The sequence below is a fragment of the Rhizorhabdus sp. P4_G5 genome (assembly GCF_056401065.1).
In genome coordinates, this window is record NZ_JBFUKB010000003.1 from 387411 (window position 1) to 609060 (window position 221650).

Sequence of the window (221650 nt, forward strand, 5' to 3'; positions counted from 1 at the left end):
GCGCGCCGCTTACCAATTTCCGCGGCGTACTGACCGGGACGCCCGAATATATGGGGGTCGCGGCGCCGTTGATGGAAGATCGAAGTGCCGCATAGGACGGCCGCGCTAGGCCACAAGGTTCTGGTTCTGGCGCCCTATGGCAGGGATGCGGAGAGCGTCTGCCGGCTCCTGAAGCGCGAGGGCTACGATGCCACGGCGTGCGGAAGCCTGAGCGAGATCGCCGCCTTGCTCGACGATCATGTCGGGGCGGTAGTGCTGACGGAGGAGGCGCTCGGCGTCGACCAGCGGCCGTTGCGGGCCGCGCTCGAGGCCCAGCCGACCTGGTCGGACCTGCCCTTCGTGGTGCTGGCGGCACGCCGAATGGGGCCGCTGCCGCCAGGCCAGGCAGCCGTGCTGCGCATCTCCGAAGTCGTCGACAATTTTACGGTGCTCGAACGCCCGCTGAGCTCGGTGTCGCTGCTCAGCGCGGTGTCTTCGGCGCTGCGCTCGCGCCAGAAGCAGTTCGAGATGCGCGACCACCTTGCCCAGATCGAGCTGCGCAATGCCGCGCTGGCGCGTAGCCAGGATGAGCTGCGCGAGAGCGAGGCCAAGTTCCAGGCGATCGCCGACTCCATCGACCATATGGTCTGGTCGACGTTGCCCGATGGCTATCATGACTATTATAACCAGCGCTGGTACGATTTTACCGGCGTGCCGCAGGGCTCCACCGACGGCGCAGGCTGGAACGAGATGTTCCACCCCGAGGACCAGGAACGGGCCTGGTCGCGCTGGCGCCAGTCGCTGACCACGGGCGAGCCCTATCACATCGAATATCGGCTGAAGCACCACTCCGGTGTCTATCGCTGGGTGCTCGGGCGCGCGCAGCCGATGCGCGATGCCGCGGGAGCGATCGTCCGCTGGTTCGGCACCTGCACCGATATCCAGGAGATCGTCGAGGCGCGCGACGTGCTCGCCAAGAGCCGCGAGGACCTCGAGGCGATGGTGCACGAGCGCACCGAGGAACTGGCGCGGGCCAACGAACATCTCCACCAGAGCCAGAAGATGGAGGCGGTCGGCCAGCTGACCGGCGGCATCGCGCATGATTTCAACAATATGCTGACCGGCATCATCGGCGCGATGGACATCATGCGGCGCCGGATCGCCTCGGGTCGCCTCGACGACCTCGACCGCTTCATGGACGCGGCGACGACCTCGGCGTTGCGCGCGGCGGGCCTTACCCAGCGCCTGCTGGCCTTTTCGCGGCGCCAGTCGCTCGATTCCAAACCGCTCGACGTCAATGCGCTGGTCGGATCGCTGGGCGATCTGCTCGAACGCACGATCGGGGAGCAGATTGCGCTCGACCTGCGGCTCGATCCCGCGGTGCCGGCTGGAATCGCCGACGCCAACCAGCTCGAAAGCGCGATCCTGAACCTGACGATCAACGCGCGAGACGCGATGCCGGAGGGGGGCATGCTCACCGTCGCCACCCGCTATGCCGAGCTGAACGCGGCACAGGCGGCCGACATCGTCGATGCCGAGGCGGGGCGGTTCGTCGTGCTGAGCGTCTCCGACACCGGCGTGGGCATGCCGGTCGACCTGCTCGACAAGGTGTTCGAGCCCTTCTTCACCACCAAGCCGCTGGGCCAAGGCACCGGCCTGGGCCTGTCGATGGTCTATGGCTTCGCGCGCCAGAATGGCGGCTTCGTCGCGATCGACAGCATCGAGAATGCTGGAACGACCGTGAGTATCTACCTCCCGGCAGCCGATCGGCCCGGCATTGTGGCGGAGGCGCCTGGCCCCGCTGCGCCGCAGGGCGATGGCCAGCGGGTGCTTGTGGTGGAAGACGACGCGTCGGTGCGGCTGCTGATCCGCGACGTGCTCGAGGAAGTCGGCTATACTGCGATCGAAGCCTGCGACGGCGCATCGGCGATACCCGTCCTGGCCTCGGCCGTGCCGATCGACCTTATGATATCGGACGTCGGCCTGCCGGGCATGAACGGCCGCCAGCTGGCGGAGACCGCGCGCGACTATCGCCCTGAGCTGCCGATCCTGTTCGTCACCGGCTATGCCGAGAGCGCGACGATCCGCTCGGGCTTCCTCGGTGCCAATATGAGCATGATCACCAAGCCCTTCTCACTCGACGACCTCGGCCAGAAGGTCGGTGAGATATTGGCGGCGGGCTGACTGGCGGAGATCAAGGCCTATTGGCTACATTGCCTCGCGGAGATCCCCCCCACCCCACCCCTATGCGCCCTTGCCAGCCGCAGCGGGCGGCGCTTAGTCAGGGACATGGCAGACAGGATGTGGTGGGCCCGGGACCATCATCTCGCGATCATCGGCGCGGGCTTTTCGGGAACCCTGCAGGCGATCAACCTGCTGCGCCACGACGGTCCGCGGGCCACGCTGATCGAGCGTCGGCCGGCAGCCGGGCGTGGCATCGCCTATTCGACGGCGCATCCCGACCATCTGCTGAACGTGCGCGCCGCCAATATGAGCGCGTTGCGCGACGATCCCGATCATTTCATTCGCTGGCTGGCGGCGAACCGGCCGGACCTCGGCGGCTTCGTGCCGCGGATGGTCTATGGCGACTATCTCGCCGACCTGCTCGACGAGACGATGGCGCGGAGTGGCGGCCGGCTGGCGCTTGTCGAGGGCGCGGCGGAGGATGTCGTGCTGGACGACAATGGCGCCACGATCATCCTGCACGACGGCCGGCGGCTGCGCGCCGACGGCGTGATCCTCGCACCCGGCAACCTGCCGCCGCATCAGCCGCCCGCACTGGCCGGCGCCACTATCGATGACGATCGCTATGTGGCCGATCCCTGGGCCACGGATGTCGCCGAGGGCCTCGGCGACGACGATGCGGTTTTGATCGTTGGGACCGGCCTGACGATGATCGATGTCGCGCTGGCGCTCGAGGCCCGCGGTTTCCGCGGCAGGATCGTCGCGATGTCGCGTCGCGGACTGCTTCCCCAGGCGCATGCCGACGGGGTCATGGCCGCGCCGCTATCCGAGCGGCCGTCGCTCCGGCCGTCCAGGCTGCTGCGATCCGTGCGACGGCGGGCGGCGGACAACGGCTGGCGGGCGGCGGTCGATGCGCTGAGGCCGTTCACCCAGGATATGTGGCTGGCGGCCGAGCCCGCCGCCCGGCGGCGCTTTCTGCGTCATCTGAGGGCATGGTGGGATGTTCACCGCCATCGGCTTGCGCCGCCGGTAGCGGCGCGCATCGCCGGCTTGCGTGAGCACGGACAGCTCGACATCCTGGCGGGGCAGCTGGTCGGCGCTACGCCTTCGCGGGGCGCGGTCGATGTCGAGTGGCGTCCGCGCGGGACCGACGAACTGCGAACGCTGCGCGTTCGCCGGATCGTCAATTGTACAGGTCCGCAAGGCGATCTCGTTCGCACGAGCGAAGCGCTGCTGCGCCGGCTGCTGGAGCGAGGGCTGATCCGGCCCGATGCCGAGCATCTCGGTATCGACGTCAACCCGCAGTGCGAGGCGCTCGCCGCCGACGGCCGGGCCGACCGCCGCCTGATGGTGGTCGGCCCGATGACCCGCGGAACCTTCTGGGAGATCGTGGCGGTCCCCGATATCCGCGCCCAGACATGGTCGGTAGCCCGGCGGTTGTCACACGCCCATTGGGTGGAGGGCGAGGGTCTTTGATCGGCCGGCCGGCCGGCCAGGCGCGCGATGCGGTCCGCAGCAACGCGCTGTGCGGCGCGCATGCGGTGCGAAGCTGCCGGATGGGGCGGCCGATGGTCGATCGTGGACGAGCGGATGCGCGCGTGGGGTTCACGGACTGCGTGTCGCCTCGAATAATATGATAGGCTAGTTGACTAATCCTGCCGTCCAAGCTGTGAGAAGGGCAGCAGCGAACGCGCGTGGAGAAAAATTGCGTGGGCAGGAGCCGGATTGCCGTTCCCGAGGTGGCTACCGGACGTGCGGTGGCGGTGACGATCGAAGGGCAGCGTGTTGTGGTCTGCCGCTCGGCGGCGGGTCTCCACGTCCTACGCGATGGTTGCCCGCATCAGAACCTGACGATGGATGGCGGCCGGGTGCGCGGCAACAGCATCATCTGTCCGCATCATGGTGCACGCTTCAGTCTGGAGGACGGCCATTCGATGTCGCCGATCACGCCCAAGCCGCTTACGGTGCTGACGTGCCGGGAGCAGGCCGGCGATCTCGAAGTCGATCTTTAGATTATCGACGAGAGCCCGATTTACGTTTGGGGTGGAGCGCAGTGTTGGCAATGGTTGACCGGCTTGCGCGGCATCCGCAAGCTGGCAAAATGGTAAGCATGCGATTTGATTTGCGAGCGGGGAAGGGAAACGCAGCGATCTTGGGGTTGATGAGCTGATGGCTGGAGTATGGTTTGACGAGCTGACGGTCGGGCAGGTGTTTCACCACCCGATCCGCCGGACGGTGACCGAGACCGACAACGTCCTGTTCACGGCGATGACGCACAATCCGGCGCTCCTTCACCTCGACGAGGAATATATGAAGGGCACGCCTTTCGGGCAGCGCCTGGTCAACTCGGCGTTCACGCTCGGGCTGATGGTCGGGATTTCGGTCGGCGATACGACGCTGGGCACCGCGGTTGCGAACCTGGGCTGGGACGAGGTGCGCTTCCCGACGCCGCTGTTCCATGGCGATACCATCCATGTCGTGACCGAGGTGATCGAACTGCGCGAATCCAGGTCGCGCCCCGACCAGGGAATCGTCACCTTTCTCCACAAGGCGTTCAACCAGAAGGACGAACTCGTCGCGTCGTGCAAACGCTCGGGCCTGCAGCTCAAGAAGCCGAAGGACGTCGCATGACCCTGCCGCTTCGCTCCTTTCTGTTCATTCCGGGCGACAGCGAGAAGAAGCTGGGCAAGGTCGATGGCGTCGCGGCCGATGCGTTCATCTTCGATCTCGAGGACGCGGTGGCGGTTGCCCGCAAGCCGGTCGCGCGCGAGATGGTGCCAACCTTCATCGCCGATCGGCCGAAGGCGAGGCGCACGTCGCAGCTCTGGGTGCGGGTCAATCCGCTCGATACCCCCTGGACCCTCGATGATCTCGCCGCGATCGTCCCGGCCGCGCCCGACGGCATCATGCTGCCCAAGGTCGATGGTCCGGAGGACGTGGCGAAGGTCAGCCATTATCTCGACGCTCTCGAGACTGCGTCGGGCGTGGAAAGAGGATCCATACAGATCCTGCCGGTCGCGACCGAGACGGCGATCTCGGCTTTCCGGCTCGGCGATTACGCCGGAGCCGGGCTGGAGCGACTCTACGGCCTCACCTGGGGGGCCGAGGATCTGTCCTCCGCGATAGGCGCGAGCGGCAATACCGACGCAAGCGGCGGCTGGGCGCTGACCTATCGGATGGTGCGATCGCTCTGCCTGCTCGGCGCGCATGCGGCGAAAGTGGAGGCAGTCGATACGCTGTTCGTCGACTACCGCGATAATGACGGCCTGATTGCCAGCTCGCGCGCGGCGCGTGCGGAGGGATTTTCAGGACGGATCGCAATCCACCCGGCGCAGGTCGATGGCATCAATCACGCCTTCTCGCCATCCTCCGAGGAGGTCGATTTCGCACGCCGGGTGGTCGATCTGTTCGCGGCCAACCCGGACTCGGGGACGCTCGGCCTCGACGGCAAGATGCTCGACATCCCCCATCTCAAGCAGGCGCAGAAGACGCTCGCCATATACGAGGCGCGCCGTCGCTGAGATCCGCAAGGACAGCGACACTGCCCGGGGCATTTTTTCGGGCGAGCATGAGCATCAGGCTCGGCTGATCATCGGTTCGGCTTGTGTGGAGGATGCACATGTTCTTCAGCCCCAGCGCGCTTGGCCGGTCGCGCGCGAGGACCAGGAACATCATTCACCGAAGCCTGTATCAGGCTCCGCCACGGCTATGCGTTTCGCCCAATTGCCTCCCTCGGGCGCTACTTCTTCGGCGATCTCCTTGAGGTTGCGCTTCACCTGAAGCAGGGCGCGCTCGACCGTTTCAACCTCGATCGGCGTCAGGCCCTTCAGGACCCGGCGGTTGATCTTGGATGCGACCGTTACCATCAGCCGAATTACGTCATAACCCTTTTCGGTGATGAAGACGCGCTTGGCCCGGCGATCTTCGGCATCGGCACGGCGTTCGACGTGGCCGCTTGCCTCGAGCCGGTCGACCAGTCCGCCGACTGTGACCTTTCCGACTTCGAGCAGGCGGGCGATGTCGACCTGCATCATCCCGTTATTGCCGCCGCGGGACAATGTGCTCAACATCGACCACTGGGCGCGGGTGATCCCATAGGGGCGCATGACGTCATCCATCACCGAACGGCGGATGCGCGATACGTCATGCACGAGATACCCGAAGCGGAACTGCTTGGCGGACGGTCGCTTGTTGCCGTCAGCATCGGTCTCGTGCGGCTTTGCCTTCGGTTTTCGGGACGCCTTGGCGAGCGGCGTAGTCGCTGTCATCCAGATACCCCCCTGAAAACGCGAAGCTGTATTCGATCATAGCCCTACGGACAATGCTCCATGCGACGATAGCTAGGCAGATCATACGCCTGCATTCTATGTAGTTGATCACAAATTTAAGATGATCTCCCCACCAAAGGTACGCGGGGTTCGTGCTCAGCGCGGATGCGGAGCTGACCAGAACGGCGGTTACGGGAGGCAGCGCCGCTGCTTATCTGCAAAGCGGCAAGGCCGATGCGATCTCGTTCGGCCGCCCTTTTGCCACCAACCCCAATCTCATCACCCCGACCTACGCCGGGACGGCGGACTGATCACCAGCTGGTGTTCAGTGCCGACCCATGTCTCGCCGCCCTTGGTCGAGCGACTGCGCCTTACAGCCCGTTCTCCGAAGGCTGCTTGCGATCTGCCGCCTTCTGGCGGCTCTCGCGCACAGTGCCGACATCCTTGCGAGGCTTGCCGCCCTTGGTGCGCATTGCGCTCGCCTGGGCACCGGCGAGGACTGGCCCGCATGCTGCCGACTTGGCGTCGCCGATGTCGATGAAGGCAAGCACCGAGGCAAGCGGGGTGCCGACGATCCCCAATGCCAACCCGGCCCCGCCGCGTGCCAGTAGCTGCGGGCTCAGGATGTTGATGCCCGGCCGAGCGAAATAGCCCTTGATGCCGACCGGCGACTGGCCGGAGAACAGGCTGAACTTCTTGCCGTCGGCTCGGAAGGCGAGGTCCAGCGATTCGTCCTTGAAGCTGAACCCGCCTTTGGCCGTCATCACATTCTTGTCGGTATCGATCAGGATCGGATCGGCGGCAGCGACGCCATCACGGACCGTGAAGCCGATCAGGCCGCAATTGATTTCCACCGGCTTCTTCAGTTTGTCCTGCATGAGTTTTTGCAGGAACACGCCCAGGTCGAACTCCGACAGTTGGATATATTGCGTCCAGAATGTCCCCTTGGGCAGAATGATCGCGATCCGGCCGTTCGACGTGGCGAGCGAATCGTGCAGCGTATCGCCGGTGCCCTTCATCTGGATTCGGGCCTTGACCGTGCCCGTCGTGCCGGCCTGACTGACCCCGAAACCGGCGAACAGCCTTCCCATCGGTGTGGGCGACAGGCGAATGTCGTAATCGGTCACCACCGCGGGAACCCGTGCGTCGATGCTGATATCGGAAGCAAGGTGGCCCCCTGCGACATCCAGCGTCAGCGGCGATAGCGTCATCAGGCTGTGATCGAGACCGAAGGTGAGATCCACGTTCGATACCGGGAATTTCGGAGTCCGGAAATCCCTCACCTTGTAGCGTATCCGCGCGTCATAGGTCTTGATCGACTCGATGCGCAGCGGCGCGTCGGGCAGGATGCGGGGCGTGCCGCCGGTCTGCGCGACCGCGGCCTGCGCGCCCTGCGCCGCCAGCGCCTGGGGTGCGTAGCCGATGAACGGGCCGACATCGATGATGTCGACGAGGTTCGAGTTCAGCGCAGCGTCGATGAACAGCCGCTCCCTGGGGAAGCTTATCGTCATCCGCCCGTGCAGGTCGCTCACGCCATAGCGTCCGTTGATGCGCGTGAAGCGCCACTCGCCGCCAGCTTTCGTCAGCTTGGAAGTGAACCAGTAAGAGCGCGTATCCGGCGCGGCGACGCCGAGAAAATCGAACAGCTGGCGGACGTTTGGACCACGCACCTTGAGGTCGAGATCGGACCCCTCGATCTGCGTAGCAGCCGGCAGCATGCCGTCGAGGTCGAGATAGGTGCGGCCCGACTTCGCGTGCATCTCGAAATTGGTGCGGCCGAACCGCACGGTGGAGTTCGGTGACAGCAGCGCGCCATACATGGTGAAGGGCTTGTCGCGCAGCGTGCCCGTGCCGGTGAAGGGTACCCGGCCCTCGATGCGACGACCGCCCGCGGCGATGTCGCCCACGTCGATGTCGGTACGCAGGAACAGCTGCGGATCGATGTACCGTATTTGGGTATCGGTCACGTCTGCTCGACCGATCACCGGCCACTGGAAGGGCGCGCCCTTCGCATCGGGATCGCCGAAGGTCCATGTGTTGCGCCGCTGCTTGTCCCACTCGGCGTCCACTTTGCCGCCATCGAGTACCAGCCACTCGGCCTGGCGCTTGCCGAACAGAGTCGGGATGGTGTCGATCCGCGCTGCGATATGTTTCGCTTCGAAGACGTTGGGGAGGCTGGCCCAGCGCGGATTGGAGACGGTGAGGCCGTCGGCCACGAAGCGTGCGTCGATGATGTCGAAGTAGAACTGGAAGTCGCCGGCGACCTTGACCTGCCGCTCGGTCATCCGGCTCGCGATCGACTCGAAGGTCGGCTTGAGGAAGCGGCCCTTCGTGACGAACAGGATGAACCAGGCCAGGACGATCAGGCCGACGATCGTCGCCACGACGCCGAACCCGATCGCGAGCGTGAGATTCGCCGGATCGTGCCGGCGTTTCGCTGCCGGCACTGGAGGCCCCGAGCCGTTTGCGGGAACCTCGATCGGGGGATGGGGTTCGACGACCATGACCTGTTGAAACAACTTACCGGCGGCACAGGTTCCGCGGGTGTTGCAATGCGTGGCCGAGGCCCTTATAGGCCCGCGCTTCCGCGATTTGATGGACCGCCCGGCTGTATGGGCTGCCGTGGCTGTCTGCAACCGTCGCATAGCAGGAGACGAAAATGCCCAAACTCAAGACCAAGAGCGGCGTCAAGAAGCGCTTCAAGCTCACGGCCACCGGCAAGGTGAAGCATGGCGTCGCCGGCAAGCGCCACCGGCTGATCAGCCACAACGCAAAATATATCCGCCAGAATCGCGGCACCACTGTTCTCGCCGAGGCCGATACGGCCCGTGTGAAGCTGTGGGCGCCGTACGGCCTGAACTGAGGAGGGCCGGTAAATGGCACGCGTCAAACGCGGTACGACCACCCACGCCAAGCACAAGCGCGTACTTGAGCAGGCGAAGGGCTATTATGGCCGCCGCAAGAACACCATCCGTATCGCCAAGCAGGCGGTCGAGAAGGCCGGGCAATATGCGTATCGCGACCGCAAGGTTAAGAAGCGCTCGTTCCGCGCCTTGTGGATCCAGCGCATCAATGCTGCGGTCCGCGCCGAAGGCCTGACCTACGGCGTGTTCATGCACGGCCTGAAGCTGGCCGGCGTCGAACTCGACCGGAAGGTCCTGGCCGACATCGCGATGCACGAGGGCGAGACCTTCTCGCTCATCATCGCGCAAGCCAAGGCAGCCCTGCCCGAAAGCGCCCGCATCGCGGCCTGAGCCTTCGGAAACAAGATCAGGGAGGGCGCGGTGGCCAAGGTCACCGCGCCCTTTTTGTTTTGGGCATGGTGAGATGACAAAGGCCTCTCTCCTTCAGGGGAGGGGCTTGCTATGGGCCGACGCTGCCCGCTACGGGCGGGCGCATGAATGACAAGGGTGGGTTAGTGGCAGACGATCAGGAAGCGCTTTCGGAGATCGCATCGGCGGCGTCACTCGCCGACCTCGAGGCAATCCGGGTGCGGATGCTCGGCAAGTCGGGCAGCATCACCGCTCTGCTGAAGACGCTGGGCGGGATGACGCCCGAACAGCGCCAGGCCGAGGGCCCGCGGATCCACGCGCTGCGCGAGGCCGTCACCGCCGCGATTGCCGATCGCAAGGCGGCGCTGGAAGCGGCGGTGCTCGATGCGCGGCTGGCGACCGAGACGCTGGACATGAGCCTGCCGGTCTCACCGGGCGCGCCGGGATCGGTGCACCCGGTCGCGCAGGTGATGGACGAACTCGCCGAGATCTTCGCCGACCTGGGTTTCGCGGTCGCCACCGGTCCCGAGATCGAGGACGACTGGCATAACTTCACCGCGCTTAACATCCCGGAGACCCATCCGGCACGGGCGATGCACGACACCTTTTATTTCCCCGATCAGGCCGACGGGAAGAAGATGCTGCTGCGCACCCACACCTCGCCGGTTCAGATCCGCACGATGATGAGCCAGAAGCCGCCGATTCGCATCATTGCGCCCGGCCGCACCTATCGTTCCGATTCGGATGCCACCCACACGCCGATGTTTCACCAGGTCGAGGGGCTCGTCATCGATCGCGGCATCCATATGGGCCATCTCAAATGGACGCTCGAGACCTTCGTGAAGGCCTTCTTCGAGCGCGAGGACATCGTGCTGCGGCTGCGCCCCAGCTTCTTCCCGTTCACCGAACCGTCGGCCGAAGTCGATGTCGGCTTCACCTGGGAGAAGGGCCGGCGCGTAATTGGCGGCGATCCGGCCGCCGGCAATGGCGGCTGGATGGAGATATTGGGATCGGGGATGGTGCATCCGCGGGTCATCGCCAGCTGCGGGCTCGATCCCGACGAGTGGCAGGGCTTCGCCTTCGGATGCGGCATAGATCGGTTGGCCATGCTCAAATATGGCATGGACGATCTGCGCGCCTTCTTCGACGGCGACCTGCGCTGGTTGCGCCATTACGGCTTCGCAGCACTCGACGTACCCACGCTGAGCGGGGGAGTGGGCGCATGAAGTTCACCCTGTCCTGGCTCAAGGAGCATCTTGAAACCGAAGCGAGCCTGGCGGCGATCCTCGAGGGTCTGACCAAGGTCGGCCTGGAGGTCGAGGGCGTCGAGGATCCGACCGAGAAGCTTGGCGCGTTCCGTATCGCGCGGGTCCTGAGCGCCGCGCCGCATCCGCAGGCCGACAAGCTCCAGGTCCTGTCTGTCGATGCAGGCGAGGGCGAGCCTCTGCAGATCGTCTGCGGTGCGCCCAATGCGCGCGCCGGGCTGGTCGGCGTGCTGGGTCGGCCGGGCGACTATGTGCCCGGGCTGGACGTCACGTTGAAGGTTGCAGCCATTCGCGGAGTCGAATCGCGTGGCATGATGTGCTCGATGCGCGAACTCGAGCTGGGCGAGTCGCATGATGGCATCATCGAGCTTCCCGCGGATGCGCCGCTCGGCGCGGTCTATGTCGACTGGGCAGGCTTTGCCGATCCGGTGATCGACGTCGCGGTCACACCGAACCGGCAGGATTGCATGGGCGTGCGGGGCATCGCCCGCGATCTCGCGGCGGCGGGGCTCGGTACGCTGAAGTCGCTCAACGTGCCGACCATATCAGGCCAGGGCGAGTGTCCGATCGAGATTCGCACCGACGACGCGGAGGGCTGCCCCGCCTTCTTTGGCCGGGCGGTGAAGGGCGTGGTCAACGGCGACAGCCCCGAATGGATGCGCAAGCGGCTGGTCGCGGTGGGACAGCGGCCCATTTCAGCGCTGGTCGACATCACCAATTACGTGATGCTCGATCATGGCCGGCCTTTGCACGTCTATGATCTCGCCAAGCTCGACGGCCCGCTGGTGGCCCGCAAGGCGAAGCCGGGCGAGGAAGTGCTTGCGCTCAACGGCAAGAGCTACGTGCTCGACGAGACGATGACGGTGATCGCCGATTCCCAAGGCGCTGAGGATATCGGCGGCATCATGGGCGGCGAGCGGTCGGGCGTGACTGCCGCCACCACCGACGTGCTGATCGAATGTGCCTATTTCGTCCCGGAGTCGATCGCACGAACGGGCCAGAAGCTGGGCCTCACCTCGGATGCGCGCAGCCGCTTCGAGCGCGGCGTCGATCCGCAGTTCCTCGGCGCTGGCCTTGCCATCGCGACCAGGCTGATCCTGGACATCTGCGGCGGCGCCCCTACGGCGGTGGTGGAGGCAGGCAAGCCGCCTTCGGGCACCAAGGCGCTGCGCTACGATCCGGCGCTCACCGGCAAGCTCGCCGGCCTGTCCGTGGAAGCCGATCGACAGCGGGCGATCCTCACCTCGCTCGGCTTTGGCATCGACGCGGTGTGGACCGTCTCCGTGCCGAGCTGGCGCCGTGACATCGATGGGCCGGCTGACCTTGTCGAAGAAGTCGTCCGCATCATCGGCATCGACAATATCCCGTCGACGCCCTTGCCCCGTGGCGATGGCGTCGCGCGCCCCACCGCCACCCAGGCGCAGATGATCGAACGCCGCGCCCGCCGTGCCGCCGCGGCGCGGGGCCTGAACGAGGCCGTGACGTGGAGCTTCATCAGCGAGGCCGAGGCCGCGCCGTTCGGCGGCGGCGGCTGGACGCTGGCCAATCCGATCAGCGAGGATCTCAAGGTCATGCGGCCGTCGCTGCTGCCGGGGCTGATCGCCGCGGCACGGCGCAACGCCGATCGCGGCGCCGACAGCATTCGCCTGTTCGAAATAGGCCGCCGTTATCTCGCCGACCGTGAAAGCGTCACCCTGGGCCTGCTATTGTCGGGCGATCGCGTGCCGCGCGACTGGCGAACCGGCCGCGCGCAGGCATTCGATGCTTATGACGCCAAGGCCGAGGCGGTCGCACTGCTGGCCGCTGCGGGGGCGCCGGTCGACCGGCTCCAGCTGTTCGAGACGGTGTCGGCCGGAGTCTATCATCCCGGTCGCTCGGGAACGCTGCGGCTGGGGCCCAAGACCGTCCTGGCCGAGTTCGGCGAACTCCACCCGGCAATCGCGCGCGCCTTCGACATGGAGGGGGCGGCGGTTGCGGCGGAGATCTTCCTCGACGCGATCCCGATGAAGCGCGCATCGGCCGATCACATGCGCGAGGCTTATGCACCACCGGCGTTGCAGGCCGTGCGCCGCGATTTCGCCTTTCTGATCGCCGCCGACAGACCGGGCGACGAACTGCTCCGGGCGGTGCGCAGCGCCGACAAGGCGACAATCGCTGATGCCCGGCTGTTCGACATCTTCATGGGCGCGGGCGTGGCCGACGGCGAGAAGTCGGTTGCGATCGAGGTCGTGCTGCAGCCTTCGGAAAAAAGCTTCACAGATGCGGAATTGCAGGCGATTTCCGAGAAGATCGTCGCCGCCGCGACGAAGCTGGGCGCGCGGCTGAGGGGCTGAGCTGCTTCCCGAGCGGCAGAGGCGGCTACATTGCCGCCTTGGCCGCCTTCGCGCGGGTCGAATAGCTGTGCCAGGCAAACAGCGTGGCAGCGCCTCTGTGAGGGCTCCAGGGTTGGGACAGACGGCGCGTCTCGCCTTCGGTGGGCCGCTCGGGGAGGCTGAGCAGGTTGCCGACCTCGATGCGGACGACGAGGTCGCCCGCCGGCCACATGTCGCCGCGCCCTTCGGCGAAGAGCAGGTAGATTTCCGCCGACCAGCGGCCGATGCCCTTGATCGCGGTCATCGTCGCGATGGCTTCCTCGTCATCGGCGGGGAGGGCGTCGAAATCGATATGACCGCTGGCGACATGCTCGGCGAGGCTTTTCGCATAGCTGACCTTCTGGCGCGACAGTCCGCATTGCCGCAGCAAGTCGTCCGGCGCCACCGCCACCGCTTCGGGTACGAGCCCCGCACCGACCAGCTTCTCGAGCTTCGCCCAGATCGAGTTCGCCGCGGCTACGCTTACCTGCTGGCCGACGATGGTGCGCAGCAGCGTCTGATATCCGCGTGCGCGAATCCGCGGCTCGGGATAGCCGATCGCCTCGATCCGGGTGGCAAAGGCTTGTTCGACCTTGGCCAAAGCATCCAGGCTGCGCCGTAATTGCTCCGCGGATAGACTCATTTCATCTCCTGCACTTGATTTCATGGCGGACGCACGACATAGCCGCGCCAAATCCGCATCCATTTGCCGGGGAGTGCTAATGCCCAAGTTGGTTGTCGTCACGCGTGAGGGCGATGAATCGGTCTTCGAAGTCGAGGCTGGCCTGTCCGTGATGGAAGTCATCCGTGACAATGGTGTCGACGAGCTGCTGGCGCTGTGCGGCGGCTGCTGCTCCTGCGCGACCTGCCATGTCTTCGTCGATCCAGCGTTCAGCGGGCTTCTGCCAGAGATGAGCGACGACGAGAATGACCTGCTCGACAGCAGCGATCATCGCGACGAGCGCTCGCGGCTGTCGTGCCAGCTCGCGATGACCGACGAGCTGGACGGCATGATCGTCACGATCGCGCCGGAAGACTGAGCCGGGGCTCAGCCTTCGGTTTTTTGATAGGCCCTCAGACGCCGGGCGCAGGGCATCCGCCCTGCTTGGCTTCCTCGCTGGCGCTCGGACGCGCTGTTCGCGCTTGTCTCTTCGAACCACTTGCTTTCGACGCTGAACTTTGGTGTCGGAGGCCGTAGGCCTTCGCAAGGCCGAACGGCCGCCCGAGCTTATTGCGAGGAAGCCAAGGTCAGCGGATGCTGACCGCCCGGCGTTTGAGGGCCAAACAAACAACCAGCGGAGCGCTAGCTGCGCGTCGTGATCGCGTAGAGCGCGATAGCGGCGGCGTTCGAGATGTTCAGGCTCTCGACGCGCGGGCTGATCGGGAGTTTCGCCAGCTCATCGCAATGCGCTTCGGTGTTCTGGCGCATGCCCTCGCCTTCGGCGCCCAGCACGATCGCGATTCGCGCCTCGCCCATCACTTCGGCCAGCGTCCCCTTGGCATGGCCGGTAAGGCCGATCCGCCAGAAGCCGGCTTCACCGACCTCGTCGAGGGCGCGAGCCAGGTTCACGACCCGCACCCAGGGCACGAGTTCGAGCGCGCCCGAGGCCGAGCGCGCCAGCGCACCCGATTCTGGTGGAGCGTTGCGGTCCTGGGTGATGATGCCGACAGCATCGAACGCCGCGGCCGATCGCAGGACCGCGCCGACATTATGGGGATCGGTGACCTGGTCGAGAATTACGAGCGGCCGCCTATTGCCTTGCGCGGCATCGAGCAGGTCGCCGAGCCAGATGTCGGGCAGGGGGTCGACCTCGATCACCAGCCCTTGATGCGGTGCATCATGAGGCACCAGGCGGCCGAGATCGGCGACGTCGGCATAGGTCACCGGTATCACCGGCGGCAGGTCGAGCGCGGATAGCGCCTCGCGCGTGCCCCACATGCGGCGGACGGTGCGCGCGGGATTTGCCAGCGCGGCAATGACGGCGTGGCGGCCCCAGAAACGGGGGCGGCCCTGTACGGACTGGGATGGACGATGGCCTCTGCGCATGCACCCGCCTTAGCGATCCGGCGCCCGGCTAGGCAAGCATCGCGAGCACTGATCTTTTTCGGGTGGGTTGGCGTTGACAGGCCGGTTCCGATTGGCCATTGAGCCGCCTCGCTTTTGGCGCCTCGGAGGGGTGGCCGAGTGGTTAAAGGCAGCAGACTGTAAATCTGCCCGTGCAAGCGTACACTGGTTCGAATCCAGTCCCCTCCACCATCCGGCCCTTCGGTCGATCGACCCTGATACCTTCTTCCGGTCGCTCCCGGCTTCGGACGCAGGCATCGCCATCTGGCGTGATCTACCCGTTCTTTGTGATACGGACGCCACAACAGCGTTTGCAGCGATGAACGAGCCGCGCCGGATTGAGCGTTGCTGGCCGCCTTGCCCATCGATGGAAACCCCAGGCGCATAGAAATGACATAAGCTGCTCCCCCCTCGTCCCTGGTCTTTACGTGCCCAGGGTCCGGGAAGTTGCGCTGCGAGTCCCTGCCCCAGTTCGTGCGGTCAGTCGAGGTGCGCCACGGGCCGCCGCCGGGGCCGCGGGAGCGTCCATCCCGGTAACGGCGCAGTCGTCCGTCTGGTGTGATGCGATATTTTGCCTGCTCGGTCGGTCCGCAGCCTTCATCGCTGAGTCGAGGTCCAGCATCGCCCTCTTGCTGCCCAAGTATAAAAACAAGACGCTATGGATAAGCAATTGAAGGTTTATTACATAAAACGTTACCAATAGATCGATATCGTAAAGTGGATGGTTTCGTATAAAAGGGTTAATATGAAGTTTTCTTGAGTAAAGTTCTTCGTTGTTTTTATTTACGCAGTAAATAAGTCCGTTGTTAATTGTCGTTATATGCGCCGCAGCATGCGGAAATTGCGTTTATACTGCAGCGCAATATCGATTTATATAGACTTTCGCCGAGAGAGCATTACGCCGGTCACAAGAGTTGGGAGAAGATGCATGAACGCCGTTTCGCGGCCCGCACAGGGGCCTCATCCCCTTTGGAGCACCCGGCGCAGTCATGTGGTGAAGTTCAGCGACTTCAACGTCCTCGGGATCGCTTTTGCCTTCGTCAGCTCGGCCGGTCTTTGGTACGCGATCATCGAGGTCGCGACAGCATAACGCGCGTCCGGTGGCGTGGGATCGTCGATCCCAGTGCGCGTTCCGGCCGGCATGCTTGCCGGCCCGGTCGAACTTATTTGAGCGAAAGGATATAATCGGCAATTGCCGCTGCCGAGGCGGGGTTCTTGAGGCCGCCAAATGGCATGCGGGTGCCGGGCACGGTCTTTTGCGGCTCCTGTATGAACGCGATCAGGTTGATTCGCGTCCATTTGACCTTCGAGTTCTTCATCGCCGGCGAAAAGGCGAAGCCGGGCACCTCGCCTGCTTTGGTGTTGCCGATACCGTACAGGTTCGGGCCGATCGAATTGGGCGCGCCCTTCTCAACCTTGTGGCAAGCCGAACAGATCCCGAAAGCTGCTGGCTTGGGCAGCGGTGCCGCGAGCGCCGGCGCGGCGACCGAAAACGTGACGATCGAGCAGAGAACAAGGCGGTGCTGCATCAGCGATCCTTTCAGGCCGGCCAAGCTTTGGCCCGGGCGACGAAGAATTCGTCTATTGCGGTGGAGGTTCTGTCGCAAGGCTGAACAGCGGCCATTACTGCGGGACGAAGCCACGCTGAACTATGATTGATTTAACGAGGCTTTTATCGTTACATAGGAAATGTGACGGGGCTTAACGGGGTAAGTCTGTCGATGGCAGAGCCGATTGTGCCGGAAAAGCACCTGCCGGATCGGCTATCACGTCAAGGGGGGATGGCTTAGTGATAAGATCCGAGTTGGTTCAGCTGCTATCGCAGGACAATCCCGATCTTTCGCCGAAAGAAGTTGAAAAAATCGTTTCAACTCTCTTCGACGCGATTAGCAAGAGACTGGCGGAAGGCGGACGCGTCGAACTGCGCGGCTTCGGAGCCTTTTCTACGCGCAGCCGTGAAGCGAGGGTGGGGCGCAATCCCCGTACTGGCGATACGGTGCCGGTTTCGGCCAAGCGCGTTCCTTATTTCAAGCCGGGCAAGGAAATGCGGCTCCGCCTCAACGTCTGAGGCGAGGCCCGATTCGGCCGACACCGATTCGTGCTTGGCGGTCCGTGCGGCGGTAGCTATTCACCCGCATGCGACGCTGCGGGCGTGGCGAAATTGGTAGACGCAACGGACTTGAACCATCGATCGAGTGCTCGCCGGGAAACCGGCGATGCAGAACTGCTCAAATTCGGGGAAGCCTGATTCCTGGTGATCCCGAGCCAAGCCGCCGGAGTATTTCCTCCGGCGGAAGGTGTAGAGACTAGACGGGCAGCGCCTACGTCCACGCAAAGCGGATAGGGCGAAGGGATAGTCCAGACCACGAACGGGTCTCGCGGCCCGGCGGCGAAAGCCGAAGTGGTATGAAAATCCGTAAGGTCGCGAGACCTGTGGGGGTTCGAGTCCCCCCGCCCGCACCAGCTTTCGTCCGATCGGCCCCCTGGACTCGGGCTCGCCCGGATCATCAATCGCCTGTTAAGCATTGGAGCCTATGTCGGGGCGAGGGTTGCGTGGATGCGTCGCGGCAATTGTTAGCTTCTGCAAAGTCCCCGATTGTGTGGGCTTTTTCTGTTTCAAGCGCCGCGTTTTTGGGGCAATTGTGCAGCGGAACCGCAATTGATCGACAGGAGCCGTGTTCCGACATGCGTCGGGCGACCCGGCGGGAGTCGGTCTGATGCGGAGGGCGATGGGGTTGTAATGCGTAAACGGGGGACGATCGGGGCGGCGCTGCTGGCCGTGACAGGTGCAATGCTGCTCCCGTCGCCGGCTCTCGCCATGGTGGGACCGCCGGCACCCGGCGCGCCCCCGCTCAAGCCCTATCGCATCAATCCGGGCGACGAGATCGAGATATATGTGTGGGGCGACGAGCGGCTCCAGCGCGTCTTGAAGGTGCTGCCCGACGGCAGCGTGTCTTTTCCGCTGGTCGGCCGTATCGATGCGCTCAACAAGCTTCCTACGGACCTCGAAGGCGTGATCGTCGCAGGACTGTCCGATCAATATCGAAACTCGGTGCCGCGCGTGACGGTGTCGGTGAAGAATCCCAGTGGCCTGAGCTTCTCGGTAGCCGGCAAGGTGCGGACGCCGGGCGCCTTCACCCCGGGTCATTATGTCAACGTGCTCGAGGCGATCAGCGTCGCCGGCGGACCGACCGAGTTCGCCGATCTCAGCAAGGTCAAGATATATCGCAAGAATGGCGGTCAGATCCAGGTGATCGAGGTTCGGTTGGACAGCGCGATGAAGGGTTCGCCTTCGAGCGCGGATCTCCAGGGGGCGATCGTGGAACTGCAAAGCGGCGATACGGTGGTGGTGCCATGAACGCGGGTTCCAGGCTGTCCGCCGGTTCGTGCGCTGCCGCGTTCGTGGCGCTGGCCATGGGCGCTCCGGCCTGCGCCGGTCCTGCGAAGCTGTCGGTCGATACGACTGTCCGGCTCGGTTATGACATCAATCCCTTCCTGTCGCCGGGCAGCGACCTGGCGAGCGGCTATGTCGAGGCTACCGTCGCGCCGAAGCTCACGAAGCGGACCGAAAAGGGCGTGGTCGAGCTCTCCGGTCACTATGAGCGCACGGAATATCTGCGCCGTTACGGAAATTCGAATCAATATGGTGGCGAGCTGGCGGTCCAGCAGCGCGTTACGCCGAAGCTGAGCATATATGGCGCGCTGCGCTATGACAGCGAGGTGATCGGCCAGAGCGACGACATAGTGACGGGCGCCCCGATCGACGATACCGATGTCAACCTGATCGGCCTGCGGCGGCGCGCCGACACCTATAGCGTCAGCGGCGGCTGGGAATATCAGGTCGGCCCCAAGGACACGCTTTCCGCCAACGGCGGCGCCACGGCGACTCGCTATGGCAGCGGCCCAGCCGGCGGTGATTCCGACAATATCGGCGGGAGCGTCGCCTGGCAGCATGCGATCAGCTCGCGATCGAAGATCGGCCTCAGCGGCTCGGTCTACCGCATCGATTATGACACGCCGGGCCTGAGCACGATGGTCATGCAGCCGTCGGTCACCTTCTCGACCGAACTCAGTCCCACCTGGCATTTCGATGCCTCGCTGGGCATGTCGTTCAGCGATCTCACGCTCCCAAATACGCGCGACGAGAGCAGCAAGGGGCTCTCCGGCACGGTGAACCTCTGCCACAAGGGCGTGAAGGATAATTTCTGCCTCTATGCCGACCGCTCGGTGAGTGGATCGGGCGCCGGCAGCACGGTGGAACGCACGCAGCTCGGCATCAGCTATAACCGCCGGCTGACCGAGAAACTCGGCTTCTCCGCGAACGGTAGTTACGCGCGCAGCAAGTCGCAGGCAGGGACTATCCCGACCCGCGAATATGTCAGCATACGCAGCGGCTTCGACTGGCAGATGACGCCACGGCTCAAGCTGGGCAGCGAGGGCCACTACCGCGACGTGTTTGGCGGCCGCCAGATCAGGGCGGACTATGGCGGCGATCTCTACGCCATCCTGACGCTGCCGCGGTCGCAATGACCGAGCATGTCGATCCGTCGGCCGATGGCGATTTGGCCGATGGCCTGCTCCGTTATCTGCCGCGGATATTGTACCAGCGGCGCTGGTTCGTCCTGATCCCGTTCGGGGTGAGTGCGCTGACCGGGCTCGGCCTCGCTTACGGCCTGCCCGCGCATTACCAGTCCTCCGCCACGGTCGTGGTCGAGTCGAAGGAACTGCCGGAGCAGATCGCGGCCGCGTCGGTGAACGACCTGATCGACCAGCGCATCGCCAAGATCCAGCAGCAGATATTAAGCCGTCCGGGCCTGATCGAGCTGATCCAGAACAATGATCTCTATACGTCCGAGCGGCACAAGAAGTCGCTGTCGTCGATCATCGATATGATGCGCAAGGCCACGGCGATCACGCCTGTCACCGCCGATATCGACAAGCTTGCGGCCCGCCGCGGCGATTCGAGCACGATCGCCTTTTCCGTGTCCTTCACCTATTCGGATCCGGCCAAGGCGCAGGCGGTGACGCAGCAGTTCACAGAGAAGCTGCTGAAGCTCGACAGCTCGCAACTGTCGGCGCAGGCCGATGCGACCGTCGGTTTCTTGCGCGACCAGGCCGCCCAGATCCAGGGACAGATCGCCGAACTCGAAGGCAAGCTCGCCGACATCAAGAGCCGCAACGGGCTCGCCCTGTCACGGATCGGCGGTTTCCTGCCCTCGACGTCCAACTATGATGTGCAGATCGCCCAGCTGCAGCGCGAGAATACAGAGCTGCAGGGCAAGCTGAACAGCAACAGCACCAATGCCGATGATCGCGTCATCCAGGCCGAGGCTGGGCTCGCATCGGCCAAGGCGCTCTATTCGGACAATCATCCCGACGTGATCGCCGCCCAGCAGAAGCTGACGGAGGCCCGCGCTGCGGCGAAGGCCAATGGCAGCCCGCGCAACAATCCCGCGATCAGCGCGCAGATCGCCGCGAACAATCGCACCATCGCTACGCTGTCGGGCGCCAAGTCGGTCGATATGTCGCGCGCCAATGCCACCGTGGCCGCGCAGAGCGGGGCTCCCCTGATCGAGGAGAGCATTCGCCAGTTGGAAGCGAAGGCGGATGGCCTGCGCGCGAATTACGACCGAATCTCGGGCAACCTGCTCGCCGCCGAAGCCGCGCAGAAGATGGATGCCGAGCAGCGCGGCGAGCGGCTGGTGCTGGTCGACCCGCCGACGATGCCGGACGAGCCCAATTCGCCCAACCGGGGGTTGCTGATCGTCGGCGGCCTTGCCGTGGGGGCCGCGCTCGGCCTCGGCCTGGCGCTGCTGATCGAATTGATCCGCCGTCCGATCCGGGGCGGCGCCGCGCTTCAGTCGATACTCGGTGTCGGTCCGCTGGTGGTGATCCCTACGCTCAAGCCGAAGCGACGCGGATCGGCCAAGCGCAAGAAGACGCGCCTGTTCAGCCGACGCAGGGCGATCCGCGCATGAGCTTCGATCCGCCCCAACGCGTCGAACCGGGCGCTTCCGTGCCCGGCGCCGCCGATCGCGCCACCGGCTTCGAGACGCTGCGCGAGACCGGCATCTACGGCTTCGACAGCAAGGATATCCGATCGCGACCCTTCACCCTGCTGCGCGCGCAGGTGCTTCGAATCGCACGCGCTCGCGGCTGGAAGATCATCGGTGTGACGTCGCCGACGCCCAAGGTCGGAAAGAGCTTCGTCGCGTCGAACCTCGCAGCCGCCCTGGCGCGGACGCCGGAGCTCCACACCTACCTGTTCGATTTCGACCTGCGGCGCTCGACGATCGCGCGCAACTTCAAGCTGAGCGGAGAGGTTGGGCTGTCGCATTTCCTCGATGGCACCATCACCGACCTCCGCGAAGTGGCGAAGACCATCGCCAACGAGCAACTGACTATCTTTCCGAGCTTCCCGAACGCCGCGGCATCGGACGAGCTGGTCTCCTCGGCGCGGATGGATTCGCTGATCGCGGCGATGCGCCAGCTCCCGGAGAATACCCTGTGCCTGTGCGATTTGCCGCCGGTGTTCGCCAATGACGACGCGGTCGTGATCAGCCAGAAGATCGACGCTTATCTGATGATCGTCGAGGACGGCGTCACCACCCGGAAGGAAGTGCGCGACAGCTTCCGCCTGTTGTCTCCGGCACCCTGCATAGGCACCGTGCTCAACCGCTATGACGCCGGGCTGATCGGCGGCGACTATGGCTACGGCTATGGCCAGAACAAGCGCTACGGCGGATATTACGACGATTGACCGCAGGCACGGTGCGGGCAAAGCTGCCTCCTGAACGAGGGGGGCGGTGATGAAGGGCTTTTACAAGGGGTTGGCCGCGGCTTTGCTTGCAACGGCGGGCGTCACGATCGCCGCTGTTCCCGACGGCGTTGCGTTCCTTCCGCCGGGTTTTCTCAGCCTCATCGACGTGGTGCCGCCGGCGCCCATCGCGCAGGAGCCCCGAGGGGTCGCCGACCAGGAAATATTCAAGCTGACGCGGGCGCTGAAGGGCAGTGCGCGCTGGGACATGGCGATCGCGGATGCCGCGGTCGATACCGCATCGATGATGCGCGGCTTTGCCTGTGCGGTACGGGTCGTGATGACTCCGCAAACTGCGCCCAGAACTGCGGCGCTGCTGGAGAAGGCATCGCGCGACGCGGCGCGCGAGGCGAACGAGCTGAAAGGCTATTACAAGAAGAAGCCTCCCTTCCTGCTCGATTCGGGAGAGACCTGTGCGTCTCCGCCCCAAGGCGTGGAATATGGCTATCCGTCGGATTATGCGACCCGCGGCTGGACCTGGGGATTGGTCCTCGGCGAGGCGGTCGATGACCGCGCGGCACCGATCATGGCGCGCGCGCGGGCCTATGGGGAGAGCAGGATCGTCTGCGGGATGGCGAGCATGAGCGCGGTCGACGCTGGCCATATGGTCGCAAGCGCAACGCTGGCGGTGGTCCGCACCGAACCCGGCTATACCACCGCAATGGTCGCGGCCCGGGCCGAGCTGGCGGTGCTTCGCAAGACCGGTACGGCTCCCTCGGCGCAGAGTTGCTCGGCAGAAGAGATGTTGGTGAGCCAGCCGATTTTCCGCTGACGTCCAGGCTCTTGCGGGCACAAAAAAAGGCCGTGCGCGAGCGCACGGCCTTCTTGTTGCTCAGGTAGCGGCTGTCAGACAGCCGCTACCAGCGCGATTACATCGCGTTCGAAGCGTTGTCCGCCGGAGCAACCGCATTCGAATCAGCCATCGCAGCGTTGGTGTCGACCACCGCGTCGGCCGTGTTGTCGACGACGGTCGTGTTGTTCTCGACGGTCGTTTCGGTCTTCTTGCACGAAGCCAGCGACAGCGAGGCGGCGGCGATAAGCGAAAGGGCAACGATCTTCTTCATGATCGAATTCTCCGGAAGTGAATTAAAAAAAGAGAGTGGCTCGAACGATCCAATCACGTTCAGGCTTGTTTCCCCCCGAAACAGGCTCGGACTTCTTACAGTTTTGCGCAGTGCGATGCAATGTCTCTTGTTCCGGTAGTTAATTCGGCTGTCCCGAAGGCCCGGAAGTGGCCGGATCACTTGGTTTCGCTGCCGGTTCGGATTGAGTTGCAGGGCCGGCCGGATCGGCCGGGGCAGCCGCGCCGGCATCAGGGATTCCGGCGTCTGCGTCCGCTGCAGAGCCGGCCTCGGCGCCGATGGGATTCGCCTCGGCATCGGCTGCGGCCGCTGCCTCGGCGGCTGCATCGTCGCCTTCCTGGTTGAGGATCTCGGCCCGCCGACGCTGCAGATAGGCCGACCGCGCTGCGGCATAAGGGTCGAGGCTGGATTCAAGGAAGTTGTCCGCGCCCGTCTCGATCAGCCCGTCGCGCACGCTGATGATCTGGGTTGCGGTCATGGCCAGCGGAACGCCGTGCGGCAGGCCACACTCGCTCAGGCAGACGCGATAGGGGTCGGTGAACTGCGCGATGCCGGTCCCGACGCCGTCGCGCAGCGTCGAGGGGCCGAGCAGCGGAAGCATTAGGTAGGGACCGCCATTGGCACCCCAGATGGCGAGCGTCTGGCCGAAATCCTCCGGTGCGGGCTTGATGCCGGCGCGCGATGCCTGATCGAAGAGGCCGCCGATTCCGGCCGTGCTGTTGACGAGGAAGCGGCCGAGATTGCGCACCGCCCGGTCAACCTTGCCCTGCAGGACATTGTTGATGAACGAGAAGGGCTCCCCCACATTGGCGAAGAAGTTGCGCACGCCGTCGCGCGCAGGCTTCGGAGCGACAGCACGGTAGACCTGGGTCACCGGCTTGACGATGATCTTGTCGGCGCCGCGGTTGACCGCCCAGACGCCGCGGTTGAACCCCTCCAACGGGTCCTTCTCGGCGAGCCGGTCGGTCCCCGTCGTGGCGCAGGCCGAAAGCGTCAGGCCAACGGCAACAGCGCCGATCATCCTCACCGAAGCTCGCATTGTAGAGATCCCCTTTTCGGGCGGATCGTTCCGCCGCCGGTCATACATTTGAAACATGGCGGCGTTCCGCCCGGTGAACGGCATGCCCGCCACTGCCGGGCTGGGCAAGCGCCTTGACCACATATAAAGATTTCTTTATGTGTGAATATATGCCGTGCGATGCCCTCTCCATCTTCCGGGCGCTTGCCGACCCCACCCGCCTGCGCATCTTCCATCTGTTGCGCGCGATGGAGTTGTCGATCGGGGAGCTTGCGCAGGTGCTGACGCAGAGCCAGCCGCGTGTTTCCCGCCACGTCAAGATACTCGCGGATGCCGGGCTGTGCGTGCGCCGCAAGGAAGGCAGCTGGGTGTTCCTCGGCCTCGGTGCCGAGGCGTGCGTCACGCCGCTGTTCGCGGCGATCGACGACTGGAACCGCGCTGCCGACGATGTCTGGGCGGTCGCGGATCGTGCGCGACTGGCCGCGGTGCGCGCCGATCGCGCTGCCGCGGCAGCGCGATATTTTGCCGAACATGCCGAGGAATGGGATGCGATCCGCTCGCTCCATGTGCCCGAGAGCGCCGTCGAGCAGCGCATCGTAGATATGCTGGCCGATGCGCCGATCGGCAGGATGGTGGACATCGGCACCGGCACCGGCCGCATGATCGAACTGGTCGGCGGCCAGGCTTCGGCGGCGCTCGGAATAGATCGCAGCCCCGAGATGCTTCGCCTTGCCCGGGTCAAGCTGTCCGAAGCCGGGCTCGCCCAGGCCGAGCTGCGGCAGGGCGACATGTATGCGCTGCCGCTCGGCGATGGCTCGGCCGATCTCGTCATCCTCCACCAGGTGCTCCATTTCGCCCAGCATCCGGCGGCGGCGATAGCCGAGAGCGCACGGCTGCTGTCGCCCGGCGGCCGCCTGCTGATCGTCGATTTCGCCAGTCACGAGCGCGAGGATCTGCGCAGCCGCGACGCGCATGTCCGCCTCGGCTTCGACGATGATCAGATCGGGGGCTGGTTTCACGCGGCCGGGCTGGGGTTGGACCGGGTCGAGGCGCTGGTCGGCGATGCGCTGACCGTCAAATTATGGTTGGGCTTGCGCGGCCAGCGCAGCCAGTTGAAGGCAGTATCATGACATCGCTACCGTTGACCCAGCTCGAAGAAGCGCGCCGCGCGCTCGATGCTCCGCTGTTCGCCGACCTGGCGGGGGACGCCGCCGTCTCGTTCGAATTCTTCCCGCCCAAGACCGAGAAGATGGAAGAAACGCTGTGGAATGCGATCCAGACGCTCGCGCCGCTCAAGCCGCGTTTCGTCTCCGTCACCTATGGCGCCGGCGGCTCGACGCGTGAGCGGACCCACCACACCGTGGCGCGGATCGCGAGCGAGACGGATATCCCCGCGGCGGCGCACCTGACCTGCGTCGAGGCGAGCAAGGCCGAGATCGAGGAGATCGCCCGCGGATATTGGGCTGCCGGGGTGCGGCATATCGTTGCGCTGCGCGGCGATCCGCCCGTCGAAGGGACGAAGTTCACGCCCCATCCGCAGGGCTATCGCAACGCTGCCGAGCTGGTTGCAGGGCTGAAGGCGATCCATCCGTTCGAGATTTCGGTGGCGGCCTATCCCGAATGCCACCCCGAGGCGGCGAGCGTCGAGAGCGACATCGCCAATCTGAAGGCCAAGTTCGACGCGGGCGCCACGCGCGCGATCAGCCAATTCTTCTTCTCTCCCGAAGCCTATTTCCGCTTCTGCGACCGAGCCCGCGCGGCCGGCATCGTTGGCGAGATCGTGCCCGGCATCCTGCCCGTGTCGAACGTCGCGCAGACTCGCAAGTTCGCCGGGCTCTGCGGTGCCGCCATCCCGGCGTGGATGGACCGGCTGTTCGAGGGTCTCGACGATCACCCCGCGTCGCGCCAGCTCGTCGCCGCGACGATCGCGGCGGAGATGTGCCGCCGCCTCTATGCGGGCGGCGTGCGCCAGTTCCATTTCTACACGCTCAATCGTGCCGAACTATCCTTCGCGATCTGCCACCTTCTCGGCCTGCGGGCAGATGCCAAGCAGCTCGAGGTGGCGGCGTGACATCCGGAAGGTTTCCCCATGCAGAAGTCTGAAGCCGCCATCCGTTTCCGCGAGCAGGCGAAGCAGCGCGTCCTGATCACCGATGGCGCGTTCGGCACCATGATCCAGAGCTACAAGCTCCAGGAAGCCGATTATCGCGGCAGCTATGATCTGGCCGATGATCAGAAGGGCAACAACGACCTGCTGGTGCTGACCCGCCCGGACGTGATCGATGAGATCACCCGGCAATATCTCGACGCGGGATCGGATATCGTCTCGACCAACACCTTCAATGCCAACATCATCAGCCAGGCCGATTATTCGGCGGTCCATCTCGTCCGCGACATGAATCTCGCGGCCGCCCGGATCGCGCGCAAGGCGGCCGATGATTACGCAGCCAGGGATGGCCGTCCGCGTTTCGTCGCAGGTGCGATCGGGCCGACCAACAAGACGCTGTCGCTGTCGCCCGACGTCAATGACCCGGGTTTTCGCGCGGTCGATTTCGACACGATGCGCGACGTCTATCAGGACCAGACGGCGGCGCTGCTCGACGGCGGTTGCGACTTCATCCTGATCGAGACGATCTTCGACACCCTCAACGCCAAGGCGGCGATCATGGCGGTGCTCGAGGAGCAGGCGAAGCGGGGCGTCGAGATCCCGATGATGATCTCGATGACGATCACCGACATGTCGGGCCGCAATTTGTCGGGCCATTCGGTCGAGGCGTTCTGGCACGCGATCCGTCATGCCCATCCGTTGACGGTGGGGCTCAACTGCGCCTTCGGTGCCGATCTGCTGCGCCCGCATGTCCAGGTTTTGTCGGGCATCGCCGACGTGCTGGTGATGATCTACCCCAATGCCGGCCTGCCCAACGACCTCGGCCATTATGACGAGCGGCCGCACACCACCGGCAACTTCATCAGGGACTGGGCGGACCAGGCGCTGGTCAATGTCGTCGGCGGCTGCTGCGGATCGACGCCGGCGCATATCGCCGCGATGGCCGACGCGGTGGCGGGCAAGCCGCCCCGCGTTCCGCACGCGCATGACCATCGAACCCGGCTGGCCGGCCTCGATCCGATGATCATCGCGGCCTAGACATTTTCTCCGTCATCCTGAACTCGTTTCAGGATCCACCACCCATCCACCCATGCCTTCTCCAAGCGGCAGAGTGGATGCTGAAACAAGTTCAGCATGGCCAGGCTACACCAATCATGACCAGTTCGACCCCCTCCACCGCCCAGTTCGTGAATATCGGCGAGCGCACCAACGTCACCGGATCGGCGGCGTTCAAGAAGCTCATCATGGGCGGCGACTATACGAAGGCTGTCGAAGTCGCGCGGCAGCAGGTCGAGAACGGCGCGCAGGTCATCGACGTCAACATGGACGAGGGCCTGCTCGACGCCGAGTTCGCGATGACGACCTTCCTCAAGCTGATGGCGGCCGAGCCCGACATCGCGCGTATCCCGGTAATGGTCGACAGCTCGAAATGGTCGGTGATCGAGGCGGGGCTGAAATGCGTGTCGGGCAAGCCGATCGTCAATTCGATCAGCATGAAGGAGGGCGAGGAGGCCTTCCTGCATCACGCCCGCAAATGCCGCGCCTATGGCGCTGCCGTGGTGGTAATGGCGTTCGATGAGGTCGGCCAGGCCGATACGAAGGAGCGCAAGGTCGAGATCTGCGAGCGCGCCTACAAGCTGCTGGTGGCCGACGGCTTCGCGCCCGAGGACATCATCTTCGATCCCAACATCTTCGCGGTGGCGACCGGCATCGACGAGCATCGCCGCTATGCGATCGACTTCATCGAGGCGACCGCGGAGATCAAGAAGCGCTGCCCGCATTGCCACATTTCGGGCGGTGTCTCGAACCTGAGCTTCTCGTTCCGCGGCAATGAGCCGGTGCGCCGGGCGATGCACAGCGTGTTCCTCTACCACGCGATCCAGGCGGGGATGGACATGGGCATCGTCAACGCCGGCCAGCTCGACGTTTACGATGCGATCGATCCGGAACTGCGCGAAGCCTGCGAGGACGTGATCTGGGACCGGCGCGAGGATGCGACCGATCGCCTGATCACGCTCGCAGAGCGCTATCGCGGCACCGATGCGGTCGCGGAGAAGGCGGCCGAGGAATGGCGCGGCTGGGGCGTCGTCAAGCGGCTCGAACATGCGCTGGTCAAGGGCATCGACGCCTATGTCGTCGACGACACCGAGGAAGCTCGCCAATTGTTCGACCGGCCGATCGAGGTGATCGAGGGGCCGCTGATGGACGGGATGAACGTCGTCGGCGACCTGTTCGGGTCGGGCAAGATGTTCCTGCCCCAGGTCGTCAAATCGGCGCGGGTGATGAAGAAGGCGGTCGCGCACCTGCTGCCGTTCATCGAGGCGCAGAAGGTCGCGGGCGCGCGGCCGAAGGGCCGGATCATCATGGCAACCGTCAAGGGCGACGTCCACGATATCGGCAAGAACATCGTCGGCGTCGTGCTCCAGTGCAATGGCTATGAGGTGATCGACCTCGGCGTGATGGTGCCGTGGATGACGATCCTGGCTGCCGCCAACGAAAATGATGCCGACATGATCGGGCTGTCGGGCCTGATTACGCCGTCGCTCGACGAGATGGTGACGGTGGCGGCCGAGATGCAGCGCACCAACATGACGATGCCCCTGCTGATCGGCGGCGCTACCACATCGAAGGTCCACACGGCGTTACGGATCGCGCCGGCTTATGCCGGGCCGGTGGTGCATGTCCTCGACGCCAGCCGAGCGGTCGGCGTTGCGTCCACGCTGCTGTCCGATACCCAGCGCGACGATTTCGTTGCGAAGACCGCGGCGGATTATGACGCGGTGCGCAGGGCGCGCGAGGGCAAGGGGCAGAATGAGCTTGCGACCCTGGCCGAGGCGCGGGCCAACGCCTTCGTCGCCGATTTCGCGCTGAAGCCCGAAGCGCCGAAGCACCCCGGCACGCATGTCTTCGCCGATTGGCCGATCGAGGATCTGCGCGACTATATCGACTGGACGCCGTTCTTCCGCGCCTGGGAGCTGGCTGGCAACTATCCCGCGATCCTCGACGACGCTCTCGTCGGTGATAGTGCGCGAAGCCTGTTCGCCGATGCGCAGACGATGCTCGACACGATCATCGCCGAGAAATGGCTGACGGCGAAGGGCGTCGCCGCGCTGTGGCCGGCGCGGAGCGAAGGCGACGATGTCCTCGTCCAGCCGGGCGAGGCGTGGGTGCGCCTGCCCTTCCTGCGCCAGCAGATAAAGAAGCGCGAAGGCCGTGCGAACATGTGCCTCGCCGATTTTGTCGATCGCGAGAATGACTGGCTGGGCGGTTTCGCGGTCAGCATCCACGGTATCGATTCGCACAGTGCCCGATTCAAGGCCGACTATGACGATTATCGCGACATCCTGCTGAAAGCGCTCGCCGATCGCCTCGCCGAGGCGTTCGCCGAGCGCCTCCATCTGCATGTCCGCACCGATCTGTGGGGCTATGCCGAGGGCGAGCAACTCACCAACGAAGCGCTGATCCGCGAGCAGTATCGCGGCATCCGGCCGGCGCCGGGATACCCGGCCTGTCCCGATCACAGCCACAAGCCGATCCTGTTCGATATGCTCGACGCTTCCGAAGCTACCGGCGCCACCCTGACCGAGAGCTTCGCGATGTTGCCGACAGCGGCCGTGTCGGGCTTCTATTTCGGCCATCCTGAGGCGGCCTATTTCGGCGTTGCGCGGATCGGACGGGACCAGCTCGAGGACTATGTCGGCCGACGCGGCGTGGACCTGGAGACGGCGGAGCGGTGGCTGCGGCCGAACCTGGATTAACCCGATCCTCATCGGCCGTGGCATATCGTCGCGGCTTGGTGCGATAGGCATGGACCCCCGGCTTCCCAGGGGAGAGGGTATCGGTATGTGGCGTCGGCTCTCAGTGCTCCTTCTTTCGGCTGCGCCGCTTTCAGCGGCCCCCTTCACCGTCGAGCAGACCGGTGCATCCTACGCGACGCTCGGCGAAGCCGTCCTCGCCATCGGTGACGGCAACGGCTCGATCCTGATCGCGCCCGGCCGCTACAAGGACTGCGCGGTGCAAACCGCCGGCCGCATCGCCTATCGTGCCGCGCGCCCGCTGGCGGCGATCTTCGACGGCGGCATTTGCGAGGGCAAGGCCGTACTGGTGTTACGCGGGCGCGGGGCGAGCGTCGACGGGCTCATCTTCGAAAATCTGCGCGTGCCCGACGGCAATGGCGCGGGCATCCGCATCGAGAAAGGGCCGCTTGCCGTCACCCGCAGCATCTTCCGCAATTCGGAAGAAGGCATATTGGGCGGCGGCGACGATCCCTCGTCGGACATCAGCGTCGATCGGTCGACCTTTTCCGGCCTCGGCCGCTGCGACCGGGGGCTCGCCTGTGCGCATTCGATCTACGCCAGCGCCTTTCGCTCGGTGACGGTACGGCGGAGCCGATTCGAAAAGGGCCGGGGGGGCCATTATGTGAAGAGTCGCGCCGGCCGCATCCTGGTTAGCGACTGCAGCTTTGACGACAGCGCTGGCCGTGCCACCAATTACATGATCGACCTGCCCGAGGGAGCGACCGGGCGCATCGAGCGCAATTTCTTCGTCCAGGGCGCCGACAAGGAAAACCATGCCGCCTTCATCGCAATCGCGGCAGAGGCGCAGCGCAACAGCTCGGCGAATCTGCTGATCGCCGACAATGTGGCGAATCAGGTGCGCGGGGCCGCATGGCCGAGTGCGCTGATTGCCGACTGGAGCGGATCGGCCAAGCGGGTCGAACGAAATGGAACAAGCCCGCAACTGCAGGTGCTGATGCGCGTCCTGCCGGACAACCCCACCCTCGCGGACAAGGTGCGGGCGCGGCTGCGCTATTATGCCGGGCGGGTTCGTGATCGCCTGATCGGCTGATCACGAATGCAAAAGATGCATGCAGTTGCATAAATTGCATTCGTGACGACCTGTTTTGAAATTGCGTTGGAAGGAGTCCCTTCTTATTTGTGCTGCATCGCACAACGGATGTTCGGCAACGAATAATCCCTAGAAGGAGCAAGAATATGACGTATTTTGAAGGTGCAGCTACGGCTTTCTTCGCTGTTGCGGTGCAGGCGCTCGCAGTCGCGGTCGTTCTCGTCCACTAAGCACTCCTCCCGGACCGGCCGCCCTCGTGGAGGCCGCCGGGGGCGCATGACCGCTGTCTAGCGTGGGCACGCCCCGCCGAGATCAAGGCAGCGGCCATCGACCGGTACTGGTGGCTCTATCCCCGCCACAGCCGCCAAGGTCGGCGCGATATCGACGGTCTCGATCGGCTGATCACGGGTTTCCGCGGCAACCTGCGGCCACCAGAATAATATCGGCACCTGCCGATCATGATCCCATGGGGAGCCATGACCAGCCACCGCGTCGCCCATGCGGCGCGGCACGCCGAAGCTGGTGTGTTCCGCATAAGCCACCGCAATGTCGCCGGAGCGATCCCGGTCATAGCTTTCGTTGAACCGCTGCTGCATCGTCAGCCTGTCGGGCGGCGTTCCAGCCGGCACCGTGGCGGCTTCGATCTCGGCGCGGCTATAGGCCGCCCTCACTTCGGATTGCCGCTTCAGCCAGTCGATCGCCGCCCGCTGCACTTTCGCGGCAAGCGCCGGATCAAGGCGAGGATCGATCACCAGCTGTTGCGGATCGTCGCCGATGATCGGTTCGGCGGCGAGCGCGAAATCTTCCTTCAGCGTCGTGTTGAGCCTCCCGATAAAAGCTCTGGAATCCAGCCGGGCTGCCCTGTTGTCGTGCTCATGCTCGCGCTCGGCGGCGTCGGTTGCGCCATGATCGGCGGTCAGCACCACCATGATCGGCACGCCGCCTGCCCTAGCTTTCGCGATCAGCCGGCCGATCGCGGTATCCAATGCGGCCTGCTGGACGCACATTTCCGCGCCGCCATTCCCGAAACGATGGCCGACATAGTCGGTGGCGGAAAGGCTCACCGACAATATGTCGGTAGCCGGGCCGCGACCCAGTTTCTCGCGTCGGATCAACTGGATGGCGAAGTCGACAGTGGCTTGGTCAAGGAGCGGCGACGCACGGAGCGCATCGTGGAAGGCCTTGGACTCAAGGAACCTGTCGCCGCCGGTGACCCCCTGAGCCATTTCGGGTGGTACGCGGCCGGAGATATCCATCTGCCCGAAGCGACGCGGCCGCTGGAGCGCAGCACAGGCGCTCGAAGGGTTCTGCCAGAGCGCGGGCGGCGCAACCTTCCATCGGTGCATCAGCTTGCGGTCGAACTTTTCAGCGCGCCTGATTCCTTCCGGGTCGGCCGCGCCGGCGAAGCGCGAGGTCTGGAAGCCCTTGCCGTCGACCCACCAGTAGACGCCGTCGGCATGCTTGCCGGCCATCATGATCGCGGCGCGGTCCTTGCCGGAAACCGCAAAGGAGCGCGCGCCGGGCTCGGCTGCCTTGATCCAGTCGCCCAGCGTCGTCACCCGCATGTTCTGCGGCCCTCGCGCATCGGGATCGGCCTCTCCCGGTGGTCCGGCGCAATAGATGTTCGAGCCGGTCTTCAGGTCGAGCCAGCTGTTCGACACGATGCCGGTGCCCGATGGATGCCGCCCGGTCAGGATCGTTGAATGGCCGGGACAGGTCTCGGTTGCGGCGTGGCTTTGGTAACCAGTCGGATAGGCGACGCCGCCTGACAACGTCTTCAACCCGTCGACATAGCTTTCCCGATAGCGCTTGAAGACTTCGCTCGAGAATTGATCGACCGCGATGGTGAGGATCAGCCTCGGTTTGGGCGGAGGTGCGGCCTGGGCGGCAAGGGGAAGGGCGGCGAGAGCGATGGCCAGCATCTTGCGTCGCATGATCACTCCTTAGCCACTGGCGGGTACCGATGAGCTGACGGATATAGGTCTGGAGCATGTCACTTCCGTGAACTATTTCGCCACCCAGACGCGTTTGCCACCCACCCAGGTTTCCAGCGGCCGCGCCGCGCGGATGTCCGTCGCGGTCGCGGTGAAGATGTCGCGGTCGAGGATCAGGAAGTCGGCCATGTGACCGGGCGCCAGGGTGCCGAGGCGGTCCTCGGCGAAACCGGCGAAGGCGGCGGTGGCGGTGAAGGCGCGGAATGCCTCGGTGAGGCTGATGATCTGCTGCGGCTGCCAGCCGCCCGCAGGCTGGCCGTCGGGCCCTTGCCGGCTGATCGCCGCGGCCAGGGCCGGAAAAGGATTGGGGCTCTCCACCGGGTAATCCGACCCGAAGGCGAGCGGCACCTTGTTGTCCAGCATCGTCTTCCAGGCATAGGCGCCGCCAAGCCGCGCGGGCCCCAGCCTGGCTTCGGCCATGGTTCGGTCGGAGATTTGGTGGAACGGCTGCATCGAAGCGACGATGCCGTTCTTCGCGAAGCGCGGCAGGTCGGCAGGATCGACGATCTGGGCATGCTCGATCCGCCAGCGGCGGTCCCCCTTATAGGTTTCGCCAAGCTCCTCGATCGCGCCGAGCACCTGCGCATTGGCGGCGTCGCCGATGGCATGGACCGCGACCTGGAAGCCATCCATCGCGGCGCGGCTCATCAGGTTGCGCAGCTTTGCGTCGTCGAGGAACTGCAGTCCGCGCTGTCCCGGCGCATCGGCATAGGGAGCCTTGAGCCAGGCACCGCGCGATCCCAGCGCGCCGTCGGCATAGAGTTTGACGCCGATCATGCGCAGCTTGCCGTCATAGAGCCACGGTGTCGGGCCGGTGCCGGCGACCGACAGCAACGGCTCGATGCCATGGGCGTAGGAAATGACGCGCACCCGCAGCCGCCCGGTATCGCCGGCGCGGCGCATCACCTGCCAGTCCTCTGCACTGGTGCCCATGTCGCAGGTGGCGGTAATGCCATAGCCGAGCAATATATCCTGCGCCTTGGCGAGCGCCGCGTCGCGATCGCGCGGCAGCATCGCCGGCACCGCGTCGAGGATCAGCTTCTGCGCTGCATCGACGAACACGCCGGTCGGGTTGCCCTTCGCGTCACGCTCGATCCGTCCGCCGGCCGGGTCCTTGGTTCTCGCGGTGATGCCCGCTGCCGCCATTGCCGCCGAATTGGCGAGCACGGCATGGCCATCGACCCGATCGAGCACCACCGGACGGCCGGGCGTGATGGCATCGATGTCGGCTGCGGCGGGGAAGCGACCGAGGCCCCAACGGTCCTGGTTCCAGCCGCCGCCCCGGATCCAGGGCGGGGTCGGCCGATCGGCGGAATATCTGCGCAGCGCCGATTGCGCCTCGGGCAGGCTGTTGGTGCTGGATAGGTCGAGCGACAGCGCCACCTGCCCGAGGCCCATGACGTGGCCATGGGCGTCGATCATGCCGGGAATGACCGTCCGGCCCCCGGCGTCGAGCCTGAAGTCGAGCCTGTCGGGGCGCTTGTCGCTGCGGTCGAGTAGTCGGGCAACCTTGCCCTGATCGTCGATGAGCAGCCCGGTGAAGCGGACGAGCTGGCCCTTCTTGTCGAAGCTGTAGCCGTTGGCGTTGTCGATGAGGCCATCGGCGAGGGCGGGGGAGGCGAGGAGGGCGAGGAGGGCGGCGAGGAGGGGTTTGCGGGAGTTCGTCATCCCGGCGGAGGCCGGGATCTCAGGAGAATTGCGCGCACCCTCAGCTCCTGGGACCCCGGCCTCCGCCGGGGCGACGGATTGGGCAAAGCCGACCGGTCCGCCATGCCGACGGAACGACAGGCTCATATCTTCGGCAATCGCTTGACCACCGACGAGATATCCTGCCGCCCGCAGCCGAGTGCCTGGGCATCGGCATAAAACTGGTCTGCGAGCGCGGTGAAGGGGAGGGCGGCGCCATTGGCGCGGGCTTCCTCGATCGCGATGCTGAGATCCTTGCGCATCCAGTCGACCGCGAAACCGAAGTCGAAGCTGTCCTCAGCCATCGTCTTCCAGCGGTTGACCATGTACCAGCTCGCGCCGGCGCCGCCCGACACCGCCTCGAACACCTTGTCGAGATCGAGATCGGCATTCTGGGCGAAGCGCAGCGCTTCGGCGGCGCTCTGCATCGCACCGACGATGCAGATCTGGTTCACCATCTTGGTGGTCTGGCCGGCGCCCGGCCCGCCGACATGTACGATCCGCGACGAATAGGCCTCCATCAGCGGAGCCGCCGCGGCCATCGCCTTGTCCGACCCGCCGCACATGATTGCAAGGGCGCCCGCTTCGGCACCCGACTGACCGCCCGACACTGGCGCATCGACGACGAGCAGCCCGCGATCGCGGCCTTCCACCGCGAGCTGGCGGGCGATCTTGGCCGAGGCCGTGGTGTGATCGATAAAGAGGGCGCCTTTCTTCATGGCGCGGAAGCAGCCATCGCTGCGCAGGGTCACGGCCTCCAGGTCGCCGTCGGCGCCGACACAGGACAGCACGGCATCGGCGTCTTCGGCCGCGGAGGCGGGGGTAGGCGCCCAGCGGCCGCCATGTTTCTCCACCCACGCCTCGGCCTTCTGCCGGGTGCGATTGTACACGGTGACGTCATGGCCGGCGGCGGCGAGATGTCGAGCGATCGGCGCACCCATCGCGCCCAGTCCCAGGAATGTCACTTTTGCCATGGGCCCCGCATAAGATGGATTTTCCGGGTGCGCTAGGACTCTGCTGCCTAATCGGCTATGGCGCGGCCACTATGGCAAGCGTGCACAAGCAGACCGGCGCCGAGGGCGTCCCCGTGACCATCGACGACGTTCGCGCAGCGCATGCGCGGATCGCTCCCTCGATCGTGCGTACCCCGATCCTGAAGAGCCGCACGCTCAGCGAGATCATCGGCGCCAATGTCTGGCTGAAGTTCGAGAATCTCCAGTTCACGGCCGCCTACAAGGAGCGCGGCGCGCTCAACAAGCTGTGCCAGCTGTCGGAGGAGCAGCGCGCCCGCGGCGTGATCGCCGCCTCGGCGGGCAATCACGCGCAGGGCCTCGCCTATCATGGCAAGCGACTGGGCATTCCGGTCACCATCGTGATGCCCAAGTCGACGCCGACCGTGAAGGTGCAGCAGACCGAAGGCCATGGCGCGCGCGTGATCCTGACCGGCGAGGGGTATGACGATGCCTATGCCGCGGCGCGCGAACTCGAAGCGCGGGAGGGGCTGACCTTCGTCCATCCGTTCGACGATGTCGACGTGATCGCCGGGCAGGGCACGGTTGCGCTCGAAATGATCGAGGACGCGCCCGAGCTGGACATGTTGGTGGTGCCGATCGGTGGTGGCGGACTGATCTCCGGATCGGCGGTCGTGGCCCGCGCGGCGGCTCGACCGATGCAGGTGATCGGCGTCCAGGCCGAACTCTATCCGTCGATGTACGCCAAGATGAAGGGGCTGATGCTGCCCTGCGACGGTGATACCCTGGCCGAGGGCATCGCCGTCAAGCAGCCCGGGGCGATAACCTCCGAAATCGTGCGAGCGCTGGTGGACGATATCGTGCTGGTGACCGAGCGCGATCTCGAAACCGCGGTGTCGATGCTGCTGCAGATCGAAAAGACGGTGGTCGAGGGGGCGGGAGCGGCCGGGCTTGCCGCGCTGCTGGCACATGGCAAGGCGTTCCGCGGCAAGAATATCGGCATCATCCTGTGCGGCGGCAATATCGACACCCGCCTGCTCGCCAACGTCCTGTTGCGCGATCTGGCCCGCTCGGGCCGCCTCGCGCGACTCAGCATCCGGCTCCGGGATCGCGCCGGCGCGCTGTACCATGTCGCGCGCGTGTTCAACGAGCAGCAGGTGAACATCGTCGAGGTCTATCACCAGCGCGTATTCACGACCCTGCCGGCCAAGGGCCTGATCGCCGAAATCGAATGCGAGACCCGCGACGCGGCGCATCTCGAGCGCCTACTCAAGGCGCTTCGCCACGAGGGCTACGAGGTCGAAACCATCGAAGCGGCGTAGTTGTTGGCCCTCAGACGCCGGGCGCAGCATATCCGTGCTGCTTGGCTTCCTCCCCCCGGATCAAGTCCGGGGTCGGACGCGCTGTATGCGCTTGTCTCTTCGAACCCGTTTTGCGCGGCGCGAAGCCCGGCATCGGGACGCGCCAGTGTCCCGCAAGGCCGAACGGCCGCCGCGCCTTATGGGCGCGAAGCCAAGGCCACGAATGTGGCCGCCCGGCGTTTGAGGGCATACAAAAGAATCAAGGTTAATGCTCTTTTCATGAGGTTCGTGCGTAGGCATAATTAATATAGGTCGATGAGCGACCTCTTGTTTATGGGGCAGGCTTTCGGATGACGGCGCAGTTTCGCTTTCCGCGCTTCTTCGTGACGACGCCCGGTCCGTGCCCGTATCTTCCGGGCCGTACCGAGCGGAAGGTCTTTACCGAATTGTCCGGCCCCAACGCCGGAGAGCTCAACGACGCGCTCGGCCGGATCGGTTTCCGCCGCAGCCAGGGCGTGGCCTATCGCCCGACATGCGCCGATTGCCAGGCCTGCGTGTCGGTGCGGGTCGTATCAGCCGAGTTCAAGCCGAACGCCAGCCAGCGCAAGCTGCTGCGCCGCCACGCGGATATCGAGGTCAATGTCTGCAAGCCGTGGACGACCGAGGAGCAGTTCGCGCTGCTGCGCCGCTACCTCAAGTCGCGCCACCCGGGCGGCGGCATGGCGCAGATGGACGAGCTCGATTTCGCCGACATGGTCGAGCAGACCCCGGTGAAGACTCACATCATCGAATATCGCGAGCCTTCGGTGGACGGCCGGCCAGGCAAGCTGATCGGCGCGTGCCTGACCGACAGCCAGTCGGATGGCGTGTCGATGGTCTACAGTTTCTTCGAGACTGAGGATGTCGCACGGCCCGGCCTCGGCACCTTCATCATCCTCGACCATATCCGCCGTGCGGCCGAGGCCGGCCTGGCCTATGTCTATCTCGGCTATTGGGTCGAGGGGTCGCCCCGCATGCAGTACAAGACCCGCTTCCAGCCACTCGAGCGGCTGTCGGCTGGCGGCTGGCATCGCCTGGAGGTGCCGGCGCCGACGAGCAGCGAGGGCAAGGGCAGCCCCTTTCCCGCACCGTCCAAGCTCGGCCAGATGATCTGAACCAACCGGCTAGACCATGATCGTTTGAGGTGGAAGCGCGTGGCGCTCTCGCCGGAAACGTGAATCATGCTCTGTCGATGGTTTGGACCTCGATTCACGGATCAGGCTGATTCGGCCTTATCCGATCAAGGTCGAGGCGGCCAAGCTTACTGCCCGTTCCCCGTCACGCGCCAGATCTTGCCGCCGACATCGTCGCTGACCAGCAGGCCGCCGCGCTTGCCGATCGCGACCGCCACCGGCCGGCCGCGCGCCTGCTCGTTCCTGGACAGGAAGCCGCTCAGGATCTCGACCGGCTTGCCCATCGGCTTGCCCTGGGCAAAGGGCACGAACACCACATCGTAGCCCGAAAAGGGCCGCCGGTTCCACGATCCATGCTGTGCAATGAATGCGCCGTGGGCGTATTTCGGCCCCAGGATCGCACCCTCGGCGAAGGTAAGGCCCAGCGCCGCGACATGCGGACCGAGCGAATAGTCGGGGCGGATGACATAGGATTGCAGATCCTCATCCGGCTCCGGCACCCGCTTGTCGACGACACCGCCCCAATAATACCAGGGCCAGCCGTAGAAGCCGCCGAACTGCACTTCGGTGAGATAGTCGGGGACGATGTCCGAACCGATCATGTCGCGCTCGTTGACGGTCGTCCAGAGGTCGCCGGTGGTGGGCTCGAAGGCGAGGCCGTTCGGATTGCGCAGGCCATAGGCATAGATGCGTTCACGACCGGAGGGCAGCTCGATCTGCCAGATCGCCGCCCGCTTCGCTTCACGGTCCAGGCCGTTTTCGGCAATGTTCGACGCGGATCCGACCGCAACGAAGATCGACTTGCCATCCTTGGCGAGCAGCAGGTTGCGCGCCCAATGATTGAAGCCGCCGGGCAGCTTGGCGATCACCACCGGCTTCGCGTCGATCCTGGTCTGGCCCGGTGTGAAAGGCACCCGGACGAGCGCGTCGGTGTTGCCGATATAGAGCTGGCCATTGGCCCAGGCCATGCCGCTGGGCGAATTGAGGCCCGAGATCAGCACCGTCTTTAGTTCGGCCCTGCCGTCGCCATCAGCGTCGCGCAGCAGGATGATGCGATTGGGCGAGGGCGCAGCTGCGCCGGCGCGTTCCATCATCTTCTTCATGACGAAGCCGTCGATCCCGTCGCCGCCATTTTTTTCGTCGCGGGGTGGCGAGTTGCTCTCGCTGACCAGAATGTCGCCATTGGGCAGCACATAAAGCCAGCGGGGATGGTCGAGCCCCTCGGCGAAGGCCTTCACCGCAAGCCCTGCCGCGGCGGTCGGCGTCTCACCGGGCTTCCAGCCGACTGCCTTGGCCACGTGCAGCGTTGGAATCAGCGTGTCGTTCGGAGCGATGATCTTGGGCCCAGGACCAACCGTCTCCGCGAAATCGACCGTCGCACGTTCCCGCGTGGCAAGCACATAGATCGCGACGACCACCGCCAGCACGATCAAGACCGGAATGGCGATGAGCAGCTTCTTCTTGGTCGACATCAGGGGCGTCTCCGGGGCGTGCGCTCGGTAATGATAGCGCCTTAGCACGTCATGCCAGCGAAGGGGCGTAGGATCGGGCTGAGCCTGTCTTGTACCAGCATATCATTGCTCGGTCTGCTCCCGCGACACTGGCGGGTGAAGCAGCAGCCGCTTGACTCGGCGTTCGTCGGCGTCGGAGATTTCCAGCCGCCAGCCGCTCGGATGCTCGACGATCTGGCCGATGTGCGGAACCTGGCCGGCCAGCGCCGAGGCGAGTCCGCCCAGCGTCTCGACATCGTCCTCGATATCGGCGAGCCGCGGATCGATCAGCCGGGCGACGTCCTCGAGTTCGGCGCGGGCATCGGCGGACCAGATCGAGTCGCCGAGCGCCACGAGCAGGTCTTCCTCCTCCTCGTCATGCTCGTCCTCGATGTCGCCGACGATCTCCTCGACCAGATCCTCGATCGTCACCAGCCCGTCGGTGCCGCTATATTCGTTGAGCACGATGGCGAGGTGGGTGCGCGTCTCGCGCATCTCCGCCAGCAGGTCGATGATCCGCATCGACGAAGGCACGTAGCGCGGCTGGCGGATCAGCCCCTCGATCGTCGCCGGCCGCGCCGCGCCGGTGGCGATGATGCGGAATACGTCCTTCACATGGACCATGCCGGTGACATGATCGAGATCCTCGTTGTAGACCGGCAGCCGGCTATGCTCGGCCTCGGCGAAGCGCGCGACGAGTTCGTCGAAGCCGATCGTCTCGGGCACGGCGATGATGTCGCCTCGCGGTACGCCTATGTCGCCGACATTACGTTCGCCGAAGTGGAGGATGTTGCGAAGCATTTCCCGTTCGGCGGAGGAGAGGTCGTCTCCCTGATCGCCTTCGCTGTCATGCTCCTCGATGACCTCTTCGATCTGGTCGCGCAGACTGGGCTCATGCTCGCGCGCGAACAGCGAGCGCAGCCCGCGCCACCATCGTCCGCCGCTATCCGCGGCGCTGCTACTGCTGTCGTCGGGCATCGTCTTTCTAGTGTGCCGTTCTCATGCGGTGATTCGCTATCCGAAATGAGGGGCGGGGGGCAATGGGAAGTTTGCGGGTGGGACTTCGCCCTCTCGATGGCAACAGGAAGACGACGGTTTTACCAGGGGCCGCGCTAATAGCCGCAGCTCATATCGCCGCCTTTGAGCACGAAGGACAGGCCTGAGATATCGATTGCCGCAATATCATCGTCGCAATATTCGGCGTGCCGGGGATCAACCGAACCGCTTCGGTCAGTTCGTCGTTCGAGTCCGCTGAGGCGATGGCCGGAACGAGCAGCATGAAGAGGGCGGCCAGCAAGATCAGCGGCCTGCCGCGCTTCACTCCTCTGTCACCACATAGGGATCGTCGATGCCCAGGCTTGCGAGCGCGGCGCGTTCCAGGTCCTCCATCGCCTCCGCCTCGTCGTCGGCGATATGGTCGTAGCCGAGCAGGTGGAGCGTGCCGTGGACGATCAGGTGGGTGGCGTGCTCGGCCGTCGCGACGCCTTTCTCTCCGGCCTCGCGCTCGCAGACGCCGCGGGCCAGGATGATGTCGCCGAGCAGCACTTCGCCATCGTCGCCATTGGCGAGCGTCTCGAGCAGGTCGTCCTGCACCATCGGGAAGCTGAGCACATTGGTCGGCTTGTCCTTGTGCCGATACTGGCGGTTGAGCGCCTGGACCTCGTCGTCGTCGGTCAGCCGGATCGAGACTTCGGCGGTGTAGGACGCGGTCAGGATCTCGGCATGGGGCGTCGTGCCGAGCGCGGCCATCACCGCCTCGGTGGCGAGGGTTTCCCAATCCGTGCCGTCATCCCAGGCGGGTTCACCCTGAACTGCAACCTCGATCACGCGTCGTCCGGTCCTTCATAGGCTTCGACGATACGGCCGACGATCGGATGACGGACGACATCGGCGGCGCCGAAGCGGACAGTCGCGATGCCTTCGATACCCTCCAGCTTGGCCACCGCATCGGCCAGGCCCGACTTGCCGATATCGGGAAGATCGATCTGCCGCGGATCGCCGCAGACGACCATCCGGCTGTTCTGGCCGAAGCGGGTGAGGAACATCTTCATCTGCGCAGGCGTGGTGTTCTGCGCCTCGTCGAGGATGACGAAAGCGTCGCCCAGCGTGCGGCCGCGCATGAAGGCGATCGGTGCGATCTCGATCTCGCCCGAGGCGATTCGCCGTTCGACCTGCTCGGTCGGCAGCATGTCGTAAAGCGCGTCGTAGAGCGGACGGAGATAGGGATCGACCTTCTCCTTCATGTCGCCGGGCAGGAAGCCCAGCCGCTCGCCTGCCTCGACAGCGGGCCGCGACAGGATCAGCCGGTCGACCGTGCCCTGGATCAGCTGCTGCACGGCCTGTGCGACGGCGAGATAGGTCTTGCCCGTGCCCGCCGGCCCGAGCGCGAAGATGATGTCGGAGCGGTTGAGCGCCTCCATATATCTGATCTGGGTGGCCGAGCGCGGCACGATCGTCTTCTTGCGGGTGCGGATCATCACCTTGGGAAGATCGGAAACGTCGCTGCGGATGATGCCGTCGAGTGTCGGTTCGGCCGACATCGCGATCACCGCTTCGACGGCGCCGCTGTCGAGATCCTGGCCCTGGACGATGCGGTTATAAAGGCCGGTGAGCACCTCGCGCGCACGGCCTGCGGCCTCCGCCTCACCTTCGATCTGCAGCTTGTTGCCGCGTGCCGCGATATAGACCCCTAGCCGGTTCTCTATCGCTACCAGGTTCTGGTCGAATTCGCCGAACAGGCGGCCGAGCAGCTGGGGTTTGTCGAACATGATCTCTAGCCGGGCGCGATCTCCGGCCTGCGCGGGAACTGGCTTGCGCGACATAAGGTGCGGCAGCTTCCTTTCCTTGGGAACCCGAGGACGGGTGTCTTCCGGCTCACAACGATCCTACGCGCATTTCGACCCGTGCGAAGGGGAAAAGCGGTAGCGCGTTGCACTTATCCACCGTTGATGGAGGAAATCGCTGATGATCGAGGCGTCGTCGATGGTGCGGGTGCCATGAGCGTTGGCGAGGTGACCACCAAGCCCGTCATGCTGTTCGGCCCCGCGGCGACAATGTCCACCGTCATCAGTTCGCCGATCGCGGGGCCGTCCTCGACAATCACCGACTGGAGCCATGGCGACTTGCCGATCCGCTGGCCGGGGCGCTTGCCGTCGCGCTCGATCAGCACCTCGCAGCGCTTGCCGACGGTGGCGAGGTTGAAGCCATGCTGCTGCTCGTTGAGCAGCGCCTGTAGGCGCTGCAGCCGCTCGTCCATCACCTCGGCGTCGACCTGGTCGGCCATCGTAGCGGCGGGCGTGCCGGGCCGCGGGCTATATTTGAAGCTGAAGGCCAGAGCGTGGTTGACCGCGCCGACGATGTCGAGTGTGGCGGCGAAATCGGCTTCGGTCTCGCCGGGGAACCCGACGATGAAGTCGCCGGATATGGCGATGTCGGGGCGTACCGCGCGGACCCGTTCGATCAGCTTCAGATAGCTGGCGACGTCGTGGCTGCGGTTCATCGCCTTGAGGATGCGGTCCGATCCGGCCTGCACCGGCAAATGGAGGAACGGCATGAGCTTGGCGACATCGCCATGCGCGGCGATCAGGCGATCGCTCATGTCGTTGGGATGGCTGGTGGTGTAGCGGATGCGGGCGAGGCCGGGCAGCGCGTCAAGCTCGCGGATCAGGCCGTCGAGTCCCTGCGCTCGTCCGCGCTCGTCCTCGCCGCTCCAGGCGTTCACATTCTGGCCGAGCAGGGTGATCTCGCGCGCGCCGGCATCGACGAGCGCCTTGGCCTCGTCGACGATTGCCCCCCATGGCCGCGAGATTTCCGCACCGCGCGTATAGGGCACCACGCAATAGGTGCAGAATTTATCGCAGCCTTCCTGGACCGTCAGGAAGGCGCTGGGCCCGGGGCGGCGGCGGCCGGGCAGCGCGTCGAACTTCGAGGCGGCCGGCATGTCGGTATCGAGCGCACGCTTGCCCTGCGCGGCGTCGGCTACCAGCTGGGGCAGGTTATGATAGGCCTGCGGGCCGACGACGATATCGACCGCAGGCGCGCGGCGCGGGATCTCGGCGCCTTCGGCCTGGGCGACGCAGCCGGCGACCGCTATCATCGGCTGTTGCCGCCCCCGGGACCGCTTGATGATCCGGCCGATATCCGAATAGACTTTCTCGGCCGCCTTTTCGCGGATGTGGCAGGTATTGAGCACGATCAGCTCGGCCTGTTCGGCGCTGTCGGCGGCCTGCATGCCCTGGGCTTCGAGAAGCTCGGCCATGCGCGTGCCGTCATAGGCGTTCATCTGGCAGCCGAACGATTTGACGTGGAAGCTCTTGGGGGCGGGACGCGACATCGCCGCGCCTATAGGCGAAGCGGCGACAAACGAAAAGCGTTCGCGCCTATAGGCGAAGCGGCGACAAACGAAAAGCGTTCGCGCCTATGCCCTCACATCCGGTGAAAGGCCCAGGGCTGCCTCGATCGCTGCCTGCGCCTGGACCGCCAGGAGCTTGCGATCGTCGGATGCGGCGAGCGGCGGCAGGAACTTGATGATGCAGCGAAGCGGGCCGGGGCGAGCGAGGACCTTCTTCGCGTTGGGGCCGAGATCCTCGTCGCCGGTCCAGGCGATGTCGGTAGCCGCGCTACCATAATCGATCGCAACCGGCTGAACGGTGATGCCGGGCGGTGGCGGCGCGACCGAGGCGAACAGCGCGGGGCGGAAGGGAAACAGTGTTGCGCCGTCGCCCGTCGTCCCTTCGGGAAAAAGCGTGATCGGGACGTGGCCGAGCAGGGCCTGTCCGAGCTGATCGACCTGCCCGCGCGCAGCCCGACGGCTCTCGCGCTGGATGAAGATGGTCCCGCCGATGCGGGCGAGCATCCCGACCAGCGGCCAGCCTTCAACATCATCCTTGGATATGAAGAAAGTGGATGTCGCGCCGCCTATCGCCAATATGTCGACCCAACTGACGTGATTGGCGACATAGAGCACGTCCCGGGTCGACGGCACGCCTTCGATCCTGACGTCGAGGCCGAGCGCCTCGCCGAACCATTGCAGAAAGAAGCGTGGCCACCCGATCGACCGCCGCAGCGGCCAGGTGAGTGCGTAGCCTGCCAGGCAGAACAGCAGCACGCAGATAGCCAGGGTGAGGCGCGCTATGCTCCGATATCGCGCCACAGAATCTATTTCGAGCGGCTGGCCAGGACGCCGTAGAGTTCGAGCCGGTGATCGACGAGGCGGAAGCCCAGTCTCTCGGCGATCCGGCGCTGCAACTCTTCGAGCTCGCGATCGACGAACTCGATCACTTCGCCGGTTTCGACATTGATCAGATGATCGTGATGCGTATCTGGCGCCGCTTCGTAGCGGGCACGGCCATCGCCGAAATCATGGCGTTCCAGGATGCCGGCTTCTTCGAACAGTCGCACCGTCCGATAAACCGTTGCGATCGAGATGCCGGGGTCTATCGCCGCCGCGCGGTGATGGAGCAGCTCGACGTCGGGATGGTCTTCGGCATCGGACAGCACGCGCGCTATGACTCGGCGCTGCTCCGTTATGCGGAGGCCTTTTTCGGCGCAGAGTTGTTCGATGTCGATCTTGCCGGACATAACCACCTCGTTAGCCGTATCGCATCCGCGAGCACAAGATCGGACGTGCCCTTGAAAACACAAGGGGCAGAAATATTGGGGGCGAATTTCTCCGCCCCCATATTCGGATCAGCGGGTGCGGCGCTTGGTGCCGAGGCCGATCTTCTTGGCGAGCGAGCGGCGCTGCTCTGCATAGTTCGGCGCGACCATCGGGTAATCGGCGGGAAGATTCCACTTTGTCCGATATTGCTCCGGGGTCATCTGATAATGGGTCATCAGGTGACGCTTGAGCATCTTCAGCTTCTTGCCATCCTCAAGGCACACGATGTAGTCGGGCTTGATCGAGGCGCGGACCGATACCGCGGGCTCCTGCTTTACCTCTGGCTCGACCAACTCGTCACCGAGCGACGACAAAGCATTGTGTACATTCTGGATCAGCAACGGCAGGTCCGAAACGGCGACACTATTGTTGCTGACATGCGCCGACACGATGTCCGCGGTCAAAGCAATCAGAGTCTCGGTGAGGTCGGAATTGTCCGTCATGTTATTGGCCTTTATGGATTGATTTAAATAGATTAAGTCGAAGAACTGTCGGCGTGGCCGCGATCGGCGGGCTCTGCGCCAATCCGGATGGAAATGCAACGATCATTTTCCAATAACAGAAGGATCAATGCGGTCAAAGTCTACAAGACAGTGTCAAAGCGTCGTGAAGCGCGCCATCGACTCCTTTATAATAGCTGGGCCTTCGGCCTACGAGATCGAAGCCAGCCTTGTTATACAGTGTGATGGCAGGATTATTATGCCGCACTTCGAGATGAAGCCGGATTCCATTACGGTACCGGGCCAATTGGCGCGAGCGTTCGATCAGCGCCATTCCCACACCCTGGCGGCGACTATGCGGGGAAACCGCCAGCAGCAACAGCTCGGCCTCGTCGGCGATGATCCGGTTCAGCGCGAAACCCGCTGCTCTGTCTCCGACACGCGCAAGCGACAGCCAGACGCCTGGGAGAGCCATCATCGACACGGTCTGCGGCTCGTTCCAGGCCTCGCCATAGTCCCGATCGAACGCCTCGTTCATGACCTCCATGACGACGTCGAGCTGGTCGATCCCGACTTCCTCTATGCTCAGCTCGGTCATGCGGCAGGTTTCGCATCCGCGGCGCGGCCGTAGATCGGCGTCGGCGCCAGCCCTGTCAGGACGTCGGGCAGCAACAGGGCATCGGCTGCGCAGGGCAGGCGATCGTGCGCGGTACCGGTCCCGCGCGCGGCTACGAGCTGCGCCGCGCCGGATCCAAAGACATGCGCCTCGGAGCAACAGGCGGCAGCAGCCTGGGGCGTTAGCGACTCGAGCGGGGACAGGGCTATCGTCGGATGAAGGCGATAGCGCTGCACGAACAACTCGCCATGGCCGCCGATCAGCGCCACGCCGATCGCGGTCTCGCCGCACTCGGCCGCCGCCGCTATGATCGCCATCGAGGAATAGCCATGGACGCCGATGCGCCAGCCGAGCGCAAGCGCGCGGCCGGCGGCCAGCCCTACCCTGACACCGGTGAAGCTGCCCGGCCCGCAATCGACGAGGATCGCGTCGGCGCGGCCGCCGCCCGGCAGCGCCGCGATCATTGGCATCAGCCGTTCGGCATGGCCGCGGCCAACCACGTCATGCTGCTGGGCGATGACGGCCCCGTCTTCCATCAGCGCGACCGAACAGGCCGCGGTGGCGGTGTCGATCACAAGTGTCCGGGGCATCCGTCCGCGCGATCTTACAGGATTCAGGCGGCGCGGACTTCGGTGACCTCGGGCACATAATGCTTGAGCAGGGTTTCGATCCCCTGCTTCAGCGTAGCGCTCGACGAGGGGCAGCCCGAGCAGGCGCCCTGCATCGCAAGATAGACGGTGCCGCGCTGGAAGCCGCGGTAGATGATGTCGCCGCCGTCCCTCGCGACGGCCGGGCGCACCCGCGTCTCGATCAGATCCTTGATCTGCGCGACGATGTCCGCATCGGCGGGATCATCCGCGATGTCGCTGTCGTCGATCGCGATTTCGGCGGCACTGCCGGCGCGGAACAGCGGCGCTTCGGACGAGAAGTGATCGAGCAGGACGCCGAGCACCTGCGGCTTGAGGTCGCGCCAATCGGTGCCTTCGGCGGCCGTGACCGATACGAAGTCCTGGCCGAAGAAAACGCCGGTGACGTCGCCGAGCGAGAACAGCGCCTCCGCCAGTGGCGAGCTCGCGGCCTCCTCCGGATCGGCAAAGTCGCGCGTCCCGGCCGTCATGACTGTACGGCCGGGGAGAAATTTCTGCGTCGCCGGATTTGGCGTGAGTTCGGTTTCTATCAGCATGAACGCCATGTGGGGGGAGATGGCAGGCGGATCAAGCCATTCCTTCTTTACCTTGGCAGTGTAGAGCTTGATTAAAGGCGGGCTAGTCAGGCGATCGGGGGCCGATGTTTCTCTGGAAGAACGCGATCGTTCTGATCGGGCTGCTGGGCGTTGCCACGCTGCCCGCGACGATGCTTAGCCGCGCCGGGTGGGAGAAGCGCTATATCGCGCGGCTGATGATCTGCGGCGCGCTGGTCGTCTGCCTGGCGGTCAGCTTCGTACCGATGCTCGCCACCCAGATCGGTTTCGGGCTGCTGCTGATCTGCTGTTTCGACAAGCGCGTGCCGATGGCGGCGACCTATCTGTTCTTCCTGCTGTGGACACCGGCAGCCGGTTCGCTGCTGGCGGTCGCCGGCGCCTATATCGCCCCGATCACGCCCTTCATGTCCTTCGCGGGCGCATTGCTCGTCGGATACCTGCTCCATCCCGAACATCATCTGCGCCGCCGTTTCATGATGAGCGACGCCGCCATGCTCGCCTTCCTGCTGATCTATTGCACCTGCGTCTCGCTCCGGAACACGCCCACCGGCATCGCCCGCAACGTCGCGACCTACGTGCTGCCCTATCTGCTGAGCTATCATCTGCTGTCGCGGATCCGCATCGAGCGGCCCGAACTTGTATTGCGGTTGCTCCTGTTCGCTGCAGCCGCGGCAGGGCTGCTATGCCTGTTCGAATCGGCCCGCCACTGGCCGCTTTATGCCGGCACCTGGGCCATCAAGCGAGATCTGTGGACGATCGACGCGCCGCGCGTCTGGCTCGAGCGCGGCGGCGTACCACGGGCCTATGGGCCGTTCGCACATCCGCTCACCGGCGGCGCGATGCTGGGGCTCTCGGCGATCGGGGCCGGGGCGCTGCTGGTGATGCGGGGTCGCTCGCTTCCGCTGCTGGCGCTCGGCGGGCTGGTCCTGCTGGGGCTGGCGGCGACGCTGTCGCGCTCGGGGCTGGTCGCGCTCGGCATCGGCATCATGACCTTCCAGATATTGCGGGGCCGTTATTGGTTGGCCGGGCTGGTGGCGATGGCGGGCCTGCTGATCGTCGTCGGCGCGCCAGTGCTGGGCGGCGAGGATGCCCAACTGTCGGCGAGCTATCGGCTCGAGATTCTTACCGGCATACCGCGTGCGTTGGGCAGCGGTGTCTGGTTCGGCTATCGCGAGGCGGTCGAGATGGGCCTGCTCGACGCGTTCATCCAGGGGCAGGGGATCGTCGATCTGGTCAACGCCTATCTTGCCATTATCGTCCAGGGCGGCGTCGTGTCGCTGATTCCCTATCTGCTGTTCCTGCTGACCACCTACCCCCATTATCGTGCCATCCGCCGGTCGAAGCCGGATTCCGAAACGCTGCTGCTCGCCCAGGCGCTGATCGCGATCCAGACCGCGACCATCGTTGCGCTCGCGCTGCTCGGCGCCTGGGTGGCGCCTATGCAGCTCAGCTTCCTGGTAACGGCGATGCTGATCGCGCTGCGGTTCGACACGCGCCGGCCCCGTTTCGGCGAAGCCGCGCGCCCGGTGCTTTCGATCGAGCGCGGCGTCGCTGATCTCCCGGCCGTGGCCGCCGACCGCTTGCCGGTGCTGCGATGACCGGCGTGGCGGCCCTGCCCGGCCAGGCCAAGGCGTTCATGCTGCGGCTCGCCCGCAGCGAGGCGGGCGCGATGCTGCTCGCCTTTTCCGCCGCCACCCTGCTGCTGAGGCTGGGCAGCAACGTCGTGCTGACGCGGCTGCTCAATCCGCATGCGTTCGGCGTGGTCGGGGTGATCACCTCGGTGATGGTGGTGCTGACGATGCTGTCGGATCTCGGCTTTCTCGAGTTTGTCGTCCGCCACAAAAAGGGCAACGACCGGCGCTTGCTCGACGTGATCTGGACGATCCGGCTGGGGCAGGCCGCGCTCCAGTCGCTGGCGATGATGGCCAGCGCCTGGCCGGTCGCGCTGTTCCTGGGGAAGCCCGAACTGGTTCTGCCGATCGCCGCGACCGCGCCGCTGTTCCTCGTCAACGCGCTATGCCCGATGGCATTGCTGGTCGCGCAGCGCGAGGGCAGGGTACGCACCACCTGCACGATCGAACTTGGTACATTGGCCGCCCAGATCGCCGCCAATCTCGCGCTGAGCCTGGTGCTTCCCGATTATCGCGCGCTTCTCATCGGCCTGTATGTCAGCTCGATCGTCCGCCCGATCCTGACGATCGCGATGATCGGCGGCGGGTCGCGACCGCGCTGGGATGTCGGGCTGGCGCGCGAGTTCTTCGGCTTCTCACGCTGGATCATGGCATCGACGCTGCTCACCCTGTTGCTGACTCAGTCGGACAAGATCCTGTTCGCCCGCCTGTTCAGCGTGGCCGACTTCGGCGTCTACATGCTGCCGGCCAATCTGGCGCTGGCGCTCCAGCCCTTTGGTCGGAATTACGTCGAGCGCTATTTTTATCCGCTGGTCGCGCGCACCTGGCAGGAGGCGCCGGAAAAGCTGGCGGGCCTGTTCTATGCGGTGCGCACGCGGCTCTATCTGCTGCTGTTCGCGGGCTTCGGCTTCGGTATCGGCTTCGCACCCACGCTGTTCCGCATCCTGTTCGATCATCGCTATGAATATGGCTGGATCTATTTCTCGGTGCTGTTGCTGCGCGTGGCGCTGGAGATCGACAGCCTCGCCAATATCCGCACGATCCTAGCGATGGGACGCAGCAGCCCGATGCTGCGCGCCAATCTGGTGCGGCTGCTGCTGTTCGGTCTGTGGACGGCGGCGCTGTTCCAGACGCTCGGCCCGATCGCCCTGCCGCTGGCGCTGACCGTCGCGGAGCTTGGCGCGCTGCTCTACACGATCGCGCTGTTGCGGAAGGCGGACCTGTTCCGTCCCGCCACCCACGGCCTGTTCTACGCCGTGCTGGCCGCCGCCGCCGCCTTGGGCGCGGGGGTCAGCCTTGTCTTCGCGCCGGAAGTGATCCGCGCCGGCCTGGCGCTGATCGGCTAATTCCGCTTCGTGCGGATCCAGCGGCGTTCGGGCCGGATCAGGGCGCCGAGATAGATCGGCATCTTCCAGAGAATATAGAAGGGGATCAGCAGCAGCCTGCCGCCCGAGATCTGCGCACGTCCGAAGCGCGCCCAACTCACCCCCAGCAACAGCATCGCAGCAATCAGCACGCTCGCCAGCAGGATGAAGGGCAATGCCGTCGACCCGGTCCTCGCCAGCGCGAAGAGCAGCACCAGCGTAGCGCCGTCGACAGCGACCAGCAGCGCGAGCGGTGGCACCAGCAAGTGCAGGCCCAGCCAGATGAGCGGCCATTGGCGTTCGGCCAGCAGCGGCAGCGCCGCCTGGCGGGCGGTGTGCAGAAAGCCATGCTCCCAACGGGTGCGTTGCGCTACGGTGGCAGGCCGCGGTGCCGGCTCCGACCATGTCGCCGTATCGGGTAGAAAGAGCGGCGGCCGGCCAGCCCGGGCCAGTGCGATGCCGAGCGACAGGTCCTCCACCATGTCGGCGGTCGCGAGCGGCGCGCTGGCGAAGACGTCCCAGCGGAAAGCCATGCCAGACCCGGTGAGCAGCGCCGGCGCCCCCAGCCGCGCCAGGCCGCGCTGTCGGACAAGGTTGCGCACCAGGAAGGCGAAGCCGGACAGGCAGACGAGGGTGCCGAGATCGGGCCGGGGCCGCATCATATAGGCGGACTGTACCGGGCAACCGCTCGCCTGGGCTGCCGCCGCCAGCCGGGCCATACCCCCACCCGACATGCTGCAGTCTGCATCGACCACGATCGCGACATCGGGCGGGTCGGCAGCGAGCCGGTCGCGTGCAAAGGCGAGTGCGAAGCCCTTGCCGCGCCGCTCGGGCTCGTCGCGCTCGATCACATCGTCCGCACCGGCGGAGCGCGCCAGCGCGGCGGTGGCATCGCTGCAATTGTCGGCCACCACGATCAGCCGGGTACCTCCCGGCGCGGCGTTGCGGAGCGTCGCGATCGTCACTCCGATACCGGCGGCCTCGTCATGCGCCGGAACGATGATGGCGATACGCGGCCGGATCGTGACTTCCGCACGACGCAAGGGCCATTGCGCGGCGATCAACTCGACGGTCAGTACCAGCGTCGCGATGGCCGGCGGGAGCAGCAGTGCCCAGGCGACGATCTCGATCATGGCGCCTCCCGCTCGATCGATCGTGGCCGAGGCTTGAGTCCGCGGTCGACGTGGAAGCGGATGAGCCCGATCATTTCGGCATATTTGCCGATGGCGAGGAACAGCGCCAGCAGGAACGCGCGCTTGGCGCCGTAGCGCGACCGATCGCGCATCGTGGCTCGGGCAGCCTGCGCACCGATGAGCAGAGCCGCCGCGGCGCTAAGCGCCATCCAGCGCGGATCGAACATCATGCCTGCGACCAGCCCCGTCAGCGCCAGGCACGGCACCGCTCCGCCCCAGAACAGGATGCGCCGGCGGCTCCGGGCGAAATCATGCGCGCCGCGGCCGGGGTGAAGGTGGACCAGTTCCGCGAAGGCATGGCCGCCCCGGACGGCCCGCCGCCACCATTGGCCGAAGCGGGTGATCCCGGCGTCATGCTCGGCCATCGGCTGGGCGAGGGACAAGATCCGCCAGCCGGCGGCGCGCAACCGGATGGCGAGCTCCGGTTCCTCGCCGGCGATCATCCCGCTCCGATATCCGCCGCCGTCGCGAACCGCCTCCGCGCGCAGCATGACGAGCCCTCCGAACATGTCCGCGGGTCCGGGCGGCACAGTCCATTCAACATCGCAGAGCCAACTGTAGATAGACGCTTCCGGATCGATCTCGCGCAGGCGGCCGAACACCGCGCCCAGTGTCGGATCAGCGTCGAGCGTCGCCGCGCCGGTGGCGATCCAGCCGGGATCGACCACGCAGTCGCCATCGACCATCTGGATATAGCGGATCGCCGGATCGGCGGTCGCGCGCATCAACCCGGCATTGCGGCCCCGCGCTGCGGAAAAGCCGCCTGCGGCATCGAGTTCGATCAGCTCGACGCCCGCCGCTCGTGCAAGGTCTGCGCTGCCGTCGCTCGATCCGGAATCGACATAGACGGTGCGAACCCCCTTCAGCGATCGCAGGCAGGACTCGAGCCGCGCACTTTCGTTGCGGCCGATCACCACCGCTGCGATATCGCTTCGGCTCATTGTTTACGCTTTGCCCTATTGATCGGTTCGGCCCACAGGTCTGTAATCGAGTGGAAAGGGGCGGCTGGCAAGAGATGGCTTGGGGGATGGCACGCATCTGGGCGGCGGCGCTGTTGGTGCCGCTTGTGCTCGCCGGCTGTGGCCAGTCGCAGGAAAAGGCTGCGAAGGCTGCCGCGCGCTTCGACGCCTATTATGCTGCGCACAATTATTTCGCCGCGCGGGTCGAAATCACCAGGGCGATCGCCGCGCAGGAGGACGTCCCCGAATATTGGTCGAAGCTCGCGCGCGTGCAGACCGCGCTCGGGCGATATCTCGACGCCTACAGCGCCTATAGCCACGTCGTGGAGCTCGACCCGAAGAATGACGACGCGGTTCAGGCGCTGGCCGAGCTGTCCTATTCCGGCGGATCGCTGGATGATGCGGAGAAGTTTGCGGACCAGTGGCTCGCTCTCCAGCCCCGCTCGCTGCGCATGCTGCTCGTCAAGGGCTCGATCGCGGCGGCGCGCCATGACCTGGCCGAGGCGCGTGCGATCGTCGACCGGATGCTGGTTATCGACCCCACAAACGAAGGCGCCACCATATTGCTCGCGCGGGTGCTGAACGCCGGCGGCGACCATGAGTCCGCGGTCGGCACGATTGAAGCTTCGATAGCCAAGGACGGCGAGACGGTGCCCAAGCTGATGGTGCTGCTCGATCTCTATGCCGGCCAGGATGACTTCCGCCACTCCGCCCGCACCTATGCCCGGCTGTTCACGCTGCGCCCGGCGGATGTCGACCTCCGGCTCGAATATGTGAAGCTTCTCTACGAACAGGGACTCCCCGATCGCGCGCTCGCCATGCTCGCCCGTCTCACGCGCTCCCATCCGGGCGATGCCGCGCTCCAGCAGCGCATCGTCGATATCTGGACCGACGTGGGCAGCGCTGCGGTCGATGTCGACCGCGTCCGCCGCTTCGTCTCGGCGGATGGCGACGAGCAGATGAAGGTCGCGCTCGGGCATCTGCTGCTCGACCAGAACCGCTATGCCGACGCCGAGGTAACGCTGCGGCCGTTCGTCGATCAGGATGCGATCACTGCCGCCAATGTCGAGGCGGACGTGCTCTATGCCGGTGCACTGGCCGGACTGGGCCGTGGAGCACAGGCGACGGCACTGGTCGACCGCATCCTCGACTTCGACGAAGGCAATCCGCGTGCGCTGCTGATGCGCGTGCGCGTGCTGGTCGCGCGGGGCGATCTGCCCGAGGCATTGCGTTATGCGCAGCTGCTGGTTCGCGATAATCCCGGGATCGCCGAAGGACGGGTTGCGCTCGCCCGGATCTACGTCCGCCGCAAGGAGCCGGTCCTGGCCGACAATGCCTTTGCGCAGGCGATGAACGCGTTGCCCGACGACAGCGCTATGCTGGCCGCCTATGTGCGCTATCTGGTCGAAACTGGACGAGCCTCGAACGCGCGCGATGTCGCGAAACGCTTTACCGACGATAATCCACGCTCGCGGGACGGCTGGAGCGAGCGCGCGCGGCTGTGCATCGCCCTGGGCGATGCCGCGTGCGTAGAACAGACATTCGCCGCGCTCGACCGCATATCCGGTGGAGCGAAGACCCGGCATGGGCTTGCGGCCGCTTGGGCCGCGCAGCAACGGCAGGCCCGGGCACCGGGTAATCCGCAGCCGATTGTGACAGGACGGTGAGGTCATGCTGAACGTCATCGAAGGACAGGGCGCGGTCGCGGAGCCGCAGTCGCGCAAATATCGCTTCACCTCCAACGTGATCGCCACGATCATCCTGGCCGTCGACCTGATCTGCCTGACGCTGGGCGCGCTGATGGCGCCACTCGCCTACGAGCTGATCCGCGGACCGCAATATTTCGTCGGCCAGCATGTCAACGTCGCGGTCATCGTCGCGGTGAATTTCTTCCTCATAAGGCTGTCGCGGGACAGCTATGCCCATCCGATGGGCCGCGGCGGCGACAGCGACCAGGCCGTGGCGTTCGAGTTCCTGCTGGCGGCCCTGCTGGTGTTCGCGACGATCTGGCAACTCGGGCAGGCCAGGCTGTTTTCGACGGGGCTCGCGCTCTGCTATCTGGGCGGGACGGCCGTGCTGTTGTTCGTCAGCCGCTTCGTCGTGCGCAAGCTCGTCTTCTATCTGGTCCAGGCGGGCCATATCGGGCAGCGTATCGTGATATATGGTGCCGACGAAGCGAGCTCGGACCGCGTCCTGCGCCTGCTGGAGATCGAGCGGTTGCCCTATGTCGCCGTGGTAGGGGTCGCCGATGACCGGTCCAAGCGGATCGAGCGCAAGACCCCGTGGAGCGTGCCCTTCCTCGGCGGGTTGGAAGCGCTGGTGGCGCGAATCGCCAAGGGCGACGTCGACATGGTGATCATCGCGCTGCCTATGATCGGTCAGGAGCGGCTCGACCAGATTACCGAGGCGCTGCAGAAAGTGTCGGTCGATATCTGCCTGATGCCGCGCGAGGCGCTCGATCTGTCGCAGCAATATAGCATGCGCTTCATCGGCTCGCTGCCGCTGTTCGCGTTGTGGCAGCGGCCGATGCGCGATTTCAACCGCATCCTGAAAGCGATCGAGGATCGGGTTATCGCGCTGCTCGGCCTGGTCCTGCTGTCGCCGGTCCTGCTGCTGACGGCATTGCTCATCAAGCTCACCAGCCCTGGTCCGGTGCTGTTCCGCCAGCAGCGCTTCGGTTTCAACAACGTCAAGATCAGCGTGCTCAAATTCCGCTCGATGTATGTCGATCGCCAGGATGTCAGCGGCACCGAGCGCACCACCCGCCAAGATCCGAGGGTCACTCCGTTCGGGCGGATCATCCGCCGCCTGTCGATCGACGAGCTGCCCCAGCTATTCAACGTGCTGACCGGTGAGATGTCGATCGTCGGCCCCCGCCCGCACGCGACGACGATGATGGTCGGCGACGACTATTATTTCGAAGCGGTGCGCGGTTATGCGGCTCGCCACCGGGTCAAGCCGGGCATCACCGGCCTGGCACAGGTCCGTGGCCTGCGCGGCGAGATCAATACCATCGAGCGCGCCAAGCGGCGCGTCGAATATGACATGTTCTACATCGAGAACTGGTCGCTATTGCTCGACCTGCGGATCATCCTCGAGACGATCTGGCGGCTGATCTGGGAAAATGCGTATTGATCAGGCGCCTCATACGCCGGGCGGCCAGCATCCGCTGACCGTGGCTTCGCGCCAATAAGGCGCGGGGGGGGGGGGGGGCGGTCAAATCACTTAGCCGCTGCAGCCTTCTCAGGCTCGAAACCGCGCTGATACTGGATCTCCGCGCTGGTGCGGGCGCGCGCGACCTGGGCCTTGCTTTCGGCGACCAGTTCACGGCGGCGGACCATTTCGGCGGCGGCCAGGCGCGCCGAGGCGGTGGGCGTCGGCGTGTTGTCGCGGCCGACGATGACGCTGGCCACATATTGCCCGTTCGACGGCAACACGAACGGCTCGCCTGGCGGAAGCTTGTTGATGACGCCGATCAGCTGCGGATCGAGCCGCCCGGTGTCGATCACCCCCTTGCCGCGCGCGAAGCCGAGGCCGAGCTTCTGGAGCCCTGCCGCGATGTCGTCGAGGCTGTGCGCGTCCTTCAGCGCCATCAGGCTCCTCGCATTTTTGGGCGCAGCAAATTGGATCTGGTCGAGCAGCAGGCGCTGGCGTCCGCCAAATTGTGCAGGGTTGTCGGCGACATATTGGGTTATGTCGCGGTCGTCGGGCATTGGCACGGTCGCGGCGATCTTCTGGCCGAGCATGCTGACCAGAAGATTTTCCTCGAGCCGGCGCTGCTGGGCAACGAAATCGGGAGTCTTGTCGAGACCCTGCTCGCGCGCCTTCTGGACGATCAGCTTGCGATCGATCAGCCGTTGCAACACTTGCTTGCGCAGCTTGGTGCGATCTGCGGCGTCCGGAATGCGGACGCCCTGAAGCTCTGCATTAAGCTCCTGCATCGAGATCTCGTCGCCATTGACGATCGCGACCACCTGGCCTTTCGGCTCCTTGTGGCAGCCAGAGACAAGAAGACTCGCGGCCATGACGCCGCCGAGAAGTGCAGCTCTTACCTTCACCCTGAATTCCCCCGACGCGTGCATGTCACATTGACGTCGGCAACATTGCTACATGATTGCCAGCCGTGGCGACAAGCCTGTATGCCGCCATATTGGCTTGGAGGGTGTGGAATTGGAGACAATTTACGATTGGGTCACGGTCGCGATCTTCGCAGGACTGGTCGTTCTCTTCATGCAACGGTCGACCGGCGAACGACCACCTCGAGATTCGATGCTGCAATATCTGGGCGCCGCGGTGGGTTGCGCCGTCGCCAACTATTTCGGCAACAAGGCCATCGCCGGCGAAGGTTTCATCTATCATCTGATCGGCATCACGGTCATCGTGGCGACGCTGGCCTATATCCAGATCGTGCTGAAGCCGTTGGAGAAGCCGGGCGACTAGGCTTTAGCGGGAAGATTCTGCCGGCGATGGCGCGCCCGCCTCGCCGAAAACCACCCGCCGCGCGGTCGGTGACAATTCGGCAAGCAGCGCCGGGATGAAGCGCATCAGCGTCAGCGTCGCGCTCTTGTCGTCGGGAGCAGCGGTCGAGATGCGGACGAGCACGCCGTCGGGCACGCGTCCCTTCAGGTTTTCCTTGGCCACCGCCCAATGCTGCGCCCACCAGCGCGTCGGGAAATCATTGCCGATGCGGGTCCAGTAGATGAGCTGCTCGCTGCGATTGGCGCTGCGCGCGCCGATATAATGGCCGGGCACGGTAAGGCCGCCGCCGACATCAAGCGGGATCATCCGCTGCTCCAGCAGTTCATAGCCCGACGCCGGATAGCAGACTTCGGGGCGGTGGACCTGGAGCATGCCGTCCTGCGTCCCGTTATAGGCGACGAGCAGCATCACCGGCAGCTGGGTCGGCGATGCATAATAACGGGTCAGCACGGCATTGTAGAGTCTGTCGCGCAGCTGGTCGGCCGGCGGCAGGACCAGGCCGTTGCTGGTCTCGTAGGACCAGTCGCCGACCTGCTTCGGAAAAAGCGGGTCGAGCTTGGCATCCTCGATCATCCGGAACGGCACGTCGGGGCGGCGCGAATTGGCGACCAGCCCCACGCCGCCGAGAAGGCCGCCGGCGATGAGCGATCGGCGGGTGATCGGCAGCTTGCCGCTCATGCGGCGGCGCTTCGGGCAAGGCGGCGGCGCAGCGGCGATGCCAGCGCGTCGATCCCGAAGATGCCCAGCACCGAGACCAGGAACATGGTGATGCCTGAAAAGGTGTGAAGGAAGCCCTGCGCCGCCTCGTCACCGAAATAATGGGTGATCAGGATCAGGCCGAGCACGCGGATGAAATTGGCGAGGATCGCCACCGGCACGATCGCCAGCATGAGCAGCAGCGCATAGCGCCAGTTCGCGTTGTGGCGGATATAGACATAGAACAGCCCGATCGCAGACAGGCTGATCAGCGAGTTGAGCCCGGCGCAGGCGGCGGCGATCAACAGCTGGTACTGGCCGATGACGATCGTCACGCCCGATCCGGCGATCGGATAGCCGAAGCCGTGGAGCAGGTCGATCGCGGCCTGGGAGATCGCGATCTTCAGCGGCTGGGTGATCATCGCCACCACCGTATCGGGCGGTGGGAAGATGAAGAGCATATAGAGGATCGGGAACCACATCGCCCTGAGTGGCGCAAACCCGACCAGCCAATAGGCGGCGACCAGCAGCAACCCATACATCATGAAGCCCTCGACCTCGATGACGGTGATGATGCGCGCGACTGCATAGACCGGTGCCAGCAGCAGGAAGGCGGCCAGCGCGATGCGGGTATCGCCGGGTCGGGCGAGCATGCGAACCTCGCTCCACCGGCGCCAGAACAGCCACAGGCCGGTTGCCAGGACGATGGGGCCGTGCGCGCCCTGCTCGGTCGACCAGTTCTCGCTGGCAACGCCGTACATGGTCGGCAGCACCAGGCCGAGCATGCCGATGACGAGCAGCCAATGCGACGCGAGCGCAGCGCGGATCGGGGCGAAGTCGGACCAGCCATAATGGCTGGCGCTCCGGCCTGCCCGCCGCTCTGCCATGTCCCCCGAATGATCGCCCAAGTTTACGCCATCTCAACCATGTTGTGCGCATCCTCGCCGCCGATCGCACCGCGGCGCGATGGAGTCGGTAACGAGCGCTTCGCCCCGATCGGGCATAGCGGATCGGCACAGGACCGGATAGCCGATTACGGGCGAAGTCGGTGGTTTTTGCTGGAGCGGCGGTTTGCAATTGTTAACCAGCGCGGTTTTGTAGTTGATCCGGTTTATGCTATTGGATGGGGCACGCAGTTGCGTTGGGGGTTTCGGGGTAGTTCTTCATGTTGAAGGAAGCGGTTGCGTCCAAAGCTGCCAAGCTGCTGATGACCTGTGTCTGCCCGGTCGCGGGAACGACGGCCCTGAGTCTCGGCGTTCCGCAGGTTCGTGATGCGGTCTACAAGGCGACCCAGCCCCGCCAATATGCCAAGCCCAAGACGCGCGTGCGGCAGCAGGGAGAGGCGCCGGTCGAAGTCGCCGTGAACGATGCCTGCCCGCCCGTCACGCCCTTCAAGATCGGCGATCTGCCGCCCACCAAACCGCCCAAGAACCCGCCGGACGATCCCCCGAGCCCTCCGCCGAACGATCCTCCGCCGCCGATGCCGCCGATCTTCCCGCCCAGTCCGCCGGGGGTGCCGCCCGGCCCGCCTGGCGTGCCGGAGCCATCGACCTGGCTTCAGCTCGTGATCGGTTTCGGCCTCATAGGCGGCATTGCGCGCAGCGCCTACCGCAAGAACAACGGCCGGACCGGCGCCGAGCCGGAGCAGTCCTGAGATGATCGATTTCTTGGAAGGAACGATGTTGCGATCGTCGAAGGCCGTGTCGGCTTTTGAAATATCGGGAACGGGGTTGTCATGCTGAAGGAAGCCGTCGCATCCAAAGCTGCCAAGCTGCTGATGACCTGCGTGTGTCCGGTCGCCGGCACGACCGCCCTGACCCTTGGCGTTCCCCAGGTCCGGGACGCCGTCCACAAGGCCGTGCAGCCGCGCCAATATGCCAAACCCAAGACGCGCGTGCGCCAGCTGGAAGAGCCCGTTCAGGTCGCGTCGGCCGAGGACTGTCCCACGCTGACCCCTCTCGCCATTGCCGACGTGCCGTTCCAGGCCCCGGCCGCCTCGCTGGCGACCGGTCCGTCGCAGCTTGCGGAGGTGCCGCAGCCCGAGGCGGGGCTGCCCCTCACGCCGCGCATCTTCATTCCGCGCAACGATGGCATGGCCGCCTCGGAGCCGGACGGTGCGCCGGAGTCGTCGAGCTGGGTGAAGCTCATCCTCGGCTTTGGGGTGATCCCCGGCATTCCTCGCGTTAACTATCGCAAGAACGCGGGGCGAGAGGGCGAGAAGACGCCGGCGTGACGTTCCGATCTGCCGGGAGTCTATCGATCCCCGGCCGACGAACGGCTCAGAACGGCCTTTCGCCGATCACGTTGCCGCCTTCGCTGTAGCGGCAGACTAGGAAGTCGTCGCGGCGGCCATGGGCTACAGCGCAGCCGACGGCGCGCGAGGAGCGCCACATCACCTGTGTGTAATGGCCGACCTTGTCGAGATCGCCGCTGATGCTGTTGTTGGGGAAGATGCCGGGCTTGTAGTCGCGTTTCTCGGCGACCCACAGGCCGATCATCGACTCCGGGCCATAATAGCCCCTTGTCCCGGCCCAGAGATTCTCGCCCTGCGGATCGGTCTCCCCCGGCGCATCTTCCGAGTGCACCAGATAGCCGACCCGCACGAGATGCTGCGCATAGGCCTCGGCATCATGTGCCAGCAATTCGTTCCACGCCAGCGGCGCTATGCCAAGCGCCGCGCGTTCGCGGTTGTGGCCGGCGAGCAGCCGCTGTTCGAGATTATTGTCCAGCCCGGTGGCACCTTGCGCGAAGGGAGCAGCCAGCGCCAGCGCCAGCGCTCCCGCCACTTTCATCACCTTTGCACGCCCCAAGCCGAAAGCCATCGCATCGCTCCATCATCCGATGGCTCGAATGTTAGGAACTGTGACTTGCGGCTTGGTGTGGGAGATTGGTGACCGTGCCGTTCAGCACTTTCCACCAGTCCTGACGCTCGAAGCCGCCCTTTTCCGGCTGATCCGGTCGAGATGTTGACGCGCTGTTTACCGTCGACGCGGCGGCTGGTGTGCGCGGCACGTCCGAATCATATGGTCAGGGCTGGGGGAGAGGGGCGCTGCGGGCCGGAGGTTCCGGCTCGAGATCGGCTATTGCCGCTTCTGCGATTTTACCGCAGCCACCACGTCCTGCACGCCGTACCGGACTTTCACCGGCGCATCTCTCTCCTGCGAAGGGCTCCACTTAAGCGGATGTCCCTGCCGACGCAGCCACTGCTATCTACTAGAAGCCGGCTGCCCGCACCAGCGGACTCTGGACCGTCCCGGCATTGCCAGCCCATGCCGCAATATTAGTTGTAGAGTGTTGCAGCGACGTCACGGTTTACGCAACTATATGTTAATCTGCGGTGCTGCTAGAAGCGTCCGTGCTGGTAAACGCGGCTGATGTCCCCGCCCCAGTCGCCATGATAGAGATCCAACAACTGATCGGCGGGTGTCTTGCCGCTGGCGACAATCTCGCGCAACGGTGCGAGGAAGCCGCTCTCGTCGTCGCCCGCACCGTTCAGCCGCGCCCGCGCCTTGAGCCCGCTCGCAGCGATGTCGAGTATCGTCGCGCCGAGTTGCTGGAAATCGCGCCCGCGTGGCCCCATCGCCCGCAGCCCCAGCCGCGGCACCTCGGCACGGATGCGGTGATGGTCCTCGATCGTCCAGTGCTTGACCTCATCCCACGCCGCATCCATCGCGTCGTCGTCGTAGAGCAGGCCGACCCAGAAGGCGGGAAGCGCGCAGATCCGGCTGTGGGGGCCGCCATCGGCACCGCGCATCTCGAGGAAGCTCTTGAGGCGAACTTCCGGGAAGGCGGTCGACAGATGATCGGTCCAGTCGGCAATCGTCGGCTTCTCGCCGGGTAGCACCGACAGCTTGCCATCCATGAAATCCCGAAAGCTCAGGCCGGCCGCGTCGACATAACCGTCGCGGAACGCGAAATACATCGGCACGTCGAGCATATAGTCGGCGTAGCGCTCATAGCCGAATCCATCCTCGAACACGAACGGCAGCATGCCGGTGCGGTGCGGATCGGTATCGGTCCAGATATGGCTGCGATAGCTGAGGAAGCCGTTGGGCTTGCCTTCGAGGAAAGGCGAGTTGGCGAACAGCGCGGTCGCGAGCGGCTGAAGCGCGAGGCTGAGCCGAAACTTGCGGACCATGTCGGCCTCGCTCGAATAGTCGAGGTTGGTCTGGATGGTGCAGGTCCGCAGCATCATGTCGAGGCCCATCGTGCCCACCCGCGGCATGTGGTGCAGCATGATGTCGTAGCGGCCCTTGGGCATGATCGGCAATTCGGCGCGGGTCTTGTCGGGCCACAGGCCCAGCCCGAGAAAGCCGATGCCGAGCTTTTCGCCGATCGCCTTGACCTGTTCGAGGTGGCGGCCGGTTTCGGCGCAGGTCTGATGGATATTGTCGAGCGGCGCGCCCGACAGCTCGAACTGGCCGGCGGGCTCGAGGCTGACATTGCCGTCGTTGCCGGCAAGGGCGATGATGTTGTCGCCCTCATAGACCGGTTCCCAGCCATATTTGGTCAGGCCGATCAGCAGCGCATGGATGCCGCCGCGCTCCTCATAGGAAGGGGCACGGTGCGAATCCTCGAAGAATACGAACTTTTCATGCTCGGTTCCGATGCGCCAATTCTGCTTCGGTTTTTCCCCGCCTGAAAAGACGGAGATCAGGTCGTCTTTCGACTCGATCAGCGGATCTTCGCCATCGGCTGCTTTGCGCGTGCTCATCGTCGCGCCCATAGCGGACCGATCGGTACGTGGCTAGTGCCCCGCGTCGCGGCAGCCGGGGCTTACCGCCAGTCGCCTGCCAGCGCCATCCACAGCGATACCGCTGCCGCCATCGCCGTATCGGCGCGCAGGATTCGCGGGCCGAGCGATATGCCGGTGGTTTGGGGAATTGCCCTGATCGCCGCGCGCTCCTCCGCGGTGAAGCCACCCTCCGGCCCGATCAGGATTGCGGCCGGCCCCGGCTGCACCGCCTGCCCCATCGGGACGCCGCCTTCCTCGTCGGCGAAGATCAGGGCGCGGTCCTGGGGCCATTCGCGCAGCAGGGTGGCGAGCTTCACCGGCTCGTCGAGGACCGGGAGGGCGGTGCGCTCGCACTGTTCGGCGGCCTCGACCATATGGGCGCGCAGCCGATCGAGGTTCAGCCGGTCGACGATGGTGCGTTGGGTGATCACCGGTCGTAACCGCGCTACTCCGAGTTCGCAGGCCTTTTCCGCCATCCAGTCGATGCGGCCTTTCTTGATCGGCGCGGCCAGCAGCCAGAGGTCGGGTACGGCTTCGCGCTCGCGGAGCCGGTTGACGATGCGGACGCTCAGCGCCCGCTTGCCGACCTGTTCGATTTCGGCGCGCCATTCCCCGGTGCGGTCGTCGAACAGAGAGATTCCATCGCCCTCCCTGAGGCGCATCACTCCACTGAGATAATGCGCCTGGCCGCCGTCGATCGTCAGCGACAGGCCGTCCGACAGCGGTTGATCGATGAACAGGCGGGTGAGGCTGGCGGGCGGCCAGGCGGGAGTATTGGCCATGGGTCTTCCGAAGGCGGAGCTTTTCCCTTACCTGCCGTCCATGGCCGAGGAAGTCGAGGAAATCGTACCCGACAGCGAGTTTCGGGGCATGGCGCGGCGGCTGCCTGCCACGTTGCGTCCCTATTGGCTGCTCGCACGATTCGATCGTCCGATCGGCAGCTGGCTGCTGTTCTGGCCTGGAGCCTGGGCGGTCGCGCTGGCCGGCCGCGCGGTCGAACGCTGGGACCTGATCGCCTGGATGGCGCTCGGCGCGGTCGTGATGCGCGGTGCCGGGTGCGTCTATAACGACATCGTCGACCGCGATCTCGACCGCAAGGTTGCCCGCACCGCGGCACGGCCGCTGGCGAGCGGAAGGGTGAGCCTCAAGGCGGCCTGGGCGTGGCTCGCCGTCCTTTGCCTCATCGGCTTGGTCGTACTGCTGCAGTTCAATCTGGTGGCGGCCTGTGTAGCGCTCGCCAGCCTTGGCGCCGTCGCGGCCTATCCATTCATGAAGCGGATCACCTGGTGGCCGCAGGCGTGGCTCGGCATCGTTTTTTCCTGGGCTGCGCTGGTCGGCTGGCCAGCGGTAGCCAGCGGCTTCGATCCGGCGCTGTGGCTGCTCTATGCCGGATCGATCTTCTGGGTGATCGGCTATGACACCATCTATGCGCTGCAGGATATCGAGGATGACGCGCTGGCCGGGGTCAAGTCTTCGGCGCGCGCGCTCGGCCGGCATGCCCGGACAGGGGTCGCTTCATTCTATGTCCTCGCGATCGCCTGCTGGGCGGGAGCGCTGTGGCAGCTGCGCCCGCAGGCCTTGGCGCTCGTGGCGCTGATCCCGATCGCGGTGCATCTGGGCTGGCAGGTCATGGCGCTGGACCCGGCCGATCCGGTAGATGCGCTCGCCAAGTTCCGGGCGAACCGTTTCGCCGGTTTGCTGATGTTTCTGGCATGTTTCGTCGTCGGTGCGACGGCCTGACAGGTTTTAGCGGGAACGCCGAGGGGCGTTTACCCTTTGACCTCGCGGTGCGCCGAACTTAAGTCGCCCCCATGCTGAGCACTTCCGAAGCCGAAACCCGTACCGCCGATCTTGTCGCCGCCGCCCGCAAGGCCGGTGCCGACGCCGCCGATGCGCTCTACATCTGCAACGCCTCGACCCAGATCTCGGTTCGCCTCGGCGCGCTGGAGGATGTCGAACGCTCCGAAGGCGAGGAGATCGGACTCAGGCTGTTCGTCGGCAGCCGCTCGGCCAGCGTGTCGTCGTCGGATCTGTCGGCCGAGGCGCTTGGGGCACTGGTCGATCGCGCGGTGGCGATGGCGCGCGAGGCGCCCGAGGATCCTTATTCCGGCCTGGCGCCTGAGGACCGGCTGCTGCGCGGCACGGCGGTCGATGTCGACGGCGACGATCTGGCCGACCCGTCCCCGGCGGCGCTGCGCGAGCGCGCCGAAGCCGCTGAAAGTGCCGCCCGCGCGGTCGCGGGCATCACCAACAGCGAAGGCGCGGGGGCATCGGCGAGCCGCACAGTGATCGCGCTTGCCACCAGCGCCGGCTTCGCGCGCGGCTATTCGACCAGCGGTTATGGCTGCTCTGCCAGCGTCATCGCCGGCGAGGGCGGTGGCATGCAGCGTGACTATGCCTATCATTCCGCCCGTCACCTGAGCGATCTCGAGGATGGCTCCGCGATCGGCACCCGCGCCGGCGAACGTGCGGTGAAACGGCTGAACCCGGGCAGATTGTCGAGCGGCGCGATGCCGGTCGTCTATGATCCGCGCGTCGGCTCGGGACTGCTGGGCCACCTCGCCGGCGCGATCACCGGGTCGGCGGTCGCGCGCCGCACCAGCTTCCTGCTGGACAGGCTGGGCGAGCAGGTGTTCGCCAAGGGCATCTTCATCCGCGACGATCCGCACCGCCTGCGCGGCCTGCGCTCCAAGCCGTTCGATGGCGAGGGGCTTCCGACCGCGAAATGCGACATCATCGCCGACGGCGTGCTGACCGGCTGGATCATGGATTCGGCGTCCGCGCGCCAGCTCGGCCTGGAGCCGACCGGCCATGCCACCCGCGGCGTCGGCGGTCCGCCGGGAACCGGCGTCACCAACTTCTATCTCGAGCCCGGCATACTCTCGCCGGAAGAGCTGATCGCCGACATCAGGCTCGGCGTCTACGTCACCGAACTGATAGGGCAGGGCGTGAACGGCGTCACCGGCGACTATAGCCGCGGCGCCTCGGGTTTCGTGATCCGCGACGGCCAGTTGTGCGAGCCCGTCGCCGAGATCACCGTCGCGGGCAATCTCAAGGATATGTTCCGCGAATTGACCGCGGCTTCGGATCTTGTCTTCCGCCGCGCCGTTGATGCTCCGACTATTCGGATCGAAGGGATGATGATCGCTGGTGCCTGAGAGCCTCCTTGATGCGGTAAGCGCCGTCGCAGTCGAAGTCGGCGCAATGGCACACGCGGCATGGCGCGGCGATTTCAAGACTTGGGACAAGGTGCCGGGAAGCCCGGTCTGCGACATCGACCTGGCGGCCGATGCATTGCTGCGCGAGCGGCTGATGGCGCTCGACCCGGAAGCGGGGTGGCTGTCGGAGGAAACCGCAGACAGCGCCGAGCGGCTCAACTGCGTGCGCGTCTGGGTGGTCGATCCGATCGATGGAACGCGCGATTATGTGCGTGGCCGTGAAGGCTGGGCGGTCTCGATCGCGCTCGTCGAAGGCGGGCGTCCGCTGATCGGCGTGCTCGACGCGCCAGCGCGCGGCGAGCATTGGCGCGCGAAGGCCGGGCAGGGCGCGACCCGCAATGGCGAGCCGATCCGGGCATCGACACGGCAGGAACTGGCCGGTGCGCGGGTTCCGGCCGACGTGCTCGCGCGGGCCGATTCCGATCTGGTCACGGTGGGCAAGCCCAACTCGATCGCGCTCCGGATCGCGATGGTTGCCGCGGACCAGGCCGACCTTCTGGCCACGATCCGCTGGGGCAATGAATGGGACATCGCCGCCGCGGCGCTCATCGCGCAGGAGGCTGGCGCCACGGTCACCGACGCGCTGGGCCAGCCATTGCGCTACAACAGTACCAAGGGCGAACAGTTCGGCGTCCTGGCGGCGGCGCCGGCAATCCACTCTGCGGCCGTACAGCGGCTGGCGCACCGGGCCGCGCAGGGGATTATCCGCTGATCATAGGCCGAGCCGGGGGATCTCTATCTTGGGACAGCGGTTGACCACCGCCTTGAGCCCGGCCGCCTCGGCGCGGGCCACCGCCTCGTCGTTGAACACGCCCAGCTGGGTCCACACCGCACCGGCCCCGACGGCGATCGCGTCATCGATCACCGGGCCGGCGGCGGCGGAGTTGCGGAAGATGTCGACGATGTCGATCGGCTCGGCGATGTCCGCGAGCGCCGCCACGACGGGTTCGCCGTGGATCGACTGGCCGGCAAGCTGCGGATTGACCGGGATGACCCGATAGCCCTTCGATTGCAGGAAGCGCATCACGCCATGGCTCGCCCGATCGGGACGGTCGCTCGCGCCCACCATCGCGATCGTCCTGGCATTGCGGAGAAGGTCGGCGATGTCCTGGTTGCTGTCGAGCGGCATGGCGTGTCCTTTAGCGGGGATCCGGCTAGAATGCGGCTGGCTTGGCGGGATTCAACCAGTCCGTGAGCTTGGCGGCGAGCGCCGCGAAAACCACGTCGTCCGCCTCCGCCGCAGGCGGCGTGCCCCCATCGGACCGGGTGCGGATGTCGATGTCGAGCGGAACGCGCCCGAGGAAGTCGAGGCCCATCGAAAGCGCCGCGGCCTGTGCACCGCCCTGGCCGAAGGGATCGGATATTTCGCCGCAATGCGGGCAGGCATAGCCGGCCATATTCTCGACCATGCCGACGATCGGCACGCTCGCCTGGTTGAAGAAGTCTATCGCCCGGGTGGCGTCGATCAGCGCCAGGTCCTGCGGCGTAGAGACGATAATCGCGCCCGCCGGCTTGTACTTCTGGACCATGGTGAGCTGGACGTCGCCGGTGCCGGGCGGCAGGTCGAGGATCAGCAGGTCGACGTCGCCCCATTCGGCATCGATCAGCTGGCCGAGCGCATTGGCGGCCATCGGACCGCGCCAGGCGATCGCCTGGCCCGGCTTCACCAGCTGGCCCATCGACAGCATCGGCACCCCGAACGGTGACATCACCGGGTCCATCTTCTGCCCGGTCGCCGTCGGCTTCATCCCCTCGGTCGACAGCAGACGGGGCTGGGAAGGGCCGTAGATATCGGCATCGACCAGTCCGACCTTCTTGCCCATCCGCCTGAGCGCGACCGCCAGATTGGCGGACAGGGTCGATTTGCCGACCCCGCCCTTGCCGGAACCGATCGCGATGATCTTTCGCCCGCGCTTCTCCGCGGTCATCGCGACGCGCACCGTTTCCACGCCGGGAACGGCGATCAGCGCCTGCTTGACGGCGGTCTCGAGCTTGCTGCGCGCATCGCCGGACAGGCCGGTTACGTCGAGGACTACGCTGACCGTTCCATCGTCATAGCGTGGCTCTGCGGAACGGCCGCTGGCGATCAGGCCCTTCCCGCTGATGGGGTCGATGACGCTGTCGAGCGCCTTGGGGAGCGAGTCTGTCATTTGCATGGCCGCAGCGAATAGACAGTCGGCAGGGAAAGAGCACTGTTTTTCCGCGGATCGCCTCCTATAATGGCAGTATGAACGAGAATGACAGTAGCGGGTTAGTGCCGCGGCCGGTGCTCAACGAGGGCGGGCCGTGGGGCGGCGGGGGATCCGGCGGCGATGGCGAGGGGCCCAACCCCTGGAACCAGCCGCCTCGTGGACGGCAGAGCCGCGGCCCGGCGGGCCGATCTGCGCTCGACGAGCTGCTGCGTCGGGGCCGCGCCCGGTTCGGTGGCCGCGGCGGGCAGGAGCCCGAGGCCGGGCGGCTCGTTCTGTGGGTGATCGGCGGGCTGCTGCTGCTGTGGATTGTCTGGACCAGCAGCCACCGGATCGATCCGCAGGAGCGCGGCGTGATCACGCGGCTCGGCTCCTATGCGGGCACACTAGAACCCGGCATGCGCTTTTCCTTCCCCGCACCGATCGACGTGGTCACCAAGATCGACATCGAAGACATAAGGGTGAAGGACATTCCCGCTGCCGGCGGCAATGCGCAGAACCTGATGCTGACCGGCGACCAGAACATGATCGACCTGGCCTATTCGGTGCGCTGGAACATCCGTGATCCGGAGCTTTATCTCTACGAGCTGGCCGATCCCGACGATACCGTCGCCGAGGTGGCCGAGAGCGCGATGCGGGCCGAGATCGCCCGGGTCGCCCTCAACGATGCGATGGGCTCGCAGCGCAGCCAGATCGAAGGCCGCGTCCAGCAGCGCATGCAGGAAATCCTCGACGGCTACCGCGCCGGCATCACCGTGCAGGGCGTCGCGATCAAGCAGGCCGATCCGCCGACGGCCGTGGTCGAGGCGTTCAAGTCGGTATCGGCCGCGCAGCAGCAGGCCCAGGCCTATCTCAACGAGGCGCGCGCCTATGCCCAGCAGCTCGGCGCCAAGGCCGAAGGCGAGGCCGCCGCGTTCGACAAGGTCTATGCCGAATATAAGCTGGCGCCCGAAGTGACCCGCCGCCGCATGTATTATGAGACGATGGAACGCGTTCTCGCCAAGACCGACAAGACGGTGATCGAGGCGCCCAACGTCATGCCCTATCTCCCGCTGCCGCAGACGCAGCAGCCGAAGCCGGTGCCGCAGCAATGAATATCAGCGACAGCCTCGCCAGCCGCACCATGATCGGCTGGACCATAGCGATCATCGCCGCCGTGATCTTCCTGAGCAGCATCTTCGCGGTGGTGCCGGAAACGAAGCAGGCGCTGGTCGTCCGCTTCGGCAAGCCCGAGCAGGTCTACAACGCCTACAAACCCAATGAGGATTTCGGGCAGACCGGCGCAGGCGTGATCTTCAAGATCCCGTTCATCGACCAGATCCGCTGGATCGACAAGCGCGTGCTGGATTTCGACATGGAGCGCCAGTCGGTACTGTCGACCGACCAGCTGCGGCTCGAGGTCGATGCCTATGCCCGTTACCGGATCGTCGATCCGCTGAGGATGGCGATCACCGCCGGCACCGAGCGGCGGGTCAGCGAGGCGTTGCGCCCGATCCTCGGCTCCTCGCTGCGCAATGAGCTCGGCAAGCGGCCGTTCGCAGCGTTGCTCAGCCCCGAGCGTGGCGCGGTGATGGAGAATATCCAGGCGCGGCTCAATCGGGTCGCGCGCCAATATGGCGCCGAAATCGTCGACGTTCGGATCAAACGCGCCGACCTGCCCGACGGGACGCCGCTGGAATCGGCTTTCAACCGCATGCGCACCGCGCGCGAGCAGGAGGCGCGGTCGATCCTTGCCGAGGGCCGCAAGCAGGCGCAGATCATCACTGCGGAGGCGGATGCGCAGGCCGCCGGCACCTATGCGGAAAGCTTCAACAAGGATCCCGATTTCTATAACTTCTATCGGGCGATGCAGTCCTACCGGATGACCTTCGGCACCGATGGAACCGAGGCAACCGGTTCGTCCAACATATTACTGTCACCCGACAACGAATATCTGCGGGAGTTTCGGGGGCGGCGCTAGGCCGCAAGGGAAACGGCACCGTTCAAGCGGGGTTCAGCGACCTAAGAGATAACCGACCCGGATATTCGGCTCGTCAGGACAGGAGTTTTAAGGAGTTGGCAAAAGTGCGTTATGCCTATGCGATCACCGCGGCCTTGCTGGCAGGTGGCGCCACCGCGACCCTGACGATGCAGCAGCCGCTCGGTGCCCAGATTCCGCAGAATGCGCCTGGCACGATCGATGCCGCCGCCCCGCGCCCCGGCGCGCCGATGAGCTTTGCCGATCTTGCCGCGAGGTTGCAGCCTGCGGTGGTCAACATCTCCACCACGCAGAAGATTCAGGTCAAGAATGGCGGCAACGCCTTCGCCGGCACGCCGTTCGAGGAGCTGTTCAAGCGCTTCGGTGGCGGTGGCGGCGGTGGCACCGACGATGATGGCAAGCCGATCACGCGCGAGGCGACATCGCTCGGATCCGGCTTCATCGTCTCGGCCGATGGCTATGTCGTCACCAACAATCACGTCATCTCGGCGGCGCCCGAAGGTGGCGGTAACGCGGTGGTGAGCTCGATCACCGTCACCTTGCCCGATCGCAAGGAGTATAAGGCGACGATCGTCGGCCGCGACCAGACCTCGGATCTCGCCCTGTTGAAGATCGAGGCCAAGGGCCTGCCCTTCGTCACCTTCGGTGATTCCACCCGCGCCCGTGTTGGCGACTGGGTGGTTGCAATCGGCAACCCGTTCGGCCTGGGCGGCACGGTTACGGCGGGCATCGTCTCGGCGCTGCACCGGTCGATTGGCGTGAACGGCCCCTATGACCGCTATATCCAGACCGACGCCTCGATCAACCAGGGCAATTCCGGCGGGCCGATGTTTGACCTGCAGGGCAATGTGATCGGCATCAACACCGCGATCTTCTCGCCCACCGGCGGCAATGTCGGCATCGGCTTCGCGATCCCGGCCGAGGAAGCGAAGCCGATCATCGACCAGCTGCGCTCGGGCAGCCGCATCAAGCGCGGTTATCTCGGGGTCGGTATCCAGCCGATGACCGAGGATATCGCGACCAGCCTGGGCCTGCCCAAGGATCGCGGCGAGATCGTTGCTCGGGTCGAGCCCGGCGAGGCCGCTGCGCGCGCCGGCATCCGTCAGGGCGACGTGATCGTGTCCGTCAACGGCCAGGACGTCACACCCGACAACACGCTGTCCTACATCGTCGGGAAAACGCCGGTGGGCACGCGCATGCCGATCGAGCTGATCCGCGAGGGCCAGAGGCGGACCGTCACCGTAACGCTGGGCGAGCGGCCGCCAGAGGACCAGCTGGCCGCCAGTGCCGATGGCGACGCCGATCAGGGCGATGACGACAGCAGCGCCCAGGCTGCGCCCGACCAGGCGACCCGCAACGCCGTCGGCCTCGGCTTCCAGACGCTGACGCCGGATATCGCCCGCCGGCTCGGCGTCTCGCCGACGCTCAAGGGCGTGGTGGTCAACTATGTCGATCCCTCCAGCGATGCGGCTGCGAACGGCTTTCAGCCGCGCGACATCATCCTGCAGATCAACAATGTGCCGGTCACGACGGCGCAGGCTGCGGCTGCGCAGATCGCTGCTGCCAAGAAGGCGAAGCGGCCCACCGTGCTGTTGTTCGCGCAGCGCGGAAACAATCCGCCGCGCTACATCGGCGTCCAGCTGAAAAACTGATATCTCCTGCTCCAGGAGAGCAGGGCAACCGCAAAAGGAACGGGCCGGATGGGGAAGCCATCCGGCCCGTTCCTCCTGAGCCGTTCAGAAGCGGTAGCTGACCGTTGCCAGCAGCGAGTGGTAGGCGAACTTGGTGAAGCCGCGCCGGAAATCGGTTCCGGTCCCGTTGATCGCGGTGAACGGACCACCGACGGGGCCGCCAGAGGCGTTCACGGTGTATTTGTTGTTCTTCAGGACGGTGAACAGGTACAGTGCGCCGATCGAGAACGGTCCGACCTTCTGCTCGATGCCGCCACCATAATTATAACCCCAGGCGTCCTTCTTGCTGCCCGAGGTGGTGAAGCTATTCACCGCGTTCGTCGTCGAGAAGCTGTTCTCGATCTTGCCGTAGGAGAGGCCGCCGGTACCGTAGAGCAGCGTGCCGGTGCTGAACGAATAACCGCCTCGTGCGCGGATCGCGCCATTTTCCTTCAGCTTGGCCTTGATCTTGTAGACGGCCGGCGTCGTGCTGAACGCCGTGACACTGTCATAGAGATAGGCCCTGCCGCCTTCGACGACCGCGCCGACGACCGGGCCGCTGGTCTCGCCGAACTGATAGTCGAAGCCCGCATGCACCTTCCAGGCGGTGCCGTCATTGTCCTTCGTGCAACCGGTGGTCGGGCTCGTAGAGGTAGGAGAGCCGCCGCAGTAGCCGGGGCCGAACGTCGGCTGGAAGGAATCGCCGAAACTGCCGTCCATGTCGCGGTCGAAGACAATCTGCTCGTCGCCATCGCGGGGCTGCCAGGCATAACCAAGCTGGCCACCGACATAGAAGCCGGTCCAGCTGGGCGAAGTAGTTGTGAGGTCCTGGGCAGACGCGGCACTGGCACCAAGCGCTGCCAGCCCAATAGCCGCCGTCGTGATGAGGAGATTTCGCATATGTATAAACCCTTTCTGCTGCCGAACGGCGAGGCGGAAACGGCCTTCATCTCAAATCGATCCGTCATTACGGCTGGATAAACGCCCAGTGGTGCACATTTGCCACGGTTTCTGTCGCTTGCATGAACCGTTTCGGCGCAACATGGTCTATTGTCCGAAACTTGGTTCCGACGCGCGCCGCAGCGCTTCCTGCGCGGCCGCAATAAGCGCGCCGGCCTTCGCTTCGCACTCACGCTGCTCATAGAGCGGATCACTGTCGGCGACGATCCCTGCGCCGGCCTGGACATGCATCACCCCGTCCTTGACCACCGCGGTGCGCAGCACGATGCAGCTGTCCATCGATCCGTCGGCCGAGAAATAGCCGACACCGCCCGCATAGGCGCCGCGCGTTTCGTGCTCGAGTTCGGCGATGATCTGACAGGCGCGGACCTTCGGCGCACCCGATACGGTGCCCGCCGGGAAGCCCGCGAACAGCGCGTCGAGCGCATCCTTGCCTGGATCGAGCCGTCCAACGACGTTCGAGACGATATGCATGACGTGGCTGTAATGCTCGACCGTGTAGCTGTCCGTCACCTCTACCGTGCCCGCCAGGGCAACGCGCCCGACATCGTTGCGGCCAAGATCGAGCAGCATCAGATGTTCCGCACGCTCCTTCGGATCGGCCAGCAGGCTCTCGCGATTGGCGACATCCTCGGCGGCGGTGCGGCCGCGCGGTCGGGTGCCGGCGATCGGCCGGATCGTCACCTCGCCGTCACGCGCGCGCACCAGTATCTCGGGCGACGACCCGATCAACGCAAAGCCGGGCAGGTCGAGGAAATAGAGGAAGGGCGACGGATTGATCCGCCGCAGCGCGCGGTAGAGATCGATCGGCGGCAGCGGGAAGGGCACGGTAAAGCGCTGGGCAAGCACCACCTGGAAGATGTCGCCTGCGGCGATATAGTCCTTCGCCTTCAGCACCATATCGCCATAAGCATCGGCGCCCAGTTGGGGCGTCAGGGCCGGTGCGCCGGGGTCGACATCGCACCGGCTGCGCGGCGGGAGCGGTCCGTCCAGCATTGCGGCGTGCGCTTCGATCCGCTCTATGGCGCCGGCGATCTTGGCCTCCGGCGTGCCGGCGCTGTCGGGCCACAGCGGCGCGACCATGAACAGCTGGTCGGCCAGCCTGTCGAAAATCAGGATCATCGTCGGCCGCGCGAACAGCATATCCGGCAGGTCGAGCGGGTTGGCGGGCGGGCGCGGCAGCGTCTCGACCAGGCCGATCGTCTCATATGCGAAATAGCCGACCAGGCAGGCGAGCGCGCGCGGCAACCCCTCGGGGACGGTCATCCGGCACGCCGTGACCAGCGCGCGCATCGCGGTCAGCGCGTCCTCGGCCAGCGGCTCGAAGGCCTGCGCGTCGGTTGCCCAGTGGCGATTGATCTCCGCGCTGTTGCCGCGGGCGCGGAACATCAGGTCAGGCGCGAGGCCGAGCAGCGAATAACGCCCGCGAACCGCGCCGCCCTCGACCGACTCGAGCAGGAAATCGCCACGGCCTGGACGGATCAGCTTGAGCGCGGCGGCGACCGGCGTGTCGGTGTCGGCGACCTGGGTACGCCAGACCAATGCGGGCTCGCCGCGTGCAAGCGCCTCGCGCGCCGACTGGTCCTGCGTTTCCCCCATCATCCTGATCCTATTGGGCGCCGGCGAACTGGCGCCTGGCAGCGGCAATCGCATCGGGATGACGCTTGACCTTCACGTCCTGCTCGACGGCGCGCATGAACTGTTCGCCGAGTTCGGGCGAATAGGAGCGGGCGAGATCCTGGCGGGTATTGTCGAGCAGGCCGGGAGCCGCCGACAGGTTGCCGCCCATCACGGTGTCCAGCACCGTCACGAACAGCACGCCGCCCTTGTCGCCTGCCAATAGCTTGGCCTTGCCCTTCTGCAGCGTGAAAAGCGCCCGCAGCGGCGCCGGGACCTCGGCGCCGCTCGCCTGTGCGCGGGCGAGGTCGAGCTGTCTGGCGCGGGCCGGCTGGGGCGGCGGAAGCTTGATGCCGGTATCGGCGAGCGCCTTGGCCAGCGGGACGCCCCGGTTGACCGCGGCAGTGACCTGTTCGCCGATCGTGCTGGCACGCCGCGCGGCGCGCTTGGCGATGATGTCGCGCGCCACCGCGTCCCGCACCTGGGCGAGCGGCAGCGGCGTCGGCGGAATCACCCGGGCCACGCTCAGCAGCGCATATTGCTGGTCGCGGACGATGGTCTCGACAGTCGGGCGATCCTCGGCTGCGGCTTCGAAACCCGTCTTGAGCAGCGGCCCCAGTTCCGGCGGAGCCTTCCAGCCGGGCTGGCCGACCGGCTGGCCACTGGCCAGGATCGGCGGCGTGTCCACCGCCACGAGCTTGTTGCTGGCCAACACCTCCGCGAAGCTCGCGCCATCGGCCACCGCATCTTCGATCTTGCCGCTCAGCTCCGACAGCGCGTCCTGGGCCTTCTGTTTGGTCAGCAGCGCCACGATTTCCGGCCGGGCTTCCTGGAGCGAGCGAGCCGGGCTGCCACTGATTGCCTCCACGCGCACCACATACCAGCCGAACGAACCCTTCAGCGGGCCGACGATGCTGCCCTTCGCCGCGGAGAAGGCTTGGCCGGCGATCTCTGCGCTCGACAAACGGGCATAGTCGGCGCGGCTCTGATTGTTCAGGGTCGATGCTTCCAGGCCCGACTTTGCGGCAGCCGCGGTCAGTGGGGTTCCGGCTTTCGCTGCTGCTGCGATCGTCCGCGCAGCCGCTTCGCTGGGGGCAATGACCTGGCCGAGGCTGCGATTCTCACGGGCCGCGTAGCTGGCGGAGTTCTCCTGATAATAAGCGGCGATCTCCGCTTCGCTCGGGATCGCCTGCGCCGCCACCTGGGCCGGGCCGAACAGCGCATAGCGCAACACGCGTGCCTCGGAAGTGGTGTAGGCGGTGATATTGGCGCGATATGCGGCGGTGATCTCGGCATCGCTCGGCTGGCGCGGATCGACCACCGCGGCGAAAGGAATGATTCCGATCGACCCGGTCCGCTGCTCGAGGAGCACTGCGGCATAAGGCCTGGCGACCGATGCCGGGGCCGGCGCCGCCGCGGCGACGGGCGCGAGGATCTGGCCGCGTATCAGGGTGCTGGCGATATCGGCGCGCAGGTCCTTCTCGCTGACGCGAGCCTGGGCGAGCATGCGGCGCATCGTATCCTCGTCGAACTGGCCGGTGACGCCGCGAAATGCCGGGTTGCTGGCAACCTCGGCGTCGATCAGTCGCTTTCCGATCGCGAAACCTTGCTCGCGGCCCCAGCTTTCGAGGGCGCGGGCGCTGATCAGTGCGTCGGTGACCCCCTCGAATCCGCCGCCGACCAGGAAGGCCTTCTGGTCGACGCCTGGCTGTTCGCGGCGGGTGCTTTCGAGCTGGTTCTGGACACGGCGCAGCAACTCGTCAGACCTGATCTTGGCGTCGCCCACCTCGGCAATGGTTGCCGTAGGCCCGGCTCCGCCCAGCGCGCCGGGCGTGCTGACGCCGGTGATGATGAAGGCGACGAGGATCAGCGCGAGCAGACCAAGGACGACCCAGGAGGAAAGCGCGCGGCGGAAAAAGGAGATCATCAAGCGTTCCGTCTGAGATCAGATAGCGATTTCGCTGCCATAGGGTCCAAAGCCCATGACCGCAACGTCCGGGGGCGGTTGCGGGAATCGAACGGTAAATCTAAGGCCGCGGCGAACGCTGATCGAGGAACGACTATGGCATTGCGCAAGCTGGTGGCTGGCAACTGGAAGATGAACGGCTCGCTGGGGAGCCTCGCAGAACTCGATGCGATTGCAGCCGCGGCCGCGGCGCAGCCGTCGGTCGACGTTGCGGTGTGCCCGCCCTTCACGCTGATCGCAGCGGCCGTCAATCGGGTTCCTGCGCTCGCCGTCGGGGCGCAGGATTGCCACGCTGCCGCCAAGGGCGCGCATACAGGCTGTGTCAGCGCTGCGATGCTCGTCGAAGCAGGGGCGAAGCTCGTCATCGTCGGCCATAGCGAGCGCCGCGCCGACCAGCACGAAACCGACGCCGAGGTACAGGCCAAGGCGAGCGCGGCGATCGCCGCCAGGCTGCTCGCCATCGTCTGCGTGGGCGAGACCGAGGCGGAGCGCGACGCCGGTCGGGCGATCGCGGTCGTCGAGGGACAGCTCGATGGCTCGATTCCGCGCGACGGCACCGGGACGACACTCGTCATAGCCTATGAGCCGGTATGGGCGATCGGCACAGGACGCACCCCTTCGACCGGAGACGTCGCCGAGATGCACGCTGCGATTCGGCGGCGCCTTGCGCTGCTGCTCGGCGACGAGGGTGCGAAGGTGCGGATTCTCTATGGCGGATCGGTGAAGCCCGACAATGCCAGGGAACTGCTGGCCGTGGCCGATGTCGATGGCGCGCTTGTCGGGGGCGCGAGCCTGACCGCGGCGCAGTTCGTGCCGATCATCGAAGGCGCGGCGGCGGCATCCTGATCTTTCCGCGCCTGCGGCAAGCGGGGCGGAGCAGGCAGGTTGAACCTTGTGCCCCGATCGACTAGATGCGCCGCAACCTCGAAATCGAAAGCGTCCGATGTTCACCTTCCTGCTCGTCCTCCACATCATCATCGCGGCGGCGCTGGTTGCCGTTATCCTGATGCAGCGGTCGGAAGGCGGCGGGCTCGCGTCGAGCGGCAATCCCGGCGGACTGATGAGCGCGCGCGGCGCGGCCGATTTCCTGACGAAGACGACGACGGTCCTGGCGACGATCTTCGTGGTGCTCAGCATCACGCTGGCGGCGCTGGCCACAGTGGAACGTGCGCCGGCCAAGATCGACACGTCGCTGGTCGGCAAGACCGCCACGGCCAGCCCCGGGCCGGCACCGGCCAGCAATGATCCGCTTGCCGCGGCTGCGGCGCAGGGCGGCGGCGCTCCTGCCAACGGCGCTGCTCCGCAATAAGCTCGTAATATCAATGTGATGGTAAAGGCCCCTGCGGATCGCGGGGCGCCTTTCCCGTTGTTCGTCCACAGTATAATTGAAAAAAGATGGAGTTCCCCACCTTGCCCTTCGCCCTCTCACAGCGCTAAACCCATATTCCCATGGCGCGGTTCATTTTCATCACCGGCGGCGTGGTCTCCTCGCTTGGCAAGGGCCTCATGGCGGCAAGCCTCGCTGCGCTCCTCCAGGCGCGTGGTTACAGGGTCCGCATCCGCAAGTTCGATCCCTATCTGAACGTCGATCCCGGCACGATGTCGCCCTACCAGCATGGCGAGGTCTACGTTACCGACGACGGCGCCGAGACCGATCTCGACCTCGGCCATTATGAGCGCTTCACCGGCGTGCCGAGCCGCCAGTCGGACAATGTCACCTCGGGCCGGATCTACCAGACGATCATCCAGAAAGAGCGGCGCGGCGACTATCTCGGCGCCACCGTCCAGGTGATCCCGCACGTGACCGACGCCATCAAGGAGTTTGCGCGTACCGATGTCGAGGATCTCGATTTCGTGCTGTGCGAGATCGGCGGCACGGTGGGCGACATCGAGTCGCTGCCGTTCATGGAGGCGATCCGCCAGCTGCGGAACGATCTCGGCCGCGGCAATTCGATCTTCGTTCACCTGACGCTGGTGCCGTATATCGCTGCGGCTGGCGAGCTGAAGACCAAGCCGACCCAGCACAGCGTCCGCGATCTCACCTCGCTCGGGATCCAGCCCGACGTGCTGGTATGCCGTTGCGATCGGCCGCTGCCCGATGGCGAACGAGCCAAGATCGCCTTGTTCTGCAACGTCGCCAAGGAAGCGGTCATTCCCGCGCTCGATGCGGCCAGCATCTATGGTGTGCCACTGCAATATCACGCCGAGGGCCTCGACGACGCGGTGCTGGCGGCCTTCGGGATAGAAACCCAGGGCGAGCCCGAACTTAGCCGCTGGACAGAGATTCTCGACCGACTGGAAAATCCCGAGGGCGAAGTCACCATCGGCGTGGTCGGCAAATATGTCGGCCTGCTCGACGCCTATAAGTCGTTGCACGAGGCGCTGGTCCATGGCGGCATTGCCAACCGGGTGAAGGTCAATATCCGCTGGATCGACGCCGAGCTGTTCGAGCAGAATGGCGGCGAGATCGCCGGCCATCTCGAGCCGATGCACGCGATCCTGGTGCCGGGCGGCTTTGGCGAGCGTGGCTCGGAAGGCAAGATCGCCGCGGTCCGCTTCGCGCGGGAGCGCAAGGTTCCCTATTTCGGCATCTGCCTCGGCATGCAGATGGCATGCATCGAGAGCGCCCGTAACACCGCAGGCATTCCGGACGCATCGACCACCGAATTCGGTTCCACCGCCCAGCCCGTCGTCGGCCTGATCACCGAATGGATGAGCCAAGACGGACTCCAGAAGCGCGAGGAAGGCGGCGACATGGGCGGCACGATGCGGCTCGGCGCCTATGACGCGGTGCTGTCGGGCAATAGCCATGCGGCATCGATCTATGGCGCCACCGCGATCTCTGAGCGGCATCGCCATCGTTATGAGGTGAATGCCCATTACAAGGAGTCGCTCGAAAAGGGCGGTCTGGTATTCTCGGGCATGTCGCCGGACGGCGAGCTGCCCGAGGTGATCGAGCGGCCCGACCATCCCTGGTTCGTCGGTGTCCAGTTCCACCCGGAGCTCAAGAGCAAGCCGTTCGACCCGCACCCGCTATTCCGCAGCTTCATCGAAGCTGCGGTCAAGCAGAGCCGGCTGGTCTAAGGCGGGTCGACATTCAGCGTAACCGGATCATTGCGGCGGCGAGGTGAATGAAGCCGGCGAAGCGGATGGTTCGCCGGCCGTAGCGCGTTGCGAAGCGGCGGAAGTGCTTGAGGCGGCTGAAGCATCGCTTGATCCCGCCCATCCATCGTCGCGCCGCGCGCTGGTCTGCGGCAATCCGGTCTGCCTGAAATTGTAGATACGCAGACCTGAAATCGTCCGAGTCGACGATGCCAGGTTCGTTCAAACGGTTACAACCGAGTCCGAGGCGTCCATGCAAGACAGTGCCGTCGCAAACACGTCGATGGCATCGACATTAGAAGAGGCACGTGAATGAACGGCCTAAGGTCCGACGAGGCAGTGCTGCGAACTCCGGCGTTCGATCCCTATTCGCAAGAAACCAAAGGCGATCCATTGGGATCGCTGGCAGAGTTTGCGGCGACATGTCCCGTCGCGCATTACCGCGGCCGGTTTGACTTCTTCATCATCAACGATCCGACCTATATCGAGCAGGTCATGCTGAGGGATGCCGCTACTTGGACGATCGAGCGCGGCAATGCTCCCACGCTCCTTCCCGAAGAACTCATGACGCCGATGCTGCGGGACGATGAGAGCCATCATGCCGTCAGGCGGATCATCCAGCGCGCCTTCGCCCCCGCGGAGCTTATGCGCATCCAAGGTGTGGTCGAGCGGATCGTCGATGATCTTATCGACAATATGATGAAGCAGCCGCAGCCGGAGGGCGACTTCTTCGATTTGTTCGCCATGCCGCTGCCATCACGTCTCATGTGCGTGCTGATGGGAGTGCCCGAGCGCGACTATACCAAGTACAAGCTTTGGGCCGACCATTATTACTACAGCATTTTCAACGATCCGGACTTCACCGCCGAGCGGCAGATGGACGATGCGCGGGAAATAGCGGAATCGCTCTTCGGCCTGATCGCCGAGCGACGAGGAGAACTGGCGCGGCTAGGCCTCGAACCAGACATGGCGCTCGTCGGTAGTACCTTGCCGAACGACTTCATGTCGCGCTTCATGTGCAGCCGGATCGGCGATGATCCCGTGCCGGACCACTACACGCTTTCGCTGATGCTCGCCGTAATCCTCGGCGGCAACGAGACGACGATGAACCTCCTCGGCAATCTGCTGTGGCGATTGCTGGAGCAGCCGGACTTGTGGCGTCGATTGAAGGAAGCCCCTGACCTGATCGAGGTGGCGATCGACGAGAGCCTTAGGCTTGATCCACCGGTCCTGGCTCAATTCCGGTCCGCGCGGCACGACGTGGAGGTCGGCGGCATCACGATCCCAGCCGGCGCCAAGGCGATGTACAATGTCGTGGCCGTGAACCAGAATCCAGACGTCTTCGATAATCCGAACGAGTTTCGCCTAGATCGGCCGGGCGGCCTGGCCCGCAAGCATGCGTCCTTCGGAGGTGGCCTCCATTTTTGCATCGGAGCAGGGCTGGCCCGCATGGAGGTGAAGCGCGCGTTCCAGATGTTGATCGAACGTCTTCCCGACCTGCAACTGATCGGCGAGCCACGGCGGGGCGAAGGCTTCAACGTTTGGGGCCCGACCTATCTGCCAGTCCGTTGGAGTTAGCGCCGAGCGCGCGGACGCGTGGGAGGAGAACGCGTCAGACCGTCCGGCATGCATGCGTATTCGCTATAAACCCCTTTCTCGGCCACTAGGCAGAGCGGTCGTCGACCGGGATATGGTGACGCCACGCACAAAAACCGGGCGCGGTTCGAGCGGAGAAAGGCGATCACGTTGCCGCAATCGTCGGGACCACCCCAGCGGCAGAGCGGCGTGCGAGCCAAAATAGGCGTACTTGCCTTCTGATTTCCAGAGCTGGCGGGCCATGCACCGCCCTACCCCGGAAGATCCGGCATCACCGGGTCGCTGGGCGCGCCAGGATCGGGATCGGTCGGCGAGGGCACCGGGATATCGACCGGCGCATCTACGGGGAATTCTTCTGGCGAGGGCGGCTGGCTGGCCATGGGGGCTCTCCTTCGCGAACAGAACGCACTGGACGCCGCCGTTATCCGTCGCGCCGGAAGAAGTTCGACGTGGAAGCGGACCGAAATGCCGCAGGCAGGGTGGACTGAAAAGGCAAGCGCCGGGATCGTTTCCGATCCCGGCGCCGCGTGACGATTGTTCGCCAACCCCCAATTTCGGGCTCTACACTGCCACCCCTTTAAATGACGGCGGAGCCTCGATTTTTCCCCGAACCATGGCCATTTTGTTGCCTTATGTTCCGTGCCGCTTCTCCTACATCCGCCCCCCGACCTTGTCATTGGCTTTCAAGGGCAGCGGACTCGAAAGACGGCGGGTGTGTTTAATCGGCAACAGGGACTGAACGGTACGGCCGAAAAGGGCGGAACCGAATATGTTGCCCGCGCGGGCGCCTCCGCATAGACAGCCCCCAACCTGATCCTCGCGAGTGCCCCGTTTCATGCGCCTATCCCGCCACTTCCTCCCGGTGATGAAGGAATCGCCCGCCGACGCGCAGATCGTCAGCCACAAGCTTATGCTGCGCGCGGGCATGATCCGCCAGACCGCGGCGGGCATCTATGCCTGGCTGCCCCTCGGCCACCGCGTGCTGCGCAAGATCGAGCAGATCGTCCGCGAGGAGCAGGACCGCGCCGGCGCGATCGAGTTGCTGATGCCGACGATCCAGTCGGCCGACCTGTGGCGCCAGTCGGGCCGCTATGACGATTATGGCGCGGAAATGCTGCGCATCAAGGACCGGCACGAGCGCGACATCCTGTTCGGGCCGACCGCCGAGGAGGTGATCACCGCGATCTTCCGCGACGCTGCCAAAAGCTATCGGGATCTGCCGCGCACGCTCTACAACATCCAGTGGAAGTTCCGCGACGAGGTCCGCCCGCGCTTCGGCGTGATGCGTGGCCGCGAGTTCCTGATGAAGGATGCCTATTCGTTCGATCTCGACGTAGATGGCGCCCGCCACAGCTATAACCGGATGTTCGTCGCCTATCTGCGCACCTACAAGCGCATGGGCCTGGCGGCGATCCCGATGCAGGCGGACACCGGGCCAATTGGTGGTGATCTCAGCCATGAGTTCATCGTCCTGGCCCCGACCGGCGAGAGCGAGGTGTTCTATCACAGCAACTGGGAGGCGGAGCGCGCGCTCGATGTCGACGCCGACGATCCCCAGGCGCTGCAGGCGTTCGTGGCCGGCCTGACCGCCGACTATGCCGCGACCGACGAGAAGCGCGACCTCCCCCGCGAAACCGAGGCCGGTGCGGCGCTCAAGCAGTCTCGCGGCATCGAGGTCGGCCATATCTTCTTCTTCGGAACCAAATATTCGGCGGCGATGGGATTGAGCGTGCAGGGGCCCGACGGCGCCCCGGTGGTGCCGCAGATGGGCAGCTACGGCATCGGCGTGTCGCGGCTGGTGGGCGCGATCATCGAGGCCAACCATGACGATGCCGGGATCATCTGGCCCGATTCGGTGGCGCCCTACGCGGTCGGCCTCATCAATATGCGCGCCGACGATGCGCGCTGCGCGGCGGCGGCCGACGATCTCTATGCGAAGCTGCAGGCGGCTGGCGTCGAGACGCTCTATGACGACCGCGACGAACGCGGCGGCGCCAAATTCGCGACGATGGACCTGATCGGCCTGCCCTGGCAGATCGTGATCGGCCCGAAAGGGCTCGACAAGGGCGTCGTCGAGCTCAAGCGCCGCGCGACCGGCGAGAAGATCGAGCTGTCGGTGGAGGACGCGCTCCAGAGGATCGCAGGATGAGCCTGTTGGCACCGTCATGATCCTCAACCGCTACGAGCGCATGATCGCCCGGCGCTACCTGCTGCCGGGGCGCGGCGAGGCGTTCATCTTCCTGGTGGCGTCGATCAGCCTGGTGGCGGTGGCGCTCGGCGTCGCGGCTTTGATCATCGTGATGAGCGTTATGAACGGCTTCCGCGCCGAACTGTTCGACAAGATCGTCGGCCTCAACGGCCATGCGGTGATCCAGGGCTATGACGGCAAGCTCCCCGACTGGCGCCGCATCGCCGCCGACGCGCGCAAGCTGCCTGGCGTCACATCCGCGACGCCGCTGATCGAGCAGCCGCTGATGGCGACCTATTCGGGGCGCGTCGAGGGCGTGCTGGTGCGCGGCATGACCGTCGCCGATATCCGCCGCAACCCGGTGATGCAGGGCAAGGTGGTGCGCGGCTCGCTCGACGCGCTGGAGCCCGGATCGAGCAAGATCGCCATAGGAGCGCGGCTGGCCGAACAGCTCGGCGCCGACCTCGGCAGCCAGATCAGCCTGATCAGTCCGCAGGGCCAGACCACGCCGTTCGGCACGGTGCCGCGCATCGTCTCCTATCAGGTCGCGGCGATCTTCGAGGTCGGCGTCTATGATTATGACAAGGCATTCGTGGTGATGCCGATGTCCGACGCGCAGACCTTGCTGATGCTGGGCGACGCGGTCGGCATGGTCGAGATCCAGACGATCGACGCGGACAGGGTCGGCGAGATCATCGCCCCGCTCAAGCCCGAGATCGCGATGCAGGGCGAGATCCGCGACTGGCGCGATCTCAACGCGTCGCTGTTCGAGGCGCTGGCCGTCGAGCGCGTCACGATGTTCGTCGTGCTCTCGCTGATCATCCTCGTCGCGGTGTTCAACATATTGTCGTCGCTGATCATGCTGGTGCGTGCCAAGCGGCGCGACATCGCGATCCTGCGGACGATGGGCGCATCGCGCGCGGCGCTGATGAAGATTTTCATGACGGTCGGCATCGTGATCGGCGTGCTTGGCACCGGTACGGGCATCATCCTGGGATCGGTGTTCCTGTTCTACCGGCAGGCGGTGGTCAATTTCGTGCAGTTGCTGACCGGCCAGAATCTGTGGGATCCGTCGATCCGCTTCCTGACCGAGCTGCCCGCCAAGAGCGATCCCGTCGAGGTCGGCGCGATCATCATCATGGCGCTGGGCTTCAGCTTCCTGTCTACGCTCTATCCCGCGTGGAAGGCCGCGAGCACCGATCCGGTCGAGGTGCTCCGCTATGAGTGACGTGCTCGACGTGACGGGCCTTACCCGCACCTTCCACCAGGCGGATGTCGCGATCGAGGTGCTGCGGCAGGTCGATCTGTCGATCGCGCCGGGGGAGATCGTGGCACTGCTCGGCCCCTCGGGTTCGGGCAAGTCGACGCTGCTCCAGGCGGTCGGGCTGCTCGAGGGCGGGTTCGAGGGATCGATCCGCATCGCAGGCGAGGAAGCCGCCAAGGCCGACGCGGCGGGCCGCACCCGCATCCGCCGCGACCAGCTCGGCTTCGTCTATCAGTTCCACCATCTGCTGCCGGATTTCAGCGCGGTCGAGAATGTCGTGCTGCCGCAGCTGATCCATGGTGCCGAGATGCAGCCGGCGCGCGACCGGGCGGAAAGCCTGCTCTCCTCGCTCGGCCTCGCCAAGCGGCTGACCCATCGCCCGTCCCAGCTGTCGGGCGGCGAGCAGCAGCGCGTCGCCGTGGCGCGCGCGCTGGCCAACCGGCCGGCGCTGGTGCTGGCCGACGAACCCACCGGCAATCTCGACGAGGCGACCGCCGATGTGGTGTTCGCCGAATTCCTGCGGCTCGTCCGCCACGAGGGTTCGGCGGCGCTGGTGGCGACGCATAACGAGCGGCTGGCGGCGCGGATGGACCGGGTGGTGCGGCTGCACGAGGGACGGCTGAGCTAGGCGAGCTCCACCGACATACACACACTCCCCCTAATCCGTCACTCCGGCCTCCGCCGGAACGACGTGATGAGGTGGTGGCTGCTAATCGTCTCCTTATCCGCTTTATTAACCACCATCGTTTAGACGAGCCCCATGATCCGGGGCTGGATTCACTCTTTCGCGGCTTTCGCGCGCCGCCTGTCCGATAGTACGCACGGCGCCGTGGCGCTGATTGGCGCGCTGTCGCTGACGACGATCGTCGGCATGGGGGCGTTCGCGGTCGAGGCGACCCAGGGCTATGCCGTTGACACGACCAACCAGCGGGTCGCCGACATGGCGGCGCTGGCCGGGGCGCTGGCGTATAACGTCAACAGCAGCACCAACGAGATGACTGCGACCGCCAAGGCGGTCGTCGTCGCGCAGGGCATTGCGGCGAGCGCGGCCACGGTGGCGTTGGTCACCGACGCGTCGAGCAGCCGGCAGCTCGTCGAGGTGACGATCACCACGGCCGTGCCGCTCGCGCTCGGCCGGGTCTTCACCGCCGCGCTGAGCTACGATGTCACCGCGGTCGGCGCCGCGACCACCACGACGATCGCGACGACCACGCCGCCCTGTATCGCTGCGTTGTCTTCTTCGCCCGCCTACGCCATCACGATGACCGGCAACTCATCGGTCACGGCCGCGGGATGCGCCGTCGATACCAACGCCGGAGTCAGCGTCGCGGGCAGCGCCTCGATCGCCGCCAAGCAGGTCGATGCGGGCAAGACGGTGAGCAAGAGCGGTGGCGCTTCCATCACCACCTCTCCCACCGCGAACAATGTCTTCGCCAGCAAGGCCAATGCCGCGAGCGACTGGATGAGCGGTGACGCGGCGCTCAAATTGCTGCTCTGTCAGGTCAACAAGCTGACGGGCACGAGCGACAGCGACTATGCCGACGGCAACACGCTGTGCACCTCGCCGCTGGTGACGCCGCCTGCAGCCGGCACGTCGGATTGGGATCTCAACTATAATCCCGCCGTCAACGTCGCGGCCTATCGCACCAGCAACAACACCTATGTCATTCCCGCCGGCACCTATTCGATCAGGACGCTGACGCTGCAGGGCGGCATCACGGCCACCTTTCAGGGACCGGTCAACCTGACGATCGGTTCGATCAGCATGGGCGGCGGGACGGTGCTGCATGTCGGCAGCGGCAATATCGGCATCAACGGCAAGATCGATCTGAGCGGGGGCGCGCTGGCCGATTTCGATGTCGGCGTCGGCAACACCGTTACGATCGGATCCAGCGGGGGTGTTGCCATCAACATCGGCGGCGGCAGCAAGCTCTGCTTCACGGCCAATTGCGGCACGCCCACCGCCGCTGCCGGCACCTTCAGCGCGGGCGGCAACATCACCAGCAATGGCGGCAGCACGATCGTCTTCCCGAAGGCGGCGACGCACGTCATCGCCGGCAATCTCGATCTGAGCGGCAGCTCGACCTTCGGTTCGGGCAGCTATGTCATCAAGGGCAATTTCACGAACAACACCGGCGGCACGATGACCGGCGTCGACGTCAGCTTTGGCCTCGGCGGTACTTTCGCGCTGTCGGGCGGCACGTCGCTTAACCTTGCCGCCCCTGGCGCCGCGAGTAGCTACGGCATACCCGGTCTGCTGCTCGCAACCAAGAGCACCGCCGATACATCCATAGGGGGCGGATCGAGCAACCAATATGCCGGGCTGATCTATGCGCCCAAATCGGACATGAGCATCAGCGGCGGCGCATCGATGTCCGCATCTGGATCGGCCTGCATGATGCTGATCGTCAGCACCTTGAGCATGACCGGCAGTGGCGCGACCTCGACCGGCACCTGTTCGGCCCTGTCGGGGGCCACCGGCCCCGTACCGAGCGTGTCGCTGTTCAGATGATCCGGCAGCTGCTCCATCGCCTCCGCGAAGACCGCCGCGGCGTCGCCACGATCGAGTTCGCGCTGCTCTCGGTGCTGTTCTTCTTCGTGATGACCGCCGGGCTCGATATCGGCATGTGGTATCAGCAGCGGCTCCGGCTCGACAGCGCGGTCGAGCAGGGCGCGATGATCGCGTTCAATTCGCGCAGCAGCGTCGACCAGGCGGCGATCGGCACGTTCGTTGCCGCCGCTGCGAAGCTGTCGACCGCGCCGGTCGTGACCGTGGGCTGCAACGGCGGCAGTGCGAATTGCGTCAACACATCGCGGACCTGCGCCTGTGTCACCGGCACAACGCCGACTCCGACCTATATAACGACCGCGTGCAACGCGGCCTGCGCCGACGGCAGCCTCGCCGGCTATTATCTGAACATCAAGGCGGTCGCGACGAGCAGCACGATGCTGGTGCCGGCGGCGATGCTGGGCGGCAACATGGTCCAGACGCGCAGTGCGGTGGTAAGGCTGCAATGAGGCGCCTGCCGCGCGATGTCTCGGGGGTGACGGCGGTCGAGTTCGCGCTGGTCGCGCCCGCCTTCCTGATGTTCATGTTCCTGATCATCGATGGCGCGCGCGCCACCTGGACCTATCAGACGCTGCAGGAGGTGGCGACGCACACTGCCCGTTGCGCCGCGCTGGGCGTGACCGGCTGCAAGACCTCGGCCGAGGTGCAGGGCTATGCGGTCGCGCGCGCCGCCGCCTCGGGTGTGCCGCTGGCGACAACGTCGGTCACGCTGACGCCGAGCACGAGTTGCTCTTCGATAGCGGGCATGACCAAGGTGGCGATCACCAGCCCCTATCAGGGTGCCACGACCAAGCTGCTGCCGAGCACGCTGACAACGCTCAGCACCGAAAGCTGTTTTCCGACCGCCAGCTGATCCGCGTTCAAGCCGCCTCCTTGATCCGATCGAACACGGCATAGGCGCGCGCCGTCGCGGGGCGTGCGGCTATGGCCTCGAACCAGCGCTTGATATGGGGAAAATCGTCGAGATTCTGGCCCTGCCGCTCATGGGGCACGATCCAGGGATAGATCGCCATGTCGGCAATCGAGTAATCTTGGCCCGCCACGAAGGCGCGGTCGGCGAGCCGCTTGTCGAGCACGCCGTAAAGACGCGCCGTTTCCTTCACATAGCGGTCGATCGCATAGGGGATCTTCTCGGGTGCGAAGGTGCCGAAATGATGATTCTGCCCCGCCATCGGGCCAAGCCCGCCCACCTGCCAGAACAGCCATTGCAGCACCTCGGCGCGGCCCGCGAGATCGGCGGGCAGGAAGCGCCCGGTCTTCTCCGCAAGATAGAGCAGGATCGCGCCCGATTCGAACAGCGACAGCGGAGCCCCGCCGCTGGGCGGTTCGTTGTCGACGATGGCCGGAATGCGGTTGTTCGGAGAGATTGCCAGGAAGCCGGGGGCGAACTGCTCACCCTTGGAAATATCGATCGGATGCGCGCGATAGCCGACCCCCGCCTCCTCAAGGAACAGCGTGATCTTGTGCCCGTTGGGGGTGCCCCAATAATAGAGATCGATCATCCTTCTGCTCCTCGCCGCCAACCGATGTTACAGATCGGTACGTCGCTGTGAAGAGTCAAGCAGAACCTCTCCCGCACGGGAGATGTTCTGCTTGCCAACGCTACGCCCGCGCCCTTGCCTCGGCGACATGCTCCAGGATCGTCAGCGGCAGCGCGCCTTCGAGCAGCACCTCGTGGAACTGGCGGAGGTCGAACTTCGCGCCCTGGATCGCCTTGGCCCGCTCGCGCGCCTTCACCCAGCTCATATGGCCGATCTTGTAGCTGCACGCCTGGCCCGGCCAGACGCAGTAGCGATCGACCTCCCGCTGGGTGCGGGGGCGCGCGAAGCCGGTCGCCTCGATCATATAATCAGTGGCCTGTTCGCGGCTCCAGCGCTTGTAGTGGATGCCAGTATCGGTCACGAGCCGCACCGCGCGGAACAGGAAGCTCTGGAGGAAGCCGACTCGGCCGATCGGATCGCCCTCATAGACGCCCAGCTCGTCGGCGAGCTGCTCCGAATAGAGCGCCCAGCCCTCGACATAAGCGCCGAACGGCGCGTCCTTGCGCAGCATCGGGAGGTCCTTCGCCTCCTGCGCCAGGCTGATCTGGAGATGATGGCCCGGCACGCCCTCATGATAGGTCAGGCTCGGTAGGCCGTAGCGCGGCCAGTCGGCGGTATCCTTGAGGTTGATATAGTAGATGGCGCCGCGCGAGCCATCGAGCGCGGCCGAGTTGTAATAGCCGTTCGGCGCGCCGTCCTGGATGAAAGGCGGCACCCGTTTCACCTCTAGCTTCGCCTGCGGAAGCGTCGCAAAGGCCTGGGGCAGCTTCGCTTCGATCACCTTCACCAGGCCGTTGATATAGTCGATCAGCTCGGCCCGGCCGGCGTCGGTATTGGGGAAGATCTGCTTGGGGTCGTGGTTGAGCGCGGTCAGCCGCTCGCCGATCGAGCCCCGGGTCATCCCCTGCCCCTTGAGGATCGCGTCGATCTGCGACGAGATGTCGGCGACCTGTTCGCGACCGATGTTGTGGACTTCCTCGGGCGTCAGCTTGGTGGTCGTCGCGTTCATCAGCGCGTCGGCATAATATTCGTCGCCCTTGGGCAGCCGCCAGCAGCCGGCATCATGGGTCGCCGCCTTGCGCAGACCGGCGACGAGCGCGATCTGGCGGTCGAGGGCCGGAAACACCTCGCTGGTGACGATCCTCTCGGCGACAGCCTGATAGTCACCCGGGATATTCTTCTGCTTCGTCCGGCGGACGACCGATTCGACCATTACCGTGTCCGCGGCGGGCGTATCGCGCAGCGCCTTGAGCTGCGCCATTGTCAGGTCGAGCGCGAAATCCGGAGCGAAGGCGCCGTAGCGGACATCCTCCTGCTGGAAGCGCGTATTCTCGTCGAGCACCCGCGCGAACTCGCGCAGCCGGCCGACATAGGCGTCGGCGTCCGGCTTGGTCTCGATCACATGTTGCGAATCTAGGAAGTCCGGCACCTGCGAATAGGGGCCAGTCAGCTGGCTGATCGCATAGGGCGTGTAATAGCCGTCGGTGTCGCCGAACGGATATTTGCCGCCGCCCTTGGTGACCTGCTCGAAGATATAGACGATCACGTCATAGTTGAGCTGGGCCTTTGGCGAGAAGGCGGCGCGGTCGAAGCCTCGGAGCTGGGCAAGCGCGGCCCTGTCGCGGGCAAGGCTGCCCGCCTGATCGGCCTTGCTATAGCCATCCAGCCTGCTCTTCGCCGCGACGCGCGGCCCCTTGTCGAGGCCCAGGTTTGTCGCGAGTTCGGGACTGTGGTCGAGCTTCTGCTCCCACAGCGAGGCGGCGAGCGCGGAGAGCTTTTGGTCGGCCGTGTTGCCCGAATTGGCGGCAGCCTCGACCAGCCGCGGCACCGCGCCGGCAAGCAGGGCCAGGCCGGCCGAGCCGATGAATTGACGTCTATCCATGAAAATCGTCTCCCGAACGGGTTATGGCCGGGAGATTATCCGCTGATTTCCGAGGCGCAAGACTGTATTACACGAAGAAGACAGTCCCGCGCGACAGGCAGAGTGGTTCGAAGAGCCAAGCGCGAACAGCGCGTCCGAGCGCAGCGAGGATAGCCTAGGTCACGGAGGTGACCGCCGGCGCCTGAGGCCGCACAAAAGGAGTGGGGAGCTTCTGTTGCCCGGTGCTCCGAGTCTCAGAGTGGGTCGGGGGGTTCTGTTGCCCGGCCCCCCCGGGGCCGCTGGATTCCGCTTCTGTTGCCCGGTGCGGACCGAACCGCGCTAAGCCTTAGTAACTTTGTCCGTGAGGACTAGGTTACGCGGCGATCGCGAGTGCCTCGTTATCGTTAGCACTTGTAGGTTCGAACGGTTTAACGGCTCATTCAGGCCGGGCAAAAACATCGCCTTTGAATACACGTCGATCCTAGTTCGGCCCCGTCAGGAACCCCGTTGCCGGGCCTTCTGGTGGAGCCGCCGGGTACCGCCCCCGGGTCCGCTGCATCTATTTCGCGACATCATTTATCACCATAGCCGGGCGAACCCGGCAGGACCCATATAGGGGCGCGTCGCGGATATTTGAAGCCTTCGCGTGCGCGGATCAGTCCTTCCTCTTAAGTTCCGCCAATATTTCGCGCAAAAGCACAACCTCCTCCGCTGGGGCCGCCGGCGCATCCTCCTGCTTCCGCTGGAGCCGCTGCACTGCGCGCACCGCCAGGAACACGATGAACGCCACGATCAGGAAATTGACGGTAACGGTGATGAACTGGCCGAAGCCTAGCAGCGGCACGCCGGCCTTCTTGAGATCGGCGTAGCTGGTGATCGAGCCCGCGAAATCGGCGGGGATCGCGCCGAGCCGGATAAAGTGACTCGAAAAATCGAGGCCGCCGGTAAGATAGCCGATCACGGGCATGATGAGGTCGTCGGTCAGCGAGGTGATGATACGCCCGAACGCCGCGCCGATGATCACCGCCACCGCCAGATCGACGACATTGCCCTTGTTGATGAAGGCCTTGAAATCATTAAGCATGTCAGGCTCTCCTTGTGCATGTCCGAGCAGCTCGGCCGTGACGCGATCATCGCCTTCATGCAATAAAGGTCAAGCCGGGCATTGAACTCCTACGCGTCGGCAATACGTAGCGCGTTGATATAGTCGGTTCAGGGAAGACCAGCAGATGACCATCGATCGTCGTTTCTCCGCCGCCCTGCTTGCTCCGGTCGCTGCGATTGCCGTCAGTGGCTGCGGCATCAACAGCGTGCCGGCGGCGCAGGAGGAAGCCAAGGCGAAGTGGGCGGATGTCCAGACCCAGTATCAGCGCCGCGCCGACCTCATTCCCAACCTCGTCAACACCGTGAAGGGCTATGCGGCGCAGGAAAAGTCGGTGCTTACCGATGTCACCAACGCCCGCGCCCGCGCGACCAGCATCCAGCTGTCGGGCGCCGACCTGCAGGATCCGGCCAAGGTGAAGGCTTTTGCCGATGCCCAGGCGCAGCTCAGCGGCTCGCTGGGACGCCTGCTCGCCGTGTCGGAGGCCTATCCCGAGCTCAAGTCGAGTGATCAGTTCCTCGCGCTGCAGAGCCAGATTGAGGGCACCGAGAACAGAATTTCGATCGCCCGCCGCGATTATAACGAAGCGGTGCGCAGCTATAATACGCTGATCCGCACCTTCCCGACCGCGATCGGCGCCAAGGTGTTTCATGGCGCCCAGCCACTGCAGCCATTCGAAGCCAGTGCAGGTGCCGCCAACGCGCCGACCGTCACTTTTTGAGATCTGAGACGGTGTTGCACCCAGCATCTTTCCTCCCTCCCCCGAAGGGGAGGGGGATCGCTGCTTTTGTAGCACTCCTCCTCCTCTCACTCCTCACCGCTCCCGCCTTCGCGCAGAGCTTTCCTGCGCTCACCGGCCGCGTCGTCGACAACGCTCACCTTCTCCAGCCCGATCAGGCCGCCGCGCTCGACGCGAAGCTCGCGCAACTTGAGCAGCAGAGTGGCCGGCAGATGGTGGTTGCGACGATCCCTGACCTGCAGGGCTACCCGATCGAGGATTATGGCTATCAGCTCGGCCGCAAATGGGGACTCGGCGACAAGAAGGCCAATGACGGGCTGCTCCTCCTGGTCGCGCCCAATGAGCGGAAGGTGCGGATCGAGGTCGGCTACGGCCTCGAACCGATCGTCACCGACGCCTTGTCGAGCGTCATCATCCAGCGAAACATCCTGCCCAGATTCCGTGACAAGGACATGGCCGGCGGTATTCTCGCCGGCAGTAACGCGCTGGTGCAGCTCCTCCAGCTTCCGCCCGACCAGGCCCGGGCGCAGGCCGCGAAGCTCGTCGCCGAGGACCGCCAGAAGCAGGAAAGCGGCCCGCCGCTCTCGCTGATCTTCTGGATAATCGTGCTGCTCTTCATCTTTGGGTCGAGCATCGCCAACCGCTTCGGCGGTGGTCGGCGCTATCGCGGCGGCGGCGGGCCAGTCATCCTCTGGGGCCCCGGCTGGGGCGGAGGCGGCGGCGGCTGGGGCGGCGGTTCCGGGGGCGGCTGGGGCGGCGGCGGCTTTTCGGGCGGCGGCGGTTCGTTCGGCGGCGGCGGATCGTCGGGGAGTTGGTGATGCAGAAGATCAGCATCGACGAACAGGACATCGAGCTCGTCACCCAGGCTGTCACTGAGGCCGAAAGCCGTTCGGACGCCGAGATCGCGACGATCGTTGCCGAACGCTCGGACAATTATAACGACGTGCCGCTGGTATGGGCGGCGCTGGTCGCTTTGCTCGCGCTGGCCGTCTATGCCGCCTTCCCCGACGTCTATGTCGGCTTGATCGACCGGTTGAGCGGAGGCTGGCACATCTGGACGCCGCGCGAGCTGCTGACCATTATGGTCTTCGCCGCGACGATCAAATTCCTGTTCACGCGCTTCATCATCGCCTGGTGGCCGCTGCGCATGGTCTTCACGCCGGGCAAGACCAAGACGCGGCGCGTGCGCAGCCGCGCTATCGCCCTGTTCAAGGCATCGACCGAGCGGCGCACGCGCAGTCGTACCGGGGTGCTGGTCTACCTGTCGATCGCCGAGCACCGTGCCGAGATCGTTGCAGACGAGGCGATCGTCGCGAAGGTTGCGCCCGAAGCCTGGGGCGCGGCGATGGCGCTGCTGGTCGATCACCTCAAGGAAGACCGGCCGGGCGAGGGGATGGCGGCGGCCGTCAGCGCGATCGGCGACGTTCTTGCCGAGCATTTCCCACACAGCGGCAACGACCCCGACGAGATGCCGAACAGGATGATCTACCTGTGACGATGCAAGTCGAGACGATGTGGCAGGGCCGCTTCATCACTGCAAAGCGCGAAGGCCAGTGGGAATATGTCGGCCGCGCCCGGGGCATCCGCGCCGCGGTGATCGTAGCGATCGACGACGGCCACATCCTGCTGGTCGAGCAATATCGCGTGCCGCTCAAGGCGAACTGCATCGAACTGCCCGCCGGGCTGATCGGCGACGAAACCGCGGGCGAGGCGATGGAGACCGCCGCCGCGCGCGAGCTGGAGGAGGAGACCGGCTACCGCCCCGCGCGAATCGAGGCGATCGGTGAATTCGCGTCGTCACCCGGGATGGTTTCGGAGACCTTCACCCTGGTTCGCGCGACGGGGCTGGAGAGGGTGCATGACGGCGGCGGCGTCGAGGGCGAGAACATCATCGTCCACCGGGTCGCCTTGGATGCGGTAGCGGATTTTCTCGAGCGCCAGCGTGCGCTGGGCAAGATGATGGACGTGAAGCTGCTACTGCTGCTGGGCGGTGGTATAGTTAAAGATTGATCGGCCCGACCTGGAAATTGTCGGCATAAGCCTGCAGCTTGAGCGTCCGCGCCCCACCAGCAACGACATGGGCGGTCAGGCCCTCCCGTTCGGCATAGGCGCGCGCAGCGTCCAATGTCGGGAAGGCCAGCTTGACCTGTCCGCGGGTGTCGCCCGACCCGGTCCACCCGGTCAGCGGATCGGCGCGCTTGGCTTCGGTCGGCTCATATTCGAGAATCCAGCTATCGGTCCGGGCACGGCCCGACTGCATCGCATTCTTGGTGAGCTGATAGATGCGCGCATGCGCCATGTGGACTGTCCCGAACGGCGTTGATATATGCGAGAGAGCCTTGCCGCAGCGCAGCGACGCTCGTCAAGACCGCTGCATCGCCTTCTTCGTCCTGAGCGTCGGATCGGCCCCCGCCGGATCGTCCGGCCATGGGTGCCGGGGATAGCGGCCGCGCATCTCCTTGGCGACGGCGGTCCAGCTGCCGGACCAGAAGCCGGGCAGGTCCTTGGTCGTCTGGATCGGCCGCCCGGCCGGCGAGGTCAGTCGCAAGGTGAGCGGCACGCTTCCGCCGCCCACCATCGGATGTGAAGACAGGCCGAACAGCGCTTGCGGGCGGATCTCGACCGCCGGACCTCCTTCCGCCGCATAGTCGATCGGATGACGGCTGCCGGCCGGCGACACAAGATGCTCTGGCGCGAGCCGATCGAGCACCTGCCGTCCATCCCAACCGAGCAGATCGTGGAGCGCATGCGACAGGCTGGCGGCAGAAATGTCCGTAAGCCGCCGCTTGCCCTCGACCAATGGCGCGAGCCAATCGTCGAGGGTCAGGATCAGGGTGGCGTCCGACAGGTCGGGCACGTCGCCGCCATGATCCGCCGCGAAGGCCGCCCTCGCTCGCAGCGCCGTCACGCCCTCGGGCCACTCGATCAGTTCGAGCCCGCGCGTGCGCACCGCATCGAGCAAGGCCGCGCTGATCATGGCGGGGGAGGTACTCTCGTCGCGGCCCGAGGCGAGCACGATCGCACCGAGCCGGCGCTCGCGCCTTGCCTCGACCGCTCCCGTCGCGGGATCGAAGCGGGCGGTGCGGCGGATCTCGATGCGATCAGCGAACAGCCTCTCGACCTCCGCCGCGGAGATCGGCGCTGCCGACAATATCCTCGCACCCGACGCCGCACCCTGGATTTCCGCCACCGCCAGCCAGTCGTTGCGCGCGAGCGGCGATGTCGGATCGAGCCGGAAGCCCCGCCCACCGCTGGATATCCAGTCTTCTCCTGACGCGGAGCGGCGCTTGGCGACGCGATCCGGATAGGCCAGCGCCACCGCCGCGGCTATCATCGAGTCGTCGCGACCGCGCTGGCCGACGAGCCGTGCCCAGCGTCCCGCCAGCTGCCGTGCCCCTTCGGCGCGCTTGCCGCGCTCGCTGCGCCAGCGCCGCAGCCGCAGCTCGAGATCGGCGTCCTGGCCGCCAAGTCCGCGCTCCGACAGCAGCACGGCCACTTCCGCCGCCGTCTCGGCAAAGCCCTGCTCGCCGGCCCGGATCATCATATGGCCCAGTCGGGGCGATAATGGCAGGCCGGCTATCGCCTTGCCATGCGGCGTAGGCCGGCCGTCGGCGTCGATCGCCTCGAGCCGGGCCAGCCGCTCGCGCGCCTCGCCGATCGCGGCAGGCGGCGGCGGATCGAGCCAGCGCAGCATCGCCGGATCGGCGACGCCCCACAGCGCGCAGTCCAGCGTCAGGGCGGACAGATCGGTCTCCAGTATCTCGGGCGGATCGAAGCGCGGCAATCCCGCCGTGGCCGCTGCTTCCCACAGGCGATAGACCACGCCCGGCTGCTGCCGCCCAGCGCGGCCGGCGCGCTGCGTCACCGATGCCTGGCTCGCGCGCTCGGTGACCAGCCGGGTCATCCCGGCAGCGCGATCATAGCGCGGCCGCCGGGCAAGTCCCGAATCGACGACGATTCGCAGGCCGTCGATGGTGACGCTGGTCTCGGCGATCGAGGTGGCGAGCACAAGCTTGCGCATACCCGGCGGCGATGGCGCGATCGCAGCCCGCTGCTCGGCAGGATCGAGCGATCCGTGCAGCCGGTGAAGAACCAGGTCCTCGGGCAGGCCGATCAGCCGCTCGGCCGTGCGCTCGATTTCGGCGACACCCGGCAGGAAGGCCAGCAGGCTTCCGCTCTCTTCGGCCAGTGCACGGCGGATCGCCGCCGCCATCTCGTCCTCGATCCGCTTCTCGGCCGATCGGGCGATGTGGCGGAGTTCGATCGGAAAAGCCCGGCCTTCGCTCTCGATCAGCGGCGCACCGCCGAGAAGATCGGCGAACCGTCCGCCATCGAGCGTCGCCGACATCGCGACGATGCGGAGGTCGGGCCGCAGCGCCGCCTGGGCATCCAGCGCCAGCGCCAGGCCGAAATCACTGTCGAGGCTGCGTTCGTGCACTTCGTCGAACAGCACCGCCGACACGCCGGGCAAATCGGGATCGGCCTGGATGCGGTTGACGAAAATCCCCTCGGTGACGACCATGATCCGCGTCGCCGCCGACTGTTTGCTGTCGAGCCGGGTGGCATAGCCGACCGACTTGCCGACCGGCTCCCCGGCGAGCTCGGCCATGCGCTCGGCAGCGGCGCGGGCGGCGAGGCGGCGTGGGGACAGCAGCAGGATCTGTCCGTCGCACCAGACCTGACCCACCAGCGCCGGCGCCACGGCGGTGGTCTTGCCCGCGCCCGGCGGCGCGACCAGCACCGCATTGGACTGCACGGCGAGCGCGGCAATGAGATCGGGCAGGACGGCGTCGATCGGCAACATGGCGGAGGTGTGGCAGACTTGCAGCGATCCGTCATCCCGGCGCGCGCCGGAAGGAGAGTTCAATAGGCGCGCGACACCGCGAACTGGGCGGCCTCGACCAGCGCGGACTTGGCCAGGCCATTCGGGAAGCGCGCCAGCGCGTCGATGGCGCGCTGCGAATAATGGCGCGCACGCGCCGCCGTGTCGGCCAACGCTCCGGTTTCGCGCAGGATCGCCGTCGCCCGGACCAGATCCTCGTCCTCGTTGCGCAAGCCCTCGATCGCCTCGCGCAGGAATTCGCGATCGACGGCGCCGGCGCGGGCGAAGGCCAGGATCACCGGCAAGGTCACCTTGCCGTCGCGGAAATCGTCACCGGCGTCCTTGCCCATCGTCGCACCGTCGGAGACATAATCGATCACATCGTCGACCAGCTGGAAGGCGATGCCGAGGTGGCGGCCATATTGGTCGAGCGCCTCCTCGATCGCGGGTTCGCGCTCCGCCACCACCGCGGCGATGCGGCAGGCAGCGGCAAACAGGATCGCGGTCTTGGCGGTGATGATCTCGAGATAGCGTTCTTCGCTGGTATCGATCCGGCGTTGCGCCGTCAGCTGGTTGACCTCGCCCTCCGCAATAACCGCAGAAGCATTGGAGAGGATGCGCAGCACCCTGAGCGATCCATCCTCCACCATCAGCTCGAACGACCGGCTGAACAGGAAATCGCCGACGAGGACGCTGGCGGCATTGCCCCAGATCATATTAGCGGTGCTGCGCCCGCGGCGCAGGCCCGACTGGTCGACGACATCGTCGTGCAGCAGGGTGGCGGTGTGGATGAACTCGACGGTGGCGGCCAGCTTGTGGTGCCGCTCGCCGCTATAATCGAGCAGCTTCGCGCAGGCGAGGGTCAGCATCGGCCGCATCCGCTTGCCGCCGCCGGCGATCAGATGGCCAGCCAGCTCGGGGATGAGCGGCACGTCCGATTGCATTCGCGCCAGAATGACGCTGTTCACGGCGTTCATGTCGGAAGCGACCAGCGCCATGATCGGATCAAGCGAGGGCGTCGACGCGCGGCGGATCGGGGTGACGGTAGCAGTCATGGGCCAGCCCATGAGCCCCGATCGCGCGAAAGGCAATATGGCGGCGATATGAACAGGACTTTCGAGCCGTTGCGGATCAAACTCCGTGCTTGCCAAGCCCGGCCCCGATCAACATTAGACGCAAGCAGCAATAGCGAGGGGCGGCGGCATGACAGACGATATCCTGAATCGCTACCGGGAAAGCATCGACAACATCGATGCGGCGCTGATCTTCATGCTGGCGGAGCGCTTCAAGGTCACCAAGGCGGTCGGCGAATATAAGGCCACCACCGGCCTGCCTCCTGCCGATCCCGCCCGCGAGAAAATCCAGATCGAGCGGCTGCGCACGCTGGCCAAGAGCGCCAATCTCGATCCGGATTTTTCCGAGAAATTCCTGCGCTTCATCATCGACGAGGTGATTCACCATCATCGCCAGGCGAAGGGTATTTAGTTTAGCCTCAGACGCCGGCGGTCGCATCCGCGACCTTGGCTTGCCTCGCTATGCTCGGACGCGCTGCACGCGCTTGCCTCTTCGAACCACTGGAGCTTTGCGGTGGTGGAGGCGGAGCCGAGAAGCCGCGAAAAGCGGCCCGAGCTTATGCGAGGAAGCCAAGCAGGGCGGACGCCCTGCGCCTGACGTTTGAGGGCTATAGACTGTCAGCCATCTCGGCCAGTTCCAGCCAGCGCAGCTCGGCTTCTTCCTTCTTCGTCCGTGCCGCTTCGATCGCCTGCATCAGCGCGTCGAACTTTTTCGGGTTCTTGGCATAGAGATCAGGATCGGCCAGCGCTGCTTCGTCGCGCATGATCGCCGCCTCCAGCTTTTCGATCTCGACCGGCAGCAGTTCGAGGTCGCGTTGGTCCTTGTAGCTCAGCTTCGTCCTCGCCTTTGCCGGAGCCGGCGGCTCCGCCTTCGGCGCTGCGGCGCGCTTCGGTTCGCTGCGGCCGGTCCGCTGCCGCTCCCAGTCCTCATAGCCGCCGGCCACGATGTCGACCTTGCCCGAGCCGTCGAGACCGAGGGTCACCGTCACCGTCCGGTCGAGGAAGTCGCGATCGTGGCTGACGATCAGGACGGTGCCCTCATAATCCGAGATAACCTCCTGGAGCAGATCAAGCGTCTCGAGGTCGAGATCGTTGGTCGGCTCGTCGAGCACCAGCAGGTTCGACGGGCGGGCGAACTCGCGCGCCAACAGGACGCGCGAGCGTTCGCCGCCGGACAGCGTGCCGATCTTGGCTTCCGCGATGGAGGGCTCGAACAGGAATTCCTTGAGATAGCCGTGGACATGCTTCCGGACGCCCTGGACATCGATCCAGTCGCCGCCATCGGCGAGCACGTCGCGGACCCGCTTGTCGGGCGCCATCAGCTTGCGCTGCTGATCGATGACGATGCCGTTCAGGGTCTTCGACAGCTTGATCCGCCCTTCATCGGGCATCAACTCCCCGGTCAACAGCTTGAGCAGGGTCGACTTGCCGGTGCCGTTCGCGCCGACCACGCCGATTCGATCGCCGCGCGTCACGCGGAAGCTGAAATCCTTGATGATGGTGCGTGCCTCGAAACGCTTGGTGACATGCTCGGCATCGATGACAACCTTCGTCTTCACGTCGTCGACGGCGATGGCGAGCCGGGCGGTGCCGGGCGGGCCGAGCATCGCCTTGCGCTGCTCGCGCATCTCGTAGAGCTTGGTGAGCCGTCCCTGGTTGCGCCGCCGCCGCGCCGTGACGCCACGCAGCTTCCAATGCTCCTCGATCTTGAGCTTGGCGTCGAGCCGTTCGGCGTTTCTCGCCTCCTCCTCATAGACACGCTCGGTCCACGCATCGAATCCGCCGAAGCCGACCTCGTGGCGGCGGATCGCGCCGCGGTCGAGCCACAGGGTCTGGCGGGTCAGCCGAGTCAGGAAGGTCCGGTCATGGCTGATCGCGATGAACGCGCCGGTAAAGCGGCCGAGCCAGCCCTCCAGCCATTCGATCGCGGCGAGATCGAGATGATTGGTCGGCTCGTCGAGCAGCAGTACGTCCGGCTCCATCGCCAGCGCGCGGGCAATCGCGGCGCGGCGGCGTTCGCCACCGCTGGCGCTTGCCGCCTCGCGCGACAGGTCGATGCCGATCTGGTCGGCAATCGCCTCGACCTCGTGCAGCGCCGGCGCGTCGGGGCCTGCCATTGCGAAATCACGCAGCGTCGTGTGGCCCGCCATCGACGGTTCCTGCTCAAGCAGCACCACGCGCGAGCCCGGCACGATGGTGCGGAGCCCCTCGTCGGCGTCGATCGTGCCGGCCAGGAGTTTGAGCAAGGTGGTCTTGCCGGCGCCGTTGCGGCCGATCAGCGCGAGCCGGTCGCGTGGCGCGACATAGAGGTCGAGCCCGCGAAACAGCCAGCCGCTGCCCTGCACGAGGCCGAGATTCTGATAGGCGAGTATAGGTGCGGGCATAAGCCGTCGGAGGCCTGTTCTGGGGTGTCTTCGATCGGCAACAGGTTGCCGGTTTTCGCTAAAGCACGAACATTCATGCCCTATTCAAGCCCCAGACCCTATGCCAATACCCCATGTCAATGCGTAACCCCCTTGCCGCCATGTGTCTGGCGATCTTCTTTCTCGCCAGCGCGCCGGTCTCGGCGGATCGCAATCGCTCGCCTGAACAGGATGCTTTGCGCAACGGTGTGCGCTCGGGCGAGCTCCTGCCCTATCAGGAGATGCGCGCGCGCGCGCAGGGCCGGGTCGATGGCCAAATGATCGGTTCGGAGTTCGATCCGGGAACAGGACGCTACCGTTTCAAGTTTCAGCGGGGCGGATCGGTGATATGGATGGACATGGACGGCCGCACCGGACGCGAACTGGGCCGCGTCGGTCAATAAGCGGCACCTGCCAAGGCGCCTGAAAAGGGGAATATATGCGCGTCCTGATCGTCGAGGATGAACCGAATCTCGGCCGGCAATTGCGGGCGACGCTCGAAGGCGCCGGCTATGCGATCGATCTCGCCACCGATGGCGAGGATGGGCATTTTCTGGGCTCCACCGAGAATTATGACGCGATCATCCTCGATCTCGGCTTGCCCGAGGTCGACGGGTTGACGGTGCTGGACCGATGGCGGCGCGAGGGCAGGGATACGCCGGTGCTGGTGCTGACAGCGCGCGACAGCTGGTCGGACAAGGTCGCCGGGCTCGATGCCGGTGCCGATGATTATCTCGCAAAGCCGTTCCAGACCGAAGAGTTGATCGCGCGGTTGCGGGCGCTGATCCGCCGCGCTTCGGGCAATGCATCGTCGGAACTGACCGCGGGCGATGTCCGCCTCGACACGCGCAGCGGCAAGGTAACGCTCGCGGGCGAACCGGTGAAGCTGACGGCGCAGGAATATAAGCTGCTCAGCTATCTGCTCCATCACAAGGGCAAGGTGGTCAGCCGCACCGAACTGATCGAGCATATCTACGACCAGGATTTCGACCGTGATTCGAACACCATCGAGGTGTTCGTCACACGGATAAGAAAGAAGCTCGGCCAGGATGTGATCACGACGATCCGCGGGCTCGGCTATTCGCTGGATGATCCGGCCTAAGGCTGGTCATGACGCCGCTTAAGCGTCGGTTTGCGGCGGTGCGCGGCTGGTTCTCCAGGCGGCGTCACCACAGCGAGACCCACTCGACCGGTTCGCTGACCGGGCGGATGATTTCGATCGCAGCGCTGTGGATCAGCGTCTTGCTGGTCGCGGGCGGCTTCGCGCTCGATCGGGTGCTGAGCGAGGCGATTACGCGCAATTTCGACGCCCAGCTCGAATATGTCCTCAACGCGATGATCGCATCGGCCGAGATCGGCCCCGATAGCGAGGTCCGGTTCAACCGCCCGCTGGGCGACCAGCGCTTCCTGGAACCCTATTCCGGCCTGTACTGGCAGGTGTCCGGCCCTGGCCATGAACCGTTCCGCTCGCGCTCGCTTTGGGACCGCGCATTGCTCCAGCAGCGAGATCACGCCGGCCAGCAGCTCCACGTCGCCGACAGCGACGAGTTCGACGGCGAGCCGCTGCGCATTCTGGACCGGGAGGTTCGGCTTCCCGGCTCATCGACCGAATGGCGATTCCAGGTCGCCGCCAGTCGCGCCAACCTCAACGATCAGATCGCGGTGCTCCGGCGGACACTGGTGCGCTCCTTCGCGATCCTCGGGCTCGGGCTGCTCATCCTGGCCGCGCTGCAGGCGACCTATGGCCTGTGGCCGCTGCGCAGCCTGCGCCGGGCCGTGGCTGCGGTCGGCTCGGGCGCCAGCGCGCGGATCGACGCCAAGCTTCCCAACGAGGTTCGGCCGCTGGTCGAGGAACTCAACGAGTTGCTCGCGCATAACGAGCGGCAGGCGGAGGAGGCGCGGCGCCATGCCGGCAACCTCGCCCATGCGCTCAAGACGCCGCTGACCGTGCTGATGAACGAGGCGACCGCCGGCAGCGCCGAGCTGGCCGAGACGGTGGTGCGCACCACCGCCGACATGCGCCGCCAGGTCGATCATCATCTTGCGCGGGCCCGCGCGGTCGGCCGCCGCGCCAATGCGCAGGCTCGTTCGGAGGTGTGGCCGTCGCTCAAGGCGGTCGAGCGCGCGATGGCGCGGATGCACCGCCACGTCACGGTCGACATGGTCGGCGACCAGAAGGCGGTGGTCCATGTCGAGCGGCAGGATCTTGATGAGATTCTCGGCAACCTGATCGAGAATGCCGCCAAATATGGCCAGGGTCGGGTCTTCGTGACCGTGGTCCGCGAAATCTCGAACATCGCGGTGTCGCGCAAGATCGATTTCGTCGAGATCCTGATCGAGGATGACGGACCCGGCATCCCGCCGGCCGAGCGCAACAGGCTGTTCGAACGCGGCGCGCGGCTCGACACCGGCAAGCCCGGCACGGGCCTCGGCCTCGCCATCGTGCGCGACGTCGTCGGCATCTATGGCGGCACGATCGGCCTGGAGGAGAGCGAGGATCTCGGCGGGCTGCTGGTTCGGGTGAGGCTACCGGCGGCAAGCTAGCGCCGGCTCTACAAGGCCTTGCCCGCTCGCCCCGCGAGTTCGACCACATATTGCCATGCCACCCGACCCGAGCGACTCCCCCGCTGCGTCGCCCAGGCGATCGCGTCGAGCGGCTGGAATTCCAGCCCGAAGCGGGCCGCATAGCCCGCCACCATCGCAACATAAGTGTCCTGGTCACAGACGTGGAAGCCGAGCGACAGGCCGAAGCGGTCCCCTAGCGCAAGCTTGTCGTCGACCACGTCGCGCGGGTTGATCGGGCTGTCCTGCTCCTTCAGGTCGCGCGAGACGATATGGCGACGATTCGCGGTGACATGGAGCCTGGCGTTGCCGGGTCGTGCCTCGGCGCCGCCTTCGAGCATCGAGCGCAGCAGCCGTGGTCCTTGTCCGCCCGACGCATCGTCGAAGCCGAGATCGTCGAGGAACAGGACGAAGGCACGCGGCACGTCGGCAATCGCGGCGAACAGCCGGGGCAGCATCTCGACCTTTTCACCCGCCACTTCGATGAGCGCGATGTCGTGCCCCTCGGCCCGCAGCTCCGCGACGGCGGACTTGACCAGCGCCGACTTGCCGGACCCGCGCGCGCCCCAGAGCAGCACGTCATGCGCGGCGGCGCCGCGGGCGAGACGCCGCGCATTGTCGACCAGCGCCGCCTTTTGCGCGTCGATGCCGGTCAGCAGGTCGAGCGGCAGCGGCGCGAAGGCGCGCGCCGCTGCGAGTCCCCCGTCGCGCCATACATAGGCGGCATGCGCGGCGGGATCGGCATGCGGTGCGGGGGGCGGCGCAAGGCGTTCGAGCGCGTCGGCGATACGGGCGAGGGTGGGGTCAGTCATGACGGTGCGGATAATCCAACCGGTTTTGTCATGCCAGCCCGCGCGGGATTTTGTCGGCCCCGACCCTCTCCTGTTCCGTCATGCCAGCGAAGGCTGGCATCCATGTCTGTTTCCACGCGCCATTCCACCGATCCATTAACGGATCTAAAGGCTACGCCTCGATCCTATAGTGCTTGAGCAGGTCGTAGAGCGTCGGCCGGCTGATCCCCAGCATCTTCGCCGCACTCGAGATATTGCCCTCGCTGCGCGCCAGCGCCCGCGTGATCGCGGTGCGGTCGGCGACCTCGCGAACCGCCTTCAGGTTGAGGAAGCCGCCATCGTCGCGCTCGGGCAGCAGGTCGAGATCCTCGGCCGTGATCAGCTTGCCGTCGGCCATGATCACCGCGCGCTTGAGCTTGTTCTCCAGCTCGCGGACATTGCCGGGCCAGCGCCAGCCATCGATTGCCGCCAGCGCATCGGGGGCGAAGCCGCGAACCGGCGAACCCATGTCGCGCGCGAGCTTCTTGACCAGCATGCGTGCGATCAGCAGCGCGTCGCCGGGTCGCTCGGCGAGCGAAGGGATCCGCACCACGATTTCGGCAAGGCGATAATAGAGGTCCTCGCGGAAGCGCGCCGCCGCGATCATCGCGTCGAGATCCTGATGGGTCGCGCAGACGATCCGCGTGTCGACAGGAATCGGCTTGCGGCTGCCGATCCGCTCGATCACCCGCTCTTGCAGGAAGCGCAGCAGCTTCACCTGGAGCGGCAGCGGGATATCGCCGACCTCGTCGAGGAACAGGGTGCCGCCCTGCGCCTGCTCGATCTTGCCTTCGGTGGTCTTGATCGCTCCGGTGAAGGCACCCTTCTCATAACCGAACAACTCGGCTTCCAGCAGATTTTCGGGGATGGCGGCGCAGTTGATCGCGACGAAATTGCCGTCGCGGCGCTTGCTTGCGCGATGCAGGCCGCGCGCAAGCACTTCCTTTCCGGTGCCGCTCGCGCCGAGCAGCATGATCGAGACGTCGCTGGTCGCAACCCGCTCGATCGTGCGGGCGACCTTCAGCATCGCCGGGTCGTTGGTGATCAGGCCGCCGTCCAGGGCCGCGCCGTCACCCTGCGCCTGGAGCCGGGCATTTTCCTGCTCGAGCTCGTGGAGCTGGAAGGCGCGCGCGACGATCAGGCCCAGCTCGTCGATGTCGACCGGCTTATGATAATAATCATAGGCGCCAGCGGCCACGGCGCGCAGCGCGCCTTCGCGTGCGCCATGGCCGGATGCGACAATCACCTTGGTATCGGGCTTGAGCGCAAGGATCTCGTCGAGTGTGGCGAAGCCCTCGGTGGTGCCGTCGGGATCGGGTGGCAGGCCGAGATCGAGTGTCACCACGGCCGGCTCGTAATGGCGTAGCGCATCGATCGCCGCCGCGCGGCTGGTGGCCGAGATCACCTCATAATCCTCATAGGCCCAGCGCAGCTGCTTCTGCAGGCCTTCATCGTCCTCGACGATCAGCAGGCGGGGCTTTGCGGCGTTGCTCATGCTGTTGCGCCGATCCTGCCGCCGAACAGCGCCGCCAGCGGGAGGGCGATGGTAAAGCGGCTACCCTGGCCTTCGCGGCTTTGCACCTCGAGCCGTCCGCCCATGCCCGCGATGATCGAGCGCGCCTCGAAGGCGCCGATGCCGAAGCCGCCCTGCTTGGTGGACGAAAAGGGGTGGAACAGCCGCGACCGGATGAACTCCGCCGACATGCCGCAGCCGCGATCGACGACCTCGACTATGGCCTCCAGCCCGCGGCGCCCGATGATCAGGTCGATCGGTTCGCCCCCCGGACTGGCATCGATCGCATTCTGGAGGATATGGCTGAGCGCCTGCTCGAAGCGGTCGGGATCGACCATCGCCATCACCTCGTCGCGCGCGTTGATCCGCACCGGATAGCTGTTGGTGCGCTCGCGTAGCAGCTCTTCGGCGAGTTCGCGCAGCGACCAGGGCGCCGGCTCGTCGGGCTGCGAGCGGTGATGCTGCGACAGGCGCGCCAGCAGGTCGTTCATCTTGCCGACCGAGTTTTTCAGCGTGTCGATCATGTCGGCCCGGAATTCTGGCTTGTCGGCATGGCGCTCGGCATTGCGCGCGAGCAGGCTAAGCTGGCTCACCAAATTCTTGATGTCGTGCATGATGAACGCAAAGCGCCGGTTGAATTCGTCGAAACGCCGGGCATCGGAAAGCGCCTCCTGTCCGCGGGCTTCGGCTAGATAGCTCGCCACCTGCCGCCCCGCCACCCTCAGCAGATCATGATCCTCGTCGTCCAGCAGCCGCGGTTCGAGCGGGCGCTCGAGGAGTGCAGCGCCGACCAGACGGTCGAAATGGATCAGCGGCACCAGCGTCCAGCCCTGCTCCTCCGCCACCATCCATTCGGGCACGAGCGGCAGCGCCAAAGACGTTTCGCCAGCGCGCATCTGTTCGAGTTCGATCACCTCGCCCTCGGCTTCGAGGTGCGCGGCGAGGTCCGCGCCCGCCGCCACCTGCGGTGCATCGAGCGATTGCCAGTTCCATCGCGCCGAGGCCTCCAGCCCGCCATCGGGACTCCGCAGCATCAACAAGCCGCCGGGACAATCGAATATATCGGCGATCGCCTTGACCGTCCGTTCCGCCAGCGCAGGGGCCGCCTCGCCGGGCTGGCCCACGGTTTCCGTGAACCGGCGCCATTCAAGGCGGTAATCATAGCGGTGCTGGAACAGGTGGCGCCCGATCTCCTTCTTGAACCGCTCCCGGAACCGGGTGGAAGGAAACAGCGACAGCGCAAAGGTGGCGAACGCGAAGGCGATCGTGAGCTGGGGCAGGCGCTCGACATGCCCGCCCACGGCCAGCAGCCGCGCTAACAGGACCATCGCGGCCAGATAGCCGCCACTGACCACGAGGACCACGGTCTGGAAGCTGGCGCTGCGCGATGCCCGAATGCGATTGAGGGTGGCCAGCCGGCTCACCGACACCAGCATCGGCGCGATCAGCACCATCACGAGGCCGCGCAGCGCGAACAGCCCCTTCGGCCAGCCGTCCAGGAGATAGGCCACGGTCGCCAGGTTGAGGTCGAACGCCCACATGACGGCGAGCGCCAGCATCGGCGAGCCGAGTCCCCATCGCGCTTCCGGCGATGCCGCAGTGTAGAGATTGTGCAGCAGGCACAATGCGCCAATGGCGATCGCGATGCGCATCGCCTGCCCCGACAGGAACAGCCCTTCCTGAATGCGCGGGCTGCCGGAGAATAGCAGCGGCAGCAGCTTGATCACCACCGATGTCAGGATCAGCGTGGCAAGCAGAACGTAGAGCGCCAGAACGGCCGGCCGCCGCTTTCCTGCGCCTAGCGTCGGCTGGAGCGCGAACAGGAAGCCGACCCAGGCCGCATCGGCCAGGCTCTTGGTGACGCTCGACGCGACGCCGCCCGCGCCGCTGGTGGCGACCAGCGCACACCAGAGCGCCGTGAGCCCGCATGCCAGGGTCAGCGCGATCCGGCGCGATCCGCCCGTTCGGACAGTCGCCAGCCAGCCGACCAGGGCCGCGAACATGAACGCCGCCAGCGCGTGGCCCCACATCGTGGCGGCCTGGATGATCGGTTCGGGCAGGGTTGTGGTATAGGCGGGAGAAAGCTCGACCTGACTGGCCAGCATCGCGGCTTCGAGTCCCCGCGCCATTCGGCTATCGAGCCCCTTCGGCCCAGAGCAGCACGCGCAGCGTCTGCAGGATGATCAAAATGTCGAGGAACGGACTGTAATTCTTCGTGTAATAGAGGTCATATTCGAGCTTGTGGCGCGCGTCGTCGAGGCTCGCGCCGTACGGATAGTTGATCTGGGCCCAGCCGGTGATCCCGGGCTTGATCATGTGCCGCTCGGCGTAGAAGGGGATTTGCTTTTCCAGCTCCGCCACGAACTCCGGACGTTCCGGGCGGGGCCCGACGAAGCTCATGTCGCCCTTCAGAACCGTCCACATCTGCGGCAGTTCGTCGACCCGGATCAGCCGGATGATGCGGCCGATCCTGGTGATCCGGGCGTCGCCCTTCTGCGCCCAGATGGCGGAACCGCCGCTCTCCGCATCCTGCCGCATAGAGCGCAGCTTCAATATCTCGAAGATCTCGCCATAGCGCCCGACCCGGCTCTGGCGGTAGAAGGCCGGTCCCGGGCTATCGAGCTTGATCAGCATCGCCGTCGCCAGGATGACCGGGGCGGTGATCGCCAGCAGCAGCGCGCTCACCGCAAGATCGAAGCCGCGTTTGAGGATCAGCGACAGCTGCCGCCCCGACGAGAAACCGTCCGAGAAGATGAGCCAGGACGGCCTCACCGTGTCGAGATCGATGCGGCCGGTTTCGCGCTCAAGGAAGTCGGCTATGTCGGTCACGTGGACGCCTGTGGTCTTCAGCCGCAGCAGCGCATCGACCGGCACGGTGTTCCGGCGCTCGTCCAGAGCCAGCACGACTTCGTTGGCCGCGGTCCTTTCGACCAGATCGGCGAGGCTCTCGACGTTGGTGCGCGAGATGGCCGTTTCGATCTGGGGCGGCGCATCCTTCATGTCCACGCAGCCGACGATCAGGAAGGCGGCGCCGGCGCGGCGTTCCATGTCGGCGACCCGCTTGGCGCGCCGGCCCGCGCCCAGCAGAAGCACGCGACGCTTGAACATGTCGCCGCTGACGAAGCCGCCGAGCAGGATGCGGACCGCCAGCAGCAGGATGACCGCCAGCACCATCGCGTAGACCGAGTTGGACCGCCACAGCGTCATGCCCGGCGTGATGAAGTGGAGCACCGAAATCAGGATGACGCCGAGCGAGATCGCCACCAGCAGCCGCGCCGCCGCGAAGCGGAATGTCTGCAGCGATTCTGCCGCATAGACCCCCACGCCGATCATCGCCGCCTGTATCGAGAAGGCGAAGGTCAGCAACTGGGGGACGCGATTCGCAAGCGGGCCCGGATCGATACCGATCTGGCGCAACCGCAGCACCCACCCTGCCTCTGCCACTAGCAGAAGAACTGCCATATCGACGAAACACAGCACCAGTACCGGATAGGCTATATAATGCTTGAATAGCCTGATCATTGCCGACGCCGCGTCACAACCGGTTTCATACCCCCGTACATGAAACCCCCTTGCCGCCCGTATAATACTCATCGGATAACGGCATTATCCTTCTGGACCATGGAGCCCGCTATTTCTACCACCTTAATAACGCCGGTTATCCTTTCGGGTGGCTCGGGCACCCGGTTATGGCCGCTGTCGCGCTCCCGGAAACCGAAACAGCTGCTCGCTCTGACCGGCGATCGCACCATGTTGCAGATGACGGTGGCCCGCTGCCCCGATACCGGCCGCTTCGGCAAGACCATCGTTGTCACGAACACGCTCCACGCCGAGGAGATCGCCGCGCAGATGCACGACTGCATGCCATCCGCGATCATTCTCGAGCCGGCCGGCCGCAACACCGCACCGGCGATCGCGCTCGCTGCGATGGAGGCCGCGCCCGATGCAGCACTGCTGGTGATGCCGAGCGACCATGTGATCGACGACGTGCCCGCCTTCCACTCCGCGATCGATGCGGCGATCCCGCTGGTCCAGCAAGGCTGGCTCGTCACCTTCGGCATTACGCCGGACAAGCCGGAGACCGGCTATGGCTATATCCGCCGCGGCGCACCGGTGGCGCCTGGCGTCCACAAGGTCGAGGCTTTCGTCGAGAAGCCCGATCTCGCCCGTGCGACTGCCTATCTCGCCGAGGGTGGCTATAGCTGGAACGGCGGCATCTTCCTGTTCCGGGCGGATGCCTATCTGGCTGCGCTTCGGAAATATCAACCGGCGATGGTCGATGCGGTCCAGGCTTCGCTCGCCGGAGCGGCACGAGACGGCGTGTTCATCTCGCCGGCGCGTGACGCCTTTCTCGGCTGCCCGTCCGAGTCGATCGATTATGCGGTAATGGAGAAGGCCGAGCAGGTTGCCGTGGTGCCGGTTGAAATGGGTTGGTCGGACGTCGGCAGCTGGGACGCATTGCATGCGCTCGGCCTTGGCGACGCGCAGGGCAATGTCATCCACGGCGATGTCGTGACGATCGACAGCCGCGATTGCCTGGTGCGTAGCGAAGGGCCGGTTGTGACGATGGTCGGCGTGCAGGATCTCATCGTCGTTGCGACCCGCGATGCGGTAATGATCCTGCCGCGCGGATCGAGCCAGGACGTCAAGCGCATCGTCGAAGAGCTCAAGTCGAAAGGCCACGAGACGCTCGACACACCATTTTAGAGTGATTTCGAGGCAGATGGAATCATCTGCCGGCTCGGAAATCACGGAAAACGGACAAAATCTAGGCTCGATCCGGTTCAATCTGAACGGGATTGAGTCTAGCTGCCAAGCTGGGCCCTAATCTCCAGCGAAGGAGAAGGGCGTGATCCCGCGCTCGCGCTCGTTGATGGTGAGGGTGCTGCCGATCGGCGGTGCGGCGCGCTGGACGCACTCGACCCGCTGACAATGGGTGCAGCCGAGTCCGATCCGCTCCGCCGGGCCGGCCAGGTCTATGCCCCGTGCGAGTGCGAGGGTGGCGGCATGCTCGGCGGCGAGGCCCAAGGCGACGACATGCTCCGCAGCCGGAACGTCCGCGGCACCGCCGTGATGGCGGACGCTGCGTGCGATCGTGAACCAGCGCGAGCCGTCCTCGAGTTCGGCAATCTGCCGAATCAGCCGGCCGGGCTGGTCGAAGGCGTGGTGAATCGCCCAGAGCGGGCAGCGGTGGAGGGCGTCGATCAGCGATGATCCGCTGGCACCGGCATAACCCTTGGACAATTGGCCGGCGCGGTCGATCCGCAGCATGAAGAAGGGCAACCCGCGTGCGCCGACGCGCTGCAGCGTCGTCAGGCGGTGGGCGACCTGCTCATAGCCGGCGCCGAAGCGGCGCTGCAGCAGCTGGATATCATAGCCGGTGGTCTCGCAAGCCCGCAGGAAGCGGCCATAGGGCATCATCAGCGCCGCGGCGAAATAGGCGCTGACATGCCGGCGATACAGCCGTTCGGCCGGCCGGTCGCCAAAGGCGGCGCCGGCGACCAGCGCATCGATCTCCGCTTTCGCCTCGATCTGGGCGAGCTGGAATGCGGCCTGGAAGCTGCGCGCGGCCGGATCGAGCAGTTCGGAGAGCTGCAACTGCCGGGCGTGCAGGTCGAGCCGGCGCAGCCGGTCGGGCATCACGTCGAACGGCAATATGCGAATGGTGAGCTGGTGCTTGACCCGCAGCCGCTCGGCGATGGCGCCGTAAAGATCCCCGGCGCCGATGCGCAGTTCGTCGGCCAGCGCTTCCGCATGGGCGTCGAGGTCGGCGAAATGGTTGCGCCACCGCTCGATCTCGCGCCGCACCGCACCGACCGGCCCCGGGCCTTGCTGCTCGCCGCCGCCGCCTTCCCGCCAGCGATCGAACAGCCGGGCGAAGGCTTCGGCCGCAGCGGGAGCATTGTCGATCCAGGCCTCGAGTTCGGTGCGGTCGATCGACAGGTCCGCAAAGAGCGGGTCCGACAATCGGCGTCGCATTGCCGCGGCGCCGCCGCCGGGCTCCTCCTGGCTCAGGCTGCGGATGTCGAAGTCGTACAGTTCGGCGAGGCGGACGATCAGCCCCGCGGTGAGCGGCCGCCTGTTGCCCTCGATCAAGGCCAGATAGCTGTCCGAGATGCCCAGCATCTCGGCCATGCCCTGCTGGGTAAGCCCATGGTCGCGGCGCAGCCGCTTGATCCGCGGGCCTGCCAATATTCCCTGTTTCACCATCGCCTACCCCCGACCGGTAAGAATCTTACAACATTACATATCGTGCTACTGGTTTTTGGCACAGCTGGACATCAAAATACGATCTAAGCGGCTGCATGCCGTCAATTTCCGCCCTAGTGACGGGAAGCGAATTCATGCTGGCAACTATGGGCTGTCGAAGTTTGTAAGCCAGATCCGAGCTTTTCCTGGGGAGGAAGAGAAGCGCCCGTCAGGCCTGGCCTGGCGGGCGTCTTATTGTCCGGGCGTGCCGGTAATTCGTGCAGTGCCGCTGCGCGACCGAACGCGCAATTGCGCCTGCAGCATTTCTGCGCCATCAGGGCCCCCCGGGACGTCGATGAGGATATGCATGTGAGCCACCCCCCCACGGGTACGCGGGTCCTGATCGTGGAAGATGATACGATCATCGCCATGACGGCGGAAGACATGCTCGACGAAGTCGGCTGCAAGACCGCTGCAGTGGCCGGTACGGTCGCCGAGGCGCTGGCCCGCGCCGGCGATACTGAATTCGACATTGCGTTGCTCGATCTCAACCTGCGCGACGAGAACAGCCTTCCAGTCGCTCAGCGTCTCCGCGACGATGGGAAACGCTTCATCTTTGCAACCGGATATGATGGACTTCCTCCCGGCAGCGGCTTCGCAGACGCGCCGGTGATCTCCAAGCCTTACCGGCTCGAGCAGCTTGCGTTGATCATCGCGCAAACGCTGCAGGGATAATTGCGCTTATCACATGTCCGTGTTTGGCATGCTTCTCTCCGCGGCGCTCAGGTCGGTATGATCATGCGCTCCACATTTTTCATGAAGTGCTTGTAATTCCTCGGCTCCTCGTTGATCTGCGGCCGATAGAACGGCGAGAGACCGCGCAGGAACTGCTTGAACATCCGGTTGCTGTAACGCTTCGAGGCGACCTTGGCATTGATCTTCGAGGCGCGTAATTCCTCGGGGGTCATCTTTTTCCGGTCGACGGAGAGGATGTAGCTGCTCACCTTCGCGACATAGCTGAACAGGTGGTAGGCTTGGTATAGCATCCCGTAGATGCGCATGAAGTAGCCGCCGTGGATGCGCTTGAACACGTCGTAGGCGACAAACCGGTGTTCGTACTCCTCCATGAGGTGCCACTTCCACATCGCCACGGCGCGGGGATCGGCACCTTCGACCATGTCTTCCAGTTCATCCAGCCAGTTGATCGCGCTCGGCGGGCCGAGGATCTCGAAGCCTTCGCAATAGGCGGTGAGGAACGCTAGCGATTTCGTCGCGAGGATCTTCTCGTAATGTTTCGCCAGTTCGGCCTCGAACTCGGGAATCTTCGGGTATTCGCCCCGGCGCAGGATCTCGTTGTACTGGGCGTGGGTCTTGTAATGAACCGACTCCTGCTTGATGAATATCGAGATCTGCTTACGCAGTTCCACGTCGGCGGGGCTGTCGCCCTTGATGGCGGCCCGGGCGCGCGACATCACGCGGTTGAGGAAGGGTTCAAGATGGGGAAATGCGGTCGATGACGCATTGGCCGACTGGGCGAACTCTCCGTTCCGGGCCCAACGCGTGGGCATGTCGGAAAAGTCGAGCTGGGGTTGACGTACCTTCATCTTGTCATCCTTGGCTGCAATGGTCGGGAACCGAATGGTGGGGCAGCTTATCCCTCCTGGTGGTCGCTGGCGCGCCACCGGGCGCCAGGAACGAGCGGATCACGCGGGCAAACATCTGCAAGGCGTGCTGCCGGTCCATCTCCGGATCGCGAAGGCTCAGCGACTGGGCCGCATCGACAAGGCTGATCAGCATGCTGGCGGCGTGACGTGGGTCCAGGCTGCGATCGATCTCGCCATCGGCCTGCCCTTGGCGCAAGACGGCGCAGAGGGCATCCGCCATGCCGGCATGGCATTCCCGCACGATCCGCGCGATGCTCTCGTTGCGGGCGCTGTCGGCCAGGACGTCGAACAGCAGGGCCGCGGTAATCGCGCGGTCTCCCGCCGCCAGAGCCGTGACCTCGTCGACCAGGATCTCGATCGCCGGACTGTCCTGCGCCAAGGCGGCGTCGAGTGAATCGCGCGCGGTATCGAGCCGTCCCTTGGCCAGCTCTTCGATGATGTCGTCCTTGCAGTCGAAATAGTGGTAGAGGTGCCCGGGGCTGATCCCGGCCTCCGCGCAGATCTCGGACACGGCAATCGCGCGCAGCCCGGTTCGGCAGAAACAGCGGTTCGCCGCCTCGAGGATTTCCAGACGTTTGGCGGCGTGCCGCAATGGGTCGATCGTTCGCGCCAAGGAGTCTCTCCTTTTCTCGAGGGATCACTCTAACATAATGGCGCGATCTGGCGCAAGTTGATAGAGTGATCGCTCTACCTTATAATCACGGGGATGTGTTGTGCGAGTTCTCGCGGCAAGGGCCGTGGGCAACGCCTACTAGCGGATGACGCAGCGAAACCCGATATGGCTGGTCGCGCTGTCGATCGGCTGCGCTTGACGGGCGGCGGGCCGGTAGCGTTGGCAGTAATTGGGCGCGCAGAGATGCGAGCCGCCTTTCAGGACCTTGCGACCTATTCGTACCTGGGGTGTCGCGGGGTCGTAGCTTTCGCGCTCATCGTCGCCGCGCGGATTGGTGGGGATGCAGCAAGCAGCTTTGGCCCGATGGCTCTCGGCCGGTGGCCGCGCATACCAGTCGCACGTCCATTCCCAGACATTACCTATCATGTCATACAGGCCATGGCCGTTCGGCGGGAAGCTGCGGACCGGCGAGGTGCGCTCCCATCCGTCGATCAGATCGTTCGCATGAGGGAAAGCGCCTTGCCAGTAATTGGCGAGCATCGCGCCGTCAGGCGCCAGTTCGTCGCCCCAGGCGAACTCGGCGCCTTCGAGACCGCCGCGGGCGGCATATTCCCACTCGGCCTCTGTGGGCAGCATCTTGCCTGCCCAGGCCGCATAGGCCTCGGCATCGGCATAGGCGATATGGACGACGGGATGATCCTCTAGCCCCGTGATCGCACTTTCGGGGCCGAGCGGGTGGCGCCAATCCGCCCCGAAGCGGAAGTGCCACCACCGGGTGAGGTCATCGAGCGGCACCGGGCCGGCAGTGCATTCGAACAGGAGCGATCCGGGATGGGCCAGTTCGGGCGGCATGCCCGGGTAGTCTGCCGGGTCCGGGGCTAGTTCTGCGAAGGTCGTGTAGCCAGTGGCCGCTACGAAGCGGGCGAACTCCCCATTGGTGACGGGAGCTTCGTCGATCCAGAACGGATCGACGCGCACCCGGCGCACCGGCGCTTCCTCGACATAGAAGCGCGTTGAGCCCATTTCAAACGCGCCGCCTTCAAGGAAGCGCATCCCCTCTCGCGCCGCCATCGACACCGCCCCCTTGTCCGGCGACGCGATCACGACATCAGGGCCGTTTCTGGCCCGCAGGCCCCAGATCGATCGTGAGCTTTTCCAGATTGCCCGTGTACGCGTTCGATTTTCCTCCCAGGTCGATGACCGGAACACCGGAGTCGAGGCCGATATCGAAGGTCTCGCTATAAGGATCGGCCACGATTATGCTCCTGTTCACGCGCCCTGTGCCGACGGCCTGGCCGTTGATCGCGATGGAGACAATGCCTCCCTTTCCGAAGCCTCCACCGTCATAATCGAAATCGAAGGTGACGCGCGCCTTTTCGCCCGGGCGTATGGCTTGTGACGAAACAAGGTCGAATTGATCTGCCGGCATGATCGTCAAGGCATGATGCACCTGCGGATAGCCATCCTTGATGCCAAAGCTCCAACCGCCGAACCAACTGCCGGTCGCGACCAAAACACCATCGCCCCCGGTCAGATCGGCGGTGATGGTGAAAGCGCGACCTTCGATGGGCGGAGCGTCATCGTGCGTAACGGTAAGACCTTTGCCCCAGTATCTATATTGGTCATGGGGCGTGGTATAGGCGCGGGCTTCGCTGGTGATGCGCGCGAAATCGGTGCGGTCGTTGACCGGATTGACGTTGTAACGCGCCGCTTGCTGGTCGAACAGCGCCTTCATCTCCGCCAGCTTCTGTGGATAGCGCGCACTGACATCCGTCGTCTGATTGAAGTCTCGTCGGATGTCGTAAAGGGCCCATTTGTAGAACGGTGCCCTGTTTTTCGAGGCGTCGGATCCCTGCCCCATCTTCCATGGCTGCTGCTCGGGCAAGGTCGACGCTAGCCATCCGTCGGAGTAGATCGCTCTGTTCCCGAGCATCTCATAATATTGCAACCGATGCCGCGAAGCAGCGCGCGGGTCGGAAAAGCTGTAGGTCAGATCAACGCCATCGACTTGCTGTTGCTTGACGCAACGCACCGACTCGGGAGCCGGCACGCCTGCCGCATCGAGCACGGTGGGAAAGATATCAGTGATATGGGCATATTGCGTCCTGAGGCCGCGCGCCGCGATTTTCGCTGGCCAGGAGATGACAAGCCCGTTTCGCGTACCACCCAGATGAGAGGCGATCTGCTTGTAATAGGAAAAGGGCGTCGCCATCGCCTGGGCCCATCCCGTGCCATAGTTGCTACCGACCTTCGGGCCGCCGACTTGATCTTTCAGCGTCCAGTGTTCGACGGGGGATAGTCGGCGGTTGGCGTTTTCACCCGCTTCGGCGACGGAGCCTTGCGGTGAGCCGGCCGAGTCCGGCCCGTTGTCGCCGTTAACGAATATAATCAGCGTGTTGTCGCGCAGCCCCATCCTGTCGAGTTCATCAAGAAGCCTGCCAAGCTGAGCATCCTGAAAGGCGAGTTCGCCCGCGAACGCCTCCATGGTCCGCGCCTGATAGTCTTTCTCCTGCGGAGAAAGACTATCCCAGTGCGGCACGTCGACCGGCCACGCCGGCAGATGGATGCCCGGTGGCACGATGCCCATCGCTTTCTGGCGCTTCAACGTCGTGTTGCGTGCTTCTTCCCAGCCAGCGTCAAATTTCCCGCGAAACTTGGAGATCCACTCGGCGGGAGCTTGGTGCGGCGCATGCGCCGATCCCGGGGCGTAGTAGAGCAGGAACGGCTTGCCCTGGCCGTTCGCCTGCTGCTGATGCAGCCATTGGATGGCGTCGTCTGCCAGGCGCTGATCGAGGATCGGCTGCGGTGATGCATCGACGACCCGGATGCCGTTTCGATATAATGTCGGATGCCACTGGTCGGTGTCCGACCCGACGAATCCGAAAAAATACTCGAACCCCAGCCCGTTCGGCATGTAGTCGTTCGGACCCGCCCCCGCGAAGGGGCCATGGGGCACGTTATGATGTTTGCCGATCCAAGCCGTGTTATACCCGTTTTCACGCAGGACCTCCCCGATCGTCGCTGCGGTTGGCGGGAGCATTCCCGTATAGCCCGGTGCTCCCATAGGAAAATCCGTGAGCGATCCGGTTCCGACCGCGTGATGATTCCTGCCGGTCAGTAGGGCGGCCCTGCTGGGCGAGCACATCCCAGTCGTTTGAAAATTGTTATATTTAAGGCCTTCGTTCGCCAGTCGTTCCAGATTGGGTGTCGGCACCGGTCCACCAAATGCGGACGAGGCGCCAAATCCGACATCATCAGTCATGATCAGCAAGATGTTCGGCGCGTCGATGCGGGCCGTTACTATGGGCGGATAGCTGGTCGGCAGAGCGTTCGTATCGACCGGGAGTGCCGCAGCCTGCTTGCCGCCGCGCACTTGGCTCAGGGCGGTGCCGGGTATCAGCGCAGCGACTGCTGCCGAGAGGATCCAAGCACTTCGGGTTCGCATGGCGGCCTTTCCGAGAAATGATTGTCGGCAACGTGGCAGAGGCGCTGGCGTGCGTCCAATGCATGGTTTAGGCATATTCCATGCATAAATCGAATATAGACCTCCGCAAGCTATATCACGCTCTTGTTCTGGCGGATTTGGGCAGTTTCACCCTTGCCAGCGAAAAGCTTAATCTCACCCAGTCCGCGCTAAGCCGCAGCATCCGCGCGCTGGAGGACGAAATAATGCTGTCGTTATTCGCGAGAGGCCGCCGTGGTGCAGTGGCGACGAAAGAGGGTCGGGAGTTCCTGGGCATGGCCCGAGAAGTCTATGGCTCTGCGCTTCACCTGAAAGCGTTCGGCCATAGCCTGGCCGTAGGTGATGGCGGCGACGTTTCGGTCGGCCTGGGAACGAGCGTGGCCCACCTTGTCCTGCCCGAACTTCTCCTGCGAACCTTGGAGACGTGGCCAAATCTTTCGCTGGTGATCAAGACCGCCCCGGCGCACACTCTTATCGACGAGGTCATCGACGGAAAATGCGATTTTGCCGTGCTGACCCAACACCGCCCAGCCCATTTGCAACTCCTGGACGTTCATCATCTGACGCCGCCGCTGAGGGGCGGCTTTTTCGTGCGTGCAGGTCACCCTCTTGCAGCTGACGCGGTGCCCGACAGGAACGGCCTGAACGATTTTACGATCGCAGCGGGAGCGGCAACCCTGGCTGAAATCCGACGGTCATTCGGAAACCGGCAACGGGTCGTTGTCTGCGAACAGGCTGACAGCTTACGAAATCTTGCCCTGCGGTCTGATGCCATATGGGCAACGCTGGAGCCCTTGGCCCGCGATGACGTCCGCCAGCACAGACTGATCGAACTCAACGGGCCTGAGATGTTCGATGTAATGGGCGGACCACTGCCCATCACGCGGTTCGGTCGCAACCGAATCGCCATGTCTCCGGCGGCGACGAACGTCTCTGGGATAATCGGAGATATTCTGATGTCCAGGCTCGCCGAGCAAGGCTGAGATCGCCGCCAGGGCACCACCATCATCTTAAAGAACCGCTCGAGCTGGGCAATCCAGAGCGGGCTGGCATTCATGCCCTGGCCGAAGTCGAGCGCCGCCGTCGCCCAGTGGATCGCGCGGCGATCAAAACCGTGGGCAAGAAATTGTGCCACACCCGTGGGATCGCGTCAGGCCTACACGCTTAGGATGGCGGCGGGCGACGCGCGCGTGGAAGGACGATATCGTCCTGTCGGACATTGACGGGGCCGTGCAGGGCGTGGGACGCCTTTGCGACGAAGTGGGTGATCGGGGCGGACGCGGTCCATCCAAGGGCATGATCTATGACGTCACTATCAACGATGCGTCGAGCGTCCCGTGCGGAGCGCCGCTCGATCACTCTCGTCTGAGGTGGCCTGTCCCCTGCAAGTTTTCTGTTGATCAAGGAGAATGATGTGAAGGCCATTCAGTTCAAGGAGCATGGAACTCCGGAGGTGCTTAAACTGGTAGAACTGGAAGCGCCGGCCGCCGCCGCCGGACAAGTGCAAATTCGGGTGGAGGCGGTCGGCCTCAATCCGGCCGACTATAAATGGCGTAGCGGGTTCAACCTGCGCTATTATCCACTGCCGCTGCCACATGTGCCCGGCTATGACGTCGCGGGAACAATATCGGCCGTTGGCGAAGGGGTGGTGGGCTTCAAGATCGGCGACCGCATTCTGGCGACGGTCAATGGCGCCTACGCCGAATATGCCGTGGCGGACGCCAGTGCCATCGCTCCGATCCCTGACGGACCCGATTTTGTCCAGGCCGCCGCATTGCCATGCTCTTCGCTGACCGGTGTGGAGATGGTCGAGGAAGGCGTTGCGCCCTCCAGGGGCCAGACCGTGCTCGTCACGGGCGCCACGGGCGGGGTGGGTCGGTTTGCCGCCTGGGCCGCAAAAGGACTGGGCTGTCGGGTGATCATGGCCGTACGCGAGTCCTACATGGATGAGGCGCGGAAACTGGGTTTTGGCGACGTGATCGTCCTCGGTGGACCCGTGCCCGACGGCCTGCGATTCGATCATATCGCGGACACGGTGGGCGGACCTGAGGTTGCGCACCTGGCCCGCAATCTTGCACCCGGCGGCAGGTTCATCACGGTTGCCACGACGCCGATCGACCCCGAGGGATTGCCCGCAGAACCAAAGGTGTTCGGTTATCACCCCGATGGCGAAAGGCTCTCCCGAATCATAAACGCCATCGCTACCGGTGCAATCACGATGCCCGTGGCGCGCACCCTCCCGCTGACCGAAGCGGCTGAGGCCCATCGCCTGCTGGAAGAGGGCGGCGTGCGGGGCAGGGTGGTGCTGCTGCCCTGACCAGTCGTACCGGCGGCGCTCGCGACGAGGCGCCGCCGGCCGATGCGGTGCTCAGGCGTGCCGCAGAAAACCAAGCACCCCGCCGTCGAACGCGGCCCTCTGCCCGATCATGCCGATGCTGGAGCAGGATCAGTTCCTGGTTGACGGTATCGCAGCCCGTAGCCGAGCGGTGCGGATACATTGCTTCAGATCATCCAGAAGTGGCTAATCCGGCATCCACAAGCCAGCCTTCAGGCCACGCCTGCCTGAAATAAGGAGGCGGGCGGACCGGCCCTGTTCCTGGCGGGAGAGGACACCGGTATGACCTTCTCACTCGATGGCGGGATGACCGCGCGCGCCTGACTGGACCTAAGGCTTTTCGATCAGCCAGGCTGGGCTGCGACCGGTTTTGACGATGGGCTTTCCCTCAAGCTTCGGCATCGATCACCTGTTCATTGCGGAAATGCTCGTCTTCCCGAGCCAACACGATGTCGAAGTAGCTGACATCGGCGACGACCACGCGCTGAAGCGTTCGTGATCCATCGCCTGTCACGGGGCCGCGGGCGTGCTGCCAGGCGATGTTGTCCCAGACAACAAGGTCGCCATTGCGCCAGAAATGCTCTTGAACATTGCCCGGCGCATAGATTCGAGCATGAAGATCGAGAAGGAGTGCACGGCTTGCCTCATCCTCCATATCCTCGAACCGCACCGCCTGCTGGGATATCATCAGTAGCGGCTCGCCCGTCAGCGGATGTTCGACAATTGGCGCACGCGTCGCGTGGGGAGTGTCCGGCGTTATCGCCATCCCCACCGCATCGTGAGCGACGTTGCTGGGCAGCGCCGTTGTGAGACGCATCGATGCGAGCCGCCGCCGCTCATCCTCCGAAAGCATCCGCCAAGCGCCACGATTGCTCGCAAAGCGAGTGGATGTTGCTCCTGGGACAACATCCTTCGCCAGTAGCGAAATCGATGTGTACGGCGTGGCAAAATCCAGGTCGCTGTGGAAAATCAGCTCGGTTCGTCCCAGCTCACCTTTTTTCTCGTCGGTGGAAATGTAGCCGACCCCATCCCTGCGATGTAGAACTGGACCGATGGAACCGAGGACCTCGATCTGTTGCACCATGCTGAGCTGCTGATCGGGAAAATAGAGCAGGCCGTATCGCAGGAACAGCGATCGTAATCGCTCCTTGTCGGCGGGTTCCAGTGGGACGCGCAGATCGTCCCGTATCTCGACACCCATCCTCATAGGCCGGGTCTCGCGAAAACGATCCATGCGATCTCCTTTCGTCCCTAACGATACGAAATGTTAGCATCGATCTCGCGCCCCAGACATCTAAAAGGCTCCTTCGCGCCCATGATCTGTCCTGGCTGTTCTTGTCCGGTCGCGCCGCGCCGTTGACCCGCCAGGCAGCAAAACATCAAATGGTTTCGCACTGGCCGGGCGGGCGCCGTCAGCGCCCCCGCACGTGGACGAATCCGTCGCCGAACGGCGCGTCGCGGTTCGTGAGGGCTTCCTTGAGGCCGTGCTCCTTCATATCGGACTTGAAGCGCAGCCGCCGCGGCCCCGTGGCCAGATGCGCGCGGGCATCGACTTCGGCGGCCAGCCGCTGGAGCGTCCCGGCCCCCATCTGTTCGAGCGCGAGATTGACGATCCGCTTGTGGGCCGAGAGCAGCTCCTGGTCGACCGCGGCGACCCGGCGGGCCAGGGCGTCGACTGCGGCATCGAGTTCGTCGGCCGGCCATGATTCCAGCGCCAGGCCGATCTTCACCGCGTCAGCTCCGGTCATCTTGTCGCCGGTGAACAGCATCCGCTTGGCCCATTGTGGACCGCAGTGATAGATCCACATGTGCGCCGGTGGCGACCCGTTGGCGCGGGTCGCGGGAAAGCCGATCCGTGCATCATCGGCCGTGATAACCAGATCGCACGACAGGGCGATGTCGGTCCCACCCGCCAGGCAGTTGCCCTGGACCTTGGCGATCACCGGCTTGTGGATCGCCGGGATGATCAGCGCGTTTTCCTGGACGCGCTCCAGCGAGAAGCAATCGTCGTCGAAGCGCTGACCGGCCTTGCGGTACTCGAAATCGCCCATCTGGGTCGTCTCGCCGCGCCCCTGATATGACTGTTCGAGATCGTAGCCGGCGCAGAAGTCCTTGCCGGCGCCGCACAGCACGATCGCGTTCACGTCCATCCGGTCGTCCGCTTCGAGCAGGGCGTCACGCATTTCGCTCAGCATCGGGCCGTTCAGGGCGTTGCGCTTGTCGGGGTGGTTGAATGTGATCGTGGCGACGGCGTCGCTCACCGCGAACAAGATATGCTGTGGCTCGTAGAGCCACTTCCCGCGATAATCCTGCATCATGTCTCCTGTTAACGGTTCCGGACATCCGGCTCACGGGTTTCCACTATGATCTTGCCGTGCCTGATGCGGTGAGGAAAGCATGTGCTCGCGAGATCGCATCCCTGATGCCGATGCTACCCGGAGCCGCGTGAACTGCCGCGGTGCGGAAGCTTGCCCCGCCATGTCGAAGGCGGCAAGGCCGCGGCCGATTTCAACGATGTTTCGACGCAGGAGGGCGGGTCGTGCGCCGGGGTTTCGCCTCTACCGAGCGGCCGGCGCGCTGGCTGGACCGCTCGCTCCTCATTCATATGCCGGAGGGGCTGGCGCCTCGATATCGGACAGGCGATGCTTTGGGGCGCTCCATTGCGCGTGCGCCAGGCATCCGCATTGATCTGCGCTCGGGAGATACGCGCCGGAGGAGAGGGGATAGCCATGCAAACAATAGACCGAACGCGTCCGATGATCGGGAGGACTCATGGCTGATGCACCGGGATTTCTGGACCAGCGCGCAAGGCTGGCCGGGCAGACTGCGGCGATCGTTGGCGGTGGCGGCGGCATTGGCGCGGGAATCACCATCGCCCTGGCCGAGGCAGGGGTCGACGTCGCGATCTGCGACATCGACGCGGAGCAGCTGGAGGTTACGGCCGCCGCAGCTGCCGCCCTGGGGCGCAAGGTCTATTCCGCCGTGATCGATGCCACCGACGCGGCCCAGCTCGACCGGTTCTACGACGAGGTGACCCGTGCGTTCGGCCATCTGGATGTTGTCGTCAACGTCGTGGGTGGGACGTACCGTACCAACTTCATGGATCTCGACCGGGGCGGGATCGCCCGCGATATCCAGCGCAACTACGGCTATGTCGTCCAGTCGGTGCAGCGCGCGGTGCCGCTGCTGCGCGCCGGCGGCCGACGCGGCGGCAGCATCATCAACTTTACCACGATCGAGGCACATCGCGGCGCGGCGACCTTCTCGGTCTATGCCGGCGCCAAGGCGGCAACCACCAACTTCACCCGCGCCATGGCGGTTGAACTCGGCAAGGAAGGCATCCGCCTGAACTGCATTGCCCCGGATACCACGCCGAGCCGCGGCAACGAGAATGCCATGCCCCCGGAAATCGCAGCGGGCTACGTCAGCGTCCCCGTCGAATCGATCGGCAAGGCCATGGCGATGTACATTCCTGCCGGCAGCGCGCCCCCGGTCGAGGCCCTGGCCAACGCCGTCCTGTTTCTGGCCTCCGATCTAGCCGCCTACGTGTCCGGCATGACGCTGCATGTCGATGGGGGCACCATGGCCGCGGCCGGATTCCTGGACTGGCCGCATGGTGACGGTTTCGTGCCGGTGGCGCTCAGCGGGACGGTGCCGAAGATTTTTCCTGCGGAGCATGACCGATGAAACTCTACGCCCTGACCCTGTCGCCCTATGCCGCGCGCATCCGGCTTGCGTTGCGGCTGAAGGGTCTTTCCTATGAGCAGGAGGCCCCGCCCGGCGGTGGGACCCGTTCGCCTGAATATCTGGCCATCAATCCGATCGGCAAGCTGCCGGTGCTGGTGACCGACGACGGCCTGATCATCGCGGAATCCGAGACAATCATCGACTATCTCGAGGATCACTATCCCGCCCCGTCCCTGACACCCACCGGTGACGCAGCGCGGGTGCAGATGCGCAATGCGATCCGCACCCAGGAACTCTATGCCGTACCGGCCATGTCGCGTCTATTCGCACAACGGAATGCGGCGGTCCGGGATGATCGCGTTGTTGCCGCCGAGCTGGCGGAGTTGCGCAGCGGAATGGCCCTGCTGCAGCATTTCGTCGATGATGCACCCTATGTCGCAGGCGGCGCGGTCAGCAAGGCGGACTGCCTTGTGCTGCCGACCCTCATGCTCTGCGGTATTGCCGGGGCCATGTTTGGCGAGCCGGGCATTCTGGGCGATTTCCCTGTTCTGACCAGCTATGTCGCGAAGGCGCGGCAACATCCGGACATGGGCGCGATCTGGAACGAGACGGAGGCCGCGCTGAAGGCGATGACGGGCTGAACTGCCCCGCTTTCCGTTGCGTGGCGGCTGCTTGATTGTGACTGCAAGGTGCAAACAGGAAGGACTCTGGACCCGCGTGCCGGATCGACTGCGGCTTGACCAATGCGCTTCATGCCACTATGTAGTGATTACTACACAGGAGAGGATGGCCGAGTCATGGCGACCGCATTCAAGATCCGGGAATTCGACGATCCCACCTACGATCCGTTCCTCTCGGACGAGGTCAATTTCGGGGACGACCTGGACCCCTATCCACAGATCCATGCGATGCGCGCGCGCGGTGCTGTCCTGCCCGGCTCCTATCGCGAGAACCTGGGCTATTCGTGCTTCTACGGACCGGGGCCCAAATTCTCGATCCTGGGCAGCAAGGAAATCGAGGAGGTGCTGACCGATACCAGCCGCTTTTCGAATTCAGGTTATCGCCCGACGCTTGGCACCACGTTCGGCATGGGCAGCATCAGCACCATGGACAATCCCGAGCACGGCCGTTGGCGCAGGATCTTCCAGAAGATCTTCCTGCCGCAGTTTGTGAGGACGTGGGGCGAGAGCATCGTCGACCCGGTCGTGAACGGCTTGATGGACAAGTTCCTGCCGCGCGGCGAGGCTGACCTTGTCGGCGAGTTTACCCAACGCTACCCGTTCGAGGTGATCTATCGCCAGCTCGACCTGCCGGAGTCTGACGTCCAGACCTTCCAGCGGCTCGCCATCGGCCAGACCGACTATGTCCATATGGCCCAGGCCCAGGAGGCAGGGGTCAAGCTTGGCGAGTATTTCAAGGCTCTGATCGACGCGCGCCGCGCCAATCCGGGCGATGATCTTGTCAGCCTGCTCGCCGCGACCGAGGTGGACGGCGAGAATCTTCCCGAGCTCGAACTGGTGTCGTTCCTGCGCCAGCTCATGAATGCCGCCGGCGACACGACCTACCGCGGGACCAGCGTGCTGCTGACGGCGCTCCTCAACAATCCCGACCAATTGGAGGCGATCCGCCAGAACCGGGAGCTCATTCCCGCCGCGATCGAGGAAGCGCTGCGTTGGGACGGCCCAGTGCTGGCGCAACTGCGGGTCGCGATTCACGACACGACGCTCGGCGGCGTGCAGATCCCCGCCGGGGCCTACCTTGACGCGGTAGCCGGCGCCGCCAACCGCGATCCGGCGATCTATCCCGATCCTGACAGCTTCAACATCAACCGGGACAAGCGGGCGCACTACGCATTTGCCAGGGGGCCGCACATCTGCGTCGGCCAGCATCTGGCGAGGGTGGAAATGACCCGTGCGCTGCATGCGGTTCTGGACAGCCTGCACAACCTGCGGCTCGACCCGGAAAAGCCTGTGCCCGAAATTCGCGGAATCATGATGCGGGTCCCGGCGCATATCCATGTCCGCTTCGATCACTGAAAATTGCCCTAAAGGCTGCGAAACGGATCATGTCGGACGCGATGGAAGCCTCCTTGGCGGCAAAGCCCGGCACCAAGAACATAAGGGATCATTACGGATAGACGCCCTGTTTCCGCGCCGCTGCCGCGACGGCCGCGAACTCCGCTCTTGATCGATTCATCGCGTGTACGAGCAATGCTGAAGCTCAGACCTTTTGAATATTGACAGGGATTGCTGTCATCCTGGGCATCGCATTGACGACTTCGACATAGCGATTGTCGCTTATCAGCGGATTGATGTTCGTCCCAATTTCGCGCGGACTCTCGGAGTCGTCAGGAGCTCCGCCCCATCCGTGGGTGAGGGAGACGACGCCGGTGCGCAAGCTGTCGTCGCTCTTGACGATGGCACGTACCGCTCCATTCTCGGAACTGATTTCAACCATGTCGCCGTCGATCAGGCCCAGAGCATCCATCTCTGTCGACGCAAGGCAGGCCGGGTTGAAGGCATTGCGCTTTCGCACGGATTCGAGATGAAAGCCATTGCTGTTGAACAGGTCGCGCGTCCGGCGGGAGATCATAAGGAATTTGAATTCGTCCGGTTGTGGCGATGCCGATGCGTCAGCCATTTCCTCGGCTACGTCGTCGGGCATCACGTCGAACCGCCCTTCGTGGCCGGGGCGCGTTGGGCCGACACGAATGTCGCCGACGTCGAAGAGCGCGCCGCGGGGATGCTTCTTGATCTCATCGAGCGGAACCGCGGAATGGCGCGCCCTGACAGCTATGAGATCATCGCTGGTCGGCGGCGTGGTCATGTCGAGGTCGATACCCTCGAACTTGACCTGCTTTCCGAGTAGCGAAGCGATCTTCCACAAGGGATACCAGTCATCAAAAACGTCCGAGCCCTTGGGTGGCGGAACTATAGCCGGTGTGTAGTGGGACCAAGGGACGGGAAGAATTGGGAAGCCTTCGAAGCTGACGGGAAGCTCGGGACGCTCATAAATGAGCTTGGGCGGAATGATATAGTCGGCGCGTTTGGCGGTGTCCGACATGAAGGGTTCGATCGCTACAAGAAGCTCAAGTGATTCCAGTGCCGTGGTAATTTTGGCTTGGTCCGGTACGGAGTTCACCGGGTTCCCACCACTGACGATCAGTGCTCGGATCTGGCCATCGCCAGGCGTCAGAATCTCGTCTGCCAAGGTTCCGGTCAGCCGCTCGCCAATGATCATCCCCACGCCGCGAATGCGGCTGGGCGGCAGGCTGGACCATGAGCGGGGCGGTGAGTAGACCTCCTCGCGATACTCAGGCAGCGGATTGAGCACATCGATCGCGACTACTTGTTCCCCGGCCCGAGGAAATCGCCCGCAGATCACGTTGAGACAATCGACCATGTGCTGCGACAGGTTGGAATGCGGCCCGAAGCAGGGGCCGGTCGCAGTCACGGCGACTCCGCGATTGCATTCGTGCGCGAACAGGCGTGTGGCGCGGAGGAGATCGCCCGGCTGCAGGCCGGCCCTTTGCTCGACGAAATCGGGCGTAAAGGGTTCTACGACCTCACGCAGGCGAGCAAGGCCGCCATCCTTGACGAAGCGCGAGCAAAAATCAGCATCGTGCCAGTTCTCTTCGAGGATCATCCGTATCATCGCCGAGGCGATGGCGTAGTCCTGACCGGGCAGGGGCTGGATATGCACGTCGGCATGCCGCGCCGTTTCGCTTACGCGCGGATCAATGACGATGAACTTCGTTCCACGCGCCTTCGCGTCCTTGAGCCGCTTTACCGGATCGATGCTGATCACGCCGATCGCGCCGTGCGATACCAGCGGATTGGTGCCGAACATCATGGCTACATCCGCCGTCTCCAGCTGAATGGAGCCACCCGCCCATCCACCCATGCGTTCGAACGAGACGAACTTGGCTGACTGGTCCATGGTGATCGTCGAGTAACGCTGGGTGGACCCCATGGCGGCCATGAACGCCCGCTGCATCGGGAAGGCAAGATACGTGGAAATGGTGCCATTTCCGCAAAACATGCCAAAGGCTTCGGGTCCGTGCTCCGCGATAATCGGCTTCAGTCGCTCTGCGATTTCGGCCAGCGCAGTTTCGGAATCTATTTGCGCGAACGATCCGTCGGGCTGCTTCTTCAGGGGGTGAAGTAGCCGCGCCGGTGCGCTGTGTGCCTCGCCGAAATGAAGGCCCTTGAAACAGGCATAGCCGCGGCTCAGCCCATGTTCGCGGTCAGCCCGCAGGCCGACGATGCGATCTTCGTCATCTATGCTGACCAGCACTCCACAACCGGCGCCGCAAAGCCTGCAGAAACTAGGCACTTCCTTCACGGCAACTCTCCCATGCGGCGTAGCCGCCGTTTCCGGCTGCGGTGGCCCTCTCTCTTGCGGTCACCTTCCGCTACGGTCGACCTCGCCGCCTTCGGCGCAAGTTCAGACAATTGCAGAGGTGCTGGCGCGGAGCCTCGTCCGAATGGATGTTCCGGGGAGCGCAACGCGATTGCGACCTGACGGCCCGCCATGCCAATGCGGATGAAGGAAGCGCGGACGGCAAACTGGTCTCGTGCGTGAGACAGCGCGGCATTTCTGGCGGCGTGGGCCCGATCGACGCGGGTGCCCGCAGATCTCCTGCCAGGCGACCGATGTCGACAGCCCTGATGTGCCGGAACCTTGCCCGCAGCTCTAGTCTATGCGGACCATGCCTCTGCGTGGATGTGCGCCGAACTTGAGACCATATCGGTGATAAGATGTGCCCCAACCGGCAGTTGCGGCGCGGCAAGAGGATAGGGATCCAATGCGAATGAGATTTGATGGCAAGGTCGCCCTCGTGACGGGGTCCGGATCCGGCATTGGACAGGCTTCGGCAGTATTGTTTGCGGAGCGAGGCGCCCAGGTCGTGGTTGCCGAACTCGATGAGAAGAAGGGCGCGGAGACGGTTGATCTGATCCGCGCCAAAGGCGGCGAAGCAGCCTATGTGAAAGTCGACGCGGCCGACGAGGATTCAGTCCGTTCAATGGTCGAGTTTGCGTTGACCACCTATGGCCGTCTCGATGCGGCGCACAACCACGTCGGGCATCCAGGGCCGCTAGGTGACCTGACCGACATTTCGCTTGCCGACTTCGACCGGTGCTACAGGCTGAACACCGTGTCCTGCTTTCTTGGCATGAAGTATGAAATTCCCGCGATGCGGCAGGCCGGAGGCGGTGCCATCGTGAACACCGGTTCGCTCGCCAGCGTAATCGGAACGCCGAGCATGTCTGCTTATGTCAGTGCAAAGCACGGCGTCGCGGGGCTGACGCGCACCGCCGCTCTCGAATTTGCGACGCGCAATGTGCGCGTCAACGCAATCTGTCCCGGCGCAACCAATACGCCGATGATGCGAGCCGCATTCGAGGAGGTCGAAAAGACCGATCCTGAACTCCTCAAGCACTGGGTCGAACCGATTGGTCGATTTGCGACGTCGGAAGAGCAGGCGGAGGCAGCGGTCTGGCTTTGTTCGGACGCAGCGTCCTTCATCACCGGTCATGTCCTCCCGGTTGATGGCGGACATATCGCCGGAAATCGCGCTACCAACTGAGAATAAAGGAAATTCCCATGGAAGGAAGGATGGCCGGAAAGGTCGTGGTCGTTGTCGGCGCGACACGCGGGATCGGGGCTGCCACGTCCCGCAGGCTTTGTGGCGAGGGTGCGACGGTTATTCTGGGTGGCGTCAGCGTCGATCGTGGCAAGGCGTTCGCTGAGGAACTCCGTGCGGCCGGCGGCGATGCCGAGTTCCGGTCGGTCGACCTGGCTGACGGTGACACCATCACTGCGCTGATGGACGGCGTCGCCCAGGACCACGGCGGTATCGACGGCCTATTCAACAATGGAGCCGACCTGCGCCTCCTCGAGCATGACTTCGACGTGCTGCAGACCAGCGCGGACGTTTTCACGAAGTCGCTTGAAACGAATCTCGTCGGCTATTTTCTGTCATGCAAGGCTGCGATTCCGCACATGCTGAAGCGCGGCGGCGGCGCGATCGTCCAGACGTCATCATTGGCATCATCGCGCGGGGATTCCGCTATGGTGGGATACAGCACCTCGAAGGCGGGCGTCGATGCCCTGACCCGCCATGTCGCGGCGCGTTTTGGCAAGCAGAAGGTCCGGTGCAATGCAATCCAGCCCGGCATGATCATGGTGGAAAACGCGGTCGAACAAAGCGACGTGCTCCCGCTTGAAGTCCTGCTCCGTCAGACCCCTTCGCCGCGTTTGGGCGAACCTGAAGATATCGCTGCGGCTGCAGCATTCCTGCTTTCGGACGACGCCGCCTTTATCAACGGCCAGATCATCCGGGTGGATGGCGGGATGAGCATCCCGCTGTCGGGTGTGTCGATTTCCGCCGGCTGAGGCATATCCTGTACACAGGGACCTCGGCGCTTCCTTCGCCGACGCGCGCGCGTCTTGAGAGCGTCGAGACTGAGGACGCGATGCGACGGCAAGCATAGATCGGCCACGTCCGCTCGGACGAGGCTGATGTCAGGGGGGCCGCCTACCGCTGGAATCACGCAAAGTGGCGAGAGGAGCGCGGAGTGGTCAACGAACAGAAAACGATCCCCTTTGCCGGAGGCCAGATTGCTTATCACGAGGCGGGGCAGGGCGAGCCACTGTTCATGCTGCACGGATCCGGTCCGGGCGTAACGGCATGGATGAACTTTTCCGGCAACGTGCCCGTGTTTGCCGAGCATTTTCGGTGCATCGTTCCCGACCTGCCGGGGTATGGCAATAGCAGCCCCATCCAAGGTGATCCCTTCGCGGGGACGATCGACGCAGTCCTAGCGCTGATGGATGCGCTGGGGATCGCCAAGGCGCGCTTCATCGGCAATTCGTTCGGCGGGCTGATTTCCGCGCGACTTGCCGCTGCCTATCCCGACCGAGTGGACCGCCTTGTGTGCATCGGCGGCGTGGGCGTGCCGATTTTCAACCCGTTTCCCTATGAAGGGATCGAGCGGCTGGCCGAATTCGTCGAAGAGCCGACCCGTGAGCAGATCGTCCGCTGGCTGCGTTCGATGGTCCACGACAAGTCGATCCTGACCGACGAGCTGATTGACATGCGCTTCAAGGCCGCCAGCGATCCGGTGGCGTTGGAGACCAACCGCAAGATCTATTCCCGCGCCGGTCTGGCGGCGATCGCGCAGGGCATGGCCGGGCCGGAAGCGGTGCAGAGCTTTGCATACCTGCCCAAGATCCAGGCTCCCACCTTCCTGGCGTGGGGTAGGGACGACCGCGTGACCCCGCTGGACGGGGCGCTGGTGCCGCTGCGGCTGATCCCGAACGCCGAGTTGCACGTGTTCCCCAAGTGCGGACACTGGGCGATGATCGAGCAGAAGGCGGCGTTCGAGAGCGCGGTACTGGCCTTCATGAAGCGCCCCTGAAGCTCGGACGCAACCGATTGACCCGCAAGCAGAAGGATTGCCAATGATGACGACGACCACCGGTTCCATTGTTCTCGATGCGCCTGCCAACGAGGTCTGGGCGCTTTTCCGTGACTTCGGCGGCCTGACGAAGTGGTTTTCCGGCGCGGCATCGTGCACGGTTGCCGACGGTAAGGCCACCGACCAGATCGGCGCGGTGCGCATGGTGGAAGTTCCGAACGCCGGAGGGTTCAAGGTGCCCGAGCGGCTGACCGGGCTGAGCGACGAGGACAGGGTGCTGACCTATGTCATCGACTGCCCAACCGACCTCGGTGCGGTGAAGACCGCGCAGGGGACGAAATCATGCATACAGGTGCGGGAGATCACGCACGGCGGCGGCGGCACCTACCTGCGCATGGAGCACCGCTATGAGGTCACCGAAGGGGATTCGGCGGTGCTGCTGCAGTTCATGCAGGGCGTTTACCAGCACTTCTTCGACGACCTGAAGAAGCACTTCGCCGGCTAGGTCGGCTGAGCCGCGACGCCGGCCCGGCCTGCGGCATAACGAGGACCGATCGATCGGGTCACGCGGAGTCGAGACCTGGTTTCAGAGGCAAGGGTGCAAAGGCATCCTTGCCTGGATGAATTAGTCACCCAAATTGCCCGCCCGTTCGACGGACGGAGGGGGCGTTGCGCCTGAGAGACGACCGTGGCCGAACAGCGCCGGGCAAACGCGCACGCCCGCGACGGGATCAGCGAGGACGAGTTCGTGGCCATGCGCGAAGGCCGGGACCGCACGCTGGCCATGCCGCGTCTCATCCTGCCTTCCGTGCAGATCAACATGCGCGCCGGACATCTGCCGCCAGCCGAAGGCAACGGCGTCGTTTATCTCAAGATTCCGGTGAACCAGCTGTGATCACGGGAGCCTTCTCCCTTAGAAGTCGCGATCCGGCCCGATCGAGCGCAGCGATGAGGCCGCGCCATGCATCCCCCTCGATAAATCTCCAAGTGGCCGCCGTCAGTCTTATGTCCATTGCTACTGTAAACTGGATCGCAAGTGCGATGCATTGAGATGTCCGGTTGCCAGGCTCGCCGCATTGCTTTTGATCGATGTAACTCGCACGGAGGTAGCTAGTTAGGATTCCCCTCCGATGGACCACCTTGGAGACTCTTCGAAATGAGCGACACCATCCTTGTCGATACGCCAATGGAAGGCGTTCGCCGGTTAACGCTGAACCGTCCGGGGGCGCTCAACGCCTTCACCTGGGAGATGTACCAGCGGTTGCTGGATATGCTTGCCGATATCCGGATTGATCCCTCGGTTCGCGCGGTAATCCTGACCGGAGCAGGCCGCGGCTTTTGCTCCGGTCATGATCTGAAGAACGCCGGGCCTTCGCCCCATGATCGCGAGGGTTTCGGAAGCGCGTTCAACAAGCGCAACAGTCTGAGGTGGCTCGGCGCGATCCCGATCGCGATGCGTAACCTGCCGCAGCCGATTATCGGCGCGATCAACGGGGTGGTGGCCGGCGTCGGCTACACGCTCGCGCTGGCATCGGATATGTGCGTCGCCGGGCGTTCGGCGCGCTTCATCAATACCATCCACAATGCCGCCACGGGCACAGAACTCGGCCTGTCCTATATGCTGCCCCGCGCGATCGGCAGCCAGCGGGCGGCGGAACTGTTGCTCACTTCACGCCCCGTCGATGGGGAGGAGGCGGAACGGATTGGGCTCGTGCTGCGGACCGTGGACGACGATATACTGATGGAAGAGGCACTCAAGATCGCGCGGGGGGTTGTCGCCAACGTCCCCATGGGGGTCGAGCTTACCAAACAGTCGCTGTGGCTCAACCAGTCCGCAGGCAGCCTGGAGTCGGCGATCGAACTGGAAAGTCGTGCCGTGCATATAGCGCAGGCGACCCAGGATGCCGGGGAGAAGCGCGCTGCGTTCCTCGAGAAGCGCGCGCCGCAGTTCAAGATGGCCTGAAGCTGGATCTCCCCCAGCCATCGTTTTTCCCGACATACCATGGGCGATGGGTTCCGATCTGGGTCGATCGGATTGGAACATCAACGCTGTCGCGGCACCCGTAATCGCCGCCGCCGGAAGGCAGCCGGGATTGTCGCGATCACATAGCTCCTCATCACGGAGCCCGTCCCCAATGAAGGCCTGGGGACCAACGATCCGCGCAATCCATCGGCCATACGATGAAATCGCTTCACCCCTTCGACTCGACGGCACAATCGCGGCAGGGTGAATCGGTGTCGATAATCTCACTCCTCAGGCCGCACCATTCAGGCCAGCAATGTGGCGCGAAGTGTGAAATCAGACTGAACCTTATCCCTATGATCTATGCTACCCGAACTCGGGAAGCGGCGATCCGCTCGCGGATTCAACTCAATCTTCGCAATTGGAGCGCAAAATGACGAGTAACTTCGCGCCGGATGCAGCGACCCAGGTCGAGATCTATCGAAAGATCGCGCTGCTCAAGGCGAATGACGAGCGCAGTCGAAAGGTCATCATGACCGGCCGGCTGGTCATGCCCTATTACAGCTATCGTGGGCAGGAGGTTATCCCGGCGGCAATGTCCGCCAATCTGACCGACGACGACTATCTTGTAACTATCTATCGAGGCATTCACGACATGCTCGCCAAGGGCCTGCCGCTGAAAGACCTCTGGGCCGAGATTGCGGGGCGCGTCGATGGCACCTGCAAGGGCAAGGGAGGCCCGATGCATCTCACCTATCCTAGCAAAGGCGTGATGGTCACCACGGGCATTGTCGGCTCCTCGATGCCGATCGCCAACGGCCTTGCCTGGGGATCGCAGCTTTCGGGCGACGGGCGCGTCGCGGTTGCCACCTTCGGCGACGGCGCGTCGAATATCGGCGCGTTCCATGAAAGCCTCAACCTGGCGTCGGTCTGGAAGCTGCCGGTGATCTTCCTCTGCCAGAACAATCTCTATGGCGAGCATACGACCTATGAGAAGGCGACCTCGGCGAAGCGTATCGCCGACCGCGCGGTCGCCTATGACATGCCGGGCGTCCGCGTGAACGGCAACGATCCGATCGAGATGTACGCCGCGGCGCGCGAGGCCGTGGCACGCGCACGCGCCGGCCAGGGGCCGACGCTGATCGAGGCGATGACCTTCCGCTTCCACGGCCATGTCTTCGGCGATGCTGACGGCTATATGGACAAGGCGCAGAAGAAGGCGGCGATCGCGGCCGACCCGGCGCCTGCCTTCCGGGCGCGCCTGATCGCCGAGGGCATCGCCACGGAAGCGCAATTGGCCGACATGGAAGCCACCATCGAGCGCGAGATCGACGAGGCAGTCGAATTCGCGCTCGCCTCCCCTTTCCCCGACCTCGCCGAACTGACCCGCGACGTCTACGCCGAAGGAGTGGCGGCATGAACGGCACTACGACCATCGCACATCCGGCCGTGGCCGAGACCAAGCCCATGATGATCCTCCAGGCGATCAATAGCGCGATCGCCGATGCCATGGCCGACGACGAGAAGGTCGTCGTGCTCGGCGAAGATGTCGCCGACCCGGAAGAGGGAGGCGTGTGTGGCGTGACGAAGGGGCTTTCCTCGCGCTTCGGCGACAAGCGTGTCCGTTCCACTCCGATCGCGGAACAGGCGATTATAGGGGCGGCGATCGGCGCCAGCCTCGTCGGCTGGAAGCCTGTAGCAGAAATCATGCTGATGAATTTCACGACGGTCGCGATGGACATGATCGTGAATCACGCGGCCAAGCTCCGGTTCATGTCCGGCGGGCAGACGCATGTGCCGATCGTGATTCGTACGATGACGGGCACCGGCTTCTCTTCCGGCGGCCAGCATTGCGATTATCTCGAGGCCTGGTTCGCGCACACTGCCGGGATGAAGGTGGTGGCGCCTTCCAACGCGCAGGATGCCTATGGTCTCATGCGCGCGGCGATCGACGACCCCGATCCTGTGCTGTTCATCGAGAACCTGCCCACTTACTGGCTGCCGTGCCCGGCACCCCAACCAGGCCACCGCGTGCCGCTTGGCAAGGCGCGGATTGCGAAGGAGGGCAGCGACGTCACCATCGTAAGCTACTCGCGTGTCCTCAATGAAGCGATGGCGGCTGTTGAGCAGATGGATGCAGCGGGCGTTTCAGCCGAGATCATCGACCTGCGCACGATATCGCCTTGGGATCGCGATACCGTCCTGGCGTCGGTCGCCAAGACGGGACGGTGCCTGGTCGTTCATGAGGCAGTGACGCAGTTCGGGGTAGGCGCCGAGATCGCAGCAACGCTATCGAGCGAACTGTTCGGCCGGCTCAAGAAGCCGATCGCCCGCATGGGTGCACCTTATGCACCGGTTCCCTTTTCCAAGCCGCTGGAAACCGCCTATGCACCAGACGCGAAGCGGATCGCGGAAACCGCCATCAACCTTGCACGATAGGAACGATAGAATATGCCAACCGAAGTGCTCCTGCCTAAGCTTGGCTTCTCGATGAACGAGGGAACGCTTGCCGAGTGGCTCGTCGCTGATGGCGGCGAAGCAATCGAAGGTCAGCCGCTGTTCGCGCTCGAAAGCGACAAGTCGACCAACGAGGTCGAGAGCCCGGCCACCGGCACGCTCAAGATCCTGAAGGAAGCTGGCGAGCTTTACGAAGTCGGCACTGTGCTCGGCATCATCGAGTAGCACGAACTTCACGCCAGCGCTTTTTTGCGCTGCGAGGCAGCAGGCCCGGCGCGAGCACCTGCCGCTCCTGCCTGTCAGGTCAGGCGATTCAGCGAATCCGGGTCGAATGCCGGCAGCGGCGCGCCGGTGCGGGCCTTGGTGACCCACTGCGGATCGTGCAGGATCATGCGTCCGACCGACGCGACATCGAACTCACCTGCCAGGAAACGCTTGAGCAGCATGCCGAGATTGTTGGACGCTTCGGCCGAGACGGAGGTCGTGTCGTACATGCCCTTGGTGACGCCGATGCCGCCCACGGCGCCGGTCAGCTTGCCGGTCAGCTTCTTGGCCCAGCCCGCCAGCGACAGTTCGTTCTCCTGCGGGAAGGCCGGCGTGTTGAAGAAGCGCACGCTGGCATCGAACAGGTCGACTCCGGCGTCGCTGATCGGGCCCAGGATCGCCTCGAGCTCGCCGGGGGTCTCGGCCAGCTTGGCGCGAAAATCCTGCTGCTTCCATTGTGAGAACCGGAAGATCAGTGGACGATCGGGGCCGATTGCCTCGCGGCAGGCCTTGACCACTTCCACAGCAAAGCGGGTGCGCGCTACAGCGTCGCCGCCCCAGGGGGCCGGGCGGTGGTTGGTTTCGGCCCAGAGGAACGCATCGATCAGATAGCCATGGGCCCCGTGCAGGGCGAGACCGTCGAAGCCGGCCGCGACAGCATCGCGCGCCGCCCGGCCGAAGCCCGCCACCACGTCCGCGATGTCCTCGTCGGTCGGTACCGGCATCTCCGCGGCCGATATGATCTTCGCCTTTTCGATATAGTAGTCCGCCGCCTTGGAGGGGTCCCCGTAGCGCCCCGAAGGAGAGAAGGCCGGAGTCACGCCATCGGGCATCCGCATCGGCCCCTGGTGCCACAGCTGCGGGAAGATGACTCCGCCGCGCGCGTGGACGGCATCGGCCACCCGCGCCCAGGCGTTCACCGTGCGCTCGCCCCTGAACAGCGGCAGATTGGCCTCGCCCAGTCCTGTATCGCCGGCTGCGGCGGGATGGTCCGTGCCGATCGCTTCGGTCAGGATCAGGCCGGTGCCGCCCTCGGCGCGCCGCGCATAGTAGCCCACCACATCGTCGCCGGGCAGGTTGTCCGGACAAAAGCTGCGCGTCATCGGCGACATCACGAAGCGGTTCGGCAAGGTCACGCCGCGGATAGTCAGCGGCTCCAATAGCGGCGCGAGGTCAGCGGGCGTGGTAAGGGTCGGGGCTGTGGTCACACTATCTCTTCCACTTTTGTATCAATGCCACCCTTGTCGGAGGGGTCGTTGCTGGCAAGGGTGCTTCGCGGCAATATCGCGCCTGTGTTGACCGTGCGGTCTTCAAGAGCGTCGGCTGCATGGGCCAGCCAGTTTCCTGCGCAGCCTGCCCGGCTCAACAGCCTGGGGTTCCCTTGCGGGTCAGCGGTTGGCGTTCTGGCCGCCGTCCACCGGCAGGACGATGCCGGTGATCATCGCCGCCTCGGCCGAACACAGGAAGGTCACCGCAGCAGCGACTTCCTCCGGCTTGATGGGACGCTTGATCAGGTGATCGGCGGCGAAGCCGACCTGCTCCTCGTGGCTGTACATCTGGCTGATGATCTTGGTCGCCACCAGGCCGGGCGCGACGCAGTTCACCCGGATGTTGTGCTGGGCATAGCCCCGCGCGGCGTGCGCGGTCATCTGAATGACCCCTGCTTTGGCTCCGGCATAGACGATGTCGGCCGCCTGCGTCGTGCTGATGGCTGACATCGACGCGGTATTGACGATCACGCCGCCCCCGCGCGCGCGCATCACCGGCAGTTCATACCGCAGGCCAAGGTAGCAGGACTTGAACGAGGTATCGACCGAGAACTGGTAATCGGCTTCGGTAAGGTCTTCCAGGGCCTTACCGGTTCCGCAGCCCACGTTGTTATGGGCGAAGTCGAGCGAGCCGAACCGGTCGAGCGTGGCCTGAATCAGGCGCTCGACCGCAGCGTCGTCGGTGGCATCGCATTGCATCGCCTCGGCCTCGCCGCCAGCGGCGTGGATCATCGCGGCCGTCTCCTCAGCATCGGCGAGACTGATGTCGCAGACCATGACGCGCGCGCCCTTGGCGGCAAAGGCCTGGGCCGAAGCCCGGCCGATCCCTGCTCCCGATCCGCTGACCAGCGCGGTCTTGCCGCGGAATTGGGGCTCACTCATGGTTCATGCTCCTTGTAGGGTGGTCCAGTGCCGCTGCATCGGGATCGAGTCAGGCCAGCGCGCGCCGCATCTCTCCCGGTCATGTTTATGTCGGGAAATGTATCTCCAGATGAGGGACCGTGAACCCCTCACCGGTCTTTCGTCGTCAGATCAGTCAAACCATCGGGACTGCGATCCTTTGCGCAGATTTCGATAAGCCTGATCAAGCCATCGGCGCTAACGCCATGATCAGTGCGGCACGCGCGATGGATCTTGCGGGACTGCGGCGAAGGGTGTCCGGCTCAAGGCTGGCTGGTCAGCCCGGCAAGCACGTCCTTGTCGGTCCCCTCCCAGAACGGCGCCCAGGTGGGGAAGCTGCCCGGCAGGTCAGGCAGACGGGCGGCCCACCGGTCCCAGAGCTGGAAGGGGGTGTGGGGCCGCTCGAGCAGATCGGCAGAATACCAGTGCTTCTCCTGCCGGCGTTCGAAGTACCAGCTGCCATCGCGCCGGACGTAGCGGTCATAATAGATGATCGCCATGACGATCCACTTGTCGCCGTCCTCGTGCTCGGCCCGGCAGTAGGCCGTGCCGGTCGCAGTGTCGTCATCGATGAAGTCGATCACGTGGCCGCAGATCTGGTGGATCGACCGATAGAAGGTCTTCACGCTCGGGGCGATGAAGCCGCGCAGCACATCGCGGCCCTTTCCGCGCTTGCCGCAGTCCACGTCCTCCACGAACAGGTTCACCCAGCTGTCGATATCGCGCGAATCCACCGCGATCGCGTAGCGCGCGGGCAGTTCGGCAATGGCCTGCCGGGCTTCGCTTCGTTCGATCCGGCGAACAAGGTCTGAAAGATCCGTCATCGATGCTCCCCGGGTGAATGGCAGGCAGGGTAATGGCTGGCCGCCGCCGAGGGCAACACTTCCCCGCAACACAGGCTGACGATCATAGGGGCGATATGCGCTGGCATGAACCGCGCGCCGTCAGGAGCGGTGAAGCGGTCTGCGAAGCCGGCTTCGCGCTCGTCCAGCCGAGGGATGATCTCCGCCCGAACTCCGCAGCCTTGAGAACAAGCGGGCTGCATCTCTTGCCGGCCTCGTTGCCGTCATGCGAAAACGCATCGTCACCGCAAACGCCCGCTCAAGGCAGACCGTTGTTGGACGCGATCTCCCTCTTGCCCATCACGGATCCTAGCTCTTTGCCAGCACCGTCAGCGCTGCGGTGGTCATCGCCTCTACCGCGGTCGATATCACCGCTTCGGCGTCGGGCGCCCACAATGGGCTGTGAATCGACGGCAGCTTGCCGATGTCGCCGCCGGCGGCTTCCCACTTTTCCCTGGGCACGCCGCCTACCCAGAACAGCATCGACTGGATCGAGGTGTCGGCCAGGTAGAGTTCGCTGAAATCCTCGCCGCCCATCTGGGCACGCACCGGCTGCACCCGCTCCTTGCCGAAACGCGCGGTGAATATCTCGGCCATCCTGCTGGTGATTTCATGGGTGTTGAACGTGGCCGGCGTGCGCTGGTCCTGCAGTGTGACCACCGGAAGCTGGTCGTCGGCCATGCCGGCGGCGATGCCCTCGCCCCTGGCGATACGGGCTATGCCGTCGAGCAGATGCTGGCGCACCTCTGGTTTGTAGGATCGCACGGTGATCTGGAGCTTCGCTTCGGGCGGTATGATGTTGTGTTTGGTACCGGCCTGGAAGCTGCCGACCGTGACCACGCCCGATTCGAGCGGATCGGTCTCGCGCGAGATCAGCGTCTGCAGGGTCGTCACGATGCGCGCCGCCGTGACGATCGGATCCTTGGCAAGGTGCGGATAGGCGCCATGCCCGCCGACCCCCTTCACCACCACGTCGACCGAGTCGACGTTCGCCATGATATAGCCGTCGACATAGCCGATCGTCCCGGCCTTCAGCGACGCGGAGTCATGGAAGGCGATCACGGTGCCGGGCTTGGGGAAGCGGGTGTAAAGCCCGTCCTTGAGCATGGCGCGCGCGCCGGAGCCGATCTCCTCCGCTGGCTGGCCTATCATCACCAGCGTACCCGACCAGCGATCCTTCATCGCAGCCATGCGGCGGGCAATGCCGATCCAGCTGGTCATGTGGGTATCGTGGCCGCAGGCGTGCATCACCCCGGGGGTCTGGCTGGCATAGGGGAGGCCGGTCTGCTCGGTAACCGGCAGGGCGTCCATGTCCGCGCGCAGCAGCAGAACCGGTCCGGGCCCGTTTTTCATTACCGCGACGACGCCGGTGCCGCCAACGCCGGTCGTCACGGTGAAGCCAGCCTTCTTCGCCTCAACGGCCATGATCCCGGCACTGCGCCCTTCCTTGAAGCTCAGTTCGGGATGAATGTGGAGATCGCGATAGATGGCGATGAGGCTTGGCAAGTCCGCCGCCACTGCCTGGCCGAGCGGATCGGCACGACCTGGCGCTGCCGCAAGCGAAGCGCCCAGCGCGAGGAGGGGCAGTATGGCTTTCATGCTATCCTTTCGGGATCAGTTCGAGGATGTCGATCGTCGATTCCCAGCGGGGGTAGGGAAAGGCGACCCTCCAGCGCCGCGGACCGATCCGCTCGACAATCCCCGCCATGTCGCGTTCGGCATCCCGGCCGTAGGGCAGGGGTCGTGCCTCGTCGCCCAGCGTCATCGCGCCAAGGAAGATCATCCGCGAACCTTCGTCGGGGAAGATGTCGCCCACCGGACGCTGCGAGCCGTCGATCTTGGCAAGATGGATTCGCCCTTCCTCGGCGGTTATCCGGCAGGTGAACGGCGGATAGGCGACGAATTCGAGCATGCCCTGGGTCTGCGCACCCATCTTGACGACACGGCAGCTATAATCGCCGGGTGGCGTGACCGGATCGTCAAGCGCGAAATCGGGCTTGAGCAGCGCGCCCTGCGCCGCGATCTGCGCGCTCCTGCCGGCGGCCGTCGCCTTTTCGAGACCGGTGATCCAGGCGGAGCGCCACCGCGCCAGCCGCTCCCGATCGGTGGGCGTCACGATCGCATGCCAGTCATTGGGACGCGCCTTGGGCGCCTTGGTCTCGAGCGACTTGCCGCCGCAGCCCGCCAGCATCAGCAACACGGACAGGACCGGGGCGGCTCTCGAACGCAACAAGCGATCGTCTCCTCTCGCTCAAAGAAACGCAGCCTGCCCCGCCCCGCTACGCTTGGCAAGCGCTGCGGAAGTCGCGCTTAGCCTCCTATTGCGCAGTCCAGCCGCCATCGATCGACATATTGGCTCCAGTGATCGACGCCGCATCGTCGCGGCACAGAAAGAGCGCCATCGCCGCGACCTGCTCGACCGTGACGAACTGCTTGGTGGGCTGGCCGGCGAGCAGGACGTCGTTCATCACCTGCTCCTTGGTCATGCCGCGGGCTTTCATCGTGTCCGGAATCTGTTTTTCGACCAGCGGCGTCCAGACATAGCCGGGGCTGATGCAATTGGCGGTCACGCCGAAGGTCGCCGCCTCGAGGGCGATCGTCTTGGTCAGGCCGGCCAGGCCGTGCTTGGCGGTGACATAGGCCGACTTGAACGGTGAGGCGGTCAGCGAATGGGCCGAGGCCGTCTGGATGATTCGACCCCACTTCTTCGATTTCATCCATGGCAGCGCAAGCCGCGCGGTGTGGAAGGCGCTGGTCAGGTTGAGCGCGATGATCAGGTCCCATTTCTCGACCGGGAATTCCTCGATCGGCGCGACATGCTGGACGCCGGCGTTGTTGATCAGGATGTCCACCCCGCCGAACGCGGCGGCGGCCTCGGTCATCATCGCCTCGATCTGGTCGACCTTCGACAGATCATGTCCGCTGTAGAGCGCGCGCGCGCCACTCAGCGCCTCCAGCCCCTTGCGTTCCGCCTCGATGGCGGCCGCATCGCCGAAGCCGTTGATCACGACATTCGCGCCTTCGCCTGCGATCGCTTTGGCATAAGCAAGGCCGATTCCCGAGGTGGAGCCTGTTATCAGCGCAGTTTTGCCCTTCAGGAACATGGGTCTTTCTCCGTCGAGTTGATGGTCAGATGAGATCGAAGGCGGCGGTCTTGCCGTCATAGATGTTGCGGGCGATCAACCCCGACTTGGTCATCGTCTCGGCGATCGCCGCGCGGCCAGCGGCAATGTGATCCCGCATCGTGCGTTGCGAAAACTCATAGTCGCGCGAACCGCCTTCCCAGGCGTTGGCGCGGTAGATGAGCTGGACGAGGTTGAGGCTCGATTCGCGCGTGGCCGCCCGCAGTGCGATGACGTCGGGATCGTCGGCCATGTCGGCGGGCAGCTTGTCGAGCAGCTTTGCTACCCGCTGGTTTTCGCGGCGCGCGCGGACAAGCTGGTTCGAGATCTGGCGGGTGCGGCTGGAAAAGCGGATCTCCTTTTCGCGAGCCAGCACGTCGAGCATGGTCTTCGGCCGCTCGTCCTGCGCGGAGAACAGGTCCACCTGGAACACCAGCATGTCGGTTTGCTGGTGATCGACGATATGGCCGAGCGGGGTGTTCGATACGAGGCCGCCGTCCCACCACAGCTTGCCATCGATCTCGACCGGTGGAAGCCCTGGCGGCAGCGCACCCGAGGCCATGATGTGACGGGCGTCGATGCGCTCGGAGCGGTTGTCGAAATAGTGGAAATTGCCGCTCTCTACCTCGACCGCGCCGACGGAAAGGCGCATCGGGCCATCGTTGAGCAGCTCCCAGTCGACCAGCTCGTCGAGCGTGGCGGCCAGCGGAGCGCTATCGTAGAAGCTCAACGCTTCGATCGAACCCGACGGTGCCAGCAGCGGCGGCAGCAATCGCGGCCGGAAAAAGCCGGGCACACCGAACATCGCCACCATCGCCGCCGCCGTCTGGTGCAGCGCCTCGCGGCCGAAATTGCCGTCGAGAACCGCCAGCGCCGGCAGCGCGCCCGTGATCCGGTCCCAGAAGGCGTGCAGCCGCTCGAGCCGGCGGCCGCGGGGATTTCCCGCGATGATCGCCGCGTTGACCGCGCCGATCGAAATGCCTGAGATCCAGTCGATCTCGATCTCCGCCGAGTCGAGCGCTTCAAACACCCCGACCTGGAATGCGCCCAGGGCACCGCCGCCCTGCAGCACCAGCGCCACCACATCGGGCAGTGGCATGCCGGTCGCGGAGCGCTTCACAGTTTCTGCATCGGCCATGGCGCTCTTGTGGGCCTGATGCTGCACCGCATCAAGAGCTAGCCGCGCTTTACATAGAGCGAAGTGGCGGACCAGCCAGCGTGTCGGAGAGATGGCCGCACACCCTCATGTGCTGTTGCATCGCCACCGCGCTGCGGGTAGAGGGGGCGCCCGGCGTGCGGGGCTGTAGCTCAGATGGGAGAGCGCTGCAATCGCACTGCAGAGGTCAGGGGTTCGATTCCCCTCAGCTCCACCACGCCGTTCCCTGTTGATATGCTGATATCATGATGCGGCCGGCCTGAATCGGCCAAGGATTCGGTCGGTCGAACTTGGGCATGTTCCGGTGAGCATGGTGTGGCAGGCTTGCGGCTGGACCTGATCGGAGGGCAGCTGTCGCCCGGCGGCCGGCAAACATTGTTGGATCACGCCGAACCGGGGTCCATCAAGTGATAAACCCCGGCGGAGTGTTTGTGACAAATCGCCGCAATCAGGCGAACCGCGGTTCCGGTAATTCCCTCAGTCTGCGCTCATATTCGGCAGCCAGGGCGCTGTAGCTTCGGGCCGTATTCACATCCTGGGCCGCTTCGGCTTTCTCTGTTGCATGCCTCAACTTCTGCGAGAAGTAGGCTCGATCCATCTCGTCTAGCATCATCCCTCCTATAGGCTGCTTTGGCAGCTCACATCCGGCGACTAGGTGATTCGGGCGGCACCAGCAATTACCCATGTGAGTGCCTTCGGGTCCGCCATCCCCGCAGGCTGGCCACACTCTCGCGATCGCTCTTTGACCATGTTCTCGTTATGTTCAAGCATTATCGTCATGGGATCGCCGCATATGATCGCGGAGGCGGTGCAGCGAAGGGCTCGTCGTGCGTGCCCCTTATTTTTAGGGAACAATTGATCAACTAGCAGAATTGGATTTCCGCGCCGCGCCGCTAATGTGTCAGCAGAGTACTGGCAGCCATTTGTCGGCGGCCGGTCTGGAAAAGTGGTGAGAGTGATGAGAACGCGGTTCACGGAGATGTTCGGAGTCGAGCATCCTATTGCGCAAGGCGGCATGCAGTGGGTGGGCACCGCGGAGCTCGTTTCCGCTGTCGCGAACGCCGGCGCCCTCGGCTTTCTGACGGCGCTGACCCAACCGACCCCCGAGGCGCTGGTGCGCGAGATCGCCCGGACGCGCGACATGACGGACAAGCCGTTCGGCGTTAACCTGACCATCCTGCCGTCGATCAACCCACCCCCTTATGACGAGTATCGCCGCGCGATCATCGAGAGCGGCATCAAGGCCGTCGAAACCGCCGGCTACAAGCCGCAGGAGCATGTCGATGCCTTCAAGGCGCACGGCGTCAAGGTGATCCACAAGTGCACGGCTGTCCGGCATGCGCTGGCGGCCGAGCGCATGGGCGTCGACGCGGTGTCGATCGATGGCTTCGAATGCGCCGGCCATCCCGGCGAGGACGATATTCCGGGGCTGATCCTGATTCCTGCGGCGGCCGACAAGGTCAGGATTCCGATGCTGGCGTCGGGCGGGTTCGCCGATGGCCGCGGACTCGTTGCCGCCCTTGCGCTCGGCGCCGAAGGCATCAACATGGGCACGCGTTTCTGTGCGACCAAGGAAGCGCCGATCCACGACAACATCAAGCAGGCCATCGTGAACAACGACGAGCGGGCGACCGAGCTGCTGTTCCGCAGCTATCGCAACACCGCCCGCGTGGCGAAGAACGGCATCGCGCTCGAGGCGGTCCGAATCGAGCGCGAGGGCAATCCGTTCGAGGCGATCTCGCACCTGGTCAAGGGCGCGCGCGGGCGCGAGGGGTTGATCAAGGGAGATCCGGAACATGGTATCTGGACCGCCGGCATGGTGCAGGGCCTGATCCACGACATCCCTTCCGTTGCCGATCTGATCGCCACGATCGTCGGTGATGCCGAGCGCTTGATTGCAGGACGCCTCGCCGGGTTTGCGGCCACCATTGATCGGAGAGATACTCAACTGGCCTAATCGTGCGCGTGCCTGCGAAGATCAGCCGAGCAGACTGCCCACCGGGACATGGTCATAGCCGAGGTCGCGCGCGACGGCTTCGTAGGTAACCTGGCCCTCATGGACGTTGAGGCCTGCTGCGAGGTGCGGATTGGCCTTGAGCGCGGCCTTCCAGCCGAGATCGGCGATCCGCAGCGCGTGCGGCAGGGTCACGTTGTTCAGCGCATAGGTGCTGGTCCGAGCAACGGCACCCGGCATGTTGGCCACACAGTAATGAACGATCCCGTTTACGACATAGGTCGGTTCGGCATGGGTCGTGGCATGGCTGGTTTCGAAGCAGCCACCCTGGTCGATTGCGACATCGACGAGGACCGCGCCAGGCATCATGGTGCCGAGCATGTCGCGGGTCACCAGCTTGGGCGCAGAGGCGCCGGGAACCAGCACCGCACCGATCACCAGATCGGCCGCGGCCACTTCGGTGGCGAGCGCGGCGCGGCCCGAATAGAGCGTGCGCGCACGGCCTTCGAAATGGCTGTCGAGTCGTTCGAGAACGGCCGGATCACGGTCGAGAATGGTCACGTCGGCGCCGAGGCCGACGGCCATCTGCGCCGCGTTGAAGCCAACCACGCCGCCACCGATTACCACGACCTTTGCGGGAAGCACGCCGGGTACGCCGCCAAGGAGCACGCCGCGGCCGCCATTGGCCTTTTCGAGCGCGGTGGCGCCGGCCTGGATCGACATGCGGCCGGCAACCTGGCTCATGGGCTTGAGCAGCGGCAGCGAGTTATCCGCGCCGGTCACGGTCTCATAGGCGATTGCGGTGACGCCCGACTTGACCAGATCGGCAGTCTGCTCCGGATCGGGCGCGAGGTGGAGATAGGTGTAGAGGATCTGACCCTTGCGCAGCTGCGCGCGCTCGATTGGTTGCGGTTCCTTGACCTTCACAACCATCTCGCATTCGGCGAAAATCTGGGCGGCTGTTGCCTTGATGAGCGCACCCGCGGCCGTGTAGTCGCTATCGGACGCGCCGATACCGTTGCCGGCGCCGGTTTCGACCCAAACCTCGTGGCCGTGGGCGATCAACTCGCGCGCACTCTCCGGCGTCAGGCCCACGCGATATTCGTGATTCTTGATTTCCTTGACAGTGCCCACGCGCATCGCGGTCTTCCTAACTCATTGATGCGCTAGTGTAGCTCGTTCTGACCGGGCGATCTTGCCAAAATCTGTAGCACTACGATAACATTTGATATCCTGTCCCGGATACTGCGGAATTCTGGAATGGATTACATGGACGAGCCCCGCCTGACGGGGCGACTCATGCCATCGGGTCCAGCGTGCCCAGCCAGGCCACCAGTCCGATGATGGCGATCGCGGCGCTCGTTTCGATGAGCAGCGACAGCCGCAGATGCGCTACCGCGCGCTGCGGTGCGCTGCTTTCCAGCGCGGGCGTCAGCCTCCAGCGATTTGCCGCGGCCAGCGCCAGCATCAGTCCGAACAACGCCAGCTTGGTGCCCAGCAGCCAGCCATAGCGGCTCCCGGTCAGCACCGGCAGCTGCGCCACGCCCACGATCATGGCAGCGTTGATTGCGCCGCTTACCACCAAAGTGGCGACGATCAGCGTCCCCATGAGCAACGCCAGGTCGATCATCAGCGCAAACCGCGCGCCGAGCAATGCCCCCTCCGCCATCCCGGCTTACTTCACGTCGAAGGTGTAGCCGCCTTCCATCCTGTGCTGGTCGGCGCCGACGATATGCCATTTGAGATCATAGCTGCCGGCAGGAAGGGCGCGAGGCAGGGTGATGGTCATCGTCTTGCCTTCGATGCTGGTCTTGAAACCCTTGATCGGCATCGCCGCGTGGTCGGCCATCCCCGGCATAGAGGTCATGGTGAGATCGACGCCGCTCATCGGCGCGAGGAATGTCTCGGAGAAAGTCAGCGTCAACTTGGTCGGCTTGGCGATCACGGCATTGGCGGCCGGGTTCGACGAGAGGAGTTTGGCGTGCGCGCTGGCGATGCCGGGCATGGCCACTGCGATAGCGGCGGCGGTGATCAGAAAAGTGCGGGTCATCGGTGATCTCCATTCGGGGTGATTCTGGAGGATTACGCATGGACTTGCCCAAACCCTTGCCTGTGCGTCGAACTTTTCCGGTCTGTTGGGCAAGGGGTGGATGCATCGTCATGCGTATGCGATCGTGACGATGGAGATTATACGATGACCGATCTGGACCGGATGCTGGGCGCGATGCGGACGATGCCGACCGATGCCCGGCTTGAACATATCGAAGGCGCCGTGATCGAAGGTCTCGCACATCGCCGCGACCAGCTGATCGCCCGGCGCAGCATGATGCTGGCGGCCCTGCTGGCGATCGGCGTAGGCTGGGCGGGCAGTATCGTGCCCGTATCCCCGGCGCAGGCCGCGTCGCTGCCGATTGGCATGTCGGACTATGCGCCCTCGCTCTTGCTCGGCCAATGAGTCCCGGGCGCTATATTCTCGTCGCCGTGACGGCCTTTGCGGCAGCGCTCGCTGCGGTGCTCGTCGCGCGCACGTGGCTGGCGCCCGCGCCGCGTGTCGAAAGCCAGGTGCACGCCTTGCTGCACCAGCGGCTGAAGCTCGACCCTGCACAGGAGCAGCGCATCCATCAACTGGAGGCCGCTTTCGCCAAGCGCCGCGAGGCACTGGAGGCGGAAATGCGCGTCGACAATGAGCGGCTAGCGAAAGCGATCACCGCCGAACATGGCTATGGCCCGCAGGTTGGCGCGGCTGTCGATCGTTCGCACCATGTCATGGGGCAACTGCAAAAGGAGACGCTTCAGCATATCTTCACGATGCGTGGAGTGCTGCGGCCCGACCAGGCGGCGGAGTTTGATGCAGCCATCGTCAAGGCGCTGACGCAGCCGGCCCGGTGAGTGAAGCCGAGCCCGAGGATAGCGTGCTCGCTGCCCGCGCGCTGGAAGGGCAGCAATCCGCCTATGGCATATTGATGCGGCGTCACCGCGACGCGGTCTGGCGGCTTGCGCGGGGCCATGTCGGTGACCCGGATGAAGCGCTCGACATCACGCAAGAGACCTTCGTCGCCGCTTTCGCCGCGCTCGCGCGCTACGATCCGACGCGTCCATTTCACGTCTGGATCGCCCGGATCGCGCTCAACAAATGTCGCGACTGGGCCCGGCGCAGGGCGGTGAGGCGCTTCTTCACCTTTGCCAGGCCCATCGACGACGCGCTCGATCTTGCCGATTCCGGCGCATCGCCAGAAGAGGCGCTACACTCGCAGAGGGATCTGGCCCGGATCCACGCCGCGGTCGCCGCGCTGCCGGCTGCGCTCAAGGATGTCCTTCTCCTTCGCACGGTGGAAGCGATGAGCCAGGCAGATACCGCGCTAGTCCTGAAAATCACTGAAAAGTCGGTCGAAACCCGGCTATCTCGCGCCCGCGCCAAGCTTGCGGATATTTTAAGGGATTGAACATCCTCCCGCGTATGAGCAGGCATGAACCAATTTGCCGTCGATCGCCGAACCTTCTTCAAGAGCGCCGCCGCCCTTACGCTTGCTCAGGCTTTCCCTGCCTGGGCGCGAAGCGGAACCGCCGGACTCCATCCAGCGCCCGGGGTTCTTTCGGGCGAGACGATCGCGCTGACGGTAGGCGAAAGCCATTTCGGCACGGGCGGGCGATCGGGCCATGCAATCACCATCAACGGCACGATCCCCGCACCGCTTATCCGACTCAAGCAAGGGCAGACCGTTCGTCTCGCGGTAACCAACAATCTGAAGGAGGATACGTCGATCCACTGGCACGGCCTGATCGTCCCGTTTCAGATGGATGGCGTTCCTGGCATCAGTTTCCCTGGAATCCGGCCCGGTGAGACCTTCTCTTATGAGTTTCCCATTCGCCAGTCCGGCACTTACTGGTACCACAGCCATTCGGGTATGCAGGAGGCCATGGGTCATTATGGCCCGATCGTCATAGATCCCGCCGGTCCGGATCCGGTCCATAGCGACCGCGAGCATGTGATTGTCCTTTCAGACTGGTCGCCGGTCCACCCCCATATGCTCCTGACGCGCCTGAAGCAGATGGGCGGCTATTATAATATGCGGCGCCAAACGCTCTCCGATCTGCTGAAGGGCGAAGGCCAGAGTCTGAAGGAGCGGATGGAGTGGGGCGCGATGCGCATGGATCCCACCGATATTTCCGATGTCACCGGGTCGACATACAGCTTCCTGGTGAATGGCCATGGCACGGCGGAAAACTGGACTGGTCTGTTCGTGCCGGGAGAACGCGTCCGCCTGCGTATCATCAATGCCTCGGCGATGACCAATTTCAACATTCGCCTGCCCGGTCTGCCGATGACCGTGGTCCAGTGCGACGGTCAGCACGTCCAGCCGGTGGAGACGGACGAGTTCCAGATCGGCATTGCCGAAACCTACGACGTGATCGTCCAGCCGGTGGACGCGGCCCCCCATGCGTTGATTGCCGAAGCCATCGACCGGTCGGGGCTGGTTCGCGCAACGCTCGCGCCGGAGATTGGCATGGTCGCCTCGATTCCTGAATTGCGGAAGCGCCCACTGCTGACCATGAAGGACATGGGCATGGACATGTCCGACATGGACATGGGCCAGGGGGGCGTCATCGACCTCAGCAAGCCCGCCAATTCCAGCATGGCCGGCCACAGCATGAAGATGCTCGATCCGTCCGCGGCGCCGCATGTATCAGTGGGGCCAGGCGTAGCGACCCTGGCGCCGATGCCGGCCGACCGCACTGGTGACCGCCCGACAGGGCTGGAGCATGTCGACCATAGGGTGCTTACCTATTCCGACCTGCGGGCGCTCGAGCCCAATGACGACACGCGCGCACCGACCCGCTCGCTCGACATCCACCTGACGGCCAACATGGAGCGCTATATGTGGTCGTTCGACGGCGTGAAGCTGTCGGACGGCGCGGAACCGATCGCCTTTCGTCATATGGAGCGAGTCCGCGTTACCCTTATCAACGACACCATGATGCCGCATCCCATTCACATTCATGGCCATTTCTTTCAGTTGCTGACCGGTGAGGATGCCGCACACAACCCCCGAAAGCATAGCGTGAACGTCCTGCCGGGCGGCAAGATCAGCTTCGACCTGACTGCCGATGCGCTCGGCGACTGGGCGTTCCATTGCCATATGCTGATGCACATGCACGCCGGGATGATGCGGATCGTCACCGTCCGCCATGACGGAGCAGCAGCATGACGCGCGGAATGATCGAAGCTGTCGCGTTACTGTTCGCAAGCACGGCCGCGCCCGCGTTCGCGCAAATGGACCATAGTCAGATGGAGCATGGCGCGCATGAGACGCCGCCGGCGCAGGCGATGCCCGCGCAGGATCGGCCAGCCGATCCCCATGCCGGCCATGTTGCGCCTGTAACCAGCAATATCGTTCCGCAGGGCGTGGCTCCGCCGATCCCGACCGACCATGCCGCCGAAGCCTTTTATGACGCCGCCGCCATGGCGCGCGCCCGCTCGGCGATGACCAGGGAGAGCGGCGGCATGAGCTTTTCGGAGCTGATGCTGGAGCGTTTCGAATATCGTGCGCGAAAGGGGCGGGACGGCTATAATTGGGAAGGCGAAGGCTGGATCGGCGGCGACATCAACCGTCTGGCCATCAGGTCGGAAGGTGAAGGGGACGTCGGCGGCACGCTGGAGAGCGTGGAAGTGCAGGCGCTGTACAGCCGCGCGATCGACCCTTGGTGGAACCTCGTCGGCGGCATCCGGCAGGATTTTCGTCCCCGACCCCAGCGCACCTACGCTACGATCGGCATCGAAGGTCTCGCTCCTTACTGGTTCGGGCTCGAAGCGAAGGCCTTTTTGTCCGAGAAGGGGGACGTGCATCTGCGACTGGAGGGAAGCTATGATCAACGCATCTTCCAGCGGCTGATCCTCCAACCCGCCGCCGAAATCAACGTCGCCGCCCAGGACGTCCCGGCACTCGGCATCGGTTCGGGATTTTCCGACTTCGAGCTGGGGCTTCGCCTGCGATACGAGTTCGCCCGCGAATTTGCGCCCTATGTGGGCGTCAATTGGGAACGCAAGCTGGGCGACGGCGCCCGCTACGCCCGCGCCGCAGGGGAGGGGCCATCGTCCACCAGCCTCGTCATGGGCGCGCGCTTCTGGTTTTAGCCCTCGCGGCACAAGCGGACAAGGCCGGCGTTGTTGACCAGGATATCGATCCGATCGATGACCGGCGCGAGGTCCGCAATGCTGCCGGTCAGGTCCCATCGATCGGACATCGTCATTGCGCCGTCGTACCGCCGTCTAGCACCAGTTCCGCGCCGGTCATATATCGCGATTGGTCGCCCGCCAGGAACAGGATCGCGTCGGCAATCTCCGATGCCTCACCGATCCGGCCTAGCGGCACGTCAGCGAGAAGTTTCTCGGCGATCTTCGGATCGGCATAAGCCGGCGCGGAGAGCGGCGTAGCGATATGGCCCGGGTGGATCGAATTGGCGCGCACCCCGTTGCCGAGTGCCGCGCATTCGAGCGCCGTCGCCTTGGTGAATAGACGGACGCCGCCCTTCGCTGCGCAATAGGAACCGGTATTGGCCGCGGCGACGATGCCGCGGATCGACGACATGTTGACGATCGCGCCGCGTCCCGATGCTGCCAGCAGCGGTAGCAGATATTTGGTCGCGAGGAACACGCTGTCGAGATTGACCGCGAGGATCGACCGCCATTGATCGAGCGATGTATCGGCGATCGACTTGAAGCTGCCATAACCGGCATTGTTGACGAGGATGTCGAGCCGGCCGTGATCGTCCGCGATCCGCTTCGCCACCACGATCCACGCGGCTTCGTCGGTCACGTCGAAGGGAAACGCTGCGTGCAATCCCGCACCCAGGCCCTGCAGCGCGGCTTGAAGCCCTTCGGCATTGCGATCGGCCAGCAGCACGGTCGCACCTTGGGCGGCGAAAAGCTGCGCCGTCGCCAGCCCGATGCCCGAAGCAGCGCCGGTGATCAGCGCGACGCGGCCTGCGAAATCTGGCATAAAGCTCCTTCTCTGCGGCGATCCATCGCCGGTTCGCGACAGACTCGAATAGCCGACAGATTACTCGACCGGCTGGTCGGTCGTCAAATCTCCTTGTGGTCAATTGACCTCTTCGGGAGAGCCGAATAGCGTGGTCGCCCGACCGAGCGGTCTAATGAAATGAGAGGAATGTGGATGCCCCTGACTGGCGCAAATCCCCTGCTGGCGGCCGGGCGTCTCTGCCACGATGCGCCAAAGACGGTGGCCGGCTATCGACGTTTCCGATCGGTGATCGACAGCGACGGCGCCATCCCGGCGCGGATCAAGCGGCTGTTCGTGGCCTGTGCGGCAACGGTGAAAAGCTATGAGGAGATGGCGCTGCGTGAGCTGACGGGCGCCCGCGATGCCGGCCTGAGCGAGGGGGAGGCGGGTGCTGCGATCGCGATCCTCGCCAGCGTGCGCGGCGAGGGCGCCGCTTTGCGCTATCGCGGCCTGTTTCTGCAGGCCTATCCGGACGCTGCGGAGCCCGATCAGGCCGAAGACGATCTGAGCGTCGCGCCCGGTGAGGCCGAGGCGAATTTCCTAGCCTATTTCGGGTCGATGCCGCCGTCACTCGGCAAATTGCTCGAGCTGGTGCCGATTGGGGCGGACGCTTATTATCTGATGCGCGAAGGAACATTATCGGGCACCGCGCTCGGCAAGGCCAATGCGGAGCTGCTGCTCGTCACGGTGTTGACGGCTGATTACAGTAGCTGGGCCAATGTGCACATGACCGGTGCCCGCAAGGCCGGCGCGAGCGAGGCGGCGATAGCGGAAGCGGTCCTCTGCGCGGTTCCGACCAGCGGGCTCTCCGCCTGGGTGGTGGGCGCGACGGCCATGGACGCCTGAGTTTTGTCATCACCTGCATCTCCTGCTTGCGTCGTCAGCATCGGCGGGGCATCGTCGAACGCATCCGACCGGGCGGTCGAGAGAGATTAGAATGGACCGGGCATGGTGCGAACACCGATCAAGAAACGACCGACCACCGAAGCACATGACGAAAAGCGCGCCGAGATCATCCAGCATTGCGCAGCGTTGTTCGACAAAGTGGGATATCATAAGGCGTCGATGCAGATGCTCGCCGACGAAGTCGGCCTCGGCAAGCCGACTCTCTACCATTATTTTCCCAGCAAGGACGCCATCCTCTATGCCATCCACGACCGGCATATCGGCGCGTTGCTCGATGGCTTGGCCAGCAGTGGCGAGGAAGAAGGCGATCCCCGCAGCCAGCTGCGTTCGGCGTGCATCGACATCCTGCGCCAGATAGCCGATCACCCCGGCTATGTCCGCGCCTTCATGGATCATTATGGCGATCTGGAAGGTAAGATGCGCGTTCAGATCCGCGCCCGGCGGAACGATTATTTCGATCGGCTGCGGGCGATCATCATCAGCGGCGTCGAGCGCGGCCAGTTTCGCGACTGCGATCCGATGCTGACCGCATATGCCTTTCTCGGCATGTGCAACTGGGCTTATAAATGGTATCCGCCATTGGCCAGCAAGCAGACGCCCGAAGAGGTTGCAGATGCGCTTTGCCGCCCGTTCTTCGATGGGCTCTGCCTCACGCCGGCGGACTAGGGTCCAGATCCATAACTTATGAGGCCGTGATGGTGCGAAAGCGGGATGAGACGCGAGGAGGACGGCCGAAGGCGTGGCGGCGCCACGTCGAGATCGTTCGACGCTGCGGATCGCCCGCTTCCGCGCCACCCGAAGGACAAGGGGAAAGAGCGCCCGCGGCTGCGTTGCGCGCTTGTCGGATAGCGCTGCTATCCGCCTGCGCTTGCGCCTTGCCACGAGCCCTCTTCCCCTTGTCACGACCTCATAAGTTATGAGTCTGGACCCTAAGGAGGATTGATGGCCGCCATAGTGAACCAGGCGGCGCTCGATCCCCTCCGGATCACCGATTTCGCGCATATCCGTTCGGCTGCCGAGGCGTTACGCGACACCGTCGCAAGGCTCTGCGGCCTGCGCACCGCCATCTGCCACAATATCGCAGTGCAGGAGCCGATGCGCGATGCCGATGGCGCGGTACTGGCCGGCGACGTCTTCGGTTTTACCGATGCGGAGGCGCGCTGGTGGCAATTTCCCCAATTCGCGTTGTCATCTCCCTTGGCAAACGCATGCCGGGTGGAAAGCGAACCCTTCTGGTGCAATGCTAGCGGCTTCCACCCGCGGACACCCAACCCGCTGCTCGATGCCCTCGATCTTGTGGACTTTCGCCAACGGGCGCTGACCAGCGCCGCGATCGTGGTGCCGGTTCATCTGCCTTTCGGGCAGATCGGAGCCTCCAGCTTCCTGTCGCCCGATCCGGCGGAGGAGGATCTTTCGGCGCCGTTCGCGGCCCATGCCGAGGCGCTGGCGCTTTGCGCCCGCACCTTCATCCAGAGCTATGTGAAAGTCACCGAACGCCGCCGCTCCACCCTGTCGGGCGCAGCGCTCAGCAAGCGCGAGGTCGAATGTCTGCGGTGGGCGGCAGCGGGCAAGACCAATGACGAGATCGGCATCATATTGGGGCTGCAGCGGACGACGGTGCGCTTCCACATCCGCGCCGCCTCACGCAAGCTCGACGCAGTCAATCGCGATCAGACCCTGTTCAAGGCGGCGCAGCTCGGCTTCCTGGGCATGATGCGCTGACGCTTTGGTCAGAAGCCGGGGCAGGCCGGCCCACCTAAGATGACGGGCAGGAGAGAGTGCTCATGCCCGACCTTGTTGCCCCGATCGCGGAACGCCTTTTCAACTTTGATGCCGATGGCGAACCGCTGCTGCTTGGCGGCCGCGACCGCGAGACGGGGCGCATCACCTTTCCGGCGCCGGCCGACGAAGAGCGGTTTGAGATTGTGCCGCTGCCGCGCACCGGCCGCTTATGGTCGTGGACCGTACAGCGTTTCCGCCCGAAGTCGCCACCTTATGCCGGACCGGAGGCGTTCGAGCCTTATGCCGTCGGCTATGTCCAGCTCGGCGATACGATCATCGTCGAAGCGCGGTTGACCGGCATCGCCTTCGATGCGCTGCGCATCGACCTGCCGATGCGACTCGTCACCGAAAGTTTCGCGCTCGCGACTGGCGAACAGCGGACGACCTATGCCTTCACCCGCGAGAGCGATCGATGAGCGACGTCTTCATCGTCGGCGCCGGCATCCACCCGTTCGGCCGCACGCCCGGTCGCAGCGGCATGCAGCAGGGCGTCTATGCCGTGCGCGCGGCGCTCGCCGCCAGCGGGCTCGCATGGCGAGACATCCAGTTCGCGTTCGGGGGATCGGATTCGGCCGGCAATGCCGACACAATGGTCGCCGAACTCGGTCTGACCGGGCTCCAGTTCGTCAATGTCGCCAATGGCTGCGCGACCGGCGGCTCGGCGATGTTCGGCGCCTATTCGACGATCAAATCGGGCGAGTTCGACCTGGGCATCGCGATCGGCTTCGACAAGCATCCGCGCGGCGCCTTCGATCCCAAGCCGGCCGATTGGGGACTGCCCGACTGGTATGGCGACACCGGCCTGATGCTGACGACGCAATTCTTCGCGATGAAGATCCAGCGTTATATGGCGGCCCATGGCATCTCGCGGGAAACACTTGCCGCGGTCGCCGAGAAAGCCTTCGCCAATGGTGCGCTGGCTGATCATGCCTGGCGGCGCGAGCCGGTCGATGCCGCGACGATCCTTGCGTCGCAGATGGTCAGCGATCCGCTCACCAAATTCATGTTCTGCTCGCCCGCCGAGGGCGCGGTGGCGTTGATCTTCGCCAGCGAAAAGCGCGCTCGGGCGCTCGGGCTGCCCGGGGTGCGGCTGCGCGCGGCCGCGGTGCGCAGCCGGCCCGCGGGCTCGTTCGAAGTGTTCTCGCCATCGCTCGACGTCGMGCGTGGCCGATCACCGACAATCCTGGCGTCGCAGGCGGCGTTCGAGATGGCGGGTGTCGGGCCGGATGAGATCGGCGTCGCCCAGCTCCAGGATACCGAAGTGGGTGCCGAGATCATGCATATCGCCGAAAACGGCTTTTGCACCGATGGCGAGCAGGAGGCGTGGATCGCCGAAGGTCGCACCCGGATCGGCGGCCGCCTGCCGGTCAATACTGATGGCGGCTGCCTTGCCTGCGGCGAGCCGATCGGGGCATCGGGCCTGCGCCAAGTCTATGAGAATTTCATGCAGCTGCGCGGTGCCGCCGGCGCGCGCCAGGTGCCGGGCGAGCCGCGTATCGGCTATAGTCATGTCTATGGCGCGCCGGGGGTTTCGGCCGTTGCGATCGTCGAGCGCTGAGCATGGATCTTGCGTTGACTCCCGCGCAGGCCGCGTTCCGCGATGAGGTTCGCGCGTTCCTCGGCGAGGCGCTGCCCGATCATCTGCGGCGTGGCGCCGGCCTCACCTCGGGCGTGTTCGCCGAGCCCGATATCGCGCGCGAATGGCAGGCGATCCTCGAGGCGCAGGGCTGGCTCGTCTATCATTGGCCGCGCGCGGCGGGCGGCCCCGGCTGGACCCCGATCCAGCGCTGGATCTTCGAGAAGGAATGCGCCGAGGCCGGCACGCCGGTTCTCCCGTTCATGGGCCTGAAGCTGATCGGGCCGGTGCTCTGCCACTTCGGCACCGAGGCGCAGAAAGCCGAATATCTGCCCAAATTGCGCAGCGGCGAGCATTTCTGGGCGCAGGGCTTCTCCGAGCCCGGCTCCGGATCGGATCTGGCCAGCCTGCGCACCCGCGCGGTGCGCGACGGCGACGTTTATGTCGTCACCGGGCAGAAGATCTGGACGACGCAGGCGCAGTTCGCCAATCGGCTGTTCTGCCTCGTCCGCACCGATCCCGAAGCCAAGCCGCAGCGCGGCATATCCTTCCTGCTGATTGACATGGCCAGCCCCGGCGTGACGGTGCGGCCAATCCTCAGCGCCTCGGGCGATCATGAACTCAACGAGGTGTTTCTCGACGATGCCCGCGTGCCGGTCGCCAATCGTGTCGGCGATGAAGGGCAGGGCTGGACGATCGCCAAATTCCTGCTCGACAATGAACGCGGCGGTTCCGCCTTCGGGCCGCAACTCGTCGCCGACCTTGCCCGGCTGCGCGCTGCTGCCGGAGCGTTCGAGGGTGAACTCGCGCCGCGCGCGACCCGGCTCGCGCTGGAGGCCGAGGCGCTGGAGATGACCGAGCTGCGCACCCTGATCGAAGTTGAAGCGGGCCTCCAGCCTGGGCCGCGCAGCCTCATCACCAAGCTGGTCGCATCCGAGATACGCCAGGGGATCGACGAACTCGCGGTCGACGCGTTCGGGCTGGCGGCCTTGCAGCTTCCGGTCGAGCGGCCCTTTTATCGATCCGACATGCCGGCGCCGGTCGGCTCTCCCGATGCCCGGATCGCCGCGGCGCGCTACCTCAACAGCCGCGCCTGGTCGATCTTTGGCGGCACCAGCGAAATACAGCTCACCGTCATCGCCAAGCAGGCCGTTGGCTTGTGATGCCCTACAAGAGGATCTGATCGATGCCCGAAGCCTATATCATCTCCGCCCGCCGCACCGCCGGCGGTCGCCGCAATGGCCGGCTGGCCGGCTGGCACCCCGCCGATCTCGGCGCGGCCGTGCTCGATGCGTTGGTCGCGGAGAGCGGCGTCGATCCGGCGGCGATCGACGATGTCATCATCGGCTGCGTCAGCCAGGTCGGCGAGCAATGTTTCGCCTTCGGCCGCAACATCGTGCTGGCATCGAGCCTGCCCGACAGCGTCCCCGCGGTGACGATCGATCGCCAGTGCGGTTCTTCGCAACAGGCGCTGCATTTCGCCGCACAGGCGGTGATGTCGGGCACGCAGGATCTGGTCATCGCCGGCGGCGTCGAGAGCATGTCGCGCGTCTTCATGGGATCGCCGCTGACCCTGGCGGCGCAGGCCGGCATGGGCGAGGGCCCGTTCGCCAAGAGCATCCAGCAACGCTATGGCGTCCCGGAATTCAGCCAGTTTTACGGTGCCCAGGTGATCGCCGACAAATATGGCTTCGATCGCGAGACGATGGACCGCTTCGCGCTCGACAGCCACCAGAAGGCCGCCGCGGCGATCGCCGCCGGCGCCTTTGCCAGTGAGATCGTGCCGATCCCGGTCACCACCGCTGCCGGCGAGAAGATTGTCCATGATCGCGACGAGGGCGTGCGCGTTGAATCGACCATGGAATCGATCGGCTCGGTCAAGCTGCTGAGCGAGGGCGGCACGCTGAGCGCCGCCACCGCCAGTCAGATCTGCGACGGCGCGAGCGGCGTGCTGGTCGCGTCGGCGGCGGCGGTGAAGGCGCACGGGCTCACCCCGATCGCCCGGGTGGTGAACCTTACCGTCACCGCCGGCGATCCGGTCATCATGCTCGAAGAGCCGATCCCTGCGACCCGCCGTGCTCTGGCGCGGGCCGGCATGACGCTCGACGACATCGACCTGTTCGAGGTCAACGAGGCGTTCGCATCGATCCCGCTCGCATGGCTCAAGGCGCTGGATGCCGATCCGGCCAGGCTCAACGTCAATGGCGGCGCCATCGCGCTTGGCCACCCGCTCGGCGCGACCGGCACCAAGCTGATGGCGACTCTGGTTCACGCGCTGCACGCGCGGGGCAAACGCTATGGTTTGCAGACGATGTGCGAGGGCGGCGGCATTTCCAACGTCACGATCGTCGAGCGGCTCTGACGATGGATCTGGAGCCGAGCGAGGAGCAGGCGATGCTCCGCGATATGGTTCGCCGTTTTCTTGAGCGCCGTCAGGACATGGCCAGCATGGGGCGCGGGCCGATATCGAACGAGGATTGGTGGGCATTGGCCGACCTCGGGCTGTTCGCTTTCCTCCTGCCCGAACGAGCGGGTGGCACGGGCGGGCGGTCGCAGGATGCGGCCATCGTGGCGGAGGAACTGGGTCGCGCCATGGCGATCACGCCGCTTGCCGAGAGCGTCTTGCTTTGCGCTGCTTTGATCGGGCGCTGCGGTACGGCAGAGCAGATCGCGCAATGGGTGCAACCGGTGGTGCAGGGCGAAGCGATACTTGCTTATGCCGCGGGCGATGGCTTGCGGCATGAAGGCGCCAGCCTCCACGGACAGGCGCATATCGTGCGCTATGGCATGGACGCGAGCGCCTTCGTCATCGCCTTGCCGGAGCGGCAAGGGGCGGTCCTGATGTCCGCTGAGGCAGCCGGGCTCAGCCGCACGCCCGTCCGCCTTGCCGACGGCACTATCGCCGCCGAGCTTCGGTTCGACAGCGTCGCCGTAGAGGCGCTTGATGTGACCGCGGCCGATCTCGACGCGGCGATTTCGGATGCCGAACTGGCGACGATCGCCGAGATGGTGGGCACGATGACGACTCTGTACGGGCAAACCGTCGAATATGTGCAACAACGGCGGCAGTTCGGGGCGCCGATCGGCAGCTTCCAGGTGGTCCAGCACCGCGTTGCGCGCCTGTTCGTCATCCTTGAGCAGGCGCGCTCGATGATGCTCAAGGCGGCGCTGGTCGAGGACGGTGATCGGGCTCGCACGGTCACCGCCGCCAAAGCGTATGTCGCCGACGCGGCGCTGCGGCTGGCGCAGGATGCGACCCAGCTGCACGGCGGAATAGGTGTGACCGATGAACTGCCGATCGGCCGGGGCCATCGCCGGCTGCTCGTCCTGTCGCATCTGTTCGGCGGGGCCCTGGCGGCGCGGGCCAGGCTGGCAGCCTGAGCCTTAGAGCCGTACCGCGAGCCGGTGCGCCTCGAACAGCGCGTGGGAGAGGCGCCGCGGTGCCATGCAATCGCCGATTCGGTGGATCTCGATGTGGCGCGCGAAGGCGGCCGGGGATGGGCCCGCCGGTTCCCGCCCGGTCTGCACCACGATGAGATCGGCCTCGATCACCGTTTCGCTGCCATTGGCCAAGCACATCAGGTGCGCCTTGCCGTCCCCGGCGTGGAGCAGTTCCGACAATGGCCGAAAGCGCGCGTCGCCCGCGCCCAGCCGCACCAGCAACGGCGCCAAGCTTTCCGATGGGATCGCGCTGGCGATCGTTGCCGACGGCGTCGAGATGCTAATCCGCCACCCCGCGTCGACCAGCGCGTTGGCGACGCCATAGGTCCACCAGAAGCCGGTGCCATCGTCATGCACCAGCGCATGCCCGGTGCCATGAGGCGCAGGGGCGCCGTCGCGCAAAATGTCGATCCAGGCGCTGACGCCGGCACCATGGCGCTCCGAGTCGAGCGGCCGGGGCAGCGCGCCGGTAGCCAGCACGAGCGCATCGGCCGTGCCGGCAAGATCGGCGGGGCCATTGATCCGGCGACCGAACGCGACGGTGACGGGCAGGCGCCTGAGCTCACTCTGCAAATGATCGATCAGCCGCAACAGCCCGGTCCGTCCAGGCACCGACGCCGCATAGAGAAACTGTCCTCCCAGCCCGTCGCCGGCTTCGTAGAGCGAGACATGATGTCCGCGTAGCGCTGCGATCCGGGCGGTCTCCATGCCGGCGGGCCCGCCGCCGACGATCGCGATACGGCGAGGACGCGCCGCAGGAATGACAGGGGCGAAAGCGGATCGCTCTCGCGCCCCGCGAGCGGGTTCACGGCGCAGTGCAAGTGGGGCGCGAAAGCGCGGCAATCCTGGTTCAGGCCGATACACGGGCGGATGCGCCCAGCCTCGTTTCGCTCGGCCTTCGCCACCCAATCGCCATCCGCGACGAAGGCCCGGGCGAAGCCGATCGCATCAGCCTGTTCCGCCGCCAGCGCTGCTTCGGCAAGAGCCGGAGACGTGAAACGCTGACCGACGATCGTCACCAGTCCCGATGCGGCGCGCAGCGTGCCGGCCGCTCGCGCCGCGGTCGCCTCCGGCTGGGTCGCGTCCTTCACATAGGCGCCGCGCGTGCCCAAAGTGACACTCAGATAATCGACCGGATGGCCGCGCGCGACGGCTTCGGCGATGCGCCGCGTATCGGGCAGTTCGAGGCCCTCTGCCTGTTCCTCATCGGCACTCAGCCGCAGCCCGAGCAGGAAGGCATCGCCGCAGGCGCTGCGGATGGCGTCGATCAGCTCGAACAGGAACCGCATCCGCCGCTCTGGATCGCCGCCCCAGCGATCCTCGCGATGGTTGGTGGCGGGCGACAGAAACTGGCCGACGAGATAGCCATGTGCGCCGTGAATCTCGACGCCGTCATGGCCGGTCGCCTTGAGGTTGCTTGCCGAGCGGGTAAAGTCGACGATGACGCGGCGGATATCGGCTTCGTCCATTTCGTGCGGCGAGAACAGGTCGCGTGGCGAACGGATCGGGCTTGGCGCGATCAGGGGATGATCGCTCTCCATGCCGATCGACTCGCGCCCCAGATGAACGATCTGCCCGACGATCGCGGCGCCCTGCGCGCGCACCGCAGTGGCACGGCGTGCGAGCATCGGCAGCACATCGTCATTATAAGTTTCGATCAGCTTGCGTCCGCGGCGTGCGCTATCGGGTGAAACGACGGCGGCTCCGGTGATCAGCAGGCCCGCGCCGGACCGTGCCCGGCTCTCGTAATAAGCGATATCATCGTCGGTGGGCGCTCCCGCTGCGACCATGCTGGTGCCGTGCGGTAGCATGACGATGCGGTTGCGGAGCGTGACCGGCCCGACCGTGAGCGGTGAGAATAGCCGCGGAAACGGCGTCATTGCGCGACGCAGCCGCCGTCGATTACCAGTTCGGCACCCGTCATATAGCGGGATTCGTCGCTCGCGAGGAAGAGGATCGCGTCGGCGATTTCGTAGGCCTGGCCGGCGCGGCCGAGCGGGATTTCGGCGAGCCGGCGCGCGGATTTCCCGGGATCAGCGAAGAAGGCCGCCGCCAGCGGGGTCTCGATTAGCCCCGGGTGCAGCGAATTGGCGCGTATCCCGTTGCCGAGCGCGGCGCATTCCAGCGCGGTCGCCTTGGTGAACATGCGGACGCCGCCCTTGGCCGCACAATAAGACCCCGCGTTCACCCCGCCGATGAATCCGCGGATCGACGATATGTTGACGATCGCGCCATGCCCCGATGCGGCAAGCAACGGCAGCATCGCGCGTGTGCCGAGAAAGACGCTGTCGAGGTTGATCGCCATCGTCTCTCGCCACTGTGCGAGGCTGGTATCGGCGATCGATCGCATGACCGCATTGCCGACATTGTTGACCAGCACGTCGAGCCGAGCGACCTCAGCACCGATGCGATCCGCCAGCATCGCCCATGCCGCCTCGTCGGTGGCGTCGAACGGCACGGCGCGATGCCGGTCTGCGGGTGCCAATGCTGCGAGCGCATCGCCAAGGCGATCGATGTCGCGGTCGGCGAGATAGACATGTGCTCCCTCGGCCGCGAAGCGCCGCACCGCCGAAAGTCCGATCCCCGAGGCCGCGCCCGTTACCAGGACAATGCGATCGGCGAACCGGTTCATCTGCGGTCGAGCCCGGCGTCGCGGCGGCTCATCGCGACGATATCCTCGAAATTCGGATTGGCGCGCGCCAATATGTCATCCGCCCGCTGCCGGATCGCCGGATCGAAGCTCGTCGTGGTGAAGGCGTAGAAGCGATTCTCGATGATCGCTGCGAAGGCGATGTCGGCGGCTTCCTCGGGCGTGGTGGCGTGGCGATAGAGTTCATCGCGTATCGCCTCGAGATCGGCGGATTCCTGCAATGGGCCGTCGCCATCGGCGAACGCGTCGGGGCGGTGGCGTTCGGCGTCGTAGATGCCCGTGGCCACCAGTCCAGGGCAGAGCATCGTCACCCCGATTGGGGCGCCCACCTCCTTGAGCCCAGCATAGAGCGCCTCGGTAGCGCGCACGACGGCATGCTTGGACGCCCCGTAGCAGGCGGAGCCCGAACCACTGACGACGCCCGCGACCGAAGCGGTGTTGAGGATATGGCCGGGGCGGCCCGCAGCGATCATCCGCGGCACGAAGGCCCGCATCCCGTGCACAACGCCGTAGAGGTTGACCCCGAGCGACCATTGCCAGTCGCCCAGACTATATTCCCAAACCTTGCGGTGACGTCCGCCGGGAACGATGCCGGCATTGTTGCAGAGCAAATCGACCGAGCCGAAGCGGTCCCAGGCCAGATCGGCGAGGCTGGCAACGCTCGCTGCATCGGATACGTCGGTTCTTACGGCCAGCGCCCGTCCGTCGCCCAGATCTGCCTCTACCTTGGCCGCATCCTCGAAGCGGATATCGGCGAGCACGACGTTCATACCTTCGGCCGCCGCCCGGCGGGCGAGCGCGGCGCCGATGCCGCTCCCGGCACCGGTGATGACGGCCGTCTTGCCAGAAAAATCGGAGATCATTTCTATCCTTTCGCGGGGGCTGTCGTTGTCGGGATCGGGCGAGAGCCGGGAACTTCCGGCGCTTTCCCCTGCGCCATGGCCGCGCGATAGAGCCGAGCCGCGTAGACGAACAGCATTGCGCCGACGACCGAAGATATCAGCGACAGCGACAGCGCATAACGAAGCCCATTATCGCCCGCCCCGAACTGCCGAACCAGCAGATCACTCAGCATGCCGGTGCACCATGGACCCAGCCCGAGCCCGAACAGATTGAAGATCAGCAGCAGCACCGCGTTGCTGAAAGCGCGCATGTGGGCGGGGACGAGCGACTGGGTAACCGCGAGTACCGGGCCGTAATAAGCGATCATCAGCAGCGAAGAGATTGCGGCCATCGCGATCGACAAGCCTGTCGAAGCGACCAGATATTGCGCCAACGCCACCGGCACGGTCGTGCCCACGGCCAGCGCCATTATCCAGACGCGCCACCGCTGGTCGCGAACTGCCAGCCGGTCGGCGAGAAAGCCTCCTAGAAACATGCCCACCGCGCCACCGGCTCCGCTCAGCATCGCCATCAGCAGCGACACGTTCTGAAGCGACAGGCCATGATTACGCGTGAAGAACGGTGCGTTCCAGGTCATCATCGCATATTGCGAGAAGCCGTGCAGCATGGTGGCGAGTACGACGTAGCGGAACGCCTTTTCCTGCCAGAGGAAGGTCAGCGCGGCCCGTACCGGCACGGTTTCGGTGCGCGTTCCAGCCGCCTCGAAGCGTCCGCGCGGCGGCTCCTTGATCAAGGCCAGTGCGAGGGGAGCAAGCAGGAGCCCTGCCATTCCAATGATTGCGAACGACAACCGCCAACCGACCGTGGCCGCTAGCCAACCGGTCACGCTATATCCCAGCATCATTCCCACCGGCAGCGCCAGTCCCCAGGCTGACATGGCAGTGGCGCGGCGCGCGGGTGGATAATAGTCGGCGAGGAGCGATACGCTGGCTGGAACGCTACCCGACTCGCCGATCGCGACGCCGATGCGGAAGAAGACGAGTGTGCCGAAGCCGATTGCCAGGCCGCTCAGCCCCGTCATCGCACTCCAGATGGCGAGCGAGGCTGCGACCAGAAACCGCCGGCTCATGCGATCGGCGAGCCGGGCAACCGGCAGCGACAAAGTCGCGTAGAACAGAGCGAAGGACAGGCCGGTCAGGGCCCCCATCTGCGCGTCCGACAGGCCAAGTTCCGTCTTGATCGGGATCTGCAAGATCGAAAGGATGGTGCGGTCGATATAATTGAAGGTCGACACCAGGAAGAGTGCGAACAAGGCGTTCTTGCGCACGGACGTGTCATCCGAAGCGGCGTGCTGGCCTGGCGCTTGAGACGGGATGTTCATCGGATCGCCCTTCAGTTCCAGCCGGCGGTGCGCGCGGCGGTGATCCCGAACGTCATGGCCAGCGCTAACCCCCCGGCATAGCCGGTGCCGAAGGCGCCGCCCGCGTCGCTGCCGGCCGCCAGCAGCCCCGGGACGGGCCTTCCGGTTCGATCGAGCACCCGCGCCCGCGTATCGATCGTCAGCCCGCCGAAGGTGAAGGTGATCGCGGGATGCACGACCAGCGCATAAAAAGGAGCGCGGTCAAGCGGCTCGCACGCATCCATGCGCGGGGGATCGAGCGTTTCCCATCCCTGGCGGGCAGCCTCGTTGAAGGCAGCGACAGAGCGCTCGACCTGGCCGCCGTCAAAGCCCTGCTCCGTTGCAAAGGCGGCAATCTCCGCGAGGGTCGAGGCGACGATCCCCTTGCCGCCCAGTTCGAGCGCCGCCTGCATCTTGTCGACTGGCACCCCCGTCGCGACGATCGGCTGGGTCGCATATTGCTCGTGCACGCGCGCGTCCCATATGCACAGGGCCCGGGCGTTGCGCTGAATCAGCGTTGCATAGCTGTTGGCATGGTCGCCGAAGGTCTCGTCGCAAAAGCGCAGACCCTGCTCGTTGAGCAACAGCGCCTGCTCGCTGTGATATTGCGACAGCATGACATAGAGGCGTTCCTCTCCCCATTCCGTCGATTCACTGACCAGGTGGCCGTAAAAGCCGGGGTTGGTAGCGGCAATCTCGCCGCCCGCGGCCTCGCCAAGTCGTAGCCCCTGTCCATCGCTAAACGGGTTCGACCGCAGCCGCATGTCACGCGCGTGTGGATGGATATAGCGCGCGCGCAGCTCGGGCGATGCCTGGAAGCCGCCAGTGGCCAGGATCGTCGAGCGCGCCCGCACTGTCACATCACCATCGGCGTGACGCGTGCGGGCGCCGATCACCGCGCCCGCATCGTCCTTGATGAGCGTATCGCTGGTCGTGCCCAGGATTACATGACCCCCCGCCGCTTCGACCAGCGACGCGCAACCGCGCACATGTTCGACGATGTCGATCTGGTAGCCATAGCCGTGGAGGACGCCCATGCGCGGCGAAATGGCCACCTCGCGACGCCTGAGCCAGGCGATCGCATCGGGATAGGTATCGAACAGGACGTCGCCGAGCACCGGGTCGCCACCGGCATAGAGCGCCATCTTCCCGCGCGATGATGCGGTCCACAACACCCCGCCGGAAAGCACCGCCGATCCGCCGATCGCCGGCGCTCGTTCGACAACGATGGCTTTCGCGCCCCGCTCGGCGGCCCAGCCCGCCGCCGACAGGCCCGCCATGCCGGCACCGATGACAAGCAGATCGCAATCGATGGTGTCTTCGTCCATTCCGTCCGTTCCTGGCCTGGCCTGGAGTCGTGCCCCTCCCCTCGAAAGAGGAGGGGGTATCGGCAGCTAGAACTTCATCTCCCCCTGGAGAACGACGGCGCGGGGTTCACCCGCGACGGTGAAGACCTCGCCAATGCCGCCGGGCTTATCGACGCCCAGCGTCGCATAGCGCCGGTTGGTCAGGTTACGGCCGATCAGCGAGATGGCCCAACGGTCGTCCACGGTTGTGATCCGCGCGCCGGCGTTGACGGTCGTGAAGCCCTTCTGGAACGACACCGGGTTGAGGTTGAGCCCGCTATAATAGCCCGACGTGTGACGAATATCGGCATTCACGGTCATCCTGAACTCCGACGTCAGATCGAATTCCTGCACGATTCCCGCCGTGAACACCCAATCTGGCGAGCGATAGACGGATTTTCCGGACAGATCCTGATGAGCGGGGACCGCTGTGGTGGTTGGGGTCGCCGCCACGGCCGGAATACATCCGGTCGCGACCGTCTGTCCGGCATAGCATTGGGCGATCGGGAAGCGTTCGAATTGAGCGTCGTTATAGGATGCCGATGTGCGTAAAGTCGTCCCCCTGGCCGGGCGATAGCTTGCTTCGAATTCGACGCCCTGGGTCAACGTGCTCGCGGCATTCTGGGTGACGAACACCGGCGAACCGTTCGGCAGCACCAGCAGCGACGTCAGCGGCAGGCCCTTATATTTGTACCGGAAGCCGGTGAGGGTGGCGGTGAGTCGGTTGTTGAGGAGCGACGCCTTGGTGCCGATCTCGAAACCGCGCACCTTTTCCGCGCTGAAACTCAACGTATCCTTGGTGGCGGTCGCAGCGAGGATGCCCGGATTGGAGAACCCGCCGGCTAGGTAGCCGGTCTTGTAGGCGCCATAGATCATCACGTCGTGGGCGGGATGCCAGGTCACGGTTGCTTCGGGCGAGAAATTGTCCTCGCTCTTGCGACCCCGGATGACGGTGCCGATAGGGAGCTGCCCCACAGCGTTCGAGTTCACGAAAGTCGTGAAGCTCCTCAGACTGTTCCTTTGCTTGGTGTAACGTCCACCACCCGCAAGCTCGAGCGCATCCGAGAATTTGAAGATGAGCTGGCCGAACGCCGAGTAGGCGCTGCTCCTGTTATGCTGCTCGTTGTCATAGGTGTGGAATTTGCCGCTCGTTGCGTCCGGCAGCATCGCCCCATTGGCGCCGCCGACAAACAAGGTGCGCCGGTTGCGTTCATAATGGCCGCCCGCCGCGAAATTGAACATGCCGTCGAACGAGGAGACGACGCGGACCTCTTCGTAGAAGCTCTTGTTCTTCTCGTTGCTGTAGGACCAGAACTGCGAATAGGCTGTGCCGTCGGCATTGCCCTGGCTCACATAATCATAGTCATAATAGCCGGTAACCGATGTCAGCTTGATCTTCCCGACCTCGTAATTGAGGGAGAGTGTCGGCATCGCGGTATCGTTGCTCGAAAAAGGCTGCCCGTTGTCGTGGCTCTTCACCTGCGGCCACAGATTGATGATGGTGGGCGACAGCCACCCCTGCGAGGATCGATTGTCGAGTTTGCAGTCGCCGGTCGGATCGAGCAGGCCGGTGCTCGTGCCGGGACGTGCCCGGGACGCGGGGCAGCCCATGACCTCGTCGAAGCTCTGCAGACTCTGGCCTTCGTAATGGCTGTAGAGCATCTTGAAGGTGGCATCGAAATCGCCGGCTTCATATTTGAGCGTCAACCTGCCGGCCAGCTTCTTCTCGGCGCCAAGCTTGTGCTGCGCAGCGGGCACGAACACGCTGCCGGTGGCGCCGCTGCGCAGCAGGTCGACCACACCGTTGTTCTGGTTGCGGATATAGCCCTGGCTTTGGCTCGCGAACAGGGCGACCCGCGCGCCCAGATTTTCGGTGAGCGGCCCGGCGATCGCACCTTCCAGCGAGGCCGTGTCGGCGGTGAACTCATAACCGCCGCGCAGATAACCGGACAATTCCGACGTCGGATCGGCGGATTTGACCGAAACCACGCCGCCAGGCGAATTCTTGCCGAAGAACAGCGCTTGCGGCCCCTTGAGGACATCGACCGTCTCAATGTCGAACAATGCGTCGTTGAGGATGCGGCCGCGGCTGATCGCCATACCGTCGAAATCCAGGAGAACTGACTGCTCGACCCCGGCATCGAGGCTCGCCGAACTGACGCCGCGCATGGTGATCGACGTGCCCGATCCTGTGAAGCCGCGGTCCAGCGAAATCTGCGGCGCCAGAATCTTGATGTTGGCGATGGACGTCATGTTATACTGGCGGATGTCCTGCGCGCCGATGACGTTTGCGGCAACCGGGACATCGATCAGCCGCTCGGTGCGGCGACGCGCTGTCACCACGATATCGGTAGCGGATTGCGTGCCGGATGATTCCGCGGCATCGGTAGGTGCCTCGGCTTGCTGATCAGCCTCGGCGCTCCAGGCCGCAGCCGGATAAGCCAGGCAGATAATCGCACTGCTCGCCAGCAGCAGTCGCGTCAGCGGAATGTCATGTGATAGGCGCTTCATTTCCCTCTCCCCTGGATGGACGCTGAGCCGGCTTTGATTTTGAGCTCAGGGTCGGTGATGGTCCTAAGCTTGCTTACGAGGCGCCCGCGCGCCGGGCTTGCGCCCACGCCGCCTTGGCCAATGGCTCGATACGGGTGACGATGTCGGATGCGTTCGCGGCCGTTTGGACACCGTCCCGAGCGCGGCCGGCGATGCCCTGCAGGATCGCGGCCACCCGGAACAAATTGAATGCGCGATAGAAAGGCAACATCGGATCGACATCGAAGCCGGTTCGGTCGCGATAGCGCATCGCATAATCCTCAGCCGTTGGGATGCCGAGGGCACCGAGATCCTTGCCCAGCAATGTGCCGCGCACATCCACCCCCTCAGGGCGGAACCATTCCATCATATGATATGTCAGGTCGCCGAGCGGGTGGCCGATCGTCGACAGTTCCCAATCGAGGGCGGCCACGACGCGTGGCTCGGTCGGATGGATTAGCAGATTATGGAACGAGTAGTCGCCGTGGACGAGGCTTGATAATCCCTTTTCCTCGGGAATCGCGCCGGGTAGCCATTCGATCAGCCGGTCCATCTCCGGCAAGTCGTGCGTTCGCGAAGCCGCATATTGTCGCGACCAGCGCGATACCTGGCGCGCGAAATAATCGCCGGGGCGGCCATAGTCGCCAAGCCCGAGCCGCTCATAATCGACGAGATGGAGCCGGGCGAGCGTCTCATTGGCCGAATCATAGACGGCCGCCCGCTGCTCGCGCGTGAGATCGGGCATCATCGCGTTCCAGAAGATGCGCCCCTCCACGTGGCGCATCACATAGAACATCGTGCCGATGACATCCTCGTCCTCGCACAGCACCAGCGGCTCCGGCACCGGCAGACCGGCCTCGAACAAGGCGCGGGTGACGCGATATTCGCGATCGACGGCATGGGCCGATTTGAGCAGCACGCCGGCCGGCTTGCGGCGCAGCACATATTTGGCGTCGGGCGTGATCAGCAAATAGGTCGGGTTCGATTGGCCGCCTTCGAACTGCTCGACCGCCAGCGGGCCTGCAAAGCCCTTCACCGCGCCATCGAGATATTGTGCGAGCCTTCGCTCATCGAACCGGGCGCCGGCGGCGACGGTCGACGTGCCGCCGATATAGGATGCGGGCTGCGGAGCGCTCATGCGCGCGGCCCCCGATATTTACCGAGTTCGATGTGCGCCAGCTGGCGCTCATGCACCTCGTCGGCGCCGTCGGTCAGCCGCACGATGCGGGTGTTGGCATAGAGTTCGGCAAGCCCGAAATCGTCGGACACTCCGCCGCCGCCATGCGCCTGAATGGCTTCGTCGACGATCCGCTGCGCGATTTTGGGTGCAGCGATCTTGATCATCGCGATTTCGGCGCGCGCGGCCTTGTTGCCCACCGTATCCATGCTGTGCGCGGCCTTGAGGCACAGCAGCCGCGCCATCTCGATCTCGCAGCGCGCACGGGCGATCCGCTCCTCCCACACCGAATGCTCGGCGATGGGCTTTCCGAACGCGTGTCGCGTCAGCAGGCGGCGGCACGTCTTTTCGAGCGCGACCTCCATCGTCGCGATGTTGCGCATCGTGTGGTGGATACGGCCCGGCCCGAGCCGGCCTTGGGCGATCTCGAAGCCACGGCCTTCGCCAAGCAGCAGATTTGCGGCCGGCACCCGGACATTTGCGAGGTCCACCTCGAAATGCCCATGCGGGGCGTGATCGTAGCCGAACACCGGCAAGTGGCGGATCAGCGTGATGCCAGGCGTATCGCGCGGCACGAGGATCATCGACTGCTGTGAATATGCCGGCGCGTCCGGGTCGGTCTTGCCCATCACGATGAAGAAGGCGCAGCGTGGATGGCCGGCACCCGACGACCACCATTTGCGGCCGTTGATCACATAGTCGTCGCCGTCGCGGCGAATCTCGGTCTGAATGTTGCGCGCATCCGATGACGCGACCGCTGGCTCGGTCATCAGGAAAGCGGAGCGAGTCTCGCCATCCCGCAGCGGAATCATGAAGCGCTGCTTCTGGTCCGGCGTGCCATAGCGGTGCAGCACTTCGAAATTGCCCGTGTCGGGCGCCATGCAGTTGAACACTTCGGACGCGAAGGAGATGCGCCCCATCAGCTCGGCTATCGGCGCATATTCGACGTTGCTCAGTCCGACGCTGGTGAAATATTCGTCATCATGCGGGGACGGCGGCATGAAGATGTTCCACAGGCCCTCCGCCCGCGCCTTGGACTTCAGCTCGTCGAATATCGGCGGGATCTCGGCCCAGCGATCGATCTGGGCGAGTTGCTGGTGATAGACCGGAACGGCCGGAACGATATGATCGTCGATGAAGGTGCGTACGCGCTCCATCCACTCCCGCGATCGTGCCGATTGTTCAAAATCCATTTCGCTCCCCTAACAGCCTGGCCAACGAGGCCGTCGTGAGACAGCTCCCGTCGAGGTGGGCTCGTTCGACCAGTCGGTCGGGAAAAACTGGTAATCGACCGACTGGTCGGCTGTCAATGGAAAATGCCCGACCACGCGGTCGGCTGTCAGATAGGTCAGTGCGAATATTTCCGATTGACGCCCGACCAGTCGGTCGACATGCTTTCATGCAGGAGAGACCAATGCCGACAAGCCCGTTGATGGACGTCCCGCTGCTCAGGGGGCATGCACCCTACACCCTCGCGGGTTTCGCCGCATTCCGTTCGGTGATCGACACCGACGGGGCGGTGCCGGCGAAGTTCAAGGCGCTGTTCGCCGCGGTTGCGGCCATAGACCGCCGCCATCTCTGCCTTGCCCGGCGCGAACTGGCGCGGGGCGTGGGACTGGGCCTGACTTCGGTCGAAGCCACTGCGGGATTGATCGTGCTGGCCAGCTTGCGCGGCGAAGCGGCGGCGCTCGACTTTGCCGAGGTCATCGCGGCGTCGTTCGCGGCGATCGACGCACCGGCACCCCAGCCGCTGCCGACTGCGGCTGCGGGAGAAGCCGTCGCCAACTTCGCCGCGTATTTCGGAACGATCCCCGCCCCGCTTGCGCAATTGCTGCGCCTCAATCCCGCGGCTGCGGACGCTTATTATCTGATGCGGCGCGGCAGCATCGACGCCAATCCGCTGTCGCCCAAATATGGCGAGCTGCTGCTGCTCACCATATTGGCCGCCGGCTACAGCCCGATGGCCGTCACCCATGTCCGTGGCGCTCGATTGGCGGGCGCCACCGACGAGGAGATTGCCGAGGCGGTGCTATGTGCGGTGCCGTCGGCGGGCATCGCTGCCTGGATGGCGGTCGGCGCGATGCTGGCGCCTCCGGACGAAAGCGGTGCCGCGTGACAGATTTTGCGCAGGTCGGCTGTCCATCTGCGCGCCCATCCGATGTGAAAAAAGGAGACTCAACATGGAACTTGAACAGGACGTCATTCAGTATGAACTGGCCGATGACGGCATCTGCACCATCTGGCTGAACCGCCCGCACAAGCGCAACTGCGTCAGCCCGCAACTGCTGCGCGAGCTCGAAGTCGCAGTGGATCGCGCGGCGGCCGACAAGAAGGCGCTGGCCGTCGTGTTCCGCGGTCGGGGCAACACCTTCTGCTCGGGCGCGGATCTCGACCAGCTGGTCGGCCCGGTCCTGCACGAATCGACGGTTTCGCTGCAGCTGGCGATCGATTCGGCGCGCACCTACGACAAGATCTACAATATGAGCAAACCGACGATCGCGGCGGTCGAGGGCTATGCCGTCGCCGGCGGCTTCGAACTGATGATCTCGTGCGATTTCGCGCTCGCCGCGTCCGAGGCGAAGATCGGCGATTTCCACATCCGCCGCGCCTTGTTCGGCGGTGCCGGCCCGATCTATCGCCTGCCGCGCTACATCGGCATGCGCAAGTCCAAGGAGCTGATGCTCACCGGCAAGCTGCTGTCGGGCGACGAGACCGTCGAATGGGGCCTGTGCAACGCGTCCGCGCCCGCGGCTGAATTCGACAAGCTGATCGCCGATTTCTGCGCGCCGCTGATCGACAAGAGCCCGTTCTGCATGTGGATGACGAAGATGGCGCTCAATCGCGGTATGGATGCGGACACCAATTCGCTGATCACGCTGGAAACGATGACCTGCAACGTCGTCCATCACTCGGCCGATGCCAAGGAGGGCGTCAGCGCCTTCCTCGAAAAGCGCAAGCCGGTCTGGACTGGCAACTGATCGATGGCGGTCAGCTTCGTCGTCCTGGCGCGCCGGCCATCGGACTGGGACCAGGATCGGTTCACGACCTGGTGGCGCGGTCCGCATGCCGACGCGGCCCGGGTGCTGCCGGGGCTGATCGCCTATCGGCATGGCGTGGTGACGCGGGATTATGACAATCCCGATGAACCCGCCTGGGACGGCCATGCCGTGCTGACCTTCGCCGATCAAAAGGCGCTCGATACCGCGTTCGCCTCGCCCGAATGGGCGGCGGCGACGCGGCAGACCAAGGGCATGGGCGGCAAGCGGATCGTCCTCATTACCGAGGAAGTCGATCTGCTGATGCCGGGAAGCGGGGGAAGCGCGTGAACGAGCGGAGCGCCTTTGCTTTGTCTCGTCGGCCATTGCCCACAGACGCCAAGATAAGGCTCGTGGGCGAAGACGTTCATCTATCCTCCCCCGCTAGGGAGAGGTGTCGCCCAAGGCGGCGGAGGGGCGGGCGGCGACCAGCTGCAGCTTGAGGGCTCACCTGCTCCTCTTCCTCCGAGGCGTACGCCGTCCTCCCCTCCGTCAGCGCTTTGCGCTGCCACTCCCCCTGGGAGGATCGGTATGGAACAGACCATGGCATATAATCAGTATCTGACCGATTACCCTGCCCAAGGATGCGATCATGGCTGACGAAACCGCAGGCTTTACCGGCCGTCTTTTTCGGCTCGACGGCAAAAAGGCGCTGATCACCGGCGGCCGTGGCGCGCTGGCCGAGACGATCGCGGTGACCCTCGCCGATCTCGGCTGTGCCATCGCGCTCGCCTCGCGCCATGAGGCCGATTGTGCCGCGACCGCGGCATCGGTCTCCGAACGCTTCGGCACACGGGCGATCGGCCTGTCCTGCGACATCACCGACGAGGATTCGGTCGAACGGACGGTCGCCGCTACGGTCGAGCGGCTCGGCGGCATCGACATCCTCGTCAACAATGCCGGGGCCTCCTGGTGGGGCTTGCCGCAGGACATACCGCTCAAGGGCTGGCGCAAGGTGATCGACGTCAACCTTACCGGCACGTTCCTGGCCTGCCGCCACGCGGCGCGGCACATGATCGAGGCGGGTGGCGGGGCGATCGTCAACATCGCCTCGGTGGGGGCCTATCTGTCCTATCGGCCCGAGGCGGGGCAGGTCGTGCCCTACACGACGAGCAAGGCGGCGATCGTTCACCTGACCAGCGACCTTGCCGCGCAATGGGCCGAGCACGGCGTCCGCGTCAACGCGATCGCGCCGGGATCGATCGAAACCGGGATGACCGAAACGCTCGATGCTGCCGTCCAGGAAAAAACCCGCGCCGGCATATTGCTCGGTCGCTTCGGCCGCCCCGGCGAAGTGGCCGGTACGCTGGCGCTGCTAGCCTCGGAGGCTGGCAGTTTCATCACCGGCCAGACCTTCCTGGTCGACGGAGGGCAATCGCTTGCCTGAGAGCTCCACCACGACCGACCTGGCCTGGGACGATACCCGCCTCTGGCCCCAGTTCGATGGGCTGGCCTCCGCAGATCCCGACGCGCTGGCAGTCGTCGATTGTGCCGACCAACTCTGGTCACGCGGCACGCTGCACGCGATAGCGCACGATATCGCCGATCGGCTGCGGGCGCTCGAGATCGGTGCAGGCGACCGGATATTGGTCGCCGCCCACAAGACCGCGGAGACCCTGGCAGCCGCGCTCGCCATTTCAGCCGTCGGCGCGGTGTTCTGCCCATTCTCGCCCAAGCTCAGCGCCGGCGATGTGGCGGTGCTGGAGGCGCGGTTGGGCCATGCCGCGCGGATCGATGCCGACGCAAGCGGCGATCTCACCATCGCGGGGCCGACAGCGATGCCGCGCTCCTCCGATCCCCGCAACAGGGCTACCGCACTGATCGGCTTCACGTCGGGCACCACCGGCGTGCCCAAAGGCGTGATGCACGGGCCGGGCGCGCTGAATTATGCGACGCGAGCCTGCGCGACGATCGCGGGGCTCCAGCCCGGTGACGCGATCCTGGGCATCGTACCGATGGATAGCGCGCCAGGCTTCACCTTCACCGCGCATTTCGCGCTCTCGCTCGGCTATCCGCTGGTGCTGATCGATCCCTGGGTCCCCGCCGCGGCCCTCGCACGCGCCGAGCGGTATCGATGCGGTTGGGCGATCGCGGTGCCGACGCACCTGTTCACGATGATCGAGGCCGTCCGGCTGGGCGAGTGGAGCGGCACGCTGCCGCTGCGCGCGATGGCGGTCGGCGGCAGCGCGATGACGCCGGAGCTGATCGCCGATGCCGACGCCCTGCTCGGGCTCAAGGTGCTGCGGATGTTCGGCATGTCCGAATGCATGGGCCATAGTTCCAACCATCCCGGCCACCCGCTCCAACGGCGCCAGCACTTCGATGGCATCCCCTTCCCCGGAACCGAGGAGGAAGCGTTCGACGATGAATTGCGGATGCAGCCGCGCGGCACCCGCGGGCAGGCCGGCGTACGCGGGCCGTCGCTATTCCTGGGCTATGCCGACGGTCTCGGGGCGGGCCAGGAACGCATGACGCCGGACGGCTTCTACCTGACCGGCGACGAGATCATCCGCGATCAGGGCGGCTTCGTCCGGGTCGTCGGGCGGATCAAGGACCAGATCATTCGCGGTGGCTTCAACATCGATCCGGCCGAGATCGAGGCGGCTTTGCTGCGCCATCCGGCCATCGCCGAAGTCGCGGTGGTCGCGGTGCCCGAACGCAAGCTCGGAGAGCAGGCCTGCGCGGTCTGCCGCGTCCGCCCCGGCGCCGGCGAGGTCGATCTGCCGGTCTTGCTCGATCATCTGGCGGGGCAGGGATTGAGCCGCAAGAAATGGCCCGAACATCTGGTGCTGGTCGATGCGATGGCGCTGACCGCCACCGGCAAGATCGACAAGAAGGCGATGGCTGCGCGCGCCGCCGAAGACGTCCTGCAAAGCGCACAAGGGTCTAAGACAGCATGACCGCATTAGCCACGCTGGCGATCGAAGATGGCGTCGCCGTCGTCACCATCGACAATCCTCCGGTCAATGCACTCGGTGCGGCGCTCCGCCGCGCCTTGTTCGATCGCCTGGAGGAGGCGTTCGCGGCTCCCGACGCGCAGGCCGTCGTGCTGATCTGCGCTGGCCGCACCTTCATCGCCGGTGCGGATATCGGCGAGCTCGGCAAGCCGGCGGCGTTGCCGACCTTCTTCGACCTGTTCGACCTGATCGAGGACGGGCCGAAGCCGGTGATCGCCGCGATCCACGGCACCGCGCTAGGCGGCGGCTTCGAATTTGCGTTGGTCTGCCACTATCGGATCGCGACGCAATCGGCACGGGTCGGCCTGCCCGAGGTGACCCTGGGCATATTGCCGGGGGCCGGCGGCACGCAACGCGTTCCCCGCCTCGCGGGGGCGGCGGCTGCGCTCGACATCCTGACCTCGGGCCGCCATGTGCGCGCACCCGAAGCACTCGACCTCGCCCTGGTCGATGCGGTCGTGCCCGATCAGGCGCTGCGCGCAGCGGCGATCGCATTCGCACAGGACGTGATCCGCAAGGGCGCGCCTCGCCCGCGCATCCGCGACCGAACCGGCGTGGAGGCGCGGCCTGAGCTGTTCGCCGAATTTCGCAAGACGAACGCCCAGCGCTTTCGCGGCCTCAAAGCCCCGGAGGCGATCGTCTCGCTGGTCGAGGCCGCCGCTGCCCTGCCGTTCGAAGACGGCATGGCGCGCGAGCAAGCGGCGTTCGACACGCTGGTGGCCAGCACCGAATCGGAGGCGCTGCGCTATAATTTCTTCGCCGAACGCGAGACGGTACGCGTGCCCGATATCCGTGCCGATATCCGGCCGATCGACATTTGCACGGTCGGGATCATCGGCGCAGGCACGATGGGCAGCGGCATCGCCATCAATTTCCTCAATGCGGGCCTGCCGGTAACTTTGGTCGAAACCAGCACCGCCGCGCTCGATCGGGGCGTCGGCAATATCCGCCGCGTCTACGAGACGAGCGCGAAGAAGGGCCGGCTGACTCGGGATCAGGTCGATGAGCGACTTCGGCTGCTCACGCCCACGATCGACATCGGATCGGTGGCGGCTGCCGATCTCGTGATCGAAGCGGTATTCGAGAGCCTCGAGGTCAAACGGGACATCTTCGCCCGGCTCGACCGAATCGTCCGTCCGGAAGCGATCCTTGCCTCCAACACGTCGTTCCTCGATCTCGACGCCATCGCCGCGGCGACAGGCAATCCCGGACGGGTGGTCGGCCTGCATTTCTTCTCGCCCGCCAATGTCATGCGGCTGCTCGAAGTGGTGCGCGGGACGCAGACCGCGAAGCCGGTGATCGCGACGGCAATGGCGCTCGCGCGGCGGATCGGCAAGGTGCCGGTGCTGAGCCGCACCTGCCCCGGCTTCATCGCCAACCGGCTGCTCGCACCGCGTGGTGCGCAGGCCGACGCGCTTGCGCTCGAAGGCACGCCGATCGCCACGATCGATCGCGTTCTGTTCGACTACGGCTTCGCCATGGGTCATTTCCAAATGATGGATCTGGTCGGGCTCGACGTGGTCGGCCGCGAGGGCAATGAGCGCACGGCGATGGGCGATCTCGTCGCCGCCGGCCGGCTCGGGCAGAAGCAGAATGGCGGCTATTACGACTATGACGCGGCCCGCCGGCCGACGCCTTCCCCGCTGGCAGACCGGATCATCGGCGATGTCGCGCAGGCCAGGGGTGTCACACAGGCCCCGACGCTGGGCGCGGACGCGCTGCTTGCGCGCCTGCTGTATCCCGTCGTCAACGAAGGCGCGCGGATATTGGAGGAGGGCATCGCGCTGCGCGCGTCCGATATCGATGTCGCAGCCGTGCTCGGCTATAACTGGCCGGTCTATACCGGCGGGCCGATGTTCTGGGCGGGCGCCGTCGGCCTCGATCGAGTTGTCGCCGGATTGCGCGATCTGGAAGCCAGCCATGGCGCTGCCTTCCGTCCTGCCGATCTGCTCGTCGATCTCGCCGCGCGAGGCGCGCGGTTCCAGCCATGACCGTCAATCGCGCCTGGCTGCTCGCGCGGCGGCCGCAGGGGCGCGTGTCGATTTCAGATTTCGCATATCGCGAGGAACCGTTCGTGCCGCAGGTGCTGGCGGAAGGCGAGGTGTTGGTGCGCAACCACCTCTTCTCCTGCGCGCCGACGATCCGGAACTGGCTTAACCAGCCGGGCAACAGCTATCGAAGCGCGATCGGCATCGGCCAGCCGGTGGCGGGCATGGCAGGTGCAGAGGTGATCGCCTCGTGCCATCCGCATTTCAGCGCCGGGGATCTGATCACGGCGGTGTCGCCCTGGCAGGACTATGCGGTGCTGACGCCGGATCGGGCGGCCGTGCCGATCGTCGCGATACCCGACGGGCTCACGCTCGCCGACGCGCTCGGCCCCTATTCGCCCAACAGCCTGACCGCTTTTTTCGGCATGATCGACGTGGGGCGGGCGGCGGCGGGTGATACCGTCCTCATCTCGGGCGCCGCGGGTTCGGTCGGTGCGGTCGCCTGCCAGATCGCGCGGATCCGGGGCTGCCGGGTCGTCGCCATCGCCGGCGGGCCCGATAAATGCACATGGCTCCGCGATGTTGCCCGGGTGGATGCGACGATTGACTATAAGGAAGAGGATCTGGCCGCCCGGATTGCGGAACTCTGTCCCGAGCGCGTGAATCTCTTCTTCGACAATGTGGGAGGCGTTGTCTTGCAGGCGGCTGTGGATGCCATGGCTGTGCATGGCCGCATCGTTCTGTGCGGCCAGATTTCGGCTTATGACACAGGACAGCCTGCGCCCGGCCCGCGCGACATGATGAAACTGGTCTACGGCCGCATCCTGATGCAGGGCTTTGTCGTCGGTGACTTTGCCGCGCGATATGACGAGGCGTACACCGCACTTCGCCTGTGGATCGAGCGCGGCGACATCATGTGTCGCATTGATTTGCGGAAGGGATTCGAACGACTGCCCGAGGCATTTGTTGACCTGTTTCGCGGCAACAGTGAAGGAACACTCCTCGTGAGCACCGCGTCAGCCGAAGGGTGAGCCGCTTCGCGCCATCCATGTAGCAAAGCGGGATATCTGACAGAAATCCGCCGAGCGAGAGCTCCGGCTTTGCCAACGGCAATTCCTCCAGAGCGAATTTCAGTTATCAGAGGGAAAAGGTCGATATCGGTGGACTTCTGCGGACCCCTGCGGAGGGGTTCCTGGCGGGCCACGCCCGATGATGATGGGCAATACGTCTACGCTATAGCACTATGATAAAGTCGCCTCTCCAAAATAGGGCGAAGCGCATAAAGGGGTCTGTCTCGGCGCAATTCAATGCTCAGTGACGTACGACGGTATTTGAGCAGCTGGATCAAGTCAGAAGTTGGCGGAAGCTGACAGCTCACATATAGAAAACCGCGTCCGCACGGGCCGGGCATGGTCGGGCATGGTGAAGCCGAGTTTTCGACCGGAGATCGAGAAGTTGCTGGCGCTTTGGTCTGATTGCGACTGGTCGACTGCAGAGGTCAAAGCCATAGCCGAAGCGCGGGTGCCGGAGCTTGCGCCGAAAACGGCGGCACTTGAAGCGATGAGCTCCCTGTCAAGCAGCAGCGGCGGACGAAGCAAGAATCGCCAACGCCAGATCGCCCGCGGCATCGGGAAGGGTGCCTCGGTTTGCGATGATGCCCCCTTTCCGGGGAAATTGGAAAGCTCGCGGGGTGAAAGCCGAGGCCAGGGAATCGCGAGCGGATCGCCCTCAACGTGAGCGCAGGGATTCGCACACGCACTTTGGCACCGCTCACGCGCCAATCCGGCGCCGGCAGCTATTCCCTCTTGGCCGTCCCTGTAAAGGAGGCCGATCAGCCGGTGGGGGCAGGCGGAAGCCGAAAATAGTCCGTCACGCGCCGGCCATAGGCCTCGTCGAAGACAGGCGCTGAATCCGGCCGGAAACTCGGGGCGCCCTCCAACAAGCGCTTGTCGATCGCGGCCACATATCCACCCTGTGTCTCATCGTAGCGAAACGCCGGCCAGGGAACCGGATGATAGCTTTGTCCCAGCCCGAGAAAACCGCCTGTGGACAGGATGACATAGGCGACCTGTCCGGTCCGCTCGTCGAGGATGAGCTTGTCGACGGTGCCAAGCTTGTCGCCATCGCGGCCATGCACGGTCTTGCCTCGCACATCGTCGGCGGAAATCAGGATGCGGGTTGCGAAGGGATGGGCAACGGGTATTTCTGCATTGATGGCCATGGTCATTCTCCGTTCAATAAATCTCCGGGGCGGCAGGCAATTGCCCACCGCGCCGAAAACGTGCCTTCTCAGGCCATGCTGTGCTTGAGAGCGCTCGCCTGATCATGGCCGGCCTTCACCGAGGTGAAGGCCTCGCGAATGACGGACCTCGTTGCCGGCTCCAGATCGGTATCCTTCAGGGCGATTTCGAACTTCGCCTTGATGTGATCCTCGCCTCGCTCGACTTCCTCGATGATCGCCTTGTCGTTCTTGACGGTGAGGGCCTGCTTCAGGTCCATGAAGCTGCGGTGCGCGGCGCCGAGGAAGCTGGCGCTGTCCTCAGGCTTGCCGCCGAGCCCACGAACCTCGGCCTGCAAGGAGGCGACGACCGCGCCACGATCACGCGCGAAATCGGCGAACATCGCCGCGAAACGGGTACTCTTCGCGTCCTCGGCAGCATCCTCGAACCCCTTCATGCTGTCGAGGGTCGTGGTGATCAGTCCATTGAGGACGGAGATGTCATGCTTGTCGTTCATGTCTGGATCCTTGATTCGAAGGCGATTGGCCGGCCAGGCTTTTCCGTGGTCAGCCCGACCGCTCAGTTTGCCGAGAGCGCCGAAGGCAGGAGCGCGCCGCCTTGCTGGAGCTGCTGCTCGATGATCGGCACGCCGTTGCCGGCGACCTGCTTCAGCGACTGGTCGGCGCCATCCTCGGCATAACCCTTGTAGGTCGCCCAGTTGCCCTGCTGCACCTGCGCGGACTGGGTGAGATAAAGATTGTCGAACGAACTTCGCGGCGTGCTGCGAAGCATCTTGAGCATTGAGGCGCGTTCGGCCGACAGACGCGTGGTCTGCCGGGCGATCTTGCGCTGGTCGTTGCTCAGCGACGCCATCAGCGTCTGCTGGGAGGTCTGTGATTCCGAAATGATGCGCCGGGCATAGTCCTTGACATCGCTGCGCTGCGAGCGAGTCAGGCTGAGCCGGCTTGCCGCGATCTGGAACCCATTGGCATCGGAGGCGGCGGCGGAGAAAGCGGGGCCGTCGAGACCGTGGATGGGAGCGGCGCCCACATTCATGCTCGAATAGCTGCCCGTGGTGGCCGGCGTCGTAGACTGGGCCGCCGCAATAGTCGCGGCACCGAGTGCTGCCGTCCCGACGAGGACGGCGAAAACAGTACGTTTCATAGTGTTATTCCTTACAGACGCGACATCCGCAGGCTTTTGCCTGTGGGAAGTTGGCGTCTGTTGTTGAGCTGGAAACGCACCATCCAGAATGGAAAGGCATCGCTTGGAGCATTCAGACAACGATCCGCACGTGACAATGTTACGGGCGGCAGATTTTATTTTTATTTTTCGCGCTAATATCATGAGTAAGCGCCAAAACTATTTCATCTCGTCTGGTGTATCCAAATTCTTTGGAACGCTTCTGCCAACTGAGGGGTTAGCAGATATCCCGGGCACGATGCGTCAATGCGGCCAAATCGTCTTCTGGATTGCAGGAGAACGGTTATGGGAATTATCATGTGGCTCGTCGTTGGCGGCGTTATCGGATGGCTTGCCAGCATCATCATGCGGACAGATGGTCAGCAGGGCATCATCCTCAATATCGTGGTCGGCATTATCGGCTCCTTCATCGGCGGCCTGATCCTCTCCCGAGGCGACATCAACAACGCCCCGCTCACAGTCATGACATTCCTGGTCTCGCTGGCTGGTGCGATCATATTGCTGGCGATCGTCAATCTCGTTCGTCGCGGTTCAATACGCTGATACTGTTCTCCGTACAGCCCCCCAATATGCCAACGCCCCGTTAGAACCGCACAGGATTTCTGTACGGCCCATAGCTGTGACAGCCCTGCCATTGAGTTTCTTCGAGATCGTCTGAGTTTCTTAGAGATCGTCGATCCGGCTCGACCAACCGCCAACCGCCATGAGCTAGGCACCGATGCCGCCGTCATATCCCAGAACAGCAGACGTGGCTTTCGCCTGAGCGACAACCCGACGTCGCTCCGCATCATTCCGAAAGGACAGGTCATGGCCAAATCACAGAAGAGAACCAATCGCGAAAGCCGAAGGCCGAAAAACCGAAGACGAATGCGTCAAAACCATTGGAAAACCCGGCGTAGTGGCAGGGCTTGAGAATGTAAAACGTTAGGCTTCGGTCAGGTGGATCCAATGCTTTCCGGGCGGTTTGCGAGCAGACACTGTTACGTCTGGAGGGGCGGAGTGTTTGTTGCGTTTATCCCAGTACGCTGCTTGCGCCTCCGGTCGTCTTGGGCGACCAATCGGATACAGAATCTTGCAATCACGCCACCGCCGATGAAAAGATTGTCGCCCGTAGTAAAATGACCTTGCCCACCCCATATAGGAGCTACCGCACTCCGTATGCCTCGGGCACGAGTGCAGCTGAGAGATAGTTCGTGCTCCCGCTCATGGTGGAGACGAACGATGTCCTTTTTATTCACTCCCGTTACGAATACCGGCAAAGGGGCCATTCCGTTCGATCTTCCCGTGATTCTGGCATCCAGCGATCTACGGGGTGATCCCGCGCGATGTCTGCGCGAGGACAATTGGGAAAATGAAGGTGGTCATCTCGCTGCCGCGAAGCTCGTGATCGCATCTTCCGCTATTTCAGCCGGTGATGTCGAAGTGCTTGCGGCACAAGTCAATGTCATGGAAAGCACCCTGGCCAGCGACTTTTCCAATGGTCGGGTGGGGACAAGCTACAATACCTATGCACATCGCTCGCGTGTTCTTCGCCAGCAAAAGGCGAAGCTCGATGCCCTGCGCGCAAGCTTTCTGGCGCAGGAGCAACGATTATGAGCCGCTCTTCTAAACCCGACGAAGCCGTCGCGGTCGAGCAGATGGCTCTTTACGGGATCACCCGCGTCCCCGCCGATCAATATCGCTACAAGGATTATCGCTACTCAAAGCTCAGTGACGCAATTGCCCAGGCCAAGCGCGACGAGCGACGCCATCACACTTTGTGAAGGACGTTTAATGGAACTTTCATCGACCTTCTGCCGGATCCAGGAGAACGTCCAGCGAGATCGCGCGGCCAATGCGGCATTGGAGAATATTCGCCTTGTGGCCGAGAAGGCGGCCAAGGCATGGGGCACCGTGGCCCTTTCCGCCGAACAGCGCGAAGCGCGCCGCGAGCGAACCCGCATCATCGCCGATATGGCGGCTCTAAAAAATGAATCTGCGCCCGGCGAGGATGACAGGCTGCTCAGCGAAAATCCGGATCGAGGGTTCGAAAACGCCTGAATTGGTCCGGGAAACGGCTTTGAGGCGATAGTTACCTCGACACCGGTTGTTCCTAGCGTCTTTACGAGGGCTCTTCATCGTCCGGGCGACGGAGGCGCAGTTCAGGAGTTTCGCGGTCAGGGACATCTGGCCGACGCTCGAATGCTCCGCCATCGCCTGATATCCGTTCCTTCTGAATGAAGGCCGCAGCTCGTTTCCTCGATACGCCCAGACTTCGCAAAGCATAGTCCGCCAGGCCGAACGACAGTTCGCGCGTGCCGGTGATCGCAAGGCCGACGCCTTGGCTTTCGAGATGGGCGACCTCGGCATCGCTCTGCGTCCGCACGGCAACATCGATATTCGCGTTGAGTTCACGGGCAAGTTCGATGATCCGCCGTGTCTGGAACCCTTCAGGCGTCGCAATGACCAGAAGGCGTGCATCGGCGATGCCTGTGTCTTCGAGAATACCGGGGGTCGATGCATCGCCGTAGATTGCCGGTATGCCCTTCGCACGAAGCGCTTCGACGCGCCGCCGGTCCTTATCCACGATGATGACAGAAAGCTTCTGGTCGTTGAGCGCCTTGCCGACCACGCGGCCGACCCGGCCGTAGCCCACGATAATCGCATGATCGCGCGGACTTTCATCGCGTGTTTCGGGAAGAGCAGAGAGGGCTTGTCCGCCAGCCCGCTCCAGGACTGACAGGATGCGTGGTCGCCGACCCAGCCATCGCTCGATCCCGTCGAAGGTCTTGAAAACGAGAGGGTTAAGCGTGATCGAGAGAAGCGCACCGGCCAATATCAGATCCCTGCCTTCCGCCGGCACTAAGCCAAGCGTCACGCCGAGGCCGATCAGGATGAAGGAGAATTCTCCGATCTGGGCTAGGCTCGCGGATACGGTAAGTGCCGTTCGTGCCGGGTAGCCAAAGGCTAGCACGATGGCGAAGGCGGCAACGGACTTGCCGATCAGGATGATCGCAAGAACCGCGACTACAGCCAGCGGCTCGCGCACGAGCACGGCCGGATCGAACAACATGCCGACCGAAACGAAGAACAGGACGGCGAAGGCGTCCTGCAACGGCAGCGAATCCGCTGCTGCCTGATGGCTGAAGTCGCTTTCGCTTAGCACCACACCGGCGAAGAAGGCTCCCAGGGCAAAAGACACACCGAACAGCGCCGCCGATCCATAGGCAATGCCCAGCGCCGTTGCGAGCACCGACAGTGTGAACAGTTCGCGCGATCCTGTCCGCGCGACATGCTCCAGCACCCAGGGCACCGCGCGTGTGCCAACGACGAGCACCAGAGCCAGGAAAAGCGCGACCTTCCCAAGCGTCAGCAACAGGGCCAGCGCGATGGCCTCTCCGGTCGCCTCGCCAGCCCCACTGGCGCTGTCGCCCAGAATACCAGCAAGTGTAGGGAGCAGGACCAGCGCCAGGACCATGACGAGATCCTCGACGATGAGCCAACCGACGGCAATGCGGCCATTGATCGAATCCAGTGTGCTGCGGTGTTCGAGCGCGCGGAGCAGCACCACCGTCGAGGCAACCGAGAGCGCGAGGCCAAAGACGATACCCGCGCCGGGCGTCCAACCCCACACGTGCACCAGCCCTGCGCCGAGCAAGGTCGCAACGGTGATCTGCATCATGGCACCCGGAATGGCGATCCGCCGGACGGAGAGCAGATCCTTGACCGAGAAATGCAGCCCTACACCGAACATCAGGAGGATCACGCCGATCTCGGCGAGTTGCTCAGCCATACCCGCGTCGCTGACAAAGCCAGGGGTAAAGGGGCCGACCACAACGCCCGCCACCAGATAGCCAACCAGCGGGGGCAGCTTCAGCCGGCTCGCAACGAAGCCGCCGACGAAGGCAAGGACCAGCCCCATGACGATCGTAGTGATGAGACTGGTGTCATGGGGCATCGGCGTTCTTTCGGAGAGCCCGCCGGGCCGACGCGCTTGGTGAAACATCAATAGAAAACGACATTAGACGCGCGCAGCATCAGCAGCCCGCGACATGTCATCCGTCTCGATAATGATGAGACGTTCGCCTTACATCAATCCACCGGTAAAGGCGATTGCTCTCAGAGAAAATGCCCCACTCACCCTGCCTTAGTAGCGAAATGATGCCCAGATAGATCAAGGGCCGCTCAACCGATCCAATGAGAAATGAGCAGACCGCTTCGGATCGTTCAGCCCAGCCATTATTCCGGGACCGAGCGTAGCGGCGGCGGCTACAAAGGGGGCATTGGCAAACGGCTTCGCATGGCTGAATGCGGGCGTCGTCCGATGATAATACGCATTGCCTCTACGCTGTAGCTCTATGATCGTAGCGAAGCGGGGAAGGCCTCTAGCTGAAAACCGAAAGTGATTGCGTTATTGCGAGGACAATCTTGTTATCGGCCAGCGCAATACACATATGGCGTGCATTGGCACTCTCAGTTTGAGACTGCCAGCTCGCAAATTGGCAGCGCTGGCTCCCCGCTTGTGAAAGCGACGATTTCGTCGCGGTCCAGCGACAGGATGCCTGTTCCATGACATTTCGCCCGCTCCACGACCGCGTGCTCGTGCGCCGCATCGAAGCCGCTGAAAAGACCGCCGGGGGCATCATCATACCCGACACCGCCAAGGAAAAACCGCAGGAAGGCGAGGTCGTCTCTGCCGGCAGCGGTATCCGCGCCGAGGATGGCACGATCATGCCGCTGGACGTCAAGGCCGGCGACAAGATCCTGTTCGGCAAATGGTCGGGCACCGAGGTCAAGCTCGATGGCGAAGACCTTATCATCATGAAGGAAAGCGACGTTTTGGGCGTCATTGGCTGATCCAGCCTTTTCCTATCAGTCTGGCCGTAGCGAAACGGTTCACCGATTTTTCCATAAAGGATCACTGACCATGTCAGCCAAGGACGTAAAATTCTCCCGTGACGCGCGCGAAGGCATCGCGCGCGGTGTCGACATTCTGGCCAACGCGGTCCGCGTGACGCTTGGACCCAAGGGCCGCAACGTTCTAATCGACAAGAGCTTCGGCGCGCCGCGCATTACAAAGGACGGCGTCACCGTCGCCAAGGAAATCGAACTGAAGGACAAGTTCGAGAATGTGGGCGCGCAAATGATCAAGGCTGTCGCGTCCAAAACCCACGACCATGCGGGTGACGGTACGACGACCGCGACAGTGCTCGCGCAGGCGATCGTGCGCGAAGGTATGAAATCGGTGTCGGCAGGTGTCGATCCTATGGACCTCAAGCGCGGTATCGACATCGCCGTCACGGCAGTGGTCGCCGAGCTCAAGGCGCGGTCCAAGCCCGTCGACAACAATCAGGAAATCGCCCAGGTCGGTATCGTCTCGGCGAACGGAGATGAGGTCGTAGGTCGCAAGATCGCCGAAGCGATGGAGAAGGTCGGCAAGGAGGGCGTCATCACCATCGAGGAAGCCACTGGCGTCGAGTTCGAGCTGGACGTTGTCGAGGGCATGCAGTTCGACCGCGGCTACCTGTCGCCCTACTTCATCACCAACCCCGAGAAGATGCTCGTCGAGCTTCAGGATCCCTATATCCTGATCCACGAAAAGAAGCTGTCGAACCTGCAGGCGCTGCTTCCCGTTCTAGAGGCCGTCGTCCAGTCCGGCCGTCCGCTCCTCATCATTGCCGAGGATATCGAGGGCGAGGCCCTTGCCACTCTGGTCGTCAACAAGCTGCGCGGGGGTCTGAAGGTCGCGGCCGTCAAGGCACCGGCCTTTGGCGATCGACGCAAGGCGATGCTCGAAGACATCGCCACCCTGACGAAGAGCGAAGTGGTATCCGAGGAACTGGGCATCAAGTTGGAGAACGTCACGCTGGAGATGCTGGGTACCGCCAAGCGCGTCACGATCGACAAGGACACCACGACCCTCGTCGATGGCGCTGGGCCTGCCGATGCCATCAAGGGCCGGGTCGAGGCGATCCGGGCGCAGATCGAGAACACGACCAGCGACTATGACAAGGAAAAGCTCCAGGAGCGTCTTGCCAAGCTCGCCGGCGGTGTCGCGATCATCAAGGTCGGCGGTGCAAGTGAAGTCGAGGTCAAGGAGCGTAAGGACCGCGTCGATGATGCCCTCCATGCTACCCGCGCGGCCGTCGAGGAGGGTATCGTACCCGGTGGCGGGACGGCTTTGCTCTATGCGGCGAAGGCATTGAACGGTCTCAACGCCGTGAATGACGATCAGCGCCGCGGCATCGACATCGTCCGCAGGGCGCTCCAGGCGCCGCTGCGGCAGATCGCGGAAAATGCCGGACATGACGGCGGCGTGGTCGCGGGCCGGCTTATCGATGGTAATGACGAGAATCTCGGCTTCAACGCGCAGAGCGAGGAATATGAGAATCTGTTCCAGGCCGGTGTCATCGATCCTACCAAGGTCGTGCGCACCGCGCTTCAGGATGCCGCCTCGGTCGCAGGGTTGCTGATCACAACCGAAGCCGCCGTTGCCGATTTGGGCGATGATAGCGCCGGTGCGCCTGCGATGGCCGGCGGCATGGGCGGTATGGGATTCTAAGTCAGGCCGCGAACCCAAACGTGGGAGGCAGAGGCGTCATACGCTCTGCCTCCTTGGTTTAGATCCGGAATCAAATGACGCGATAACGGCGCCAATATGTTATGGTCGCGCATCACCCGTATAGTGCCGCAGGCATATCGTGACTGAGAGACCATCGTGCTCCCGCCTGCCGTCGGGAGTCGCATCGATGTTCCTCATAATTGCCTGCACCGAGCATAACGATCGGCGACCGATATGACGGTTCGCTCCACGCGAAGCTCGGTCACGTTCGCCGCGCCCTTCCGCTTGCCCGGCTTCGACGCCCCGCTGCCAGCCGGCAGCTACACGGTCGACACGGAGGAAGATGCCATCGAGGGAAATGTCCGCACGGTCTTTCACCGCATTGCGACAACTCTGGTGGTGGCGACGACCGGTCGGGTCGAGCATCGCGCGGTCGATCCGAAAGACCTGGAGGCGGCCTTGCGGCGAGACCGCGAAGCAGCGGCTCTTCCGACAGACGTGCTACCACACGAAGTGTCCGATCCTTCGATACCGCCGCCCGTCAACTGGCGCTGGGTGCCCTTGTGGGTCCGCGTCCCCTGGTCGGGCAGAGGGGCATAGCTTCAGCCATGTTCAACAGTTCCGCGCTGTGCAGACAGCAGGAGGCGCATCACCGCCGGATCGCGGCGGAGACGGACCTCCAGAATGTTCGCAAGGTTGCGCTGGCCGCCGCCCGCGCATGGGAAGTGCAAGCGCTGGAAGCCGAGAGCCGCGAAGCTGGGTCGAAGGACGCGCTGAGCAATGAGGACGCAGCCATCGCACTGGAATTTCTGCTGGAGGATGAAGCCGATGCGGAGGACACCAAGAACGAGGAAAACCCAGCGTGATACTGCATAATCTTTTGGGTCAGCATCAGGCCGATCCAGCCGGCCAGCGCTGGGAAAACGGTCTGTTCGTCAGTGTCTGCCTGATTTGTCGCCGCGCCATGATCAAGCCGGTCAATGGTCATTGGCAGCTTGCCGGCAGGACAAAGGGGCTGTGACAGCGATCGACTCCTGGTCCGCCGAGACCGGCGACAAGGTGACGTTCGGCACCTGGTTGCTGACCCGGCATGATCGTTCGGATTGGGTCGGCGATCTGGCCAGGGCTGCCAAGGCGGACCGTAAGTTTCCCCGCGCGGGCGATCCCGATACGGTGCGCAGCCATCTGAGCAGCATGCAGGCTGAGAGCGAGATGCTCGAAGCGCTGGATGACGCCGAACAGATATGGCTGCGCGAATGATCCATACCGCGCGAAGCCTCAACGAAGCCAACCTGCTTGCTCAGGCGATCATCAATACGATCCGCGAACCGCTGCTTGTGGTCGATGCCGACTTGCGCGTGCTCGTGGCCAGCCGATACTTCTACGAAACATTCAGGGTGGAGCCGGCGCAAACCGAGGGTTCCTTGCTGTACGCCGAGGTTCGCAAGGGGGAGAAGGAAAAGGTGGCGCAACTGTTTTCGCAGGATCAGCTCGAAGCCATTGCCGGCGCACTCGGCGACACGGATACGGGGCTCAAGGGGACCGAGATCGCGATGCTGTTCGCGACCTGTCAGATGACCGATCCAGGTGAGATGACCAAGCGTCACCGCATCTACAACGCCTTCGCCGCCAGCCAGAACGCCCGGCAGGACCGCACGCGCATCCTTGGCTTTATCCGCCATGCGATGAGACCAGCCCGCTATAGCCGCGAGCCGCATCGCTACGAGCCGATGCGTGCCAGTATCAACCAGGCGCTGTCCTTCGCCGGCCTCGTAGTGAGCGAGGCGGGAAAGATCGAAACCGTCGAACAGGCGACGACGCTGCCGGAAGCACAGCGCCGCGCGAAAGAACTGCGCACTGATCTGGAGACCCGCGGCGTCCATCCCGATGTGCTGCGCTTCTGCCGCGCGGAACTGCTGGCCGACAACTATTTCCATGCGGTCCAAGAAGCGGTGAAAAGCGTCGCCGACAAGATGCGCGTCATGACGGGTCTGACCGATGATGGGGGAGCGCTGGTGGACCGCGTGTTGAGCGGCGATCCGCCGATGCTGGCGGTCAATCCGCGCGGCACGGTGAGCGAGCGTAGCGAGCAAAGCGGCTTCGCCAATCTCGTCAAAGGCGTCTTCGGCATGTTCCGCAATACGACCGCCCACGAAGCGCGCATCCACTGGCCGATGACCAAGACCGACGCCGAGGATCTCCTGACCCTCGTATCCCTCATCCATCGCCGGCTCGACGCCAGCCACATGCCGCCGCGTCCCTGATCGGGTCAGGGCGGCGGTGGATTAGCGGCGTAATCATCTAGGGCCGCAACGATGCGATCGAGCAGGCCCGCGAATTTTGAGAAGTCGATCGTGTCTTTTTGCGGCTGCACGACCTTTTCGGCGAACCTAGCTTTCCCGTATTTTCCGGCCTCGCCGTGCTTCTTGTTGGGGTCGAACACTTTGCCGTCGATGACGGTCTTCAAAAGCGCAGGATCGAACGAGTCTTCAATACAGCTTGTGCCTTTTGCGCCGATCTCCGGCGTTTTTATGAGATAGAGATTGGGGGCGAGACGGTAGAACGGGTCTGTGGAGGTTCGCGAAATATTGGGAGCGCCGAGATTCTTGGCGACGCTGAATATGTCCTTGGCGCCGTCATCATTGTCGATCAACACAATGACGGGGTTGGGCAAAGGCCGGTGCCGGTAGTGCTTGAGCGCATCAGGATATTTCCGAATGAAGTGCAGGAGGTCGCCCGCGCCATTGCCGATCTGTAGGACGTCATGGACCGTGCTCGAAAAGTTCATGAACTTGAGCGCGGGTTTGAACTTCCCCTTATCCATTGCGCCAAGCCGCGGATGGTAGGCGGTGAGCTTTTCCATCGCAGCGCGCAGATAGACGGAGTCGGTCTTGCCTTCGGGGATGATGAGCGGTTTGGGCGCAACGACGAAATTCCGATAGAACAGGAAGCGGATGTAGAGCTTGCGTGTGGCTGTCGCGGTCTTTTCAGTCTTCTTTTCGGCCGAGGTGCGTGTGTCGACCTGATCGCGAACATGATAGACATGGCCGAGCATCCCTTGCAGCATAGCCAATGAAGTCGCGCTGACCTTTACGTCGGGGTCGCCAGGTTTGCCGCCCGCCAAGGCGGCGGGGACCATGCGGTAATAGGTGCCAGAGCCGAATAGAGACCAGCACATCGCGCGGACTGTGCGGTAATATTCGGGCAGGATGTTGGGCTTTTCGTTGACGAGCAAACCCGTCGTGACCTGACGCGAACCGCGATATTGCATTCGCGTCTTTGCCGGGTTGACTGCGAAGCCAGCCTTATCGATCTCCTTCAATAGCGCCGCGCCAAGCGCCCAGTCGTGCTCTGACCCGGCAACGGGAGCGGCGCCATCGACCGGAAACACCTTGGCGTTCGTGGAGAAAGTGATGTCGTCCGCATAACGCGAATATGTGGATTTCTGCGACTTGGCGAAGCGCACTAGCCTGATGTCGAGCAGGTGGCCGATGATATTCGAGATGACTGGCGAGCATGGGCTGCCCTGCGGCAGGACATCGTCATGGCAAGCTATCTGCGCAATCAGCGTGGCGATTTTGATGTCGAGCCCAAAGCGCTTGTCTTTGATAAACATGCCACGCACGCGGCCGAAATTGATTGAGGGAAAAAAGTCCTTGAGATCGAGGTTCAGCACATAGCGGCGCCGTCGGTGGACGTTCGCGTTCGTCACGATTGAGAGGTGCTTGGCAAAGCCATGCGACAGGTGCCGGCGAGGAGAGCCTGCCTTGTCGATGTCAGCCAGCGCGAGATAGAGGACATTTGCGAGACGGCGCTGGAGCAGCTTCAACTTAGGCGTCGGCGCAAGAATGTCTCGCGGCGTGCCATTGCGCTTCGGAATGGTGAAAGCTGTGTATTTCTGGGCCGTGGGCAGATGGTAAAGCAGGTAAGCGAGCGCCGCCGGCTTGTAGCCAAGGATCGCGGCTAGATCATCGAGCGACTTCGCCGCTTGTAGTTTCGCCAGACTCGACACGCCACCCCCCTAATAGGCGGCTTACAGGCACTCCTATGCGTTCGATCGGATCGTCCGCTCAGCCGTAAAGCTGCAATAGGGATAGATGGAAGCATCACTGCCCAACATCGATGTCTTATATCGCGATGCGCGATAACAAATCTGCCTGTAAGCCTGCGGCCGTTCTCGTCCAGACTACTCAAAACTTCAAGAGTTGACCTGCGAGTGGGCTGAGCCCGGCGAGCGGCGAAATTAAACGACACCGCCGCCTCTGGATGGGACTGCCAGCGATTTGCGGGAGGTGGATGGCCGGGACCGCTTTTGCGGCCCCGGCCATGCCGCTATTCGGCAGCTACAGCGTAGGATGCTTCGTCGCCCTCCGCTTCGAGCGGCGGTTCCGCCTCCGGCTCGGGGGTCCGCAGGATCGTCGGAAGCCAGCCGGTCCCGGAAAGAAGCTGTTCGGCGGCCTGCGCCATGTCCTGCTTCTTCATGTCCACGATACGGCGGGCTGCATCCTCCGAGACGCCTTCGGCGACGGCCTCGACGATATAGGCCTTGGTGACACGGCCAAGGTAGCTGTCCACGGTCGTCGTCCAGTCCTTCGCCACGTCCAGCGCCAGCGCGGTCGCCAGCCTGTCCGCCGTTTGCAGCGAGCGGGGCTTGCGGTCCCACGGCAGGCGAAGCGCATTGACGGTGCGGGACGCGCAGTGCGCCAGCAGCGCCAACCGCTTCTCGTCGTCCAGCCCGGCGATGAAGTCCCACAGGTCCGCCACGTCACGCGGCATCCGTTCGGCCCATGCCTCGCGCGCCTCGTTCGCCTTGGCGGCAAGCGGCATATCCTCGATCCCATCCGCGTGGCTGCCAAGTGGCGTCACGGTCGGACGAACCTCAAGGCAACCGGCCTCGGTGTAGCTGTAGAACAGTTGCGCCGTGAGCGTGTGGGTCAAGGCGATCAGCGCCAGATCGGGCCGCTCGCCAAGCGCCACACGCAAAGCCAGCGTCCGATGGGCGGACAGGTCGCGGGTGAGGCTGTCGGAAATCGGCTTGCCCGGTTCCTCGTCCTCTTCCTCGATCTCCCGCACCTCCTCGTCGCCGTCCTCGGCCTGCTCAACCTCCACGGCCTCCGGGGCCGTCGCATCGCCCTCGGCTTCCGGCTCTGGCTGCGGGTCGGCCAGCGCTTCATCCTCGAGACGGACGAAACCCCGCTCGATCCTGACCGTGCCGTCATGGTGAAGCACGACGAACGCGCCGCCATGCGCGGTCAAGCTGGCGTCGTAGGCCGAACGCTTGGCCGAAATGGCGTCGATCTCGTCGGACACCGCCTCCAGCTTCGTCGCCACGTCCTCGGGCATCTCGTCATAGGACGAATAGCCTTCGGCGAGCTCGTCATGCTCGGTGGACAGCGCCACCAGCCGCGCCTCGTCCACGTCTGACAGGGCGATGGTCTGCGGATAGAAGCGCCGCATCCCGTGGGCGTGGGGATAGTCGATATGCGCCTCGGTCCATTTCCAGCCCTCGGACTGAACCTCGCCCGCGATCTCGCGCAACTTCTCGACGGTGAGCATGTCGAGCAAGCGCGCATCCTCGAAGAACCCGCCCCGGTCCTCGCTGAACAGATCGCGGATGATCGTGCCGCCCGCCTCGACATAGGCGTCGGCCCCGACGAACACCGCGCGCCGGTCGGTCGCTGGAACATTGCTCGCGGTCATGTCGCGCCGGATGATCCACGGCTCGCGATTGTGATGCAGTCCCTCGAACACCTGCTCCTGCCGGGCATGGTTCTCGGTGATGGCGAAAGCCATAAGCTGGTCCAACGTAAGACCGTCCTCGCGATAGACCTGCAACAGCTTCGGGCTAACGGCGCCCAAGCGAAGCCGCTGCTTCACGACGCCTGCCGACACGCCGAACCGCGCGCCGATCTCCTGCGCCCCCCAACCCTTGTCGTTGGAAAGCTCCGCAAACCGCTCGAACTGGTCGGCGGGGTGCATGGGCGTCCGGGTCACGTTCTCGTCCAGACTGATCTCGGCGGGATCGTTGGCCGTATCGAGCCAGCAACGCACCGGCTCGGACTTCTTGATCTGCTTGCGTTTGGCGCGCAGCACCATCGCCAGCCTGCGACCCTCGCCAGCGGTGACGAGATAGCAGCCGGTGGGCGTCCCGTCCTCTTTGGTTTCCGGTTCCACGACAAGGTTCTGGATCAGCCCCTTGTGCTGGATCGAAGCGGCTAGAGAATCAATGGCGGCCTCCCCATGCGGCACCTTGCGGGCGTTCTTGGGGGACTTCTTGAGCTTGTTCAGCGGCACGAAAATCTCGACGCCACTGACGGCTTCGGTCTGAACGGTCTCAGTCATCTTACTGCTCCTTGGCTTGGGTTTCCGCGCAGCGGAGCGCCGCGCTGAAACCCTGCCCGTCGGCGAGACCGGGGGTGCAACCGGAGTGGGCGGCTTCGCGGGGAACCGGCTGCACTGAGCGAAGCGAGGGAAGCTGGGCGGAAGCCGCTCCGAAGGGCGCTGGGGCAGAGCCCCAAGCAGCCGCGCCGCGTCCGCGGCGCCACCAATGAAGGCACCCTTGCGGCGACCGGCCGGCGCGCCGGCGTGCGCGCGGGCCTGGGGGCCAGCCGCCGCCGCGCCCTCCGGGCAGAGCAAGAGTGCAACGCGGCTACGATAAGGCGCGCACCCTGTCGGCTTCGTAGAAGTCGCAGAGTGCGCTCTATTGAAACCGCGTGCTGCCCGGCGCCCCAGCGCCGCCCCGCAACGCTGATCGTCACCCGGCAGGGCCGAAACCCGTCAGGGGTTCGGTCGGAGCGCAGCGCAGATAGAGCGGCGGTCCCGTAGGGAGGCGCCCCCCTGACCTTGTGATTTCCACCAGCATCGACTAATATGAAGTCATTGACTTATGGAGGCCAGCATGGCGGTCATGACGATCCGAAACATCGACGATGTCATCAAGAAGCGCCTCCGCGTGCGCGCAGCCGTCAATGGCCGGTCGATGGAAGACGAGGCACGCGACATTCTGCGCTCGGCGCTGTCCACAGACGATCCGCGCCCTCGCAATTTCGCTCAAGCGATCCATGAGAGGTTCGGCCCGCTGGGCGGCGTTGATCTGTCCGACCTGCCGCGCGAGGCGATCCGACCGCCGGTGGACTTCGGCGAATGATCGTCCTTGATACCAACGTCATTTCTGAGCTGATGCGGCGCGAGCCGGACGCGGCGGTGATGGCCTGGATGGGCGAGCAGCCAATGGCGGGGGTGTTCACGACCACGCTGACGCAGGCGGAAATCTTCTACGGCCTGGCGCTGCTGCCCGAGGGACGCCGCCGCGATGCGCTAGTGGCGGCCGCGCAGCCGATGTTCGATGTCGATCTCGCCGGGCGCGTGTTGCCGTTCGATACCGATGCCGCCAACGCCTATCCCGATATCGCGGCCGGGCGGCGGAAGGGCGGCCAGCCGATCAGCCAGATCGACGCGCAGATCGCGGCTATCGTCCGCTCGCGAGGGGCGCGGCTGGCGACTCGCAACGTGGCCGACTTCGCCGACTGCGGCATCACGGTGGTCAACCCGTGGGGCGAGCCATGAACCGCGCCGCCGTCCGTCCCTATCTGCGCTACGCTGCCTCTGAGCCTTTGCGCGAGAGGAAGGCGGGCGGCACCCTGTCTGCATGGCCACGTCTCGCAAGCCTCGTCGCCGAACGCCGCGCCGTCCTGCATACTGCCCGGACGACTTGCTCGATTATTTCCGATTGCCGGTCAGCTCGGCTCAGCTTCATGTGGGTCGGCCGCCCAAAGACGATCTTGCGACTTGGACGGTCACTGACGACTGGCCCGAGCGCGTGCCGGTCACGAGCGCCGAAGTGGAGGTGTTCGAGGCATGGTTCGGCGATGTCTTCGACGAGTTGTTCGGGCCGTGCCAATGATGTGAGGATACTGCCATGACCGTGCCGCTGCGCGCCGCCCTTTACCTGCGCGTCTCAACGGCGCGGCAGGCCGAGCATGACGTCTCGATCCCGGATCAGCGCAAGCAGGGCGAAGCCTATTGCCTGTCGCGGGGATTGGAGCTGGTCGATACGTTCGTAGAGGCAGGCGCATCCGCCACCAACGACCGCCGACCCGAGTTCCAGCGCATGATCGAGGCCGGAACGAGCAAGCCGGCACCGTTCGACGTGGTGGTGGTCCACAGCTTCTCGCGCTTCTTTCGTGACCACTTCGAGCTGGAATTTTACGTCCGCAAGCTCGCCAAGAACGGCGTGAAGCTGCTCTCTATCACCCAGGAGATGGGTGATGATCCGATGCACGTCATGATGCGCCAGATCATGGCGCTGTTCGACGAGTATCAGTCCAAGGAGAACGCCAAGCACGTCCTGCGCGCCTTGAAGGAAAACGCCCGACAGGGCTTCTGGAATGGCTCGCTGCCACCGATCGGCTATCGCGTCGTCGCCGCCGAACAGCGCGGGGCCAAGACCAAGAAGAAACTGGAGATCGACCCGCTGCACGCCGACACGGTGCGGCTGGCGTTCAAGCTGGCTTTGGAAGGGGACGGCACGTCCGGCCCGATGGGTGTCAAGACGATCACCAAGCATCTCAACGAGCGCCGTATCTTCACCCGCGACGGTGGGCGCTGGGGCATCGGCACGGTGCATCGGATGCTGACGCGCGCCACCTATGCGGGCCGGCATGAGTTCAACAAGCGCGGCAAGAGCAAGGAATTGAAGCCTGCCACCGAAGTGATCGCGGTCGAGGTTCCGGCGATCATCGACCAGGCGATGTTCGATGCCGTGCAGGCGCATTTGAAGGCGCGCAGCCCGAAGGTCGTCCACCCGCAGGTCGTCGGCGGCCCGACGCTGCTGACGGGACTGATCCACTGCGGCAAGTGCGGCGGCGCGATGACGATCCGCACCGGCAAGGGCGGGCGCTATCGCTATTACACCTGCTCGATGAAGGCGCGGCAGGGCGTAACGGCGTGTGAAGGCATGACCGTGGCGATGGAGCGGTTGGACGATCTTGTCGCCAATCATCTGGCGGAACGGCTGCTCGATCCAGTCAGGCTTGAAGTCGTGTTGTCCGAGGTTCTGGATCGCCGGCAAGAGCGATCCGAGCGACGCCGCGAGCATATCGCGGAGTTGAACCGGCGTGTGGCGGAGACCGAGCTGCGTTTGAAGCGGCTCTATGACGCAATCGAAAGTGGAGTCGCCGATCTCGATGATCCGGCGCTCAAGGATCGCATCGACGGATTGAAGGCGACCCGCGACCAAGCGCGAGCGGATGCCGAGCGCGCCTCAGCGCTGCTCGTAAGCTCGACCCAGCAGGCGATCACGCCGACGATGCTGCGCGAGTTCGCATCGACCGCGCGGCGACGTATCCGGCTGGAGGGCGGCGGCTACCGGCGCGATCATCTGCGTGCGCTCGCGCAACGGGTGGAAGTCGATCGCGAAGAAGTCCGCATCATGGGCTCGAAGAGCAACCTGTTGCGGGCGCTCGCCGCGAACGGCGTAGCCTCGGCGGTGGGCGGAGTGCCCACCGTTGTTCCGAAGTGGCGGAGAGGGTGGGATTCGAACCCACGGTACCCTTGCGGGCACAACGGTTTTCGAGACCGCCCCGATCGACCACTCCGGCACCTCTCCGCAGAGGAGCAAGCGGGAGGCCGTGGAGCCGTCCGCCAGTCGATAGGGGCGGGGCATTAGCGGATGGATCGGCACTTGCCAAGCGCCTGCTTGCAAGTGGGTGAGACTTCCCTACATTGGAAAGGTGATTGAAAAAAACCTGTCCGTTCCCACCGTCGTTGGCGCTCCGCACAAGGGGATCAGTACGCCGTCGGTAGCGCATGCCCGCTTCGCGATCGGCGATGTCGTGCGGCACCGCCTGTTCGAGTTCCGCGGCGTGATCTTCGACGTCGATCCGGTCTTCGCCAACACCGAGGAATGGTATGAGGCGATCCCCGAGGATATTCGTCCGTCGAAGGAGCAGCCCTTCTACCATCTGTTCGCCGAGAACAGTGACAGCAACTATATCGCCTATGTCAGCCAGCAGAATCTGGTCCGTGACGACAGCGACGAGATGATCGACCACCCTGCGATCGCCGGGCTGTTCGACAGTTATGTCGATGGGCGGTATCGGCTGCGGCGCGAGCATCGGCACTGATGTGAGTGCCATCGGGGAGCTCTTACCCCCGGCGACATCCAGGAAAGATCAAGCCAAACCGCCGCCGGCCTAGAACGGGAATCCTGCGTGCATGGCTGGCTCGCTCAGATGATCGGGTGCGTTCGTCGGGCGTATCGAACGTCGAGAAGTTCCAGCTTAGGCTGTCTTCCCCGGCGGTATTGCCGACGCGCGTGACAGCGAAAACAAATGGGGTCGATGCACCCGCCGAACCCTCCAGCTTGTCCGCCGCCATCGCCTCGATTGAGAAAACCGGCGGGGCGTCGTCATTCTGGATGAAGCCCGTCGTGCTGGCCGTGGATATCTTCACGCCCGTCGACGGGGAGGACAGCGAAACGGTGAACTGTTCGTTCAACTCGCTGATCTTGTCGCCGACGACGTTGACGGTCGGCATCAACGCCTGCGATCGAAACTATTGCTGCCACCAGTGGCCCCCCAGCCGCTTTACAAACTCGACACCTTCTGAAGATGAACGCCAGATTAATCTATCGGTTTTCCGGGCTTCTCCTGCTATATGGTCCATATCGGCGCATTCAGTTCGCGGGCAGTGCCGGCCCCGGTCGTGCGCGCAGGGAAGTTTCCCGCGAAACCCCTCTGCGTGGTTGACATTCCGGGACTCAGTCTTTAGCGGACCGCTTTCCCGTGCGGGGGTAAATGGCCGCGTGCCATTGCGCTTGCGCTAACTGATTTGAAGAAGTGATGAGGGCCATGTTCGCTATCGTGCGCACGGGCGGCAAGCAGTATCGCGTTGCCGCAGGAGACAAGATCGTCGTCGAGAAGATCGACGGCGATGCAGGTTCGACAGTGTCGCTGGGCGACGTCCTGCTCGCTGGCGAAGGTGCCGAGCTGAAGGACGTGGCGGGCCTTACCGTCTCGGCCGAGATTATCGCGCAGGCGAAGGGCGAGAAGGTCATCGTCTTCAAGAAGCGTCGTCGTCACAATTATCGTCGCCGCAACGGCCACCGTCAGCAGCACACGATCCTCAAGATCCTGTCGATCGGCGGCGAGACCAAGGCGAAGAAGGCTCCGGCCAAGGCCAAGGCGGATGCGCCCGTGGCTGCCGAAGCCTGATCGATAGAGCCAACGGAGTAGTTTGAGATGGCACATAAGAAAGCAGGCGGCTCTTCGCGCAACGGTCGCGATTCGGCCGGCCGGCGCCTCGGCGTCAAGAAGTTCGGTGGCGAAATCGTGATCGGTGGCAACATCATCATCCGCCAGCGCGGCACCAAGGTCTATCCTGGCCGCAATGTCGGCATGGGCAAGGATCACACCCTGTTCGCGCTCAGCGAAGGCCGCGTCGCCTTCCACAGCGGCAAGCTTGGCCGCAAATATGTGAGCGTCGATGCGATGGCCGAAGCGGCCGAGTAACGGGCGAGCCCATATCCGGGTCGTCCAGAGGGCGACCCGATGATCCGGCAAGCCGGATCGCGAGGGGAGACGGTAGCACCGGCTCCCTTTTTCGTGTCTCCCTCATAACATTGTCGCTGCCCTGTAACCTTTTGGGTTCAATGGCGTTTCGGGACGGCGGAGAGGGAGATTACCAATGTTCGCTCGTACTCAGCGGCTGCTGCTGCGTCCTGGCTGGAAGGAAGATGCGCCCGCACTGGCGGCCGCGATCAGCGATTATGCGATCGTCGGCAAGCTCGCCCGCGCACCCTGGCCCTATCGGATCGAAGATGCCGAGTCCTATCTCGCTGCCGATCATGGACGCCTGCCGAACTTCCTTATCTTTTCACGGACGCATGGTGCGCCGCGCCTCGTTGGCGGCATCGGGCTCGAGCAGCGCGATGTGGGCATCGAACTCGGCTACTGGATAGCGCGGTCCTACTGGGGCCTCGGCTTCGCTACCGAGGCGGGGCGGGCCGTCATCGAACTGGCCGACAAGGGGCTGCGCCTTCAGCGCCTGTTCGCCCGGCACTTCGTCCACAATCCCGCTGCGGCACGGGTTCTCCGCAAACTGGGCTTCACGCCCAGCGGGGTGGGCAGCATGGCACCCTGCCGCGCGCGCGATTCGGTGGAGACCTGCGTCGAATATAGTCGCGCTGCCGGTGCCGTCGGACGGGAGCGGCCGGCAGCGGGCGTGGGATATGATCGAGAGGATGCGATGGCGGCCTGAGCATCGCCATTGGGGGCCGGCCATATACCCTGTGCCGAGGGTAACATATGATGCCAAGCCCGGCTTGTAACGGTGACAGAAAATCCTGCGAGGCCGCGGCCGGCCCATGGTGCTATGCGCGCCGCCGATGGGGGTGGAAGCGCGGCTCCCGTTCCGGCAGAGTCGTGGCCGGCAGGAGCCCTGTTGGTCATACCGCTGCCACGATGAGAAGCTTTGCATGCCGCATTTACGTTTGCGTCTATCTACCGACGAGATGCGCCGGCTAGCGCTTGAGGCAGCGCGCGCCATCCTGATCGAGGAGGGGCCGCAGGCGGTGACGTTGATGGCGGTGGCCAAGCGGATCAACCGCACCCACGCCAATATTCTCCATCATTTCGGCTCGGCCGGCGAGCTGCGCCGTGCGATGGCGGAGATGATGATCAGCCGGATAACCGGCGAGATCGGAGAGCTGGTGTTGCGACAGCGGCAGACCGAAGGCGATATCCGCGAACTCGTCGACATTACCTTCGATGCCTTTGAAAAACAGGGCGTGGCCGCGCTGATGTCGTGGATGATATTGACGGGCGAGCATGACGGCCTGGCGCCGATCCTGGATGCGGTCCACAATCTCGTCGAGGAACTCGGCGAATATCGCGGCGCTCCCGTCCGCCAGATTACCCAGATACTCGTGCTGGCGGCGCTGGGCGACGGCATGATCGGCGCGCCCATTGCCGCCGCGCTCGAAGTGCCGCGGGAGACGACGCGAGCGAACCTGGCGCACCAGTTGCGGATCATGCGCGGCTGGTAAGGGTTCTTTTCGCCGCCAATTCGTATAAAGGCGCGCGATGCATTTTCTGGATCAAGCCAAGATTTTCATTCGCTCGGGTGCGGGCGGGCCGGGAGCTGTCAGCTTTCGGCGTGAGAAATTCGTCGAATATGGTGGCCCTGACGGCGGCAATGGCGGCAAGGGCGGCGACGTCATCTTCGAAGCCGTGCCCGGCCTGAATACGCTGATCGACTTCCGGTACACTCAGCATTTCCGGGCACCGCGCGGCAAGGGCGGGGCGGGCTCGAACCGCACCGGCGCAGGCGGCGACGATCTGGTCATCCGCGTGCCCGTCGGCACCCAGATCCTGTCCGAGGACAAGGAAGAGGTGCTCGCTGATTTCACCGTCCCCGGCCAGCGCGAGGTGTTCCTGCGCGGCGGTGACGGCGGGCGCGGTAACGCAAGCTACAAAACGTCGACCAACCGGGCGCCGCGGCAGCATGGCACCGGCTGGCCTGCCGAGGAGATGTGGGTGTGGCTGCGGCTCAAGCTGCTCGCGGATTGCGGCCTGGTGGGCCTGCCCAATGCCGGCAAGTCGACCTTCATCAACGCAGTGTCGAACGCCAAGGCGAAGGTCGGCGACTATCCGTTTACGACGGTGCGGCCTCAACTGGGCGTCGCCAGCCACAAGAGCCGCGAGTTCGTGGTCGCCGACATCCCGGGCCTGATCGAAGGCGCGGCCGAGGGCGCCGGCATCGGCGACCGCTTCCTCGGCCATATCGAGCGCTGCCGGGTGCTGCTCCATCTGGTCGATGTGGGCGGTGATGATCCGGTCGATGCCTATGAGATCGTCCAGGGGGAACTCGACGCCTATGGCGCGGGCCTGGCCGACAAGCCGCAGATCGTGGCGCTCAACAAGATCGATGCGATCGACCCCAAACTGATCGACAAGCTGGTGAAGAAGCTCGCCAAGAAGAGCGGCGTCGAGGTGATGCGCCTGTCGGGTGCCACCGGCGAAGGGCTCGAGCAGGTGCTCGACCGGATCATCGAGATATTGGGGCCGATGCCCGACAAGGTCGCGGTCAACGACGATGAAGGGGTGGAGCCTTGGTCGCCCATCTGATGGCGCTTTAGCCGCATGTCTGCCCGCTTCAACCCGGCCAATTGCCCGTGCCTGATCGTCAAGATCGGCTCGGCGTTGCTCGTCGATCCCGAGGGTCGGGTGCGGCGCGACTGGCTTGCCGGCGTCGTCGCAGACATCGCCGCGCGGCACCAGGCCGGACAGAAGGTTGCGGTCGTCTCATCCGGGGCGATCGCGCTGGGCGCGCGGCGGCTCGGACTGACCAAGGGCGGGCGCGCCAGCCTGGAAGACGCACAGGCCGCAGCGGCGACAGGCCAGATCGCCCTGTCGCATTGTTGGGCGGAACTGCTCCACGACCAGGGCCTGACGGCGGCGCAGATCCTGGTGACGCTCGACGATCTCGAGGATCGCCGCCGCTATCTCAACGCCGCCTCGACGCTCGACCGGCTGCTGAGCCTGGGCGTCGTGCCGGTCATCAACGAGAATGATTCGGTCGCGACCGAGGAGATCCGTTTCGGCGACAATGATCGGCTCGCAGCCCGGATCGGCCAGGCGGCTGGTGCGCAGGGGGTTATCCTCCTGTCGGATATCGATGGGCTTTATACCGCCAACCCTCATCGTGATCCGACCGCACGGCTGGTGCCCGAGGTCCGCCGCATCGACGCGCGGATCAAGGCGATGGCCGATGGCGGATCGGCCTCGGGCATGGGATCGGGCGGCATGATCTCGAAGCTGGAGGCAGCACGGATCGCCCAGCGGTCCGGCACCCATCTCGCCATCATTTCGGGGAAGCGGGAGCACCCGCTCGCGGCGTTCGACGCCGATGGCCATGGCACGGTGTTCGTCGGCGAAAAGGCCGGCAATGCGCGCAAGGCGTGGCTGGCCGGGCGTCTCACCGCCAAGGGACGGGTGGTGGTCGACGCCGGTGCAGCCAAGGCACTGACCCAGGGCCGCAGCCTGCTCGCCGCCGGAGCGATCTCCGTCGATGGACGCTTTGCGCGCGGCGATGTCGTCGATATCGTCGGGCCCGACGGCCATGTGGTGGCACGCGGCCTGGTGGAATATGATGCGTCCGATGCCGCAAGCATCGTCGGGCGGCGCAGCGACGCGCTGGAAGCGATCCTTGGCTATGCGCCGCGCTCTGCCTTGGTCCATCGCGATCATATGGTGGTGCTGTGATCCTGGCGATCACGGGCGGTACGGGTTTTCTCGGTGGACATGTGCTGCGCGAGGCGGCGGCCCAGGGCCATAGCATCCGGGCGCTGGCGCGCAGCGCGCAACTGCCTCGCCCCAATGTCGAGTGGGTGCCGGGAACGCTCGACGATTATCACAGCCTCGCTGCACTGGTTGGCGGCGCCGATGCCGTGATCCACATCGCTGGTGCCATCAACGCACCGGCGCTGGCAGGCTTCGTCGCCGCCAATGTCACCGGCACCGCCTCGCTGCTGACTGCGACGGAAGCGGCCGGGATCAAGCGCTTCGTCCATGTGTCGTCGCTGTCGGCGCGTGAGCCCGATCTCTCCGATTATGGTTGGTCGAAGGCGGCCTCGGAAGCGCTCCTGCTCCAGTCGCCGCTCGACTGGACGATCGTTCGGCCGCCGGCCATCTATGGTGCCGGCGACCGCGAGATGCTCGAGCTGTTCCGCATCGCCAGGCGCAAGGGCGTGGTGCCGCTGCCGCCGGCGGGACGGCTGTCGCTGATAGAGGCCGGCGATCTCGCCAGGCTGCTGGTCGACCTGCTCCAGACTGGTGCGGCGATCGGGCAGGTTTACGAGCCGGACGATGGCCGCATCGATGGCTATAGCCACCGCGAATTCGGCGCGCTGCTCGGCCGGGCGGTTGGGCGATCGCGGGTGGTTTTGCTTGCTGTGCCGCGCTTCGTGCTGCGTCTTGCCGCAACCGCCGAGCGGCTGCGGCTGGGCGATCGCGCCAAGCTGACGCCCGATCGGGTTCGTTATTTCTGCCATCCCGACTGGGTGGCGCAGAAGCGGCCACCCGCTATGGTGTGGGAGCCGGCGATAATGGCCGGTGACGGGCTGAAGGCGACCGCCGACTGGTATCAGGCGCAAGGCTGGCTGTAGTCCGGCCAGCACGGTTGCAAAGACGGCCCTTGGCTGGGACGAGCTTCAACGCAGTTCAGCCGATCCCCGCCGCAAAGTGCAACAGGAAGCTGATGAAGCTGAGCACCAGCCCGACCACCATCACCCTATAGGCATAGCCGATCAGCCGGTATTTCTTGCGCGCGAGCACCCGGCCATTCTGGTAGATGTCATGCGCGAAAGCCGCATAGACGGCATCGCTGTCGGTGACCGTGTCGAGCACGAGCTGGACGAAATCCTCCTCGGGCATCTGGGTGAAGGATCCAAAGAACAGCATGTTTGACGGGCCATGGGCCTGCGGGGGAACTTTGGTCGATGGCAACACTGCCATGACCGCCAGCAACGCCGACAGGAAGGCCGTCGCGCCGAGGATGAGCAGCGCGGTCGGCGCGCCGCCGGATTTGATCTGGCCCACCGTGATGGTGAAGATGACGAAGGTGGCACCCATCAGCAGGCTGGCCTTCTGATCGGCCATCTGGCTGAGCTGGTACTGGATCTGCTGGGCGGTGCGCAGGAGATGGACCGCGTCGGGGGCAAACTGGCCCCGTGGCGGTGCTCTCGTCTCGTCTGCTGGCATGGCATCCCCTTTTCCCTGTCATATTCATGGCACGCTATCGGATCGCCGCCAAGCCGCTGCCGTGAAGCCGCCGCAATCGCTTGTCATGCGCGGCACAACGACCTTAAGGACGCATCATGAGCGACAGAGACGATATTTTTACCCGCGTGGCGGAACAGATCGAACCCTTCAACAAAAAGGGCGTGGATCTGGCCGACGGCACCAGCTTTGCCGGCGACCTGGAATGGGACAGCCTGACGGTGATGGATTTCGTCGCGGCGGTCGAGGACGAGTTCGACATCATCATCACGATGAACATGCAGGCGGAGATCGAGACGGTCGGCCAGCTTGTCGATGCCGTCGTCAAATTGCAGGGCTGAGCAGCGGTGAGCGATCTTTTTTCGAAATTCGACCCGCTGATCGCCGAGCGCGAGGCGTTGCTCGATACCGGCGTGCGCGATCCCTACGGCATCGTGATGGAGAAGGTGCTGTCGCCGACAGAGGCCATGATCAACGGCAAGCGCACGATCCTGCTCGGCACCTATAATTATATGGGCATGACGTTCGATGCCGACGTGATCGAGGCCGGCAAGGCCGCGCTCGACGCCTTCGGATCGGGGACCACGGGCAGCCGCGTCCTCAACGGGACCTACCAGACCCACAGGGAATGCGAGGACGCGCTCAAGGAGTTTTACGGGGCCGAGCACGCGATCGTGTTTTCGACCGGCTATCAGGCCAATCTCGGCATGATCTCGACGCTCGCGGGCAAGGGCGACTATATCATCCTCGATGCCGACAGCCACGCCTCGATCTATGACGGCTGCGCCCTGGGCAAGGCCGAGGTGATCCGCTTCCGCCACAATTCGGTCGAGGATCTCGACAAGCGGCTCGGCCGGCTTCCACCCGAGGCCGGCAAGCTCGTCGTGCTCGAAGGCGTCTATTCGATGATGGGCGACATCGCCCCGCTCAAGGAGATGGTCGCGGTTTCCAAGAAGCATGGCGCGATGATCCTGTGCGACGAGGCGCATGGCATGGGCTTCTTCGGCGAACATGGCCGCGGCGTGTTCGAGGAAGCCGGTGTTTCCGACGATATCGATTTCGTCGTCGGAACCTTCTCGAAGTCGGTCGGCACCGTCGGCGGCTTTTGCGTGTCCAATCATCCCAAGTTCGAAGTGTTGCGCCTGGTCTGCCGGCCTTATGTGTTCACGGCCTCGCTACCGCCATCGGTGGTTGCGACGGCGGCGGCTTCGATCCGCAAGCTGATGCACGCGCAGGACAAGCGCGCGCACCTGTGGAAGAACTCGCGGCGGCTGCACCAGGGGCTGCGCGACATGGGCTACAAACTCGGCACCGAAACCGCCCAGTCGGCGATCATTGCCGTCATCCTGGACGACATGGCCCAGGCGGTCGGGCTGTGGCAGGGGCTGCTCGAGGCCGGGCTCTATGTGAATACTGCGCGTCCGCCGGCGACCCCGGCCGGCATGTTCCTGCTGCGCTGTTCGCTGTGCGCCGAGCATAGCGACGCCCAGGTCGACGAGATTCTCGGCATGTTCGAGCGGGCTGGCCGGGCAATCGGAGTGATCGCCTGAGCAATCTATCGCATTCGGCATTTAGACGGCTTTGCCCGTCGGTTCGGCTGCGGTACAACGGGCGCATGGCGACGTTCTCTCCGGATGCCTTGAGGCGGGAATTGTCACCGGCCACGGGGCGAGTGGTCGCTGCCGCGATATTGGCGCTGGCGGCGCTGGGCCTGTTGGTCGCCGTGGTGACGATGGTGGCACGTTCGAACGCGGCCCGCGATCAGGCGCTGGTCCGCGAGCAACGCAGTTATGACATCATGGTGTTGACGCGCTCACTCGATGCCTCGCTCGCACGTGCAGAGGCATCGCTGGGTCGCTATGTGGTGAGTGGCGACCGCCGCACCGGCACGATCTACTATGACGAGTGGCGGCGCGCGAGCAGCCAGCTACGCCAGCTGGAAAAGCTCACCGACGGACAGGCCGACCAGATTCCGCTGGTGCGCCGGCTCGACGGGCTGTGCGATGCGCGGGCCAAGGAACTGGCGGCGGCGGCCGCCTTCGCCAATGTCGGCAAGGGCTGGTACGCCATCGGCATGTTCAACCGCGCCGGCGAATCGGCCAACGTCCGGGCGATTTCCGATACGCTCGACCGGATCGCGGCCAATGAGCGGGCCCGGCTGGGGCGGAGATCCGAGGCGACCTTCTTCTCGGCCGAGCGGGCAAACAGCTTCTCCACCCTGCTGTCGGTGCTCGGGCTGGCGCTCGTCGCGCTCGCCATCCTGCTCGGCTGGCTTGCGGCGGCGACGGCGGCGAAGCGCGCCTATGCGGACGAACTCGCCGAGGCAGAGGGCGACCGCGCCGCCATGCTCGAAACGGCGGTTGCCGAGCGCACCCAGGAACTGCTCAGCGCCAACGAGAAGCTGCGTGCCGAGACCGAGACACGAGCCCGCGCCGAGGCGCAGCTCGCCCAGGCACAGAAGATGGAAGCGGTTGGCCAGCTGACCGGCGGCATTGCGCATGATTTCAACAATATGCTGGCGGTGGTGGTCGGCGGGCTCGATCTCGCGCGACGCAAGCTGGCGCAGCGCTCGCCCGATGTCATCACCCATATCGATGGCGCGATGGAAGGCGCTGACCGGGCGGCTGCGCTGACGCGACGGCTGCTGTCCTTCGCACGGGCCGAACCGCTGCTTCCCGACGCGGTGCTACCGTCGAAGCTGGTGGCGGGGATGAACGTCCTGCTCGATCGTACACTGGGGGATCGAATCCGCGTCAATGTCGATGCGTCCCAGGCGAGCTGGTCGATCTGGGCTGATGCGCACCAGCTTGAAAATGCCATCCTCAACCTGGCGGTGAACGCCCGCGACGCCATGGATGGAGCAGGCCGGCTCGACATCGAGGTAGCCGACGTGCCGATCGGCACCGGCGACCAAAGTGGGATTGCGCCCGGCGAATATGTCCGGATCAGCGTCCGCGACACGGGCTGCGGGATGTCGCCCGAGGTCGTCGCGCGGGCGTTCGAACCTTTTTTCACGACAAAGCCGGTCGGCAAGGGGACCGGCCTCGGCCTTAGCCAGATTTTCGGCTTCGTGCGGCAATCGCAAGGCGATGTGCGAGTCCAATCGGCCGTCGGCCAGGGCACGACGATCATGCTCTATCTGCCGCGCCACATCGGCGCAGCGGTCGACCGGTCGGTGGCGGAAAGCTCGGCGGCGGCCAAGCCGAGACTGGGATCGCTGTCGATCCTGCTGGTCGAGGACGATCCGCGTGTCCAGGCATCGACGCGCCATGGCCTGGTGGAGCTGGGCCACGAGGTGCGGGCTTGCGGCTCGGGCGACGAAGCGCTCGAGATTCTCGCGGAGGATGCGCGATTCGACATGGTGCTGACCGATGTGATGATGCCGGGCATGACCGGCCCCGAGCTGGTTGCCACGATCGGCCGCCGCTATCCGCGCACAGCCGTGCTGTTCGTGACCGGCTATGTCGGGGAAGCCGGCCAAAGCGACGACTTTGCGGGACATGAGGTGCTGCGCAAGCCTTTCACAATCGCCGCGCTCGGCGTGGCCATAGGCCAGGCGATGAGCCGCCAGGGCAAGACGCCGACATATCAGGCGGCCTGATCCGCTCGCCTAGCGCCAGCATTGTCGAGAGCGAACCAGCTTATCGCACCGCGCCTTTCAACAGCAGTCGCGGCAGCAGGCTGATCGCGCCGAGGATCGGCCAGCGGCGTTGCCAGGGCTTGATCGTGATCGCGGTGCCGGCATGGCGATTGATCTTCCAGGCCAGATAATCGATGCCTCCGGCATAGGTCGTGCTGGCCTTGGCGAGCCGGGCGATGGTCAGTGCCTTCCCTTCGCGCCGACGGCGCTGCCAGGTCGCCGCGCCGGCCCGACGATCCGCGGCACTGAGCGGACGGCGAAACCCTATGATATCGTCCTCGATCTCCGCCTCCAGCCCGGCGGCGTCGAGCGCTGGTGCGGTGAAGCGGCGGAAGCGCCCGGGATCGGCGCTCACCACGGATGCCGCGCGCCCGGTCCGCTCGGCGCGCAGTTCGGCGCGATAGGTCAGCGCGAACGCTCCCTCCCACAGCGCTTCGATCGAGAGCCTGTCGGGCAGCATCGGCCGCGCTGCCGCGAGCAGCGCCGGCGCCGCGCCCGCGATCGCCGCAATGCTGCTTCTCCGCGCCGCTTCGTCGGCCGCCCATATCAGCCGCGACGGCTGTGCAAAGCGCGCCCAGACCGAGACATTCCGGGTTTCCGACGACGCGAGCCGTGCGAAATCGCTTTCGCTGAGCACGGCAAATTTGGCGATCAGCCCCTCATGCTCAAATGGAAAGACGTTCGGCGGCAGCAGCCGGTTGGCGAAGGCGAGCCAGCCTTTGCCAAAGGCCCGCGCATAATCATCGACGATCAGGTAGAAATCGAGCATCAGCCCGTCGAGATTGGCCTCGCGCAGGCAGGATCCATAGAACAGCACGGCCCGCGCGGCCGGGCCGTAGCGCGCCGCAATGGCTGCGGCCATCGCCGTGACGCGAGCATCGACCGGCTCCGCAAGCTCGGCTGCGACCAGCTGTTCGAGGAACATGGGACGCCCGCTCAGGCAGCGAGGCGCAAGAACGGGACCGGCGGAGTGGTCTTGAGGACGATTGGCCTGCCGGGGTCGGCCTGGAAGATTTCCCCATCGAGGATTACGCTCGAACGATCTCCCTCGATGCGGATCTCGTCGCCGCGCTCAAAGTGGACGCCGTCCATCTGGTCGCGCCCGACCCGGCCGAACATCCCGGCGAATATCGCTCGCAGCAGCGGCAGGGGGCGCTGCTCGACGACCATCATCTGCAGCGATCCCGTGCCGGGCACGCTGCTGCCCAGCAGCAGCTTGTGCAGCGTCGTCACGATCAGCAGCGAGAAGCGCCCGTGAAGCTGGCCCTGCCGCATCATCGACACTTTGAGGGGAGTCGCTGCGGGCGGCAGGAAAGCGGTCCGGATACCCAGGATCAGCGTCGCCAGCACCGCAACCGCGGTGAGTACGTGGCTGATGCCGTTGGGCAGGCCGAGCGGATAGATCTTGTTGCGGCAATAGAGGATCGTGTCGGCGAGCCCGGCGCCGCCGAGGAACATCCCCAGCACCGGCCGGCTGCCGGCGACACCGTCGGAAAGCGCAATCAGCTCGCGCACCACCACATGCTCCTCGATGCCGGTGCGGGCGATCTCGATCACCCGGCTGAGCGCCACGATGGGATCGCCGACCGAGCCCAGGTCGAGCGCGATCAGATTGGTCTTGCCGTTGGGCAGCACCGCGACCGGCGGCGGCGAGCCATCGAAATGGCCGCCGAGATAGAGCTCGGTCAACGCCGCCTGGACGGTGCCGTCGCCGCCATTGATCACCAGCACCTTGGGGTTCACCCGGGCGATCGTCCGCAGCGCCTCACCGATCTGTTCGATCGATTCGACCTCATAGTGGAAGACGTCGCTATGGGACGCGCAAAAGCTCCGCATCCGCGGCAGCATCGACAGATTGCCCGTCGAGCGCGGATTGGAGAGGAGCGCGACGCTGGCCATCGATCAGCGCGCCGCCATCGCGACGGGGCCGAACGACCCGCCCTGGACATAGTTCATCACCACCGGAACCTTCGCGACGCCGTGCACCGAAACCTGCACCTGGCGCGGGTCGGGCTTGCGCTTGAACATCACGTCGAACAGCGAAAGCCGCGGATTGCCCGACATGCCGCCGCCGTCGGAGGGGCCGGTCCTACCCGAATTGTCGAGATCGTGGCGAACCGAAACGGCATAGTTGCCGTTGCCCGGGACCGACACGCAGATATCGATCGGTCCCGTGGCGGGCACGGCCACATCGATGCGCCGCAGATAGCTGCCCTTGTCGAAATAGCGGCTCGGATTGCCGCCATAGGATTGCACGCGGATTACGCCGCTGCGCTTCTTCAAGCCTTCGACATGGACGAGCATCGCCGGACCATTGCCGTCGCATGCCGCCGCATCGGGGCCGAGCACGGCTGCGCGCGCGCCGGCGGGAGCCGCCGCTGCAAGCATCAATCCAGCCACCCCTGCCACAAGTTTCGACATGACCTCTCTACTCCTGGAAGCTATAGCCCTGCGAAGACGCATGGCCGGTACGCTGCCCCATGAGTCGGAAAATGGGCTGCGATTGCGGCCAGAACATGGTCACGGGGCGTCCAAAAGTTGAGATTTGACACGCTTACCGACCGCTACCTCGCCCGACTGATCGCAACTCCGCTGTTCGCGACGCTCGTGATCGCGGCGATGCTGCTCACCCTCGACAAGATGCTCCGCCTGTTCGACTTCGTCGTCTCGGAGGGCGGGCCGGTCAGCGTGGTGTGGCGGATGCTGGCCAATCTGATCCCGGAATATATGTCGCTTGGCATCCCGATAGGCCTGATGCTGGGCTGCCTTCTCGCCTTCCGCAAGCTGGCACTGTCGTCGGAGCTCGACGTGTTCCGGGCGGTCGGCATGAGCTATGGCCGGCTGCTGCGTGTGCCCTATTATTATGCGATCGCGCTGGCGCTGCTCAATCTCGCCATCGTCGGTTTCATCCAGCCCTATTCGCGCTATGCCTATGAGGGGCTCCGCTTCGAGCTGCGTTCGGGTGCGCTGGGCGCGTCGATCAAGGTGGGTGAGTTCACCCGGCTCGGCAAGCGGATGACGATCCGCGTCGAAACCAGCCGCGACGGTGGCCGGGAACTGTCCGGCATCTTCGTCATGACGGAGACCAATGACGGCAAGAGCCTGGCGGTCACCGCCGAGCATGGCCAGTTCATGGCGACCGACGATCCGGACACGATCATCCTGCGGCTGCAGAAGGGCGTGCTCGTCCATGATGCGCCAAGCTTCAAGGAGCCGCGCGTTCTCCAGTTCGTCGGCCATGACCTGCCGATCGACCTGCCGAAAATGGAGGCGTTTCGCCAGCGTGGTGGTCGCGATCTCGAAATGACGATGCCGGAACTCGCCGTGATCGCGCACAAGGAGAGCACGCCGGAGAAGCAGCGCACGCAGTTCCGGGCCGAATTCCATTTCCGGCTGGTCGAGGTGGCAACGATGCTGCTGCTGCCGATGCTGGCGCTGGCGCTCGCCATTCCGCCCAAGCGCTCCTCCTCCGCGCTCGGCGTGTTCCTGTCGATCGTGATGATCGTCACCCAGCACAAGATCAACGAATATGCGGCCTCCGTGGCGGCCCTGGGCCGGATCGACCCGATCCTCGCGCTGTGGATACCCTTCCTCGGCTTCGCTGCGCTGGTGTGGTGGATGTACCGGACGATCGCGCACGTGCCGGGCGGCCAGCCGATCGGTGCGCTCGAACGCGTGGCCGACAAGGCGGCGAAGGCGGTTGTCCGCTGGATCAAGCTCGGCCGGAGGCGGGCGGCATGAACATCTCCTTCTTCGCCTCGCGAACGATTACCTTCTATATGGCGCGGATGTTCCTGGTCCGCTTCGCGGCGGTCCTCGCGGCGCTGGTGATCGTGCTGATGGCGCTCGATCTGCTCGGCGAATCGGGTGACATCCTCGCCTATCCGGGCAATGGCGATCACCAACTATGGGTCTATGTGACCCTGCGGACGCCGCAGATCATCGCGCGCTTCCTGCCCTTTGCCGCGCTGCTCGCGACGTTGATCACCTTCGTCACGCTGAACCAGAACAGCGAGATCATCTCGATGAAGGCGGCGGGCATCTCGGCGCACCAGATCCTGGCGCCGCTGGTGGTCGCCAGCATCGGCGTCGCGCTGGTTTCGCTGATGTTCAACGAGCGGGTGGTCGCGCGCTCCACCGCGACCCTCAGCGCTTGGCAGGATGCGGGCTATGGTCCCATCCCCAGGGATCGGGGCATCGTCGCGAATGTCTGGGTCCGCGACGGCGACGACCTGATTCATGCGGTGTCGGCGCGGGGCCGGCAAGCGCAGACCACGCTCGATACCGTTACGATCTACGATCGCGACGGCGGCCGGCTCATCTCGATCGTCAAGGGCGCTCGCGCGGTGCAGGCCGGCGGCGGCTGGCGACTCGCCAATGTGTCGCGCTTCGATGTCTCGCGGGGGGTAACCACGCGCCTGCCGGCCTTCGAGTTCGGGCGCGGGGTGACACCGGATCGCTTCACCCTGGCCAGCGTCGATCCGGCGGCGCGGTCCATTCTGCAGCTTCGCTCGGCAATCCACGATCTCGATGCCGCCGGCCGGCCGACCGGTCCGCTCGAAGCAGGGCTATGGCACAAGCTGTCGGGACCTTTCTCGGCGGTGCTGATGCCGCTCCTCGCCGCCGTTGCCGCTTTCGGTCTGGCCCGGACCGGGCATCTGTTCATCCGTGCCGTCGTCGGCATGGCGCTCGGCTTCGCCTATTTCGTCGCCGACAATTTTGCGCTGGCGATGGGTAATCTCGGTGCCTATCCGCCCGTGCTGGCCGCCTGGGCACCCTTTCTGTTGTTCCTTTTGATCGGCGAAGCGGTGCTGATCCGCACCGAGGAATAGCAGCTTTCAAAGCTTGGCCTTGCCGCCGTCGCAAAAGCGCCGCATTGCCAAGCCAGAGCGCAGCCCCATATGGGTCCCTGACGGGGGACTATCGACTTGATTTCGAGGTTCCGAGTGAAGCTGACCGCCATCAAGCCCTCTTTCTGGGCCAAGGAGCACCACCTCGACCGCATGACCTTGCGCGAGCTGGTTGTCGCCTATTTTCAATATCCGGCGATCATCGGCTATCTCGCCTGCGCTTCGGTGGCCATCGGCTTTTATGTCCGCTACCCGGCCCCGGTGCTGTCGACGCTGGCGTCGGTCGGCGTCGCTGTGATGGTCTATCCGCTCGTCTGGTATTGCCTTCACCGCTGGGTGCTGCACAGCCGCTGGATGTTCAAGGTGCCGCTGCTGGCCGCGACCTGGAAGCGTATCCATTACGATCATCACCAGGATCCGAACCGGCTCGAGATCCTGTTCGGCGCGCTCCACACGACCTTGCCGACGATCGCGCTGGCGACGGCGCCGGTCGGCTATGCGATCGGCGGTACCGGCGGTGCCCTGGCCGGCCTGGCGGCGGGGCTGCTGACGACCTGTTTCTACGAATTCTGCCACTGCATCCAGCATCTGGCCTACAAGCCGAAGAACAGGACGCTCGCCGAGATGAAGGCGCGCCACATGGCCCATCATTTCCATGACGAGCGCGGCAATTTCGGCATCACCAACTATTTCTGGGACAGGCTGTTCGGCACCTATTACGAGCGGATCGACAAGGACAGGAAGAGCGAGACTGTGTTCAACCTCGGCTACACGCCCGAGGTGGCCGAGCGCTATCCACACGTCGCGCGCCTGTCCGGCGGTGTCGCTACCGGCCACCCGAGCCAGCGCATCAAGCACTGATGGCCGTCACCGTCCGCCCGGTGGCCGGCAAGGCGGACCGGAAACTCTTCATCGATCTCGCCTATCGGCTCAATGCCGACGATCCGAACTGGGTTCCGCCGCTGCGGATCGAGGCGATGGAGCTCATCACCCCGGGCAAGAACCCCTTTTACGAGCATGCCGAACAGCAGCTGTTCATCGCCGAGCGGGATGGCAAGCCGCTGGGCCGCATTTCGGCGCATATCGATCATCTCTGGCTGTCGATGCCGGCCGAGCAGGGCGGCGGCCCCGAGATCGGCAATTGGGGCCTGCTCGAAGCAGCCGACCAGGACATCGCCACCGCCCTGATTGCCGAGGCCGAGGCCTGGCTCAAGGCCAAGGGCATGACGAGCGTGATGGCCCCGATCAGCTGCTCGATCTGGGAAGAGCCGGGCCTGCTCGTCCACGGCCACGATCATTCGCCGACAGTGATGATGGGCCATCACAATGCCGCCTATCAGGGTTGGATCGAGCCGCTCGGCTATGCCGGCGTCAAGGACCTGCTGTGCTACGCGGTCAACATCGCGCAGCCTTTTCCGGCGCTGGTCCAGCGTATCGTCAGTTCCGGGGAGCGCAATTCGCGCATCCGCATCCGCAAGGTGGACAAGAGCCGCTTCGACGAGGAGGCGGCGCTGATCCTGTCGATCCTCAACGATGCCTGGTCGGACAATTGGGGTTTCGTGCCGATTACCCCTAGCGAGATCGCCTATACCGGCCGCAAGCTGAAGCCGATCGTGTTCGAGGACCTGATCCGGGTCGCCGAGGTCGACGGAGAGCCCGTAGCCTTCATGCTCACGCTGCCCGACCTCAACGAACTGACCGCCGACCTCGACGGGCGGCTGTTCCCGTTCGGTTGGGCGAAGCTGCTGTGGCGGCTGCGCAGGCCGCAGGTGAGCACGATGCGAGTGCCGCTGATGGGCGTCGTGAAAAAGCTCCAGGCGACACGCCTTGCCAGCCAGCTCGCCTTCATGATGATCGAGTATATCCGCCGTGATTCGGTGGCCAACTATGGTGCGACCCGCGCCGAGATCGGCTGGATCCTCGACAACAACCAGGGGATGCGCTCGATCGCCGAGACGGTCGAGGGCAGCGTCAACAAGACCTACCGGATATATTCCAAGGCCTTGTGATCGCGCCGCGACCGGCGGAAGGGGCATTCCGGATTTCGCGTGAACGGCGTAGAGCCGCGACATGACCCTGCAATCCTGGTGGATCTTCGTCTGCGCAACCTTCCTGATCTCGGCCATGCCGGGACCGAACATGCTGCATGTGATGCGCCAGGGCATGCGGCATGGAATAGTGCGCGCATCGTTCGCCATGCTCGGGTGCATGCTGGGGCTGCTGGGCCTTTTCGGTCTCTCGGCACTTGGCATGAGTGCGTTGCTGTCGGTGCTGCCTCACGCCCTGAACGCGATCAAGATCGTCGGTGCGCTCTACCTGGTCTGGATCGGGATCAGGGCCTGGCGCGACGATAGCGCACCCTTCGACGTCGCGGGCTGCGACATGGATGCGCGCCGCGAGAGCGGCGCAGAGCTGTTCCGCGGCGGCTTCGTGATCAGCATCAGCAACCCCAAGGCGCTGATCTTCGCGACGGCGTTCTTCCCCCAGTTCGTCAGCCCTGCGCTTCCCCAGGGTCCGCAATTCGCGATCCTGCTGATAACCTTCGTCGTGATCGAAATGAGTTGGTATTTCACCTATGCCAGCGGCGGGCATGGGCTCGCGCGCTATATGCGCAGGTCGGAATGGCAGAGGATGTTCAATCGCGCTACGGGTGGGCTGTTCATGCTGTTCGGCGTGTCGCTGCTGGCGTGGCGCCACCGGTAGGAGAGAGACATTGACGATCGACGATATCGACGACGCGGCCGCCGCGACCGCGTTCCGGCGGCTGATCCGCCATCTGCAGCATCGCACCGATGCGCAGAATGTCGACCTGATGGGGCTCGCCGGCTTCTGCCGCAACTGCCTGTCGGACTGGGTCGGCGAGGCGGCAGGTGGCGCGCTCGACAAGGAGGCGGCGCGCGAGGCGGTCTATGGCATGCCTTATGCGCAGTGGAAGGCCGGCCAGCCGGCGGCGACGCCAGAGCAACTCGCGCGGATGGATGCGAGCGTAGCGAAGAACCGCGCGTGAGCGCGTCTCCTACCGCAGCGTGATCCAAGTCGGCGCATGGTCGCTGGCCTTTTCCATCGCGCGCGTATCCTTGTCGACGCCGGCACCGGTCAGCCGGTCCGCGGCGGCGGGGCTCAGCATAAGGTGGTCGATGCGGAATCCCGCGTCACGCTGCCAGGCGCCCGCCTGATAGTCCCAGAAGGTATAGACCGGGCCATGCGGATGGATGGTGCGAACGGCGTCGGTCCACCCGCCGTTGCACAGCCGGCGAAAGGCGGAGCGGCTTTCCGGCTGGGTGAGGGCGTCGCTCGCCATCGCCCGCTCCGAAAAGACGTCGTCGGTCGAAGCCGTGGGGATGACGTTATAGTCGCCGCACAGCACGACGGGGGCCTCGCTTTTCCAAAGCTCCGCGGCGTGATCGATCAGCCGGTCGAACCAGGCGAGCTTATATTCGAACTTCGGTCCCGGCAGGGGATTGCCGTTGGGCAGATAGATCGATCCGACGATCACCCCTTCGACGTCCGCCTCGATGTAGCGGCTGTGGCTGGGATCGGGGTCGTCGGGCAGGCCCTTGCGCCGCTCGATCGGCTGGCTTCCCCTGGCGAGGATGGCGACGCCGTTGAACCCCTTCTGGCCGTGCCAGATAGCGCCATATCCGGCAGCTTGGATCTCCGCGATAGGAAAGGTTTCATCCGAGGTCTTGATCTCCTGCAGGCAGGCAACATCGGGCGCCTTCTGCTCAAGCCACTCCAACAGGCGAGGAAGACGGGCCTTGATCCCGTTGATGTTGAACGTCGAGATTTTCATGGGCGAGGAGATAGCGCGCAGCGAGAGCGGCGTCACCGCTCAACTTCCGACTGCCCTCCCTCAAGCTAGATCGAGAAGCTCGATCCGCAGCCGCAGCCGGAGGCGGCGTTCGGGTTGGTCACCTGGAAGGCCGCGCCGCCGAGCGATTCGACATAGTCGACCGCGCCGCCGCGGACGAGGTCGAGGCTCATCGGATCGACCACCAGCGACACGCCGTCGCGGATCGTGACCAGATCGTCCTCGGCCGGCGCTTCGGCCAGCTCGAACTTGTACTGAAAGCCGGCACAGCCGCCGCCGTCGATGGCCAGCCGGAGGATCGCCGGCTTGCCCGTCTTCTTCGCGATCGCGGCGACGCGCGCAGCGGCGGAGGGGGTCAGGTCGATGTCTGCGATGGTTGTCATGACGGGGAAGATAGGCACTTGGAAGCCCGCCGACAATCGCTGGCAGGCTTCTGCGGTCCTTTTATGCCGCCACGGCTCAGTCTTCGGGACCGCCGAGCGCGACGTCGGAGCGCTGTTGGCTCGCCGCCATCAGATAATTGGCGGACTGGAGGAACGGGATCGGGTTGACGGCATGACCATCGATCCGGACCTCATAATGGAGATGACTGCCGGTGGAGCGGCCGGTCGAGCCGACATAGCCGATCAGTTCGCCGCGCTTGATGCGCTCACCCGGATGCGCGGCAATGCGGGACATATGGCCGTAGCGGGTGGCGATCCCCTTGCCATGATCGATCTCGACCATGTTGCCGTAGCCGCCGAACCACTCGGCACGGTCAACGATGCCGTCAGCCGTCGCGTAGATCGGCGTTCCGGTCGGCGAGGCGAGATCGACACCGGCATGCATCGCGGCATAGCCACGGAACGGGTCGGAGCGGACGCCGAAGGCGCTGGTGAAGGTGTAGTTGGCGATCGGCTGGATCGAGGGGATCGAGATGACCCCGTTGTCCATCGCGTCGAGCTTCTTCCAGGACTGGAACAGCGCCTGGAACTGGGCAGCCGACTGGGCGTTTGGAGACGAGTCCCCGGTCTGGGCCAGGCCGGGCGTCACCACGGACGTCATCAGCAGTGCTGCGGCGATTGCCTTGGTGCGACTCGAGCGCAGGTTGCTGGAAAGAAGGCGCAGACCGGCCCGTACGAAATTGCTCAGGAAGTGCATTATTCCCCCGCGACCGGAACGATCCCGACCGAAACACCCGGCCGGGCCCTGTTATTCGCCGTCGGGATTTGCCCCCCCTTCTGCGACCGGGCGGTTGTGAAAAAGATCACAGGACGCCGCAACCCCAGCCATCATTTCTTTCGTTAACCCGGCCTCATGGCGGGCTGAGTCGTTGAATGGCGGCTTGATGCTCCCCCTGAAATGCAGGCGGACCTGCGATTGCCAACTCTGCACGCAGTCGATTCGCATCGCACCGCACAAAAAGCCGAACCATTCGACCCCGGCTGCAACATGCGCGATCTCATCGGTTGCGATGCGGCGCAGCACCTGCGCCGACCGGCGATCACCAGCGCCTTCGAAACGGCTTATCAATGAAGGGGTTACGTCGAGCCCCCGCGCTTCCAGCACCATTGGCACCACTGCCAGCCGGGCGAGCGGATCGCCGGCGGTCTGCTGCGCGGCCTCCCACAAGCCGTCGTGCGCGGGCAGGTCACCATAGCGTGCGCCGCATGCATTCAGCCGGCGTTCCAGCAGCGCGAAATGCATGGCTTCCTCGGCGCCGACCTTCATCCAGCGATCGACGAAGGCACGAGGGAAGGCTGCGCCGAAGCGGCCGATGAGATCGAAGGCAAGGTCGATCGCGACATATTCGATATGGGCGATCGCGTGCAGCATCGCGATCCGCGCCCGCTCCGATCCGGCCCGCCCGCGCCTGGGCATGCGCGTTGGCGGCAGCAGGGGCGGCCGGTCTGTCCTGGCGGGCTTGTCGGGCATCGGCGTCGCAAACGCCCAGTCGAGTTCACCGAGCCGCCATCGGCGCGCGGCGCGGCGGGCGGCCTTTACCTTCGCCAGCGGGTCGGGCTCGTCGAGGACGGCTCGGCAGGCCGCGGAAACGTCCATCACGAAACGGCCCGTCATCAGGAGGCCGCCTGGGCCCGCGCATATTCGCGATGCGCCTCGTCGAGCGCGAGGATCGAGCGAACATGACGCCGCGCCACGGCGAGGCGGTCGTCGCCATAGCCCCCGCCCAGCGCGCTGGCTAGCGGTATGCCGCGCATCCGCGCCTGCCGCATCACGAAGCGATCACGCGCGCGCAGGCCGTCGTCGCTCAGCGCGAGCCGGCCGAGCTTGTCATCGCGATGCGGGTCGACCCCGGCCTGGTACAGGATCAGATCGGGACGGAAGCCGTCGAGCGCGGACGGTAGATGCTCGGCGAGAGCGGCGAGATAGGCTTCGTCGCCGGTTGCGTCGGGCAGGCCGAGATCGAAGCTGGACTGCGCCTTTCGCGCGGGGAAGTTCCTCTCCGCATGGAGGGAAAGGGTGAAGACGTCCTCGCGCCCTGCCATCAGGACGGCGGTGCCGTCGCCCTGGTGGACATCGAGATCGACGATCATGATCCGTGCGGCATCGCCTTCGGCGATCAGCCGGTTCGCCGCGATGGCCAGGTCGTTGAAGATGCAATAGCCGGCGCCCCTATCCGCCAGCGCATGATGGCTGCCGCCCGCGCTGTTGGCCGCATAGCCATGGTCGAGCGCGAGCTTTGCCGCCAGCCAGGTGCCGCCGGGCGCGAGGAAGGCGCGCCGCGTTACGCCTTCGGTGACGGGAAAGCCGATGCGGCGGGCCTTTTCGGGCGGAACCTGCGACGACGCTACTTCCGCGACATAGGCCTGATCGTGGACCGCCTCGATCCAGTGGCGCGGCATCGGTTCCGGCTGGTGCAATCGGTGCGGCAGCTGCGTCTCCGCCATCGCGATCATCACCAGCCCGTATTTATCGAAGCTGAAGCCGCTGCCCGGCGCCGCCGGCGAGACATAATAAGGATGATGGACGAGCTGCAGCATCTTGCCAGCGTAGCGCCTTTTACCGATGGAAGGCCATGACCCAGGAATTTGTACGCCCCGATGTCCGCGCCTTTCTGGACGATCTCAACGGCCGGGATGGTCCGAAGACGCATGAGGTGGACGTCGGCACCGCGCGCCGGATGTCCGCGAAGCTGCGTCACATCGCCGAGTTGCCGAGCCCGCCGATCGCCACGCGCGAGGATCTCTACATCTCGGCTGCCGACGGCCGCTCCATTCCGGCGCGCTTCTACGACGCCCGCGAGCGGCGCGGGGACGGGCCGCTGGTGGTGTTCTTCCATGGCGGCGGCTTCGTGCTCGGCGATCTCGAGGCCTATGACGCCGCCTGCGCCGAGATCGCGATCGGCCTCGATCTCCCGCTCCTCTCGATCGACTATCGGCTCGCGCCCGAGCATGGCTGGCCGGCGGCGCCCGACGACTGCGAAGCCGCAACGCGCTGGGTGGCGGAGCAGGCCATGCTGTTCGGCCGCCAGATCAATTCGCTCGCGCTGGCCGGCGACAGCGCTGGCGGCACGCTGAGCATCGTCACCGCCATGGCGCTGCGCAATCATCCGGCGGCCTTGCCGGTGATCGCGATCTGGCCGCTCTATCCGGCGGTCGACCTCCGCAAGCGCTATCCGTCCACGGAGCGGCTGGGCGAGGGCTATATGCTCAGCCTGGATACGCTGCGCTGGTTCAACGAGCATTATAATCCGGATTTCCACCATTGGCGCGCCTCGCCCCGCCTAGGCGACCAGCGCGGCATGCCGCCGGCGCTGATCGTGACCTCGACGCTGGATCCGCTGCTCGACCAGGGCCGGGCCTATGCGATGGCCTGCATCGAGGCCGGCGTGCCGGTGGCCTATCGCGAGGCCAAGGGGAATATCCACGGCTGGTTGACGCTGCGACGGGCGATCCCGTCCTCGCAGGAGGACCTGCGCGGCTGCCTCGCCGCGTTCCGGATGATGATCGAGGAATATCGCCCGTGAAAAAGACTCTGCCCTACCGTCCCGCCGCGGCGGTGATGCTGCTCAACAGCGAGGACAAGGTGTTCGTCGCCCAACGAATCGACAGCCAGCTCGAGGCCTGGCAGATGCCGCAGGGCGGCCTCGACGCCGGCGAAGATCCCCAGGCTGGCGCACTGCGCGAGCTGGAGGAGGAGACCGGCATTCCGCCCCATCTGGTGGAGATATTGGGCCAGGCGCCCGAGCTGCTGCTCTACGACCTGCCGCCCGAACTGCAGGGCAAGATCTGGGGCGGCAAATATCGCGGCCAGAGCCAGTACTGGTTCGCTGCGCGCTTCCTCGGCACCGACGCCGACGTCAACATCGACACCCCCGAACCCGAGTTCCGCGCCTGGAAATGGGTCGATGCGCGCGAGCTGGTCGACCTGATCGTGCCGTTCAAGCGAACGCTTTATGCGCAGGTGGTGGAGGCTTTTTCGGAGTTTCTGCCGCGATAAGCTCGCTTTCGGCGAGGCTGGTCGTGAAAGCGGGAAGGAGGGAGACGGGTGGTTAGCTGCCGGGCAGATTTCGGTACGATAATCAGATTTTCTGCCGTTGAGGCGCATCAGTTGTCCAACACATGCACGCCTTTGGACGGGTTCTCGCGATAGTGGGACAATCTGCTCTCAAGCGACCCCAAATGGATTTCGAGTTTATGCCCGTCTGGATCGAGAAAGTAGGTCGAGGCTCCCTCGCTTCTGTTGTCTTTCCAGATGATGCATTCGGCCATCAGGCGCTCTCTCATCGCCCCGTAATCCGCCTCGGACACGCTAAAGGCGATGTGGCTATAATCCGGGTGCGGTGACGACCGTGCGTGGTGATCGCGGGAAAGGCAAAGCCATAACGTCCCAGCCTCAAGATAGGCGCCGTCGGCCCACACCGCTCGGGTGGTACAACCGAGAACGTCACGATAGAATGCCAAGGAACGCTCAACGTCCGTAACCGCCAGCGTGATGTGGTTCAAACCGCTTACACCTGCTCCCATCGTCCATCTCGCGCTTCTGTTCTACCATCTGCTATCGGGCGGAGCGGGCAGCGGATCAAGCGTCTGGCTTTGGTCGCAACCGTCGTT

Annotated in this window: 219 protein-coding genes, 3 tRNA genes, 1 other RNA gene and 3 pseudogenes (1 of these 226 running past the window's edge); 130 read left to right on the forward strand and 96 right to left on the reverse strand. The window is 64.7% G+C overall.

Annotated elements, in window-relative coordinates:
* The 6 genes from AC1DQK_RS06185 to AC1DQK_RS06210 all read left to right on the forward strand — a co-directional run.
* Positions 1-95 carry the 3' portion of an ATPase domain-containing protein gene (locus tag AC1DQK_RS06185; protein WP_477868478.1) on the forward strand. Its footprint begins 1393 nt before the window's first position, so 95 of the gene's 1488 nt are visible here — the last part of the coding sequence; the start codon falls outside the window, past its left edge; its stop codon occupies positions 93-95.
* Positions 85-2163, forward strand: a complete 2079-nt coding sequence (locus AC1DQK_RS06190; RefSeq protein ID WP_477868480.1) for a hybrid sensor histidine kinase/response regulator — start codon at positions 85-87, stop codon at positions 2161-2163. Before AC1DQK_RS06185 ends, AC1DQK_RS06190 begins: the two co-directional genes overlap by 11 nt.
* 105 nt (positions 2164-2268) lie before the next feature.
* The gene (locus tag AC1DQK_RS06195; protein ID WP_477868482.1) at positions 2269-3639 is read left to right on the forward strand and encodes an FAD/NAD(P)-binding protein; all 1371 of its coding nucleotides are present in this window, start codon (positions 2269-2271) and stop codon (positions 3637-3639) included.
* A gap of 263 nt (positions 3640-3902) precedes the next feature.
* Complete coding sequence (locus AC1DQK_RS06200; RefSeq protein ID WP_477868484.1) at positions 3903-4175, forward strand: Rieske (2Fe-2S) protein; 273 nt, start codon at positions 3903-3905, stop codon at positions 4173-4175.
* A gap of 157 nt (positions 4176-4332) precedes the next feature.
* Positions 4333-4794: a MaoC family dehydratase gene (locus AC1DQK_RS06205; RefSeq protein WP_477868486.1), complete on the forward strand. Its 462-nt coding sequence runs from the start codon at positions 4333-4335 to the stop codon at positions 4792-4794.
* A complete protein-coding gene (locus tag AC1DQK_RS06210) occupies positions 4791-5684 on the forward strand; it encodes an HpcH/HpaI aldolase/citrate lyase family protein (RefSeq protein WP_477868488.1) in 894 nt (297 codons plus the stop codon). Before AC1DQK_RS06205 ends, AC1DQK_RS06210 begins: the two co-directional genes overlap by 4 nt.
* 150 nt (positions 5685-5834) lie before the next feature.
* Here the strand turns inward: AC1DQK_RS06210 and AC1DQK_RS06215 are convergent, their stop codons facing one another.
* Positions 5835-6431 carry a MarR family winged helix-turn-helix transcriptional regulator gene (locus AC1DQK_RS06215; RefSeq protein ID WP_477868490.1) on the reverse strand — a complete coding sequence of 199 codons (597 nt, stop codon included), beginning with the start codon at positions 6429-6431 and terminating at the stop codon, positions 5835-5837.
* Between the two features lie 152 nt (positions 6432-6583).
* Between AC1DQK_RS06215 and AC1DQK_RS06220 the strand changes: the two genes are divergently transcribed.
* Entirely contained in the window at positions 6584-6742 is a 159-nt protein-coding gene (locus AC1DQK_RS06220) for a hypothetical protein (RefSeq protein WP_477868491.1), read from the forward strand.
* Positions 6743-6802: 60 nt separating this feature from the next.
* On the opposite strand, the gene AC1DQK_RS06225 is transcribed toward AC1DQK_RS06220, so the two are convergent.
* Complete coding sequence (locus AC1DQK_RS06225) at positions 6803-8935, reverse strand: AsmA family protein (protein ID WP_477869254.1); 2133 nt, start codon at positions 8933-8935, stop codon at positions 6803-6805.
* Between the two features lie 155 nt (positions 8936-9090).
* Between AC1DQK_RS06225 and rpmI the strand changes: the two genes are divergently transcribed.
* The 4 genes from rpmI (at position 9091) to pheT (ending at position 13301) form a co-directional block, all read left to right on the forward strand.
* A complete protein-coding gene (rpmI, locus tag AC1DQK_RS06230; protein ID WP_477868493.1) occupies positions 9091-9294 on the forward strand; it encodes a 50S ribosomal protein L35 in 204 nt (67 codons plus the stop codon).
* 13 nt (positions 9295-9307) lie between these two features.
* Positions 9308-9685, forward strand: coding sequence for a 50S ribosomal protein L20 (gene rplT, locus AC1DQK_RS06235; protein ID WP_477868495.1), 378 nt, complete (start codon positions 9308-9310; stop codon positions 9683-9685).
* Between the two features lie 143 nt (positions 9686-9828).
* On the forward strand, positions 9829-10929 hold the full coding sequence (pheS, locus tag AC1DQK_RS06240; protein WP_477868497.1) for a phenylalanine--tRNA ligase subunit alpha: 1101 nt from the start codon (positions 9829-9831) through the stop codon (positions 10927-10929).
* Positions 10926-13301 carry a phenylalanine--tRNA ligase subunit beta gene (gene pheT / locus AC1DQK_RS06245; RefSeq protein WP_477868499.1) on the forward strand — a complete coding sequence of 792 codons (2376 nt, stop codon included), beginning with the start codon at positions 10926-10928 and terminating at the stop codon, positions 13299-13301. The genes pheS and pheT overlap by 4 nt, the downstream gene beginning before the upstream one ends.
* Positions 13302-13326: 25 nt before the next feature.
* Here pheT and AC1DQK_RS06250 read toward each other — a convergent pair whose 3' ends face one another.
* Positions 13327-13962 (reverse strand): DNA-3-methyladenine glycosylase family protein, encoded by a 636-nt coding sequence (locus AC1DQK_RS06250; RefSeq protein ID WP_477868501.1) that lies wholly within the window; start codon positions 13960-13962, stop codon positions 13327-13329.
* A 79-nt stretch (positions 13963-14041) separates the two neighbouring features.
* Between AC1DQK_RS06250 and AC1DQK_RS06255 the strand changes: the two genes are divergently transcribed.
* A complete protein-coding gene (locus AC1DQK_RS06255) occupies positions 14042-14359 on the forward strand; it encodes a 2Fe-2S iron-sulfur cluster-binding protein (protein WP_477868503.1) in 318 nt (105 codons plus the stop codon).
* Between the two features lie 263 nt (positions 14360-14622).
* Here AC1DQK_RS06255 and rlmB read toward each other — a convergent pair whose 3' ends face one another.
* Complete coding sequence (rlmB, locus tag AC1DQK_RS06260; RefSeq protein ID WP_477868505.1) at positions 14623-15366, reverse strand: 23S rRNA (guanosine(2251)-2'-O)-methyltransferase RlmB; 744 nt, start codon at positions 15364-15366, stop codon at positions 14623-14625.
* 124 nt (positions 15367-15490) lie between these two features.
* On the opposite strand from rlmB, the gene AC1DQK_RS06265 reads away from it, so the two are divergent.
* Positions 15491-15576: transfer RNA gene (locus tag AC1DQK_RS06265), tRNA-Tyr, on the forward strand.
* 736 nt (positions 15577-16312) lie between these two features.
* Entirely contained in the window at positions 16313-16474 is a 162-nt protein-coding gene (locus AC1DQK_RS06270; RefSeq protein WP_477868507.1) for a hypothetical protein, read from the forward strand.
* A 73-nt stretch (positions 16475-16547) separates the two neighbouring features.
* Here the strand turns inward: AC1DQK_RS06270 and AC1DQK_RS06275 are convergent, their stop codons facing one another.
* Positions 16548-16913, reverse strand: coding sequence for a c-type cytochrome (locus AC1DQK_RS06275; RefSeq protein ID WP_477868509.1), 366 nt, complete (start codon positions 16911-16913; stop codon positions 16548-16550).
* A 260-nt stretch (positions 16914-17173) separates the two neighbouring features.
* On the opposite strand from AC1DQK_RS06275, the gene AC1DQK_RS06280 reads away from it, so the two are divergent.
* The 6 genes from AC1DQK_RS06280 (at position 17174) to AC1DQK_RS06305 (ending at position 22973) form a co-directional block, all read left to right on the forward strand.
* Entirely contained in the window at positions 17174-17452 is a 279-nt protein-coding gene (locus AC1DQK_RS06280; RefSeq protein ID WP_477868511.1) for an integration host factor subunit beta, read from the forward strand.
* 672 nt (positions 17453-18124) lie between these two features.
* Positions 18125-18742: a polysaccharide biosynthesis/export family protein gene (locus AC1DQK_RS06285; RefSeq protein WP_477868513.1), complete on the forward strand. Its 618-nt coding sequence runs from the start codon at positions 18125-18127 to the stop codon at positions 18740-18742.
* Positions 18739-19914, forward strand: coding sequence for a hypothetical protein (locus AC1DQK_RS06290; RefSeq protein WP_477868514.1), 1176 nt, complete (start codon positions 18739-18741; stop codon positions 19912-19914). Before AC1DQK_RS06285 ends, AC1DQK_RS06290 begins: the two co-directional genes overlap by 4 nt.
* Positions 19911-21362: a GumC family protein gene (locus tag AC1DQK_RS06295; RefSeq protein ID WP_477868516.1), complete on the forward strand. Its 1452-nt coding sequence runs from the start codon at positions 19911-19913 to the stop codon at positions 21360-21362. Before AC1DQK_RS06290 ends, AC1DQK_RS06295 begins: the two co-directional genes overlap by 4 nt.
* On the forward strand, positions 21359-22144 hold the full coding sequence (locus AC1DQK_RS06300; RefSeq protein ID WP_477868518.1) for a CpsD/CapB family tyrosine-protein kinase: 786 nt from the start codon (positions 21359-21361) through the stop codon (positions 22142-22144). The genes AC1DQK_RS06295 and AC1DQK_RS06300 overlap by 4 nt, the downstream gene beginning before the upstream one ends.
* Positions 22145-22193: 49 nt before the next feature.
* Positions 22194-22973: an acid phosphatase gene (locus tag AC1DQK_RS06305; RefSeq protein ID WP_477868520.1), complete on the forward strand. Its 780-nt coding sequence runs from the start codon at positions 22194-22196 to the stop codon at positions 22971-22973.
* Positions 22974-23070: 97 nt separating this feature from the next.
* Here AC1DQK_RS06305 and AC1DQK_RS06310 read toward each other — a convergent pair whose 3' ends face one another.
* On the reverse strand, positions 23071-23265 hold the full coding sequence (locus tag AC1DQK_RS06310) for a hypothetical protein (protein ID WP_340316887.1): 195 nt from the start codon (positions 23263-23265) through the stop codon (positions 23071-23073).
* Between the two features lie 139 nt (positions 23266-23404).
* Positions 23405-24322, reverse strand: a complete 918-nt coding sequence (locus AC1DQK_RS06315) for an MlaA family lipoprotein (protein ID WP_477868522.1) — start codon at positions 24320-24322, stop codon at positions 23405-23407.
* A gap of 137 nt (positions 24323-24459) precedes the next feature.
* Here AC1DQK_RS06315 and AC1DQK_RS06320 point away from each other — a divergent pair, with 137 nt between their 5' ends.
* From AC1DQK_RS06320 to AC1DQK_RS06340, 5 genes are all read left to right on the forward strand, one after another.
* On the forward strand, positions 24460-25431 hold the full coding sequence (locus tag AC1DQK_RS06320; protein WP_477868524.1) for an ArsR/SmtB family transcription factor: 972 nt from the start codon (positions 24460-24462) through the stop codon (positions 25429-25431).
* Complete coding sequence (gene metF, locus AC1DQK_RS06325) at positions 25428-26372, forward strand: methylenetetrahydrofolate reductase [NAD(P)H] (RefSeq protein ID WP_477868526.1); 945 nt, start codon at positions 25428-25430, stop codon at positions 26370-26372. The genes AC1DQK_RS06320 and metF overlap by 4 nt, the downstream gene beginning before the upstream one ends.
* 18 nt (positions 26373-26390) lie before the next feature.
* Positions 26391-27446: a homocysteine S-methyltransferase family protein gene (locus AC1DQK_RS06330; protein ID WP_477868528.1), complete on the forward strand. Its 1056-nt coding sequence runs from the start codon at positions 26391-26393 to the stop codon at positions 27444-27446.
* 116 nt (positions 27447-27562) lie between these two features.
* A complete protein-coding gene (gene metH / locus AC1DQK_RS06335; protein ID WP_477868530.1) occupies positions 27563-30166 on the forward strand; it encodes a methionine synthase in 2604 nt (867 codons plus the stop codon).
* Between the two features lie 85 nt (positions 30167-30251).
* Positions 30252-31256: a right-handed parallel beta-helix repeat-containing protein gene (locus tag AC1DQK_RS06340; protein ID WP_477868532.1), complete on the forward strand. Its 1005-nt coding sequence runs from the start codon at positions 30252-30254 to the stop codon at positions 31254-31256.
* A gap of 83 nt (positions 31257-31339) precedes the next feature.
* Here the strand turns inward: AC1DQK_RS06340 and AC1DQK_RS06345 are convergent, their stop codons facing one another.
* The 4 genes from AC1DQK_RS06345 to AC1DQK_RS06360 all read right to left on the reverse strand — a co-directional run bounded on the left by AC1DQK_RS06345 (position 31340) and on the right by AC1DQK_RS06360 (position 35910).
* Positions 31340-31483, reverse strand: coding sequence for a hypothetical protein (locus AC1DQK_RS06345; protein ID WP_477868534.1), 144 nt, complete (start codon positions 31481-31483; stop codon positions 31340-31342).
* A gap of 60 nt (positions 31484-31543) precedes the next feature.
* Complete coding sequence (locus AC1DQK_RS06350; RefSeq protein ID WP_477868536.1) at positions 31544-33190, reverse strand: alkaline phosphatase family protein; 1647 nt, start codon at positions 33188-33190, stop codon at positions 31544-31546.
* 72 nt (positions 33191-33262) lie between these two features.
* Positions 33263-34918 carry an amidohydrolase gene (locus AC1DQK_RS06355; protein ID WP_477869256.1) on the reverse strand — a complete coding sequence of 552 codons (1656 nt, stop codon included), beginning with the start codon at positions 34916-34918 and terminating at the stop codon, positions 33263-33265.
* A 122-nt stretch (positions 34919-35040) separates the two neighbouring features.
* Positions 35041-35910 carry an NAD(P)-dependent oxidoreductase gene (locus AC1DQK_RS06360; protein WP_477868538.1) on the reverse strand — a complete coding sequence of 290 codons (870 nt, stop codon included), beginning with the start codon at positions 35908-35910 and terminating at the stop codon, positions 35041-35043.
* 71 nt (positions 35911-35981) lie between these two features.
* Here AC1DQK_RS06360 and AC1DQK_RS06365 point away from each other — a divergent pair, with 71 nt between their 5' ends.
* Together AC1DQK_RS06365 and AC1DQK_RS06370 are read left to right on the forward strand one after the other, a co-directional pair.
* Positions 35982-37229: a threonine ammonia-lyase gene (locus AC1DQK_RS06365; RefSeq protein WP_477868540.1), complete on the forward strand. Its 1248-nt coding sequence runs from the start codon at positions 35982-35984 to the stop codon at positions 37227-37229.
* A gap of 329 nt (positions 37230-37558) precedes the next feature.
* Entirely contained in the window at positions 37559-38362 is an 804-nt protein-coding gene (locus tag AC1DQK_RS06370; protein WP_477868542.1) for an arginyltransferase, read from the forward strand.
* A gap of 146 nt (positions 38363-38508) precedes the next feature.
* Here AC1DQK_RS06370 and AC1DQK_RS06375 read toward each other — a convergent pair whose 3' ends face one another.
* The 11 genes and pseudogenes from AC1DQK_RS06375 to AC1DQK_RS06425 form a co-directional block, all read right to left on the reverse strand.
* A complete protein-coding gene (locus AC1DQK_RS06375; protein ID WP_477868544.1) occupies positions 38509-39852 on the reverse strand; it encodes a PQQ-dependent sugar dehydrogenase in 1344 nt (447 codons plus the stop codon).
* Between the two features lie 102 nt (positions 39853-39954).
* Complete coding sequence (locus AC1DQK_RS06380) at positions 39955-40848, reverse strand: hemolysin family protein (RefSeq protein WP_477868546.1); 894 nt, start codon at positions 40846-40848, stop codon at positions 39955-39957.
* 339 nt (positions 40849-41187) lie between these two features.
* On the reverse strand, positions 41188-41697 hold the full coding sequence (ybeY, locus tag AC1DQK_RS06385; protein ID WP_477868548.1) for an rRNA maturation RNase YbeY: 510 nt from the start codon (positions 41695-41697) through the stop codon (positions 41188-41190).
* Positions 41694-42692 (reverse strand): PhoH family protein, encoded by a 999-nt coding sequence (locus AC1DQK_RS06390; protein ID WP_477868550.1) that lies wholly within the window; start codon positions 42690-42692, stop codon positions 41694-41696. The genes ybeY and AC1DQK_RS06390 overlap by 4 nt, the downstream gene beginning before the upstream one ends.
* Before the next feature lie 191 nt (positions 42693-42883).
* Positions 42884-44215: pseudogene (gene miaB / locus AC1DQK_RS06395) on the reverse strand (tRNA (N6-isopentenyl adenosine(37)-C2)-methylthiotransferase MiaB); the annotation flags it as partial.
* A gap of 72 nt (positions 44216-44287) precedes the next feature.
* Complete coding sequence (locus AC1DQK_RS06400; RefSeq protein WP_477868552.1) at positions 44288-45022, reverse strand: lysophospholipid acyltransferase family protein; 735 nt, start codon at positions 45020-45022, stop codon at positions 44288-44290.
* Positions 45023-45027: 5 nt separating this feature from the next.
* Entirely contained in the window at positions 45028-45450 is a 423-nt protein-coding gene (locus tag AC1DQK_RS06405) for a Fur family transcriptional regulator (protein ID WP_477868554.1), read from the reverse strand.
* A gap of 108 nt (positions 45451-45558) precedes the next feature.
* Entirely contained in the window at positions 45559-45972 is a 414-nt protein-coding gene (locus tag AC1DQK_RS06410; RefSeq protein ID WP_477868556.1) for a Ros/MucR family transcriptional regulator, read from the reverse strand.
* 133 nt (positions 45973-46105) lie between these two features.
* On the reverse strand, positions 46106-46567 hold the full coding sequence (locus AC1DQK_RS06415) for a GNAT family N-acetyltransferase (RefSeq protein ID WP_477868558.1): 462 nt from the start codon (positions 46565-46567) through the stop codon (positions 46106-46108).
* Positions 46564-47175 carry a tRNA (adenosine(37)-N6)-threonylcarbamoyltransferase complex dimerization subunit type 1 TsaB gene (gene tsaB / locus AC1DQK_RS06420; RefSeq protein ID WP_477868560.1) on the reverse strand — a complete coding sequence of 204 codons (612 nt, stop codon included), beginning with the start codon at positions 47173-47175 and terminating at the stop codon, positions 46564-46566. Before tsaB ends, AC1DQK_RS06415 begins: the two co-directional genes overlap by 4 nt.
* A 23-nt stretch (positions 47176-47198) precedes the next feature.
* Complete coding sequence (locus tag AC1DQK_RS06425) at positions 47199-47768, reverse strand: NifU family protein (RefSeq protein WP_477868562.1); 570 nt, start codon at positions 47766-47768, stop codon at positions 47199-47201.
* Between the two features lie 104 nt (positions 47769-47872).
* Here AC1DQK_RS06425 and AC1DQK_RS06430 point away from each other — a divergent pair, with 104 nt between their 5' ends.
* The gene (locus AC1DQK_RS06430; protein ID WP_477868564.1) at positions 47873-49384 is read left to right on the forward strand and encodes a hypothetical protein; all 1512 of its coding nucleotides are present in this window, start codon (positions 47873-47875) and stop codon (positions 49382-49384) included.
* Positions 49381-50763, forward strand: a complete 1383-nt coding sequence (locus AC1DQK_RS06435) for an oligosaccharide flippase family protein (RefSeq protein ID WP_477868566.1) — start codon at positions 49381-49383, stop codon at positions 50761-50763. Before AC1DQK_RS06430 ends, AC1DQK_RS06435 begins: the two co-directional genes overlap by 4 nt.
* Here the strand turns inward: AC1DQK_RS06435 and AC1DQK_RS06440 are convergent.
* Complete coding sequence (locus tag AC1DQK_RS06440; RefSeq protein WP_477868568.1) at positions 50760-51914, reverse strand: glycosyltransferase family 2 protein; 1155 nt, start codon at positions 51912-51914, stop codon at positions 50760-50762. The genes AC1DQK_RS06435 and AC1DQK_RS06440 overlap by 4 nt on opposite strands.
* A complete protein-coding gene (locus tag AC1DQK_RS06445) occupies positions 51911-52915 on the reverse strand; it encodes a glycosyltransferase family 2 protein (protein ID WP_477868570.1) in 1005 nt (334 codons plus the stop codon). Before AC1DQK_RS06445 ends, AC1DQK_RS06440 begins: the two co-directional genes overlap by 4 nt.
* A gap of 86 nt (positions 52916-53001) precedes the next feature.
* Here AC1DQK_RS06445 and AC1DQK_RS06450 point away from each other — a divergent pair, with 86 nt between their 5' ends.
* A complete protein-coding gene (locus AC1DQK_RS06450; RefSeq protein ID WP_477868572.1) occupies positions 53002-54600 on the forward strand; it encodes a tetratricopeptide repeat protein in 1599 nt (532 codons plus the stop codon).
* A 4-nt stretch (positions 54601-54604) separates the two neighbouring features.
* Positions 54605-56068 carry an undecaprenyl-phosphate glucose phosphotransferase gene (locus AC1DQK_RS06455; protein ID WP_477868574.1) on the forward strand — a complete coding sequence of 488 codons (1464 nt, stop codon included), beginning with the start codon at positions 54605-54607 and terminating at the stop codon, positions 56066-56068.
* A gap of 86 nt (positions 56069-56154) precedes the next feature.
* Here the strand turns inward: AC1DQK_RS06455 and AC1DQK_RS06460 are convergent, their stop codons facing one another.
* The gene (locus AC1DQK_RS06460) at positions 56155-56958 is read right to left on the reverse strand and encodes a SurA N-terminal domain-containing protein (protein WP_477868576.1); all 804 of its coding nucleotides are present in this window, start codon (positions 56956-56958) and stop codon (positions 56155-56157) included.
* A gap of 85 nt (positions 56959-57043) precedes the next feature.
* Between AC1DQK_RS06460 and AC1DQK_RS06465 the strand changes: the two genes are divergently transcribed.
* Positions 57044-57373: an XrtV sorting system accessory protein gene (locus AC1DQK_RS06465; protein WP_477868578.1), complete on the forward strand. Its 330-nt coding sequence runs from the start codon at positions 57044-57046 to the stop codon at positions 57371-57373.
* Positions 57374-57376: 3 nt separating this feature from the next.
* On the opposite strand, the gene epsI is transcribed toward AC1DQK_RS06465, so the two are convergent.
* Positions 57377-58090 (reverse strand): exosortase-associated protein EpsI, V-type, encoded by a 714-nt coding sequence (gene epsI / locus AC1DQK_RS06470; RefSeq protein ID WP_477868580.1) that lies wholly within the window; start codon positions 58088-58090, stop codon positions 57377-57379.
* Positions 58087-58995, reverse strand: a complete 909-nt coding sequence (gene xrtV, locus AC1DQK_RS06475) for an exosortase V (RefSeq protein ID WP_477868582.1) — start codon at positions 58993-58995, stop codon at positions 58087-58089. Before xrtV ends, epsI begins: the two co-directional genes overlap by 4 nt.
* 278 nt (positions 58996-59273) lie before the next feature.
* Here xrtV and AC1DQK_RS06480 point away from each other — a divergent pair, with 278 nt between their 5' ends.
* Entirely contained in the window at positions 59274-59762 is a 489-nt protein-coding gene (locus AC1DQK_RS06480) for a PEP-CTERM sorting domain-containing protein (protein WP_477868584.1), read from the forward strand.
* 81 nt (positions 59763-59843) lie between these two features.
* Positions 59844-60341 (forward strand): PEP-CTERM sorting domain-containing protein, encoded by a 498-nt coding sequence (locus AC1DQK_RS06485; RefSeq protein WP_477868586.1) that lies wholly within the window; start codon positions 59844-59846, stop codon positions 60339-60341.
* A 46-nt stretch (positions 60342-60387) separates the two neighbouring features.
* Here the strand turns inward: AC1DQK_RS06485 and AC1DQK_RS06490 are convergent, their stop codons facing one another.
* The 3 genes from AC1DQK_RS06490 to AC1DQK_RS06500 form a co-directional block, all read right to left on the reverse strand.
* Positions 60388-60930 carry a CAP domain-containing protein gene (locus AC1DQK_RS06490; RefSeq protein WP_477868588.1) on the reverse strand — a complete coding sequence of 181 codons (543 nt, stop codon included), beginning with the start codon at positions 60928-60930 and terminating at the stop codon, positions 60388-60390.
* A gap of 521 nt (positions 60931-61451) precedes the next feature.
* The gene (locus AC1DQK_RS06495) at positions 61452-62822 is read right to left on the reverse strand and encodes a glutamate--cysteine ligase (RefSeq protein ID WP_477868590.1); all 1371 of its coding nucleotides are present in this window, start codon (positions 62820-62822) and stop codon (positions 61452-61454) included.
* A 62-nt stretch (positions 62823-62884) separates the two neighbouring features.
* Entirely contained in the window at positions 62885-63625 is a 741-nt protein-coding gene (locus AC1DQK_RS06500; RefSeq protein ID WP_477868592.1) for a 16S rRNA (uracil(1498)-N(3))-methyltransferase, read from the reverse strand.
* On the opposite strand from AC1DQK_RS06500, the gene ubiA reads away from it, so the two are divergent.
* From ubiA to AC1DQK_RS06515, 3 genes are all read left to right on the forward strand, one after another.
* A complete protein-coding gene (ubiA, locus tag AC1DQK_RS06505) occupies positions 63624-64583 on the forward strand; it encodes a 4-hydroxybenzoate octaprenyltransferase (protein WP_477868594.1) in 960 nt (319 codons plus the stop codon). The two genes, AC1DQK_RS06500 and ubiA, sit on opposite strands and share 2 nt — an antisense overlap.
* 71 nt (positions 64584-64654) lie before the next feature.
* A complete protein-coding gene (locus tag AC1DQK_RS06510; RefSeq protein ID WP_477868596.1) occupies positions 64655-66001 on the forward strand; it encodes a TldD/PmbA family protein in 1347 nt (448 codons plus the stop codon).
* Positions 65994-66773, forward strand: coding sequence for a 3'(2'),5'-bisphosphate nucleotidase CysQ (locus AC1DQK_RS06515; RefSeq protein ID WP_477868598.1), 780 nt, complete (start codon positions 65994-65996; stop codon positions 66771-66773). The genes AC1DQK_RS06510 and AC1DQK_RS06515 overlap by 8 nt, the downstream gene beginning before the upstream one ends.
* Here AC1DQK_RS06515 and AC1DQK_RS06520 read toward each other — a convergent pair whose 3' ends face one another.
* Positions 66774-67190 (reverse strand): CoA-binding protein, encoded by a 417-nt coding sequence (locus AC1DQK_RS06520; protein ID WP_477868600.1) that lies wholly within the window; start codon positions 67188-67190, stop codon positions 66774-66776.
* 25 nt (positions 67191-67215) lie between these two features.
* Positions 67216-68217, reverse strand: coding sequence for an Mrp/NBP35 family ATP-binding protein (locus AC1DQK_RS06525; RefSeq protein WP_477868602.1), 1002 nt, complete (start codon positions 68215-68217; stop codon positions 67216-67218).
* 71 nt (positions 68218-68288) lie between these two features.
* Between AC1DQK_RS06525 and hflK the strand changes: the two genes are divergently transcribed.
* The 3 genes from hflK (at position 68289) to AC1DQK_RS06540 (ending at position 71880) form a co-directional block, all read left to right on the forward strand.
* A complete protein-coding gene (gene hflK / locus AC1DQK_RS06530) occupies positions 68289-69344 on the forward strand; it encodes an FtsH protease activity modulator HflK (protein WP_477868604.1) in 1056 nt (351 codons plus the stop codon).
* Positions 69341-70210 carry a protease modulator HflC gene (hflC, locus tag AC1DQK_RS06535; protein ID WP_477868606.1) on the forward strand — a complete coding sequence of 290 codons (870 nt, stop codon included), beginning with the start codon at positions 69341-69343 and terminating at the stop codon, positions 70208-70210. Before hflK ends, hflC begins: the two co-directional genes overlap by 4 nt.
* A 104-nt stretch (positions 70211-70314) precedes the next feature.
* Positions 70315-71880: a Do family serine endopeptidase gene (locus AC1DQK_RS06540; protein ID WP_477868608.1), complete on the forward strand. Its 1566-nt coding sequence runs from the start codon at positions 70315-70317 to the stop codon at positions 71878-71880.
* Positions 71881-71964: 84 nt separating this feature from the next.
* Here the strand turns inward: AC1DQK_RS06540 and AC1DQK_RS06545 are convergent, their stop codons facing one another.
* The 3 genes from AC1DQK_RS06545 to AC1DQK_RS06555 form a co-directional block, all read right to left on the reverse strand.
* Positions 71965-72798, reverse strand: coding sequence for an outer membrane protein (locus AC1DQK_RS06545; RefSeq protein WP_477868610.1), 834 nt, complete (start codon positions 72796-72798; stop codon positions 71965-71967).
* A 147-nt stretch (positions 72799-72945) separates the two neighbouring features.
* Entirely contained in the window at positions 72946-74457 is a 1512-nt protein-coding gene (trpE, locus tag AC1DQK_RS06550; protein WP_477869258.1) for an anthranilate synthase component I, read from the reverse strand.
* Between the two features lie 10 nt (positions 74458-74467).
* Complete coding sequence (locus AC1DQK_RS06555; protein WP_477868612.1) at positions 74468-76402, reverse strand: peptidylprolyl isomerase; 1935 nt, start codon at positions 76400-76402, stop codon at positions 74468-74470.
* 135 nt (positions 76403-76537) lie between these two features.
* Between AC1DQK_RS06555 and tpiA the strand changes: the two genes are divergently transcribed.
* The 3 genes from tpiA to AC1DQK_RS06570 all read left to right on the forward strand — a co-directional run bounded on the left by tpiA (position 76538) and on the right by AC1DQK_RS06570 (position 79525).
* Positions 76538-77287 (forward strand): triose-phosphate isomerase, encoded by a 750-nt coding sequence (gene tpiA / locus AC1DQK_RS06560; protein WP_477868614.1) that lies wholly within the window; start codon positions 76538-76540, stop codon positions 77285-77287.
* Positions 77288-77384: 97 nt separating this feature from the next.
* Positions 77385-77750: a preprotein translocase subunit SecG gene (secG, locus tag AC1DQK_RS06565; protein WP_477868616.1), complete on the forward strand. Its 366-nt coding sequence runs from the start codon at positions 77385-77387 to the stop codon at positions 77748-77750.
* A 140-nt stretch (positions 77751-77890) separates the two neighbouring features.
* On the forward strand, positions 77891-79525 hold the full coding sequence (locus AC1DQK_RS06570) for a CTP synthase (protein WP_477868618.1): 1635 nt from the start codon (positions 77891-77893) through the stop codon (positions 79523-79525).
* A gap of 13 nt (positions 79526-79538) precedes the next feature.
* Here the strand turns inward: AC1DQK_RS06570 and AC1DQK_RS06575 are convergent, their stop codons facing one another.
* Positions 79539-79667 (reverse strand): hypothetical protein, encoded by a 129-nt coding sequence (locus tag AC1DQK_RS06575; RefSeq protein ID WP_477868620.1) that lies wholly within the window; start codon positions 79665-79667, stop codon positions 79539-79541.
* Between the two features lie 188 nt (positions 79668-79855).
* Here AC1DQK_RS06575 and AC1DQK_RS06580 point away from each other — a divergent pair, with 188 nt between their 5' ends.
* Positions 79856-81121 carry a cytochrome P450 gene (locus tag AC1DQK_RS06580; RefSeq protein WP_477868622.1) on the forward strand — a complete coding sequence of 422 codons (1266 nt, stop codon included), beginning with the start codon at positions 79856-79858 and terminating at the stop codon, positions 81119-81121.
* A gap of 269 nt (positions 81122-81390) precedes the next feature.
* Here AC1DQK_RS06580 and AC1DQK_RS06585 read toward each other — a convergent pair whose 3' ends face one another.
* Positions 81391-81519, reverse strand: coding sequence for a hypothetical protein (locus AC1DQK_RS06585; RefSeq protein WP_477868624.1), 129 nt, complete (start codon positions 81517-81519; stop codon positions 81391-81393).
* 455 nt (positions 81520-81974) lie between these two features.
* Here AC1DQK_RS06585 and proS point away from each other — a divergent pair, with 455 nt between their 5' ends.
* The 6 genes from proS to AC1DQK_RS06615 all read left to right on the forward strand — a co-directional run bounded on the left by proS (position 81975) and on the right by AC1DQK_RS06615 (position 88013).
* Positions 81975-83288, forward strand: a complete 1314-nt coding sequence (gene proS / locus AC1DQK_RS06590) for a proline--tRNA ligase (RefSeq protein WP_477868626.1) — start codon at positions 81975-81977, stop codon at positions 83286-83288.
* 16 nt (positions 83289-83304) lie between these two features.
* Positions 83305-84555 (forward strand): lipoprotein-releasing ABC transporter permease subunit, encoded by a 1251-nt coding sequence (locus AC1DQK_RS06595; RefSeq protein ID WP_477868628.1) that lies wholly within the window; start codon positions 83305-83307, stop codon positions 84553-84555.
* Entirely contained in the window at positions 84548-85219 is a 672-nt protein-coding gene (locus AC1DQK_RS06600) for an ABC transporter ATP-binding protein (RefSeq protein WP_477868630.1), read from the forward strand. The genes AC1DQK_RS06595 and AC1DQK_RS06600 overlap by 8 nt, the downstream gene beginning before the upstream one ends.
* A gap of 132 nt (positions 85220-85351) precedes the next feature.
* Positions 85352-87103, forward strand: coding sequence for a hypothetical protein (locus AC1DQK_RS06605; RefSeq protein WP_477868632.1), 1752 nt, complete (start codon positions 85352-85354; stop codon positions 87101-87103).
* Positions 87100-87609 (forward strand): TadE/TadG family type IV pilus assembly protein, encoded by a 510-nt coding sequence (locus AC1DQK_RS06610; protein WP_477868634.1) that lies wholly within the window; start codon positions 87100-87102, stop codon positions 87607-87609. The genes AC1DQK_RS06605 and AC1DQK_RS06610 overlap by 4 nt, the downstream gene beginning before the upstream one ends.
* Positions 87606-88013 carry a TadE/TadG family type IV pilus assembly protein gene (locus tag AC1DQK_RS06615; RefSeq protein ID WP_477868636.1) on the forward strand — a complete coding sequence of 136 codons (408 nt, stop codon included), beginning with the start codon at positions 87606-87608 and terminating at the stop codon, positions 88011-88013. The genes AC1DQK_RS06610 and AC1DQK_RS06615 overlap by 4 nt, the downstream gene beginning before the upstream one ends.
* 7 nt (positions 88014-88020) lie before the next feature.
* On the opposite strand, the gene AC1DQK_RS06620 is transcribed toward AC1DQK_RS06615, so the two are convergent.
* The 4 genes from AC1DQK_RS06620 to mscL all read right to left on the reverse strand — a co-directional run bounded on the left by AC1DQK_RS06620 (position 88021) and on the right by mscL (position 91646).
* Complete coding sequence (locus AC1DQK_RS06620; RefSeq protein ID WP_477868638.1) at positions 88021-88662, reverse strand: glutathione binding-like protein; 642 nt, start codon at positions 88660-88662, stop codon at positions 88021-88023.
* A gap of 100 nt (positions 88663-88762) precedes the next feature.
* Positions 88763-90583: a DUF885 domain-containing protein gene (locus AC1DQK_RS06625; RefSeq protein WP_477868640.1), complete on the reverse strand. Its 1821-nt coding sequence runs from the start codon at positions 90581-90583 to the stop codon at positions 88763-88765.
* 280 nt (positions 90584-90863) lie between these two features.
* Positions 90864-91204, reverse strand: a transfer-messenger RNA (tmRNA) gene (gene ssrA, locus AC1DQK_RS06630).
* A 13-nt stretch (positions 91205-91217) separates the two neighbouring features.
* A complete protein-coding gene (mscL, locus tag AC1DQK_RS06635) occupies positions 91218-91646 on the reverse strand; it encodes a large conductance mechanosensitive channel protein MscL (RefSeq protein WP_477868642.1) in 429 nt (142 codons plus the stop codon).
* Between the two features lie 145 nt (positions 91647-91791).
* Here mscL and AC1DQK_RS06640 point away from each other — a divergent pair, with 145 nt between their 5' ends.
* The 4 genes from AC1DQK_RS06640 to AC1DQK_RS06655 are packed head-to-tail and all read left to right on the forward strand — an operon-like array spanning position 91792 to position 94413.
* Positions 91792-92385 (forward strand): LemA family protein, encoded by a 594-nt coding sequence (locus AC1DQK_RS06640; RefSeq protein WP_477868644.1) that lies wholly within the window; start codon positions 91792-91794, stop codon positions 92383-92385.
* Between the two features lie 56 nt (positions 92386-92441).
* Positions 92442-93221, forward strand: coding sequence for a TPM domain-containing protein (locus AC1DQK_RS06645; protein WP_477869260.1), 780 nt, complete (start codon positions 92442-92444; stop codon positions 93219-93221).
* Entirely contained in the window at positions 93221-93898 is a 678-nt protein-coding gene (locus AC1DQK_RS06650; protein WP_477868646.1) for a TPM domain-containing protein, read from the forward strand. The genes AC1DQK_RS06645 and AC1DQK_RS06650 overlap by 1 nt, the downstream gene beginning before the upstream one ends.
* Before the next feature lie 2 nt (positions 93899-93900).
* A complete protein-coding gene (locus AC1DQK_RS06655) occupies positions 93901-94413 on the forward strand; it encodes an NUDIX hydrolase (RefSeq protein WP_477869262.1) in 513 nt (170 codons plus the stop codon).
* Here the strand turns inward: AC1DQK_RS06655 and AC1DQK_RS06660 are convergent.
* From AC1DQK_RS06660 to AC1DQK_RS06670, 3 genes are all read right to left on the reverse strand, one after another.
* On the reverse strand, positions 94403-94702 hold the full coding sequence (locus AC1DQK_RS06660; RefSeq protein WP_477868648.1) for an ETC complex I subunit: 300 nt from the start codon (positions 94700-94702) through the stop codon (positions 94403-94405). The genes AC1DQK_RS06655 and AC1DQK_RS06660 overlap by 11 nt on opposite strands.
* Before the next feature lie 63 nt (positions 94703-94765).
* Positions 94766-97207 (reverse strand): ATP-dependent helicase HrpB, encoded by a 2442-nt coding sequence (gene hrpB / locus AC1DQK_RS06665; RefSeq protein ID WP_477868650.1) that lies wholly within the window; start codon positions 97205-97207, stop codon positions 94766-94768.
* A 59-nt stretch (positions 97208-97266) separates the two neighbouring features.
* Positions 97267-98280: a polyprenyl synthetase family protein gene (locus AC1DQK_RS06670; RefSeq protein WP_477868652.1), complete on the reverse strand. Its 1014-nt coding sequence runs from the start codon at positions 98278-98280 to the stop codon at positions 97267-97269.
* A 148-nt stretch (positions 98281-98428) separates the two neighbouring features.
* Here AC1DQK_RS06670 and AC1DQK_RS06675 point away from each other — a divergent pair, with 148 nt between their 5' ends.
* Positions 98429-98710, forward strand: coding sequence for a chorismate mutase (locus tag AC1DQK_RS06675; protein WP_477868654.1), 282 nt, complete (start codon positions 98429-98431; stop codon positions 98708-98710).
* 196 nt (positions 98711-98906) lie between these two features.
* Here the strand turns inward: AC1DQK_RS06675 and AC1DQK_RS06680 are convergent, their stop codons facing one another.
* Positions 98907-100682, reverse strand: a complete 1776-nt coding sequence (locus AC1DQK_RS06680; RefSeq protein ID WP_477868656.1) for an ABC-F family ATP-binding cassette domain-containing protein — start codon at positions 100680-100682, stop codon at positions 98907-98909.
* 119 nt (positions 100683-100801) lie between these two features.
* Here AC1DQK_RS06680 and AC1DQK_RS06685 point away from each other — a divergent pair, with 119 nt between their 5' ends.
* The 3 genes from AC1DQK_RS06685 to AC1DQK_RS06695 are packed head-to-tail and all read left to right on the forward strand — an operon-like array spanning position 100802 to position 103244.
* Complete coding sequence (locus tag AC1DQK_RS06685) at positions 100802-101104, forward strand: PepSY domain-containing protein (RefSeq protein WP_477868658.1); 303 nt, start codon at positions 100802-100804, stop codon at positions 101102-101104.
* 35 nt (positions 101105-101139) lie between these two features.
* Positions 101140-101802: a response regulator transcription factor gene (locus AC1DQK_RS06690; protein WP_477868660.1), complete on the forward strand. Its 663-nt coding sequence runs from the start codon at positions 101140-101142 to the stop codon at positions 101800-101802.
* An 8-nt stretch (positions 101803-101810) separates the two neighbouring features.
* Positions 101811-103244: a sensor histidine kinase gene (locus AC1DQK_RS06695; protein ID WP_477868662.1), complete on the forward strand. Its 1434-nt coding sequence runs from the start codon at positions 101811-101813 to the stop codon at positions 103242-103244.
* 8 nt (positions 103245-103252) lie between these two features.
* Here AC1DQK_RS06695 and AC1DQK_RS06700 read toward each other — a convergent pair whose 3' ends face one another.
* The 4 genes from AC1DQK_RS06700 to AC1DQK_RS06715 form a co-directional block, all read right to left on the reverse strand.
* Positions 103253-104074: an ATP-binding protein gene (locus AC1DQK_RS06700; protein ID WP_477868664.1), complete on the reverse strand. Its 822-nt coding sequence runs from the start codon at positions 104072-104074 to the stop codon at positions 103253-103255.
* A 151-nt stretch (positions 104075-104225) separates the two neighbouring features.
* On the reverse strand, positions 104226-105587 hold the full coding sequence (prsR, locus tag AC1DQK_RS06705; RefSeq protein WP_477868665.1) for a PEP-CTERM-box response regulator transcription factor: 1362 nt from the start codon (positions 105585-105587) through the stop codon (positions 104226-104228).
* The gene (prsK, locus tag AC1DQK_RS06710) at positions 105584-107734 is read right to left on the reverse strand and encodes an XrtA/PEP-CTERM system histidine kinase PrsK (protein WP_477868667.1); all 2151 of its coding nucleotides are present in this window, start codon (positions 107732-107734) and stop codon (positions 105584-105586) included. Before prsK ends, prsR begins: the two co-directional genes overlap by 4 nt.
* Positions 107735-107738: 4 nt before the next feature.
* Positions 107739-109127, reverse strand: coding sequence for a TIGR03013 family XrtA/PEP-CTERM system glycosyltransferase (locus AC1DQK_RS06715; RefSeq protein ID WP_477868669.1), 1389 nt, complete (start codon positions 109125-109127; stop codon positions 107739-107741).
* 99 nt (positions 109128-109226) lie between these two features.
* Between AC1DQK_RS06715 and AC1DQK_RS06720 the strand changes: the two genes are divergently transcribed.
* Entirely contained in the window at positions 109227-110312 is a 1086-nt protein-coding gene (locus AC1DQK_RS06720) for a mannose-1-phosphate guanylyltransferase/mannose-6-phosphate isomerase (protein WP_477868671.1), read from the forward strand.
* A gap of 117 nt (positions 110313-110429) precedes the next feature.
* On the opposite strand, the gene AC1DQK_RS06725 is transcribed toward AC1DQK_RS06720, so the two are convergent.
* Entirely contained in the window at positions 110430-111815 is a 1386-nt protein-coding gene (locus tag AC1DQK_RS06725) for a helix-turn-helix domain-containing protein (RefSeq protein WP_477868673.1), read from the reverse strand.
* Between the two features lie 348 nt (positions 111816-112163).
* On the opposite strand from AC1DQK_RS06725, the gene AC1DQK_RS06730 reads away from it, so the two are divergent.
* A complete protein-coding gene (locus tag AC1DQK_RS06730; protein ID WP_477868675.1) occupies positions 112164-112529 on the forward strand; it encodes a response regulator in 366 nt (121 codons plus the stop codon).
* A 47-nt stretch (positions 112530-112576) separates the two neighbouring features.
* On the opposite strand, the gene AC1DQK_RS06735 is transcribed toward AC1DQK_RS06730, so the two are convergent.
* The 4 genes from AC1DQK_RS06735 to AC1DQK_RS06750 all read right to left on the reverse strand — a co-directional run bounded on the left by AC1DQK_RS06735 (position 112577) and on the right by AC1DQK_RS06750 (position 117516).
* Positions 112577-113476 carry a metal-dependent hydrolase gene (locus AC1DQK_RS06735; protein WP_477868677.1) on the reverse strand — a complete coding sequence of 300 codons (900 nt, stop codon included), beginning with the start codon at positions 113474-113476 and terminating at the stop codon, positions 112577-112579.
* Positions 113403-114071, reverse strand: coding sequence for a TetR/AcrR family transcriptional regulator (locus AC1DQK_RS06740; RefSeq protein WP_477868679.1), 669 nt, complete (start codon positions 114069-114071; stop codon positions 113403-113405). The genes AC1DQK_RS06735 and AC1DQK_RS06740 overlap by 74 nt, the downstream gene beginning before the upstream one ends.
* Before the next feature lie 138 nt (positions 114072-114209).
* On the reverse strand, positions 114210-115124 hold the full coding sequence (locus AC1DQK_RS06745; RefSeq protein ID WP_477869264.1) for a formylglycine-generating enzyme family protein: 915 nt from the start codon (positions 115122-115124) through the stop codon (positions 114210-114212).
* A 55-nt stretch (positions 115125-115179) separates the two neighbouring features.
* Entirely contained in the window at positions 115180-117516 is a 2337-nt protein-coding gene (locus AC1DQK_RS06750; RefSeq protein WP_477868681.1) for an arylsulfatase, read from the reverse strand.
* Between the two features lie 80 nt (positions 117517-117596).
* On the opposite strand from AC1DQK_RS06750, the gene AC1DQK_RS06755 reads away from it, so the two are divergent.
* Together AC1DQK_RS06755 and AC1DQK_RS06760 are read left to right on the forward strand one after the other, a co-directional pair.
* Positions 117597-118517: a LysR family transcriptional regulator gene (locus tag AC1DQK_RS06755; RefSeq protein ID WP_477868683.1), complete on the forward strand. Its 921-nt coding sequence runs from the start codon at positions 117597-117599 to the stop codon at positions 118515-118517.
* A gap of 431 nt (positions 118518-118948) precedes the next feature.
* Positions 118949-119851 carry an NADP-dependent oxidoreductase gene (locus AC1DQK_RS06760; protein ID WP_477868685.1) on the forward strand — a complete coding sequence of 301 codons (903 nt, stop codon included), beginning with the start codon at positions 118949-118951 and terminating at the stop codon, positions 119849-119851.
* A 406-nt stretch (positions 119852-120257) separates the two neighbouring features.
* Here the strand turns inward: AC1DQK_RS06760 and AC1DQK_RS06765 are convergent, their stop codons facing one another.
* Positions 120258-121103, reverse strand: a complete 846-nt coding sequence (locus AC1DQK_RS06765; protein ID WP_477868687.1) for a TauD/TfdA dioxygenase family protein — start codon at positions 121101-121103, stop codon at positions 120258-120260.
* Positions 121104-121281: 178 nt separating this feature from the next.
* Positions 121282-122187: a crotonase/enoyl-CoA hydratase family protein gene (locus tag AC1DQK_RS06770; protein ID WP_477868689.1), complete on the reverse strand. Its 906-nt coding sequence runs from the start codon at positions 122185-122187 to the stop codon at positions 121282-121284.
* 454 nt (positions 122188-122641) lie between these two features.
* Between AC1DQK_RS06770 and AC1DQK_RS06775 the strand changes: the two genes are divergently transcribed.
* From AC1DQK_RS06775 to AC1DQK_RS06785, 3 genes are all read left to right on the forward strand, one after another.
* Positions 122642-123556 (forward strand): SDR family NAD(P)-dependent oxidoreductase, encoded by a 915-nt coding sequence (locus AC1DQK_RS06775; RefSeq protein ID WP_477868691.1) that lies wholly within the window; start codon positions 122642-122644, stop codon positions 123554-123556.
* Positions 123553-124197: a glutathione S-transferase family protein gene (locus AC1DQK_RS06780; RefSeq protein WP_477868693.1), complete on the forward strand. Its 645-nt coding sequence runs from the start codon at positions 123553-123555 to the stop codon at positions 124195-124197. Before AC1DQK_RS06775 ends, AC1DQK_RS06780 begins: the two co-directional genes overlap by 4 nt.
* Positions 124198-124353: 156 nt before the next feature.
* Positions 124354-125592: a cytochrome P450 gene (locus AC1DQK_RS06785; protein WP_477868695.1), complete on the forward strand. Its 1239-nt coding sequence runs from the start codon at positions 124354-124356 to the stop codon at positions 125590-125592.
* 184 nt (positions 125593-125776) lie between these two features.
* On the opposite strand, the gene AC1DQK_RS06790 is transcribed toward AC1DQK_RS06785, so the two are convergent.
* A complete protein-coding gene (locus tag AC1DQK_RS06790; protein ID WP_477868697.1) occupies positions 125777-127900 on the reverse strand; it encodes a molybdopterin-containing oxidoreductase family protein in 2124 nt (707 codons plus the stop codon).
* 469 nt (positions 127901-128369) lie between these two features.
* Between AC1DQK_RS06790 and AC1DQK_RS06795 the strand changes: the two genes are divergently transcribed.
* The 9 genes and pseudogenes from AC1DQK_RS06795 to AC1DQK_RS06835 all read left to right on the forward strand — a co-directional run bounded on the left by AC1DQK_RS06795 (position 128370) and on the right by AC1DQK_RS06835 (position 135625).
* A complete protein-coding gene (locus tag AC1DQK_RS06795) occupies positions 128370-129146 on the forward strand; it encodes a glucose 1-dehydrogenase (protein ID WP_477868699.1) in 777 nt (258 codons plus the stop codon).
* Positions 129147-129175: 29 nt separating this feature from the next.
* Positions 129176-129955, forward strand: coding sequence for an SDR family NAD(P)-dependent oxidoreductase (locus AC1DQK_RS06800; RefSeq protein ID WP_477868701.1), 780 nt, complete (start codon positions 129176-129178; stop codon positions 129953-129955).
* A 182-nt stretch (positions 129956-130137) separates the two neighbouring features.
* On the forward strand, positions 130138-130980 hold the full coding sequence (locus tag AC1DQK_RS06805; RefSeq protein WP_477868703.1) for an alpha/beta fold hydrolase: 843 nt from the start codon (positions 130138-130140) through the stop codon (positions 130978-130980).
* Between the two features lie 43 nt (positions 130981-131023).
* Complete coding sequence (locus AC1DQK_RS06810; RefSeq protein ID WP_477868705.1) at positions 131024-131485, forward strand: SRPBCC family protein; 462 nt, start codon at positions 131024-131026, stop codon at positions 131483-131485.
* 174 nt (positions 131486-131659) lie between these two features.
* Positions 131660-131875, forward strand: a pseudogene (locus AC1DQK_RS06815) (MBL fold metallo-hydrolase); the annotation flags it as partial.
* 261 nt (positions 131876-132136) lie between these two features.
* Entirely contained in the window at positions 132137-132943 is an 807-nt protein-coding gene (locus AC1DQK_RS06820; protein WP_477868707.1) for an enoyl-CoA hydratase/isomerase family protein, read from the forward strand.
* A gap of 433 nt (positions 132944-133376) precedes the next feature.
* Positions 133377-134363 (forward strand): thiamine pyrophosphate-dependent dehydrogenase E1 component subunit alpha, encoded by a 987-nt coding sequence (locus AC1DQK_RS06825; RefSeq protein WP_477868709.1) that lies wholly within the window; start codon positions 133377-133379, stop codon positions 134361-134363.
* A complete protein-coding gene (locus AC1DQK_RS06830; protein WP_477868711.1) occupies positions 134360-135382 on the forward strand; it encodes an alpha-ketoacid dehydrogenase subunit beta in 1023 nt (340 codons plus the stop codon). Before AC1DQK_RS06825 ends, AC1DQK_RS06830 begins: the two co-directional genes overlap by 4 nt.
* Positions 135383-135394: 12 nt before the next feature.
* A complete protein-coding gene (locus AC1DQK_RS06835; RefSeq protein ID WP_477868713.1) occupies positions 135395-135625 on the forward strand; it encodes a biotin/lipoyl-containing protein in 231 nt (76 codons plus the stop codon).
* A 74-nt stretch (positions 135626-135699) separates the two neighbouring features.
* Here the strand turns inward: AC1DQK_RS06835 and AC1DQK_RS06840 are convergent, their stop codons facing one another.
* The 8 genes from AC1DQK_RS06840 to AC1DQK_RS06875 form a co-directional block, all read right to left on the reverse strand.
* Positions 135700-136872 (reverse strand): oxidoreductase, encoded by a 1173-nt coding sequence (locus AC1DQK_RS06840; RefSeq protein ID WP_477868715.1) that lies wholly within the window; start codon positions 136870-136872, stop codon positions 135700-135702.
* On the reverse strand, positions 136869-137030 hold the full coding sequence (locus tag AC1DQK_RS06845; protein ID WP_477868717.1) for a hypothetical protein: 162 nt from the start codon (positions 137028-137030) through the stop codon (positions 136869-136871). The genes AC1DQK_RS06840 and AC1DQK_RS06845 overlap by 4 nt, the downstream gene beginning before the upstream one ends.
* A 22-nt stretch (positions 137031-137052) precedes the next feature.
* Positions 137053-137814, reverse strand: coding sequence for an SDR family NAD(P)-dependent oxidoreductase (locus AC1DQK_RS06850; RefSeq protein WP_477868719.1), 762 nt, complete (start codon positions 137812-137814; stop codon positions 137053-137055).
* A gap of 281 nt (positions 137815-138095) precedes the next feature.
* On the reverse strand, positions 138096-138656 hold the full coding sequence (locus AC1DQK_RS06855; protein ID WP_477868721.1) for a nuclear transport factor 2 family protein: 561 nt from the start codon (positions 138654-138656) through the stop codon (positions 138096-138098).
* Positions 138657-138983: 327 nt separating this feature from the next.
* The gene (locus tag AC1DQK_RS06860) at positions 138984-140273 is read right to left on the reverse strand and encodes an amidohydrolase (RefSeq protein ID WP_477868723.1); all 1290 of its coding nucleotides are present in this window, start codon (positions 140271-140273) and stop codon (positions 138984-138986) included.
* A 1-nt stretch (position 140274) separates the two neighbouring features.
* Positions 140275-140907 carry a DUF4893 domain-containing protein gene (locus AC1DQK_RS06865; RefSeq protein ID WP_477868725.1) on the reverse strand — a complete coding sequence of 211 codons (633 nt, stop codon included), beginning with the start codon at positions 140905-140907 and terminating at the stop codon, positions 140275-140277.
* Positions 140908-140992: 85 nt separating this feature from the next.
* Positions 140993-141778 (reverse strand): 3-hydroxybutyrate dehydrogenase, encoded by a 786-nt coding sequence (locus AC1DQK_RS06870; RefSeq protein WP_477868727.1) that lies wholly within the window; start codon positions 141776-141778, stop codon positions 140993-140995.
* A gap of 25 nt (positions 141779-141803) precedes the next feature.
* Complete coding sequence (locus tag AC1DQK_RS06875) at positions 141804-142934, reverse strand: patatin-like phospholipase family protein (protein WP_477868729.1); 1131 nt, start codon at positions 142932-142934, stop codon at positions 141804-141806.
* A gap of 159 nt (positions 142935-143093) precedes the next feature.
* Here AC1DQK_RS06875 and AC1DQK_RS06880 point away from each other — a divergent pair.
* A tRNA-Ala gene (locus AC1DQK_RS06880) sits at positions 143094-143169 on the forward strand.
* A 741-nt stretch (positions 143170-143910) separates the two neighbouring features.
* On the forward strand, positions 143911-144909 hold the full coding sequence (locus tag AC1DQK_RS06885; protein WP_477868731.1) for an NAD(P)H-dependent flavin oxidoreductase: 999 nt from the start codon (positions 143911-143913) through the stop codon (positions 144907-144909).
* Between the two features lie 21 nt (positions 144910-144930).
* Here the strand turns inward: AC1DQK_RS06885 and ald are convergent, their stop codons facing one another.
* The 3 genes from ald to copC form a co-directional block, all read right to left on the reverse strand.
* Positions 144931-146046: an alanine dehydrogenase gene (gene ald, locus AC1DQK_RS06890; RefSeq protein WP_477868733.1), complete on the reverse strand. Its 1116-nt coding sequence runs from the start codon at positions 146044-146046 to the stop codon at positions 144931-144933.
* A 157-nt stretch (positions 146047-146203) separates the two neighbouring features.
* Positions 146204-146575 (reverse strand): CopD family protein, encoded by a 372-nt coding sequence (locus AC1DQK_RS06895; RefSeq protein WP_477868735.1) that lies wholly within the window; start codon positions 146573-146575, stop codon positions 146204-146206.
* Between the two features lie 6 nt (positions 146576-146581).
* Entirely contained in the window at positions 146582-146956 is a 375-nt protein-coding gene (copC, locus tag AC1DQK_RS06900; RefSeq protein WP_477868737.1) for a copper homeostasis periplasmic binding protein CopC, read from the reverse strand.
* Between the two features lie 144 nt (positions 146957-147100).
* On the opposite strand from copC, the gene AC1DQK_RS06905 reads away from it, so the two are divergent.
* From AC1DQK_RS06905 to AC1DQK_RS06925, 5 genes are read left to right on the forward strand one after another with little or no spacing between them, the layout of a single operon-like run.
* The gene (locus tag AC1DQK_RS06905; RefSeq protein WP_477868739.1) at positions 147101-147361 is read left to right on the forward strand and encodes a hypothetical protein; all 261 of its coding nucleotides are present in this window, start codon (positions 147101-147103) and stop codon (positions 147359-147361) included.
* The gene (locus tag AC1DQK_RS06910; protein ID WP_477868741.1) at positions 147358-147795 is read left to right on the forward strand and encodes a periplasmic heavy metal sensor; all 438 of its coding nucleotides are present in this window, start codon (positions 147358-147360) and stop codon (positions 147793-147795) included. The genes AC1DQK_RS06905 and AC1DQK_RS06910 overlap by 4 nt, the downstream gene beginning before the upstream one ends.
* Entirely contained in the window at positions 147792-148349 is a 558-nt protein-coding gene (locus AC1DQK_RS06915) for an RNA polymerase sigma factor (protein ID WP_477868743.1), read from the forward strand. Before AC1DQK_RS06910 ends, AC1DQK_RS06915 begins: the two co-directional genes overlap by 4 nt.
* Before the next feature lie 24 nt (positions 148350-148373).
* The gene (locus tag AC1DQK_RS06920; protein WP_477868745.1) at positions 148374-150113 is read left to right on the forward strand and encodes a copper resistance system multicopper oxidase; all 1740 of its coding nucleotides are present in this window, start codon (positions 148374-148376) and stop codon (positions 150111-150113) included.
* Positions 150110-151039, forward strand: a complete 930-nt coding sequence (locus AC1DQK_RS06925) for a copper resistance protein B (protein WP_477868747.1) — start codon at positions 150110-150112, stop codon at positions 151037-151039. Before AC1DQK_RS06920 ends, AC1DQK_RS06925 begins: the two co-directional genes overlap by 4 nt.
* A gap of 112 nt (positions 151040-151151) precedes the next feature.
* Here the strand turns inward: AC1DQK_RS06925 and AC1DQK_RS06930 are convergent, their stop codons facing one another.
* Positions 151152-151904, reverse strand: a complete 753-nt coding sequence (locus AC1DQK_RS06930; protein ID WP_477868749.1) for an SDR family NAD(P)-dependent oxidoreductase — start codon at positions 151902-151904, stop codon at positions 151152-151154.
* A 174-nt stretch (positions 151905-152078) separates the two neighbouring features.
* Here AC1DQK_RS06930 and AC1DQK_RS06935 point away from each other — a divergent pair, with 174 nt between their 5' ends.
* The 8 genes from AC1DQK_RS06935 to AC1DQK_RS06970 all read left to right on the forward strand — a co-directional run bounded on the left by AC1DQK_RS06935 (position 152079) and on the right by AC1DQK_RS06970 (position 159570).
* Positions 152079-152771: a carboxymuconolactone decarboxylase family protein gene (locus AC1DQK_RS06935; protein WP_477868751.1), complete on the forward strand. Its 693-nt coding sequence runs from the start codon at positions 152079-152081 to the stop codon at positions 152769-152771.
* 102 nt (positions 152772-152873) lie between these two features.
* The gene (locus AC1DQK_RS06940; protein ID WP_477868753.1) at positions 152874-153497 is read left to right on the forward strand and encodes a TetR/AcrR family transcriptional regulator; all 624 of its coding nucleotides are present in this window, start codon (positions 152874-152876) and stop codon (positions 153495-153497) included.
* Positions 153498-153773: 276 nt separating this feature from the next.
* A complete protein-coding gene (locus AC1DQK_RS06945) occupies positions 153774-154553 on the forward strand; it encodes a helix-turn-helix transcriptional regulator (protein ID WP_477868755.1) in 780 nt (259 codons plus the stop codon).
* Positions 154554-154615: 62 nt separating this feature from the next.
* On the forward strand, positions 154616-155029 hold the full coding sequence (locus tag AC1DQK_RS06950) for a Zn-ribbon domain-containing OB-fold protein (RefSeq protein WP_477868757.1): 414 nt from the start codon (positions 154616-154618) through the stop codon (positions 155027-155029).
* On the forward strand, positions 155026-156171 hold the full coding sequence (locus tag AC1DQK_RS06955) for a thiolase family protein (protein ID WP_477868759.1): 1146 nt from the start codon (positions 155026-155028) through the stop codon (positions 156169-156171). The genes AC1DQK_RS06950 and AC1DQK_RS06955 overlap by 4 nt, the downstream gene beginning before the upstream one ends.
* Positions 156172-156173: 2 nt before the next feature.
* The gene (locus tag AC1DQK_RS06960; RefSeq protein WP_477868761.1) at positions 156174-157352 is read left to right on the forward strand and encodes an acyl-CoA dehydrogenase family protein; all 1179 of its coding nucleotides are present in this window, start codon (positions 156174-156176) and stop codon (positions 157350-157352) included.
* 23 nt (positions 157353-157375) lie between these two features.
* The gene (locus AC1DQK_RS06965) at positions 157376-158551 is read left to right on the forward strand and encodes an acetyl-CoA C-acetyltransferase (protein WP_477868763.1); all 1176 of its coding nucleotides are present in this window, start codon (positions 157376-157378) and stop codon (positions 158549-158551) included.
* A 2-nt stretch (positions 158552-158553) separates the two neighbouring features.
* Positions 158554-159570 carry an acyl-CoA dehydrogenase family protein gene (locus tag AC1DQK_RS06970; protein WP_477868765.1) on the forward strand — a complete coding sequence of 339 codons (1017 nt, stop codon included), beginning with the start codon at positions 158554-158556 and terminating at the stop codon, positions 159568-159570.
* Positions 159571-159573: 3 nt separating this feature from the next.
* Here AC1DQK_RS06970 and AC1DQK_RS06975 read toward each other — a convergent pair whose 3' ends face one another.
* The 9 genes from AC1DQK_RS06975 to AC1DQK_RS07015 form a co-directional block, all read right to left on the reverse strand.
* Entirely contained in the window at positions 159574-160323 is a 750-nt protein-coding gene (locus tag AC1DQK_RS06975) for a beta/alpha barrel domain-containing protein (protein ID WP_477869266.1), read from the reverse strand.
* Positions 160212-161510 (reverse strand): oxidoreductase, encoded by a 1299-nt coding sequence (locus tag AC1DQK_RS06980; protein WP_477868766.1) that lies wholly within the window; start codon positions 161508-161510, stop codon positions 160212-160214. The genes AC1DQK_RS06975 and AC1DQK_RS06980 overlap by 112 nt, the downstream gene beginning before the upstream one ends.
* The gene (locus AC1DQK_RS06985) at positions 161507-162262 is read right to left on the reverse strand and encodes an SDR family NAD(P)-dependent oxidoreductase (RefSeq protein ID WP_477868768.1); all 756 of its coding nucleotides are present in this window, start codon (positions 162260-162262) and stop codon (positions 161507-161509) included. Before AC1DQK_RS06985 ends, AC1DQK_RS06980 begins: the two co-directional genes overlap by 4 nt.
* Positions 162259-163143 (reverse strand): SDR family NAD(P)-dependent oxidoreductase, encoded by an 885-nt coding sequence (locus tag AC1DQK_RS06990; RefSeq protein WP_477868770.1) that lies wholly within the window; start codon positions 163141-163143, stop codon positions 162259-162261. The genes AC1DQK_RS06985 and AC1DQK_RS06990 overlap by 4 nt, the downstream gene beginning before the upstream one ends.
* Positions 163144-163145: 2 nt before the next feature.
* Positions 163146-164504 (reverse strand): spinster family MFS transporter, encoded by a 1359-nt coding sequence (locus AC1DQK_RS06995; protein ID WP_477868772.1) that lies wholly within the window; start codon positions 164502-164504, stop codon positions 163146-163148.
* 11 nt (positions 164505-164515) lie between these two features.
* Positions 164516-165850, reverse strand: coding sequence for an FAD-dependent oxidoreductase (locus AC1DQK_RS07000; protein WP_477868774.1), 1335 nt, complete (start codon positions 165848-165850; stop codon positions 164516-164518).
* A gap of 66 nt (positions 165851-165916) precedes the next feature.
* The gene (locus AC1DQK_RS07005; RefSeq protein WP_477868776.1) at positions 165917-168379 is read right to left on the reverse strand and encodes a TonB-dependent receptor; all 2463 of its coding nucleotides are present in this window, start codon (positions 168377-168379) and stop codon (positions 165917-165919) included.
* Positions 168380-168452: 73 nt separating this feature from the next.
* Positions 168453-169535, reverse strand: coding sequence for a phosphotransferase family protein (locus AC1DQK_RS07010; protein WP_477868778.1), 1083 nt, complete (start codon positions 169533-169535; stop codon positions 168453-168455).
* Positions 169532-170767 (reverse strand): acyl-CoA dehydrogenase family protein, encoded by a 1236-nt coding sequence (locus AC1DQK_RS07015; RefSeq protein WP_477868780.1) that lies wholly within the window; start codon positions 170765-170767, stop codon positions 169532-169534. The genes AC1DQK_RS07010 and AC1DQK_RS07015 overlap by 4 nt, the downstream gene beginning before the upstream one ends.
* 221 nt (positions 170768-170988) lie before the next feature.
* Between AC1DQK_RS07015 and AC1DQK_RS07020 the strand changes: the two genes are divergently transcribed.
* From AC1DQK_RS07020 to AC1DQK_RS07055, 8 genes are all read left to right on the forward strand, one after another.
* Positions 170989-171690 (forward strand): carboxymuconolactone decarboxylase family protein, encoded by a 702-nt coding sequence (locus AC1DQK_RS07020; RefSeq protein WP_477868782.1) that lies wholly within the window; start codon positions 170989-170991, stop codon positions 171688-171690.
* A 64-nt stretch (positions 171691-171754) separates the two neighbouring features.
* Complete coding sequence (locus tag AC1DQK_RS07025; RefSeq protein WP_477868784.1) at positions 171755-172552, forward strand: enoyl-CoA hydratase/isomerase family protein; 798 nt, start codon at positions 171755-171757, stop codon at positions 172550-172552.
* 3 nt (positions 172553-172555) lie between these two features.
* Positions 172556-172900 carry an EthD family reductase gene (locus AC1DQK_RS07030; protein ID WP_477868786.1) on the forward strand — a complete coding sequence of 115 codons (345 nt, stop codon included), beginning with the start codon at positions 172556-172558 and terminating at the stop codon, positions 172898-172900.
* 301 nt (positions 172901-173201) lie between these two features.
* Complete coding sequence (locus tag AC1DQK_RS07035; RefSeq protein ID WP_477868788.1) at positions 173202-173996, forward strand: SDR family NAD(P)-dependent oxidoreductase; 795 nt, start codon at positions 173202-173204, stop codon at positions 173994-173996.
* Positions 173989-175509 (forward strand): class I adenylate-forming enzyme family protein, encoded by a 1521-nt coding sequence (locus AC1DQK_RS07040; RefSeq protein WP_477868790.1) that lies wholly within the window; start codon positions 173989-173991, stop codon positions 175507-175509. The genes AC1DQK_RS07035 and AC1DQK_RS07040 overlap by 8 nt, the downstream gene beginning before the upstream one ends.
* Positions 175506-177557 (forward strand): 3-hydroxyacyl-CoA dehydrogenase NAD-binding domain-containing protein, encoded by a 2052-nt coding sequence (locus AC1DQK_RS07045; RefSeq protein ID WP_477868792.1) that lies wholly within the window; start codon positions 175506-175508, stop codon positions 177555-177557. Before AC1DQK_RS07040 ends, AC1DQK_RS07045 begins: the two co-directional genes overlap by 4 nt.
* Positions 177554-178585 (forward strand): NADP-dependent oxidoreductase, encoded by a 1032-nt coding sequence (locus tag AC1DQK_RS07050; RefSeq protein ID WP_477868794.1) that lies wholly within the window; start codon positions 177554-177556, stop codon positions 178583-178585. Before AC1DQK_RS07045 ends, AC1DQK_RS07050 begins: the two co-directional genes overlap by 4 nt.
* Positions 178586-178910: 325 nt before the next feature.
* On the forward strand, positions 178911-179291 hold the full coding sequence (locus tag AC1DQK_RS07055) for a hypothetical protein (RefSeq protein ID WP_477868796.1): 381 nt from the start codon (positions 178911-178913) through the stop codon (positions 179289-179291).
* A gap of 94 nt (positions 179292-179385) precedes the next feature.
* On the opposite strand, the gene AC1DQK_RS07060 is transcribed toward AC1DQK_RS07055, so the two are convergent.
* From AC1DQK_RS07060 to AC1DQK_RS07070, 3 genes are all read right to left on the reverse strand, one after another.
* On the reverse strand, positions 179386-179775 hold the full coding sequence (locus tag AC1DQK_RS07060; RefSeq protein WP_477868798.1) for a PRC-barrel domain-containing protein: 390 nt from the start codon (positions 179773-179775) through the stop codon (positions 179386-179388).
* A gap of 68 nt (positions 179776-179843) precedes the next feature.
* Positions 179844-180290 (reverse strand): ferritin-like domain-containing protein, encoded by a 447-nt coding sequence (locus tag AC1DQK_RS07065; protein ID WP_477868800.1) that lies wholly within the window; start codon positions 180288-180290, stop codon positions 179844-179846.
* Between the two features lie 62 nt (positions 180291-180352).
* Positions 180353-180937, reverse strand: a complete 585-nt coding sequence (locus AC1DQK_RS07070; RefSeq protein WP_477868802.1) for a DUF4142 domain-containing protein — start codon at positions 180935-180937, stop codon at positions 180353-180355.
* Between the two features lie 324 nt (positions 180938-181261).
* On the opposite strand from AC1DQK_RS07070, the gene AC1DQK_RS07075 reads away from it, so the two are divergent.
* The 4 genes from AC1DQK_RS07075 to AC1DQK_RS07090 all read left to right on the forward strand — a co-directional run bounded on the left by AC1DQK_RS07075 (position 181262) and on the right by AC1DQK_RS07090 (position 183016).
* Complete coding sequence (locus AC1DQK_RS07075; RefSeq protein ID WP_477868804.1) at positions 181262-181519, forward strand: GlsB/YeaQ/YmgE family stress response membrane protein; 258 nt, start codon at positions 181262-181264, stop codon at positions 181517-181519.
* A 678-nt stretch (positions 181520-182197) separates the two neighbouring features.
* Positions 182198-182572, forward strand: a complete 375-nt coding sequence (locus AC1DQK_RS07080) for a hypothetical protein (protein WP_477868805.1) — start codon at positions 182198-182200, stop codon at positions 182570-182572.
* Positions 182569-182739 (forward strand): hypothetical protein, encoded by a 171-nt coding sequence (locus AC1DQK_RS07085; RefSeq protein WP_477868807.1) that lies wholly within the window; start codon positions 182569-182571, stop codon positions 182737-182739. Before AC1DQK_RS07080 ends, AC1DQK_RS07085 begins: the two co-directional genes overlap by 4 nt.
* Entirely contained in the window at positions 182687-183016 is a 330-nt protein-coding gene (locus AC1DQK_RS07090; protein ID WP_477868809.1) for a hypothetical protein, read from the forward strand. The genes AC1DQK_RS07085 and AC1DQK_RS07090 overlap by 53 nt, the downstream gene beginning before the upstream one ends.
* 61 nt (positions 183017-183077) lie before the next feature.
* Here AC1DQK_RS07090 and AC1DQK_RS07095 read toward each other — a convergent pair whose 3' ends face one another.
* Positions 183078-184913, reverse strand: a complete 1836-nt coding sequence (locus tag AC1DQK_RS07095) for a cation:proton antiporter domain-containing protein (protein ID WP_477868811.1) — start codon at positions 184911-184913, stop codon at positions 183078-183080.
* A 611-nt stretch (positions 184914-185524) separates the two neighbouring features.
* Here AC1DQK_RS07095 and groES point away from each other — a divergent pair.
* From groES to AC1DQK_RS07125, 6 genes are all read left to right on the forward strand, one after another.
* On the forward strand, positions 185525-185812 hold the full coding sequence (gene groES / locus AC1DQK_RS07100; RefSeq protein ID WP_477868813.1) for a co-chaperone GroES: 288 nt from the start codon (positions 185525-185527) through the stop codon (positions 185810-185812).
* 70 nt (positions 185813-185882) lie between these two features.
* Positions 185883-187517 (forward strand): chaperonin GroEL, encoded by a 1635-nt coding sequence (gene groL / locus AC1DQK_RS07105; protein WP_477868815.1) that lies wholly within the window; start codon positions 185883-185885, stop codon positions 187515-187517.
* 234 nt (positions 187518-187751) lie between these two features.
* Positions 187752-188117 carry a hypothetical protein gene (locus AC1DQK_RS07110; protein WP_477868817.1) on the forward strand — a complete coding sequence of 122 codons (366 nt, stop codon included), beginning with the start codon at positions 187752-187754 and terminating at the stop codon, positions 188115-188117.
* Between the two features lie 8 nt (positions 188118-188125).
* Positions 188126-188383 carry a hypothetical protein gene (locus AC1DQK_RS07115; RefSeq protein ID WP_477868819.1) on the forward strand — a complete coding sequence of 86 codons (258 nt, stop codon included), beginning with the start codon at positions 188126-188128 and terminating at the stop codon, positions 188381-188383.
* A gap of 151 nt (positions 188384-188534) precedes the next feature.
* A complete protein-coding gene (locus AC1DQK_RS07120; protein WP_477868821.1) occupies positions 188535-188777 on the forward strand; it encodes a YozE family protein in 243 nt (80 codons plus the stop codon).
* Positions 188774-189781, forward strand: a complete 1008-nt coding sequence (locus AC1DQK_RS07125; protein WP_477868823.1) for a TIGR02391 family protein — start codon at positions 188774-188776, stop codon at positions 189779-189781. Before AC1DQK_RS07120 ends, AC1DQK_RS07125 begins: the two co-directional genes overlap by 4 nt.
* Positions 189782-189786: 5 nt before the next feature.
* Here AC1DQK_RS07125 and AC1DQK_RS07130 read toward each other — a convergent pair whose 3' ends face one another.
* Together AC1DQK_RS07130 and AC1DQK_RS07135 are read right to left on the reverse strand one after the other, a co-directional pair.
* Positions 189787-191529 carry a retron Ec67 family RNA-directed DNA polymerase/endonuclease gene (locus AC1DQK_RS07130; RefSeq protein ID WP_477868825.1) on the reverse strand — a complete coding sequence of 581 codons (1743 nt, stop codon included), beginning with the start codon at positions 191527-191529 and terminating at the stop codon, positions 189787-189789.
* 320 nt (positions 191530-191849) lie between these two features.
* The gene (locus AC1DQK_RS07135; RefSeq protein WP_477868827.1) at positions 191850-193859 is read right to left on the reverse strand and encodes a ParB/RepB/Spo0J family partition protein; all 2010 of its coding nucleotides are present in this window, start codon (positions 193857-193859) and stop codon (positions 191850-191852) included.
* A gap of 556 nt (positions 193860-194415) precedes the next feature.
* Between AC1DQK_RS07135 and AC1DQK_RS07140 the strand changes: the two genes are divergently transcribed.
* The 4 genes and pseudogenes from AC1DQK_RS07140 to AC1DQK_RS07155 form a co-directional block, all read left to right on the forward strand.
* Positions 194416-194664, forward strand: coding sequence for a FitA-like ribbon-helix-helix domain-containing protein (locus tag AC1DQK_RS07140; RefSeq protein ID WP_477868829.1), 249 nt, complete (start codon positions 194416-194418; stop codon positions 194662-194664).
* The gene (locus AC1DQK_RS07145) at positions 194661-195083 is read left to right on the forward strand and encodes a PIN domain-containing protein (protein WP_477868831.1); all 423 of its coding nucleotides are present in this window, start codon (positions 194661-194663) and stop codon (positions 195081-195083) included. Before AC1DQK_RS07140 ends, AC1DQK_RS07145 begins: the two co-directional genes overlap by 4 nt.
* Positions 195084-195273: 190 nt before the next feature.
* The gene (locus tag AC1DQK_RS07150; protein ID WP_477868833.1) at positions 195274-195420 is read left to right on the forward strand and encodes a hypothetical protein; all 147 of its coding nucleotides are present in this window, start codon (positions 195274-195276) and stop codon (positions 195418-195420) included.
* A gap of 15 nt (positions 195421-195435) precedes the next feature.
* Positions 195436-196461 (forward strand): annotated as a pseudogene (locus AC1DQK_RS07155) (recombinase family protein); the annotation flags it as partial.
* A 573-nt stretch (positions 196462-197034) separates the two neighbouring features.
* Here AC1DQK_RS07155 and AC1DQK_RS07160 read toward each other — a convergent pair.
* Positions 197035-197124, reverse strand: a tRNA-Ser gene (locus tag AC1DQK_RS07160).
* 178 nt (positions 197125-197302) lie between these two features.
* On the opposite strand from AC1DQK_RS07160, the gene hspQ reads away from it, so the two are divergent.
* Positions 197303-197641 (forward strand): heat shock protein HspQ, encoded by a 339-nt coding sequence (hspQ, locus tag AC1DQK_RS07165; RefSeq protein ID WP_477869268.1) that lies wholly within the window; start codon positions 197303-197305, stop codon positions 197639-197641.
* Between the two features lie 22 nt (positions 197642-197663).
* Here hspQ and AC1DQK_RS07170 read toward each other — a convergent pair whose 3' ends face one another.
* Positions 197664-198053 (reverse strand): hypothetical protein, encoded by a 390-nt coding sequence (locus AC1DQK_RS07170; RefSeq protein ID WP_477868835.1) that lies wholly within the window; start codon positions 198051-198053, stop codon positions 197664-197666.
* A gap of 314 nt (positions 198054-198367) precedes the next feature.
* On the opposite strand from AC1DQK_RS07170, the gene rplU reads away from it, so the two are divergent.
* The 7 genes from rplU (at position 198368) to AC1DQK_RS07205 (ending at position 203682) form a co-directional block, all read left to right on the forward strand.
* Positions 198368-198730 (forward strand): 50S ribosomal protein L21, encoded by a 363-nt coding sequence (gene rplU / locus AC1DQK_RS07175; RefSeq protein WP_477868837.1) that lies wholly within the window; start codon positions 198368-198370, stop codon positions 198728-198730.
* 27 nt (positions 198731-198757) lie between these two features.
* Entirely contained in the window at positions 198758-199027 is a 270-nt protein-coding gene (gene rpmA, locus AC1DQK_RS07180; protein ID WP_477868839.1) for a 50S ribosomal protein L27, read from the forward strand.
* Positions 199028-199202: 175 nt separating this feature from the next.
* A complete protein-coding gene (locus AC1DQK_RS07185; RefSeq protein ID WP_477868841.1) occupies positions 199203-199775 on the forward strand; it encodes a GNAT family N-acetyltransferase in 573 nt (190 codons plus the stop codon).
* Positions 199776-200028: 253 nt separating this feature from the next.
* The gene (locus tag AC1DQK_RS07190) at positions 200029-200562 is read left to right on the forward strand and encodes a TetR family transcriptional regulator (protein ID WP_477868843.1); all 534 of its coding nucleotides are present in this window, start codon (positions 200029-200031) and stop codon (positions 200560-200562) included.
* A 37-nt stretch (positions 200563-200599) separates the two neighbouring features.
* A complete protein-coding gene (gene obgE / locus AC1DQK_RS07195) occupies positions 200600-201643 on the forward strand; it encodes a GTPase ObgE (RefSeq protein WP_477868845.1) in 1044 nt (347 codons plus the stop codon).
* Between the two features lie 15 nt (positions 201644-201658).
* A complete protein-coding gene (gene proB / locus AC1DQK_RS07200; protein ID WP_477868847.1) occupies positions 201659-202780 on the forward strand; it encodes a glutamate 5-kinase in 1122 nt (373 codons plus the stop codon).
* A complete protein-coding gene (locus AC1DQK_RS07205) occupies positions 202777-203682 on the forward strand; it encodes an SDR family oxidoreductase (RefSeq protein ID WP_477868849.1) in 906 nt (301 codons plus the stop codon). Before proB ends, AC1DQK_RS07205 begins: the two co-directional genes overlap by 4 nt.
* 55 nt (positions 203683-203737) lie before the next feature.
* On the opposite strand, the gene AC1DQK_RS07210 is transcribed toward AC1DQK_RS07205, so the two are convergent.
* Positions 203738-204277, reverse strand: coding sequence for a Pycsar system effector family protein (locus tag AC1DQK_RS07210; RefSeq protein ID WP_477868851.1), 540 nt, complete (start codon positions 204275-204277; stop codon positions 203738-203740).
* Between the two features lie 116 nt (positions 204278-204393).
* Here AC1DQK_RS07210 and AC1DQK_RS07215 point away from each other — a divergent pair, with 116 nt between their 5' ends.
* The 3 genes from AC1DQK_RS07215 to AC1DQK_RS07225 all read left to right on the forward strand — a co-directional run bounded on the left by AC1DQK_RS07215 (position 204394) and on the right by AC1DQK_RS07225 (position 207896).
* On the forward strand, positions 204394-204636 hold the full coding sequence (locus tag AC1DQK_RS07215; protein WP_477868853.1) for an acyl carrier protein: 243 nt from the start codon (positions 204394-204396) through the stop codon (positions 204634-204636).
* A 6-nt stretch (positions 204637-204642) separates the two neighbouring features.
* Positions 204643-205845: a serine palmitoyltransferase gene (spt, locus tag AC1DQK_RS07220; RefSeq protein WP_477868855.1), complete on the forward strand. Its 1203-nt coding sequence runs from the start codon at positions 204643-204645 to the stop codon at positions 205843-205845.
* A 65-nt stretch (positions 205846-205910) separates the two neighbouring features.
* A complete protein-coding gene (locus AC1DQK_RS07225; protein ID WP_477868857.1) occupies positions 205911-207896 on the forward strand; it encodes an ATP-binding protein in 1986 nt (661 codons plus the stop codon).
* A gap of 40 nt (positions 207897-207936) precedes the next feature.
* Here the strand turns inward: AC1DQK_RS07225 and AC1DQK_RS07230 are convergent, their stop codons facing one another.
* From AC1DQK_RS07230 to AC1DQK_RS07240, 3 genes are read right to left on the reverse strand one after another with little or no spacing between them, the layout of a single operon-like run.
* Positions 207937-208860 carry a hypothetical protein gene (locus AC1DQK_RS07230; RefSeq protein ID WP_477868859.1) on the reverse strand — a complete coding sequence of 308 codons (924 nt, stop codon included), beginning with the start codon at positions 208858-208860 and terminating at the stop codon, positions 207937-207939.
* An 11-nt stretch (positions 208861-208871) separates the two neighbouring features.
* Positions 208872-209834 carry a diacylglycerol/lipid kinase family protein gene (locus AC1DQK_RS07235; protein WP_477868861.1) on the reverse strand — a complete coding sequence of 321 codons (963 nt, stop codon included), beginning with the start codon at positions 209832-209834 and terminating at the stop codon, positions 208872-208874.
* Positions 209835-209837: 3 nt separating this feature from the next.
* Positions 209838-210356, reverse strand: coding sequence for a DUF2141 domain-containing protein (locus AC1DQK_RS07240; protein WP_477868862.1), 519 nt, complete (start codon positions 210354-210356; stop codon positions 209838-209840).
* A gap of 117 nt (positions 210357-210473) precedes the next feature.
* Here AC1DQK_RS07240 and lptF point away from each other — a divergent pair, with 117 nt between their 5' ends.
* From lptF to AC1DQK_RS07270, 6 genes are all read left to right on the forward strand, one after another.
* Positions 210474-211676, forward strand: coding sequence for an LPS export ABC transporter permease LptF (lptF, locus tag AC1DQK_RS07245; RefSeq protein ID WP_477868864.1), 1203 nt, complete (start codon positions 210474-210476; stop codon positions 211674-211676).
* The gene (lptG, locus tag AC1DQK_RS07250) at positions 211673-212767 is read left to right on the forward strand and encodes an LPS export ABC transporter permease LptG (RefSeq protein ID WP_477868866.1); all 1095 of its coding nucleotides are present in this window, start codon (positions 211673-211675) and stop codon (positions 212765-212767) included. The genes lptF and lptG overlap by 4 nt, the downstream gene beginning before the upstream one ends.
* Before the next feature lie 171 nt (positions 212768-212938).
* Positions 212939-213646, forward strand: coding sequence for a sterol desaturase family protein (locus tag AC1DQK_RS07255; RefSeq protein WP_477869270.1), 708 nt, complete (start codon positions 212939-212941; stop codon positions 213644-213646).
* Complete coding sequence (locus AC1DQK_RS07260; protein ID WP_477868868.1) at positions 213646-214794, forward strand: GNAT family N-acetyltransferase; 1149 nt, start codon at positions 213646-213648, stop codon at positions 214792-214794. Before AC1DQK_RS07255 ends, AC1DQK_RS07260 begins: the two co-directional genes overlap by 1 nt.
* Positions 214795-214855: 61 nt before the next feature.
* Complete coding sequence (locus AC1DQK_RS07265; protein ID WP_477868870.1) at positions 214856-215488, forward strand: LysE family translocator; 633 nt, start codon at positions 214856-214858, stop codon at positions 215486-215488.
* Positions 215489-215498: 10 nt separating this feature from the next.
* Complete coding sequence (locus AC1DQK_RS07270; protein ID WP_477868872.1) at positions 215499-215792, forward strand: DUF1244 domain-containing protein; 294 nt, start codon at positions 215499-215501, stop codon at positions 215790-215792.
* Between the two features lie 9 nt (positions 215793-215801).
* Here AC1DQK_RS07270 and xth read toward each other — a convergent pair whose 3' ends face one another.
* The 5 genes from xth to AC1DQK_RS07295 all read right to left on the reverse strand — a co-directional run bounded on the left by xth (position 215802) and on the right by AC1DQK_RS07295 (position 219577).
* A complete protein-coding gene (xth, locus tag AC1DQK_RS07275; RefSeq protein WP_477868874.1) occupies positions 215802-216578 on the reverse strand; it encodes an exodeoxyribonuclease III in 777 nt (258 codons plus the stop codon).
* Positions 216579-216643: 65 nt separating this feature from the next.
* The gene (erpA, locus tag AC1DQK_RS07280; RefSeq protein ID WP_477868876.1) at positions 216644-216979 is read right to left on the reverse strand and encodes an iron-sulfur cluster insertion protein ErpA; all 336 of its coding nucleotides are present in this window, start codon (positions 216977-216979) and stop codon (positions 216644-216646) included.
* Between the two features lie 76 nt (positions 216980-217055).
* Entirely contained in the window at positions 217056-217640 is a 585-nt protein-coding gene (locus AC1DQK_RS07285) for a M23 family metallopeptidase (protein ID WP_477868878.1), read from the reverse strand.
* 147 nt (positions 217641-217787) lie between these two features.
* A complete protein-coding gene (locus AC1DQK_RS07290) occupies positions 217788-218654 on the reverse strand; it encodes a ferritin-like domain-containing protein (protein ID WP_477868880.1) in 867 nt (288 codons plus the stop codon).
* Entirely contained in the window at positions 218654-219577 is a 924-nt protein-coding gene (locus tag AC1DQK_RS07295) for a histone deacetylase family protein (RefSeq protein ID WP_477868882.1), read from the reverse strand. The genes AC1DQK_RS07290 and AC1DQK_RS07295 overlap by 1 nt, the downstream gene beginning before the upstream one ends.
* 35 nt (positions 219578-219612) lie before the next feature.
* Between AC1DQK_RS07295 and AC1DQK_RS07300 the strand changes: the two genes are divergently transcribed.
* Complete coding sequence (locus tag AC1DQK_RS07300; protein ID WP_477868884.1) at positions 219613-220563, forward strand: alpha/beta hydrolase; 951 nt, start codon at positions 219613-219615, stop codon at positions 220561-220563.
* On the forward strand, positions 220560-221036 hold the full coding sequence (locus AC1DQK_RS07305) for an RNA pyrophosphohydrolase (RefSeq protein WP_477868886.1): 477 nt from the start codon (positions 220560-220562) through the stop codon (positions 221034-221036). Before AC1DQK_RS07300 ends, AC1DQK_RS07305 begins: the two co-directional genes overlap by 4 nt.
* A 107-nt stretch (positions 221037-221143) precedes the next feature.
* Here AC1DQK_RS07305 and AC1DQK_RS07310 read toward each other — a convergent pair whose 3' ends face one another.
* Complete coding sequence (locus AC1DQK_RS07310) at positions 221144-221563, reverse strand: VOC family protein (RefSeq protein ID WP_477868888.1); 420 nt, start codon at positions 221561-221563, stop codon at positions 221144-221146.
* Positions 221564-221650 lie beyond the last annotated feature (87 nt).

What these genes read in the sequence shown, in the direction of transcription:
- AC1DQK_RS06195 (WP_477868482.1), top strand. Translation starts at nt 2,269, where the DNA reads ATGGCAGACAGGATGTGGTGGGCCCGGGACCATCATCTCGCGATCATC.
- AC1DQK_RS06205 (WP_477868486.1), top strand. Translation starts at nt 4,333, where the DNA reads ATGGCTGGAGTATGGTTTGACGAGCTGACGGTCGGGCAGGTGTTTCAC.
- AC1DQK_RS06210 (WP_477868488.1), top strand. Translation starts at nt 4,791, where the DNA reads ATGACCCTGCCGCTTCGCTCCTTTCTGTTCATTCCGGGCGACAGCGAG.
- AC1DQK_RS06215 (WP_477868490.1), bottom strand. Translation starts at nt 6,431, where the DNA reads ATGACAGCGACTACGCCGCTCGCCAAGGCGTCCCGAAAACCGAAGGCA.
- AC1DQK_RS06225 (WP_477869254.1), bottom strand. Translation starts at nt 8,935, where the DNA reads ATGGTCGTCGAACCCCATCCCCCGATCGAGGTTCCCGCAAACGGCTCG.
- rpmI (WP_477868493.1), top strand. Translation starts at nt 9,091, where the DNA reads ATGCCCAAACTCAAGACCAAGAGCGGCGTCAAGAAGCGCTTCAAGCTC.
- rplT (WP_477868495.1), top strand. Translation starts at nt 9,308, where the DNA reads ATGGCACGCGTCAAACGCGGTACGACCACCCACGCCAAGCACAAGCGC.
- pheS (WP_477868497.1), top strand. Translation starts at nt 9,829, where the DNA reads ATGAATGACAAGGGTGGGTTAGTGGCAGACGATCAGGAAGCGCTTTCG.
- pheT (WP_477868499.1), top strand. Translation starts at nt 10,926, where the DNA reads ATGAAGTTCACCCTGTCCTGGCTCAAGGAGCATCTTGAAACCGAAGCG.
- AC1DQK_RS06250 (WP_477868501.1), bottom strand. Translation starts at nt 13,962, where the DNA reads ATGAGTCTATCCGCGGAGCAATTACGGCGCAGCCTGGATGCTTTGGCC.
- AC1DQK_RS06255 (WP_477868503.1), top strand. Translation starts at nt 14,042, where the DNA reads ATGCCCAAGTTGGTTGTCGTCACGCGTGAGGGCGATGAATCGGTCTTC.
- rlmB (WP_477868505.1), bottom strand. Translation starts at nt 15,366, where the DNA reads ATGCGCAGAGGCCATCGTCCATCCCAGTCCGTACAGGGCCGCCCCCGT.
- AC1DQK_RS06270 (WP_477868507.1), top strand. Translation starts at nt 16,313, where the DNA reads ATGAACGCCGTTTCGCGGCCCGCACAGGGGCCTCATCCCCTTTGGAGC.
- AC1DQK_RS06275 (WP_477868509.1), bottom strand. Translation starts at nt 16,913, where the DNA reads ATGCAGCACCGCCTTGTTCTCTGCTCGATCGTCACGTTTTCGGTCGCC.
- AC1DQK_RS06285 (WP_477868513.1), top strand. Translation starts at nt 18,125, where the DNA reads ATGCGTAAACGGGGGACGATCGGGGCGGCGCTGCTGGCCGTGACAGGT.
- AC1DQK_RS06290 (WP_477868514.1), top strand. Translation starts at nt 18,739, where the DNA reads ATGAACGCGGGTTCCAGGCTGTCCGCCGGTTCGTGCGCTGCCGCGTTC.
- AC1DQK_RS06295 (WP_477868516.1), top strand. Translation starts at nt 19,911, where the DNA reads ATGACCGAGCATGTCGATCCGTCGGCCGATGGCGATTTGGCCGATGGC.
- AC1DQK_RS06300 (WP_477868518.1), top strand. Translation starts at nt 21,359, where the DNA reads ATGAGCTTCGATCCGCCCCAACGCGTCGAACCGGGCGCTTCCGTGCCC.
- AC1DQK_RS06305 (WP_477868520.1), top strand. Translation starts at nt 22,194, where the DNA reads ATGAAGGGCTTTTACAAGGGGTTGGCCGCGGCTTTGCTTGCAACGGCG.
- AC1DQK_RS06310 (WP_340316887.1), bottom strand. Translation starts at nt 23,265, where the DNA reads ATGAAGAAGATCGTTGCCCTTTCGCTTATCGCCGCCGCCTCGCTGTCG.
- AC1DQK_RS06315 (WP_477868522.1), bottom strand. Translation starts at nt 24,322, where the DNA reads ATGCGAGCTTCGGTGAGGATGATCGGCGCTGTTGCCGTTGGCCTGACG.
- AC1DQK_RS06320 (WP_477868524.1), top strand. Translation starts at nt 24,460, where the DNA reads ATGTGTGAATATATGCCGTGCGATGCCCTCTCCATCTTCCGGGCGCTT.
- metF (WP_477868526.1), top strand. Translation starts at nt 25,428, where the DNA reads ATGACATCGCTACCGTTGACCCAGCTCGAAGAAGCGCGCCGCGCGCTC.
- AC1DQK_RS06330 (WP_477868528.1), top strand. Translation starts at nt 26,391, where the DNA reads ATGCAGAAGTCTGAAGCCGCCATCCGTTTCCGCGAGCAGGCGAAGCAG.
- metH (WP_477868530.1), top strand. Translation starts at nt 27,563, where the DNA reads ATGACCAGTTCGACCCCCTCCACCGCCCAGTTCGTGAATATCGGCGAG.
- AC1DQK_RS06340 (WP_477868532.1), top strand. Translation starts at nt 30,252, where the DNA reads ATGTGGCGTCGGCTCTCAGTGCTCCTTCTTTCGGCTGCGCCGCTTTCA.
- AC1DQK_RS06350 (WP_477868536.1), bottom strand. Translation starts at nt 33,190, where the DNA reads ATGCGACGCAAGATGCTGGCCATCGCTCTCGCCGCCCTTCCCCTTGCC.
- AC1DQK_RS06355 (WP_477869256.1), bottom strand. Translation starts at nt 34,918, where the DNA reads ATGACGAACTCCCGCAAACCCCTCCTCGCCGCCCTCCTCGCCCTCCTC.
- AC1DQK_RS06360 (WP_477868538.1), bottom strand. Translation starts at nt 35,910, where the DNA reads ATGGCAAAAGTGACATTCCTGGGACTGGGCGCGATGGGTGCGCCGATC.
- AC1DQK_RS06365 (WP_477868540.1), top strand. Translation starts at nt 35,982, where the DNA reads ATGGCAAGCGTGCACAAGCAGACCGGCGCCGAGGGCGTCCCCGTGACC.
- AC1DQK_RS06370 (WP_477868542.1), top strand. Translation starts at nt 37,559, where the DNA reads ATGACGGCGCAGTTTCGCTTTCCGCGCTTCTTCGTGACGACGCCCGGT.
- AC1DQK_RS06375 (WP_477868544.1), bottom strand. Translation starts at nt 39,852, where the DNA reads ATGTCGACCAAGAAGAAGCTGCTCATCGCCATTCCGGTCTTGATCGTG.
- AC1DQK_RS06380 (WP_477868546.1), bottom strand. Translation starts at nt 40,848, where the DNA reads ATGCCCGACGACAGCAGTAGCAGCGCCGCGGATAGCGGCGGACGATGG.
- AC1DQK_RS06390 (WP_477868550.1), bottom strand. Translation starts at nt 42,692, where the DNA reads ATGTCGCGCAAGCCAGTTCCCGCGCAGGCCGGAGATCGCGCCCGGCTA.
- AC1DQK_RS06405 (WP_477868554.1), bottom strand. Translation starts at nt 45,450, where the DNA reads ATGTCCGGCAAGATCGACATCGAACAACTCTGCGCCGAAAAAGGCCTC.
- AC1DQK_RS06410 (WP_477868556.1), bottom strand. Translation starts at nt 45,972, where the DNA reads ATGACGGACAATTCCGACCTCACCGAGACTCTGATTGCTTTGACCGCG.
- AC1DQK_RS06415 (WP_477868558.1), bottom strand. Translation starts at nt 46,567, where the DNA reads ATGACCGAGCTGAGCATAGAGGAAGTCGGGATCGACCAGCTCGACGTC.
- tsaB (WP_477868560.1), bottom strand. Translation starts at nt 47,175, where the DNA reads ATGCCCCGGACACTTGTGATCGACACCGCCACCGCGGCCTGTTCGGTC.
- AC1DQK_RS06425 (WP_477868562.1), bottom strand. Translation starts at nt 47,768, where the DNA reads ATGCTGATAGAAACCGAACTCACGCCAAATCCGGCGACGCAGAAATTT.
- AC1DQK_RS06430 (WP_477868564.1), top strand. Translation starts at nt 47,873, where the DNA reads ATGTTTCTCTGGAAGAACGCGATCGTTCTGATCGGGCTGCTGGGCGTT.
- AC1DQK_RS06435 (WP_477868566.1), top strand. Translation starts at nt 49,381, where the DNA reads ATGACCGGCGTGGCGGCCCTGCCCGGCCAGGCCAAGGCGTTCATGCTG.
- AC1DQK_RS06440 (WP_477868568.1), bottom strand. Translation starts at nt 51,914, where the DNA reads ATGATCGAGATCGTCGCCTGGGCACTGCTGCTCCCGCCGGCCATCGCG.
- AC1DQK_RS06445 (WP_477868570.1), bottom strand. Translation starts at nt 52,915, where the DNA reads ATGAGCCGAAGCGATATCGCAGCGGTGGTGATCGGCCGCAACGAAAGT.
- AC1DQK_RS06450 (WP_477868572.1), top strand. Translation starts at nt 53,002, where the DNA reads ATGGCACGCATCTGGGCGGCGGCGCTGTTGGTGCCGCTTGTGCTCGCC.
- AC1DQK_RS06455 (WP_477868574.1), top strand. Translation starts at nt 54,605, where the DNA reads ATGCTGAACGTCATCGAAGGACAGGGCGCGGTCGCGGAGCCGCAGTCG.
- AC1DQK_RS06460 (WP_477868576.1), bottom strand. Translation starts at nt 56,958, where the DNA reads ATGGCCGCGAGTCTTCTTGTCTCTGGCTGCCACAAGGAGCCGAAAGGC.
- AC1DQK_RS06465 (WP_477868578.1), top strand. Translation starts at nt 57,044, where the DNA reads ATGATTGCCAGCCGTGGCGACAAGCCTGTATGCCGCCATATTGGCTTG.
- epsI (WP_477868580.1), bottom strand. Translation starts at nt 58,090, where the DNA reads ATGAGCGGCAAGCTGCCGATCACCCGCCGATCGCTCATCGCCGGCGGC.
- xrtV (WP_477868582.1), bottom strand. Translation starts at nt 58,995, where the DNA reads ATGGCAGAGCGGCGGGCAGGCCGGAGCGCCAGCCATTATGGCTGGTCC.
- AC1DQK_RS06480 (WP_477868584.1), top strand. Translation starts at nt 59,274, where the DNA reads ATGTTGAAGGAAGCGGTTGCGTCCAAAGCTGCCAAGCTGCTGATGACC.
- AC1DQK_RS06485 (WP_477868586.1), top strand. Translation starts at nt 59,844, where the DNA reads ATGCTGAAGGAAGCCGTCGCATCCAAAGCTGCCAAGCTGCTGATGACC.
- AC1DQK_RS06490 (WP_477868588.1), bottom strand. Translation starts at nt 60,930, where the DNA reads ATGGCTTTCGGCTTGGGGCGTGCAAAGGTGATGAAAGTGGCGGGAGCG.
- AC1DQK_RS06495 (WP_477868590.1), bottom strand. Translation starts at nt 62,822, where the DNA reads ATGAGCACGCGCAAAGCAGCCGATGGCGAAGATCCGCTGATCGAGTCG.
- ubiA (WP_477868594.1), top strand. Translation starts at nt 63,624, where the DNA reads ATGGGTCTTCCGAAGGCGGAGCTTTTCCCTTACCTGCCGTCCATGGCC.
- AC1DQK_RS06500 (WP_477868592.1), bottom strand. Translation starts at nt 63,625, where the DNA reads ATGGCCAATACTCCCGCCTGGCCGCCCGCCAGCCTCACCCGCCTGTTC.
- AC1DQK_RS06510 (WP_477868596.1), top strand. Translation starts at nt 64,655, where the DNA reads ATGCTGAGCACTTCCGAAGCCGAAACCCGTACCGCCGATCTTGTCGCC.
- AC1DQK_RS06520 (WP_477868600.1), bottom strand. Translation starts at nt 67,190, where the DNA reads ATGCCGCTCGACAGCAACCAGGACATCGCCGACCTTCTCCGCAATGCC.
- AC1DQK_RS06525 (WP_477868602.1), bottom strand. Translation starts at nt 68,217, where the DNA reads ATGCAAATGACAGACTCGCTCCCCAAGGCGCTCGACAGCGTCATCGAC.
- hflK (WP_477868604.1), top strand. Translation starts at nt 68,289, where the DNA reads ATGAACGAGAATGACAGTAGCGGGTTAGTGCCGCGGCCGGTGCTCAAC.
- hflC (WP_477868606.1), top strand. Translation starts at nt 69,341, where the DNA reads ATGAATATCAGCGACAGCCTCGCCAGCCGCACCATGATCGGCTGGACC.
- AC1DQK_RS06545 (WP_477868610.1), bottom strand. Translation starts at nt 72,798, where the DNA reads ATGCGAAATCTCCTCATCACGACGGCGGCTATTGGGCTGGCAGCGCTT.
- trpE (WP_477869258.1), bottom strand. Translation starts at nt 74,457, where the DNA reads ATGGGGGAAACGCAGGACCAGTCGGCGCGCGAGGCGCTTGCACGCGGC.
- AC1DQK_RS06555 (WP_477868612.1), bottom strand. Translation starts at nt 76,402, where the DNA reads ATGATCTCCTTTTTCCGCCGCGCGCTTTCCTCCTGGGTCGTCCTTGGT.
- tpiA (WP_477868614.1), top strand. Translation starts at nt 76,538, where the DNA reads ATGGCATTGCGCAAGCTGGTGGCTGGCAACTGGAAGATGAACGGCTCG.
- secG (WP_477868616.1), top strand. Translation starts at nt 77,385, where the DNA reads ATGTTCACCTTCCTGCTCGTCCTCCACATCATCATCGCGGCGGCGCTG.
- AC1DQK_RS06570 (WP_477868618.1), top strand. Translation starts at nt 77,891, where the DNA reads ATGGCGCGGTTCATTTTCATCACCGGCGGCGTGGTCTCCTCGCTTGGC.
- AC1DQK_RS06575 (WP_477868620.1), bottom strand. Translation starts at nt 79,667, where the DNA reads ATGGGCGGGATCAAGCGATGCTTCAGCCGCCTCAAGCACTTCCGCCGC.
- AC1DQK_RS06580 (WP_477868622.1), top strand. Translation starts at nt 79,856, where the DNA reads ATGAACGGCCTAAGGTCCGACGAGGCAGTGCTGCGAACTCCGGCGTTC.
- AC1DQK_RS06585 (WP_477868624.1), bottom strand. Translation starts at nt 81,519, where the DNA reads ATGGCCAGCCAGCCGCCCTCGCCAGAAGAATTCCCCGTAGATGCGCCG.
- proS (WP_477868626.1), top strand. Translation starts at nt 81,975, where the DNA reads ATGCGCCTATCCCGCCACTTCCTCCCGGTGATGAAGGAATCGCCCGCC.
- AC1DQK_RS06595 (WP_477868628.1), top strand. Translation starts at nt 83,305, where the DNA reads ATGATCCTCAACCGCTACGAGCGCATGATCGCCCGGCGCTACCTGCTG.
- AC1DQK_RS06600 (WP_477868630.1), top strand. Translation starts at nt 84,548, where the DNA reads ATGAGTGACGTGCTCGACGTGACGGGCCTTACCCGCACCTTCCACCAG.
- AC1DQK_RS06605 (WP_477868632.1), top strand. Translation starts at nt 85,352, where the DNA reads ATGATCCGGGGCTGGATTCACTCTTTCGCGGCTTTCGCGCGCCGCCTG.
- AC1DQK_RS06610 (WP_477868634.1), top strand. Translation starts at nt 87,100, where the DNA reads ATGATCCGGCAGCTGCTCCATCGCCTCCGCGAAGACCGCCGCGGCGTC.
- AC1DQK_RS06615 (WP_477868636.1), top strand. Translation starts at nt 87,606, where the DNA reads ATGAGGCGCCTGCCGCGCGATGTCTCGGGGGTGACGGCGGTCGAGTTC.
- AC1DQK_RS06620 (WP_477868638.1), bottom strand. Translation starts at nt 88,662, where the DNA reads ATGATCGATCTCTATTATTGGGGCACCCCCAACGGGCACAAGATCACG.
- AC1DQK_RS06625 (WP_477868640.1), bottom strand. Translation starts at nt 90,583, where the DNA reads ATGGATAGACGTCAATTCATCGGCTCGGCCGGCCTGGCCCTGCTTGCC.
- mscL (WP_477868642.1), bottom strand. Translation starts at nt 91,646, where the DNA reads ATGCTTAATGATTTCAAGGCCTTCATCAACAAGGGCAATGTCGTCGAT.
- AC1DQK_RS06640 (WP_477868644.1), top strand. Translation starts at nt 91,792, where the DNA reads ATGACCATCGATCGTCGTTTCTCCGCCGCCCTGCTTGCTCCGGTCGCT.
- AC1DQK_RS06650 (WP_477868646.1), top strand. Translation starts at nt 93,221, where the DNA reads ATGCAGAAGATCAGCATCGACGAACAGGACATCGAGCTCGTCACCCAG.
- AC1DQK_RS06655 (WP_477869262.1), top strand. Translation starts at nt 93,901, where the DNA reads ATGCAAGTCGAGACGATGTGGCAGGGCCGCTTCATCACTGCAAAGCGC.
- AC1DQK_RS06660 (WP_477868648.1), bottom strand. Translation starts at nt 94,702, where the DNA reads ATGGCGCATGCGCGCATCTATCAGCTCACCAAGAATGCGATGCAGTCG.
- hrpB (WP_477868650.1), bottom strand. Translation starts at nt 97,207, where the DNA reads ATGTTGCCGATCGACGCCGTCCTGCCCGATCTCATTGCCGCGCTCGCC.
- AC1DQK_RS06670 (WP_477868652.1), bottom strand. Translation starts at nt 98,280, where the DNA reads ATGACTGCTACCGTCACCCCGATCCGCCGCGCGTCGACGCCCTCGCTT.
- AC1DQK_RS06675 (WP_477868654.1), top strand. Translation starts at nt 98,429, where the DNA reads ATGACAGACGATATCCTGAATCGCTACCGGGAAAGCATCGACAACATC.
- AC1DQK_RS06680 (WP_477868656.1), bottom strand. Translation starts at nt 100,682, where the DNA reads ATGCCCGCACCTATACTCGCCTATCAGAATCTCGGCCTCGTGCAGGGC.
- AC1DQK_RS06685 (WP_477868658.1), top strand. Translation starts at nt 100,802, where the DNA reads ATGCGTAACCCCCTTGCCGCCATGTGTCTGGCGATCTTCTTTCTCGCC.
- AC1DQK_RS06690 (WP_477868660.1), top strand. Translation starts at nt 101,140, where the DNA reads ATGCGCGTCCTGATCGTCGAGGATGAACCGAATCTCGGCCGGCAATTG.
- AC1DQK_RS06695 (WP_477868662.1), top strand. Translation starts at nt 101,811, where the DNA reads ATGACGCCGCTTAAGCGTCGGTTTGCGGCGGTGCGCGGCTGGTTCTCC.
- AC1DQK_RS06700 (WP_477868664.1), bottom strand. Translation starts at nt 104,074, where the DNA reads ATGACTGACCCCACCCTCGCCCGTATCGCCGACGCGCTCGAACGCCTT.
- prsR (WP_477868665.1), bottom strand. Translation starts at nt 105,587, where the DNA reads ATGAGCAACGCCGCAAAGCCCCGCCTGCTGATCGTCGAGGACGATGAA.
- prsK (WP_477868667.1), bottom strand. Translation starts at nt 107,734, where the DNA reads ATGGCGCGGGGACTCGAAGCCGCGATGCTGGCCAGTCAGGTCGAGCTT.
- AC1DQK_RS06715 (WP_477868669.1), bottom strand. Translation starts at nt 109,127, where the DNA reads ATGATCAGGCTATTCAAGCATTATATAGCCTATCCGGTACTGGTGCTG.
- AC1DQK_RS06720 (WP_477868671.1), top strand. Translation starts at nt 109,227, where the DNA reads ATGGAGCCCGCTATTTCTACCACCTTAATAACGCCGGTTATCCTTTCG.
- AC1DQK_RS06725 (WP_477868673.1), bottom strand. Translation starts at nt 111,815, where the DNA reads ATGGTGAAACAGGGAATATTGGCAGGCCCGCGGATCAAGCGGCTGCGC.
- AC1DQK_RS06745 (WP_477869264.1), bottom strand. Translation starts at nt 115,124, where the DNA reads ATGCGCTTCCTTGAAGGCGGCGCGTTTGAAATGGGCTCAACGCGCTTC.
- AC1DQK_RS06750 (WP_477868681.1), bottom strand. Translation starts at nt 117,516, where the DNA reads ATGCGAACCCGAAGTGCTTGGATCCTCTCGGCAGCAGTCGCTGCGCTG.
- AC1DQK_RS06755 (WP_477868683.1), top strand. Translation starts at nt 117,597, where the DNA reads ATGCATAAATCGAATATAGACCTCCGCAAGCTATATCACGCTCTTGTT.
- AC1DQK_RS06765 (WP_477868687.1), bottom strand. Translation starts at nt 121,103, where the DNA reads ATGGATCGTTTTCGCGAGACCCGGCCTATGAGGATGGGTGTCGAGATA.
- AC1DQK_RS06770 (WP_477868689.1), bottom strand. Translation starts at nt 122,187, where the DNA reads ATGATGCAGGATTATCGCGGGAAGTGGCTCTACGAGCCACAGCATATC.
- AC1DQK_RS06775 (WP_477868691.1), top strand. Translation starts at nt 122,642, where the DNA reads ATGGCTGATGCACCGGGATTTCTGGACCAGCGCGCAAGGCTGGCCGGG.
- AC1DQK_RS06780 (WP_477868693.1), top strand. Translation starts at nt 123,553, where the DNA reads ATGAAACTCTACGCCCTGACCCTGTCGCCCTATGCCGCGCGCATCCGG.
- AC1DQK_RS06785 (WP_477868695.1), top strand. Translation starts at nt 124,354, where the DNA reads ATGGCGACCGCATTCAAGATCCGGGAATTCGACGATCCCACCTACGAT.
- AC1DQK_RS06795 (WP_477868699.1), top strand. Translation starts at nt 128,370, where the DNA reads ATGAGATTTGATGGCAAGGTCGCCCTCGTGACGGGGTCCGGATCCGGC.
- AC1DQK_RS06800 (WP_477868701.1), top strand. Translation starts at nt 129,176, where the DNA reads ATGGCCGGAAAGGTCGTGGTCGTTGTCGGCGCGACACGCGGGATCGGG.
- AC1DQK_RS06810 (WP_477868705.1), top strand. Translation starts at nt 131,024, where the DNA reads ATGATGACGACGACCACCGGTTCCATTGTTCTCGATGCGCCTGCCAAC.
- AC1DQK_RS06820 (WP_477868707.1), top strand. Translation starts at nt 132,137, where the DNA reads ATGAGCGACACCATCCTTGTCGATACGCCAATGGAAGGCGTTCGCCGG.
- AC1DQK_RS06825 (WP_477868709.1), top strand. Translation starts at nt 133,377, where the DNA reads ATGACGAGTAACTTCGCGCCGGATGCAGCGACCCAGGTCGAGATCTAT.
- AC1DQK_RS06830 (WP_477868711.1), top strand. Translation starts at nt 134,360, where the DNA reads ATGAACGGCACTACGACCATCGCACATCCGGCCGTGGCCGAGACCAAG.
- AC1DQK_RS06835 (WP_477868713.1), top strand. Translation starts at nt 135,395, where the DNA reads ATGCCAACCGAAGTGCTCCTGCCTAAGCTTGGCTTCTCGATGAACGAG.
- AC1DQK_RS06850 (WP_477868719.1), bottom strand. Translation starts at nt 137,814, where the DNA reads ATGAGTGAGCCCCAATTCCGCGGCAAGACCGCGCTGGTCAGCGGATCG.
- AC1DQK_RS06855 (WP_477868721.1), bottom strand. Translation starts at nt 138,656, where the DNA reads ATGACGGATCTTTCAGACCTTGTTCGCCGGATCGAACGAAGCGAAGCC.
- AC1DQK_RS06860 (WP_477868723.1), bottom strand. Translation starts at nt 140,273, where the DNA reads ATGAAAGCCATACTGCCCCTCCTCGCGCTGGGCGCTTCGCTTGCGGCA.
- AC1DQK_RS06870 (WP_477868727.1), bottom strand. Translation starts at nt 141,778, where the DNA reads ATGTTCCTGAAGGGCAAAACTGCGCTGATAACAGGCTCCACCTCGGGA.
- AC1DQK_RS06875 (WP_477868729.1), bottom strand. Translation starts at nt 142,934, where the DNA reads ATGGCCGATGCAGAAACTGTGAAGCGCTCCGCGACCGGCATGCCACTG.
- AC1DQK_RS06885 (WP_477868731.1), top strand. Translation starts at nt 143,911, where the DNA reads ATGAGAACGCGGTTCACGGAGATGTTCGGAGTCGAGCATCCTATTGCG.
- ald (WP_477868733.1), bottom strand. Translation starts at nt 146,046, where the DNA reads ATGCGCGTGGGCACTGTCAAGGAAATCAAGAATCACGAATATCGCGTG.
- AC1DQK_RS06895 (WP_477868735.1), bottom strand. Translation starts at nt 146,575, where the DNA reads ATGGCGGAGGGGGCATTGCTCGGCGCGCGGTTTGCGCTGATGATCGAC.
- copC (WP_477868737.1), bottom strand. Translation starts at nt 146,956, where the DNA reads ATGACCCGCACTTTTCTGATCACCGCCGCCGCTATCGCAGTGGCCATG.
- AC1DQK_RS06905 (WP_477868739.1), top strand. Translation starts at nt 147,101, where the DNA reads ATGACCGATCTGGACCGGATGCTGGGCGCGATGCGGACGATGCCGACC.
- AC1DQK_RS06910 (WP_477868741.1), top strand. Translation starts at nt 147,358, where the DNA reads ATGAGTCCCGGGCGCTATATTCTCGTCGCCGTGACGGCCTTTGCGGCA.
- AC1DQK_RS06920 (WP_477868745.1), top strand. Translation starts at nt 148,374, where the DNA reads ATGAACCAATTTGCCGTCGATCGCCGAACCTTCTTCAAGAGCGCCGCC.
- AC1DQK_RS06925 (WP_477868747.1), top strand. Translation starts at nt 150,110, where the DNA reads ATGACGCGCGGAATGATCGAAGCTGTCGCGTTACTGTTCGCAAGCACG.
- AC1DQK_RS06930 (WP_477868749.1), bottom strand. Translation starts at nt 151,904, where the DNA reads ATGCCAGATTTCGCAGGCCGCGTCGCGCTGATCACCGGCGCTGCTTCG.
- AC1DQK_RS06935 (WP_477868751.1), top strand. Translation starts at nt 152,079, where the DNA reads ATGCCCCTGACTGGCGCAAATCCCCTGCTGGCGGCCGGGCGTCTCTGC.
- AC1DQK_RS06940 (WP_477868753.1), top strand. Translation starts at nt 152,874, where the DNA reads ATGGTGCGAACACCGATCAAGAAACGACCGACCACCGAAGCACATGAC.
- AC1DQK_RS06945 (WP_477868755.1), top strand. Translation starts at nt 153,774, where the DNA reads ATGGCCGCCATAGTGAACCAGGCGGCGCTCGATCCCCTCCGGATCACC.
- AC1DQK_RS06950 (WP_477868757.1), top strand. Translation starts at nt 154,616, where the DNA reads ATGCCCGACCTTGTTGCCCCGATCGCGGAACGCCTTTTCAACTTTGAT.
- AC1DQK_RS06960 (WP_477868761.1), top strand. Translation starts at nt 156,174, where the DNA reads ATGGATCTTGCGTTGACTCCCGCGCAGGCCGCGTTCCGCGATGAGGTT.
- AC1DQK_RS06965 (WP_477868763.1), top strand. Translation starts at nt 157,376, where the DNA reads ATGCCCGAAGCCTATATCATCTCCGCCCGCCGCACCGCCGGCGGTCGC.
- AC1DQK_RS06970 (WP_477868765.1), top strand. Translation starts at nt 158,554, where the DNA reads ATGGATCTGGAGCCGAGCGAGGAGCAGGCGATGCTCCGCGATATGGTT.
- AC1DQK_RS06980 (WP_477868766.1), bottom strand. Translation starts at nt 161,510, where the DNA reads ATGACGCCGTTTCCGCGGCTATTCTCACCGCTCACGGTCGGGCCGGTC.
- AC1DQK_RS06985 (WP_477868768.1), bottom strand. Translation starts at nt 162,262, where the DNA reads ATGAACCGGTTCGCCGATCGCATTGTCCTGGTAACGGGCGCGGCCTCG.
- AC1DQK_RS06990 (WP_477868770.1), bottom strand. Translation starts at nt 163,143, where the DNA reads ATGATCTCCGATTTTTCTGGCAAGACGGCCGTCATCACCGGTGCCGGG.
- AC1DQK_RS06995 (WP_477868772.1), bottom strand. Translation starts at nt 164,504, where the DNA reads ATGAACATCCCGTCTCAAGCGCCAGGCCAGCACGCCGCTTCGGATGAC.
- AC1DQK_RS07000 (WP_477868774.1), bottom strand. Translation starts at nt 165,850, where the DNA reads ATGGACGAAGACACCATCGATTGCGATCTGCTTGTCATCGGTGCCGGC.
- AC1DQK_RS07005 (WP_477868776.1), bottom strand. Translation starts at nt 168,379, where the DNA reads ATGAAGCGCCTATCACATGACATTCCGCTGACGCGACTGCTGCTGGCG.
- AC1DQK_RS07010 (WP_477868778.1), bottom strand. Translation starts at nt 169,535, where the DNA reads ATGAGCGCTCCGCAGCCCGCATCCTATATCGGCGGCACGTCGACCGTC.
- AC1DQK_RS07015 (WP_477868780.1), bottom strand. Translation starts at nt 170,767, where the DNA reads ATGGATTTTGAACAATCGGCACGATCGCGGGAGTGGATGGAGCGCGTA.
- AC1DQK_RS07020 (WP_477868782.1), top strand. Translation starts at nt 170,989, where the DNA reads ATGCCGACAAGCCCGTTGATGGACGTCCCGCTGCTCAGGGGGCATGCA.
- AC1DQK_RS07025 (WP_477868784.1), top strand. Translation starts at nt 171,755, where the DNA reads ATGGAACTTGAACAGGACGTCATTCAGTATGAACTGGCCGATGACGGC.
- AC1DQK_RS07030 (WP_477868786.1), top strand. Translation starts at nt 172,556, where the DNA reads ATGGCGGTCAGCTTCGTCGTCCTGGCGCGCCGGCCATCGGACTGGGAC.
- AC1DQK_RS07035 (WP_477868788.1), top strand. Translation starts at nt 173,202, where the DNA reads ATGGCTGACGAAACCGCAGGCTTTACCGGCCGTCTTTTTCGGCTCGAC.
- AC1DQK_RS07045 (WP_477868792.1), top strand. Translation starts at nt 175,506, where the DNA reads ATGACCGCATTAGCCACGCTGGCGATCGAAGATGGCGTCGCCGTCGTC.
- AC1DQK_RS07050 (WP_477868794.1), top strand. Translation starts at nt 177,554, where the DNA reads ATGACCGTCAATCGCGCCTGGCTGCTCGCGCGGCGGCCGCAGGGGCGC.
- AC1DQK_RS07060 (WP_477868798.1), bottom strand. Translation starts at nt 179,775, where the DNA reads ATGGCCATCAATGCAGAAATACCCGTTGCCCATCCCTTCGCAACCCGC.
- AC1DQK_RS07065 (WP_477868800.1), bottom strand. Translation starts at nt 180,290, where the DNA reads ATGAACGACAAGCATGACATCTCCGTCCTCAATGGACTGATCACCACG.
- AC1DQK_RS07070 (WP_477868802.1), bottom strand. Translation starts at nt 180,937, where the DNA reads ATGAAACGTACTGTTTTCGCCGTCCTCGTCGGGACGGCAGCACTCGGT.
- AC1DQK_RS07075 (WP_477868804.1), top strand. Translation starts at nt 181,262, where the DNA reads ATGGGAATTATCATGTGGCTCGTCGTTGGCGGCGTTATCGGATGGCTT.
- AC1DQK_RS07080 (WP_477868805.1), top strand. Translation starts at nt 182,198, where the DNA reads ATGTCCTTTTTATTCACTCCCGTTACGAATACCGGCAAAGGGGCCATT.
- AC1DQK_RS07085 (WP_477868807.1), top strand. Translation starts at nt 182,569, where the DNA reads ATGAGCCGCTCTTCTAAACCCGACGAAGCCGTCGCGGTCGAGCAGATG.
- AC1DQK_RS07095 (WP_477868811.1), bottom strand. Translation starts at nt 184,913, where the DNA reads ATGCCCCATGACACCAGTCTCATCACTACGATCGTCATGGGGCTGGTC.
- groES (WP_477868813.1), top strand. Translation starts at nt 185,525, where the DNA reads ATGACATTTCGCCCGCTCCACGACCGCGTGCTCGTGCGCCGCATCGAA.
- groL (WP_477868815.1), top strand. Translation starts at nt 185,883, where the DNA reads ATGTCAGCCAAGGACGTAAAATTCTCCCGTGACGCGCGCGAAGGCATC.
- AC1DQK_RS07110 (WP_477868817.1), top strand. Translation starts at nt 187,752, where the DNA reads ATGACGGTTCGCTCCACGCGAAGCTCGGTCACGTTCGCCGCGCCCTTC.
- AC1DQK_RS07115 (WP_477868819.1), top strand. Translation starts at nt 188,126, where the DNA reads ATGTTCAACAGTTCCGCGCTGTGCAGACAGCAGGAGGCGCATCACCGC.
- AC1DQK_RS07125 (WP_477868823.1), top strand. Translation starts at nt 188,774, where the DNA reads ATGATCCATACCGCGCGAAGCCTCAACGAAGCCAACCTGCTTGCTCAG.
- AC1DQK_RS07135 (WP_477868827.1), bottom strand. Translation starts at nt 193,859, where the DNA reads ATGACTGAGACCGTTCAGACCGAAGCCGTCAGTGGCGTCGAGATTTTC.
- AC1DQK_RS07140 (WP_477868829.1), top strand. Translation starts at nt 194,416, where the DNA reads ATGGCGGTCATGACGATCCGAAACATCGACGATGTCATCAAGAAGCGC.
- AC1DQK_RS07145 (WP_477868831.1), top strand. Translation starts at nt 194,661, where the DNA reads ATGATCGTCCTTGATACCAACGTCATTTCTGAGCTGATGCGGCGCGAG.
- AC1DQK_RS07170 (WP_477868835.1), bottom strand. Translation starts at nt 198,053, where the DNA reads ATGCCGACCGTCAACGTCGTCGGCGACAAGATCAGCGAGTTGAACGAA.
- rplU (WP_477868837.1), top strand. Translation starts at nt 198,368, where the DNA reads ATGTTCGCTATCGTGCGCACGGGCGGCAAGCAGTATCGCGTTGCCGCA.
- rpmA (WP_477868839.1), top strand. Translation starts at nt 198,758, where the DNA reads ATGGCACATAAGAAAGCAGGCGGCTCTTCGCGCAACGGTCGCGATTCG.
- AC1DQK_RS07185 (WP_477868841.1), top strand. Translation starts at nt 199,203, where the DNA reads ATGTTCGCTCGTACTCAGCGGCTGCTGCTGCGTCCTGGCTGGAAGGAA.
- AC1DQK_RS07190 (WP_477868843.1), top strand. Translation starts at nt 200,029, where the DNA reads ATGCGCCGGCTAGCGCTTGAGGCAGCGCGCGCCATCCTGATCGAGGAG.
- obgE (WP_477868845.1), top strand. Translation starts at nt 200,600, where the DNA reads ATGCATTTTCTGGATCAAGCCAAGATTTTCATTCGCTCGGGTGCGGGC.
- proB (WP_477868847.1), top strand. Translation starts at nt 201,659, where the DNA reads ATGTCTGCCCGCTTCAACCCGGCCAATTGCCCGTGCCTGATCGTCAAG.
- AC1DQK_RS07210 (WP_477868851.1), bottom strand. Translation starts at nt 204,277, where the DNA reads ATGCCAGCAGACGAGACGAGAGCACCGCCACGGGGCCAGTTTGCCCCC.
- AC1DQK_RS07215 (WP_477868853.1), top strand. Translation starts at nt 204,394, where the DNA reads ATGAGCGACAGAGACGATATTTTTACCCGCGTGGCGGAACAGATCGAA.
- AC1DQK_RS07225 (WP_477868857.1), top strand. Translation starts at nt 205,911, where the DNA reads ATGGCGACGTTCTCTCCGGATGCCTTGAGGCGGGAATTGTCACCGGCC.
- AC1DQK_RS07230 (WP_477868859.1), bottom strand. Translation starts at nt 208,860, where the DNA reads ATGTTCCTCGAACAGCTGGTCGCAGCCGAGCTTGCGGAGCCGGTCGAT.
- AC1DQK_RS07235 (WP_477868861.1), bottom strand. Translation starts at nt 209,834, where the DNA reads ATGGCCAGCGTCGCGCTCCTCTCCAATCCGCGCTCGACGGGCAATCTG.
- AC1DQK_RS07240 (WP_477868862.1), bottom strand. Translation starts at nt 210,356, where the DNA reads ATGTCGAAACTTGTGGCAGGGGTGGCTGGATTGATGCTTGCAGCGGCG.
- lptG (WP_477868866.1), top strand. Translation starts at nt 211,673, where the DNA reads ATGAACATCTCCTTCTTCGCCTCGCGAACGATTACCTTCTATATGGCG.
- AC1DQK_RS07255 (WP_477869270.1), top strand. Translation starts at nt 212,939, where the DNA reads ATGACCTTGCGCGAGCTGGTTGTCGCCTATTTTCAATATCCGGCGATC.
- AC1DQK_RS07260 (WP_477868868.1), top strand. Translation starts at nt 213,646, where the DNA reads ATGGCCGTCACCGTCCGCCCGGTGGCCGGCAAGGCGGACCGGAAACTC.
- AC1DQK_RS07265 (WP_477868870.1), top strand. Translation starts at nt 214,856, where the DNA reads ATGACCCTGCAATCCTGGTGGATCTTCGTCTGCGCAACCTTCCTGATC.
- xth (WP_477868874.1), bottom strand. Translation starts at nt 216,578, where the DNA reads ATGAAAATCTCGACGTTCAACATCAACGGGATCAAGGCCCGTCTTCCT.
- erpA (WP_477868876.1), bottom strand. Translation starts at nt 216,979, where the DNA reads ATGACAACCATCGCAGACATCGACCTGACCCCCTCCGCCGCTGCGCGC.
- AC1DQK_RS07285 (WP_477868878.1), bottom strand. Translation starts at nt 217,640, where the DNA reads ATGACGTCCGTGGTGACGCCCGGCCTGGCCCAGACCGGGGACTCGTCT.
- AC1DQK_RS07290 (WP_477868880.1), bottom strand. Translation starts at nt 218,654, where the DNA reads ATGACGGGCCGTTTCGTGATGGACGTTTCCGCGGCCTGCCGAGCCGTC.
- AC1DQK_RS07295 (WP_477868882.1), bottom strand. Translation starts at nt 219,577, where the DNA reads ATGCTGCAGCTCGTCCATCATCCTTATTATGTCTCGCCGGCGGCGCCG.
- AC1DQK_RS07300 (WP_477868884.1), top strand. Translation starts at nt 219,613, where the DNA reads ATGACCCAGGAATTTGTACGCCCCGATGTCCGCGCCTTTCTGGACGAT.
- AC1DQK_RS07310 (WP_477868888.1), bottom strand. Translation starts at nt 221,563, where the DNA reads ATGGGAGCAGGTGTAAGCGGTTTGAACCACATCACGCTGGCGGTTACG.